Origin of the sequence: Ancylobacter sp. FA202 (genome assembly GCF_000380205.1) — a bacterium.
In the GTDB taxonomy this organism is placed as follows: domain Bacteria; phylum Pseudomonadota; class Alphaproteobacteria; order Rhizobiales; family Xanthobacteraceae; genus Ancylobacter.
The window spans coordinates 1,906,003-2,131,044 of the sequence record NZ_KB904818.1 but is presented as its reverse complement, the minus strand read 5'-3'; the positions used below and the strand labels follow the sequence as shown (position 1 = coordinate 2,131,044).

The window sequence follows — 225,042 nt, the reverse complement described above, 5'->3', positions numbered from 1 at the left end:
GGCATGCGGTAGCCGGTGCCCGGGCCGCGATAGTCGTTGGGATCGTTGATGGCGCTCATCACCCGCCCGTCCCGCACCAAAGCGGAGGTCTGGAGATAGTCGCCGGAAATGCGCTGGCGCAGCATGAGGAGGAGATTCTCCGCCTCCTCGGTAAAGCCGCGCTTTCCCAACGCCCGCACCACGTCGATGGCGGTGAGGCCGCGCGCCTTGATGGCGGCGCTGATCGGCGTCACCTCGCCCGGGGTGTAGCTGACCGTCTCCTCCGAGCCGGAGGCGAACACCACCGACATCATCCGCGCGCGCGGCACGCTGCCGAGGCCCAGCTCCTCCATGACAGCCGCCAGCGCCTCCACCGCCCGCACGCGCAGGCCCAGCACCTGGTCCTCCTCCACCGGTGTCAGGCCGCCATCGGTCTGGAAATCGCGCTGGAGCAGCAGATAGTCCTCGATCTCCTCGCCATTGAAGAGCGAGGGGTTGAACGAATTGTCGTATTTCTTGATCGAGCCGAAGCCCGAGCAGATGAGGTCAGAGCCGGCGAGCAGATAGGGCGTGATCTTGGCGCCGACGCGGATCTCCGATTCGCTGGTGCGGCAATCATTGCCGGAGGCGCATTCGAGCCCGAGCCAGACGGCGATCAGATTTTCCGCCATCAGTTCGCGCACCCCGCCGGCCATGGAGGCGGTGAGCGGAGCGCCGTCAATGCCGCCATTCTGCGTGCCCTGCACGCCCATCGCCCGCTGCAGGCACAGGCAGCGCGCTTCGAGATAGAGCAGCGAGCGCTGCTCGTGGAAGCCCATCAGCAGCTCCGCCGCCGCGCCCGAGGTGCAGCGGGCCTTGATGCCGCGCGAGGCATAGGCGGCGGTGAGCAGCGCCTTCGACCACGGCGTGTCGTCGCCATCGATGAAGGCACGCTCGGTGCCATAGACCGACACCGTCTCGGCATAGGAGGAAAGCCCCGCAAGGCCGATCTGCAGCTCCTCCGCCTCCTCGATGGAGCACTGGAACAGCACGCCGCCGCGCCCGACGGCCGCCCCCACCGTGCAGGCCAGCGCATTGGCCCAGCTGTTGGAGGCCACGCGCATGGTGGTCTCGATCTCGTCAAAGCCGAGCGCCACGGCCACCGCGGCATCGGCCGCGAGTTGCAGCGGGTCGTCCTTGGCATTGGTCACATGCGCCTGATTGCCGGGGGTCTGGCGCTGGCGCATCTTTGAGTAGGCGAAGGCGATTTCCAGCGCCGACAGCCGGCCCACCACTTCCGCCAGCCGCGCCGGGGTGAGCCCCCGCGCCAGCGCTTCGAGTTCGGGGCGCGGCACATTGATGTCGACCAGCTTGCGGGCGATCTCGCCCGGGTCCATCGCCATCGCCACCTCCGCCATGGCGGGGTCGATGTGATGGGCGGCGATGAAAGCGTCGAGAATGTCGAAATCCGCCGCCGCCTTGCCGTCCATCACCGTGACCCGGCCGCCCTCGATGCTGAGCGAGGGCGCGGGGTCATAGGGGCTGTGGAACACCGAGAAACCGGCCTCGGGGTTTTCCGCCGCGAACAGGTCGTGCCGCAGCGGCCGCGCGTCCCATTCGGCGAAGCGGCGCCAGCGATTGGAGCTTTGGGGCGCACTTGTGGGGGGCACGTCGGTTTCGGGCGCGTCAGTCATGCTCAGGCCTCCCGCATGGTCCTCTGCGGGACCCATGTCAGGATAGTGAAGACGGAAGGCGGGATAAAGCGGGCGGCGGCCCTGTCGGAGCTCCGGCGCGCGAAAGCCGGGGGGAACCGTCCCTCCGCCGAGGGCGCGCGGCCCCTGCAGGGCCGGCCGCCCCTCGAAACGGGCACGGGCGCGCGCGACGATCCGGTCGTGTGACCGGAAAAGGCTCTAGTGGAGCCGCGCGCCGCGGCGGCAGAGCAGCGGCTCAACCTTCACCTGATTGACGATAGTGAAGTCGCCGGCGAGGCGGCCGACGGTGTCCTCGATGATGATCTGGGCGCCGCGCGAGGAGACGCGGCCGGTGAGGGTGATGATTCCCTTGTCCGGGCAGATGCCGACATCAACGTCGGCGCCCTCCAGGGCATGATCCACGGCGTCCCGAAGGCGGCGATAAAGCGCGGCGTCCTGCATGGCATCCTCCCACTTCGGCCTCTGGCGGAAGTGAATGGGAGGAGCCAAGCACGCCGGGCGGACCGGCGCCTTGATCTGCCGCAAACCCGGCCCGGTGCCCGACGCCCCGCCCGCCAGGATCAGCCGGCCGCGACGAGGCGCTGCTCCTGCACGCCCAGCCCCGACACCGAGAGCCGCATGGTCTGGCCGGCGGTGAGATAGACCGGCGGCTTCATGCCGAGGCCGACGCCCGGCGGCGTGCCTGTTGTGATGATGTCGCCCGGCTGCAGGCTCATGAACTGGCTGACATAGGAGACGAGGGTCGGCACGTCGAAGATCATGGTGCGGGTGGAACCGGACTGGCGGCGCACGCCGTCCACCTCCAGCCACATGTCGAGCGTCTGCGGGTCGGGGATTTCGTCGGTCGTCACCAGCCATGGGCCGATCGGGCCGAAGGTGTCGCAGCCCTTGCCCTTGTCCCAGGTGCCGCCGCGCTCCAGCTGGAAGCCGCGCTCGGACACGTCGTTGACGACGCAATAGCCGGCGACATGGGCATAGGCGTCCTCGACGGCGATATATTTAGCCGGCTTGCCGATGACGATGCCGAGCTCGACCTCCCAGTCGGTCTTGGTGGCGCCGCGCGGAATCTCGACATTGTCGTTCGGCCCGACGATGCAGCTGGTCGGCTTCATGAAGATCACCGGCTCCTCGGGGATCGGCAGGCCGGCCTCCAGCGCATGGTCGGTGTAATTGAGGCCGATGCAGACGAATTTGCCGACGTGACCGACGCAGGCGCCGAGGCGGGGCGTGCCCTCCACCGGCAGCAATTCCTCGGTGTCGACCGCGCGCAAACGGGCAAGGCTCTCCGGCAGCAGCACCTTGCCGGCAATGTCGGACACCAGCGAGGACAGATCGCGCAGCACGCCGGCCTCATCGATCAGGCCGGGGCGTTCATGCCCGATCTCTCCATAGCGAACGAGCTTCATCGGACGTGTCTCCCTGCCGCCAGAACCGAGCCGCCGGGCTCCTGCCGACGCGCGCCCCAGAGGTACCGGCAAAGACGGGCGGCGTCGAGGCCGCGCGGGGCGACGGGGCGGGGCTGCCGTGCCGCTTGTCGAATCGGGGGCGCTCTCCTATCGCTCAGGGCCCGGCGCCGCCGGCCATGCGGGGGAGAAACCATGGGCCATGTGCTGGTGGTCGGAAGCGTCAATGTCGACCGCATCTGGCAGCTCGCCGCGCCGCTGCGTGCCGGCGGGCGGCTGACCCGGGAAGAGGTGACGCTGCGCTGTGGCGGCGGCGGCTTCAACACCGGCGCGGCGCTGCTCGCCCTCGGCCATCGGGTGACGCTGGCGGCGACGCTCTCCACCGATGCCGCCGGCGCCGCCTGCCGCGCCCGGCTGGAGGCGATGGGCTTCGACCTGCGCTATGTGCGCACCACCGACGCGCCCACCATGCCGCTGGACATTCTCGTCGACCCGAAGGGCGAGCGCACCATTATCGCCCCGGCCACGACAGAGGCGCGCCTTCTCACCGCCCTCCCCGCGCTTGAGGCCGACATCGCCTATGTCAATGTCCGCCGCGCCGCACCCGGCGTGCTGGAGGCGCTGGCCGCGCGCACAAAAGTGGTGGCGCAGCTGCCGCTGGAGCACACGGAGCGGCGGCCGGCGCAGGTGCTGATCGCGTCCGCCTCCGACCACGCGCTGTTTGCCGGCGCGGATGCCTTCGCCCACGCGCGGGAGACCGGCGGCGAGGGGCTGGCGGCGCTGGTGCTGACGCAGGGCGCCGGGCCGGTCGCACTGTGCGAGGCGGCGGGACGGACCGCCGTCGCGGTGCCCCCGCTCGCCGGGCCCGCCGACACGACCGGGGCGGGCGATGCCTTCGCCGCCGGCTTTATCGATGGCTGGCTGGCCGACCTGCCGGCGCAAGCGGCGGTGCGGCGCGGCAACGAGATCGCCGGGCGGCTGCTGGCCGGCGACGCCGGATTCGAGCGTCCGGCGCCGCTGCCCCTGACGACCGTGCTGATCGCCGCCGACTGAGCCGCATCAAGGAACACGACGTTTCCCATGGTAAGCTTGGGTCTGGCGCCGCGACGGGTTCCGCCCGCGCCAGCCAAGGAGGACGCCATGTCGCCACGCGCGCCGTCGCCCGAGCCTTTCGCCCCCTGGCAGGCGGCGCAGCGCGCCGTGCAGGAAAACTGGCGCGAGGCGCAGGCCCGCACGCTCGACCTCTTCGGCTATGGCGTCGCCGAACAGCGCTATGACATCGCCGCCGAGGCGCCGCTGCTGCGGCTGCGGCGCTATCGGCAGGGTGCGGCGCCGGTAGCGGCGCCTGTGGGGCCGGCGGTGCTGATGATCCCCGCCCCGATCAAGCGCCCCTATGTCTGGGACCTGACGCCGGAGCTGAGCGTGGTGCGCTTCTGCCTCGATCGCGGCATGGACGTGTTTCTCGCCGCGTGGCGCCCGCCGGCGGAAGGCGGGGCGCCGCACGGGCTGGAGGACTATGCGCGCGCCATCATTGACGCCGCGCAGATCGTCGCCGCCCGGAGCGGACGGGTACCGACGGTGCTCGGCCATTCGCTCGGCGGCACGCTGGCGGCGCTGGCCGCCGCGCTGGAGCCGGCGCTTTTTCGCGCTCTGGTGCTGCTCGCCGCCCCGCTGAGCTTCGCGCCCGGCTCCAGCGCCTTCCGCGACAGCGTGGCGGCGCAGCGAGAGCACACGGCCGGGGACGGCATCCTGCCCGGCGGGCTGCTGGCGCAGTCCTGCGCCCTGCTCGCGCCCGGCACTTTCGTCTGGTCGCGCTGGATGGACGGGGCGCTGAGCCTCACAGACCCGGCGGCGCTGGACCTGCATCTGCGCATCACCCGCTGGGCGCTGGACGAGGTGCCGCTGGCCGGCCGGCTGGTGCACGAGATGGTGGAATGGCTCTACCGGGAAGACCGCTTCACCCAGGGCCGGCTGGAGCTGGGCGGGCGGCTTCTGGGGCCGCAGGCGCTGGGTGTGCCGGCGCTGGCGGCAGTGAGCGCCGCCGACGAGATCGGCCCGCGCGCCGCCGTGGCGCCGTTCTTCGCCCGCATGGCGGAAGGGAGCACGCAGATTATCGAGCATCCCACGGAGGTCGGCGTCGGGCTGCAGCACCTCGCCATTCTCGCCGGGCGGCAGGCGCATCGCGAGGTGTGGCCGCGCATCGCCGACTGGATCGACGCCCGCACCTAAAACCCGCGCGTGAGGACGCGCCGTCAGCGCGTGGGCAGCTTCAGCCCGCCCTCGACAAGTTGGGTCCAGATGTCCTCGGCCGTGTCGGCGAAGCGGATCAGCGCCACTTCCCGCGCGCTCACCATGCCCTCGTCGATCAGCATCTGGAAATTGACCACGGAGCGCCAATAGGCCGTGTCGAACAGCACGATTGCGACCGGCGGCGCCTTGCCTGTTATCTGCAGGTTGAGGATCTCGAACAACTCGTCGAGCGTGCCGAAGCCGCCGGGAAACACCACCAGCGCATTGGCGCGCATGGCGAGGTGCATCTTGCGCATGGCGAAATAGTGGAAGCGGAAGGTCAGCTGCGGCGTGGTGTAGGGGTTCGGCACCTGCTCATGCGGCAGCGAGATGTTGAAGCCGATGCTGGGCGCGGCCACCTCATAGGCGCCGCGATTGGCCGCCTCCATCACCCCCGGCCCGCCGCCGGTGGCGATGACATTGTCGCGGTAGCCGCCCTCCGACACATCGAGCGCGCCGCCGCGCTGCGAGGCAAGCCGCCCGAAGGCCCGCGCCTGTTCATAGATGAAAGGCTGGCGGCCGGGGCCATTCTCGCGCACCCGGGCCGAGCCGAACACCACGAGGGTGGAGCGGATGCGCCAGCGTCGCAGCTCTTCCTCGGGCTTGGCGTATTCCAGCTGGAAGCGCACGCCGCGCATGGAATCACTGAGGATGAAATCCTGGTCCAGCGCCGCGAGGCGGTAGCTGTGGTTGGGGGAGATGTCGTCGTCCACGCCGGTTTCCTTCACGCGCGCGTCGCCGCGCGGCTCTCTCGCCTGCGGCAGATACCGCCTCAGCCCTCGTCGGGAAAGTTGGCGTCGAGCTCGTCCAGCCAGACCTGCGCGCTCGCATCCGAGGGCGCCCGCCAGTCGCCGCGTGGCGAGAGCGAGCCGCCCGAGGTGATCTTCGGCCCGTTGGGCAGGGCCGAGCGCTTGAACTGGTTGGCGAAGAAGCGCTTCAGGAACAGCCTCAACCAGTGGCGGATCTCGGGCCTGGAATAGGCACGCCGGTCCTCGGCCGGAATATTGGCCGGCCAGGCGCCGCGCGAAGCGTCCCCCCAGGCGTGCAGAGCGAGATAGGCGATGCGCGAGGGGCGCAAGCCATAGCGGGTGAGGTAGTACAGGTTGAAGTCCTGTAGCGCATAGGGGCCGACCACCTGCTGGGTCGACTGGATGGTGGCGCCCGCTTCCGCCGGCACCAGCTCCGGCGAGATTTCGGTGGCCAGCACCGCCTCCAGCGCCCGCGCGGTCGCGTCCGAGACATCGCCCGAGGCGGCAACGAAGCGGATGAGGTGCTGGATCAGCGTCTTCGGCACCGAGGCGTTGACGTTGTAATGGGACATGTGGTCGCCGACGCCATAGGTGCACCAGCCGAGCCCCAGCTCCGAGAGATCGCCCGTGCCGACCACCAGCCCGCCTTGCTGGTTGGCGAGGCGGAACAGATAATCCGTGCGCAGCCCGGCCTGCACATTCTCGAAGGTCACGTCATAGACCGGCTCGCCCCCCGCGAAGGGGTGGCCGAGATCGGCCAGCATCTGCCGCGCCGCCGGGCGGATGTCGATCTCGCCGCCGGTGACGCCCAGCGTCTCGATCAGCGCCTGTGCATTGGCGCGGGTGGCCTCAGACGTGGCGAAGCCCGGCAGCGTGTAGGCGAGGATATCGCTGCGCGGGCGGCCGAGCCGGTCCATCGCCCGCACCGCCACCAGCAGCGCCTGCGTCGAATCGAGGCCGCCGGACACGCCGATCACCGCGCGCCGCACGCCTGACGAGGAAAGGCGCTGGGCGAGGCCCTGTACCTGGATGTTGTAGGCCTCATAGCAGTCTTCCGCGAGGCGCTCGGGATCGTCAGGCACATAGGGGAAGCGCGCGATGAGGCGTTCGAGCGGCGCCGGCGCGGGCGGGGTGCCGAGGGTGAAGCCAAGGGTGCGGAAATCGCCCGCGCCTTCTTCCCGCACGCATTCGCCGAAGGTGGTGGTGCGCATGCGCTCCTGCCGCAGGCGCTCCAGGTCGATATCGGCGGCAAGCAGGGTCGGCCCATCGGGAAAGCGCGCGCTCTCGCCGAGGCACTCGCCATTCTCGAAGATCGCCGCCTGCCCGTCCCAGGCGAGATCGGTGGTGGATTCGCCCGGCCCGGCGGCGGAATAGGCATAGGCGGCGAGGCAGCGGGCGGAATGGCTGGCGCAGAGCAGCCGGCGGTGGCGCGCCTTGCCGATGGTGATGTTGCTGGCGGAGAGATTGAGCAGCACTTCCGCCCCCGCCAGCGCGCCTCGCGTGGAGGGCGGCAGCGGCACCCAGAGGTCCTCGCAGATCTCGACATGGAAGGTGAAAGGCACCTCCCCGCCGGAACGGAACAGGAGATCGGTGCCGAAGGGCACGTTCTCGCCCGCCACCGCGATCGTGCCCGAGGCGCCGAGCCCGGGCGCGAAGTGGCGGCGCTCGTAGAATTCGCGGTAGTTTGGCGGGTAGCTCTTGGGCACCACGCCGAGAAGGACGCCGCGATGGATCACCACCGCGCTATTGTAGAGCGCGCCCGCCCGGCGCAGCGGCGCGCCGACCACCAGCACCGGAAAGAGATCGCGCGAGGCGGCGACGAGCTCGGCGATCGCCGTCTCCACCCGGTCCAGCAGCGCGTCCTGGAACAGAAGGTCGTCAATGGCATAGGAGGACAGGCCAAGCTCGGGAAACAGCAGCACGCCGATGCCGCGCGCCTCGGCGCTGCGCGCCAGCGCCAGATGCTCGGCCAGCGCGAAGGCGGGATCAGCCACCCGCCCGCGCGGCACGCCGGTGCCGATGCGCAGGAAGCCGTGGCGATAAAGACAGTGCGAATCGGCCATTACGCCCTCATAAATGCAATAATAAGGTGATATTGGACCGCGCATGCGCCGTGAACCAGCAAAAGCCGCACAGGCGCCGCGCCCTTCGCGCCGAGGACGGCCGCTGCCCGCCCCACGCCGGTGCGGCGCGGCGGCGTTTGCTGCGGGCCTGCTTGGAGCACCGCTTGGAGCACCGCTTGGAGCACCGCTTGGAGCACCGCTTGGAGCGCTGCTTGGGGCGCTGCTTGGGGCGCTGCTAGGGATCACGCAGGCGCAGGCCGCCGAGCCACCGGGTGCGGCTTCCGCCCGCTACGTCAAGGCGTGCACGGCGGAGGGGCCGGGCTTCGCCTATATCCCCGGCTCGGACACCTGCCTGCGGCTGGGTGCCTATCTCTGGGCCGAGACCTATGCCAACAGCTACACCGACTACCCCGCCGCCAATGCGAGAAACTACTGGGTCTCCACCTTGGGGCTGCTGACAGACGCCCGCACGCGGACGGAATATGGCACGCTGCGCTCCTATACCGATCTGCGGATCATCTGGCGCACCGCCGACCCCTGGGGCGAAGGGGTTCGCGACGGGGCGGATTTCGACCCGCATGACATCCATATCGAATTCGCCGGTTTCACCTTCGGCTATCTCCAGTCCTTCTTCGACTTCTACGCCAATGCCGATGTGATGGGCACCGACCCGGCGACCATCGGCGACCAGACCCAGCTGCCCGTGCTCGGCTATAGCTGGCACCTGCCGGACGGTTTCCTCGCCCAGATCTCGCTGGAGGGATCAGCCAAGCGCGACAATGGCATCCTGCCTGTGGTGGCGAGCGGTGCCGTTTTCGTCGCCGACGACGAGGCGGATGCGGACGGGGCGGGCCGCTGGCCGGAAATCGTCGCCACCTTCGGCCAGAGCGGTGACTGGGGTAATTTCCAGCTCTCGGGCGCGCTGCACCAGATCGCGCAATCGCCGGTGAGCGAGCGGCTCGGCGCCACGACGGGGGAGTGGGGCTATGCGCTGCAGGCCGGGGTGATGTTCAACCTGCCCTCCCTCGCGCCGGGCGACACGCTTTACCTTCAGGCCGCCTATGCCGACGGGGCGACCTCCTATCTCGGGCTGATCGATCCCAGCGGCCGCTTTTCCGCTCCCGATGCCTTCCAGCGTCTCGACGGCTCGCTGTCGAAGGTGGCGGGCTGGAGCGCGGTCGGCCAGTTTCTGCACAACTGGAGCCCTACCTGGAACTCGGCCTTTTTCGGCGGCTATGGACGGTTCGACGTCGCCGACCCGTTGGCGCAGCTCACCTATGGCGCCAGCGGCATCGGCAACTGGAACTTCGGCGCCAATCTCAACTGGACGCCGGTCGGGCCGTTCACCGTCACGCTGCAATATCAGTACAATCTCTACGAGGCTGACGGCTTCCGCCCCGGCACGCAGGGGCCGGCGCTGGCGTCGCAGGCGGCGAACGACTTCCTGCTGATGTTCGCCGCCACCTTCTGAGCGCGCGGCAGGGTCAGGCGGTGCCCATCTCGTCCAGCGCCATCGGCGATTCCGGCAGCACCTGGCCGCCATCGATCACCATGCCCTGGCCGGTGATGTAGCCGGCTTCCTCGCTGGCGAAGAACAGCGCGGCATTGGCGATGTCGAACACGCTGCCGAGCTTCTTCATCGGCACGCAGGCGGCGGTGGAGGCGATATAGGCCTCGCCCATGCCTTCCATGCCCTCGGTGAGGATGTTGCCCGGCATGACGGCGTTGACCGTGATGTTCCACGGCGCCAGCTCGATCGCCGCCGTCCGCATGAAACCCATCTGCCCGGCCTTGGACGCGCCGTAATGGGTCCAGCCGGGAAAGCCGGTGATCGGCCCGGTGATGGAGGAGGTGATGATGATGCGGCCCTTCTTCGCCGCCTTCATCGCCGGCAGAACGGCGGAGACGGTGAGGAAGGTGCCCTTGAGATTGGTGCCGATGACATGGTCGAAATCATCGCCCGTCATCACCCCCAGCTTGGCGGCGGGAAAGATGCCGGCATTGGCGCAGAGCACGTCGATAGTGCCGTAGCGGTCCAGCGCCGCCTGCGCCATCGCTTCCATGTCCTCGGCCTTGGTCACGTCGGCGGCGAAGGCGGAGGCGTTGGGGCCGATTTCGGCCGCCACCTTCTCGGCTTCAGTGAGCACGCGGCTCACCACCAGCACGTTGAGCCCAGCCTGGCCGAAGCGCAGCGCGAGGCCGCGCCCGATCCCCTTGCTGGCGCCAGTGACGATGACGGTCTTGCCTTGAAGCGACATGAACATGGTGCGGCTATTCCCGATGACTCTCTGGAGTTTGTTTTCCGGCACAGCATACCGCCGGCGGTCGGCATGCCGTGAAAACAGGCTGCCTTCCTTTTCATCAGGTTGAGCCGCAAATTTAGTGTTGTAAAGCCCAAATCCAGATGTTTAGGATCACACACAGTCCAACATACCTCCCACATCCGCCCAACGCCGGATGCCGAACGAATGCGCGGCCGCCCAAGGTTCCGCGCCAACAATCCAGAGGGACTTCGAGATGGCGCATATTTCGAGAAGGTCGGTCTTGCAGGGCATGGGAGCGGGCCTTGGCGCGCTCGCCGCCGCCGGTCCGCTGTTCAACGCCAACAAGGCGTTCGCGGCGCGCGAGAAGGAGCTGAACATCCTGTGCTGGGAGGGCTACAATTCCGCCCAGGTGCTGGACCCCTTCCGCTCCAAGACCGGGGCGACGGTGAAGGCGGAAAGCCTCACCAACGACCCCACCATGATCAACCGGCTGCGCGCCGGCGAGATCAACACCTGGGACCTGATCAACGTCAACAATCCCTGGGCGCGCAAGGTGATGCTGCCCGAGAAGCTGATCAAGCCGCTGCCCAAGGCCGAGTTCGAGCCCTTCTTCGCCAAGATGATGCCGGAGTTCAAATGGCCCTATAAATGGGCCATGAGCGAGGATGGCAGCGAGCTGATCGGCATGGCCCAGCGCTTCGGGCCCTACAGCTTCGTGGTCAACACCGACAAGATCTCCCGCAAGACCGCGGAAGACACGGGCTGGGACCTGTTCAACGACCCCGCGCTCGCCGGCAAATACGGCATTCTCGAATCCGATGACTGGAACGTCTTCAACATCTTCATCATCGCCGGCATCGACCCGTTCAAGGTGCATACGCCGGAGGAGTTCACCAAGTTCGAGGAGACCGCCAAGCGCGTCTTCAAGGGCGCCAAGCTGATCGGCGACATCGCCTCGATGAACCAGGCGCTGATCTCGGGCGAAATCGACCTGCACATGACCGGCGGCACCTATTCGGTCTCCCCGGCCCGCGCCGACGGCCACCCGAATCTGCGCGGCATCACCCCGCTCCGGGGCCCGCTGCCCGGTGGCAAGGGCGGCGTCGCCTGGATCGAGATCACCTCGACGGTGAACAACCCGAACCTGTCGCCGCTGGCGCTCGACTTCCTGAAATATGTGCAGGGACCCGAGGTCGCCCACACCGTCGCCTTCGCCGAGGGCACGTTCAACCCGGTGGCGCAGATGGGCAACAAGGCCTGCTTCGACCTGTTCACCAAGGACGAGCTGGACGCCATCCAGTGGGACAGCCTGCAGGAAGAGATGGACCGCTCGGCCGAGTACGACATCGTGCCGGACTACGACAAGGCGCTCGACCTGATGAACGCCGCCAAGCGCCTGCGGGGCTAAAGCGGAGAGGACCTGCGTCCTTTACCTCATCCTGCCCTCATGGCCGGGCTTGACCCGGCCACCCAGGGGCAACGCCGCGCGACGGCGGAAACATCTGGGTCCCCGGGTCAAGCCCGGGGATGAGGGGCGGATAGGAACGATCGACATCCTCGACCACCTGCGGCGATTACCCGCCGCCACCGACCCATGACGGAAGTCCTGATGCTCCAGACCTCGCCGGCCGCCCCGCAGAGCGCCGAACTGCCGAAGCCGATCCTCCAGCTTGTCGGCATCCGCAAGACCTTTGGCGCCTTCACCGCGGTCGACACCATCGATCTCGATGTGCGCGAGGGCGAATTCCTCACCATTGTCGGCCCCTCGGGCTCGGGCAAGACCACGCTGCTGCGCATGCTCGCCGGCATGGATACGCCGAGCGAGGGCAACATCACCCTGCATGGCCAGCTGATCAACGACGTGCCGCCCAACAAGCGGCCGACCTGCCTTGTCTTCCAGTCGCTGGCTTTGTTCCCGCACAAGAGTGTCGGCGAGAACATCGCCTTCCCGCTCAAGGTGAAGGGCGTCGATGCGGCCGCCCGCAAGGCGCGGGCGCTGGAACTGATGCGCGTCGTTCGCCTGCCGGAAAACTACTTCGACAAGAACGTGATGAAGTGCTCCGGCGGCGAGCGCCAGCGCGTCGCGCTCGCCCGGGCGCTGGCCTATGATCCCGAGGTACTGTTCTTCGACGAGCCGCTCTCGGCCATCGACTACAAGCTGAAGAAGACGCTGGAGAAGGAGCTGAAGGATCTGCACCGGGAAACCGGCAAGACCTTCATCTACATCACCCATTCGCTGGAAGAGGCGATGGTGATGAGCGACCGCATCGGCGTGATGCGCGCCGGCCGGATCGTGCAGATCGGCACGCCCGAAGAGATCTATGGCGCGCCGGTCGACCGCTTCGTCTGCGAGTTCGTCGGCGAGGTGAACACGCTGAAGGTGAAGCGCGGCCCGGACGGCGCCTGGCAGGGCGTCGATGTGCCGGGCAGCTTCACCCTGGCGCCGCCGCGCGATGGCAAGACGCTGGACGAGGCCTTCGTGGTGGTGCGGCCCGAATTCATGCGGATTCTCGGCCCCGGCGAGAGCGCCGACAACCAGCTGGAGGGCGTGGTCTATAACGAGTATTCGCTCGGCTCGCGCATCCAGTACCAGGTGCGGGTCGGGGCCAAGGTAATGCTGGTCGAGCTGTCGCGCGGGCGCCCTCTGCCCGCCAGCGCCGACCGCAAGGTGACGCTCGGCTGGGACGCCGCCGACGCCTTCACGCTGGAGAGCTGAGCATGGCCGACCTCGCCATCGCCCCCGCGCGGGACGCGGCGCCCGAAGGCGCCGCCCAGCTGCGCCACGCCCGCATGCTCTCGGTCGGCGCGCGCTGCGCGCTTCCCGTCGCGCTGCTGCTCGGCATCGGATTTTTGGCCCCGCTGGTGGCGATCTTCGGCTATGCCTTCGCCACGCCGCGCAGCTTCGATGTCTTCACCAGCTTCACGCTGGCGAACTTCGCCACCCTGTTCGACACCACCAACACGGTGTGGCTGTCCTTCTTCTGGTCCTGCGGGCTGGCGCTGCTCACCGTGGCGATCCTCGCCGTGGTCGCCTACCCCATCGCCTATGGGCTGAACCTTGTCTTTGGCCGCTGGTCGGCGCTGATCAGCGTGTTCTTCGTCTTCCCGCTCTTCGTCTCGGAGAATGTGCGGCTCTATGGCTGGGTGCTGTTCTTCATCAAGAACGGCGTGCTCGACGGCACGCTGAAATGGCTCGGCCTCAGCGGCGGGCCGGAGGTGCTGTACACGCCCGGCATCACCCTGTTCGGCATGGTCTATACCTACCTGCCCTTCATGCTGTTTCCGATGACGCTCGGCCTTGCCCTGGTGCCGCGCGACCTCGTGGACGCGGCGCGCGACCTCGGCGCCGGGCGGCTGTTCATCTGGCGCGAGATCGAATTGCCGCTCGCCATGCCGGGAATCCTCATCGGCATGCTGCTCACCTTCGTGCTCGCCATCGGCGCCACGGCGGAGGCGAAGATCCTTGGTGGCCAGTCGATCATCGTCATCTCGCACGATATCGAGATCGCCTTCACCTATTCGCAGAACTGGCCGCTCGGGTCGGCGCTGGCGGTGCTCGTCACCTTCTTCATCGGCGCGCTCACCTTGTTCGCCCTGTCGAAGCTGGACCTCGACCGCATGCTGGGGAGGCGCTGAGCCATGGGCCACAAGCGCACCAATGCCGCCATCTGGACCTGGACGCTGTTCGTCCTCGTCGCGATCTACCTGCCCATCGTCTGCGGGGCGCTGGCGAGCTTCAACAAGAGCCGGTATTTCGGCTTCCCGATCAAAACCTACTCGACCGAATGGTGGCAGAAGACGCTGGATTCGATCGAGATCGGCATGATCGTCAAGACCTCGATCTCGATCGCGCTCTTGGTGACGGTGTTCTCCGTCGTCATCGCCACCTTCGGCGCGCTCGCCTTCGCCCGCTATGAGTGGAAGGGGCGCAAGCTCTACCAGAAGCTCATCCTGCTGCCGATCTTCTTCCCCCAGCCGGTGCTGGGGCTGGCCATGCTGCTCGGCTTCAACGCGGTGGGCATCCAGACCAGCTGGATGACGGCGGTGTTCGCCCACATGATCTGGATCGTGCCCGTGGTGACGCTGGTCATCGCCATCCAGGTCTATGGCTTCGACCCGTCGCTGGAAGAGGCGGCCTATGATCTCGGCTGCTCGCGCACCCAGGTTTTCCGCGAGGTGACGCTGCCGCTGCTGTGGCCGGGCATCTGGTCCGGCATGCTGTTCGCGTTCCTGCTCTCCTGGAGCAATTTTCCGCTCTCGCTCTACACGACAGGCGCCGACTCGACGATTCCCGAATGGCTCTACGCCAAGATGGTGGCCGGCTATACGCCGATGGTGCCGGCGCTCGGCACCATGGCGACGCTGGGCGCGGCGTGCCTGCTGCTGGCCGGCGGGCTGATCGGCATCCTGCTGCGGCGGCGGGCGGCGGCATGAGCCGGGCCGCCCCCCTCGCACGGGCGGAGCGCCGCCTGCCCCGGCTCGACAAGGCGGCGCGGCAGGCGCGCATCCTCGCCGAAATGCGCGCCTCCGCCACGCTGCGCGTCGGCGATCTCGCGACCGAACTCGGCGTCTCGACCGAAACGATAAGGCGCGACCTGTTCGAGCTGGGGGAAAAGGGCCTCATCAACCGCACCTATGGCGGCGCGGTGCGCCCCTTCGCCTCCGAACCCTCCGTCACCGAGCGGCACGGGCTGATGGTGGCGCAGCGCGAGGCCATCGCCGCCGCCACCGTTCAGCTGATCAAGCCGAAGGAGGTGATCGCCGTCGGCGCCGGCGCCACCACCACCCATGTCGCCCGCCGCATGGCCGCCGCCTGCCGCGACCTCACCGTCATCACCCATTCCTTCTCGGTGGCCACCGTGGTCTCGGCCAATCCGACCATCGAAGTCATCATGTGCCCCGGCCGCTACAATGCCCGCGAGGGCATGATGGTGGGGGTGGAGACCGGCGAGTTCCTGCAGAACTACAATGTGAACCGCGCCATTCTCGGCATTTCAGGCATCACCACCGACGGCCTCGCCGATGCCGAGCCGGATGCCGCCTTTGTCTACCGGGCGATGATGAACCGGGCGGCGCAGACCATCATCGTCTCCGACCACCAGAAATTCGACGTGCCCTCGCTCGCCATCTGGGCCCGCATTCCCGACATCCAGCACCTGGTCACCGACCGGGCCCCCGAGGGCGCGGTGGCGCGCGCGCTCGGCCGGGCGCGGGTCGAGATCACCGTTGCCGAGACGTAGACCATGACCCAGCCGATCTATGACGACGCCTTCCTGACCCGCATCGAGCACGCGCTGCGCGCCGCCCTGCCGCGCTGGGGGCTGTCGGCCGAGAGCGAGCTGCGGCTGCTCACCATTTCCGAGAACGCCACCTTTCGCGCCCAAGACCCCGCCAGGGGCCAAGACCCCGCCAGCGCCCAAGACCCCGCCAGTGGCCGCGATGTTGTGTTCCGCGTCCACCGGCCGGGCTATCACAGCCGCGACGAGATCGACTCCGAACTCGCCTGGCTCACCGCGCTCGGCCGCGAGGGGGTGGTGGCGACGCTGACCCCGGTGCCGCAGCTCGATGGCAGCCTGATCGCCGAGCTCGACGAGGGCGGCACGCGGCGGCACGCGGTGGCGTTCGAGCTGGTGGCGGGGCGCGAGCCGGCGGAGGGCGACGACCTCGCCCGCTGGTACCGCGAGCTCGGCGCCATCAATGCGCGGCTGCACCTTCACGCCCGGGTCTGGCAGCGCCCGGAAGGCTTCACCCGCAAACGCTGGGACTATGACGCCATGCTGGGCAAGGTGAAGCTGTGGGGCGACTGGCGCGCCGCGCTCGGCCTCACCCGCGAGGGCCGCGCCGTGCTGGAGCGCACCGACGCGGTGCTGCGCGCCCGGCTGGAGGACTACGGCACCGGCGAGGACCGTTTCGGCCTCGTCCATGCCGATATGCGTCTCGCCAATCTGCTGGTCGAGGGCGACAGGCTCTCCGTGATCGATTTCGATGATTGCGGCTTCAGCTGGTATCTCTACGACTTCGCCTCCGCCATCAGCTTCAGCGAGCACGAGCCCTATATTCCGACGCTGCAGGCGGCGTGGATCGAGGGCTATCGCACCGTCGCGCCGCTCTCGGATGAGGACTGCGCGCTGCTGCCGGTGTTCATCATGCTGCGCCGGCTGCTGCTCACCGCCTGGATCGCCTCGCATGCCGAGACCCCCACCGCGCAGGCGATGGGCGAGGGCTACACCCACGGCACGGTCGAACTCGCCCGCGCCTTTCTCGCCACCTATGACGTGCCGGAACGCGAGGGGAGCCACAGGCTTGCCGCAGCCGGGAGGGCCGCCTCGTGAAGAGACAGGACATCTTGAAAAAGCAGGACATTCCGGAGCAGGAGGAACTGCAGATCCTCTCGCTCAACGCCTTTTCCGGCATGGGAGGCGCGATGGCGCCCGATGTCGCGGCACTGGTGGAACGGCGACGGCGCGCCTTCGGTGCGGCCTCGGTGCTGTTCTATGACGAGCCGCTGCGCATCGTGCGGGCGGAAGGCGCGACTATCCACGCTTCCGACGGGCGGGCCTATCTCGATTTCTACAACAATGTCCCCACCGTCGGCCATTGCCACCCCAAGGTGGTGGAGGCGGTGCGGGCGCAGCTCGGCGCGTTCAACACCCATTCGCGCTATCTGTTCGACGTCGCGCATGATTATGCCGAAAAGCTGCTCGCCACCTTCCCGGCCGAGCTCAGCAATCTGGTGCTGGCCTGCACGGGCAGCGAAAGCAACGACCTGGCGCTGCGGCTCGCCCGCAAGGTGAGCGGGGGCGAAGGCATTATCGTCACCCGCACCGCCTATCACGGCAACACCGCCACCGTGACCGAGGTTTCGCCCTCCTCCTACAAGACCGGCGCGCCGCCGCGCTACATCCGCATGGTGCCGCCGCCCGACCCGGCGCTGTTCGGCAACGATATCGCGCAGGGCTTCGCCGACGCGGTGAAGGCCGAGATCGCCGCGCTGAAGGCGGACGGCATCGGCTTCGCCGGGCTGCTGGTCGACACCATCTTCTCCTCCGATGGCGTCTATGCCGACCCGCCCGGCTTCCTGAAAGCCGCGGTGGAAGTGACGCGCGCCGCCGGCGGCCTGTTCATCGCCGACGAGGTGCAGCCGGGCTTCGGGCGCACCGGCGAGGGCATGTGGGGCTTTTCCCGCCATGGCGTGGTGCCTGATATCGTCACCATGGGCAAGCCGATGGGCAATGGCTACCCGATGGCCGGCCTCGTCACCCGGCCGGATATCCTCGACGCCTTCTGCGCCGATTTCGGCTATTTCAACACCTTCGCCGGCAGCCCGGCGGCCTGCGCGGCCGGTCTCGCCGTGCTGGAGGCGATCGAGGAAGACGGCCTCATCGCCAATGCCGCCCGCGTCGGCCGGCATCTCACCGCCCGGCTGAAGCGGCTGCAGGCGCGCGCGCCGATCACCGCCGTGCGCGGGGCCGGGCTTTATCTCGGCATCGAGTTCGGCACCGAGAAGGGCCCGGCGCCTGATATCGCCAAGGGGCTCATCAACGGGCTGCGCGACCACGGCATCCTCATCGGCGCCGCCGGCCGCTATGGCAATGTGCTGAAGATCCGTCCGCCGCTCTGCGTGACCACGGCGCATGCCGATCTGCTGGTCGACACGCTGGAGGAGTTGCTGACCTAGATCATTTCACTGTTTCAAGGAAAAAGTGAAATGATCTAATTCTTTGTTTTATCGCGTTTTCTTCTCGCGAACCGGCATCCACTTCGCTCGAAAACGCTCTAGGAAAACAGCGCCAGCAGGTTCTCCAGCCGGTCGATTTCCAGGTCGACCGCCTCGAAGCCGCCGCCGGTCGGGGTGTAGCCGACCACGAACAGCCCCGCCGCGCGGGCGGAGAGCGCGCCGGAGCGGCTGTCCTCCACCGCCACCACGCTGGCCGGCGGCAGGCCGAGCCGTTCGCAGGCGCGGCGATAGGGTTCGGGATCGGGCTTGCCGGCCGCCACATCGTCGAGGCTGAGCGAGAAGGCGATCGCGTCGGCAATGCCGAGCGCGGCGATGTTGGCGTCCACCACCGAGCGGCTCGAATTGGAGACGCAGGCCTGCGTGACGCCCAGCTTTTCCAGCGCTCGGATGGTGGCGACGGCGCCGGGCAAGGCGATCAGGCTGTCGCGGTTATCGACATAATGCGCGTTGATCCGCGCCGCCCATTCGGCTTCCGCGACGGCGGCGGGCAGGCGCGGCGAGACCTGTTTCCACACATCGCCCATATGGATGCCGCGAAAGGCCTGGTCCGGCAGGTCGGAAAGATCCGCGCCGAGCGCCCGGCAGGCGGCCACCAGCGCGCGATGATGCAGCGGCTCGCTGTCGATCAGCGTGCCGTCAATGTCCCAGGCGACCGCCTTCAGCGGCGCGCGGCTCATGTGGGCCGCCCTTCGAGGCGGCGGTAGAGATCGCGGTAGCGGGCATAGAAGGCGGCATAGGTTTCGGCCGAGGCGGGGTTCGGCACCAGCGTTTCGCCCTGCTCGACAAAGCGGGAAATGCCGCTCCAGGTCGCCGCGCCAATGCCGACCGCCGCCGTCCAGGCCGCGCCGAGCGAGGAGCCGGGGTGCCCCTTCAGCCGGTGCACCGGTTGCTGCAGCACATCGGCGACAATCTGCATCCACACACGCGAATTCGAGCCGCCATCGGAAACCAGCACGCGGCCGGCGGCGTGGCCCATATCGGCCAGCACTTCCACATGGTGGGCGCAGGCATAGGCATAGCCTTCCAGGAGCGCCCGCCAGACATGGCCGATATCGTGCGAGAGGGTGAGCCCGTCGATGACGCCGCGCGCGGCGGGGTCATGGATCGGCGTCTTCTCGCCGAGGAAATAGGGCAGAACCGTCAGCCCGTCGGCGCCGGCGGGGCGCTGTTCCGCGAGCGCGTCGAGATGCTGGTGCAGGCTGAGCCCGGCCTTCTTGGCCGCCGCCGCCTCGCCGCCGGCGAAATTGCGCACGAACCAGTTGAGCCCCGAGCCGCCGGTCGCCATGCAGCCATTGGGCATGTAGAGGCCGGGAATGAGGTGGTAGTCGAGATAGAGCCGCGGGTCGGGCTTTACCTGGTCGGTGGCCACCAGCACATCGATGGCGCCGCCGAATTTGAGCAATATGTCGCCGCGCTGGGTGACGCCGGCGCCGAGCGCCGAGGCGATCATGTCGGCCGCGCCGCCGATGACGGGCGTGCCGGCGGCAAGGCCGGTCTCAAGCGCGCCCTGCGCGGAGACCCGGCCCATCACCTCATGCGAGGCGGTCTTGCGCGGAATGGCATCGCGCGGAATGCGGGCCCAGCCGACGAGATCGTCGTCAATGGCGTGGCGGGAGACGTCGACAAAGCCGGCCTCCAGCGCCCAGTTCTGCTCCACCGCGCGTTCGCCAGTGAGGCGCCAGTTCACATAGTCATAGGAGCCGAACACGGTGGCGATGTCAGCAAAGACCTCCGGCTCGTGGCGGGCGATCCAGCGCAGCTTGGCGGTCACGAGCTGCTGGTTGATGCCGTTGCCGGCCTTGGCGATGAAGGCGGCCTCGTCGCGCTCCCCGCGCAGTTCCGCCACCTCCGCCCCGCAGCGCCCGTCGCTCTGCTGGATGGAGGGGCGCAGCAGGCGACCCTCGGAATCCAGCAGCACCACGGCGGGCAGCATGCCGGTGACGCCGATGGCGGCGATCTCGGCCGGGTCGATGCCGGCGGTGGCGACCAGTTCGCGGGTGAGGGAACACACATTGTCCCACCACTCGGCGGGGTCTTCCTCCGCCCAGCCGGCATGCCGGGAGGTCAGCGTCACCGGCCGCGAGGCGACGCCAAGAATCTCCCCCGGCAGCCGCAGCAGCAGGCCGATGGTGGAGGTCGTGCCGATATCGAGGCCGAGAACGCAGCTCTTCATGGGGAGCCTCTTGGGGTCGGTGGGCCAGTGCAAGCCGAGAAACACGTGATCCCGGACGGCGGCAAGGCCACCGCGCCGGGATCGTGTACGGAGTGTCAGGCGGGCCGCGCTCCCGACGCCGACCGGCGGCCGGTCCGGGAGGACGGCGCACGATCAGCGGATGGAGTTGACCACATCCATGAAGCGCGACACCCGCGCCTGCTCCACCGCGTTCCAGGTGTTGCCGTCGACCTTGAAATGAGTGCCGATGACCACGCCCGAGGCGACCGAGAAGATGTCGCGGATATTGTCGATGTTGACGCCGGTATTGGCGAAGATCGGCACATCCTTCACCGTCTCCGCCACCTTCTGCAGGTGCGACTGGTCGGCCGGCTGGCCGGTGATGGGGCCGGAGACGAGGATGGCATCGGCGATGGAGGAGAACACCGCGCTCTTGGCCCTCAGCTCGATCGGCCGCTGGTCGAGCGAATGGGCGAACTCGGCATTGATGTTGAACAGCATCTTCATGTCGTCGCGCTTGAGATCATGGCGCAGCCGCGCCGCCTCGGCGCAGTTCGGCTCCCACAGGCCCATGTCGGAGGCGAACAGGCCGGTGAAGATCTCGCGCACGAAGCTGGCGCCGGTGACGGCGCCGATGGCCACCGTGGCGACCGGATCCCAGAGATAGTTGACGCCGAACGGCACCTTCAGGCTCGGCTTCACCGCCTGCACGATGGCCGACATGGCGGCGATGGAGGCGGGCGAGCCCTTGAAGACGTAGGGGCGATCATTCTCATTGCCGAACATGATGGCGTCGACGCCGCCGGCCTGCAGCTTCTCGACATCGGCGAGCACGCCCTCGATCAGCTTGTCGAGGCCGCCATCGGCATCATAAAGCGGCGCGCCAGGCAGGGCGCCGATATGGGCCATGGAGATGACGACCTTCTTCTTGGCGCCGAAACACTCGAAAACCATTCCAACTACTCCTTGAGGGGACGGCGCGCGCGGCGCCTCACTGTCCGGCGACGGGCGGCGCGAGCCGCACCTCGACACGCGCCGCCGCCAGGGCGGCTGCGATGCGCGGGGGCGGCTCGGCGTCGGTGATAAGCAGGTTGATGTCGGCCAGCGTGCCGACCTGGACCAGCGACATGCGCTGGAACTTGGCGCTGTCGCACAGCAGGATCTTGAACCCCGAGCGGCGCAGATAGACGCGCTTCATGTCGGTGTCCTCGAAGGAATAGTCGAAGAAGCCTTCCGAGGTGATGCCCGACGTGCCGAGCACGGCGACATCGAACCACAGCTTCTCGAACTGGGCGGTGGCGGTGGGGCCCCACACCGACATTTCTTCCGGCCGCACCCGGCCGCCGGCGACATAGACCTCCGGCGCGCCGCCATCGAGGCGGGTGGAAACGCGCAGGCTGTTGGTGAAGACCTTGAGATGGCCGACTTCGCGCAGATGCCCGGCCATCAGATAGGTGGTGGTGCCGACATCGATGGCGCAGGTGCGGTAGCCGGCGACAATGCCGGCGGCGCAGGCGGCGATGGCGGACTTGGCGTCGCTACCACGCCGGAGCCGGGCGTCGAAACGCGGTTCCTCGCTGTCCATGGCGACGCTGGCCGGCGTCTCTGCCAGCACCGCCCCGCCATGCACGCGCAGCAGCCGGCCGTCGCGCTCCAGCTCCAGTAGGTCGCGGCGGATGGTCATGTCGGACACGCCGAGCTCGGCGGCGAGGACGCTGACGCCGACCGAGCCGGCGGCGGCGAGATGATCGAGAATGCGGGCATGGCGCACATGCGAGAGCAGGCGCTGGCGATCCTCGCCTGACGGCGGCTCGGCCACAGAATTCTCTCGGAAAGACACGTCTTCGGCCATCGCTCCACCCTGCCTGATCGCGGTTCCGTTGCAGAGGAACGGATTCGCGGCCGGTCGGCTAATTCTGTTTAACCGATCAATCGCACAAGATCAAACATAAGAATGCTCTTGATGTGAGTTCTTGTTCATATAAACTGACGAGCGAACATGAGGAGCTTCGCATGACCCCCCCCGCCACCGCCGTGCCCGTCCCCGCCTATTATGAGCTGAAGGGCCGGCTGGCCTTCGTCACCGGGGCGGCGGCCGGCATCGGGCGGGCGATCGCCGTGGCGCTGGCCCGGCAGGGCGTGCGGGTGGCGGTCGGCGACATCAATTTCGCGGCAGCGCAGGAAGCAGCGGCGGCGCTCGGCGGCGGCGCCATCGCGATCGAGATCGACGTGCGCAAGCGCGCCTCGGTGGAGACCGCCTTCGCCCAGATGCTGGAAGGGCTCGGCGGCTGCGACCTGCTCGTCGCCAATGCCGGCGTTTCCACCATGCGGGCGGCGCTGGAGCTGACCGACGAGGAGTGGGATTTCAACTTTGACGTCAACACGCGCGGCGTCTTCCTCACCAACCAGATCGCCGCCCGGCACTTCGTGGCGCAGGGCAAGGGCTGCATTGTCAACACCGCCTCGCTGGCCGCCAAGGTCGGCGCGCCGTTCCTGGCGCATTACTCCGCCTCGAAATTCGCCGTGCTCGGCTGGACGCAGGCGCTGGCCCGCGAGCTGGCGGCCACGGGCATCCGCGTCAACGCCGTCTGCCCCGGCTTCGTGGCGACCAGCATGCAGTCGCGCGAAGTGGAGTGGGAGGCGAGCCTGCGCGGCGTCACCCCGCAGCGGGTGATCGACGACTACATCGCCCAGACCCCGCTCGGCCGGCTGGAAGTGCCGGAAGACGTCGCCGATGTGGTGGTGTTCCTCGCCTCCGAACAGGCCCGCTTCATGACCGGCCAGGGCATCAACGTCACCGGCGGCGTCTACACGACCTGAGCAGGGTCGGAAGGTCGTGATCGACTCTGAACGAACAACGTTTGAATTAGCACTTGCGATGTTCGTTTTTGTCCGCTTACACTCCGCGCGCCAGCGGCGCACCGGGCGGGGTTTTTCTCTTCCCTCCGCCCCGCGTGGCGGGACCCTGCCCCTGCAGGCAAAGGATCGCTGATGTCGTCGATCGAACTCGATCATGTCTCCAAGCTCTACGCCAACGGCGCCTATGGCGTGCGCGACGTGGACCTTTCCATTGGAGAGGGCGAGTTCGTGATCTTCCTCGGCCCCTCGGGCTGCGGAAAATCGACGACGCTGCGGATGATCGCCGGGCTGGAGGGCATCTCCTCGGGCGATCTGCGCATTGGCGGGCGCAGCGTCAACAATGTTGCCCCGCGCGACCGCAACATCGCCGTGGTGTTCCAGTCCTACGCGCTCTACCCGCATATGAGCGTGCGCGACAATATGGGCTTCGGCCTGAAGATGCGCGGTGTCGCCCGCCCGCTCATCGAGGAGAAGATCCGCGAGGCGGCGGGCCTGCTCGGCCTCACCCCCTATCTCGACCGCAAGCCGGCGGCGCTCTCGGGCGGCCAGCGCCAGCGCGTGGCGCTGGGGCGCGCCATTGTGCGCGATCCCGTCGCCTTCCTGCTCGACGAGCCGCTGTCCAATCTCGACGCGCAGCTGCGGGCGGAAATGCGGCTCGAACTGGTCAAGCTGCACCGCCGGCTGGGCCGCACCATTGTCCATGTCACGCATGACCAGGTCGAGGCGATGACCATGGGCGACCGCATCTGCATCATGCGCGAGGGGCGGATGATCCAGGTCGGCAAGCCGCTGGAGGTCTATGCCGACCCGGTCGACACCTTCGTCGCCCGCTTTCTCGCCACCCCGCCGATGAACCTGCTGCCCGCCCGGGTCGAGGGGCGCGGCGATGACCTTGCCGTCATCGGCGACGGCTTCACGGTCGAGGTGCCGCAGATGCACCGCGCCGCCTATGCCGGGCTGGCCGGCCGCGAGGTGATCTTCGGCCTGCGCCCGGAAGACCTGCACGAGGCGCCGCAGCCGGGATTTTCGCCGATCGAGGTCTCCGTGGTGGCGATGGAATCGCTGGGAGTGGAGAACATCCTGGTCGGGCAGATCGGGACGGGTGCATCAGGCGGCAAGCCGCTGGAAATCTCCGCCCGCCTCTCGCGCCATTTCACCGCGCCGGTGGGTGCGCGCGTGCCGCTCCATCTCGACCCCCGCCCCATGCACCTGTTCGATCCGGAGACGACGCGGGCCTTCCCCCGCCCCAGCCTCCGCCTCGTGACCAACTGAGGGAGGGGGCAGCATGCGGCGCATCGGACTTCACCTTGGCCTTCTCTTCGCCTGCGCCGTCATTCTCGTGCCCCTGCTCTGGGTGGTCCGCACCAGCCTTCTGCCAGAGCACCTGTCCTATTCGCCGGAACTGATGCCGGCGGTGACGCTCGACAATTACGTCGCCCTGTTCACCTCCACCCGTTACGGCCAGTCCTATCTCAACAGCCTGATCGTCGCCTTCGGCTCGGTGGTGGTGGCGCTGCCCTTCGCGGCGATGACCGGCTATGCCTTCGCCCGGTTCAAGACCAGCGGGCGGGCCGGGCGCTTCGCCGTGCTGGCGACGCAGATGCTGCCGCCCGTCGCGATCGTGCTGCCGGCCTTCGCCCTCTTGCGCACGGTGGGCCTCACCAATTCGCTGACCGGCCTCATCATCGTCTATGCGGCGGTGAACCTGCCCTTTCTGATCTGGATCCTGATGGGGTTCTTCGAGGGCATCCCGGTCGATCTCGAATGGGCGGCGCAGACCGATGGCGCCACCGCCTGGGGCGCGTTCTGGCGCATCGTGCTGCCGGTCTCGCTGCCCGGCATCGCGGCGGCCGGCGTGCTCGGCTTCATCCTCACCTGGAACGAGTTCCTGTTCGCGCTGGTGCTGAGCGGTCCACAGACCGCGACCGTGCCGGTGGCGCTGGCCGCGCTCCAGACGTCCAACGGCGTGCAGATCGCCAAGGTCTCCGCCGGCGTCGTGCTCGCCGTGCTGCCGCTGGTGATCGCCTCGCGCTTCATCCAGCGCTTCATCGTCCAGGGGCTGACCTTCGGCAGCGTGAAGTGACGGTGTCTTCCGCCGCGTCCATTCGGGCGTGCGCCAACGAGGCGGGCAAAGCCCGTACCAGAGGAACAGGAGAACGAGATGCAGTTTAAGTGTAGCCTCAAGGCGGCGCTGCTCGGCGCCACCCTGCTCGCAGCGGCCGGCTCGGCCCAGGCGCAGAACGTCACCCTGCGCGCCCTGATGGAGGACGTGCCGGAGACGCAGATCATCGAGAAGCTGCTGCCGGAATTCGAGAAGGAAGCCGGCATCAAGGTCGAGTTCGAGAAGATCGGCTATGGCGACATGCACGACAAGCTGGTCGCCCAGCTGGTCTCGCCCGAAAGCTACTACAACCTGCTCGAAGTCGACTTCCTGTGGGCGGGCGAATTCCCCGCCGCCGGCTGGCTGGAAGACCTGAACCCCTATATCGCCAAGTCCGGCTTCGACCTGAAGCCCTTCATCCCGTCCATGCTGGACCTGCTCGGCCAGACCAAGGACGCGACGCCGATCCTGCCCATGTACAACTACTCCATGGGTCTGATCTACCGCACCGACCTGTTGAACGACCCCAAGATCAAGGCCGACTACAAGGCCAAGACCGGCAAGGATCTCGCTCTGCCGGCCACGCTGGCCGACTATGTCGCGCTCTCCGCCTTCTTCAAGGCGAACACCCCCGTCGTCGGCGCCGCCATGCAGGGCCAGCGCGGCGACCCGAACGCGATGGAATTCTCCAACTACCTGTTCGCCGTCGGCGGCGCCTATCTCGATGCCGACCGCAAGGTGGTGCTGAACAGCCCGCAGGGCCTGACCGCGCTGAAGCTCTATGCCGAGAACGTGCAGAAGGGCGCGCAGCAGGGCGCCCTCTCCGCCACGCTCGACGACACGATGCGGCTGATGTGCGCCGGCGACACGTTCAGCATGGTCACCTATTGGTGGATGCTGCCGCAGCTCGACAATGCCGAGAAGTGCCCGAAAGTGGCCGGCAAGCTCGCGCTCTCCGTCATGCCCGGTGGCCATGGCGAAAGCGGCGGCTGGGGCTGGGGCATCCCGAAGAACACCTCGGATGAATCCAAGGCCGCGGCCTGGAAGTTCATCGAATGGGTGCAGGGCAAGAAGATCTCCGTCGCCCGCGCCATGGAAGGCCACGCCCCGGTGCGCTCGGACGTGTTCGAGGACGCGGCCGTGCTGAAGAAGTACCCCTTCTACAAGACCGGCCTTGAGGTCGTCGCCTCCGGCAAGTCGTTCCCGATCTTCGCCTATTCCGCGCAGTATGAGGACGTGCTGGGCGCCCAGCTCTCGCTCGCCGCCGGCGGGCAGGCCAAGCCCGAGGACGCGCTGAAGGCGGCCGCCGACGGCCTGACCCAGCTGCTCAACAAGTAACCCCATCGGCCGGGACCCCGCGTGAGCCCCGCAGGACCCCGGCCATACGGCGCGCCAGCCTTCCCCCTCGTTGGCTGGCGCGCCGGTCTCTTTTCTCGGCACGCTTTGGACGGAATGGACGACGCGCATGCGCTTTGCGGCACTGGCGGATCGGGACTGGCGCACCGGCTGGGCCTTCGCGGCTCCGGGTCTTCTCACCCTCGCCATCGTCATGGGCCTGCCGCTGGTCTATGCGGCGCTGATCTCGGTCTCCTCGCTCACTCTGCTCAAGCCGATGCTGCAGCCCTTCACGGGCTTCAAGAACTTCGCCATCGTGATGAGCGACCCGCTGTTCTGGGACGCGCTGTGGCTGACCATCAAATATTCGGTCATCACCGTGGCCGGCGAATTCGTGCTCGGGCTCGGCGTCGCCCTGATGCTGAACCGCGCGGTGACGATGAAGCCGGTCTATTTCGCCATTCTCACCATTCCGATGGCGATGTCACCGGTGAGCGTGGCGCTGATCTGGCGCATGCTGCTGCAGCCCAATCTCGGCATCGCCAACCAGCTGCTGGAGAGCCTCGGCCTGCCGCGTGTCGACTGGCTCGGCGATGCCGATTTCGCGCTGTGGACCATGGCGGCGATCGACATCTGGCAGCAGACCTCCTTCGTCATCCTGATTCTGGCCGCCGGCCTCGCCTCGCTGCCGCGCGATCCCTATGAGGCGGCGGAGGTGGACGGGGCCTCGCCGCTGCAGCAGTTCTGGTACATCACTTTGCCAATGCTGCGCCCGGTGGCGGCGATCGCTGTCATCATCCAGCTGATCAACGAATTCCGCACCTATGACCTGCCCTATATCCTCACCAAGGGCGGGCCGGGCAATTCCACCGAGGTGCTGAGCTTCTTCGCCTATCGCCGCGCCTTTCTCGGCCTGCACCTGAATGAGGGCGCCGCCGCCGCCTTCGTGCTGCTGCTAATCGTGCTCGGGCTGACCATCCTGTTCTTCGCCACGCTGGAACGCCGGCGCTGACCCGGGGCGACAGGGCGCGACATCCGCGCCTGATGTAGGCGCCGCGGCGGCGGCCGGTCAGCGATCGATCATCCGCAGGCGCGATCCACGGCCGCTGCGCCAGGATCCAGGCCAGCGCGATCTGTGCCGGGGTGGCGGCCACGCCCGGCCGGGTTTTCCCCCGCCACACGAAAAAGGGCGCCCGCGACGGGGCGCCCTCTCCTTCGCTGCGCAGCGACGGGGGGTCAGATGCGCGCCGAATTGGCGTAGAAGGGCGTGGGCTCGGCCTCCGGCAGATAGCCCTCATAGAACTTCTTCACATAGGGGAACACGGCGTGGCCGAGCGCGTGACGGGCAAGCTCGTCCTCGTTGCGCGGCTTGCCCAGCGTGTCGGCGATCTCCGCCAGCACCGCCTCGCGGTCGACCTTGGTGAAGCGGCCATCCTCATAGACACGCTCGCCATTGATGAAAACGGCATCCACCGCGCCCATCTTCGCGCGCTGCACCAGCGCGTCGAGCATCGGAATGTCCGGGTCCTGATAGGGATAGGTCGCCTTGGTCCAGTTGATCAGCACCGCGTCGAAGAAGCGGCCCGCGTCCAGCCGGCCGATGCTGGCGCCGAAGGCGGTGGTCATGGCGCCGGCCTCGGTCGCCATCTTCACCACCTGCGGGCAGGTCGGCACATCTTCCTCGTCCATGCCCGGCTCGCGGTGGACACGCAAGGCGAGGCGCAGCTCGGAGAGCATGTCGCGGTCGTCATTGATGCCGGCCTCGTCGAGGCCCATGCCGACAGTGATGCCCTTGGCCTCCCAGCGGTTGAGCGGGGCAAGGCCCGAGCGCAGGCGGAAATTCGACGAGCAATTGTGGCAGATGCAGGTGCCGGTATCGGCGACAATGTCGATGTCTTCCTCGTTCAGCCACACGCCATGGCCGAGCGTCATGTGCGGGCCGAGCACGCCGAGATCGTGAAGGTGGCGCAGCGCCGTCTTGCCGGTGCGGCGGCGGGCATATTCCTTCTGGTAGATCGTCTCCAGCAGGTGCATGTGCATCGGCACGCCGGCCGCCTTGGACTTCGCGTCGAGCGCCTGCAGGCCCTCATCCGTGCACCAGTGCAGGTTCGCCGGCGCGAGCTGGATGCGGGTCAGATCCTGGCCGGCATTCTCGGCCGAGAGCTGGTCGAACAGCTTGAGGAAATCGTCGAAGGGCATGGCCTGCGCCTTCAGATATTTGCCCAGCGCCTCGCCGAGATCGGCCGGCAGGCGGGCGCAGAAGGCCTCGTCCGCCTCATAGACCAGCCGGTTCTGCTCGCGCACGGCGTAGCAATAGGAGGCGCGCATGCCGAGCGAGCGGTAGGCGCCCAGCACCTTGCTGGCGGCGCCGTGGACAGCCGCATAGCCGCCCGGCATCCAGCCATGGATGTGCTGCACCGTGGTGACGCCGGACGCGATCATCTCGAAGGCCGAGTAGAGCGTGTCGAGCGTGAGGTCGAGCCGGCGCGCCGGCATGCGGCTGGCGAACCACAATTCCAGCGCATGGTCGGGCGAGCCGAGCTGCAGCGGGGTCATGCCGACATGGTGGTGACTGTTGACGAAGCCGGGCAGCATGGCGTGGTCGGGGTATTTGCGCAGTTCCGCCGTCGGCGCCAGCTTCTGCATGTCTTCCAGCGTGCCAGTGGCGATGATGACGCCGTCGCGCGAGAGCACCGCCCCCTCGTCGATCACCTCGGGGGTGAAACGGTCCCGGATGCCGGTGACGACCCAGCGGGCCTGGACGATCAATTCAGACATGATGCTTCCTCAAACTGACGGCAGGCGCAGGCGCGCCTGTGTGGCGTTGGTCGCTCGCGCCTGGGCGAGGCGCGCGGGATCGATGGAGACGAGGAGCGGCCGGCGGTCGCCGCGCGAGGCACGGGCCAGCGGCGCGCCATCGGGGCCGAAGGCGAGAGTCTCGCCATCATGGCGCACGGCGCGGCCGGTGACGGTTTCCGTGCCATAGCGGGCCGCCGCCAGCGCATAGACGGCATTGGCCCGGGCGCTCGCCTGCAATTCGGCGGCGTAGAGCCCTTCCGGATCGTCCGGCGCCGGCCCGCCGACGAGCACCGCCACCACATCCGCCCCGGCGCGCGCGGCGGCACGCCAGCATTCGGGAAAGCGGCGGTCGTAACAGATGAGCGCGGCGACTTTCACCGAGCCGACCTCAAGGGTGCGGATCTCAGGCGCGCCAGGCGAAAAATGATCGGCCTCGCCATAGGCCTCGCCGGGGCCGGCCGGCGGCAGGTGGATTTTGTGCGCCAGCGTCTCCACCCGCCCGTCCGGCCGCGCCAGCAGCGCGGCGTTGAAGGGCAGCCCGCCCTCGCGCCGCAGCGCCAGACCGAACAGCACGGCAACCTCGAAACGCCTGGCCGCGGACGCCATGCGGGTGGCGGTCGGTCCATCAAGGTCTTCGGCAAAAAGGGTCCAGTCGCCGGGCGCCTCGGCCGCGACATAGGGAAGGGCGAAGAGTTCGGGCAGCACGACGAGACCGGCGCCGTCGCGGGCGGCGGCGGCAATGCCGGCCTCGGCCTCACGCCAGAGCGGCGCGGGATCGCGGCCCGCCGGGCCGATGGGCAGGGCGACAGCGAGGAACGGGGCAGCCATGGCGCCTACACCGCCTCCTGCTCGGCGAAGGCGCGGTCGACCTCGTCGGCGAGAAGCTCCGTGAACATGTCGCGATAGGCGTGGTAGCGCGGGTCGCGGGATTCACGCGGGCGCGGCAGGTCGATGGGCACGATGGTCTTCACCCGGCCGGGGCGCGAGGTGAACACCACCACCCGGTCGGCCAGCGAAATCGCCTCGTCGATGGAATGGGTGACGAGCAGGATCGAGGCGCCGCTGTCGCGCCAGATCTGCAGCAGGAAGTCCTGCATGCGGGCGCGGGTCTGCACGTCGAGCGCGGCGAAGGGCTCGTCCATCATCAGCACCTTTGGCCGCATGGCGAGCGCCCTTGCGCAGGCGGCGCGCTGGCGCATGCCGCCGGAAAGCTCGTCCGGCTTCTTGTCCAGCATGTCGCCGAGGCCGACGCGCTTGAGCGTTTCCACCGCGATCTCGCGGCGCTTCACCGGCTGCACATGCTGCACGGCAAGGCCGAAGGCGACATTGTCGGCGATGGTGAGCCAGGGAAACAGCGAAGCTTCCTGGAAAATCAGCCCGCGCTCGGCGGAAGGCTCGGTGACGGGCTCGCCATCGCAGGCGATGGTGCCGCCGGACACGTCCTCCAGACCCGCGATCATGTAGAGCAGCGTGGACTTGCCGCAGCCGGAAGGGCCGAGCAGGACAATGAACTCGCCCGGCGCGACGTCAAAGCTGAGATCTTCCAGCGCGTGCACCGGGGCGCGGCCTTCGGGGGTCCAGCGCTTGGAAACGGACTGGATCGAGACGGCGGGGCGGCTCATCGGGCGGCTCCCTGGTTGGGGGCGACCCACCACAGCATCTTGTGCTGCACCTGGCGGAGCGCGAAATCGGAGAGGAAGCCGAGCAGGCCGATGATCGCCATGGTGAAGAAGACCAGCTTGGCGTTGAAGGTCGAGCGCGCCATCGAGGTGATCTGGCCAAGCCCGGTGCCGACGCCGACCGTCTCGGCGATCAGCACCACCATCCAGGCGGCGAACAGGTTCAGCCGCAGTGTCATGAACAGGCTGGGCAGGATGGCGGGCAGGATCACCTTCCAGAAGGTCTGCCGCTGGCTGGCGCCCATGATGCGGGCGACATGGATGTAGTTCTTCGGCACGCTTTCGATCTGCGCCCCGGTGGAGAGCACGATGGCGAAGAACACGGTGATGAAGACGAGGAAGATCGCCGGCACATCGCCAATGCCGAAGACGAAGATGGCGACCGGCAGCCACGCCACCGGCGAGATCGGCGCCAGCAGGAGGATGGTCGGCAGCAGGAGGTTGCGCAGGAGCTTCACATAATGGATCGCCGCGCCCACCGCGACGCCGCAGGTGAAGCCGAGCGTGAGGCCGACCAGCACCCGCAGCGTGGTCGAGCCCATGGTGAACAGCAGCGGCCACACGCCCACCCCGCTCGCCACAGAGCCGATGCGGTTGGAGCGGTCGAAGAATTTCAGCGTGCCGGGAATGTCGGAGAGAAACAGGTGCGGCGGCGGCAGCAGCAGCGGGTTCAGCATGCCGAAGAACCACAGCGCCTCCCACAGGCCGGCGAACAGGCTGAGCGAGACCAGCCCCCAGCCAATAGCGCTGAGCCGCCGGCGCAGGGCGGGCGAGAGGAGCGGGGCTTTCGCTATGGGCGCCGCCGTGTTGGGCGCCGCGCGCCCGGCCTCGGCGTGGCCGAGGCCCGTCTGCCCGGCATCTGCGGTCATCGTCATGGCGTCCTTCCAGTGAAGCGGGGGCGGGGCCAGAACCGGCCGGTCGCACGCACGGGTGCCGGCAGGGGTCCCTGGTGGTCCGGCGCAGTCTCCCTCCCCCCGGCGGGGAGAGGGAGAACCCGTGCTCAGGCCGACTTCAGCTTGAGGCTGTCATAGACCGGCTTGTTGGCGGCGATGACCGCCTCCAGCAGGCTCCAGTCGAAGGCGCCCTGGTCGGGCAGCTTCTTGACGTAGCCGAGTTCCATCATCGACTGGCCGCGGTCGATGATGAACTGGGTCTGGTTGCGCTGGTCGACGACGATCGGCTGCTTCGAGGAGGCATCCTCGGCCGCTTCCATGCTGGTCTTGTAATATTTGCCGACCGTGTCCTTCAGCGCGGCCTGCTTGTCGGCCTCGGCCTGCGACTGGGCGACCATCAGCGCCTTGATGACAGCCTTCACCGCCGCCGGGTTGCTCTCCAGCAGCGGGGTGCGCACCGCGAGCACGCAATCCGAATAGCCCTTGCCATAGACGTCGGTGCCATCGGACAGCACGGTCGCGCCCTTGCGGCCAAGCACGCATTGCGAGGCATAGGGTTCGATGTGGCAGATGGCGTCGATGGCGCCGGCCATGAAGGCCTGGGCGAGTTCCGGCGAGGTGTCGAGATATTTGATCTGCACGTCGTTGAAGGAAAGACCGGCCTTCTTCAGGTAATCATAGGGCAGCACTTCCAGCGTGTCGGCCTGGAAGGTGCCGAAGGTCTTGCCCTTCAGGTCGGCGGCGGAGGTGATGCCCTCCTTGGCGACGATGATGCAGCCTTCGACGCCGCCACCGGCGACGATCTTCACCGGCGCGCCGGCATCGTAGAGCGTCATGAAGTTCGAGTAGGGGATCATCGACATGTCGACGAGACCCGCGCCGAACATGGTGGTGATCTCGGTATTGGACGGCGTCACCACGAAGTCGAGTTCGACGCCGTCCGCCTTGGTCAGTTCCCGCTCCTTGGCGAGGAAGATGCCCATGTTGCAGAAGCCGGAGCCGTGCGTCGCCTTGATGGTGGTGCCGGCGGCGCGGGCCACATTCGGCGCCAGCAGGCCGGCCAGCCCGGCCGGCAGCGCGATGCTCGCCGCCGCGCCCGCCACCGAGGTCTTCAGGAAGCCGCGGCGCGAGAAGTTACGATAGAAAGTGCCGTCACGATCACACATGATCCCCTCCGGATCTTGAGAACCGATACGACCCCGCCTTACAGCCCGTTCGTTGTCGAACTGTAGATCACGCCGCCACGGTTGCACACCGCAGCAACGGGACCCGCAGACGGGATCACGATGATGGGCACGCCAACCCGAAAGAGCATTTTCGCCCTGCGCTACACCACAGGTGCGGCGAAAACATCCGCACTATACGAGGCCAATACAGGCAGCCAAGCGCAAATAAGCGTCAGAATACCCATCATTCTGACCAAGAAATGGGCTGAATACGCTCACTCCCCTTCGCACCCGCCGCTCGCACTGACCGAAACCCGCACCGAACCGCCGCTCAGGCGGGCCGTTCGCACACGCCCCGCATCCCCTGAGCCCGGAGAAGGCTTCCTCCCATTCGACGGAGCCCGCCGAACCGGATCGTCCCTCCGGACGGCCCGCGACACCGGCCTGACGCTTCCTGCGAAGCGGCAGCCGGACCGCATCTGCCGAGGAGTAAAAGACGCGCGGACAGCCAGCGCAATGATTTTTTGTATGCTGAATACAATTTACTCCAAGCGCCTATTCCTACGTCAGAATGTGACTATAATTGCAGCGTTAGGGCCCCTTATCGCGGTGCGCGTGCGTGCTAGGATCGGCGCGGGACGGAACAGATGGACACACCACGCAAGCGAGGGCGCCCGCGCAAGCTGCGCCCGGTCGAGAACTCAGGCACGGAACGGCTCAGTCGCGCCGGCCTGCACGAACACGCCGGCCGTCAGCTACGGGAGATGATCGTCACCGGCGCGCTGGCGCCGGGCGCGCCGATCGTCGAGGCCGATCTGTGCGCGCGCCTCGGCATCTCGCGCACGCCGTTGCGCGAGGCGGTGAAGATGCTGGCGGCGCAGGGGCTGGTGGAGCTGCGTCCCAATCGCAGCGCCCGCATCGCCCCTTTCGACGCCCCCCACATCACCGAGCTGTTCGAGGCGCTGAGCAATGTAGAGCGGATCGCCGCCGAATATGCCGCCCAGCGCATGAGCGCGCGCGAACTGGCGCATCTGCGCGATCTGCAGGAGACGATGGAGGCGCATTACCGCGCCGGCGATCTCGCCGCCTATTTCGCGGTCAACCAGGCCATTCACAGCGCCATCCTCGCCGGCGCCCACAATGACACGCTGGTCGAAATGCATGGCTGGCTGTTCGCCCGCGCCGAGCGGGCCCGCTATTTCGCCCTTGGCGCTCATGCCCGCTGGGCCGAATCGATCGAGGAACATCGCGCCATTCTCGCAGCGCTGGAGGCGCGCCAGCCCGACACCGCCGGCCGGCTGCTCGCCGCCCATGTCATGCATACGGGCACCGGTGTGCTGGCGCGGCTCGCCGACACCGCCGGCGCCGCGGCCTGAAGGAACAGCCCTTGCGTATTCTCGTGCTCAATCCCAACACCACCGAGGCGGTGACGCAGATGCTGCTCGCCGCCGCCCGCCCCGCCGTGGCGCCGGGAACGGTGCTCACCGGCCTGACCGCGCCGCGTGGCGTGCCCTACATCGCCTCGCGCGCCGAGGCCCAGCTCGGCGGGGCGCTGACGCTGGAAATGCTGGCCGAGCACCATCGCGACTACGACGCCGCCATCATCGCCGCCTTCGGCGATCCCGGCCTGCTGCCGGCCCGCGAATTGTTCGACCTGCCGATCCTCGGCATGGCGGAAGCGGCGATGCTGACCGCCTGCACGCTGGGCCAGCGCTTCAGCATCGTCACCTTCACCACCACCATGGCCAATTGGTACCAGGACACGGTCGAGGCCTACCGCCTCTCCGGCCGCTGCGCCGGCATCCGTGCCCGCAGCCTGCCCTTCTCGGCGATCGAGAATGTGCAGGCGGAGATGGAACAGGCCATCGCCGCGCTCGCCCGCGAGGCGGTGGAGCAGGATGGGGCGGATGTGGTGATCCTCGGCGGGGCGCCGCTCGCCGGCATGGCCCCGCGCCTGCGGGCGCAGGTGCCGGTGCCGGTGGTCGATCCCATTGTTGCGGCGGTGAAGATGGCCGAGGCGCTCGTCACCCTCGCCCCGCGCAAGCCGGTGCTCGGCACGTTCAGCCGACCTCCGGCCAAGCCGACCTTCGGCCTGCCGCCCGCGCTCGCCGCCCGCATCGAGCACAGCGACGCGCCGGTGGGCTAAGGCGCGGGACAGCCGGAAGGCCGATGCCCCCTACATGTCCGCTGCCGAAAAGACGCCGAAGCGCCGCAGCAGCGTCTTCTCGATTTCGAGAAGGACCATGAGCGCCGCGCCGACGCCGATAATCATCACCCCGTCGAGCAGGGCGATGGGGCGGGTGTCGAAGATCGCCTGCATGACCGGCAGATAGGTGAAGGCGAGCTGGCCGGCCACGACAGCCGCCAGCGCCATCAGCACCGCCGGCGTGCCCAGCGCGCCGCGCCAGCTGAGCGAGCGCATGTGCAGGAAGCGCACATTGAAGAGATAGAAGATCTCCATCACGACAAGCGTGTTGACCACCATGGTGCGCGCCATCTCCAGTTCCTGCCCACGCCAGATCGACTGGAAGAAGACGGCGAAGGACACGAGGGTGAACAGCACCGAGACCAGCACCACCCGCCACAACATGAAGCGGGTGAGAAGCCCGGCACGGGCGGGACGGGGCGGGCGCTCCATGACACCCGGTTCAGTCGGCTCGAAGGCCAGCGCCAGGCCGAGCGTCGCGCTGGTCGCCAAATTGATCCAGAGGATCTGTGCCGCCGACATCGGCATGGCGATGCCGAACAGGATGGCGCCGATCACCGCCAGCACCTCGCCGCCATTGGTCGGCAGCGTCCAGGCGATCATCTTGCGGATATTGTCGTAGACGGTGCGCCCCTCCTTCACCGCCGCGACGATGGAGGCGAAATTGTCGTCGAGCAGCACCATGTCGGCCGCCTGCTTGGCCGCTTCCGTGCCCTTGTGGCCCATGGCGATGCCGACATCGGCCTGCTTGAGCGAGGGCGCGTCATTGACGCCGTCGCCGGTCATCGCCACCACCGCGCCGGTGGATTGCAGCGCCCGCACGATGCGCAGCTTGTTCTCCGGGCTGGTGCGGGCAAACACGCTGGTGCGCGCCGCCATCACCACCAGATCCTCGTCCGACACCGCATCGACCTGCGCGCCGGTCACCACCACCGGATTCTCGGCCAGCCCGAGCTGGCGGGCGATGGCGCCGGCGGTGACACCATGATCGCCGGTGATCATCTTCACCCCGATGCCGGCGCTGCGGCACTCGGCGATGGCGGCCACCGCCTCGGGGCGCGGCGGGTCGATGAAGCCGATAAGGCCGAGAAAATCGAAACCCTCGCCCAGCTCCGCGAAGGAGAGGCGCGGCGGCGCCTGCGCCAGCCGCTTGATCGCGAAGCCGAGCACCCGCTCGCCCGCCGCCGCCGCGCGGGCAATGGCCTGCTCCCACGCGCCGCCGCCGGGCAGGCCGGCGAGCTTCAGCACCTCTTCCGGCGCGCCCTTGACGAAGATCACCGCCCCGCCCTCCGGGTCGCGATTGAGGCTGGCCATGAAGCGGTAGGCGGCATCGAAGGGAATCTCGTCGAGCCGGGCAAAGGCGGCGCGCTCCCGCTCCGGGCGCAGCCCCGCCTTCAGCGCGAGGGCGACCAGCGCCCCCTCCATCGGGTCGCCTTCCGCCCGCCAGACGCCGTTCTCGGCGTGAAGATGCGCGTCGTTGCACAAAAGCCCGCAGCGCAGCAGATGCGCCGCCACCTCGGCCGGGGCCCGCGTCGCGCCCTCGTCCGGCGCCTGCCAGGCGAGCGCGCCGGCGGGGTCATAGCCGATGCCGGAGACGGCGATCTCGGCAAGGTCCCCTGTGGCCGGGACCACCAGCCGCCGGGCGGTCATCTCGTTGCGGGTCAGCGTGCCCGTTTTGTCGGAGCAGATCACCGAGGTTGCGCCCAGCGTTTCCACCGCCGGCAGCTGGCGGATGACGGCGTGCTGGCGGGCCATGCGCCGCACGCCGATGGCGAGCGTGATGGTGATGACCGCCGGCAGCCCCTCCGGCACCAGGCCCACCGCCAGCGCCACCACCGCGATCAGCGCCTCGCTCCAGCCGTAGCCACGCACCGCGACGGCGAACAGGAACAGCGCCGCCGACCCGCCAAGGGCGAGCCAGGTGAAGCGGCGGGCAAAGGCATCGACCTGCCGCAGCAGCGGCGTCGCCAGCGGCTCGACATCGGCGATCAGCCGGCCGATGCGGCCGATCTGGGTGTGCGGGCCGGTGGAGACGACGATGCCCGCGCCCTGCCCGGCGGCGATGGTGGTGCCGGAAAACGCCATCGAATGACGATCCCCCAGCGCCGCCTCCATTGCGGCCGGCGCCTCGTCCTTGGCGGCGGCGACGGATTCGCCGGTGAGGACGGCCTCGTCGATCAGCATGCCCCGCGCGCGGATCAGCCGCGTATCCGCCGGCACCCGGTCGCCCGCCTCCAGCAGCACGAGGTCGCCGGGCACGAGGTCGCGTGCGTGCACGCTCTGGCGCCGGCTGGCCCGCATCACCGTGGCATGCGGCGCGATCATGTTGCGGATGGCCCGCAGCGCCTGTTCGGCCTTGCCCTCCTGGATGAAGCCGACCAGGGCGTTGACCAGCACCACGGCGACGATCACCCCGGCATCGACATAATGAGCGAGCACGAACGCCGCCGCCGCGCCGGCGAGCAGGAAATAGATCAGCGCATTGTTGAACTGGGCGAGGAAGCGCAGCAGCGGCGAGCGGCCGGGCGGCTCGGGCAGCGCATTGGGGCCATGGGTGGCAAGGCGCGCCTGCGCCTCCTCCGGCGTCAGCCCGGCGCTGGTGACGCCAAGCCGGCCGGCCACCTCTTCATGGGGAATCGCGTGCCAGTGATCGGCGGCGGGATCGTGCGGCAGGCCGGAGGGAACGGCATCATTCATCGGTCGGGGGCGCTCGCTGACGTTGCGTTAGCCCGAACCTAGAAGCACACCCTCCCCCGGCCTAGCGGAGTTTCCCGTATGGCGTCGCGTCGCCGGCCCGGTTCAGCGCGGCGCGCGCTTGGCGAGGATGCGCTGGAGCGTGCGGCGGTGCATGGAGAGGCGCCGCGCGGTTTCCGAGACATTGCGGCCGCACAGCTCATAGACCCGCTGAATATGCTCCCAGCGCACCCGGTCCGCCGACATCGGGTTCTCGGGCAGCTGCGGCTTGAAATCGCCCTGCGCGTTCAGCGCGGCGCAGATGTCGTCGGCATCGGCCGGTTTGGCGAGATAGTCGACCGCGCCGATCTTCACCGCGTTCACGGCGGTGGCGATGTTGCCATAGCCGGTGAGGATGATGCCGCGCGCTTCCGGCCGGCGGCGCTTCAACGCGGAAATCACGTCCAGCCCGTTGCCATCGCCGAGGCGCATGTCCACCACCGCATAGGCCGGTGCGCTGCCCTCGACGCTGGCGAGGCCATCGGCCACGGTTTCCGCCGTCGTGACCATGAAGCCGCGCGTTTCCATCGCCCGGGCGAGCCGCTGCAGAAACGGCCGGTCGTCGTCGACAATGAGCAGCGTGCGATCCTGCGGTTCCATGGCGATATCGAGCATCTCAGTGCTTTCCAATGTGCCGGCTGCGGCATCCCCGGGCGGGGTCAGAGACCGCCACCCGCGATGCGTCGCCAAGTCGACTTTTGACGCAGCTTATACCCCGAGGGCAGCGAGATCAAAATGTCGCAACCCTTCTACGGCCGGGCGGGCGGCCGGTTCTCCGCCTCCGGTTCACGATCACCTGATATGTCGATCAGCGCGCGCGGCCAGCGCACCCCCACCGAGGCGCCATGCGCCGGCGGCGGGCGGTTGACGAAGGTGAGCCCGGCGCCGGTGCGCTCCAGCAGCGTCTTGGCGATGAACACGCCGAGGCCGAGGCCGTTCTGGTCCTCGCCATCGCTCTCCGTCCCGCGCTTCCAGCGGTTGCGGCCGCGGCTGGTGACATAGGGTGCGCCGATGCTGTCCAGGAGTTCGATCGGAAAGCCCGGCCCGTCATCGGTGACGGAGATCGTCACCTCGTCCTCGCTCCAGCTGGCGACGATGTTGACCCGCCCTTCGGCGAAATCCACCGCGTTCTCGACAATGTTGCCGAGGCCATAGAGCAGGCCGGGATTGCGGGCGATGATCGGCTCGCCGGGGGCGCCATTGGGCAGAGTGACGGCGATGGTGATGCCGAAATTGCGGTGCGGCGCCACCACGTCTTCCAGCAGATGCGAGATCGGCATGCGGTCGAACGGCGCCTCGCCGGCATCCAGCGTGGTCAGCCGGCGCAAAATGGCGCGGCAGCGCTCGGCCTGTTCGCTCACCAGCTTGATGTCGTCGCTCATCGGGCTGTCGGCCGGCAGCGACCGGGCCAGCTCCTTGGCCACCACGGTGATGGTGGCGAGCGGCGTGCCCAGCTCATGCGCCGCCGCCGCCGCCAGCCCGTCCAGCGCCGAGAGGTGCTGTTCGCGCGCCAGCACCAGCTCGGTCGCCGCCAGCGCCTCGGAGAGTTCGCGCGTTTCCTCCGCCACCCGCCAGGCATGCACCCCGATGAAGGCGATGGCGATGGCCAGCGCCAGCCAGATGCCGACGAGATAGAGCGTCGGTAGCTCCGGCACAGCGCCCAGCGCGCCACTGCTGGCCCAGGGCAGCGGCATCTGCCAGAAGCCGACCAGCGCCGCGCAGGCCGCCGCCAGCACGCCAAGCAGGATGGTGGTGCGCGGGGAGAGCGCCGTCGCCGAGATCAGCACCGGGGCGAGAAAGAGCAGCGCGAAGGGGTTGGAAAGCCCGCCGGTGAGGAAGAGCAGCGCGGCCAGCTGCAGGATGTCATAGGCCAGCAGCCAGGCCGCCTCCACATCCGACAGCCGCCGCGCGCCGGGATTGCGCAGCCGGAGCGCCAGATTGAGCCAGGCGGACAGCGCCACCACGGCGAGGCTGGCGCCGATCGGCAGCGAGAAGCCGAGCAGCCACTGCACCACCACGATGGCGACGGTCTGGCCGGAAATCGCCAGCCAGCGCAGGCGGATAAGCGTATCCAGCCGCAGGCCGAAAAAACGTTCGCCAATGGGATGATCGAGCGAGAGCGACATGAAGGCCCCTTGCGCGGCGCCCCACCGCGCCGTGGCGCCCTCTATAGCGCCGTTGCCCGCCCAAGCGCGAGAGCGGGCCTCACGTTGACGCGGCCGCGAAAGAGCCTATTTATGCTGCAACGCACAAGAGCGACGCGCGACAACGACGCGACAGCGCCGAACGGGCGGAATGAACTACGGAGGCTTGCATGGCGATCGGCGTTTTCGGCGATGTTCCCGATGCGGAAGACGTGGTGGTGGCACCCGAGGTGACGCTTGAAGCGGCCTCGGCGCTGGCGCGGCCGATGTACTGGATGTTCGAGCTCGGCCACGCCGCGCTCGACCCGCTGCGCATGATGGCCGATGCCGGCCGGCTGTTCTACCGCAACCCCGCCAACCCGCTCAGCCACACCGGCTTCGGCAAGACTATGTCGGCTTCGCTGGAAATGTTCGAGCGCACCACGCGGCGCTATGGCAAGCCGGACTGGGGCATTGACGAGGTGACGGTCGGGGGCGTTTCCGTGCCGGTCGAGATCGAGACGGTGTGGGAGCGGCCCTTCTGCAAGCTGCTGCATTTCAAGCGTCATTTCACCAACAAGCCGCGCCGGCCGCAGCCGCGCATGGTCATTGTCGCGCCGCTGTCGGGCCATTACGCCACGCTGCTGCGCGGCACGGTGCAGACCCTGCTGCCCAATCACGATCTCTACATCACCGACTGGGTGGACGCCCGCAACGTCCCGGCCACTGAGGGTCCGTTCAGCCTCGACGACTATATCGACTACGTCATCGAGATCTTCCACCATCTCGGCGGCGGGGTGCATGCGCTCGCCGTGTGCCAGCCGGCGGTGCCGGTGCTGGCGGCCGTGGCGCGGATGGAGGAGCTGGGCGACCCCGACGTGCCCGCCTCCATGGTGCTGATGGGCGGGCCGATCGACACCCGCGAGAGCCCGACAGCGGTGAACCATTTCGCCGAAGAGCGGGGTATCGAGTGGTTCCAGCGCAATGTCATCACCACGGTTCCCTGGCCCAATGCCGGGGTGATGCGCCAGGTCTATCCCGGCTTTCTCCAGCTGCACGGCTTCATGGCGATGAACATGGAGCGCCATCTGAAGGCCCATGCCGACATGTTCGGCCATCTGGTGAAGGGCGATGGCGATTCCGCCGCCAAGCATCGCGAGTTCTATGACGAATATCTCTCCGTCATGGACCTGCCGGCGGAATATTACCTGCAGACGCTGCAGACCGTGTTCATCGACCACGCGCTGCCGAAGGGCACGATGACCCATCGCGGCGCCAAGGTGGACCCGTCGAAGATCCGCAACGTCGCGCTGCTCACCGTCGAGGGCGAGAATGACGACATTTCCGGCATCGGCCAGACGCGGGCGGCGCAGACGCTCTGCTCCAGCCTGCCCGACGACATGAAGGCGCATTATCTGCAGCCGACCGTCGGCCATTACGGCGTGTTCAACGGCTCGCGCTTCCGCGCCGAAATCGCCCCGCGCATCTCCGACTTTGTGCTCAGCCATAACTGGCCGAAGAAGGGCCACAACCGGCCGGACAGCGACACCCCGACGGGCGGCACGGGCGATCATAAGCCAGCCTCCCAATAGGGCGGATCGCCGAACGCCTCGCGCAGACATTGCGCCAGCGCGCGCAGCTTGGCGGAAGGTTGGCGGCCCTCGGGATGGGCGACATAGATGAATTCCGCCTCCGGCTGGGCGCCGACATCCACCACCTGAAGCCGGCCGATGCGTATATCGGGGCCGGCGATGAACAGCGGCAACAGCGTGATGCCGAGGCCGGCGGCGGCCGCATCGCGCATGATCACGCCGTTATTGACGCGAAGCGCCGGCCGCGCCCGCACTTGGATCGCCTTCCCTTCCGTCACGAAGCGCCAGTCGGCGATGCCGCGATGGGTGTAGAAAATGCCCCGGTGGGCCTCGAGCTCCTCAAGACTTCCCGGCCGCCCGTTCTGTTCGAGATAATCGGGCGAGGCAACCAGCACCCGCCGGCTGCGGGCGAGGCGCCAGGCCATCAGCCGGCTGTCGCGCATCGGCCCGTGGCGCACAACGCCATCATAGCCTTCGGCCTGCGCATCTACCACGCGGTCGTCGAGCTCGATCGTCAGGTCGATCTCCGGATGCTGGCGCAGGAAGGGGTAAAGCGCCGGCCCGATATGTAGCGCCGTCAGCGTCACCGGCGCGGATAGGCGCAGCGGGCCGGAAAGCGTGCCGCGCCGCTCGGCCAGCGTCGCGGCGGCTACATCCAGGCCGCGAAGCGACTGCGAGGCCAGTTCGAGGAAGATCAGGCCGTCCTCCGTCAGCGTCAGTCGGCGCGTCGAGCGGTGCACCAGCTTGGCACCGAGCTGCCGTTCAAGCTGCGCCAGACGGTCGCTGACGACGGACTTCGCTAGGCGCAGCCGGCGGGCCGCCTCACTGATCGAGCCCGCCTCGGCAATGGCGACGAAAGCGGCGATGCCGTCGAGTTTCATCGTTCGGTTATTCCGGACATGGTTTCCGCTCACCGCAGGCTAATCCGAACGTGGCGTTATCGCCATACTTCTCCCCGACACGCCGCCGAGGGCGGCCGTATGATGAGGAGAATTGCGATGGGACGTCTTGAGGGCAAGGTCGCGCTGATCGCCGGCGCCAGTTCCGGCATCGGCCGGGCCGCTGCGGTGCTGTTCGCCCGTGAGGGCGCGAGGCTGGTGCTCGGGGCCCGCCGCCAAGGCGAGCTGGACGCGCTGGCGGCGGAGATTGCCGCCGAGGGCGGCGCAGCGGCTGTGCTCGCCGGCGATGTGCGCGAGGAGGAGTATGATCGGGCGCTCGCGGCATTGGCGGCGGAGCGGTTTGGCCGGCTCGACATCGCCGTGAACAATGCCGGCACGCTCGGCGAGAAGGGACCCAGCACCGAGATTTCGGCCAAGGGCTGGGAGGATACGCTGGCGGTGAACCTCACGGGCTCCTTCCTCGGCGCCAAGCACCAGATCGCGCAGATGCTGAAGACCGGCGCGGGCTCGGTGATCTTCACGTCGACCTTCGTCGGCTACACGGCAGCCTTTCCCGGCCTCGCCGCCTATGCCGCCTCGAAATCCGGACTGGTCGGCCTTACCCAGGCGCTCGCCGCCGAGTTCGGCCCGAAGGGCATCCGGGTGAACGCCATCCTGCCCGGCGCGGTGGAGACCGAGATGTACCGGGAAGCGAACGACACGCCGGAGGCACAGGCCTTCGTCACGGGGCTGCACGCCCTGAAACGCGTGGCCGCGCCGGAAGAACTGGCCCGCTCGGTGCTCTATCTCGCCTCCGACGACTCGTCCTTCGTGTCCGGCACCGCGCATCTCGTCGATGGCGGGCTGTCGATCAACCGGAGCTGAGCCGGCGTGGCAGATTCGCCTGCCCTCTAACCCCCAGCTAGAGAACACGTAACCGATCGGCTTGCGATGCAAGCTGATCGGCGCGCGCTCAATGTGCGCGGGCGAACATCTCGTTGAAGGAATAGCCGGAACCGCGCACGGTGCGGATCGGGTCGGGCTGGCGGGGGCGGTTGAGCGCCTTGCGCAGCCGGCCGACATGCACGTCGACCGTGCGCTCGTCGATATAGACGTCCTGCCCCCACACGCCGTCGAGCAGCTGCTCGCGCGAATAGACGCGGCCCGGCGACTGCATGAGGAATTCCAGCAGCCGGAACTCGGTGGGGCCGAGATGCAGCTCGCGGCCGGCGCGGTGCACGCGCTTGGTCTCGCGGTCGAGCTCGATGTCGCCGGCCCGCAGCAAGGTGGAGATGTGCTCGGGCTTGGCCCGGCGCAGCAGCGCCCGCACCCGGGCGACAAGCTCGGGCACCGAGAAGGGCTTCACCACATAGTCGTCCGCGCCGGTGGCGAGGCCGCGCACGCGCTCGGTCTCCTCGCCGCGGGCGGTGAGCATGAGGATGGGCATGCGCTCGGTTTCCGGCCGGGCCCGCAGGCGCCGGCACAGCTCGATGCCGGAAAGGCCCGGCAGCATCCAGTCGAGGATCAGAAGGTCCGGCACGCTTTCGCGCAGCCTTGTCTCCGCCTCGTCGCCCCGCCCGACATTATCGACCGAATAGCCTTCGGATTCGAGATTGTAGCGGAGCAGGAGGGTGAGGGGCTCCTCATCCTCCACGATCAGTATGTTGGTGGGCATGATCTTGATCCCGAGCGTTCGCGGGCCGTGGGGTGTCAGGCCGGGAACGCGACGCTGGTCAGGCTGCTGGTGTCCTGCTTGGGCCGCTCTTCGGTGAGGAGCTGGCCGGTCACAAGATAATGGATGGTTTCCGCGACATTGGTGGCATGGTCGCCGATACGCTCGATGTTCTTGGCGCAGAACAGCAGATGCGTGCACAGCGAGATGTTGCGCGGATCTTCCATCATATAGGTGAGCAGTTCGCGGAACAGCGAGGTGTAGAGCACGTCGACCTCGCCGTCGCGCTGCCAGACTTCCAGCGCCCGCACCTCGTCGCGGGTGGCATAGGCGTCCAGCACCACTTTCAACTGTTCGAGCACGATGTTGGACATGTGCTCGACGCCGCGCACCAGCTTCTGCGGGTGGAACTCGCCGGTGAGGGCGAGCACGCGCTTGGCGGTGTTCTTGGCGAGGTCGCCGATGCGCTCCAGATCATTGGCGATCCGCATGGCGGCGACGATCTCGCGCAGGTCGCCAGCCAGCGGCTGGCGGCGGGCGATGATGAGCACCGCCTTTTCCTCGATCTCCCGCTGCAGCAGATCGACCGGGCCGTCGAGCACGATCACCTTCTGGGCGAGCTCGCTGTCGCGCTTGACCAGCGCCTGGACGCTGTCGGCGACGAGACGCTCGGACTGGCCGCCCATCTCCACCACACTGCGGCCGAGTTCCTTTAGGTCGGTGTCGAACGACGAGACGATATGTTCGGTCATGGGGCAGGCCTCTCTCGTCGCGGGCTCAGCCGAAGCGGCCGGTGATATAGTCGCGGGTGCGGGCTTCACGCGGGTTGGTGAAGATCTCGTTCGAGGCGGCGACCTCGATCAGTTCGCCGAGATAGAAGAACGAGGTGATGTCGGCGCAGCGCGCCGCCTGCTGCATGTTGTGCGTCACGATGACGATGGTGAATTCCTGCTTCAGTTCGTCGATCAGGTCTTCGATCTTCGAGGTCGAGATCGGGTCGAGCGCCGAGGTGGGCTCGTCGAGCAGGATCACTTCCGGCCGCACCGCGATGGTGCGGGCGATGCACAGGCGCTGCTGCTGGCCGCCGGAGAGGCCGAGCGCCGAGGTGTGCAGCCGGTCCTTGGCTTCTTCCCAGATCGCCGCCTTGCGCAGGCACCACTCGACGCGCTCGTCCATCTGCGCCTTGGAAAGGCGCTCATGCAGGCGCACGCCGAAGGCGATGTTGTCATAGATCGACATCGGGAACGGGGTCGGCTTCTGGAACACCATGCCGATGCGCGAGCGCACGACGGTGGAATCCAGGTCCTTGCTCAGCAGGTCGGCGCCGTCGAACAGGATCTTCCCTTCCGCGCGCTGGCCCGGATAGAGCTGATACATGCGGTTGAAGATGCGCAGCAGCGTGGACTTGCCGCAGCCCGAGGGCCCGATCATCGCGGTGACGCGCTTTTCCGGGATCTCGAAATTGATGTTCTTCAGCGCGTGGTTGTCGCCGTAGAAGAAATTGAGCTTCTCGACCTTGAGCTTGGACTCGGCCGAGGGCGCGGTGGCGCGGTTGACGGCGGAGGCGATGTCGATCGACGTCTCGGGTGCGAAATTCATGGTCCGTCTCACTTCATCTTCGCCAGGACGAGGCGGGAAAGGATGTTCAGGGTGAGAACCCCGACGGTGATGATGAGGGCGCCCGCCCAGGCCAGGGCGACCCAGTCCTCGAAGGGGCTGGCAGCGTATTGATAGATGGCGATCGGCAGGCTCGCCATGGGGGCGTCGAGGCTGAGCGACCAGCCATTATTGCCGAGCGAGGTGAACAGCAGCGGCGCGGTCTCGCCGGCGGCGCGGGCGATGGCCAGCAGGATGCCGGTGACGATGCCGGCCCGGCCGGCGCGCCAGGTAATGAAGGTCACGACCTTCCACTGCGGCGCGCCGAGCGCGAAGGCGGCTTCGCGCAGGCCGATCGGCACCAGGTTCAGCATGTCCTCGGTGGTGCGAACCACCACGGGGATGATGATGATCGCCAGGGCGATGGAACCGGCCCAGCCGGAGAAGCCGCCGAAGGGCACGACCAGGAGCTGGTAGACGAACAGGCCGATGAGGATCGACGGGGCGGAGAGCAGCACGTCATTGACGAAGCGCACCGCATTGCCGACCTGCGTCCCGCGGCCGTTCTCGGCCAGGAAGGTGCCGCACATCAGGCCGATCGGGGTGCCGATGATCAGCGCGACGCCGATCTGGATCAGCGAGCCGACAATGGCGTTGAGCAGGCCACCGCCGGCGCCGGGCGGCGCGGTGATGTGGGTGAAGACATGCGGCCCGAGCGCGGGCAGGCCGCGCGCCACCAGGGTCCACAGGATCCAGGCGAGCAGGACCAGCGAGAGCGCGGCGAAACCGACGCTGATCGCCTTGACGGTGTAGTCGGTCGCGCGACGGCGGGCGAGGGATGCCATGTGTGTCTCCACTCAGCCCTTGAGCCGGGACCGGACGAGCAGGCGCGAGAGCGCGAGCACGATGAACGAAATCACGAACAGGATGAAGCCCAGTTCCAGCAGCGCCTGCAGCTTCAGCGAGCCGATCGAGGCCTCGGGAAACTCGTTGGCGATGGTGGAGGCGATGGTGGCGCCCGGGGCGAACAGCGAGGCCGACATGCGGGTGGCATTGCCGATGACGAAGGTCACGGCCATGGTCTCACCCAGCGCGCGGCCGAGGCCGAGCATGATGGCGCCGACCATGGCTGTGCGGCCATAGGGCACCGAGACGTTGCGGTAGACCTCATAGGTGGTGGCGCCGACGCCATAGGCCGATTCCTTGATCATCGGCGGCACCGATTCCAGCACCTCGACGAACATGGCGGTGATGAAGGGCAGGATCATGATCGCCATGATCAGGCCGGCGGTGAGCATGCCCGCGCCGAGCGGCGGGCCCTGGAACAACGCGCCGATGATCGGCAGCGGCCCGAGCCATTCGATCAGCGGCGGCTGCACATAGGCGGCCATCAGCGGCACGACGATGAAGAAGCCCCACATGCCGTAGATGATCGACGGGATCGCGGCGAGCAGCTGGATCGCGACGCCGATCGGCCGGCGCAGCGGGCCGGGGGCGATCTCGGTGAGGAAGAAGGCGATGCCGAAGGACAGCGGCAGGGCGATGATGACGGCGATCACGGCGCTGAAGACGGTGCCGAACACCATCACGCCGGCGCCGAACACTTCCGTTACCGGGTTCCACGTCGTCGACCAGATGAAGGACAGGCCGAATTCCTGAATCGCCGGCAGGCCGCCCTCGAACAGCATGGCGATGATGAGGCCGAGCAGCAGCAGAACGACAATGCCGCTGGTCCATAGAATGCCGACAAAGATCGGGTCGCTGACGCGGCCGGTCGGCTTGCGCGCGGCGATCAGGCCGGTGCCCGCCTGCCTTCCGCTGAGAGTGGCATCCATGTCGTGTAATCCTTGGAGCGCCTTGTCACCCGAAAGCCGCGATCGGCCTGAGGGGCGGCGTGCTGTGACGGAGCGTGGGCGTCGCGGGCGTTAGGGGCAGACTACAATTGGCTGAGCCGGACGAGAAGAGGCGGCCGGACGAGAAGAGGCGGCCGGACGGCCGCCTCCTCCCCCTGCAGGGCAGGATCAGTTGGTCCAGACGGCCTTGCCGTCGGCCTTGACTTCGCTGGCCCAGGCCTTGCGCACTTCGTCCGCAACCGCGTCGGGGAGCGGGATGTAGTGCAGCTTCTCGGCGATGGCGTCGCCTTCGGCGCTGTAGGCCCAGTTGAAGAACTTGATGGCCTCGGCCGACTGCGTGGCGTTGGTCGGGTTCTTCGGCAGCAGGATGTAGGTGGCCGAGGTGATCGGCCAGGCGCCTTCGCCAGCGGTGTCGACCATCGAGGCGGCGAAGTTCTTCGCGCCCTTCCAGTCGGCGGCGGCGGCCGCTTCCATGAAGCTCTTGGTCTCGGGCTTCACGACCTTGCCGGCCTTGTTCACGAGGTCGGTGGTGGCGAGCTTGTTGGCGGCGGCGTAGATGAACTCGACGTAGCCGATCGCGCCCTTGGTGTTCTTCACGGTGCCGGCAACGCCTTCATTGCCCTTGGCGCCCGCGCCGACCGGCCACTGGACGGAGGTCGCGGCGCCGACGCCGGACTTCCAATCGGCGCTGGCGGAAGCGAGGTAGGAGGTGAACACGAAGGAGGTGCCCGACGAGTCCGAACGGTAGACCGGGACGATGGCGATGTCGGGAAGCTTGGCGCTCTTGTTCAGGGCGGCGATCTTCGGGTCGTTCCACTTGGTGATCTTGCCCTGGTAGATCTCGGCAATGATCTCGCCATTGAGGGTCAGCGCGTGGTCTTCGCCGAGATTGACGATGGCCACGACCGAACCGATCACGGTCGGGAACTGGAGCAGGTTGGCGGATTCGAGCTTGTCGTCCTTCATCGGCGCGTCGGAGGCGCCGAAATCGACGGTGCGGTTGACGATCTGGTTCTGGCCACCGCCGGAACCGATCGACTGATAGTTCAGGCCCGTGCCGGTCTTTTCCTTATAGGCGGCAGCCCAGGCCTGGTAGACCGGCGCCGGGAAAGAGGCACCGGCGCCATTGATGTCAGCGGCGAAGGCGGCGCCCGAAAACACGGCGCCGAACGACAGCGCCGCGGCGCCAAGCAGATGGGTGAATTTCAAGGGTCTTCTCCTTAGGTCGGGAGATCGGCGGCATCGCGGAGATGGGCCCGGATGCGCGATTGGCCGAAGGGCGGTGGACGTTTCACACGGGAGTCTTACCGCCCGGGCACCAAGGTTCTATGACCCTTCGATGAAGTCTTGATGACAGCACAAGCCATTGATAACGCTTGAACTATCTCTTGGCCGCGGAAGCTGTCGACAGGCGGACCGAGAATGTCGAGCCCGCGCCCGGCACGCTTTCAATGCCCATCTTGCCGCGATGGCGGGCGACGATGTGCTTGACGATGGCCAGCCCGAGCCCGGTTCCGCCCTGTTCGCGCGAATGGGCGGTGTCGACCCGGTAGAAGCGCTCGGTCAGGCGCGGCACATGCTCGGGGGCGATTCCGGGGCCATAATCGCGCACCGTCACCAGCGCGTCCGTCCCCTCGCGCTGGATGGCGATCTCGACAAGGCCGCCGGTGGCGCCATATTTCAGCGCGTTCTCGACCAGGTTCTCGAAGACGCGGATCAGCTCGTCGCGGTCGCCGCGCACCTCGACGGGGTCCGCCGGGGGCGCGAAGGCGATCTCCACCCCGCGCTCGCGGCCGAGCGGGGCCAGCGCGTCGCGCACATGGCTGACCACGGCGACGAGATCCACCGCCGCCTCGGGCCGAAGATGGGCGTTGAGCTCGATGCGCGAGAGCGAGAGCAGGTCGTCGATCAACCGCGACATGCGCCGCGCCTGCTCGTTCATGATCTTGAGAAAGCGCTCGCGGGCGCTGGCGTCGTTGCGGGCCGGGCCCTGCAGCGTCTCGATGAAGCCCGAGAGCGAGGCCAGCGGCGTGCGCAGCTCGTGGCTGGCATTGGCGACGAAGTCGACGCGCATCTGTTCGACCCGGCGCTGCGGGGTGAGGTCGATGAAGCTCAGCAGCACCGCCTCGGTCGGCGCGCCCTCGCGCAGCAGGCCGGGGCGGATTGGCACGATGTCGGCGCGCAGCCAGCGGTCGATCGGCACGCGCTCGGCGAATTCGATCCGACGGGCGGCGCCGTCTGTGATCGAGGCCCGCAGCGCTTCCAGCACTTCGGGCACGCGCACGGCGAAGGAGACGGGATCGCCGACCCGCACGCTGGCGAGCAGGCCGACCGCGCCGGCATTGGCGGTGAGCACGGTGCCGCGCGCGTCGAGCAGCAGCGCCGCCTCGGGCAGCGCGCGCACCAGCGCCGGCAGCCGCTCCTCGGCGCGCGGCGAGGGCTTGGGCTCGCCACCGAAGCGGGCCAGGGCGGCCGCGACCGGGCGCCGGCGCGTCGGCAGCATCGCCCCCAGCGCCACCAGCCCGCCAATGGCCAGCGCCGCGCCCGGCGTCATCGTGCCGGCCCAGCTCGCGCCACCAAGGCCCAGCGCGGCCGCGGCGAGAATCCAGCGCGCGCCGATGAGGCGCTCACGCAGCGTATCCTCCGCCAGTTGCTGCGATTCTCCGAGGGCCATGCCCGCTCTTCCTGCCCAACAATCGTGGACGACGTTGCCACCGCCCTTCCGGGCGCGCCGTTCTTTCCTGATATGCTTCTGTCGCGCCTGCCGAAAGGCGAATCGCCTCGCGGCCGAACCTTTCGCAGGCCGGCACGTTGCCCCTTATTATACAGTTGAAAGGCTTCCATATGACGAAGAAGCCGGCCACGCCCCCGCCCGCCCCGAAGGGGAAAGCCGAGAAGGGGAAAGTCGCCAAAGGCAGCGCCAGTAAAAGCAGCGCCGCCGCGCCGGAGCCCGCGCGCCGGGAGGCGGAGCTTTCGGCCGTCGTGGCAGCCTTCTCGGTGGAGGCGGCGGAACTGCCGCCGCTTATCGCCGCGCACGCTTATGGCAGCGGCGGCTACCCCTATAGCGACCGGCCCAAGCGCAAGACCTATGAGAAGGAACTGCGCGCCCTGCAGATCGAACTGCTGAAGCTGCAGGAATGGGTGAAGGCCCAGCACGAGCGCATCGTGATCGTGTTCGAGGGGCGCGACGCCGCCGGCAAGGGCGGCACCATCCACCGCCTGACGCAGCACCTCAACCCGCGCTTCGTGCATGTCGTCGCGCTCGACAAGCCGACCGAGGTGGAAGCCGGGCAATGGTATTTCCAGCGCTACATCGCCCATTTGCCGCGCCGGGGCGAAATCGCGGTCTTCGACCGCTCCTGGTACAACCGCGCCGTCATCGAGCCGGTGATGGGCTTCTGCACCCCGGCGGAAAGCGCGCATTTCCTCACCCAGGTGCCGGTTTTCGAGCAGATGCTGCGCGATGACGGCATCAGGCTGTTCAAGATCTGGCTCGACATCGGCCGCGAAATGCAGCTGCTGCGCCTGCATGAGCGCCATCAGGACCCGCTGAAGCGCTGGAAGCTCTCCCCGGTCGATCTCGCCGCCCCGGCGCGCTGGGACGCCATCGCGCAGGCGCGCGACACCATGATCGAGGCGAGCCACTCCCCGGTCCCGTGGTCGGTGGTGCTGGCCAACGACAAAATGCGGGCGCGGATCGGAGCCATTCGTCAAATCCTCGCCCAAATCCCGTATGAGGGCAGGGATGATGGCGTCGTCGGCATTCCCGACCCGGCCATCGTGCTCGATGGACGCGCCTTTCTCGGCCGTCGCACCGCCCGATGAATCGCGAAGGGACCCGAATGCGCCGCCATGGGATCGTCAGCCTGATGCTGGGCATCGGCATGTCGTTCGACGTTACCGGCCTCGCCGCCGAACCCATGCCGGCGCCCGCCGCCGACTATCGCGCCAAGGCGCGCGCGGCGCAGGGCGTGGAGATGAGCGTGGCGCATCACCAGGGGCAGGTGCGCGTCGAGGTCGCCACCGGCAACCTGCCCGAGGGCATGGTGAGCCTGATCGATCTCAACCGGCGCGGCATGGTGGTGCTGATGGACGTGCCCGGCATGGACCGCATCGCCGTCGAGATGGAGATGCCGCCCGGCTTCGCCTTTTCCGACGCCGGCCGGCAGGGCACCCACACCGGCACCGGCGAGGCGCTGGGAGAGGCGTGCGAGCTGTGGCGCTTCGAGGTCAAGGCGCTGAACCAGCCGGTGGAGAGCTGCGTCACCGCCGACGGCATCGTGCTCAGGACCACCACCTCGATGGCCGGCAAGCCGGTGGTGCTGTTCGAGGTCACGGAACTCACGCGCGGCCCGCAGGACCCGGCGCAGTTCACCCTGCCCAAGGGCATGAAGGCGCGCAAACTGCCGTCGAGCATGCGCAGCCTGCTGCCCGACCTCGTGCGCTGACCGCCGCCAGCCCGCCCCTGCCCTCAGCCGGCGGCGCGGCGGCGTTCCGGCTTTGAGGTGTCGTCCGGCGCCGCGTCCGGCGCCCCGTCTGGCTCGATCACCGGCAGGGCGGCAAGCGGGTCGACCGAGATGCCCCGGGTGGCGGCGAGGCGGCGGCGGCTCATCATCAGCTCGCGGCTGCCCATCAGGATCAGCGCGATGGCGAAGGGCGTCACATAATAGAGCAGGCGCAGCAGCAGCAGCGCGCCCAGCAGCGGCTCGGTTTCGAACTGAGGCAGCGCCACCAGCATCGCCGCGTCGAACACGCCGAGGCCGCCCGGCGCATGGCTGGCGAAGCCGAGCAGCGTGGCGGAGATGAACACCACGCCGAGCGCGATCGGGTCGATATAGGGCTGCTGCGGCATCAGCACATACATGGCGGCGGCGCAGAAGGAGAGATCGATGATGCCGATCACGATCTGCATCAGGGTGAGCTTCCAGCCCGGCAGCGTGACGGTCCAGTGCCCCTTGCCGACGCCGATGCGGCGCGGCTTGAGCCCGACCCAGACGACATAGGCGGCAAGGCCGCCGAGCAGGGCGAGCCCGATCAGCCGGTTCACCCAGGGCGGCAGATGGTCGACCGCGCTGGCGGCCCAGGGCTCGATGGTGATGCCGAGGCCGAGAATGGCGATATTGCCGAGCCAGAAGGTGAGCCCGGTGATGAAGCAGAGCTTCGCCACATCCACCGCGCCCAGCCCGTGGGCGGAATAGATGCGGTAGCGCACCGTGCCGCCGGTGAAGGCGGAGAAGCCGATATTGTGGCCGATGGAATAGGAGGTGAAGGAGGCCAGCGCCGCAACCCGGTAGGGTACATGCGGCTTGCCGATGGTGCGCAGGGCGAACCAGTCATAGAAGGTGAGGGTGAAATAGGCCCCCGCCACGAACAGCGCCGCCACGCCGATCCGCCACAGGTCCGTGCCCGAGATCGCTTCCAGCACCTCGCGCGGCCGGATATGGCGCAGCATCTCGTAGAGAACGAAAACGGCGATGCCGATGATGACCAGGCTCGCGACCAGACCGAGCGTGTGCCAGCCGAGCCGCGCGCGCAGCCAGCCGGGAATCAGCTTCAGTCCCTTCATCGCGTGCCTGTCCTCGCTGTTATGCCAGTGTGCCGGGCAGCCCTAGCAGACCCGGCCGGCTTGCGAAACACGTTCAGCGGGCCGGCGGCGCATTAACGCACCCGCCCCGTTCCGCCGATTCTCGCGTCTGTCTGACGCCAGATGGCGGCGCGGGTGCGACGACGCAATGACAGTCACGCCGGCGTGAGCGCGTTCCACGCCTAGAGCCGGACCGGATAACCGATTTCGATGGTGCGCGGGCGCGGCAGGCCGAAGCGGTCGACCGAGCGCTCGGCATTGCGGGCGAGAAAGGCGAAGACATGGGCCAGTACATCGCGCACGCCGAGAATGTCGTCGGGCGGCATCACCCGCTCGTGGCCGATGACATAGACCGCGTCGTCGGGTTCGATACCCTGGGCGTAGAGGGCGGGGCCGAGCACGGCCGGGACGTCGATCTGCTGCATGTAGCCAAAGCGCACATCGACGCGCAGATGCGCGGCGTCCAGCGGCAGCACCCGCACCCGCTCGTCCACCGGCACGCGCGGGCGCGAGGCGATCCACACCGAGACGATGACGGCGCGGGTGAACTGCACATTGAGCAGTTCCGACAGGCGCCCCAGCGCCACCGGCGTGACGGCGCCACCGCGCGAGAGGAAGATGGCGGTGCGCGGGCTTACCGCGCAGCCTGGCGGGCGGCCCTTGGCGACGAACTCGTCCAGCGGCTGGGTGAAGCGGCGCTGCTGCAGCCCCACCCCTTCCATGCCGCGCCGCCACGACACCATGATCACCAGCACCAGCGCGGCGATCGTCACCGGCAGCCAGCCGCCATCGTGCAGCTTGGTGAGGTTGGCGGTGGCAAAGGACAGGTCGATCACCGCCAGCCCGCCGGCTAGGCCCACCAGCGCCGGCCAGGGCCAGTGCCAGCGCCGGCGCACATAGGCGACGAACAGGATGGTGGTCGAGACCATCGCCATCGCCACGGCGATGCCATAGGCGGAGGCCAGCCGGTCGGACGAGCCGAACGACACCACGATGGCGGCGCAGGCCGTCATCATGATCCAGTTGAGCCGGCCGACATAGATGTGCTGGTCGTTGTGTTCGCTGGTGTAGCGAATCCGCATCGGCGGCAAATAGCCGAGCTCGATCGCCTGCTTGGCCAGCGAGAACACGCCGGTGATGATCGCCTGCGAGGCGATCACCGTCGCCAGGGTCGCGAGGATCAGCAGCGGCACCTCGACCATGTCGGGCGCCAGATCGTAGAAGGGATTGCGCACGGACTCGCGGTGCAGCAGCACATGGGCGCCCTGGCCGTAATAGTTAAGCAGCAAGGCCGGCATGGCGACGAAGAGCCAGGCGCGGGTGATGACCGGCCGGCCGAAATGGCCGAGATCGGCATAGAGCGCCTCGCCACCTGTTATCGCCAGGAAGGTGGCGCCGAGAATGACGCCGGCGAGCAGCGGATTGTCGGCCAGGATCGCGATGCCATGGCGCGGGTCGAACGCCGCCAGTACCTGCGGCGCCTGGACGATGCCATGCAGGCCGAGCGCGCCCAGCGACAGGAACCAGACCAGCATCACCGGCCCATAGAAGGCGCCGATGCGCTCGGTGCCGGCGCGCTGCGAGATGAAGACGAGCAGGATCACCAGCACCGTGGCCGCCACGATCCAGTGGTCGAGCGCGGGGGCGATCACCTCCAGCCCTTCAATGGCCGACAGCACCGAGATCGCCGGGGTCAGCACGCCATCGCCGATCAGCATCGCGGCGCCGACCAGGCCGGCGACCAGCAGCCAAAGCCGCTTGCCATTGGCCGAGCGCTGCAAATCGAGCAGCGTGACCAGGGCGAGGATGCCGCCTTCGCCGTCATTGTCCGCCCGCAGCACCAGCGTGACGTATTTGAGCGTGATGGAAAGGATGATGGCCCAGGTGATCAGCGACAGCAGGCCGAACACGTCGGCATCGGAGATCGCCGGGCCGCCCACGGCGTTGAGCCCCTGCTTGAAGGCATAGAGCGGACTGGTGCCGATATCGCCGAACACCACTCCCAGCGCCGCCATCTCGGCGGCGAAGGGAATCGTCCGGCGTCCCGTGGGGCGACGCTCAGCCATGGAGCCCCCGCGCGTCCCCGGCGCCGCCACGGCACGGGCCGGGAAGGCAGTGGCCTGCAGGACCCGGCCGACCGGCGCTGTGCGCGCGGGCGGGACGGGAGATCAATGGAGAAGACGCGACAGGACGGTGCATGAGGGCCGGGTGTGCGCAGAGCAATGCCGTGGCATCGGGGGGCGTTGCAGCAATACCCCGCCGCGCCACCGGCGCCAAGCGCTCTCTCGGGGGCGCCGCGGGATCGCGGCGGCCGCGCCGACACCGCGCCAACGCCGCACCCACGCGAATGTGAAGACGCCCCGGACGATCGGCCGATTGGGGCGATCGGAATGAGGGAGGGGGATTGGGGGGGCGGTTTAATCCCCCTCCCTCTACCAGCGGGCCTGTGTTGTCCAAAGGCTTGCGGGCTCCTTGGGACCAGATCCGCTGGCGCGTTTGGATCATTAAACGGTTCATCGCTCGCGATCAATATCGACTGAACCGTTCGGTCAATTTGTTTACCCGCCCCTCAGCCGCCCTCTGCCACATTGCTTAAAGGCGCCCGGCGCTCCAAACTGTTGTTGCGAATAAGTCATAATTGCTCATCCCGATCAGATTGTTCATGGCCTCATTACCGGACTTCGCCCATCAACGGACCGAGCGCCGGCCGGCCGGCGGACGGCAGGCCGGGCCGGGGCGCGCCGAAACGGCCGCCGCCCCCGCCTCCACCAAGCACGACCAGATCCTGCGCGGCGCGCGGGAGGTGTTTCTCGCCTCCGGCTTCGACGGCGCTAGCATGGGCGAAATCGCCCGCGCCGCCGGCGTCTCGAAGGGCACGCTGTACGTCTATTTCGATTCCAAGGAAAACCTGTTCACCGCCCTGGTGACGGATGAATGCACCCGCACCGCCGAAGCCTGCTTCGACCTCGATTCCGACGGACCCACCGAGGAGACGCTGCGGGGCCTCGCCGGACGTTATATCCACGCCATGCTCGAGCCGGGCCATATCCGCACCGTGCGGATGGTGATCGGCGTCGGGGAGAAACTGCCCGAGATCGGCCGGGCCTTCCTCCAGGCCGGACAGGAGGCCGGGGTCAGCCGGCTGTCCGACTGGCTACGGGCCAAGATCGCGCAGGGCGAATTCGTCATCGAGGATGTCGAGATGGCCGCCTGGCAGTTCATGCTGGGCTGCCAGGGCAAGCTCATCATGCCGATGCTCTTCGGCGACAATACCCACCCGGACGCGGCGACGATCCGCAATGTGGTGGACCAGACGGTGCGCTCCTTCCTCAGCGCCTTCGCCGCCAAGAAGCCAGGCGAAGCGCCGCCGGCCTAGGCGGCGAAACAGGTCGAGGCGCAGCAGGTCGAGGCACCCTCGCCTTCGCCCGTGCCCGCCGGCGAAAGCCCGCGCCGCTGAGCCCGCACCGCAGACGGCGCGGCCGCGCGGCCTCCACAGGTCAGAGGGTGAACCACCGATCCGGCTTGTTCAGCCGGGCCGGTGGACCGCGCTCTATTGCGAGAAGCCGCCGGTGGAGGGGGCCGGGGCGCCGATCCACTGAGTCTGGCCGTTGTCCGGGGCGGGAGCCGCCGCAGCCGGCGCGGTCGCGGCGGGAGCCGTTGCCGCCGGCGCCGGGGTGGCGGGAGCGGTCTGCACGGTGGAGGTCGGCGCCGAGGGGCTGGTGCGCGGCGCGGCGCTGGCGGCCGGCGTGACGGTGGGCGAGATCTGGCGCGGCGTGGCGGTCGGCGCAGGCGTCACCACCGGGGTCGCGCGCGGCGCTGCCGTGGCGGCGGGAGCCGGCCGCGGCGCCTGCTGGGCCTGCGGCTGGGCGCGCGGCGTGGTCGGGCGCGCCCGCGTGGGCTTCTCTTCCTTGCCCTGCGGGTCGAAGCCGACATAGACGATGTAGCGCTCGGAGAGGCCGGGCGTCGGGCGCGGGAAGTTCACATCATCCGCCACCAGGCCGAAATCGACCTGCATCACGTTCGGCCCCACTTCAACCGGCACCGAATAGAACTTGGTCCACACCGATTTCGGCGCCGGGCCTTCCTCGACGACGGCGAGACGGATCGGCACGGTGAGCTTGCCCGGGCCGCCCTTGGGGCCGAGCAGCACCCGGCCCTGAATGCCGACGCGCATGTTCATGTCGGGGGCGGAGAAGCGGCATTCGCGCGAGAACTGGCCGAGCGTCGCCTGGTAGCGCACGCCGCCATCGGAGGGTTCCGTCACCTGCCAGGCCGCCGCGCCGGCCCGCACCTGGATCGGCGGGCAGGTGAACGCGGAAGGATCGGCATCGCCTGGTGTAACCGCCGCCGTGCCGGCGCCCACCGCGCCGCCCGCCGCCGCGCTGCCGCCGGTCGGGGCCACGGTGGTGGTCTGCATGGTGGAGCCGAAAATGCCCTGGTCGCCGGCATTGCCGGACCCCATCGGGCCCTCATTGCCGTCGCCGCCGCCAATGCCGTTGCCGGCGCAGCCCGCCAGCAGCAGAGCGAGCGCCGGGAGTGCGAGCCAGTGGCGGGCACGCCCCCTGTGCGTCCGCCCGCGCCTCGCCGCACCGGCCGGCTCGTTCACCTGTTCGGCGTTCCCCACGTTCCGGCTCCCAACGTCCCCGATACCCATACGCATACTCCCCGCCGTGGCGGCTGGATGGACCCCGGCGCCCTCCCCCGCAGCGCCGGATGGCCGATGTGCTTGATCCATACGTTCCCGGACGCTCTTATAGCAGGGGATCGCTGACAGGGAACATGCCCTGACGCCCTCCCGTCAAGCGTCCGCGCGGGCGCGGGGGGCGCAAACGCCCGGCCCGCTCCCGTCGTCACTCGGGTTGCCCGCCATCTGGCGCTGCCGCCCGCGCCGGCCGGCCGTCACTGGGTCAGCCCCTCGGGCTTGCCGACCAGGCTGAACAGCAGCGCGGGGTGCTCATTGAGCCGGGCCGCGACCCGCTTCACGTCGTCCAGCGTCACCTTCGCCACCAGCTGGTTGCGGATGTCGATATAGTCGATGCCGAGATTGTCGATCTGGATCTGCAGCAGCTGCGAGGCGACCTTGGCCGAGCTGTCGAAGCGCAGGGCGAAGGAGCCGATGAGGTAGCTCTTGGCGTCCTCCAGCTCCTCCTCGCTCGGGCCTACCGTGAGCAGGCGCTCATATTCCGAGCGGATCAGCGCGGCGCTCTCGCCGGCGCGCTCGTTCTTGGTCGCGGTGCCGCCGAGGATCAGCGCCGTGTGGTCGAGCGGGGCGAGATGGCTGTAGACCGAATAGGCCAGCCCGCGCTTTTCCCGCACTTCGCTGAACAGGCGCGAGGAAAAGGCCGAGCCGCCGAAAATGTGGTTGAGCACGAAGGCGGGGATGAAGTCCGGGTCGTCGCGCTTGAGGCCGATGCCGCCAAAGACGATGGAGGTCTGCGGCACGTCGAGCGTCTTTACCACATCGGTGCCGAGGCGCTGCGGTTCCACGTTCGGCACCGGGGTCAGCTGGGCCTTGGCCGGCAGGGCGCCGAACATGGCGTCGAGCGCCGGGCCGAGCTTTTCCGCCGTGATGTCGCCGACCACGGCGATCTTCAAATTGTCGCGCGCCAGGGTGCGGCCGACAAAGGCCTTGAGGTCGTCGCGGCTGATGGTGGGCACGCTCTCCAGCGTGCCGGCCACCGGGCGGCCATAGGGATGGCCGGGGAAGGCGGCGGCCGACCAGCCAAGGCTCGCCAGCGAGGAGGGGTCGTTCAGCCGCCGGCGCAGCTGGGCCAGCTGGCCCTGGCGGATGCGCTCCACCGCTTCGTCGTCGAAGCGCGGCGCGTTCACTGCCAGCGCCATCAGCGCGAAGGCGTCGTCGACATTCTCCGAAAGGGTGCGCAGCGAGCCGCCGAGGCTGTCGCGCGAGGCGTCGAAGCGCAGTTCGATCGCCTTCTCCGCCATCCGGTCCTGGAAGGCGCGGGAATCGAGATCGCCGGCGCCCTCGTCGAGCAGCGAGGAGGTGAGGCTGGCGACGCCGGGCTTTTCCGTCGGGTCCTGCGCCGCGCCGCCGACAAAAGCGATCTCCATCGCCACCAGCGGCAGGGTGGTGTCGTGCACCAGCCAGGCCTCGATGCCGCCCGGGCTGATCACCCGCTGGATGCGCGTGGTCTCGGACTGGGCGAGGGAGGCGGGGGCGAGAGCGATGGTCATGAGGGTGGCCGCGGCGAGGGACAGGAGGGAACGGGAAAGGCCGGCGCGCCGCGGGGTGGCGGCGCCGGTCACGAGCGGTCCTCCGCCGGGGCCGCACGCTCGGTGCCCGGCTCGGGCAAAGCGGCGGCGGGGGCGGGCTTGACCTGCAGCAGCTGGCTGGTCACGGCACGGGCCGGCACCAGCCAACGGCGGGCGGCGTCGCGCACCTGCTCGGCGGTCACGGCCTTGACCAGATCCGGCCAGATCTTCACGTCCTGCGCGGTGGAGCCGGTGGCGAGCGCGGCGCCGTAGATGCGCGCCAGCGTCGCCTGGTTGTCCTGGGCGTAGATCGCCTCGGCCACCAGCCGCGTCTTGGCGCGCTCCAGCTCGGCCGGGTCCGGCCCGTCCTTGGCGAGGGCGGCGATGGTCTCGTCCAGCGCGGTCTCCAGCGCTTCCATCGTCACTTCCGGGCGGGGGGTGACGGAGAGGCCGAAGCGGGTGTCGTCCAGCGCGGTGGACTGGTACCAGGCGCCGGCATTGGCCGCGACAGCCTTGTCGGCCACCAGCGTGCGATAGAGCCGGCCAGTGGAGCCGCCACCCAGCACCTGGGACAGCACGTCGAGCGCGGCGCTCTCCTGCTTGTCACCCTTATAGGACGGCACGAGATAGCTGCGCGACAGGCTCGGCTGGCCCACGCGCCCATCGGCCAGCACCAGCCGGCGCTCGGCGCGCGGCGGCGGCTCCTGCGGGCGGACCCGCTCGGCGGTCTCGGCGCGCCGTTCGACCTTGCCATAGGTGTCCTCGGCGAGCTTCCTCACCTCGTCCGGCTCGACATCCCCGGCCACCACCAGGATGGCGTTGTTGGGGGTGTAGAAGCGGCGGTAGAAGTCGAGCGCGTCCTGCCGGTTCAGCTGGCGGATCTCGTCTTCCCAGCCAATGATCGGGTGGCCATAGGGGTGGTTGACGAACATCGCCGCCTGCGCGGCCTCGGAGAGCTGCGAGGCGGGGTCGTTGTCGGTGCGCATGCGGCGCTCTTCCAGCACCACGTCGCGCTCGGGCAGCACCACCTCATCGGTCAGCACCAGCCCGGTCATGCGGTCGGCCTCGAAGCCCATCACGGTGGCGAGGTTCTGCTTGGCCACGCGCTGGAAATAGGCGGTGTAGTCCTGCGAGGTGAAGGCGTTCTCCTGCCCGCCAAGCTTGGCCACCACCTGAGAGAACTCGCCCGCCGGGTGGGTGGCGGTGCCCTTGAACATCAGATGTTCGAGGAAATGGGCGATGCCTGACTTGCCCGGCTGCTCATCGGCCGAACCGACACGGTACCACACCATATGGGTGACGACGGGGGCGCGATGGTCAGGCACCACCACCACCTGCAGGCCGTTACCCAGGGTGAATTCCGACACTTCGGTGGCATCGGCGCGCGAGGGGGCCGTGGCGAGGCCGGCGGCGGCGCCGGCCAGCAGCATCAGAGCGGGCATGATTCTTCCAGTCACAGCTTCATCCGTTTCGGCGACCGCCCGGAGGGCGCCGGGGGCGCACGGCCCGGGATAGGGCCGCGCAGGGCGGGGAACGCCACACAATGTAGCGACGAAGCGTGCGCGGCGCGACGCGCCGCCGGCGTGCTTCACCGCGAAGTGAGAGAAGCCCGCGGCGGCGGCAGAGCGCGTCTCCGTGGCGCGTCTCCGTGGCGCGTCTCCGTGGCGCGCATCAACGGCGCGCCTCCAAGGCGCTTTGCCGGCGGGCCTGGCGACGGCGCGCGGGCGCCGTGCGCTGCAGCCGATCAATTGTTCGGCTGGGCCCGGTCGAACCAGGCCGGCATCTTCCAGTCCTTGTCTTCCGGACGATCCGACACCACGCCATATTTGGCGCCGGGGGCGGGCGTCTGGTAGCCGGGCGGCGGCTGGACCAGCGATTCACGGTCCGGCTCGCCCTCGAACGGGACCGTCTCCTCAGCCTTCTTGTTGCCCCAGCCGAAGAAGTCGAGCTGGTTGAGCGAGAGGCGGTTGTCGTCATTGGTGCGCCGGTTGTTGAAGCCGGAACCCGTCACCTTGCTGGCCTTGTAGCCCTTGTCGAGCTCGGCCGGGGTGAGGGTGCGCGAATTGGTGTTGCCGTCGCGGGCGATCGATTCCCACGCTTCGGACCAGTTGGTCTTTTCCGCCTGCTCGCGGACGACCGCGTCATGGTCCTTCGGCCAGGCCGGGTTCTGCGCGATGGCGGAGGCGTCGCGCGGCGGCGGGAGGATGTCGCCGGTCGGCGGCACCACCAGCGGGGCGCGCTCGCGATAATCGATATTGGGCGGCGGCGGCGCCACCAGGCCGAGGCCGGTGAGCAGCTGGCCGGTGAGGTTCATCTCCGGCGGGTCGTCGGCGGCAAAAACCGGCGCGACGCCGAAGGCGCCAGCCATCGTGCAGACCATGGCGCCCCGCAGTAGCGCGGTGCGGGTTGCATGAACTCGTTTCGTCATCCGGTCGTCTCCTGCCGGTCGGGTGAGGCGGGCGAGATGCCGCCCCCGCGCGACCGCTCAAGCGTGCGGAAGATCCGATCTCACCTCAGGGCGGCGATTTTGCGGCGCCCCCGAAGAAGGAAGCATACAAAAGCACGCCCACCCCGGCAACAATGGCGACATCGGAGAGGTTGAACACGTACCAGTAGAAGCCGAAAGCGTGCAGCGAAATGAAATCGAACACCGCGCCATAGGCCGCGCGGTCGATGGCATTGCCCAGCGCGCCGCCGATCAGCAGCCCCAGCGCCGCCGCCTCCAGCCGGTTGTCGATGCGCGCCAGCCAGAGCCAGAACAGCAGGGCGGCCGCCACTTTCAGCCCGCCGAGAATCCACCAGCCCTCCGCCCCCAGCGAGAACAGGCCGTAGCTGATGCCGGTGTTCCACGCCCAGACGATGTCGAGGAAGGGCGCCACCTTCACGATGCCGTCAGGGCCGAAATCGACCCCGCCCAGCACGGCGAGCTTGGACGCCTGGTCGGCGACCAGCGCGGCCAGCGCGAAAGCGCCTCCGTAAAGAGTGAACGGGCCGGCGAGGCGGAGGTTCACGGGGCGCCGCTCATTCCGCCGCCCGCCGGGCATGGGCGAGTTCGCGCAGTGCCATGGCGTCGCGCGGGGTCACGTCCGGATAGTCCGCATCCGTCCCCACCAGCGGCGAGATCTTCCAGGAGCGGGCGCATTTATGGCCCACCGCCCGGTTCGGCACCACCGCCACTCCAGGCACCTCCGCGAGGCGGAAGGCGTCTTTCGGGCCCTCGTCGGGCATCAGATGCGCGTCGGAGGTGATGCACACTTCCGCCAGATCCACAGCGCTCACCGCCGCGAACAGGTTCGGGTCGGACACATGCACAACAGGCGCCGCTTCCAGGCTGGAGCCGATGCGCTTGGCCGCGCGCTCCACTTCCAGCGCGCCGAGCACCACGCGCCGCACCTGGCGGATCTTGCGCCACTCGTCGGCCAGCGTGTCGTCGCGCCACTTCGCCGGCGTGTCGGGGAAGGTTTCCAGATGCACCGAGCCGGTCTCGGACGGGAAGCGCGCCAGCCAGGTCTCTTCCGCCGTGAAGGGCAGGATCGGCGCCAGCCACACCACCAGCCGCGCGAACACCTCGTCCAGCACGGTGAGGCAGGCCCGCCGCGTCACCGAGGAGATCGGGTCGCAGTAGAGCGCGTCCTTGCGCACGTCGAAATAGAAGGCCGACAATTCGCTGGTCATGAAGGCGGTCATCGCCGCGTTCACCCGCTTGAAGTCGAAGCCGGCATAGGCCTCGCGCACCACGCCGTCGAGTTCGGCCAGCCGGTGAAGCACCATGCGCTCCAGCGCCGGCATGTCGGCATAGGCGACGCGCTCGGCCTCGCGGTAATGGTGCAGCGAGCCGAGCAGCCAGCGCAGCGTGTTGCGCAGCTTGCGGTAGGTCTCGACCGTGGTCTTCAGGATTTCCGGCCCGATGCGCAGATCGTCGGAATAGTCGGAGGCGCACACCCACAGCCGCAGAATGTCGGCGCCGGAATTCTTGATCACCTCCTGCGGGGCGACCACGTTGCCGACCGATTTCGACATTTTGCGGCCCTGCTCGTCGAGCACGAAGCCATGCGTCAGCACCACGTCATAGGGCGGGCGCCCGCGCGTGCCGCAGCTCTCCAGCAGCGAGGAGTGGAACCAGCCGCGATGCTGGTCCGAGCCTTCGAGATACATCACCCGGTCCGGCCCGCCGGCAAAGGCGCGGTCGGCTTTGAGGTCTTCGCGCACTTCCAGCGTGAAGGCGTGGGTGGAGCCACTGTCGAACCACACGTCGAGAATGTCGTCGACCTTGGTCCATTCATTGGAACTGTAGTCGGTGCCGAGGAAGCGCTGGGCGGCGCCTTCCTGGTACCAGGCATCGGCCCCCTCGGTGGCGAAGGCCTCGGCGATGCGGGCATTCACCCGCTCGTCGCGCAGGATCTCGACCGTGCCGTCGCCCTTGTCCTTGACGAAGACAGCGATCGGCACGCCCCAGGCGCGCTGGCGCGAGACCACCCAGTCCGGCCGGTTCTCGATCATGCCGGTGATGCGGTTCTGGCCCGAGGCCGGCACCCACTGCACCTTGGCGATGCCGTCGAGCGCGCGGGCCCGCAGCGTATCGCCGCCGGTCGACGAACCGTCCGCCGCCGCGATGTCCTTGTCCATCGCGATGAACCATTGCGGCGTGTTGCGGAAGATGATCGGCGCCTTGGAGCGCCAGCTATGCGGGTACTGGTGCTTCAGCCGCCCGCGCGCCAGCAGCTTATCGGCGCCCATCAGCGCCTTGATGACCGCGTCGTTGGCGTCGCCGTCCTTGCCCTTGTCGTCCATCACCCGGGCGCCGGCGAACAGCGGCACATGGTCATAGTAGCGCCCGTCCGGGCCGACCGTGTGCGGCACCTCGCCCAGATGGGCGGACATGAACAGGTTGAAGTCGTCGGCGCCGTGGCCGGGGGCGATGTGGACGAAGCCGGTGCCGGTGTCGTCGGTGACGAAGTCGCCGGGCACCACAGGCACGCGGAAGTCGAAATAGCCCTGCGCGCCCTCCACGCCGTTCAGCGGATGGGCGCAGACGAGATGCGTCGGGTCCACCTCGCGGTGGCGCTCGTAAGCCGTGACGCGGGCGGCCTTGAACACCTCTTCCGCCAGCTTGTCGGCCAGGATGAAGTGCTCGCCCACCTTGGCCCAATTGTCGTGCGGGGCTTCCGTCACCTCGTAGACCGCATAGGTCACGTTCGGCGAGAAGGCGATGGCGCGGTTGCCGGGAATGGTCCAGGGCGTGGTGGTCCAGATCACCACGCTGGCGCCCTCATAGGAGGGGAACAAATGGATGTCCGCCGCCTCGTCCGCCGGTTCCAGCCCCTTGGGCAGGCCGCCGGCGGTGGCCGCGCTCTTGCGGTAGCCGGTGACGGGGAACTTGACGAAGATCGTGGTCGACTGGTGGTCGTGGTATTCGACCTCGGCCTCGGCCAGGGCGGTGCGCTCGACCACCGACCACATCACCGGCTTGGAGCCGCGATAGAGCAGGCCGTTGCTGGCGAATTTCACGATCTCGCGGGCGATCTGCGCTTCCGCGTCATAGCTCATGGTCACATAGGGGTGCGCCCAGTCGCCCTCGACGCCGAGCCGCTTGAACTCGGCGCGCTGCACGTCGATCCAGCCCTGGGCGAAGGTCCGGCATTCCTGGCGGAACTCGACGACCGGCACCTCGTCCTTGTTCTTGCCCCGGGCGCGGTACTGTTCCTCGATCTTCCACTCGATCGGCAGGCCGTGGCAGTCCCAGCCCGGCACATAGTTGGAATCATGGCCGAGCGCGCCTTGGCTGCGCACCACCACGTCCTTCAGGATCTTGTTGAGCGCGTGGCCGATATGGATGTTGCCATTGGCATAGGGCGGGCCGTCATGCAGCACGAAGCGCGGGCGGCCTTCGCCGGCCTTGCGCTGCTGGCCATAGAGGTCGATCCGCTCCCAGCGCGCCAGCAGCTCCGGCTCGCGCTGCGGCAGGCCCGCGCGCATGGGAAACTCGGTCTGCGGCAGGAACAGGGTGGCGGAATAATCGTGCGCCGTCCCCTCGCCGGCCGGTTCTCCGGCGGGCTCGTTCCCAGTGCGACCATCGCTGTTGCGGCTCGTCATGACGCGCTCCTTAGCCTTCGCGCCCGGTTTAAGCGCAGCGCCGGGCGCGTGCAAGGGAGGGGGCGGTATGAGGCCATGCGTGCTTCGAGGCCGGCCTGACGGCCGGCACCTCAGCATGACGACGTCGCTGGCCGCTTGGAAAGGGCCACGTCATCCTGAGGTGCAAGCGGAGCGAGCCTCGAAGGATGGAAGCCACGAGCCCCCTACGCCAGCGCCGCCCGTGCCCGCGCGCTGTCGATGTCCATCTGCGCGATCAGCGCCTCGATGCCGTCGAATTTCAGTTCCGGCCGCAGCCAGGCATGGAAGGCGACGGGCAGCACCCGGCCATAGAGGTCGCCTTCATAATCGAACACGAAGGTCTCCAGCCGCGGCGCGCCATCATCAAAGGTCGGGCGGCGGCCGAAGCTGGCCACGCCCTTGTGCCGCACGCCGTCGATCTCCACCGTCACCGCATAGATGCCGTGCGCCAGCGCCACCGCCGGGTCGAGCCGCATATTGGCGGTGGGGTAGCCAAGTTCCCGCCCGCGCTTGTCGCCATGGATCACTTCCGCCGCGATCTCGAACGGCGCGCCCAGCATATGGGCGGCCTGTTCGACGCGGCCCTGCGCCAGCGCGGCGCGGATGACGCTGGACGAAATCTGCGCGCCCTCATCCAGCAGCGGCGGCACGATTTCCACGCCGAAGCCATGGCGCTTGCCAGCCTCGCGCAAAAACAGCGGCGAGCCGCCGCGCCCCTTGCCGAAATGGAAATCGTAGCCCGCTACCACCATGGAGACGCCGAGCCGCCCGACCAGGATGTCGGCGACGAAATCCTCCGCCTCGCGCCCGGCCATGGCGGCGTCGAAGGCCAGCACCACCGCGCCGTCGAGCCCGGTCTCGGACAGCCGCTTCAGCTTCATCGGCTCCGGGGTGAGGCGGAAGATCGGCTCGGTGGGGCGGAAAAAGGCGCGCGGGTGCGGCTCGAACGTCACCGCCAGCGCCGGCCGGCCCAGCGAGCGGGCCTGGTCGATCGCGGTGCCGATCACCGCCCGGTGGCCGCGATGCACGCCGTCGAAATTGCCGATGGCGACCACCGGGGCGGCAAGGCCCGCCGGCAGCGCGTCATCCTTGCGCAGGACGGGGAAGGGATGCGGGGCGGCGGCGGCGTGGGTCATGTCAGCGCTACGCAACGGGAAGGCCGCCCGGGGGCCGGCGAGGAACAGGCCTGTTAAGTGGCCCCGTCCCGCCCCGGCGTCAATCCGGGGGAGTCGCGACGGGGCGGCGGCGCACTACCAGGCGAGGCGCGTGGTCACGGCGGCCGGGCGGCCCGGCCCGTCGGCCAGCAGCCGGGCGAGCGCGCGCGGCTCCACCTCGCCCCCCTGTCCGAGGCCCAGCTCGCCGGCATGGATGCCGGCCGCCACGAACAGGCAGTCAATGCCATGGCCGAGCGCGCCGGCCAGATCGGTGCGCAGCGCGTCGCCGATGGCAATCGCGCGCGCCTTCGCCACCGGGGCGCCGCGCAGCTTTTCAGCGGTGGCGAAGGCGGTCTCGTAGATCGGCCGGTGCGGCTTGCCGCAGAACACCACCTCGCCGCCGAGTTCCGCATAGGCCTCGGCGATGGCGCCAGCGCACCAGATCAGGTCGCCGCCGCGCTCCACCACGATATCAGGGTTGGCGCAGATGAAGGGCAGCCCCCGCCCGTGCGCCGCCGCCAGCGTCTCGGCATAGTCGTCCGGCGTTTCCACCGTGTCGTCGAACAGGCCGGTGCAGACGATCAGCTCCGCCTCCTCGAACGAAGCGAGGGAGAGGTCGAGGCCCTTATAGATGCCAAGGTCACGCTGCGGGCCGAGATGCCACATCTTCACCCCCGGCCGCCCGGCCAGCAGCGCGCTCGTCACCATCCCCGAGGTGACGATGGCGTCATAGGCGCTGCGCGGAATGCCGAAGCCGTCGAGAATGCGGGCGACGCCTTCCGGCTCGCGCGGGGCGTTGGAGACCAGGATCACCGTGGTGCCGGCCTCGCGGGCGCGCACCAGCGCCTGCGCGGCCGCCTGCGAGCCGAGGACGCCATTATGCAGCACGCCCCACACATCGCACAGGACGAGGTCGTAGCGGGGCGCCAGCGTGGCGAAGGACGAGACGAGGGGCGGGGTGTTTTCGTGTTCCATGACGGCGCGCATGCCATGTGCGCGCGCGCCGCACAAGGCCCGCCCCGGCAAGGCAGGGCTGCGGGAACTTTTCGGCACCGGCCTTACGGGCGGAAGGAAGGGCCGTTGGTGATGACCATGCCGTGGCCGGCGACCTCGTTGGCGCGGGGATAGACGCCGCCGAGCACCTCGTCGAAATGCCGCTTCACCGCCGCATGGCAGCCGCAGCACAGGCCGCGCAGCCGGTCGGGATCGGTGATGCGGATGCGCCCGCGCAGCGGGTCGACCGCGCCGGCCTCCTTCATCTGCCCGAGCACCCGGCTGATATAGGGCCGGCCGACCGCCAGCATCGAGGCCAGCTGCTCCTGGGTGAGGGTCAGCGTCTCGTCGCCGGTGCGGTCATAGGCGGCGAGCAGCCATTTGGCGGTGCGCTGGTCGATGGAATGGGTGGCGTTGCAGGCGACCGACTGGAACACCTGCGCCAGCAGGCAGTCGGAATAGCGGGCGAACAGGTTGCGCAGCGGCGGCGAGGTTTCCTTGGCCCGTTCCAGCTCGACTCCGTCGAGCCGCAGCAGCGGGCCTTCCATTTGCACAACAGCGCGGGAGAAGGCCGGCAGCCGGCCCTGGCTGACAATGCCGCCCACCGCGCCCTCGCGGCCGATGCTGGTGATCTCCACCTGCCGCCCATCCTCCAGCAGCACCATGAAGGACAGCAGCGCCTGGCCGCAGGGGAAATAGACATGGCGCACATCGTCGCCCGGCTCGTACAGCACGGCGCCGGCCGGCCGGTCGATCCGCCGGAGATGGCCGCGCAGCAGAGCGAAATCGGCCGGGCGCAGGGCGCCCAGCAGATTATTGCCGCCCGACGAGGTGACGGCGACGCCATGGCCGCCGGCTTCTTCGCTGGTGTCGACGCGCATGAACTTCTCCCCTTTGCCGCGTCAACGCACGGACCGGGGAAATGTTCACAAGCGGACAGAACTCAGGTGACGAGTTGGGTACAAACAGGCACACTCGCGCACCAGCGGAAATCGCAGCGCTTTGGGGGAGTCCGGTTCGATGTATGCGACTTCCTTGGCGGGCGATCCGGCGCGGGGCGCTTCGCCCGCGGCGAGCGCCGCCGGGGCCGGAACCCGGCCTTTTGCGCAGGCGCCGTCGGCGCGGCCTTTCGCCCATGAATGACGGCGCAGCCCGTCAGCGGGACGCTGCAGGCAGCGTCGTCGAGGGCGAATCAGCCACGCAAGGGGGCGGGGAGGGTTCGTTCTTCTGGTCGCTGGTGCGCGCCGCCCAGCCGCTGCGCCGCCATCCCTGGCTGGCCGATGCGGTGGGCGTGGCGATGTTCGCCGTGGCGCTGGTGCTGCGCTTCGCGGTGGATGGCGAGCTGCCGCCCGGCTTTCCCTTCCTCACCTTCTTCCCGGCGGTGATCCTCACCACCTTCTTCTGCGGGCTGCGGCCGGGTGTCACCTGCGCGGTGCTGTCGACCTTCGCCGCCTGGTTCTTCTTCATCGGCCCGGCCAACGACATGCGGGTCGACGGGCAGACGCTGCTGGCGCTCGGCTTCTTCGTCGTCATCGCCGCCATCGACATCACGCTGATCCACTTCACCTTCAGTGCCGCCGACCGGCTGCGCACCGAGAAGGAGACGACTGCCCGGCTCTATGAGAACCAGCGCACCATGTTCCAGGAGCTGCAGCACCGCGTCGCCAACAACATGCAGTTCGTCGCCGCCCTGCTCACCCTGCAGAAGCGCAAGGTGGGGCAGGATGCGCGGCAGGCGATCACCGCGCTTGATGAGGCGCGCTCGCGGCTCGACACCATCGCCCGTATCCACCGCCAGCTCTACGCGCCCGAGCGGCTCGACCTGCCGACCGACCAGTATCTGCGCCAGCTGTGCTGCGATCTCGTCACCGCCTCGGGCACGGCCGGCATCCGCTCCACGGTGGAGTCGCCGAACCTGCCGCTCAGCGTCACCCAGCTCACCACCCTGTCCATGCTGGTGGCGGAGATCGTCACCAATTCGCTCAAGCACGCCTTCGTCGAGGCCGATTCCGGCGTCATCACCATCACCGTGCTGCCCGCCGGCCCGGGCCGCTACGAGATGACCATCGCCGATGACGGGCGCGGCCTGCCACCCGATGCCGACCTCTCGCGCAGCGACGGGCTCGGCTGGCGCATCATCCAGAGCCTCGCCGCCCAGCTCGGCGGCAAGGTGGAACTGGCCAGCCGGGTGGAACCCAGCCGCGGCACGGCGGTGCGGGTGCAGTTCGCGCTGGCGTGAGCCACCGGACCGGGACGGGAGGCGTTCACCTCAGCCGCGCTTTGGCGTAAGAGCGAGCCGGCGCGGCGTTGCGGCGGCAACCTCTCATCACCGGCGGGGACAGCATGACTGAGACTTTCGATCTTCTCCTCAAGGGCGGCACGGTGGTGAACCAGGACGGCACCGGCGCCCGCGATGTCGGCATTCGCGCCGGGCGCATCGCCGGCATCGGGTCGTTTGACGCCGCCCAGGCCGGCGAGACGATCGACTGCACCGGCCTGCACCTGCTGCCCGGCGTCATCGACACCCAGGTGCATTTCCGCGAGCCCGGCCTCGACCACAAGGAAGACCTCGAATCCGGCTCCCGCGCCGCTGTCATGGGCGGCGTCACCGGCGTGTTCGAAATGCCGAACACCAACCCGCTCACCACCTCGGCGGAAGCGCTGGAGGATAAGCTCGCCCGCGCCCATCACCGCATGCATTGCGACTTCGCCTTTTTCGTCGGCGGCACGCATGACAATGTGAAGGACCTGCCGGAGCTGGAAATGCTGCCCGGCGTGCCCGGCATCAAGGTGTTCATCGGCTCCTCCACCGGCTCGCTGCTGGTGGCCGACGATCCGGGCGTGCGCGCCATCCTCAAGGTCATCCGCCGCCGCGCCGCCTTCCATTGCGAGGACGAGCCGCGCCTTGAAGAGCGCAAGGGCCTGCGCGTTCCGGGCGACGCCTCCTCGCACCCGGTGTGGCGCGACGAGGTCGCGGCGCTGACCGCCACCACCCGGCTGGTCAACCTCGCCCGCTCTGAGGGCAAGCGCGTGCATGTGCTGCATGTCACCTCCCAGGAAGAGATCGAGTATCTGCGCGGCCAGAAGGATGTCGCGACCGTCGAGGTGACGCCGCATCACCTCACCATGGACGCTTCCTGGTACGCCTCGCACGGCACGCTGGTGCAGATGAACCCGCCGGTGCGCGAGGCGCGGCACAAGGCGGCGCTGTGGCGCGGGCTGGCGGAGGGCGTGGTCGACGTGCTCGGCTCCGACCATGCCCCGCACACGCTTGAGGAAAAGGCCAAGCCCTACCCGGCCAGCCCCTCGGGGATGACCGGGGTGCAGACCTTCGTCCCGACCATGCTCGACCATGTGAATGCCGGCCGGCTGACGCTGGAGCGCTTCGTCGACCTCTCCAGCGCCGGCCCGGCCCGCATCTTCAACATCGCCACCAAGGGCCGCATCGCGGTGGGCTATGACGCCGACTTCACTATCGTGGACATGAAGCGGCGCCAGACCATCCGCAATGAATGGATCGCCTCCAAGGCCGGCTGGACGCCCTATGACGGGGTGGAGGTGACCGGCTGGCCGGTCGGCACACTCATTCGCGGCAACAAGGTGATGTGGGAAGGCGAACTCGTCGCTCCCGCGCAGGGCGAGGCCATCCGCTTCCTGGAGACGCTGGCCAAGGGGTGAGGCGCATCCATCGTCCCGGACGGCCGACGTTTCCGGCTCCGCGCGGCTGATCATCCTTCGAGGCTCGCTGCGCTCGCACCTCAGGATGACGGCGTGATCAGCGGAGAGGAAAAACCTCGTCATGCTGAGGCGCCGGCGCACCGCGCCGGCCTCGAAGCACGCAGTGTTTTATCATCCCCACCCACACAGGCCGCCCCATGCCCCGCCGCACCCTGCAGCCGCCGCAACTGTTCGACAGCCGCCCTTGGGGCTTCTCGCAGGTGAGCGTCTCGCCGCCGGGAACCCTCGTCCATGTCGCCGGGCAGGTGGCGTGGGATGCCGACGGAAAGGTCAGCGCGGTGGGGCGCGAGGCGCAGCTGCGGCAGGTGCTGCGGCAGGTCATCCTCGCGGTGGAGGCCGCCGGCGGCACGGCGGACGACCTCCAGATGCTGCGGCTCTATATGCCCGGCTTCCGTTCCGGCCCGGAGGCCGACCTTGTCGGGCGGGTGCTGGCGGAGGTGTTCGGCACGGAAAACCCGCCGAGCTCCACCTGGATCGGCGTCGACGCCCTCGCCCAGCCGGAATATCTCGTCGAGGTCGACGCGGTGGCGGTCATCCCCCTGCGGTGAGGGGAGCGGTGACGTTCATCCTTCACGGTGCGCTGGCCGACCAATCCCTCATGGCCGGGCTTGACCCGGCCACCCAGGCTTCCGCCTCTCTGGGTCCCCGGGTCACGCCCTGAAATGAGGGGAATATACCAGTACTGGCAAACTCGATCTGGGGCGATGAAGCCGGACAGGCCATCGGTCTATTAGGGGGCGGAAGCCGATATCGGAGCCGCTAGGGGGACGTGCGCACCGCATCAAAATAGTCGTTTTGACCTTCATCGACATAGTGACCATGGAGCCTCATCCCGGCCTGCTCCAGTGCGCTTTGATATTCCTCCTCTCCAAGGGAAAGTGACGGCTGTCCCGTCAGCATGTCATCCCATACGCAAGGTTGGCGCGGCGCGCTGAACAGGAACCGCCCGCCTGGCTCCAAAGCCCCCGCTACCCGATCAATGACCTTGCGTTGGTCGTTGGCGGGCAGCAGAAACAGGAGGCCAACTGCGACGGCTCCATCGAACCTTCGCCGAAAAAAGTCGCTCGTCTGCGCCGCCTCGCAGGCTATCTCGGCGGACGGGAACTGGCGGCGGAACTCCGCCACAAGCGCTGGAGAGGCGTCGATCCCGAAGACTTCAAAGCCTTCTTCCGCGAGCACTGTGGAAATAGGTTTGCCCGAACCGCAGCCGACGTCCACCACGGTTCCGCCTGATGGCAATTGCCTTGCCCATCGACGCACAATCTCGGCGCCTATGCCTGATCGCACCTCGATGAACCTATGCGCGATCGCGTCCCAGCCGCGAGATGGGTCAATGGCCATCTTTTAGAATTAACAGAGTGGTGCGCATCCGCGAGGCCCGAATGGGCGACTTAAGGGCTTCAGATCATCACCGTGAGCCATTGTCGGTCCCGGTGAACACCCGCCCGGGGATGACGGCGATGCAGGGGGCTCATCCCAAGGCACCGGGCCGCGCCCGCCCCCCACTTACCCCCTCAATACGTCACTTCCGCCAGATACAGCCCGGCCGAGGGCGCCATCGGGCCGCAGCGTGTGCGGTCGGCGGCCTCCAGCGCGGCGGTCACGTCGTCCGGCGTCCATGCCGCCTCGCCCACCTTCACCAGCGTGCCGACCATGCTCCGCACCTGATGGTGCAGGAAGGAGCGGGCCTGCGCGTGCACCCTTATCTCCATGCCCGGCCCTTCCAGCGGCACCGTCTCCACATCAAGCCGGTCGAGCGTCTTCACCGGCGAGGCGGCCTGGCAGCCAATGGCGCGGAAGGTGGTGAAATCGTGCCGGCCGATAAGCCGGGCCGCGCCTTCCGCCATCGCCTGCGTGTCGAGCGGGCGCAGCACCCGCCAGGCCCGGTTGCGCTCCAGCACCAGGTCCGGCCGGCGGGCGATGATGCGGTAGACATAGCGCCGCCCGGTGGCGGAGAAGCGGGCGTGAAAATCCTCGGCGGCCGGCTCGGCCTCCAGCACCGCGACCGGGTGCGGGCGCAGATGCGCGTTCATCGCGTCGCGCACCGTGTCCGGGCGCCAGTCGCGGGTGAGTTCGATATGGGCGACCTGCCCGGTGGCGTGCACGCCGGCGTCGGTGCGGCCGGCGCCGTGCACCACCACCTCCTCGCCGGAAAAGCGGCGCACCGCCTCGGCGAGCACGCCCTGCACGGTCCGCCCCGCCGCCTGGACCTGCCAGCCGACAAAGGGGGTGCCGTCATATTCGATGGTGAGCTTGTAGCGGGGCATGGTGTTTTCCTGTGCGCTCTGTAGCGCCGGAAGGCCGGCGCGTCACCTGCGCAGCCCAATGCCCGCCTCTCACGCCCCTTGCCCCGGCGCGGCGGCGGGGGCATCGTGCGGCGCGAAACGGAGCCCGCAATGCCCGCCACTGATGCCCATCACGAGACTGTCGACACCGGCGACCATGTCGTCCTGATCGACGGCTCGGCCTATATCTTCCGCGCCTACCACGCTTTGCCCCCGCTCACCCGTTCCTCCGACAAGCTGCCCGTCGGCGCGGTGGCGGGGTTCTGCAACATGCTGTGGAAGCTGGTGCGGGCCGGGCAGAATGGCGGCGGCTTCGCGCCGAAGCCGACCCATCTCGCCGTGGTGTTCGACAAGTCCGAGCAGACCTTCCGTAAGGACATCTACCCGCTCTACAAGGCGCAGCGCCCGGAGCTGCCGGAGGATCTGCGCCCGCAATTCCCGCTGATCCGCGAGGCCACCCGCGCCTTCGACCTCGCCTGTGTCGAGCAGTCCGGCTTCGAGGCCGACGACCTCATCGCCACCTATGCCGAGCAGGCCAAGGCCAAGGGCGCTCTTGTCACCGTCATCTCCTCCGACAAGGATCTGATGCAGCTCGTCGATGGGCTCGTGCGGATGTACGACCCGATGAAGGACAAGGCGATCGGCGTCGAGGAAGTGTTCGAGAAGTTCGGCGTCGCCCCCGACAAGGTGGTGGACGTGCAGTCGCTGGCCGGCGATTCGGTGGACAATGTGCCCGGCGTGCCGGGCATCGGCATCAAGACCGCCGCCCAGCTCTTGGGGGAATATGGCGACCTCGACACGCTGCTGGCCCGCGCCGGCGAGATCAAGCAGACCAAGCGGCGCGAGAACCTGATCGAATTCGCCGACCAGGCCCGCCTATCGCGCCAGCTGGTCACGCTCAAGCGCGACGTGGCGCTCGACGTGCCGCTCGACGACATCGCCGTGATCGAGCCGGAAGGGCGCAAGCTGATCGCCTTTCTCAAGGCGATGGAGTTCACCACCCTCACCCGCCGCGTCGGCGAGGCCTATGAGATCGACATCGCCGCCATCGATCCCGATCCCGGGCTGAAGGCGGGGGGCGGCGAGAGCGGGCTGCTGGCCGCCGGGCTCGACCCGGACACGCGCGAGACCGCGGTGCCGCTGGACGCGGCGCCGAGCCCGGCGGAAGGCCTCACCCCGCAGGCGCTCGCCGCCGCGCGGCAGGCGGAGGCCACCGCCACCCCGGTCGACCGTTCCCGCTACGAGACGGTGACGACGCTCGCCCGCCTGCAGGAATGGGTGGCCCGCGCCACGCAGATCGGCTTTGTCGCGGTCGACACCGAGACCACCGGGCTCGACCCGATGCAGGCGGAGCTGGTCGGCTTCTCGCTCGCCACCGCGCCTAACGAGGCCTGCTATGTCCCGCTCACCCATAAGGGCGGCGATGAGGGCCTGTTCAGCGAGGGGCTGCTGCCCGGCCAGATTCCTCCCCGCGAGGCGCTTGCTGTCCTGAAGCCGCTGATGGAGGACCCGTCTGTCCTCAAGATCGGCCAGAACCTGAAATATGATTGGCTGGTGCTCAAGCGCGCCGGCATCGAGGTCGCCCCTTACGACGACACGATGCTGCTGTCCTATGTGCTGGATGCCGGCGCCTCGCCGCACGGCATGGACCCGCTGTCGATGCGCTGGCTCGGCCACACCCCGATCAAGTTCGAGGAGGTGTGCGGCAAGGGCAAGGGGCAGATCACCTTCGACCGCGCCCCGCTCGACAAGGCGAGCGAATACGCCGCCGAGGATGCCGATGTCACCCTGCGGCTGTGGCGGGTGCTGAAGCCCCGCCTCGCCAGCGAGGGCAAGGCGACCGTCTACGAGACGCTGGAGCGCCCGCTGGTCGCCGTGCTCGCCCGCATGGAAGCGCGCGGCATCATGATCGACCGCCAGATGCTCTCGCGCCTGTCCGGCGAGTTCGCTCAAGGGATGGGCCGGCTGGAGGCCGATATTTCCGAGATGGCGGGGGAGAGCTTCAACCCCGGCTCGCCCAAGCAGCTCGGCGACATATTGTTCGGCAAGATGGCCATTCCCGGCGGGCGCAAGACGCCGACGGGGGCGTGGTCGACGGGCGCCGACGTGCTGGAGGAACTGGCCGAGCAGGGCCACGAGCTGCCGCGCCGCATTCTCGACTGGCGCCAGCTCTCCAAGCTGAAGATCACCTATGCCGACGCCCTGCCCTCCTATGTCCACCCCGAGACGGGGCGGGTGCATTCCTCCTTTGCCCTCGCCGCGACGACGACGGGCCGGCTTTCCTCCTCCGAGCCGAACCTGCAGAACATCCCGGTGCGCTCGGAAGAGGGGCGCAAGATCCGCAAGGCCTTCATCGCCGCCCCCGGCCACAAGCTCATTTCGGCCGATTATTCGCAGATCGAACTGCGGCTTCTGGCCGAGATCGCCGACACGCCCTCGCTGCGCCAGGCGTTCCAGGACGGGCTCGACATCCATGCCATGACCGCCTCGGAAATGTTCGGCGTGCCGATCGAGGGCATGCCGGGCGAAGTGCGCCGCCGGGCGAAGGCGATCAATTTCGGCATCATCTACGGCATTTCGGCGTTCGGCCTCGCCAACCAGCTCTCGATCCCGCGCGAGGAGGCGGGCGCCTATATCAAGCGCTATTTCGAGCGCTTCCCCGGCATCCGCGCCTATATGGACGAGACCCGCCTGTTCGCCCGCGAGCACGGCTATGTCGAAACGCTGTTCGGCCGGCGCTGCCATTACCCCGATATCAATGCCAAGAACCCCTCGATCCGCGCCTTCAACGAGCGTGCGGCGATCAATGCACGGCTGCAGGGCTCTGCCGCCGACATCATCCGCCGCGCCATGGTGCGGATGGACGGCGCGCTGGAGACGGCGCGCCTTTCCGCCCGCATGCTGCTGCAGGTGCATGACGAACTGATCTTCGAGGTGCCGGACGACGAGGTCGCCGCCACCATCCCGGTGGTGCGCGAGGTGATGGAACTCGCCCCCTTCCCGGCGGTGGCGCTGAAAGTGCCGCTGAAGGTCGACGCCCGCGCGGCGTTGAACTGGGACGAGGCGCACTGAGGGGCGGGGCGGGCCGACCGGCGGTGGGAGCGGTCCTAGGGCGATCCTGAAAGAAACGCGCCGGCCGTGAACCCGGAGAGAGCCGCCTCGGGCAGGCGGACCTCGGCCGCGAGAACATCCTGTCCGCCACCAAGGCTGCGCATCGTCTTCCAGTCGGCCTTGCCGAAGCGGGAGTCCGATGCGGCGAAGCCCAGATTTTCCGTCTGGTAATCCTGGACGAAGGCTTTTCCCTCTTGCGAGAGGACAACCCGGTTGGCGCGGGGGTCGAAAACCAGAACCCTGGTGGTGTCGACATCCGGGCTTTTGCGGGAAGCGACGCCACGCGCGGTCGCCGCCACTGACAGCGCCGCGAAGATTTCGGCGTCCTGAGCCTTGCCGGTGCCCCGCAGCTGCGTCGCGATCTCGCTGCCAAGGATCGCTATCTTGCCGTAGTCCGCAGCGGTGAGGGCCTCTTTGACCTTGTCGGAATAGGCCGTCGCATAGCCTTCGGCGTTCTCGACGCCGCCGAGTGCCTGAACCCACGCCGCTTTGTCCGAGAAGCGTTCGATCAGGTTGGCCGCGCTCGTCACGTAGAAATCGGCGAAGACGATTTCCGGGTATTTGCACTTCACTTCTCTTATCGGAACCTGTTCGATAAAAGACGTGGTCGAGATGGCCCTGTATTCAATCGAGTCGTTGCACACGTCTTCGAGGACTTCGTAGATTCCCACACCTCGGGCCGCAGCGTTCGCCTTGGCCCAGGCGTCACCGTTCTTCCGTCGCTCGATGACGACGTTCACCGCGACGTTGTCGTTGGTCCGGGTGATGATGCGGACCTTGACCCGATCGGCGAAGGCGACGCCGGCGGAAAGCCAGCAGCCGAGGCCCAGTATCCAACCGCACGAGACGCCGAGGCGACGCCAATGACCCATCATCCCCTCCTTCTATCGGCACGGGCTGTTCAGCGCGGAGCGGCCGCCGCCTCGCCCCTCTGCAGGCTGACAAATGCGATCACAATCCAAGCGACAAAGCACAACCCAACGAAGATCAAAGAATAAATGATCATGGAAAGATAGTTTTCGAGCACCCAACCCTCCAGGGTGGGCCCTCGGCCAAAGACGACGCCGACCGCGCTGCCGCCATTGGCGGCGATGTCGACGCCCGCGAGGTCATAGCCGACGCGGACATCCGCGTTGATGCCAACGAGCCCCATGCGATAGGCGACCTGGGCGCGCGGCGGCACGACGGCATCGACCGTGTAGATGTCGTCTGTCACCAGTTGGGGAGTGGAACGCAGCCAGATCGCCCCGCTTCGCACGAACTCGACGGCCTGCCCGCTGCCCCGCCGGCTGCGGAAGCACGGGCCGGTCTCGCCCGGCGGCAGCAGGCATTGAAATCCGAAGCGGCCGACACTGATCGGTTGGCTCATGGATCGGTTGATGAAGCGGACAATGGCCTGCCGATCGTCCGCTCCACCGGAATAGGAAATGGTGTACTCGATGAAGCGGGTGTTCTTGAGCTCGACAACCGCAGAATTCAGCAGCCAACCGAGCGCCCCGGCGATTATCGCGAGGACATAAGGCGCATTGCTGTCCCTGAAGATACTGCCCATGGCTGCCTCCTCCGGCACGGCACAGCAGAAGCAACGCAAGAGGACGGATCTTGGCGGGGCGTTCTCGCGTCATCTATGCCGGTACAATATGCCCCCCATATTTTGCGTGGGAACGCCTCCCGTCAAGATTGTATTTTCACGACGCACAAGCCGATACGTGTCCCTCAGAACTCCACGTCGAGTTCCTCCATCTCGTCCGGCTCCTCCCGCGCCGCCGTGGTCCATTCCTTCATCGCGGGCAAAGCGAGCATGGTCTTGCAATAGGCCCGGCTCCTGGCGTCCAGCGGCACGTCATAGGTGGTGAAGCGGGCGCAGACCGGGGCGTACATCGCGTCCGCCAGGGTCGGGGCCGGCCCGAACAGATAGGGCCCGCCATAGGTCTTCAGGCACTCGGTCCAGATGGCGAGGATGCGGACGATGTCGCCCTGCGCGCCGCTCCACACCTTGAAGCCGGGATGGTGCGCCTTGAGGTTCATCGGCAGCGCCGAGCGCAGATTGGCGAATCCCGAATGCATCTCGCCGCTGATGGAGCGGCAATGCGCCCGCGCTGCGCGATCCCTAGGCAGAAGCCCGGCCTCTGGCTTCAATTCGTGCAGGTACTCGGCAATGGCCAGCGTGTCCCAGATCCGCAGCCCCTCATGGTCGAGGCGCGGCACCAGGAAAGAGGAGGATTGCAGCAGCAGCTCGGCGCGGATTGCGGGGTCGTCGGCGGAGACGCGCGCCTCCGCCACATCGAGCCCCGCCAGCCGGCACAGCAGAAAGCCCCGCAGCGACCAGGACGAATAATTCTTGCTGCTGATGGTCAGCACCGCCGCCGGCGGGGCGGCGGTGGATGCGGCAGTGGATTCGGCGGCGGCCGCTTTCGCCACGGGCTTGGCGCCCGCCTTCACGCCCGCCGCCGTGCTCGGGGCCTTCTTCGTCCCGCGCGCGTCGGGCGTGGCGGCAGGCTTCGAGGCACCCTTGGCGGCGGGCTTGGCGGTCGAGGTCGGGGCGGGCATGGCAGGCTTCCTGTTCCGGCGGCGCGTCCATTGTGCGGCCCGCAAGCGGCAATCACACTTCGTGCCATTCCTGACGGGGGTATGACGCGCCCAGTGCCGCCCGGCATCCCCGCGCAAGCCACACGCGGCAGAGTGCTCGCCGGGTGCGTTGGCCGGGTGCGTGCCCGCTACTCCGCAACCGTCTTGGCAGCGGCCTTGCATCCGCTCTAGGATGGGTCCGGCAGGCCCCATTACAGGCGAACCGTGCGCCCCGCACCGATCGCCGCACATGGACCCTCTGCCGGAGCGCGCATGACCTCTCGCCGCCCACACTGTTGTCGCCCGAGCTGCTGCCGCGCAGGCTTTTGCCGGAAGATTCCCCGCCGATGATCTATGCCGCCTATCAGGCCCAGTCCGACCTCCTCGATCCGATCCGCCTGGCCGCGCGCCTGTCGCGGCAGATGATCGGCACGATGGGCGGCTTCGGAGACACGCCGCTGCTGCGCAATGTCACCGCCGTCTGCGAGATGATCGAGCGCGCCGGGCTCAGCCATGCGCGCCCGACCTTCGACATCGGCACCGTCACCTCAGGCAATCGCGAGGTGGAGGTGCGCGAGGAGGTGGCGCTGACCCTGCCCTTCGGCTCGCTGCTGCATTTCGCCAAGGATGTCGACCAGAAGCAGCCGCGCCTGCTGGTGGTGGCCCCGCTGTCCGGCCATTTCGCCACGCTGCTGCTCGACACGGTGAAGACGCTGCTGCCGGAAAACGACGTCTACATCACCGACTGGCACAATGCCCGCGACGTGCCGCTCTCCGCCGGCGGCTTCGGCTTCGACGATTATGTCGGCCATGTCGTGCGCTTCCTGGAGGAGATCGGGCCGGGCGGGCATGTGCTCGCCGTGTGCCAGCCCTGCGTGCAGGTGCTCGCCGCCTGCGCCGTCATGGCGCAGGAGAACAACCCCGCCCAGCCGCTGTCGATGACGTTGATGGCCGGGCCGGTCGATACCCGCATCAACCCGACCAAGGTCAACGAGCTCGCCACCTCCAAGCCGATGGAATGGTTCGAGCAGAACCTCATCGCCACCGTCCCGCCCGGCTACAAGGGCGCGGGGCGGCGGGTCTATCCCGGATTCCTGCAGGTCAGCGCCTTCATGGCGATGAATCTGGAGCGCCATGTGAAGGCGCATGTCGGGCTGTTCGAGAACCTCGCCATGGGCGAGCACGACAAGGCCGACACCACCAAGACCTTCTATGACGAGTATTTCGCCGTGCTCGACCTCGCGGCCGAGTTCTATCTGGAAACCATCGACAAGGTGTTCCAGCAGCATGAGCTGCCGCGCGGCGTGCTCACCTATCGCGGCGGCAGCCTGGATTTCCGCGCCATCCGCCGCACCGCGCTGCTCACCGTGGAGGGCGAGCGCGACGATATCTGCGCGGTCGGCCAGACGGTGGCGGCGCAGGACATCTGCACCGGCCTGCGTCCGCATCTGCGCCGCCACCACATGCAGGCCGGGGTGGGCCATTACGGCGTGTTCTCCGGCCGGCGCTGGAAGGGCCAGGTCTACCCGCTGGTGCGCAACCACATCCTCGCCGCGGATGCGTGAGGGGGGGGCGATGCCGTCATCCCGGACGGCAACAGGCCGATCCGGGATCGCGCGCCGTGCCACCAGACCACGACCCGATCCCGGCCCTCGCCGAAGCTCGGCCGGGATGACGCCCGCACCGCGAACCTCTCCCTGTCCGCCGTCATGCTGAGGTGCCGGCCGCAAGGCCGGCATTGAGGCACGCAGCCCACGTCGCGCGCCTCCCCCCGCCGCCCCGTCACGCGCCCGTCACCATTGACGCGGCAGGCTGCGGCGTCCCATGGTGCGCGCGCATCTGTGCCTTTTGGAACCAAAGGAGTGTCCCCGCGAATGTCAGTCTGGCCGGTCTACGGAAAAATCGACGGTCCCCTCGTGCTCATCGGCTTCGGCTCGATCGGGCGCGGCATCCTGCCTCTCCTGGAGCGGCACTTCGATTTCGACAAGGAAAGCCTGACCGTCATCGACCCGGTGGACGACCACCGCGCCCTGCTGGACGAGCGCGGCATCCGCTTCCTGCAGCTCGCCATCACCCACGAAAACTACCGCGAGGTGCTGACCCCCCTGCTCACCACGGGCGGGCGCGGCTTTGTCATCAACCTCTCGGTCGACACCGGCTCGGTCGACCTGATGCTGTTCGCCCGCGAGCTCGGCGCGCTCTACATCGACACGGTGGTCGAGCCCTGGCTCGGCTTCTATTTCGACAAGGACGCCACCCCCGCCAGCCGCTCCAATTATGCGCTGCGCGAATCCATGCTCAAGGCCAAGCGGGCTAATCCCGGCGGGCCCACCGCCGTCTCCTGCTGCGGCGCCAATCCGGGCATGGTGTCCTGGTTCGTCAAGCAGGCGCTGGTCAACCTCGCCACCGATACCGGCCTCGCCTTCACCGAGCCGACCAGCCGTGAGGGCTGGGCGGAGCTGATGAGCCGCGTCGGCGTCAAGGGCATCCACATCGCCGAGCGCGACACCCAGCGCGCCCGCGACCCGCGCCCCTTCGGCATGTTCGTCAACACCTGGTCGGTCGAGGGCTTCGTCTCCGAAGGCCTGCAGCCGGCCGAGCTTGGCTGGGGCACGCACGAAACCTGGATGCCGGAAAACGGCCACACCCATAATTTCGGCTCCGGCGCGGCGATTTACCTGATGCAGGCCGGTGCGGCGACCAAGGTGCGCACCTGGTGCCCGACGCTGGGCCCGCAGCACGGCTTCCTCGTCACCCATAACGAATCGATCTCGATCGCCGACTATTTCACCGTGCGCAACGGCGCGCAGGTCGCCTACCGCCCGACCTGCCACTATGCCTACCATCCCTGCAATGACGCGCTGCTGTCCTGGCACGAGATGTTCGGCAATGAGGGCCGGTTCGACGGCAACTGGTCGATCCTGACCGAGCACGAGATCGTCGACGGGCGCGACGAGCTCGGCGTGCTGCTCTATGGCCACGCCAAGAACGCCTATTGGTACGGCTCGCAGCTCACCATCGAGGAAGCCCGCGACCTCGCCCCCTACCAGACCGCGACCGGGCTGCAGGTGACGTCAGCCGTGCTCGCCGGCATGGTGTGGGCGCTGGAGAACCCGGAAGCCGGCATCGTCGAGACCGACGAGATGGACTATCGCCGCTGCCTGGAAATCCAGAAGCCCTATCTCGGCACGGTGCAGGGCTATTACACCGACTGGACCCCGCTGGACGGCCGCCCCGGCCTGTTCCCCGAGGATATCGACCCCACCGACCCCTGGCTGTTCCGCAACATTCTGGTGCGGTGAGGGATCACGGCCGGGGGGTCACCCCTCCCGGCCGATGGTGAGGCAGCGCCGGCGGGCGGCTTCCAGCCCTTCGGCCACAACATCGGCAAGGCCGGCCGCGCGCAGCGCCTCCAGCCCGGCCGCCGTGGTGCCGGCATAGTCCACCATCTCGGCAACGAAATCCGCCGCCGGCTGTTCGCTTCCCGCCAGCAGCGCGCCGGCGGCGTGGAACAATTGTCCCACCGCCCGCCGCGCCACCTGCGGATCGACGCCCTGCCCCTGCGCATAGTCCTGCACGCTGGCGGCGAAGGCGGCGACGAAGCCCGGCACCGGGCCGGTGATGGCGGTGAACACGTCGATCTGGCTTTCATCAGGCACCTCGTCGGTGATCCCGCAGGCGGAGAACAGCGCCCGCACCACGCGCCGATCGGCCGGGGTGACGCCCGCCCCGGCGAACCAGGGCGAATAGGCCATGCCGATGGCGGCGGCGGGCGAGGACATCGCCCGCACCACCCGCGCCCCGCCGCTGATCGCGCCCAGATCCTCCACGCTCACCCCGGCCATGACAGAGACCACCAGCCGCCCCGCGCCTTCAAAGCGCAGCGGACGCCCGGCGGCGGGCGGCAAGGCGAGCAGCAGCGTGTCGCATTCTTGCCCCAGCACCTGCACCTCGCGGGTCCAGTTCAGCGCGGGATAGTGGGCAAGCGCGGCGACCGGCCCGGAGCGGTTGGCGATCCACATCCGCGCCGGGTCCACCGCCTCGGCCCGCAGCAGCGCCGTGGCGATGGCCACGCCCAGCTGTCCGCAGCCGACCAGACCAAAGCTGCCGTGCATTTTGTCCATGGTGCCCCCTCCCGCCGTGAACCTCGGCGCGCCGGGCAGCGTACAACGCTCTGCCGGAAAACGCGCGGGCCGCCACGCACGCCTGCGACATGCGCCCGGTTGGAATGCGCCCGGTTGGAATGCGCCGCCCATCCACCTATAAGCACGGCAGAAGCTGCCGGCAGCGATCCGTCGAGGGAGTACCGATGACCAAGCCTGTTCCGGTGGACGCGGCACACGTGGCTCTCGCCCCCGCTCTCACCCCCGCCCTCCGCCGCGGCCCCGATGGCGGGCTGCCCGCCGGCCATCCGCCGGTCAAATTCGGCAAGATCGGCGTGCTCATCGTCAATCTCGGCACGCCGGACGGCACCGACTACTGGTCGATGCGCCGCTATCTCAAGGAGTTCCTCTCCGACCGCCGGGTGATCGAGGTCAACCGCGTGCTGTGGTGGTTCATCCTCAACGTCATCATCCTGTCGATCCGCCCGCAGGCCAAGGGCAAGGACTACGCGACGATCTGGAATAACGAGCGCAATGAAGGCCCGCTGCGCACCATCACCCGGTCGCAATCGGAAAAGCTCGGGGCTGCGCTGGCCCCGCGCGACGACCGCCTCGTGTTCGACTGGGCGATGCGCTACGGCCAGCCTTCCATCGCCTCGCGCATCGAGGCGCTGCAGGCGGAGGGTTGCGAGCGCCTGCTGCTCATCCCGCTCTACCCGCAATACGCCGCCGCCACCTCGGCCACGGTGTGCGATGCCGCCTTCGACGCGCTGAAGAAGATGCGCTGGCAGCCGGTGCTGCGCGTCGCCCCGCACTGGCCGGACGAGCCGGCCTATATCGAGGCGCTGGCCAATTCTATCACCTCGGAACTGGCGAAGCTCGACTGGGAGCCGGAGCTGGTGCTCGCCTCCTTCCACGGCATTCCGAAGGAATATTTCGACAAGGGCGACCCCTATCACTGCTACTGCTACAAGACGATCCGGCTGGTGCGCGAGCGGCTCGGCTGGCCCGAGGGCAGACTGCGCCTCACCTTCCAGTCGCGCTTCGGCAGCGCCGAGTGGCTGACGCCCTACACCGACAAGACGGTGGAAGCGCTGGCGAAATCCGGCGTGAAGCGCCTCGCCGTGCTCACCCCCGGCTTTGTCGCCGACTGCCTGGAGACGCTGGAGGAAATCGCCGGCGAAAACGCCGAGATCTTCCACCATAATGGCGGCGAGAAGTTCCACTTCATCCCCTGCCTCAACGATAGCCCCGACGGCATCAAGGTGCTGGAAGCGGTGGTGAAGCGCGAGCTGAAGGGCTGGGCGGAGCTTTAGGGGCACCCAAGACCACCCTCATCCCCGGGCTTGACCCGGGGACCCAGCCCTCTTCGGCGTCGCGCAGGCCCGGGTGGCCGGGTCGCGCCCGGTCCTGAGGGGATGTGTGGGAGTGGAGCGCCCCGCGTATCAACCGCGAAACCGAACGTGTCTTGCCGGCCCGACGGCCATCACGGATGCAGAGGTCCCGCCCCTCCCGACAAGAGCCGCGCATGTCCGACGCCCCCGCCCCCCGCACCGAACTGCAGAAGATGCTGGCCGGCGAGCTCTACCGCGCCGGCGATCCGGAGATCCAGGCGGCGCAGCGGGCGAACTTCGCCTGGCTGGCGCGGTTCAACGCCTCGCTCACCCTCTCGCGCGAGGAGCGGCGCGAACTGGTGCGCGAAGGGGTCGGTTCGGCCGGGGAGCGCACTGGCATCCGCCCGCCCTTCCATTGCGACTACGGCTTCAACATCCATCTCGGCACGGGCGTCTTTCTCAATTTCGACTGCGTGATCCTTGATGTAATGCCGGTGCATATCGGCGACGGCACCGAGATCGGCCCCGGCACCCACATCTACACCGCGGACCACCCGCGCGACCCGGAGGTGCGCCGCTCCGGCCTGCAATATGGCCGTCCGGTGCGGATCGGCCGCAATGTCTGGATCGGCGGCAAGGCCCTTATCCTGCCGGGCGTCACCATCGGCGACGATGCGGTGATCGGCGCCGGCGCGGTGGTGACACGCGACGTGCCGGCCGGCGCCACGGCGGTGGGCAACCCGGCGCGGGTGCGGTGAGAGGCGGCCCGGCCTATTCCGCGCGGCGGCTGGTGCCGGCGAAGCGCTCGGTGAAGGCCAGCACCGCATAAGCGGCGAGGAACAGCACGCTCGCCGCCATCAGCCAGCGCACCTGCGTCTCGCTCACATCGGTTTCCAGCCGCATCAGCGCCTTGAGCAGGGTGATGGCGGCGATCGCCATCAGCGAGGCGAACAGCTTGAGCTTCAGCTCGAAGAAGCTGATCCGCATCATCCAGGCCGGCGATTCCGGCGCCTGCCGGCGGTCGATCTGCTCGACGAAATTCTCGTAGCCGGACTGGATGACGATCACCATCAGCCCGCCGACCAGCACGAGGTCGATCAGGTTGAGCAGTTCCATGATGACAGCCGTCTCGGTGAGGCTGAAGATCTGCAGCGCGAAGGCCCACAGCCGCGCGGCGAAGGCGACCACCAGCAGCACGAGGGCGAAGGCCAGCCCGAGAAACAGCGGCACCATCGCCCAGCGGCTGAGCAGCACAATGCGGACGATGAAGCGCCCCGGCCAGCCCGACATCTCCGCCGCCATCATCCGCCCTTTCCGCCCCTGCCCGCCGGCCACCCCGCACCGGGCGGCCGATGCTAGCGGAGGAGCGGCGCGGGTTCAAAGGGGCGGCGCGGGGCACAGGCGCAGACACAAGGGGAGACCAGAATGGGACGAGATGCACTGGCGCACCACCCCTCGGGGCTTATCCCTCTGAAACGGCAGTGCAGCCGCCCTCACGCATCCTCGGCAAACACCACGTCGGTCGTGTCACTGTAGAAGGCGAACTCGAACCCGCACTCAAGACCAAGGGCGCCGATATCCATCAACTGCCTGGGCCAAAGAATAGGCCCTCCCGTATTGTACCGGGACCACCAGATGCAGTTGAAACGAATCTCCCATCCCCTTTGTCTCAATGTGGTGGCATCAAAGCGCACCTCGGCCAGACGGGTCAGCATCCAGTCGAGATGACGGCGTAGATCGCGCGACGTGACATGGCTCTCTGTGTCGAGAAACCATGCATTGAGGGGCGAGACACGGTGACGCCCACGACTCAACAGCACGATTTCGCCCTGCCGCGTCAGACGCGTCGGTGTGAGGCCGGTCGCGCGCGTGACCTCATCGGGGTCTGACCCGCCGGTGTAGATGTTGAGATGAACCGCGGTGCGATCGCAGGTGGCGTAGTCGTCGTTGTATTCTTCCTTCATGGATGCGTTCTTGGTGTTTGTTGGCGGGCCATCTGAACCGGCGCACCCCCCTCCCCCTCCCGCCAGTCCGGCGGCAAGTGGAAGGTGGCGATCAGGCCGGCCTCGCCGGCGCGGGTGAGGGTGAGGGCGCGGCTGCCGGGCACCCGGGCCAGCCAGCCGAGCGTGAGCAGCCGCTCCAGCAGGCCGGCGCCGAGCCGGCCGGAGAGGTGCGGGCGGCGCTCGCTCCAGTCGAGGCAGGTACGGCAGAGCGGGCGGGCGCGGCCGCCTTTGCCGGCTCTCTCGCCCGCCCCATCAAGGTCGAGGCCGAAATCGGCCAGAAACGCCCGCCCCTGCGGCGTCGGCTCCACCGCTTCGCCGTCACTGGAGAGCCGCAGATGCCCCTGCGCCTCCAATGCTCCGAGCAGCGCCACCGCCAGCCGGCCGGCGAGGTGGTCGTAGCAGCTGCGGGCAAGGCGCAGCGCGCCGTCGCGCGGCCCGGGTGGGCGATGGCGCGGCGGGCCCAGGGTCGCCGCCAGCATCAGCGCGTGCAGCACCTCGGCGATCTCCCGCGAGGCCAGCCGGTAATAGCGGTGCCGCCCCTGCGCCCGCGCCGCCACCACCCCGGCCGCGGCCAGCTTGGCGAGGTGCCCGCTGGTGGTGGGCGCGCTCACCCCGGCATGGCGGGCGAGCTCCCCCGCCGTCAGCGCCGGCCCGCCCATCAGCGCCAGCAGCATGTTGGCGCGCGCCGGATCGCCCAGCAGCGCCGCGATTTCGGCGATACGGGCTCCGGAGGCGAAGGAGGTTGTGGCGGCGAGCTGGTTCATGGCGCGACTTTAGCCCTGCCCACCGCGCCCGTCAGCCGATGACGCTTCGGCCACGGCCGAAACATCGGCGCCGTGCGGTGGGCTAGACAAGGCGCCCCTACCACTGCCGGACGCCCCATGGAAAAGCCCCGCCTCGCGGTCGAACTCGCCCTTCTGCTGCTGCTCTCGACCCTGTGGGGCGCCTCCTACAGCTTCATCAAGATCGGCGTGGAAACCCTTCCGCCGCTCAGCTTCATCGCCGCCCGCACGGCGCTGGCCGGCGCTGTGCTTTATGCCGTGCTGCGCGGGCGCGGCCTGCGCCTGCCGGCGGACCGGGCGACGTGGCGCGCCTTCCTCATCCAGGCCTGCCTCAACAGCGCGGTGCCCTTCACCCTCATCGCCTGGGCGGAGACGCGGCTCGGCGCCGGGCTCGCCGTCATCCTCAATGCCACCACGCCAATCTTTGCCTTCCTGATGGCGGCGCTCAGCGGGCGGCATCCCTCCGGCGGGGCCCTGCGGGGGGTGGGCGTCGCGTGTGGGCTGGTGGGGACGGGCCTCGTGGTGGGGACGGAAGCGCTCGGTGCGGACGCCTTCGCGACGCCGGCGGCGGTGCTGGCGCCGCTCGCCATTCTCCTCGCCACCGCCTGCTATGCCGGGGCGGCGCTGTTCGGGGCGCGCTTTGCCGGGCTCGATCCGATGCTGCCGGCCTGCGGCTCGCTGCTGTGCGGCACGGTTCTGCTGGCGCCGCTGGCGCTGGTGGTCGACCGCCCCTGGCAGCTTTCCCCCTCGCCCGCTTCGCTGGCGGCGTTGATGGCGCTGGCGCTGGCCTGCACCGCCTTGGCCTTCGTGCTGTATTTCCGGCTGCTGCGCACGCTCGGCCCGGTCGGCGCCACCGCGCAGGCTTATCTCCGCGTGCCGATCGGCGTCGGCATCAGCGTCGTCTTCCTCGGCGAGGCGCTGGCGCCCACCGCCTGGCTCGGGCTCATCGCGGTGGTGATCGGCGTCGCGGCGATGACGCTGCCGGGGCGCTCACGCTAAGCCCTCCGCCGAACAAAACGGCCGGCGTGTCGCCACGCCGGCCGTCTTCAGCTTTGTCGATCCGCGCTCAGGCGGGCCGGGTCAGGCGGATCAATCCGCCTTCTCCAGAGAGGCCGATCAATCGGCCTTCTCGGCCTGCTTCTTCAGCGCGGCGCCGAGGATGTCGCCGAGCGAGGCACCGGAATCCTGCGAGCCGAACTGGGCCACGGCTTCCTTTTCCTCGGCGATTTCCAGCGCCTTGATCGAGACCTGCACCTTGCGCGCCTTGCGGTCGAACAGGGTGACGCGGGCGTCGAACTTCTCGCCGACGGCGAAGCGGTCCGGACGCTGGTCGCCGCGGTCGCGGGCCAGTTCCGAGCGCTTGACGAAGGCGGTCATGTCAGAGCCGATGATCTTCACATCGACGCCGCCATCCTTCACGTCGATCACTTCGCAGGTGACGATCGCGCCCTTGCGCAGTTCGCCAGCATCCTGGAAGGGGTCGCCGCCAAGCTGCTTCACGCCGAGCGAGATGCGCTCCTTCTCGACATCCACGTCGAGAACGACCGCCTTGATCATGTCGCCCTTCTTGAACTCCTCGATCACCTGCTCGCCGGGACGGTTCCAGTCGAGATCCGACAGGTGGACCATGCCGTCGACGTCGCCGTCGAGGCCCAGGAACAGGCCGAACTCGGTCTTGTTCTTGACCTCGCCCTCGACCACCGCGCCGGCCGGATACTTCTCGGCGAAGGCGTCCCAGGGGTTCTGCAGCGTCTGCTTGAGGCCGAGCGAGATGCGGCGCTTGACCGGATCCACCTCGAGGATCGCCACTTCCACTTCCTGCGAAGTGGCGACGATCTTGCCGGGGTGGACGTTCTTCTTGGTCCAGCTCATCTCGGAGACGTGGATCAGGCCTTCGATGCCCGGCTCCAGTTCCACGAACGCGCCGTAGTCGGTGATGTTGGTGACGCGACCCTTGAAGCGGGCCTCGACCGGGTACTTGGCCTCGATGCCCTCCCACGGATCGCCGAGCAGCTGCTTCATGCCGAGCGAGATGCGGTGGGTCTCGTGGTTGATCTTGATGATCTTCACCTTGACCGTCTGGCCGATGGAGAGCACCTCGGTCGGGTGGTTCACGCGGCGCCAGGCGATGTCGGTGACATGCAGCAGGCCGTCAATGCCGCCGAGATCAACGAACGCACCGTAATCGGTGATGTTCTTGACCACGCCGTCGATGACCTGACCCTCTTCGAGGTTCTGCACCAGCTCGTGACGCTGCTCGGCGCGGGTCTCTTCGAGAACCGTGCGGCGCGAGACGACGATGTTGCCGCGGCGGCGATCCATCTTGAGGATCTGGAAGGGCTGCGGGTTGTGCATCAGCGGGCCGACATCGCGGATCGGGCGAATGTCCACCTGGGAGCGCGGCAGGAACGCCACGGCGCCGTCGAGGTCGACGGTGAAGCCGCCCTTGACCTGGTTGAAGATCACGCCGGTGACCTTCTCGGTGGCGTTGAACGCCTTCTCGAGGCGGACCCAGCTCTCTTCGCGGCGGGCCTTGTCGCGCGACAGCACGGCTTCGCCCAGCGCGTTCTCGACGCGCTCGAGATAGACCTCGACCTCGTCGCCGACCTTGATTTCCTGGTCGCGGCCGGGGCCGGCAAATTCCTTCAGTGCCACGCGGCCTTCGGTCTTCAGGCCGATATCGATGATCGCGAGATCCTTCTCGATCGCGACGACGATACCCTTGACGACTGAACCTTCGGCGAGCTCCGATTCACCGAAGCTCTCTTCGAGCATGGCAGCGAAATCGTCACGAGCGGCGGCAAGCGTTTGAGTAGCGGACATAGATGCTCCTTGCCAGGATCTGCGCCGGATTGGGTTGAATGAGCCTCTTCCTCCACGGGCGCCGGGACTGGCAGGCCCGGCGCTGTCCACCCGCAAAGGCGAACCCGGCGCGCTGGCCGTGAGGGACAAGGCTTTGAAAACGCCACGCCACGCTGCCCGGGCGCGGCCCCCTAGAGGGAGCCGTCACGCATGGGCACGCGGTACTGTCCGGGGCACGCCGCGAGGCAGGATCGGAGGACTGGCCTCCAAGCACGGAGAGCGCGCATCCCGCGCCCCCGGCCCTCCCGATTGACCGCCTCGATTAAGTGGTGGCCCGGACAAGCGCGTGCAATAGCGCAAGGGGAGGGGAAGGGCAAGGGTGGGGGGCTACGCTATTCTCTTCGGCGATCTATTCGGCTTCCTTTGACAGCCGATCAGCAATGCTCGCAATATGAGCCAGAACGTCTTCCTCGATTTTATTCGCGATATTGGCGATTTTCGGTGCTAGGTCTGCACTCCAACTGAATTTGTACCAGCGGCGCGTCAGCTCGGCTCCGGCGTCGGCAAATGCATCCCATCTTGTTCGAGGGTGACGCGTGGACAGTTCAAACAAGTAGCAATTTTCAAGACTCGGCGCGCATGTAATAGCCAATATTATTTGCTGAAGTGACATGTAACGGGGAATAAACTTGATTTTCTGCTGAACTCTGCCAACTGGAAGATTGATTTCTAGCGTTATTTTTTCCTCTTTATCGCGATGAGGCGCCATTCCCGCGGCCAGTCTTGTGATTTCGCTAAATGATAATGCAAGCTCTGTACTAGAAATATCCGCCGTTACAAATTCATCTAAACGCTTTTCGCTTCTAAGGACTCTGGCTACGAACGTTTTGGCAGAGTCCTCCAAATAGTCATCGTGTTCTACAAATTCTATATCATAGTAATCTTCCAAGTTACTACTGGATAATTGATCCTTTATCTCATCAAATATATATGATATTACATTTTCTACCCTCTCTTTATTAGCTAAACGCGATTCGTATTTCGCTAGAATGGATGATGTGTTTTGACCGCCTTCTAGCTCGCTTTCGGCTTCATTTCTTAAATCGTCAGATGTAATCGATTTCGATATCCACTTCGAATCAAAAATATCTTTGAATTTAATCAAGCAACTTGCTTCTTCAACAAAAGTTTCGCGCGCAGATGCCTGAAGAACGAAATGCGGGGCTCTTTCATCATTAGATAAATATTGATCTTTCAGCGCAGAAATAATATCCAAATAATATATCGGTCCAGATGTCGAGCGTGTGGCCGCAATGCAAAATCTCTCCGTGAACTCTCTCAATGGTTCGCCCATGAGAGAAGTTTCTGATTCTTGACACGATGCTATTTGAATTATATTCTTTATAGTTCCTTTGTTGTTATTTATAAATTCTCTGTATCCTTTTATAAAAGGTGTACCAGAATTACATGCGTCTATTATCATTACAGTTGTAGTTGGAGAAATGTCTCGAATTACTGTAGTTAGTTCAGAATGAGACAATCCAGTTTCATTAGGGTGAATTTCATTAAAATCGTAGCAGCAAAAATAAAATTCTTGCCCGTTACTAAATCCATGTCCAGAAAAGTAAAAAAGAACTTCATTAATTTCTGATTGATTTGAAAGCAGATTCCTTAATGTCATCTTCAAGTCGGTGGAATTGACATCTTTCAGGCGATGGACCTTCGAATAACGGCCTGTCGCTACAATCAATTCGCCAATGGCGTCGACGTCCGCATTGCATGAGGGCAACGGATTTAGAAGTTTATATTCCGAATTACCAACGAGTATCGCCACCGATGACATGATTATCGAAATCCTCCGCTATTATCTTAGAATAGACAGATAAAAGAACGTTATCAATTCTGAATTGACATCAACGACCTCTCGCCGGTGCCGGGCGCCGGCGCCAAGGCGCGAGCCCCGGGAACTCCGTCATCCCGGCCGCAGCCGAAGGCGGAGAGCCGGGATCGTCCACCAGAATAGGGAGGCGATCCCGGACAGGACCTGCGGTCCTTCCGGTATGACGTCGGCGGAAACGTTTTCAAGCAGGCTCTCGGCAGGATGCGACCGTCGCGCTCCGGCCCCTCGCCCCGACAATCGCCCCTCACCGTCTCCCCGCCCGCACCACCGCCGCCACGCCCAGCAGGATGAGGCCGGTGCACACGCCGCTGGCGATGACGGCGGCGGGGGTCATGCGGGCGCCGCCGGCAAGGCTCAGCGGGCCGAGGCGCACCTCATAGGCGGCCTTCATCTCCTCAGGATGCGTCGGGGGCGCGGCCAACCAGTCGAGCGCGGGGGTGGCGTTGCCACCCGCCACGCGAGCGGCGGCGCCCGGCGCGGGGGCGGTGTCCGGCATGGTGGCGCGGGATAAGGCGGGAACGGGCGGCATCGGCGTCTCCTGCAGCGGAGGCGCGATTATGAACCGGATCGGCGGGCCGTCGAGGCTTTCCGCGTCGAGGCTTTGCTCGTTGAGGCGTTACCCGTCGAGGCTTTAACCGTCCCGCCGCGCCAGCCACACATCCATCACCCAGCCGCGCGCCGCCTTCACCTGCGCCCGCGCCTCCGCAATCGCCCCGGCGACCTCGGCGCACGCGCCGGCGTGCAGCACCTGCCCCGCCGTGCCGAGATTGGCCCCCCACCAGAGCTGGCCCTGAAAGCCGCGCGCCGCCAGCGCGGCGAGCCCGGTTCCATCGTCCAGCAGCACGGCGAAGGCGGGGGCATCAGGCGTTTCGGCGGCGAGATGGCGGCCGGTGGTGAGCAGCACCTCCTCGCCAATGGCGTTCAGCGGCATCGCATGCGCTGCGCACAGCGCCTGCAGCGCGGTGACCCCCGGAAACACCTCGACGGTGAAATCGGTCTGCGCCCTCGCCCCCGCGAGCACCCGCAACGTCGAATCATAGAGCATCGGGTCGCCCCAGACGAGGATCGCGCCGATCCCGTCCTCGGCCAGCTCGCCGGCGATCAGCCCGGCCAGCAGGTTCGCCCGAGCGCCGTGCCAGTCCGCCACCGCGCCCTCGTAATCCTTCCGCGCGCCCGCGAGAGCGGCGGGGCGGCGGGGCGGGCTGGGCGCGCGCACCACCCGGTGGCCCGGCTTGCCGAAGCGGACGATCAGCGCCTGCCGGGCCACCACCAGCTCCCCGGCGCCCTCGGATTTGTCGAGCAGGAAGAACACGTCCGCCCGGCCAAGCGCTGACATGGCGTGGCCGGTGAGCCCTTCCGCCTCGCCCATGCCGATGCCGATGACCAGCACATGGCGCATGGCCTAGTCCGCCTTTGCAGCGAGACCGCGATCGGCAAACACTTCCTTGGCGATCATCAGCGCGTCCAGCGCGGCGGGGAAGCCGGCATAGAGCGCCATCTGCATGATCACCTCCACCACCTCCTCGCGCGTGGCCCCGACATTCAACGCCGAGCCGATATGCACCCGCAATTCGCGCGCGGCATGGCCGAGGCAGACCAGCCCGGCGACGGTAGCGAGCATGCGGGCGCGCAGATCGAGCCCGGGGCGGGAATAGATGTCGCCATAGCCGAACTCGAAAATGTAGCGGGCGAAATCGGGGGCCACATCGCCCAGCGCCGCCATCACCTCCTGGCCGGAGCGGCCGGTGATCTCGGCGAGCCGCGCCTGGCCGCGAAGGAGGCGGTCCGTGTCTTCCGCTACGGCGGCATTGGACGAGTTGGTCGCATCGGCCTGATCGTCCATCTCATTACCCTCACTACGCCAGCTCATGAGGCCCTCCGGCGCGCGACCAGAGCCAGCGCCGCCTGCCAGCTTTCGTCGATGTTCAGCGTGGTGGTGTCGAGGATCTCGGCATCGCCAGCGCGAATCAGCGGGGCGCTGGCACGGCCACTATCCCTTTCATCGCGCTTGAGAATATCGGCGAGCACCTCTTCAGGGGTGACGCCCTCGCCGCGCGCGGCCAGTTCCGCATGGCGCCGGGCGGCGCGCGCTTGCGGGCTGGCGGTGACGAAGATCTTCACCTCCGCCTCGGGGGCGATGACGGTGCCGATATCGCGCCCGTCCAGCACCGCGCCGCCCGGCTGGCGGGCGAAATCCTGCTGCACGGTCAACAGCTTGGCGCGCACCTGCGGCAGGGCGGCGACCCGCGAGGCGGCCTCCCCCACGGCGCCCGACTTCAGCGCCTCGGGGTCGAGAGCGGCAAGGTTCAGCGCGCCGGCGAGCGCGGCGAGCGCGGCGAGCGCCGCCTCGTCCTCGAAATTGACGTGATCCGCCAGGGCCTTGGCGCCCACCGCGCGGTACAGCAGCCCGGTGTCTAGATGCGGCAGGCCGAAATGCGCGGCCAGGCGCCGCGCGATCGTGCCCTTGCCCGAGGCGGCCGGCCCGTCAATGGCGATGATCATGCCGCGACAGCCTCGGTATCGATGAGAGCACCCAGCCCCCGCATCTGCGGCAGGAAGGTGGGGAAGGAGGTGGCGATGAAGGAAATATCGTCCACTTTCAAGGGCTTGTCGGTGGCGAGGCCCATCACCAGGAAGCTCATGGCGATGCGGTGGTCCATATGGGTGGCCACCGTGCCGCCCCCGGCCGCCGCGCCGGCGCCGGTGACGATGAGGTCGTCACCCTCGATGCGGTAGGCGACGCCCGCCTGCGCCAGCCCGTCGGCGACGGCGGCGAGACGGTCGGATTCCTTCACCCGCAATTCGGAAAGCCCGTTCATCCGCGTTTCGCCAGAGGCGAAAGCGGCCGCCACCGCCAGCACTGGGTATTCGTCGATCATCGAGGGCGCCCGCTCGGCCGGCACGGAAACGCCTGTCAGCGCGGAGGCCCGCACGCGAATGTCGGCGACGCTCTCGCCGCCCTCGACGCGCTCGTTCTCGAAGGTGATGTCGGCACCCATCTCCTTGAGCGTGATCAGCAATCCGGTGCGCAGCGGATTGGTCATCACCCCCTCGATCACGAGGTCCGAGCCGGGCACGATCAACGCCGCCACCAGCGGGAAGGCGGCGGAAGAGGGGTCGGCGGGCACATGGATCGGGGCCGGCTTCAGCTCCGGGCGACCCTTCAGCGTCACCTTGCGGCCATGTTCGCCATAGGGCTCCACCGTCACTTCGGCGCCGAAATGGGTGAGCATGCGCTCGGTATGGTCGCGGCTCGCCTCTTTCTCGATCACCGTGGTCTCGCCCGGCGCGCCGAGGCCGGCGAGCAGGACGGCGGACTTGATCTGCGCCGAGGCGACCGGGCTTTCATAGGTGATCGGCACCAGTTCCTGCGGCCCCTTGAGAGTGAGGGGCAGGCGCCCGCCCTCGGCGGCGTCCACCACCACGACGCCCATCTGCTCCAGCGGGTCGAGAATGCGGCGCATCGGCCGGCGGCGCAGGCTGGCGTCGCCGTCGAACGTGGCGGTGATCGGGTTGCCGGCCACCATGCCCATCATCAACCGCGAGCCGGTGCCGGCATTGCCGAAGTCGAGCACGCCCTCGGGCGCGCGCAGCCCGCCGACGCCAAGGCCGTGCACCCGCCATTCGCCCTCGCCCACCCGCTCGACATCCGCCCCCAGCGCGGCGCAGGCCTTGGCGGTGTTGAGCACGTCCTCGCCCTCCAGCAGGCCGGAAATGCGGGTCTCGCCAATGGTGAGCGCGCCGAAGATGAGCGAGCGGTGCGAGACCGACTTGTCGCCGGGGACGCGCACCCGGCCCTTGAGCGCCGGGGAGCGGCGGGCGAGGGCGGGAACGGGGAGGGCGGCGTGACCGGTGCTGCTCATCACTCAAGCCTTGTCTGTGACGTTAGATGTCGTGTGGCGTCAGATGTAATGCGACGTTAGATGTGGTGCGACGTTAGATGTGGTGCGAAGTTCGGCCCCCGGCGGGGAGCGGTAACGCGCAACGCCGGCAGAAGCCTTCCCCGGCGGCGCAGTGGGCGCCCCTCCTAGCATGCGGGCGCTGCTGCCGCCACGGCCCTCGCAGATGCGGCTTGACTCCGCCCCGCGAGCGGTTCAATGGGAGCACCCTTTCCATCACCACCCCGAGGTCCGAAACCGTGGTGAAACCTGAATTAGGCACCAAGCGCGTCTGCCCCGTCACGGGGCGGAAGTTCTACGACCTGAACAAGGATCCGGTGATCTCGCCCTATACCGGCCAGATCGTCCCGATCACCCTGCCGGTGACGCGCGGCCGCGCAGAAGCGCCGCGTGCCCCCGTGGCGGCGGTGGTCGACCCCGATCTGGAAGAGGTCGCCGAGGTCGAGCTGGTCTCGCTCGAGGACGCCGACGAGGAAGCCGCCGGCACCACCAAGGCGGCGGTTGTCGACGACGACCTGGAAATCGATGACGACGAGGTCGCCACCGACGATGACGACACCTTCCTCGAAGAAGACGAGGACGGCGACGATGACGTGACCGATCTGATCGGCGACGGCATCGAGGACGACGAGGAAAGCTGAACGAGGAAAGCCCTGGGGACGGATCACTCGATTTAAAATCGAGGCTTGCAGTCCGATCCGCCATGTGCTTTACGACCACTCCGCCCCGGGTTGTTCCCGGGTCGGCAAGTCCGGATGAGAACCCAAGGTGCAGCGCTCCGGCGCTTCACGCATCCGGCACCCTCGGTGGGGCCATAGCTCAGTTGGGAGAGCGCTTGAATGGCATTCAAGAGGTCGGCGGTTCGATTCCGCCTGGCTCCACCAAATCTCTCCCGGTAAGCGGCATTTCACCCTTAGCGACCAGGGCCCTGTTGGCGGCCCGTAGCGGCGCGACGCTTGTTCACGGGCGGCGCCTGTGCGGCGCTGGCGCCACGCCACAGCGGGGTTGCCTTTCGCGCCTGCCTTCCACTGTCTGTTGAGCCTGTAAGAGAAGGCCCTGCCCGGGCAGCCGGGCAGGGCCTTTCTCAGTTTGTACGCAAGCCCGGCTCAGCGCCGCTCGGCCCCGCGCAGCGCATCGACGCTCCACGGGCCGGGGCCGGCGAAGACAAGATAGAAGAACACGAAGCAGTACAGCGCCGCGAGTTCGCCGCCATTGACCAGCGGGTAGAAATCCTTGGGCGCATGCACCAGGAAATACGCCACCGCCGTCATGCCGGAGAGGATGAAGGCGGTCGCGCGCGAAAACAGCCCGATCAGCAGCAGCGCGCCGCCGACCAGCTCGATGATGCCGGCCATGCCAGACATGGAGGTGAGGCTCACGCCGCTCATCGGCGTCGCCGGAAAGCCCAGCACCTTGGTGGTTCCGTGCTGCATCAGCAGCAGCGCCGCCATGATTCGCAGCAGGCTGAGAATATGCGGGGCCAGTCGCGTCAACGTGCCAATCATCGGGTCGTCCTCTCGGGGCTCATGAATTGCCGGCCCGCCAGCCTGCCCCAACCGCCCCGCCGCTTCAATGCGGGCGCGAGCGCGTCAACGATGCGTGGCACAAAGTTCATGACGCAACTGCGAATGATGGATTGAAGGGAAGACCTCAAAACGCTAGACCAAGAGTGGGAAAAGGCTCGGGGCCTCTCGTGGCGATCGGCTCAACCCGTTGGCGTTGCGTACATTTCAGCCATGGCTGAATTTCCATCACGGCGTCGGGGCCCGCATCGGCTCCACCCAACAGGGCATCTGAAATGACGAAATGGGTCTACACCTTCGGCGACGGCACTGCGGAAGGTGCGGCGGAGATGCGCAACCTGCTCGGCGGCAAGGGCGCGAATCTCGCGGAAATGTCGAATCTCGGTCTGCCGGTGCCTCCCGGCTTCACCATCTCGACCGAGGTGTGCACCTATTATTACGCCAACGGCAATGTCTATCCGGACAGCCTGAAGGGCGATGTCGACGCCGCGCTCGCCCATGTCGGCGCGCTCGCCGGCCGCACCTTCGGCGACCCCGCCAACCCGCTGCTGGTCTCCGTGCGCTCGGGCGCCCGCGCCTCCATGCCCGGCATGATGGACACGGTGCTCAATCTCGGCCTGAACGACGTGACGGTGGACGCCGTGGCCGCCTCCTCCGGTGACGCCCGCTTCGCCTATGACAGCTACCGCCGCTTCATCCAGATGTATTCCAACGTGGTGCTGGACTTCCCCCACCACCATTTCGAGGAAGTGCTGGATGGCTTCAAGGCCGACCAGGGCTACAGCCTCGACACCGATCTGCATGCCGATGACTGGAAGGAAATCGTCGCCCGCTACAAGGCGCTGGTGCTGCACGAACTCGGCACCCCCTTCCCGCAGGACCCGCACGACCAGCTCTGGGGCGCCATCGGCGCCGTGTTCGGCTCGTGGATGAACCAGCGCGCCATCGTCTATCGCCGGCTGAACCAGATTCCGGAGAGCTGGGGCACGGCGGTGAACGTTCAGGCGATGGTGTTCGGCAATATGGGCGAGACCTCCGCCACCGGCGTCGCCTTCACCCGCAACCCCTCCACCGGCGAGAACGCGCTCTATGGCGAGTTCCTCATCAACGCCCAGGGCGAGGATGTGGTGGCCGGCATCCGCACACCGCAGAACATCACCGAGGTCGCGCGCATCGGGGCGGGTTCCGACAAGCCCTCGATGGAGAAGGCGCTGCCGGAGGTCTATGCCGAGTTCGTCCGCATCGCCGGTGTGCTCGAAGGGCATTACCGCGACATGCAGGACCTCGAATTCACCGTCGAGCGCGGCAAGCTGTGGATGCTGCAGACCCGTTCCGGCAAGCGCACCGCCAAGGCCTCGCTGCGCATCGCGGTGGAACTCGCCCATGCCGGCGTCCTCACCCGCGAGGAAGCGATCGGCCGCGTCGACCCCGCCGCGCTCGACCAGCTGCTGCACCCGATGCTCGACCCCAAGGCCGACAAGAAGGTGATCGGTTCGGGCCTGCCGGCTTCCCCGGGCGCGGCGTCGGGCGAGATCGTGTTCTCCGCCGACGAGGCGGAACTGCTGAAGACGCAGGGGCGCAAGGTCATCCTGGTCCGCATCGAGACCTCGCCGGAAGACATTCACGGCATGCACGCCGCGCAGGGCATCCTCACCACCCGCGGCGGCATGACCTCGCACGCCGCCGTGGTGGCGCGCGGCATGGGCAAGCCCTGCGTCTGCGGCGCCGGCACCATTCGCGTCGACTATGCCGCCGGCACCCTCACCTCGGGCGGGGTGACGCTGAAGAAGGGCGACATCCTCACCATTGACGGCGCCACCGGCCAGGTGATCGCCGGCGCGGTGGCGACGCTGCAGCCGGAACTCTCCGGCGAGTTCGCCACGCTGATGGGCTGGGCCGATGGCGTGCGCCGCCTGAAGGTGCGCGCCAATGCCGAGACCCCGCTGGACGCGCGCACCGCGAAGAATTTCGGCGCCGAGGGCATCGGCCTCTCGCGCACCGAGCACATGTTCTTCGAGGGCGACCGCATCCGTTCCGTGCGCGAAATGATTCTGGCGGATGACGAGAAGGGCCGCCGCACCGCGCTGGCCAAGCTGCTTTCCGCCCAGCGCTCGGACTTCCAGCAGCTGTTCGAGATCATGGACGGGCTGCCCGTCACCATCCGCCTGCTTGACCCGCCGCTGCACGAATTCCTGCCGCACACCGAGGCCGACATCGCCGAGGTGGCGCAGGGCCTCGGGGTGAGCGCCGCCAAGCTCGCCGCCCGCAAGCGTGAGTTCGACGAGTTCAACCCGATGCTCGGCTTCCGTGGCTGTCGCCTCGCCATCGCCTTCCCGGAAATCGCCGAGATGCAGGCGCGCGCCATCTTCGAGGCGGCGGTGGCGGCGGAGAAGACCACCGGCAAGAAAGTGGTGCCTGAGATCATGGTGCCGCTGATCACGGGCAAGCGCGAATTCGACCTCGTCAAGCACGACATCGACACGGTGGCCAAGCAGGTCGAGGCCGAGACCGGGGTGACGCTGGAATACCAGGTCGGCACCATGATCGAGCTGCCGCGCGCCGCGCTGATGGCCGGCGAGATCGCGCAGACGGCCGAGTTCTTCTCCTACGGCACCAACGACCTCACCCAGACCACCTATGGCATCTCGCGCGACGATGCCGGCACGTTTCTGGGCACCTATCTCGCCAAGGGCATCTTCGCGGTGGACCCTTTCGTGTCGATCGACACCGAGGGCGTGGGCGAACTGGTGAAGATCGCCACCGAGCGCGGCCGCGCGGTGCGGCCCAAGCTCAAGCTCGGCATCTGCGGCGAGCATGGCGGCGATCCCGCCTCGGTCGCCTTCTGCGAGGAAGTCGGGCTCGACTATGTCTCCTGCTCGCCCTTCCGCGTCCCCATCGCCCGCCTCGCCGCCGCCCAGGCCGCGCTGAAGATCAAGGCCGCCAGCCAGGCGTGAGCGGGCTTGCATGAGCATGGGAGCGGCCGGCAAAGGTCGGCCGCTCCCGAAATGCGCAAGGTCAATATCCCGTCTTGACTTAGAGCGCGCTCGAACCCCTAGCCTCCGCTGCGTCGTGGCAAAAAGGGCGATCATGAAGATCGGGGAACTGGCGAAGCGCGCGGGATTATCGGCCCATACCATCCGCTATTACGAGCGGATCGGGTTGCTGCCCTATGCTGACCGGGACCGTTCGAGCCAGCGCGATTACGACGCATCGATCCTGGTCTGGATCGCCTTTCTCGGCCGCCTGAAGACGGCCGGGATGCCGATCCGGGACATGCTGCGCTATGCGGCCTTGCGGGAACGCGGCGTCGAAACCGAAGCCGAGCGGCGCGCGCTGCTGGAACAGCACCGCGAACGCGTGGCTCTTCATCTGGCCGAACTGCAGGATTGCCTTCTTGTCCTCGACACCAAAATCGCCGGCTATGCCGGCCCGGAGCAGAGGATGAAGGAATATGACGCACCACCGCCCGAGCGACGGCGCAAGCCGGCCGGAAAGCCGGCTGGAGCGCGGCCGGCGCGCGCTGGCTGACATCGACGGTGAGGCCGGCGAAAAGGTCGTCGCCTCGCTTGCCGACATCGCCCCTGATTTCGCGACCTATCTGATCGAGTTCCCATTTGGCGACATCTACGCCCGTCCGGGCCTCGATCTGCGCGCGCGGGAGATCGCAACCATCGCCGCGCTCACCGCGATGGGGAACGCCGCCCCGCAGCTGAAGGTGCATATTGCGGCTGGGCTGAATGTCGGCCTGTCCCGCGACGAGATCACTGAGGTCATCATGCAGATGGCCGTCTATGCCGGCTTCCCCGCCGCGCTCAACGGTCTGTTCGCCGCCAGGGACGTGTTCGCGTCAGGACGCCCCGCCGAATCGAAGGGTTAGCCGGCAAGCGCCTGCAATGTCCGGGGGTGATGTCTCAGGACGGCAGCGCGCTAAGAACACCGTCATGCCCGGGCCTGACCCGGGCATCCACGTCTTCCCGAGCCGCGATGAAAAGTGGTGGATCCCCGGGTCAAGCCCGGGGATGACGTTGTGGGGCCGGGAGGACCGCATGTCGCGACGCGCCCGTCTCGTCTAGACTGGTACCCGGGGGAGGCCGTCATGCTGCCGTTCAACGCCGCGCTGCTTGTCATCGACCTGCAAAACGCCATCGACCATCCGAAATGGGCGGTCCACGGCCCGCGCAACAATCCAGGCGGCGAGCAGGTCGTTGCCCGCCTGCTCGCCGCCTGGCGCGAAGCCGGGCGGCCGATCCTTCACATCCGTCACGACTCCCAAGATCCGGCCTCGTCCTATTACGTCCACGGCCCGGGAAGCCCGTTCAAGCCCGAGGCGGCACCGCTCGGAAGCGAAACCGTTGTCGCCAAGAGCGTCCACAGCGCCTTCATCGGCACGGATCTGGAAGCACGGCTGCGCGCCGCCGGAATCGCCACAGTGGTGGTCTGCGGCGTCATCACCAATAATTCCGTCGAGACCACGGTTCGCATGGCCGCCAATCTCGGCTTCGATGTCGTGCTGGTGGAAGATGGCTGCTTCACCTTCGCCCGGCCGGACCACGCTGGCCGCCTGCGCAGCGCCGAGGAGGTGCATGCGATGTCGCTTGCCAACATGGACGGCGAGTACTGCACCGTGGTGCGGGCGGTCGACATCCTGTAGCGTCTCACCCCGCCTTTGCCGCCGCCTTCAGGCGGTAGAGCGCTTCCAGCGCCTCGCGCGGGGTCATTTCGTCGGGGTCGATGCCGGCGAGCGTCGCCTTCACCGCCGCCGCCACCGGGTCGGCCTTTGCCACCGGGGCGGCGGGGGCCGGGGCGCGGTTCAGCGCGGCGAAGAGCGGGAGGTCGTCGAGGATGCGCTGGGTCGGGGCGGCGCGGTCGGCGGACTCCAGCTCGGTGAGCACCGCGCGGGCGCGCTCCACCACCGCGTGCGGCAGGCCGGCGAGCTTGGCGACCTGGATGCCATAGGAACGGTCGGCGGCACCCGGCACCACCTCGTGCAGGAAGATCACCTCGCCCTCCCACTCTTTCACCTTCACCGTCGCGTTGACGAGGCGGGAGAGGCGCTGGGACAGCGCGGTAAGCTCATGAAAATGAGTGGCGAACAGGCCCCGGCAGCGATTGGTCTCGTGCAGGTGCTCAAGGCTCGCCCAGGCGATGGACAGGCCGTCAAAGGTGGCGGTGCCGCGCCCGATCTCGTCGAGAATGACCAGCGAGCGCTCCGTCGCCTGGTTGAGGATGGCGGCGGTCTCCACCATCTCGACCATGAAGGTGGAGCGCCCGCGCGCCAGATCATCCGCCGCGCCGACGCGCGAGAACAGCCGGTCAACGATGCCGATGCGGGCCAGCGTCGCCGGCACGAAGGCGCCGGCCTGGGCGAGGATGGCGATCAGCGCGTTCTGGCGCAGGAAGGTCGACTTGCCCGCCATGTTGGGGCCGGTGACCAGCCAGATCCGCCCGGCGCGGGCGCCCTCGGGCGGGGAGAGCTCGCACTCATTGGCGACGAACGGCCCGCCATCCCGCCGCAGCGCCTGCTCCACCACCGGGTGGCGCCCGCCCTCGATGCGGAAATCCAGCCCGTCATCCACCTCCGGGCGCACATGGCGCTCATCCACCGCCAGCTTGGCGAGGCCGGCGGTGACATCGATGACGGCGAGTGCCTCGGCGCAGGCGCGGATCGCCTCGGTCTGGCCCATGACAGCGCCGACCAGTTCGTCGAACAGCAGCTGCTCCAGCGCCAGTGCCCGCTCGCCGGCGCTGGATATCTTCGCCTCCAGCTCCGCCAGCTCGGTGGAGGTGAAGCGCATGGCACCCGCCATGGTCTGGCGATGCAGGAAGACGGCGTCGAAGGGCGGCTCGCGCAGCCGGTCGGCATTCTGCTGGCTCACCTCGACGAAATAGCCGAGCACCGCATTGTGCCGGATCTTGAGGGCGCGCACCCCCGTCTCCTCGACGTAGCGCCGCTCCAGCGCCGCCACCACGCGCCGGCTCTCGTCGCGCAAGGCGCGGGTGGCGTCGAGTTCGTCCTGGTAGCCGGCGCGGATGAAACCGCCATCGCGCCGGTTCAGCGGCAGCTCGTCGGCGAGCGCGGCGGTGAGCGTCGCCGCCAGCGCCGGATCGACGCCTGTGAGCGCGGCGGTGGCCCGCGTCAGTTCGGCGGGTGCAGGGGCATCGGCGATCAGCCCGGCGATGGCGGTGCCCTCAAGCAGCCCCCTTCCGATGGCGGCAAGATCGCGCGGGCCGGCACGCCCCAGCGCCACCCGCGAGAGGGCGCGGGCAAGGTCCGGTACGCCGGCCAGGCGCTCGCGCAATTGGGCGCGCAAGCTGGTCTCATTGGCCAGACACTCCACCGCATCGAACCGATCGGCCACCCGCTTCGGGTCAGTCAGCGGCTCGGCGAGACGGCGGGCGAGCAGGCGCGCGCCGGCGGACGTGACGGTGCGGTCCACCGCCGCCCAGAGGCTGCCGGTGCGCTCGCCCGTGGTGGTGCGCAGGATTTCAAGGTTCGCCCGGGTCGCCGGGTCGATGATCATCGCCCCGCTGGAGGCCTCGCGCTGCGGCCGTCCCAGCGGCGGGCGAGCGCCGAGCTGGGTGCGCTCGATATAGGCGACGATGGCCCCCGCAGCGGCCAGCTCGGCGCGGGAGAAAACACCAAAGGAATCAAGCGTTGCCACCTGGAAGAAGCCGGCGATGCGGCGCCCGGCCGTAGTGCCGTCGAAGCTCTCCTTCGGCAGCGGCGTGACCGCCGGCAGGGTGCGCCAGAGCGGGCGCAGCTCGGCATCCTCGTAGACTGCGTCGGCGACCAGCAATTCGGCCGGCTCGATGCGGGCGAGATCGGCGGAAAGCCTCGTGCTGTCGGTCTCGGCGACGCGGAAGGAGCCGGTGGAAATGTCGGCGAAGGCGAGAGCGTAGACATAGCCGTCGCCCTCTTCGCCCGCGCCGCCCTTCACCCGGGCGAGGCTCGCCAGCACATTCTCGCGCCGGGCGTCGAGCAGCGCGTCCTCGGTGATCGTGCCGGGGGTGACGAGCCGGATGACGTCGCGCTTGACCACGCTTTTCGGCCCGCGCTTCTTCGCCTCGGCCGGCGGCTCCATCTGCTCGCACACGGCAACGCGGTAGCCGGCGGCGATCAGCTTGTGCAGATACTCCTCCGCCCGGTCCACCGGCACCCCGCACATGGCGATGTCCTCGCCCTGGTGCTTGCCGCGCTTGGTGAGCACGATGCCGAGCGCGCGCGCAGCGATCTCTGCGTCTTCGAGAAAAAGCTCGTAGAAATCGCCCATCCGGTAGAACAGCAGGCTGCCGGGATTGGCGGTCTTGATCTCGATATACTGCGCCATCATCGGGGTGACGCGCTCGGTGTCGGCCGCCTTGGGCGCGGTGCTGCTCACGGTCTCATCCATGGCGAGGACGCTGGCAGAGGCGGGGCCCGCCTTTCAAGCGCCATGGCCGGTTATCCCCTCTAAAGCGCGATGCCGCGCAGGGCCTCGGGGTCCATAAGCCCCATCAGCCTTCCAGCGGCGGCGCGGGCGAAGCGCAGGGTGAGCGCCTTGCGGGTGGCGCCCGGGATCGGGTGGCGCGGCGCCTCGCGTACCAGCCCCGCGCCGAACATGTCGGCGACCAGTATGCCGGTGTCCTCGGGCAGGATGTCGAGCGGGAAATCCGGTCCGACGGCGAAGAACAGCCGGTCGCAATAAAGCCGGTACTCGCTCCATTTGCGGTCGGTGCGGAAGTCGATGACCGAGGACTTGATCTCGACCACCCACACCTCCCCGCGCGTGTCGAGCGCGGCGATATCCGCGCGGCGGCCGGAGGCGAGGCTGAACTCGGGCACGCCGACGAGCCCGCGCGCCGCCAGATAGCGCAGCGCCCCGCGCTGAATGCCGCGCGCGGTCTCCGACTGACGCCCATCGGGGGGCAGGACGAGGTCGGGAAAGCTGGTATCGCTCATTCCCGTACTCTATCCGTTCTCCTCCTCGCGAGGAAAGACCCCGGCAGCGGTCTCGATGGCGGGGGCGTCCTCGCCACGCGAAAAGGGCGGCAGTTCCGGGCCGGCCAGCGCGGTTGCCGGTGCCGGCGGCGGCATGCCGGCGTGCAGCCGGCGGACCACGGCGAAAGCCGAGATCAGCGCCGCCACGCCGAAGGCGACCGAGCCCAGCGCCTGCCCGGCGAGCACCCCCTCTACGCCATACCAGTGGCTGCCGAGCCAGACAAAGGGAATGGTGCCGAGCGTCGCCCGTCCCCAGTTGAAAAGGGTGGAGAGCAGAGGCGCGCCGAGATTGTTGAAGGCGGCATTGGCGACGAACAGCGCGCCGAAGAACACATAGGCACCGGCCGCGTAGAGGCAGAAGAACTCGACCAGCGCCACGCCCTCCGCCGACAGACCGAACAGACCGGCGAGCGGCTGGCGCGCCAGCGCAAGGAGCAGCCAGACGCCGAGCACATAGGCGATGGTGAGCTTCAGGCTGTCGCGCACCGTCTGGCGCACCCGGTCATAGCGCTGGGCCCCCACATTCTGGCCGATCACCGGGCCGATGGCGCCGGTGAGGGCGAAGAGCGGGCCGAAGGCGACCGGTATCAGCCGACCGATCACCGCCCAGGCCGCCACCGCCGCATCGCCATGCGGGGCAAGGGCATAGGTGACATAGGCATTGCCGACCGGGGTGGCGATGTTGGTGAGGATCGCCGGCACCGCGATGGCCGAGAGCGGGCCGACATCGGTCATAAAATCGGCCAGCTTCGGCCGCGCCGCGAGCCGATGCACCCGGATCACCGCGTTGAGTCCGTAGGCAGTCATCACCACGCGGGCGATCACCGTGGCGATGGCTGCACCCTCGACGCCGAGGCCGAGCCAGAGAATCAGCAGCGGGTCGAGCACCGCGGTGGCGAGGCCGCCGGACAGCGTGACCCACATCGAGCGCCGCGCATCGCCAATGCCGCGCAGCGTGCCCGAGGCGGCCATGCCGAGACCAAGCAGGGGCGTGGAGGGCAGCACGATCAGCAGGAAATTCCGCGCCAGCTCCAGCGTCCGCCCAGTGGCGCCGAGCAGCGCCAGCAACGGGCCGAGAAAGGGCAGCATCATGAGCGTCATCAGGCCGGTGGCGAGCGCCATGTAGATCAGCGAGGAAGTGGAGAGCCGCCGCCCGTCGACCAGCCTTCCGCTACCGATCGCCCGCGACACCAGCGCCGAGCCGGCGATCATGACACCGATGCCGACCGAGGTGGTGAAGAACATCACCGTGCCGGCATAGCCGATGGCCGCCGCCAGTTCCTCCTCGCCCAGCAGCGAAATGTAGAACAGGTTCAGAAGGTCGACGACGAACACCGCCATCAGGCCGACCGAGCCGGCCGCCGTCATGGTGGCGACATGGCGGAGCGTCGAGCCTTCGACGAAGCGGGCCTTAAGGGGCTTGCGGGTGGCGGGCGTTTGCATCGGGTGCATATGGCATGCGCGGGGGCCGGCGGACAGGTTGGCCGGTGCAAGCCATTTCTTGCACGCCCGCCCTCCATGCCCGCCCTCCCGCCGACACAAGGCGATGATTGAGAAGCGTCATCGAAATCGGCTAGAAGGGCACTCCCCATCCGGCCGCCCGCGCGGCCACGCGCCTGTCTCATTCCCGCTCCCGTGCGAACGGACCTGCCATGACCTCCGAGACCATTGACGACCACACCAAGGCCCGCGTGCTGGTGCAGGCGCTGCCGCATATGCAGCGCTATGACGACGCCATCATCGTGGTGAAATATGGCGGCCACGCCATGGGCGACGAGCAGGTGGCGCGGGACTTCGCGCAGGACATCGTGCTGCTCGAACAATCGGGCGTGAACCCGGTCGTGGTGCATGGCGGCGGGCCGCAGATCGGCGCCATGCTGGCCAAGCTCGGCATCAAGTCGGAATTCGCCGCCGGGCTGCGCATCACCGACAAGGCCACCGTCGAGATCGTCGAGATGGTGCTGGCCGGTTCGATCAACAAATCCCTTGTCGGCTTCATCAACGAGGCTGGCGGCAAGGCGCTGGGCCTGTCCGGCAAAGACGGCAACATGGTCGTCGCCTCCAAGGTGACGCGCTCGGTGCGTGATCCCGATTCGAACATCGAGCAGGTGATCGACCTCGGCTTCGTCGGCGAGCCCGAGACGGTGGATACCACCGTGCTCGACCAGATCCTCGGCCGCGAATTGATCCCCGTGCTCGCCCCGGTCGCCACCGGCAAGGGCGGCGGCACCTTCAACGTCAATGCCGACACCTTTGCTGGCGCCATCGCCGGTGCGCTGGGCGCCAAGCGGCTGCTGCTGCTGACCGACGTGCCCGGCGTGCTCGACCGCGACAAGCAGCTCATCAAGGAATTAACCATCGCCCAGGCTCGGGCGCTGATCGCCGACGGCACGATTTCCGGCGGCATGATCCCGAAGGTGGAAACCTGCATCTACGCGCTGGAGCAGGGCGTGGAAGGAGTGGTGATCCTCGACGGCAAGGTGGCTCATGCGGTGCTGCTGGAGCTGCTGACCGACCACGGCGCCGGCACGCTCATCACGCGGTGATGCCAAAGGACGGCTGGCGCCGCTGACCACGTGACCCCAAGCGCCACGTCATCCCCGGGCTCGTCCCGGGGATCCACGTCTTCGGGAGCGCACGGGAACGACGTCGTGGATGCCCGGGCCAAGCCCGGGCATGACGACCGAGAGCGTTTCAGCTAGAAGAGCGGCATGTCCTCTTCCTCCCCTTCCCGTTCTGCCGAGTCCGCCCGCACCGCGAAACTCGACTTCTCCCATGTCGAGACCTGGGTGTTCGATCTCGACAACACGCTCTACCCGCCCGGGCTCGACCTGTGGCGACAGATCGACATGAAGATGCGCGCCTATATCGCGAACTTCCTCGGCCTGACGCTGGACGAGGCCTTTGCGCTGCAGAAGGGCTATTACCGCAAATACGGCACCTCGCTGCGCGGGCTGATGATCGAGCACGCGATGGACCCGGACGACTTCCTCGCCCATGTTCACGCCATCGACCTTGCCAGCCTAGACGCCGCCCCCGCGCTGGGCGAAGCGCTCGGCGCGCTGCCGGGCCGCAAGCTGGTCTACACCAATGGTTCGCGCGGCCATGCCGACCAGGTTCTCGACAAGCTCGGCATCTCCGAGCATTTCGCCGATGTGCACGACATCGTCGCCGCCGAATTCCACCCCAAGCCGCAGGAAAGCGCCTATCGCGGCTTCCTTACCCGCTTCGACGTCGATCCGACCCGTGCGGCGATGTTCGAGGACCTCGCCCGCAACCTCGAAGTACCGGCCATGCTGGGCATGCGGACCGTGCTCGTGGTGCCGCCGGGCCTCGCGGTGAACCCCGCCGATCGCGAGGCGTGGGAGCATGAGGGCCGCGACGGCGCCCATATCGACGTGGTGACGGACGATCTGACGGCGTTCCTGAACGGCCTGCGGAGTTCCTGATGCGACTCGGCCGTTGACAGAAGCGCGCCGCGACCGGACAAGACCCGCGAACAGCGGAGAATGACATGTCGAGCCAGCTTCAGAGCATCATCGAGACCGCCTTCGACAACCGGGCCGAGGTCAATTTCGAGACCGGCGGCGAGATCCGCCACGCGGTAAACGAGGCGCTCGGCCTGCTCGATGCCGGCCAGGCGCGCGTCGCCGAGCCGGGCGCGGACGGCAACTGGACCGTCAACCAGTGGCTCAAGAAGGCTGTGTTGCTCTCCTTCCGCCTCAACGACATGACCGCCATCCCCGGCGCCCCCGGCGGCGCCCACTGGTGGGACAAGGTGCCCTCCAAGTTCGAGAGCTGGGGCGAGGCCGAGTTCCGGGCCGCCGGCTTCCGCGCCGTGCCGGGCGCCATCGTCCGCCGCTCGGCCTTCATCGCGCCGAATGTGGTGCTGATGCCTTCCTTCGTGAATCTCGGCGCCCGCGTCGATGCCGGCTCGATGGTCGACACCTGGGCGACGGTCGGCTCCTGCGCCCAGATCGGCAAGAACGTGCATCTGTCCGGCGGAGTCGGCATTGGCGGCGTGCTGGAGCCGCTGCAGGCCGGCCCGGTCATCATCGAGGATGACTGCTTCATCGGCGCGCGCTCGGAAGTGGTCGAGGGAGTCATCGTCCGCCGCGGCGCGGTGCTCTCCATGGGCGTGTTCATCTCCGCCACCACCAAGATCATCGACCGCGCCACCGGCGAGGTTTTCATCGGCGAGGTGCCGGCCTATTCGGTCGTCGTGCCCGGCGCCCTGCCCGGCAAGCCGCTGCCGAACGGCCAGCCCGGCCCCTCGCTCTACTGCGCGGTGATCGTCAAGCGCGTGGACGAGCAGACCCGTTCCAAGACCTCGATCAACGAGTTGCTGCGCGATTGAAGCGGAGGCCGCGGGCAGCTCTCGTCAGGCGGTCGTGTCCCTGGTCGTCATCCCCGGGCGTGACCCGGGGATCCATGTCTTCGGCGCCGCTGGAAAGCGTGGATGGCCGGGACAAGCCCGGCCATGACGGCTAAACAGATGGTTGCCGGCTCCGGAGACTCCGCCAGAGGACGTGTTATGACCGCCACCGCGCCTTCCTTCCATGCCCCGGCAGACCCCGTCGACATTCTGCGCACACTCATCCGCTGCCCCTCGGTGACACCGGCAGAAGGAGGCGCGTTGGCCTATCTCGACGCTGTGCTCTCCAATGCCGGCTTCGCCACCCACCGGGTGACGCTCACCGGCCCAGACACGCCGGATGTCGAAAATCTCTACGCCCGCTTCGGCACGCGCGGCCCCAATCTGTGCTTTGCCGGCCATACCGACGTGGTGCCGCCCGGTGATCCCACCCATTGGCGCTTTCCCCCCTTCGAGGGGGCGATCCAGGACGGGCTGATCTATGGCCGCGGCGCGGTCGACATGAAGGGCGGCGTCGCCGCCTTCATCGCCGCCGGGCTCGACTTCGCCGGCGCCCATGGCCACGACCCCGACCATGCGGACCTGCCCGGCTCGATCTCCTTCCTGCTCACCGGCGACGAAGAAGGCCCAGCCATCAACGGCACCGAGAAGCTGCTGCGCTGGCTGGCCGACCGCGACGAGCGGATAGACCATTGCGTGCTGGGCGAGCCCACCTCGCGGGCGGCGCTGGGCGACATGGTGAAGATCGGGCGGCGCGGCTCACTCTCCGGCACGCTCACCGTGCACGGCCGGCAGGGCCATGTCGGCTACCCCCATCTCGCCGAGAACCCGATCCCCGGCATGGTGAAGCTGCTCGCCGCGCTGAAGGCCGAACCGCTCGACGGCGGCAACGCGCATTTCCAGGCGTCGAATCTCGAAGTCGTCTCGGTCGACGTCGGCAACCCCGCCTTCAACGTCATTCCCGCCGAGGCGCGGGCGCGCTTCAACATCCGCTTCAACGATCTGTGGACGCCGGAAACGCTGGCCGCCGAGATCGAACGCCGCATGGTGGCGGCGGCTGGCAATGAGGTGCGCTTCACCCTCGGCTTTGAGGCCCGCTCCTCCGACAGCTTCCTCACCGCCCCAAGCGATTTCGTCGATCTCGTGGTCGAGGCGATCTCGGAGGCCACCGGCCGCCGGCCGGAACTCTCCACCACGGGCGGCACCTCGGATGCCCGCTTCATCAAGGATCACTGCCCGGTGGTCGAGTTCGGCCTGGTAGGTACCAGCATGCATGCGGTGGACGAATCGACGCCCATCGACGAAGTCGCGGCGCTCACCCGGACTTATGCCGGGGTGATCGCGCGTTATTTTGCGCTGTTCGGGCGCTGACGCGCGGCTACTTGCTCTTCAGCCCCGGCGCGAGGGCGTCGACCCGGCTCGTGCTGTTCACATCGGTGGAATAGAGGTCGGTCTGCACGCTGCCGCTGATCTTCACGCAGGTGGAGGACCCGGCCAGGCGGGTGAACCCAGCGCCAAAGTGGGCGCAGGCGGGGTCACTCGTCTCGGCGACCGTGGCAGGAGTGCGGCCGGGCACGGCAGTCTGTGCGGCCACCGGCAGGCTGCCGAGGAGCGTCGCCCCGGCGAGCAGCAGGGCGTGGGCGCCAGAGCGCCGGGCGCTGCGTCCGTCCTTCGCCGTCTTGCCCATGGCTTCCCTCGCTACGTGAATCCTTGCCGAGCTTCCGATCCGAATGCGGCTCCAATCGGGCGCGGTCAAGGCCAGCCACTCAGAGCGCCGGGCGGGAAACCGGATAGGATGGCACCGATTCGCCCACCGGACGCCCGCCATGCCGAACCTTATCCGACCCGTGCTCGCCACCAGCGCCGCCGTCTTCCGCGACGGACGGGTGCTGCTGGCCCGGCGCGGCCGCCCCCCTTCGCTGGGACTGTGGACCTTGCCGGGCGGACGGGTGGAGCCGGGCGAAACGCTGGCGCAGGCCGCCGCGCGCGAGGTGATGGAGGAGGTGGCCGTGGCCTGCGAGATCCTCGGCGTCGCCGGCGCGCTCGACATCATCCAGCGCGATCCGGACGGCGCGCTTTCCGCCCATTTCGTCGTGGTCAGCCATGCCGCGCGCTGGGTCCAGGGCGAGCCCCAGGAGGGGCCGGAGGCGGCGGAAGTCGGCTGGTTCCACCCCGCCGCCCTGCCGCAGAAAACTACGCCCGGCCTCGGGGAGATCGTCGCGGCCGCCCTCGTGCTGGCGCGCGCCACGGATGCGCCAGAGTCGCAATAGGCGGCTATGCCGGCTCTTGACGCCCGCGCGGCGCCGGCGCACCACAGGCGCATGCCACGCTCCCCGCTCGTCCCTCTGCTGTCTGCTGCCCTGCTGGCGGGGCTTGTTATCGCCTCGCCACAGCGAGCACTGGCGCAGGCGACGCAGGGCGGTGCGCCGCCTTACGAGGCCGAATTGCTGCATCTGGCCGAAATTCTCGGCGCGCTTCATTACCTGCGCCCCCTGTGCGGCGCGGCCGAAGCGACGCGCTGGCGCGACGAGATGCAGGCCATGCTTGATATCGAAGCGCCCTCGGGCGACCGTCGCGGCCAGCTCACCAGCGCCTTCAACACCGGCTATGAGAGCTACCGCCAAGTCTACCGCGTGTGCACGCCCTCGGCGGAACTGGCCAGCCAGCGCTATCTGGAGACCGGCGCCAAGCTCGCGCGTGACGTTGCAACCCGTTACGGTAGCAACTAAGCCGCGCAGCGCCGCCACGTGGCGGAACGATTATGTCACACCTGTCGCATTTATGCCGCGGCAAATTAACCGTCCTTCAATTCTTGGGCGGACGTGCCGCCGGGGCATGCTAAGGTTTCGGCGTTGCGTGCCCCGCGGGGCGGGAACCCGGCACGCGGAGGGTTTGGTTTGTCTCAGCTTCCTGGAACGCTCGATATCGACGACAAGGCCGACCAGGCTCACGAGGACGAGCGCCATGCCGCGCTCGCCTATCTCGATGAGGCGTGGAACGAGGCCGTCTATGACGGGCTCGACGAGGACTGCCTCGCCCAGGCGGCCCTGTTCACCGCCATCCGCTCCATGGTCGCCACCTATGGCGAGGAAGCCGCCGCCGGCTTTGCCGAGCGCCTGGCCGAGCGCATCCGCGCCGGCGAGTACACGATTCCCTATAATCGCCAGTAGCCGGCGCCCGCTTTAGCCGCGACGCCGGACAAAGATCTCCAGCCCGTCGACGTCGGATTCCACAAGGCTCCAGCCGCGTGCGGCGTAGTAAGGCGCCAGTCGCGCTTCCGCTGCCAGATACACGTGCTCATGGCCGCTGGCGAATGCCGCCTCGGTCGCCCGCGCCATCAATGCCGCGCCGATCCCCTGTCGCGTGCTCACTGGCTCCACCCAGAGCGCGGCGACCCAGGGCGTCAACGCGGGGCGCTGGTCGACGTCGCTGGCAATGAGCGCGGCGCAGCCAAGGAAGCGTTCGCTGTCATGCGCGACGAAAGTCGCCGGCACCGGGCTTCGCCCAAGGCTCTCGTCGAGCCGGGCGCGCAAGGCGTCCAAAGGCACGCCCTTTCCTTCCCACCAGGCCCGCCAGACGCGTTCGGCCACCACGGCGGCGAAAGCGGGGACCTCACGCAGGTCCGACACGGTGCAGGCGAGTGCCATGCGGCCCATTCTCCCAACGCAAAAAGCGCGGTGACTGTCGTCACCGCGCTTGGATATCTTTCAGGTCCTGGCAGTCCCGAAGGGGACCGCACAGCGTCGTGTCAGCGGGGACCGCCGGGAACGACCTTAGGCTTCGAGGGCAGCAGACCTTCGCGCTGGGCGCGCTTGCGGGCCAGCTTGCGCGCGCGACGGACGGCCTCGGCCTCCTCGCGGGCGCGCTTCTCGGACGGCTTCTCGTAATGGCCGCGCAGCTTCATCTCGCGAAAGATGCCTTCGCGCTGCATCTTCTTCTTCAGCGCCTTGAGGGCCTGATCGACGTTGTTGTCCCGAACGAGAACCTGCACGTGTCTTCCTCTTTCGTGCTTCGCGTATCGCGCATCGTTGAATTCTGGCGATTGGCGCGGGTCTCCCGAAACCTACGGGATGGCGGGCAGCCAATCAGGGTGAGGGCACATAGCAGGACTCTTTCGTGTTGTCCATCGTCGACGCGCCGGCGAACCGCACAAAGCCCCGCGAGCTTGCGTCTTTGCCCTTCCCGCACGCTCTCGCCGAGGCACCGCCTCATTTGCGCAAGAGCGGGCGCCGGTCACACGCCGGCGAGCGCGATCACCTCGGCCACCGCCGCTTTGCTGCGGAAGGCCAGCGCCGCCTGGTATTCCGGCGAGTTGTAGCAGGCCAGCGCGGCCGCCAGATCCTTGAAGGCGACCAGCACATTGCGCGAGCGGGCCTCGCCGTGCACGCCCTCGTGCCGCCCGCCGCGCACCACGAACCAGCCCTCATATTTCGCGATGGCGATGGCGTCGGCGGCGACATAGGACTTGTAGGTTTCCATGTCGTGCACGTCGATCCGCATCACCCAATAGCCGGTGCCAGACCCATCCGCCGGGCCTGCGATCGTCGCGGCCGCCGGCTGCTCGCCTTCGTAGCCCTCGATGATCAGGTGCTCGCCCTCAGAGGAGGCGACTCGATGGGTGTAGGCGGCTTGGTATTCCGGCGACTGGAAGCAGGCGAGCGCGGTCTCGTAATCCTTGAATTCGACCACGACATTGCGCGAACGGGCGGTGCCCTCCAGCGCCTCCGGCGTGCCGCCGCGCAGCAGGAACCGGCCGCCAAAGGCGGCAATCGCCGGCTCGGCGCCCTGAAGATAGGGCTTGTAGCCGTCCGTATCGTGCACATCGAGGCGGCTGATCCAGTAGCCCTTGGCCATTGTTCTCGGTCCTTCTGCGTGGGTTCAGGAAAGCGCGCGGGCGATCTCGGCCTGCACCGCCCGGGCGGCCGCGACGGGATCGGGCGAGGCGACGATCGGCCGGCCGACCACCAGATGGTCGGCCCCGGCACGGATGGCGGCAAAGGGCGTGGCGATGCGCTTCTGGTCGCCGACATCGCTGCCGTCCGGGCGCACGCCGGGGGTAACGATGGCGCCCCTTTGGCCCAGCGCCGCGCGCACAGAGGCGGCGTCAGTCGGGGCGCAGACAATGCCGTCAATGCCGATCTCACGCGCCTGCGCTACCCGGCGCGCCACCGTTTCCGCGACGCCGGCGCCATAGCCGGCCTCGGTAAGGTCGGCCTCGTCATAGGAGGTGAGCACGGTGACAGCGAGAATGCGCAGCGGGCTCGCCCCCTTGCCCTCCATGGCCGCGCGCATGGTCTGGGGATAGGCATGCACGGTGGCGAAGCTGGCGCCCAGTGCGGCGAGGCTGGCGACGCCGCGCGCCACCGTGTTGCCGATGTCGTGCAGCTTGAAGTCGATGAACACCTTGCGGCCATCGGCAACCAACTCGCGGGCAAGGCCGAGGCCGCCGGCAAAGCCGAGCTCGTAGCCGATCTTGTAGAAGCTCACGCTGTCGCCGAGCCGGGAGATGATGCTCTCCGCCGCCCCGAGCGAGGGCAGGTCGAGAGCGACGATCAGCCGGTCGCGCGGATCGGGAACAGGGGCGTGCATGAGGAAAGTCTCCGCGCTTGAGCCTTTTCCGCAAAAGCTGAACGCGCTTTGCGAGACGAAAAGGCTCCGGCCTCTCTAGGCGCGCAGACCCGCCCGCAGCGCCGCCTGCTCGATAAGCGCTGTCATCACCGCGCGCAACCTCTCGCGCGCTTTCTCGTCCTTGAAGTCGCCGCGTTCGTCGAAAGCGCCTGAGGCGCCCGCCAGCATCACCTGTTCGGCCAGCACCAGGGCGCCGAGCCCCAGCGCCAGCGTCTGTCGCAGCATCATCGAGGCACGATAGCCCCCTAGTCCGCCGGGCGAGGAGGACCCGATAGCGTAGACCGGGCCCTTGAAAGCGTCGCCCTCGCCGCCGCGCACGCGGCTGGCCCAGTCGATCGCGTTCTTCAGCAGCGGCGGCAGGCCGGCATTGTATTCCGGGGTGACGATGAACACACCGTCGGCGCGGGCCAGCTGGTCGCGCAACTGCTTGGCGGCGGCAGGCACGCCCTCGCTGGCTTCGAAGTCGCCGTCATAGATCGGCATCGGGTAGTCGGCCAGCGACAGCAGCACCGGCTCGCATTCCATCAGCGCCAATTCCTTCGCCGCCAGCGCGGCCAGGCTGGCGGAGAAAGAACCGGCACGGATGGAGCCGGCGAAGACGAGGATACGAGGCTGGCGCATAGGAGCTCCTGCGATGACGCGGCCAGTGCGGCCAGCCTCACGCCTCGGCCGCGCTCAGCTCCGGCGTCGGCGCGTGGTGAGTGTTGGAACGATACACCCAGACGCGGGCGGGCGGCAGATTGGCCCAGATGCGCTGGCTGACATGGGCGTCGAAGCGCTCCGGCGCCAGCGGCACCGGCGAGACGACGGCATAGGTGAACTGGATGAAAGGCGCGCGCGGCACTGACAGGCCAAAGGCCTGGTCGAGCAACCCGTGACGCTCGGGGGCCGGGCGGGTGAACAGCGGCAGGCTGGACACCACAGCCGCCGAGGGCCGGTCGAGATGGCTCTCCACCGTGCGCGCCATGTTGTAGGCGTCGCCCTGTATGACGGTCGCGGCGGGGAAGCGCAGGCGCAGCAGCTTGCAGAATTCCGGGTTGTACTCGATCAGCACCAGCCGCTCGGGCGCGACGCCGCGGGCGATCAGCGCCGTCGTCACCGGGCCGGTGCCAGGCCCAAGCTCGATCACCGGACCATCCTGCTCGGGGTCGACGAAGCTCGCCATGGTGCGCGCGAGGGCGCGGCCGGAAGGCGAAACGGCGCCGGTACGAAGCGGGTTCTGCAGCCAGGACTGGAGGAAGCGGACTTCGTCGGGGCGCTCTTTCGGCGAGGGGACGGCAGAACGATGGAGCATGCGACTTCGATTCCGGTAAGCCGTGGCGGGAAGGCGCGCAACGCAAGGCGGCGAGGCGAGGGCAGCGCGGCGACGAGGCAGGTGCCGCGCGCCAAGAGGCCGAGGCCAACACTAGAGGCCGGACAGCCTCCTGTTAAGGCCTCGCGATGACGCAGTGATTACGTTTCGCCGCTTATTCGGCATCGCCGGCAAAGAAATCCTTTACCCGGGCGAAGAAGCCGCTCGATTCCGGATGAGTGTCCTTTGAACATTCCGCATCGAACTCGCTCAGAAGTTCGCGCTGACGTCGCGTCAGGTTCTGCGGTGTTTCGACGACAACCTGCACATACATGTCGCCGCGCGTGCGGCTACGAAGTACCGGCATGCCCTTGCCGGACAGGCGGAAACGCTTGCCGGACTGCGTGCCCTCGGGAATCTTCACCTTCGTTGTCTCGCCATCGATGGTCGGCACCTCGCAGGTACCCCCGAGCGCGGCGGAAACCATGGAGATCGGCGCCCGGCAGAACAGGTCCGCCCCGTCGCGCTGGAAGAAATCATGCGGGGCGAGCGACAGGAAGATGTAGAGGTCGCCCGGAGGGCCGCCGCGCACCCCGGCCTCGCCCTCATTGCCGAGGCGAATGCGGGTGCCGTCCTCGACACCGGCCGGAATGCCCACTTCCAGGGTGCGCTCCTTGGTGGTGCGCCCGGCACCGTCGCAAGCCGGGCATGGGTCCTCGATCACCTGACCACGGCCCTGGCAGGTGGGACAGGTGCGCTCGAGGGTGAAGAAGCCCTGCGCCTGGCGAATGCGCCCGGACCCTGAACAGGTGCGACAGGTGGTCGGCTGGGTGCCCGGCTTGGCGCCGGTGCCCGAGCAGGTTTCGCACACGATCGAGGTCGGCAGGCGGATGGTGGCGTCCTTGCCGGAGAACGCCTCCTCCAGCGTGATTTCCATGTTGTAGCGCAGGTCCGCCCCGCGCTCGCGCCCGCCCCGTCCGCCACCACTGGCGGCACCGCGCCTTCCGCCGGACATGCCGAACAGGTCATCGAAAATGTCGGAGAAGGTGGAGGCGAAGTCGGAGCCGAAGCCCGGCCCGCCCGGACTGCCCATGCCACCATCAAAGGCGGCGTGACCGAAACGGTCATAGGCCGCGCGCTTCTGCGGGTCCTTGAGGACGTCGTAGGCCTCGCTGATTTCCTTGAAGCGAACCTCGGCGTCACCATTGCCGGGATTCTTGTCGGGATGCCACTTCATCGCCAGCTTGCGATAGGAGCTCTTCAGCTCGCCATCGCTGCAGGTGCGGGTGACTTCGAGGAGTTCATAATAGTCGCGTTTGGACATGGGTCGCTGTGCCGTCGCATCCTTGGCCGCCGCCGGCGCTTCCCGCGGCGGGCGGTCCCGGCCGCCATGCAGGAACCCTGCCGGAGGACGCCCCGGCGATGATCCTGCGTGCCGGGCTTATGCTACCCGTGGCGGCTGCGGCACCGGCCGCACGGCCACGGAAAGAAATCCGCCCCCGGAACGGAGCCCGGGGGCGGTGCTCAGATGTCGATCAGGCCGACTTCTTCTTGTCGTCGTCGACCTCGGTGAACTCGGCGTCCACCACATCGTCCTTCGGCGCCTCGTCGCTGCCGGCATCGCCCTGCTGGGAGGCGTACATCGCCTCACCCAGCTTGAGAGAAGCCTGCGCCAGCGTGTTGGTCTTGGCGACGATCGCTTCGCCATCATCGCCTTCCATCGCCGCCTTGAGATCGGCCAGCGCCGTCTCGATCGCGGCCTTCTCAGGCGCGCCGACCTTGTCGCCATAGTCGGCGAGCGACTTCTCGGTCGAGTGGATCAGCGCCTCGGCGTGGTTCTTGGCCTCGACGGTGGCGCGACGCTTCTTGTCTTCCTCGGCGTGCGCCTCGGCGTCCTTCACCATCTTGTCGATGTCCGCGTCCGATAGGCCGCCCGAGGCCTGGATGCGGATCTGCTGCTCCTTGCCGGTGCCCTTGTCTTTGGCCGAGACATTGACCAGGCCATTGGCGTCGATGTCGAAGGCGACCTCGACCTGCGGCACGCCGCGCGGCGCCGGCGGGATGCCGACGAGATCGAACTGGCCGAGGATCTTGTTATCCGCCGCCATTTCGCGCTCGCCCTGGAAGACGCGGATCGTCACAGCGGTCTGGCCGTCCTCGGCGGTGGAGAAGACCTGGCTCTTCTTGGTCGGAATGGTGGTGTTGCGGTCGATCAGGCGGGTGAACACGCCGCCCAGCGTCTCGATGCCGAGCGAGAGCGGGGTCACGTCGAGCAGCAGCACGTCCTTCACGTCGCCCGCGAGCACGCCGGCCTGGATCGCGGCGCCGATGGCGACCACTTCATCCGGGTTGACGCCCTTGTGGGGCTCCTTGCCGAAGAACTGCTTCACCACTTCCTGCACCTTGGGCATGCGGGTCATGCCGCCGACGAGAACGACCTCGTCGATCTGCCCGGCGGTGAGGCCGGCATCCTTGAGCGCCTTCTTGCAGGGCTCCATGGTGCGCTGGATCAGGTCGTCCACCAGCGCCTCGAACTTGGCGCGGGTGAGCTTCATGGTCAGGTGCTTCGGGCCCGAGGCATCCGCCGTGATGAAGGGCAGGTTGATCTCAGTCTGGGACGCGCTCGACAGCTCGATCTTGGCCTTTTCGGCGGCTTCCTTCAGCCGCTGCAGGGCGAGCTTGTCGTTGCGCAGGTCGATGCCCTGCTCCTTCTTGAACTCGTCGGCGAGATAGGTGACGAGCCGCATGTCGAAGTCTTCGCCACCCAGGAAGGTGTCGCCATTGGTCGACTTCACCTCGAACACGCCGTCGCCGATCTCCAGGATCGAGACGTCGAAGGTGCCGCCGCCGAGGTCATAGACCGCGATCGTGCCGGCCTGCTTCTTGTCGAGGCCATAGGCCAGGGCAGCCGCGGTCGGCTCGTTGATGATGCGCAGGACTTCGAGGCCGGCGATGCGGCCGGCGTCCTTGGTGGCTTGGCGCTGGGCGTCGTTGAAATAGGCCGGGACGGTGATGACCGCCTTGTCGACCTTGGCGCCGAGATAGGCCTCGGCCGTCTCCTTCATCTTCTGCAGCGTGAAGGCGGAGATCTGCGAGGGCGAATACTTCTTGCCGTCCGATTCCAGCCACGCATCGCCATTGTCGCCACGCACAATCTGGTAGGGGACGAGCTTCTTGTCCTTCTCGACCATCGGGTCTTCATAGCGGCGGCCGACGAGGCGCTTCACCGCAAAGAAGGTGCGCTCGGGGTTCGTGACCGCCTGGCGCTTGGCCGGCTGGCCGACGAGGCGCTCGCCATCCTCGGTGAAGGCGACAATGGAGGGCGTGGTACGCGCGCCTTCCGCATTCTCGATCACCTTTGGGGTCGAGCCTTCCATGACCGCGACGCAGCTATTGGTCGTGCCAAGATCGATGCCGATGACTTTAGACATATGTTTCTCCTTCCGGCAGGCCGGCCGGACCTTCTTGAAGCACCCGGAGAGGAACGGACTGGATGCCGTGCCCCCGGACCGGCCCCCAAACAATAGGGTACGACGCTATCCGCGCCGTTCGTGGCCGATATAGGGGGCGGCCGTTTCCGCCGCAAGAAGCAGCGGGCGGGGAAAAGATGCGCCGCACGAAAGCCTCGCCCGGCGCAGGGGCCGCCGGGGCCGGCCCGCCCCTCACAGGGCGGGCACAAATGCCGGCTGGAAGCGCCCGGCGAGAGCCCGCAGCACGGCCACCTGGTCCTTGAGCTCGCGCCAGTGGCGTGGGTTCAGCTCCAGCATGGCAACCGCGCCGGCGGGCGGGCGCACCATCTGCACAACCGCGTCCCAGTCGATGCCACCCCAGCCGATCGGCAGGTGCAGGTCGCCTTCGCCAAAGGCCACCGCCTCGGCCGGGTCGTAGAACCACAGGTCGCCCGGCCGGCGCTCATTGGGGCGGCCGAATGAATCGTGCAGGTGGAAATGAGCGACATGCGGCGCCAGCGCCGCCATCTCCGCGATGGGGTCAAGCCGGGCATCGGTGCAGCGGATATAGGCGTGGCTCACATCGAGCGTCGCCTTCACCGCCGGATGGTCGATCGCCGCCAGTTCGCCGGCGAGCTTGGCCGGGGTCGCGGTCTCGCGGGCGTGAACGAAGCGGAAAATGTTCTCCACGCACAGCGTCACCCCATTGGCCGCCGCATGGTCGCCGGCGCGGGCGAGGGCATCGCGCTGGCGGGAATAGGCGACTTCGAGATCATCCTCGGGGTCCCGCACGAAGCCGGTGTGGATGACGAGATGCTGGGCGCCGAGGGCGGCGGCGATGTCGATATTGGCGGCGAGCACCTTCTCGTGGCGCGCCAGGCGCTCGGGCAGGTCCATCAGATTGACCGCCAGCGCGCCGTGCACGCTGTAGCCGAGACGGCGGCCCTGGAGCGCCCGGACCAGATCTTTCAGCCGGTTGTCGAGGATGCGCCCGTCCACCACGAGGTGCCAGGCATAGACCGGCAGCTCCACCATATCGACGCCCAGCGCTTCCGCCTCGTCGAGCCCGGCGCCCACATCGTCAAACTCGGGACTCCCCTCGCGAAGGGAGAAGCCGCAGGCGCGAATGGCGGGAACCGGGATATGGAACTGCATCGTGTCGATCTTCCCCAGGAATTAGGCGTGGAACGAGAGCGACCGCCGCGCGGCGCACCGCCAGATTACGGCACATATATGGCACAGACGTAACGGATCGACCGAATCGTCTGAAATAACGGCAGGTTAGAGGTCGCCTACGCGCCGGATGGGAGGCACGGTGTCGGCGTCATCCAACCGGCAACCGCGCCTTGCGAATCGCGCACGATGGCGATGCGGCCGACCTCCGGCACATCGAAGGGCGCGCGCAGCACGGCCCCGCCGGCGGCAACCGCGCCCTTGATACGCTTGTCCACGTCGTCGACGGCGATATAGGCGAACCAGTGCTCGGGCACGCCCTCGAATTCCGGTCCGTCGAGTACGAAGATGCCGCCGACCTCGGCTTCGCCGCTGTGAATGAGGGCATAGTCGGGACCGTCCGCCATGGGCATCGCGGTAAAGGTCCAGCCGAGCGTGGCGGCATAAAAAGCCTTGGCGGCTTCCATGTCGCGGGTGTTCAGCTCGTTCCAGATGAAGACGCCGTGCGGTGTCGTTTTTGCCATGGTTCCCCACCTCAGCGTTAGCACTTCGGACACCATAACCCGAAATCCCCCGCCGGGTTCATCACCGTCGGTGGCCCCGCCCGCCATGTTGACGCCGCTATGGCTTGCGATGAGGCGCGAACCCTTCTAGACCGATTTCAGGCGCCGCCTGCCGACGGTCCGCGAAAACCCTCCCGGAAAATGCAGCTCTATCACCATCCCTTCTGCGCCCATTCGCGTCTGGTGCGTCTCGCTCTCGGCGAGATGGGCATCGAGCCGGAACTGATCGAAGAGCGGGTGTGGGAGCGCCGGCCCGATTTCCTGATGCTCGACCCGGCCGGTGCCACCCCCGTGCTGGTGGAGGATGACGGCTTCGTGGTGCCGGGGATCGACCCGATCACCGAATATCTCGACGAGACCCGCGGCAGCGCGCTGGGCACGCGGCGTCTGCTGCCGCTGCACATTGGCGAGCGGGTCGAGGTGCGCCGGCTCGCTTCCTGGTTCAACCACAAATTCTTCGCCGAAGTGTCCGAGCCGCTGGTGCGCGAGAAGGTGTACAAGCGCTACACCCCGCGTGAGCTCGGTGGCGGCCCGCCTGACATGGCCATCATCCGTGCCGCGCGGGCCAATATCCGCTATCATCTCCAGTATATCGGCTGGCTGCTGAAGGCGCGGAACTGGCTGGCCGGCGAGCGGATGACCTATGCCGATCTTGCCGCGGCGGCGCATATTTCCAGCGTCGACTATCTCGGCGACGTGCCGTGGGAAGAGGATGAGGGAGCGAAGATCTGGTACGCGCGCATCAAGTCGCGTCCCGCGTTCCGGCCCCTGCTCGCGCTGAGCATGGCGGGCATGCCGCCGGCGCCGTGCTACGCGGATCTGGATTTCTGACGCCGGAAGCGGCCAAGGCCTATCTGTTCGCGCTGGCCCGCGAGGAAGGCTTCGACGCGATGGGGATCGCCGGCGCCGATGCCATTCCTGAGGCTGGCCCGCGCCTGCACCAGTGGATTGCCGAAGGCGCGCATGGCGACATGGACTGGATGCCGGAGACCGCCGCACGCCGCGCCGCGCCCGGCAATCTGTGGCCGGAGGTCGCCTCTGTTCTCATGCTCGGGCTCAATTACGGACCGGACGAGGACCCACGCGCCATCCTCGCGGAACGCACGCGCGGGGCGATTTCGGTCTATGCCCGCGGCGACGATTATCATGAGCTCATCAAAGGCAAGCTCAAGCGCATCGCCTCCCGCTTCGTGCCCCGCGCGGGTGCAGCCGGCGCGGTCGAGGTCAAGGTGTTCGTCGATACCGCGCCGCTGATGGAAAAGCCGCTTGCGCAGGCCGCCGGGCTCGGCTGGCAGGGCAAGCACACCAATCTGGTCTCGCGCGACAAGGGCTCCTGGCTGTTCCTCGGCGCCATCGCCACCAATCTCGCGCTGCCGGCGGATGCGCCGGACGCCGACCATTGCGGCAGCTGCCGCGCCTGCCTCGACGCCTGCCCGACCAACGCCTTTCCCGCGCCGTACCAGATCGACGCGCGTCGCTGCATCTCCTATCTCACCATCGAGCTGAAGGGCGCCATTCCGCGCGAACTGCGGCCGCTGGTCGGCAACCGCATCTATGGCTGCGACGATTGCCTCGCCGCCTGCCCGTGGAACAAGTTCGCCGCGCTCGGCCGTGAGGTCCGCCTTTCCGCCCGCGAGGAGAACCGCGCTCCCGCGCTGGCCGACCTCGCGCGGCTTGACGATGCCGCCTTCCGGGCGCGCTTCTCGAAGAGCCCCGTCAAGCGCATCGGCCGCGCCCGATTCCTGCGCAACGTGCTGGTGGCGATCGGCAATTCCTGCGACGCCGGCCTCGCAGCGGAAGCCGAGCGGCATCTGGACGACGCCCACCCGCTGGTGCGGGGCGCGGCAGTGTGGGCACTCGCGCGGCTTTTGTCGCCCGCCGATTTCGCCGCCCTTTCCGCTGCCCATGCGGGCGAAACGGACGGGGAGGTGCGCGAGGAATGGCGGCAGGCGATGGCCATCGCGATTGGAGAGCAATCATGACCGGAACCTTGCTCTGCCTGGGGCACGGCTATTGCGCCCAGCGCTTCGTTGCCTTGCACGGCGATGCCTTTGCCCGGCACATCGGCACCAGCCGCAGTGAAGAGCCCTTCCCCGGCATGGAAATGCTGCGCGTCGATGGCCCACCGTCGCCGGCATTGCTTGAGGCGGCGGGAGCCGCCGATGCCGTGCTTGTCTCGGCCGCGCCGGGAGAGGCGGGCGATCCCTTTCTCGGCCCGCTCGGGGAGGCGCTGGCGGAAGGCAAGGGGCCGCTGGTTTATCTCTCCACCATCGGCGTCTATGGCGATTCCGCCGGGGCGTGGATCGACGAGAACGCGCCCGCCGCCGCCACCGCCCCGCGCGCCCGGCGCCGCATAGAGGCGGAGGCCGGCTGGCAGGATCTCGGCCGACGCACCGGGCGTCCGGTGGCGGTGCTGCGCCTCGGTGGCATCTATGGCCCCGGCCGCAACGCGCTGATCGACGTGGCGGACGGCACCGCCCGCTGCATCGAGCGCGAGGGCCAGGTGTTCAACCGCATCCATGTCGACGACATCGCCGGCGCCATCCATGCCGCCATCACGCAGCATTTCGACGGGGTGGTGAATGTGGTGGACGACGAGCCCTCGCCCTCCTGTGCGCCCGTGCGCTTTGCCGCGACACTGCTCGGCCTGCCGCCGCCGGTGCCGGAGAAATTCGAGGAGGCCGCGCCGCGCATGTCGGCGATGGCGCTCTCCTTCTGGGCCGACAACCGGCGGGTGAGTAATAGGCGGCTGCACGCCCTACTCGGCGGCGCGCTCCGCTACCCGACATTTCGCGAGGGCCTGTCGGCGCTGGCGCCGACGATTCGCGAGAGCCCTTAGGCGCAAACGCCGACGTTTCGTGAAGGCCTGTCGGCTCAGGCATCGTCCTCGGCATGGCCGCGGCGGATGCGGCGGACCACCGACCAGATCAGCAGCACCACCAGCGGCACGGCGATGGCGGTGGCGACGCCGACATCGTAATGCAGCCCGGCCGCCTCGGCGCGGGCGTGCAGCCCTTCCAGCGCGTAGTGCAGCAGGCTGATGACGTAATAGGAGATGGCGGCGACCGAGAGCCCTTCGACGGTCTGCTGCAGGCGCAGCTGCATCCGCGCCCGCTTGTTCATGCTTTGCAGCAGGTTGCGGTTCTGCTGCTCCAGCTCGACATCGACCCGGGTGCGCAGCAGATTGGCGGCGCTGGTGAGCTTGACCGACAGATTGGCCTGGCGCTGCTCGATCGCCTGGCAGGTCCGCATCGCCGGCTGCAGCCGGCGCAACAGGAATTGCTGCCAGGTGGGATAGCCCGAAATGGGCCGCTCGCCGATGGTGCGCAGGCGCGAGGAGACGATCTCCTCATAGGCGCGGGTGGCGCCGAAGCGGAACAGCGAGGCGGCAGCGTCCGCCTCCAGCTGGGCGGCAAGGCCGGTCAGCGCGTGAAGCAGCTTGTTGTTGGCGGCGAGCCCCTCGCTCTGGCGCATCTGCTCGGTCAGCGCCGACAGCTCGTTCTCGCTGTGCGCCACGGTGGGGGCAAGGCGCTGCGCCTCCGGCAGGCCGAGAAGGGCAAGGGTGCGGTAGGTCTCGATTTCCAGCACACGCTGCACCAGCGCGCCGGCAGCATCGTCGGTCATGCCGCGATCGCGCACCAGGATCCGCACGAAGCCGGAGGGGTCGGGCTGGAAATCGGTGGCGATCTCGGCGAATCCGTCCTCGACATCCGAGCGCGCGAGGCTGGTGCGGTCGAACAGCCGGTCGAGCGGGAGCGCATCGGCGGTGTCCGTCACCAGATGCAGGTCCACCGCCACCAATAGCGGCCCAGGCTGGGGCAACTGCGTGAGCACGTCGGCGAGGCTGGCGCCGGAGGGTTGGAAGGGCAGGCCGCCCTCCACCACATCCTCGGCCGGCACTTCCCAAGTGTAGGTGGTGAATTCGGCGTGGCGTTCCCAGCGCAGCACGAAGCGGCCAAAGGCCACGCGGTGCTGCTTGGCATCTCGGCCCGGCGCGGGCTGGCCGCGCGCCAGGCAGAGGCTGGCGAAAGCGGCCCGGTCGGCGATCGCCTGGGCCCGGTCGACCAGAAAGGCGACGTGCAGAATGCGTGCGGGGGTCGAGACCGCCACGAAGGGGCGCGCATGCAGTTCCGCAAGCACCGGGGCGCGCAGCGGATGATCGTAAAAGGCCTTGCCGGCGGCCGGGGCCGTCGCGTTCGCTGTCACCGGGCCTACTCCCTCACCTGCCCCCGTTGCCTACCCTCGCACCGGGGGAACTCCGCGCCGCCAAGTGGGTTGCATGCTCGCGTGAAGCTGGCAAGGGGGCGCCTTTGCGCACGCGCGCGGCCAAAAGTCCGGCCGCGCGCGTGACGATTCCCCTGCTGCCACTGTTGCCCATCGGCATCATGGCTTCGGCAAAGCTGGGACACTTTAGAATCTGTTTGCAAGGGTCGGGAGCCCAGAGCATGAAGTCAGACGGTCTTTTCGGGATTTGTGACATGAGATTTTCGCGGGTCTTGGCCGTGTGCCTCGCCGTTGCCGCCATGATGTTCGTCGGTTTTGCCCCGGCCCAGGCCCAGGCCCAGTCCAAGCCGAATCCGAACCAGCCCCGCGTCTATCTGCTGCGCGGCCTCGCCAACATCTTCTCGCTCGGCATGGACGACCTCGCCGCCAAGCTGCGCGCGCGCGGCATCGAGGCGAGCGTGCATTCCTATGTCGATCTGGAAACGCTCACCCGGTATGCGGTGGAGCAGGCCAGCATGGGCAAGCGCCGCCCCTCGCCGGTCATCATCATCGGCCATTCGCTCGGCGCCGACGCCGCCGTCACCATGGGCAACCGCGTCACCGCCGCGGGCGTACCGGTGCCGCTGGTCGTGACATTCGATCCCGTAACCGCGATGACCGCCTCGTCGAAGATCGGCAAAGTGGTGAATTATTACCAGGCCGGCGGCTCGGGCAAGGCGGTTTCCGGCCCGCGCGTGGAGAATATCGACCTGACGGGTTCGGGCGCGCTCAGCCATTTCAACATCGACAAGGCGGCCGAGCTGCACAACAAGGTCATCGGCATGATCCAGCGCCCGGCGCGCCAGACGCGCCCGCGCGCCGTGGCCGCCACGCCGACGCCCAAGCCGGTCTCTGCGCCTGCCGACGCGGCCGCCGTGCCGGCGGCAACACCCGCCGCGACCCCGGCGGACGCGGCGCCTGCCGCAACCCCCGCCAGCGTTCCTGCCTCCCCCGCGCCGGCTGCAGCGACCCAGAGCCGCGCCGTAGCGCCGATCTCCGGCACCGAAACCGCCTCAGCCCCGAGCGCGGTGCCGACCGCTCCGGCAGGAACTGGTACCTCGAACTGACTGCTACCTCGAACTGACCGGCACGTCGCACTGACCGAGTGAACGTCTCACGAGAACGGCGCGGGCCCGCGAGGGCGTCCGCGCCGTTGCTTTATGAGGGCTTGCGGTCAGGCCGGCACCACCGAGAACACGGTGAAGGTGTGCATGTCGCCGTCCTCGTCGCGCAGCGAAACATATTCGCCCGGCACGAAGGCATGGTCGCCGAAACGGTAGCCGGTCTCGTCATCGTCGCTGGCGTCCTCCTCATAGTCGAACACCCAGCTCGACCCGCCGACACCGCCGGCGCGATGCACCAGCCGGCCGTGCTCGGGGGCCTCATTGGCCCAGAAGCGGGTGACAGTGCAGGCGGGGCGCAGATCCTTCCACGCCTCGCCGTCAATGTGGCCTTCAGCGTTGAGCGGGGCGACGAACTCGTAGCCATGGCGGGCGCTGCCTTCAGGAAATTCCTTCGAGCGGGCGAGGTGCAGGCGGATTCGGCTGAGCGCCCCGGTGGCGGCGCCGGCTGTGACCTCGTTCATGCGCGTCTCCCTGTGCTTGGCCGTGCGGTGATGCGCGGCCTTTGGTCTCGGCTGAGCGCCCCGGTGGCGGCGCCGGCTGTGACCTCGTTCATGCGCGTCTCCCTGTGCTTGGCCGGGCGGTGATGCGCGGCCTTTGGTCTTGGCCTTAAGTGCTAGAGGTGCGCGCGGCCTTGATCGCGCGCAAGGGTCCCGTCGACGGGACCCTTGCGCGCCGCAGGGAGGGCGACAGGGGTAAGCGATGGGAGAACACGCAACATTCATCGTTGGTCTAGTTTTTTTACCATAGGAAGGCGCCGCGCTTTTCCCTAGAATGGATCGAAATCAGACACGACCGGCGCCGGTCGCAAAAAACGTCGATTGGGAGGAGTGCCATGTCCGGTCTCGTCATGCCGGCGCCGAAGGCCGATGTTCTGGCCCGCCGCGCCCAGATAATCGCCGATCTGCGCGCCATCGTTCCCGGCGAGGGGGTGATCGACACCGAGGCCGAGATGCGCCCCTTCGAGAGCGACGGGGTGACGGCCTATCGCCAGCTCCCCCTCGTCGTCGTGCTGCCCTCCACCACTGAGCAGGTGTCGAAGGTGCTGGCTTACGCCAATGCCAACGGCATCCCCGTTGTGCCGCGCGGGGCGGGCACCTCTTTGTCCGGCGGGGCGCTGCCGCTGGAAGACGGCATCCTGCTCGGCATGGGCAAGTTCAACCGCATTCTCGACATCGACTTCGCCAACCGCACCGTCATCGCCCAGCCGGGCGTGACCAATCTCGGCATCACCACGGCGGTGGCGCATGAGGGCTTCTATTACGCCCCCGACCCCTCCTCGCAGATCGCCTGCACCATTGGCGGCAATGTCGGCGAGAATTCCGGCGGCGTGCACTGCCTGAAATACGGGCTGACGACGAACAATGTGCTGGGCGTCGAGATGGTGCTGATCACCGGCGAGATCATCCGGCTCGGCGGCAAGCACCTCGATTCCGGCGGGCTCGACCTGCTCGGCCTCATCGTTGGCTCGGAAGGCCTGCTCGGCGTGGTGACGGAAGTCACCGTCCGGATCCTGAAGAAGCCGGAGACGGCGCGTGCCGTGCTGCTCGGCTTTCCCTCCTCGGAGGCGGCGGGGGCGTGCGTGGCCGCCATCATCGCCGCCGGCATCATTCCCGGCGGCATGGAGATGATGGACAGGATGATGGTCCACGCCGCCGAGGCCTTCCTCGGCGCCGGCTATCCCCTCGATGTCGAGGCGCTGCTGATCGTCGAACTGGACGGGCCGGAAGCGGAGGTGAACCACCTCATCGACCGCGTCGCCGAGATCGGCGACGGGCTCGGCTGCATGACGCTGCGCGCCTCCACCAGCGAGGAGGAGCGTGTCGCCTTCTGGGCCGGGCGCAAGGCGGCCTTCCCGGCGGTGGGGCGGATTTCGCCGGATTATCTCTGCATGGACGGCACCATTCCGCGCAAGGCGCTGCCGCTGGTTCTGAAGCGCATGGAGGAGATGTCGGAGAAGTACGGTCTGCGGTGCGGCAATGTCTTCCACGCCGGCGACGGCAATCTGCACCCGCTGATCTGCTACGACGCCAACACGCCGGGCGAGCTGGAAAAGGCCGAGGCCTTCGGCGCCGACATCCTCCTGCTCTGCGTCGAGGTGGGCGGCGTGCTCACCGGTGAGCACGGGGTGGGCGTCGAGAAGCGCGACCTCATGCCCTCCATGTTCAACGAGATCGACCTCGCCCATCAGGAGCGGCTGAAATGCGCCTTCGATCCCGAGGCGCTGCTTAATCCCGGCAAGGTGTTCCCGGTGCTGCACCGCTGCGCCGAACTCGGGCGCATGCATGTCTCGGGCGGCAAGCTGCCCTTCCCCGAACTGCCGCGATTCTGATGCGCGCGCGCGCGCATAACGTGTCGTCATCCCGGACGGAGCGCGTCCGCGCGCGGGGAGGCGGAACCCGATGACCACGCTCCTCGTGAAGAACGCCACCGTGCTCGTCACCATGGACGGCGCCCGCCGCGAGATTGCCGGCGGCGGCCTGTTCGCGCGCGACGGGATGATCGAGCAGGTGGGCCCGAGCCAGACCCTGCCGGAAAGCGCTGACGCGGTGCTCGACCTCTCTGGCCATGTGGTGCTGCCCGGTCTGGTGAACGCCCATCACCATCTCGACCAGACGCTGACCCGCGCTTTGCCCGCCGCGCAGAACGTCAACCTGTTCCGCTGGCTCGGGGCGCATTACCGGCTCTGGGCGGCGCGCACGCCGGAGGCTTCGCGCACGGCGACGCTGGTCGGGCTGGCCGAACTCGCTTTGTCCGGCTGCACCACCTGCTTCGACCACGCCTATGTCTTTCGTAACGGCTGCGCGGTCGACGACCAGATCGCGGCGTCGCGCGAGATCGGGATGCGCTTCATGGTCTCGCGCGGCTCCATGTCGCTCGGCCAGTCCAAAGGCGGGCTGCCTCCGGACGACTGCGTCGAGGCCGAGGACGCGATTCTGGCCGACAGCGCGCGCGTCATCGCCCGCTATCACGACGCTGCACCCGGCTCGCTGCTTCGGATCGCGCTCGCCCCCTGCTCGCCCTTCTCGGTGACGCCGGAACTGATGCGCGACAGCGCGGCGCTGGCGCGGGACAAGGGCGTGCGGCTGCACACCCATCTGGCGGAAACCATCGACGAGGAGCGCTTCACCTTGGCGCGCTTCGGCAAGCGCCCCGTCGCCTATATGGAAGAGCTGGGCTGGCTGGGCGAGGATGTGTGGTTCGCCCATGCGGTGCATGTGAATGCGCACGAAATCGCCTGCTTCGCCGGCGCCGGGGTCGGCGTGTGCCATTGCCCCTCCTCGAACATGCGCCTCGCCTCCGGCATCGCGCCTGTCATGGCCTATCGGAAAACCGGGGTGAAGGTCGGGCTCGGGGTGGACGGCTCGGCCTCCAATGATGGCAACAACCTGCTCGCCGAGGCGCGGCAGGCCATGCTGCTGGCGCGACTGCAGATCAGCCTGCGCCCGCCCGAGGGGCCGGATACCACGCTCTCCACCGCCGATCCCTCGCGCGATGCTGAATGGATGACCGCCCGACAGGCGCTGGAGCTGGCCACGCTCGGCGGCGCTTCGGTGCTGGGACGCTCCGATATCGGCGCGCTGGCCCCGCGCATGTGCGCCGATTTCTTCGCCCTGCGGCTGGATGAGGCCGCCTTTGCCGGCGGGCTTGCCGACCCGGTGGCCGCCGCCCTGTTCTGCACCCCCGGCCGTGCTGCCTTCACCTATGTCCATGGCCGGCCGGTCGTGGCCCATGGCGAGGTGGTGACGATCGACCTGCCGGCGGTGGTGGCGGAACACAACACGCATGCCGCGCGGCTCGCCGCGCTTTCGGGAGGTGCCTGAGATGAGCGAGAGGCTGTGTCCGCGCGACGAGGCCGACGTGGTGGAGGCCGTGCGCTGGGCCGTGTCGAACGAGCGCACGCTTGATGTTGCCGGCTCCGGTTCCAAGGCAAGTCTCGGCCGACACATCCAGACCGACGCCACGTTGGAGCTGAAGGGCCTCTCCGGCGTCACGCTCTATGAGCCGGAAGAGCTGGTCCTGAGCGCGAAGGCCGGCACGCCGGTGGCGGAGATCGAGGCTCTGGTGGCGGCCTCCAAGCAGATGCTGGCCTTCGAGCCGATGGATTTCGGCCCGCTGCTCGGCGTGGCGCCGGGCGGGGGCACGCTTGGCGGGCTGATCGCCTGCAACCTCGCCGGCCCGCGCCGGCCGAGCGCCGGGGCGGCGCGCGACCATGCGCTGGGCGTGCGCGCGGTCTCCGGCCGGGCGGAGGCGTTCAAGGCCGGCGGGCGAGTGGTGAAGAACGTCACCGGCTATGACCTGCCGCGCGGGCTGTCCGGCTCCTATGGCACGCTCGCCGCCTTCACCGAACTCACCATCAAGGTGCTGCCGCGCCCGGAGACGGTGGAGACGCTGCTGGTGCTCGGCCTCGACGACGCGGCCGCGGCCGGGGTGATGAGCGCGGCGGTCGGCTCCTATTACGACGTGTCCGGCGCGGCGCATCTGCCCGCCGAGGTCGCCGGCCAGATCCCGGTCGTCGCCGAGGCGGGGATGGGGGTAACGGCGCTGCGACTTGAAGGGGTCAAGCCGTCGATCGTCCACCGGCGCGGCAAGCTGGAAGCGATGCTGCGAACCCATGGCACGCTGTCCTTCCTCGATGAGGCGGCCTCGCTCGCCTTCTGGCGGGCGGTGCGGGACGTGGAGCCCTTTGCGTTCCCGGAGGGTGGCGCTCTCGACACCGCCCCCGCCATCTGGCGCATCTCGGTGGCGCCGATGGCCGGGCCCGCAGTGGGCGCCGCGCTGCGCGAGATCGGCGCGCGCTGCCTTTATGACTGGGCCGGCGGACTGGTCTGGGTCGAGATGCCGGGCACAGAGCCCCACAGCGCGCGCGTCCGCGCGGCGGTGGCGGGCGCGGGGGGCGGCCATGCGACGCTGATCCGCGCCTCGGCGGCAGCGCGGGCGGGCGAGGAGGTGTTCCAGCCGCTCGACCCGATCACCGGCGCGCTGATCGCCCGGATGAAGAGCGGGTTCGACCCGGGCCGGGTGCTGAGCCCCGGCCGTATATATGCGGGAGTGTGAGCGATGCAGACCAACTTCTCCCTCGCCCAGCTTGCCGACCCACAGACCGCCCGCTCCGAGCAGGTGCTGCGTGCGTGCGTCCATTGCGGCTTTTGCACCGCCACGTGCCCGACCTATGTGCTGCTGGGCGACGAGCTGGATTCGCCGCGCGGAAGAATCTACCTGATCAAGGACATGCTGGAGAATGATCGACCGGCTACGGTCGAAGTCGCCAAGCATGTCGACCGCTGCCTCTCCTGCCTCTCCTGCATGACCACCTGCCCCTCCGGCGTGCACTACATGCACCTTGTCGACCATGCCCGCGATCATGTGGAGAAGACCTATCACCGCCCGCTGATGGACCGGCTGACCCGGGCACTGCTGGCGCGGGTGCTGCCGAGCCGCACGCTCTTCCGCCTCGCCATTGGCGGCGCGATGGTGGCGCGGCCTTTCGCCGGCCTGTTCGCGGCGGTGCCGGGATTGAGGCCGATCGCGGCCATGCTGCGCCTCGCCCCGGCTCGCCCGGCCACCCGCTCCGCCGCTGAGGGCGTGCGCCTCTTCCCGGCGCAAGGCGCCCGCCGCGCCCGTGTCGCCCTGCTCGATGGCTGCGCCCAGCCGGTGCTGCGGCCGGAGATCGACGAGGCGGCGATCCGGCTGATGACCCGCATGGGGGTGGAGATCGTGCGCCCAGTGGGCGGCGGCTGCTGCGGCTCGCTCACCCACCACATGGGCAAGGAGGAGCTGGCGCTGGCCAATGCCCGCGCCAATGTCGATGCCTGGATGCGCGAGATCGAGGGCGAGGGGCTGGACGCCATCCTCGTCACCACCTCGGGCTGCGGCACCACCATCAAGGACTACGGCCACATGCTGCGCACCGAGCCCGCCTATGCCGAGCGCGCGGCCAAAGTCTCCGCGCTGGCCAGGGATGTGAGCGAATTCCTTTCCGAGCATACGCTGCCCGCCCCGGTGATCGCGCCGGGCATCCGGGTCGCCTATCACTCGGCCTGCTCGCTGCAGCATGGTCAGCGCGTCCGCACCCCGCCCAAGACGCTGCTGGCCAGCGTCGGCTTCACCGTGCTGGAGCCGGCCGAGGGGCATCTGTGCTGCGGCTCGGCCGGCACCTACAACATCCTGCAGCCGGAGATCGCCGAGCGCCTGCGCGCGCGCAAGGTCGCCAATATCGAGCGAACTGACCCCGAGGTGGTGGCGGCCGGAAATATCGGCTGCATGACGCAGATCGGCGGCGGCACCGGCCTGCCGGTGGTGCACACGGTGGAGCTGCTGGACTGGGCGACCGGCGGGCCGATGCCGGCCGAGCTGGCGGGGATCCGCGCGGCAGCGTGAGCACCTGACAGAAGGGGCGGCGGGCGGCTATGATCGTGGCCCCATTGCTGCTTCGTCAGGGTCTTCCATGCCGCTCCCCCGCCTTCTCGTCCTTTCCCTCGGCGGCACCATCACCATGACGGCGAGCGCCGGCGGCGGCATCCTACCGACGCTGGGCGCGGCCGAGCTGGTGGCCGCCGTGCCTGGCCTGGCCGAGCTGGCGCAGATCGAGGCGCGCTCGCCGTTGAAGGTCGGCAGCGCCTCGCTGACGCTGGAGAACATCGCCGCCGTGGCCGCCGACATCAGCGCCGGCTTCGCGCAGGGTTTCGACGGCGCCATCGTCATCCAGGGGACGGACACCATCGAGGAGACCGCCTTCGCGCTCGACCTGCTGGTGCGTGATGAGCGCCCGGTGGTGGTGGTTGGCGCCATGCGCGGGCCACAGCAGCCCGGCGCCGACGGGCCAGCCAACCTCCACGCCGCCGCCCTCGTCGCCACCAGCAAGGAGGTACGCGGGCTCGGCGCGCTTGTCGTAATGAACGACGAGATCCATGCCGCGCGCTTCGTGCGCAAGGCGCACACCGCGCTCACGTCGGCCTTCGTCTCCGACATGGCCGGTCCGCTCGGGCTGGTGGCGGAGGGGCGGGTGCGGATTCTTGCGCGTGTCACCCGGCCAGCGCTTCCCGCGCTCGAAGTTGGCCCCGGGACACTACCCCCGGTGGCGCTGCTCAAGATCGCCATGGGCGACGATGGACGGCTGCTGCGGGCGGTGCCCGGCCTCGGCTTTGCCGGCCTCGTCATTGAGGGCGCGGGGGCGGGCCATGTCCCGGGGATGATGGCGGAGAGCCTCGGCGAGGTCGCCGCGCACATGCCGGTGGTGCTGGCCAGCCGGACGCTGGCCGGCCCGGTATTCGAGCGCACTTATGGCTATGCCGGCTCGGAGATCGACCTTCTGGCGCGCGGCGCGCTCTGCGCCGGGCTGCTGACCGGGGTGAAGGCGCGTCTGCTGCTCATCCTGGCGCTGGCCTGCGGCTGGGACCGGGCGGCGCTCGCCCGCGCCTTTGCCGCTTATGGCTGAGCCTAGCGCGCGGCTCTGCCGCCGCTGACGGCACCCCTCCGGCCGATGCCCCCGGCGAGTCCTTTGGCAAGTTCCGCACAAGCCAGATGACCTCCTCTAACGGCATGTTAAATGCTCTGTGGAGGTGTTCCGTGGGTAAGATGCGACTGGGCATCGCCATGAAGCTCGGCATCGCGTCCGTGCTGCTGATTCTTCTGTCGTGTGGCGTGCTGGTCAGCCGGCATTACGCCATGTCGAGTATCGAGGAGGCCAATGCAGCCTCCGACCGGCAAGCCGCGATTCTCGGCGAGGCCGAAAGGGTCGGTCAGCTGATCACCCGAATCCAACTCAACGCCACCGAGCTCAGGCTGTCCTTCGCCAACCCGGACAATGAGGCACTACTCAGCGGGGTGAAGAAGGACGTAGGAGCAGCGCAGGGCGGGCTCGACCGGCTTATGGAGCTTGAAACCCATGACGATGATCGTGCGGTATTCCTTCAGCTGAAGCAGCTGCTGGTCCAGATCGGCGCGGTCACAGCCAAGGTGCATGCCTCCGAAGTGGCGCAGCAGCAGCTGGTTGAGGCGCGCCCGGCTCTCGCCATGCGGGCGCGCACTCATTTCTCCACCCTCGCCGGGCAGATGCTCGAACTTGGCCAGACAGACATGGCCAGCAACGTGCAGCCGCTGGAGCAGCTGGTCGACAACATCAACCTCGCCGCGTCCACCTATATGCTGGAGGGCGATGCCAAGCAGCTGAAGCGCCTCGCCTCCATGCAGAACCGGGTCGCCACCATCCTTGCCGATGTCGGCCAGCAACTGGCCGACAACCCGCAGGTGGCGCAGACGGTGGAGACGGCGCTGAAGGATTTCGAGGCCTATAAGCGGTTGATCGACGACAATCTCGCTGAACTCGCACGCCGCACCGCGCTGGTGAATGACAGCAGCGCGCCGCTGATGCGTGAGGCCACCGGCCTGCTGAACGCCGTGGTAGGCGAGACGCGAAGCCAGGCCGAGGAAGCCAAGGCGCTGGCCACCGAGGCGCTGGACGACGGCATGACCCGCATCCTGGTCTTCTCCGCCATTGCCATTCTGGCGGCGGTACTGGCCGGTGCCTACTCGTTCTTCGGCATTGCCCGTCCGGTGCGCGAAGTGAGCGAAGCGATGGAGCAGGTCTCGGCCGGCGATCTGGAGACCGTCATTCCCCATGCTGGGCGCACCGACGAAATCGGCGAGCAGGCCCGGGCGCTAACCGTCTTCCGCGACGGGCTGCGCGAGGCCGAGCGGCTGCGCGAGGAGGCCCATCGCGCCTCGCTGCGCGCCGCCGAGAACCGGCACGCGGAAATGCGCCAGCTCGCCGACCAGTTCGAGACGGCGGTGGGGGCAGTGGTCGATATGGTCGCCAATGCCGCCAGCGACCTGCAGGCCGCCTCCGAAGCGCTCAACGCCACGGCGGAGGAAGCCACGACACAGGCCGAGGCGGTCGCTGCCGCGGCGCAGCTCGCCACCACCAATGTGCGGACGGTGGCGGAAGCGATGGAAGAGCTTTCCGCCGCCGCGCAGGAAATCGGCGACCGGCTGCAGCATTCCACCGTAATGACCGAGCGGGCGGTGGGCGAGGTTGCCGCGACCACCGGCCAGATGAACGAGCTGAAGGCCTCAGCCGAGCAGATCGGCACGATCACCGGCCTCATCGGCTCGATTGCCGGCCAGACCAACCTGCTCGCCCTCAACGCCACCATCGAATCCGCCCGCGCCGGCGACGCCGGAAGGGGCTTCGCCGTGGTGGCGCAGGAGGTGAAGGCGTTGGCCGGCCAAACGGCGGAGGCCTCCGCCGGCATCTCCGAGCGTATTTCCGGTATTCAGCAATCCACCGGCGGCGTTCAGGGTGCCATCGCCGGCTTCAGCCACACCATCACCGAGCTGCGTAACGCGGCGGCCGCTATTTCCGCCGCCATGACCGAGCAGCACGCCACCACCTCCGAGGTCGCGCGCTCGATCCAGCAAGCGGCGAGCGGGACACAGGACGTCACCAGCAACATCTCCGCCGTCCAGCGCACGGCACAGGCCTCCGCCGCCGCCGCGCACCGGGTGCTGACCTCGGCCCGCGACCTGTCGCAGCAGGCCGTGACGCTGCGCCGCGAGGTGCACAGCTTCGTCGACATGGTGCGGGCGGGCTGAACGGCGCCCCCTGCCCCATCGACAAACGAAAAGGGCGGCCGCGAGGCCGCCCTTTCTGTATCTGGCGCCATCGTTCCGCACACCGCCCCGGGGCGGTGCGACCGGGGCGGCGCGCCGCCCCGTTGCGCGTCACTCGGCGGCGCCGGCCTCGGCTTCGTCAGCCGGCTTGCCCTTGGCTTCGAGGTCCTCGCCGGTCTCCTGGTCAACGACCTTCATCGACAGGCGGGTCTTGCCGCGCTCGTCGAAGCCGAGCAGCTTCACCTTCACCTTGTCGCCTTCCTTGACGACGTCGGAGGGCTTGGCCACGCGCTCCTTGGCGAGCTGCGAGACATGCACAAGGCCGTCCTTGGCGCCGAAGAAGTTCACGAAGGCGCCGAAATCGACGACCTTGACCACCGTGCCCTCATAGATCTGGCCGATCTCGGGCTCGGAGGCGATGGACTTGATCCAGTTCAGCGCCGCCTTGATCGATTCGCCGGAGGCGGAGGCGACCTTCACCGTGCCGTCGTCCTCGATGTTGATCTTGGCGCCGGTCTTCTCGACGATCTCGCGGATCACCTTGCCGCCCGAACCGATCACTTCACGGATCTTGTCGACCGGGATCTGGATCACCTCGATGCGCGGAGCGTGCTCGCCGAGCTCGGAACGGGCGCCGGTGAGCGCCTTGTTCATCTCGCCGAGAATGTGGATGCGGCCGTCCTTCGCCTGGGTGAGGGCGACCTTCATGATCTCCTCGGTGATGCCGGCGATCTTGATGTCCATCTGCAGGGCGGTGACGCCCTTGTCGGTGCCGGCCACCTTGAAGTCCATGTCGCCGAGGTGATCCTCGTCGCCGAGGATGTCGGAGAGCACAGCGAACTTCTCACCCTCGAGGATGAGGCCCATGGCGATGCCGGCCACCGGGCGGCGCATCGGCACGCCGGCGTCCATCAGGGCGAGCGAGGTGCCGCAGACGGTCGCCATGGAGGAGGAGCCGTTCGACTCCAGGATCTCCGAGACGGCGCGCAGCGTGTAGGGGAACTCGTGCGCGGGCGGCAGCAGCGGGCGGATGGCGCGCCAGGCGAGCTTGCCATGGCCGATTTCGCGGCGGCCGGGCGAGCCCATGCGGCCCGTCTCACCCACCGAGAAGGGGGGGAAGTTGTAGTGCAGCAGGAAGCGCTCCTTGTAGGTGCCTTCCAGGCTGTCGATGAACTGCTCATCCTCGCCGGTGCCGAGCGTGGCGACCACGAGGGCCTGCGTCTCGCCGCGGGTGAACAGGGCGGAGCCGTGGGCGCGCGGCAGAACGCTCGCCTCGGCGACGATCTGGCGGACGGTCTTGGTGTCGCGGCCGTCGATGCGGATCCCCTCGTCGAGGATGTTCCAGCGCACGATCTTGGCCTCAAGCTCCTTCAGCACCTCGGCCAGAACCTGGGCGTCCGGCACCGGCTTGCCCTCGGCGGCGAGCGCGGCGTAATGCGCCTTCGCCTTGGACTTGGCATTGCCGACCGCCTCGTAACGGTCCTGCTTGCGAACGATCTTGTAGGCGGCGCGCAGATCGCCATCGATCAGGGCGCGGACCTCGGCTTCAAGCGCCGAATGGTCCGGCGCGGTATAGTCGCGCGGCTCCTTGGCGGCCTTCTCGGCGAGGCGGATGATGGCGTCGATCACCGGCTGGAAGTGGCGGTGGCCGAACATGACCGCGCCGAGCATGACTTCCTCGGAGAGCTCCTTGGCCTCGGACTCGACCATCAGCACGGCGTCGGCGGTGCCGGCGACCACGAGGTCGAGCGCCGATTCCTTGACCTCGTCGGTGGTCGGGTTCAGCACATATTCATTATCGATGAAGCCGACGCGCGCGCCGCCGATCGGGCCCATGAAGGGCACGCCCGACAGGGTGAGCGCGGCGGAGGCGGCGACCAGCGCGACGATGTCGGGGTCGTTCTCAAGATCGTGCGAGAGCACGGTGACGACGACCTGGGTCTCGTTCTTGTAGCCGTCGGCGAAGAGCGGGCGGATCGGACGGTCGATCAGGCGGGAGACGAGGGTCTCCTTCTCGCTCGGACGGCCTTCGCGCTTGAAATAGCCGCCCGGGATGCGGCCGGCGGCGTAGGTCTTTTCCTGGTAGTTCACGGTCAGGGGGAAGAAGTCCTGGCCGGGCTTCGCCGACTTGGCGGAAACGGCAGTGGCGAGCACGGTGGTGTCGCCATAGGTCGCGAGCACGGCGCCATCGGCCTGGCGCGCCATGCGGCCGGTCTCGAGGGTGAGCGTGCGCCCGCCCCAGTCGAGTTCCTCGCGGTGAATATCGAACATGTCTGTCTCTGGCTTTCCGAAACGGGGCCATGGGCAAGACGGCGAGAGACTCCGGCGATCGGGCGGCCTTCAGCAAGGCGGCGCCATGGGACCATGCTTATGGAACCACGGGATCGGGCCACGAGTCTCCGGCGATCCTGCCATGGCGCGCCGCTTCACTATCGGTCGCGGCGAGCCCCATGCCCGCCGCATCTTGCGTCTTCAGCGCGACGGGTCATCCGCCCGCGCCGTCTTTCAGCGCGCGAGGCCCGCACCAAGGGTGGCGCGAGCCTCGCATGTCAGATCAGCGGCGGATGCCCAGGCGCTGGATCAGCGACTTGTAGCGGGCTTCCTCGGTCTTCTTGAGATAGTCGAGAAGACCGCGACGGGCCGAAACCATCTTGAGCAGGCCGCGGCGGGAATGGTTATCCTTGGCGTGGCCCTTGAAGTGGCCGGTCAGGTTGGCGATGCGCTCGGTGAGGATCGCAACCTGCACTTCCGCCGAGCCGGTGTCGTTCGGCTTGGTGGCGTATTCCTTGATGAGCGCCTGCTTGCGCTCGGCAGTGATCGACATCGGAAACTCCTTTTCCATAAGGGAGGGGGTGAAGAAGCGCTTGCGCGCCGCTTCGGGCCATTGTCGCGGGCCGAGCCGGGATGTCGTCCAGCACGGTCGATGCAACAATGGGTTCGCGCGGACGAGGGGTCCGCGACGCGCGCGCACCATACACGAAAACACCGCAGGTGCTAGTGGCAGTAAGGCGCTCTGAGGACCGGAATGAGCCAGGTCTACGCCGCGCGCGTCACCGAGATTGAGAGGGGCGCAGGCGCCCTCCCCACACTCACTTGCCGGAATGGAAGATCCGCTTGGGATGGATCTCGCCGGCTTCGGCTTCACCCAGCGCGATGAGGCGCCCGCCCGCGGTGATGGCGACCGGGCCCTCCAGCACCGGCGCGTCGCGCCCGCGCAGGATGATCGGCTGGCCATGGGCGAGGCGGGCGGCGTCGGAGGACGAGACCCGCAGCGCCGGCAGGCTCTCCAGCCCGATCTCCACCGGGCGCAGGGCATAGCTGGGCGGCGCGTCGTCCATCGCCTCGGAGACTTCGCGCAGCTTGGCCAGCGGGATCAGCTCTTCCTCGGGAAAGGTGCCGACGCGGGTGCGGCGCAGGGCGCTGATATGGCCGCGCGCGCCCAGCGCCCGGCCGAAATCGCGGGCCAGCGAGCGCACATAGGTGCCCTTGCCGCATTCGGCCTCGAACACCGCATGGTCCGCATCCGGCTGGTCGACCAGTTCCAGCGAATGGATGACCACGGTGCGGGCGGCGAGGTTGACCTCGACGCCGTCGCGGGCGAGGTCATAGGCGCGTTCGCCATTGATCTTGAGCGCGGAATAGTCCGGCGGCACCTGTTCAATCTCGCCGCGATAGGCGGGCAGCAAGTCGAGGATCGCCTCGCGCGTCGGGCGCAGATCGGAGGTCTCGGTGGGCTGGCCCTCGCTGTCGTCCGTGTCGGTCTCGATGCCCCAGCGCACGGTGAAGCGGTAGACTTTGCGCCCGTCCATGACGAAGGGAACGGTCTTGGTCGCCTCGCCCAGCGCAATCGGCAAGCAGCCGGAGGCGAGCGGGTCGAGCGTGCCGGCATGGCCGGCCTTCTTGGCCTGGAACAGCCATTTCACCGCGCCGACCGCCTGGGTCGAGGTCATGCCGACCGGCTTATCGAGCAGCACCCAGCCATCGACATCGCGCTTGGGCCGGCGCTTGCGCGGGGCCTCGCGGAACTCGTCGGCGGCAGGAGCCACGGGAGCAATCTCGGCAGTGACGTCGGACGCTTCGTCAGGAAGGCGGGTGGGGTTGAGCGGGGCGTTCATACCGCGTCCTCTTGGTCGTTCGTGTCGTTCGTGTCGCCTTCGGGTCCGCCGAGGTCGCGCTGCACCTGCGGCAGGCGCAGCAGCGCGTCGATGCGCGAGCCTTCCTCGAAGGAGGTGTCGATGCGGAAACGCAGCTCGGGAATGGACTTCAGCGCAAGGCGGCGGCCGATCTCGCCGCGCAGCGGCTTGGCATTGGTCGCCAGCGCGGCGATCGCCGCCTTGGCGTCCTTGCCGCCGAGCGGCATGACATAGCAGGTGGCGATCTTCAGGTCCGGGCTCATGCGAACCTCGGGCACGGTGATCACCACCCGCGTCAGCGCCGGATCGGGCAGATCGCCGCGCGACAGGATATCGGAAAGGGCGTGGCGCACCAGCTCGCCCACGCGCAGCTGGCGCTGGCTCGGGCCACCGCCCGAGCTCGCTTTGTTCTTCATGCGTTCAAACCTTCAAGGCCCTGCCCGCACCTGGGGGCATCGGGGCCGGCCGCGACCGAAGCGAGCGGGTTTGGACCGCGCGCTCCCGTGGAAAGGCCGCCCCCGCGTGCGGGAACGGCCAAAGCGTTGCGTGCACTTTGCGCTCAGAGCGTGCGCTGCACGACCTCGACGCGGTAGCATTCGATGACGTCGCCGGCGCGCATGTCCTGGTAATTCTCGAAGGACATGCCGCATTCCTGGCCGGAATGCACCGTGTTGACCGCATCCTTGAAGCGGTTGAGCGTCGACAGCTTGCCCTCGTGGATAACCACGTTGTCGCGGATGAGGCGCACATGCTGGCCGCGTTCGACGACACCGTCGGTGACGAGGCAGCCGGCGACCTTGCCCACCTTGGAGACCGCGAAGATCTCCTTGATGAGAGCATTGCCGAGCATGGTCTCGCGGTTGATCGGGGCGAGCAGGCCGCCCATCGCCGCCTTCACGTCATCCACCAGGTCGTAGATGATGTTGTAGTAGCGGATTTCGATACCGGCACGCTCGGCCGCGTCACGGGCTTCCTTGTTGGCACGCACGTTGAACGCGATGATCGCCGCGCCGGCCGTCTCGGCCAGCGTCACGTCGCTCTCGTTCACGCCGCCCGCGCCGGAGTGGATGATGCGGGCCTGCACCTCGTCGGTGCCGAGCTTCTCCAGCGAGGAGGTGATCGCCTCGATGGAACCCGACACGTCGCCCTTGATGATGAGCGGGAATTCCTTCCGCCCGGCCGTCTTGGCCTGGCTCATCATCTGCTCCAGCGAGCCACGGACGGTGGCGGAACGGGCCGCCGCCTTCTCGCGCTTCTGGCGCTGGCGGTAATCGGTGATCTCGCGGGCCCGGGCTTCGTTCTCGACCACGGCGAGACGGTCGCCCGCCTCCGGCGTGCCGCTGAAGCCGAGCACTTCGACCGGGAAGGACGGACCCGCCGAGGTGACGTTGGCGCCCTTGTCGTCGATCAGGGCACGCACACGGCCCATCTCGGCGCCGGCGACGACGATGTCGCCGACACGCAGCGTGCCGCGCTGGACGAGGACAGTGGCGACAGGGCCCCGGCCGCGGTCGAGCTTGGCCTCGATGACGGTGCCCTCCGCGTCGCGGTTGGGGTTCGCCTTGAGGTCGAGCACTTCCGACTGCAGGGTGATGAGTTCCAGCAGCTTGTCGAGATTGGTCTGCGCCTTGGCCGAGACCTCGACTTCCAGCGTGTCGCCGCCGAGGCTTTCGACCTGAACCTCGTACTGCAGCAATTCGCTGCGCACGCGCTCGGGTTTGGCATCGGGCTTGTCGATCTTGTTGATCGCCACGATGAGCGGCACCTTGGCGGCGCGCGCGTGGTTGATGGCCTCGATGGTCTGAGGCATCACCCCGTCATCGGCCGCCACCACCAGCACCACGATGTCCGTCACCTTGGCGCCACGGGCGCGCATCGCCGTGAAGGCGGCGTGGCCAGGCGTGTCGATGAAGGTGATCTTGCCGCCGAGCGGCGAGGTCACCTGATAGGCACCGATATGCTGGGTGATGCCGCCGGCCTCGCCGGAGACGACATTGGCCTTGCGGATGGCGTCCAGCAGCGAGGTCTTGCCGTGGTCAACATGGCCCATGATGGTCACGACCGGGGGACGCGTCTCCAGGTGCTCATCGGTATCCGTGGTGTCGAACAAGCCTTCTTCCACGTCGGATTCGGCGACGCGGCGCACGCTGTGGCCGAGTTCCTCGGCGATCAGCTGGGCGGTGTCGGCGTCGATCACGTCGGTGATCTTCACCATCTGGCCCTGCTTCATCAGCATGCGGATGACGTCGACCGCGCGCTCGGCCATGCGGTTGGCCAGCTCCTGAATGGAGATGGTCTCCGGGATGATCACCTCGCGGGCGATCTTTTCCTTCGCCTCGACATGGCGATGGCCGCTCATGCGCTGGGTGCGGCGGCGGAACGAGGCCACGGAACGCTGGCGCTCGTCGTCGGACGACTGGGCGGTGACGACGGTCAGGCGGCCGCGGCTCTTCTCCGGGCCAGCGGGACGGGTCGGCTTGGCCGGGGCGGCAGGGCGCGCGGGGGCGCCACCGGGACCGCGACGGACCGGACGACGGTCGTCCTCCTCGGCATCCATCGGGCCGCGCGGCGTGGCGACACGCGGCGCGCCGGGGGCGGCGGGCGCCGAGGACGGGCTTGCAGGCGTTGCGGTGCGGGACGCCGTGCCGGCCGGCGCCGAGGCGGCGGCGGGCTGGTCCTCGCCGAAGCGCTTGCGCGCCTCCTGCTCGGATTTGCGCTTGGCTTCCTCGTCGAAAGCGCGGCGCGCGTCTTCCTCGCGCTTGCGGGCCTCGGCGGCCTCGCGCTCGATCTTCTCGCGCGCCTCGCGCTCGGCGCGGCGGACGGCCTCGATCTCGGCGCGCTTGCGGTCCTCGACCTCACGGATGCGAGCATCCTGGAGGGCGGCGGTGCGGGCGCGGGCCTCTTCTTCCGTCAAGGTGCGCAGCACCACGCCACCGGGGCGGCTGCCTTGCGGCGCCGGACGGGGGCTCGAAAGATTGGCGCCCGGGGAGGGCTGGGTGCGCAGCGGCGGCCGGCTGGAGGGCTGGCTCGCCGGGGCGCTCGCCGCCGGGGCGGCAGGCGCGGCCGGTGCCGGGCGCGCGGGCGCGCTCGGCGCGGCAGCAACCGTCGGTGCCGGACGCGCGGGGGCGCTCGGCGCGGCAGCGACTGCCGGTGCCGGACGCGGTGGCGCGCTCGGCGCCGGGCGGGCGGCCTGTGCGGCGGGCGGGGCGGATGCCGGCGGCGAAGCCGGTGCGGCCGGCGCCGGCGCCTCGGGCTTGTCGCCCGGGCCGAGCACGCGGCGCTTCACCTTCTCCACCACGACGGACTTGGACCGCCCATGGCTGAAGCTCTGGCGGACGACGCCCTGCTCGACAGGTCGCTTGAGCGTGAGGGTGGTCTTGCCACCCTGTCCGACGCCCATCGTCTTCTCGCCGGGGTTCTTCGTATCGGTCATTCGGTATCCGTTCCTGTACCTTTCCGCCTCATGCGGAAAGGCCCCACTATCGTCGGCCAGCCTGCTTAATCCGCGCGCCAGCCTTCGAGCCTTTTCATTCGCGCGAGGAACCCCGCGCTCGTCGGATGCGCGAGCAGCGCAGCATGTACCACATTTGCCCGCCCTAGCGCCAAGTCCAATTGTTCGCCCGGCAGGCCATCGATGCGGGCGATTTCCCGTCCGGCAGCCTCACCGATCCGCCGGGCCAGTGCGTCGAGCTTTCCCGCCCCGTCCGGGGCGGCTTCGCTCGCATGCATCAGCACCGCGACCTTCCCGCTCTGCAACGCCTCGATCACCTTGGCGTTGCCCGTCACCACCTGCCCCGCCTTCTTGGCGAGGGCAAGGGCAGCGAGGGCATCCTTCTCCAGGAGTTGCCCAACCATGTCGGACAGTCCCGGCTCGGTTCGTCCCTTACCCTTGAAGGCGCGCGAAAACGCCTTCCGCTTCAGGGCCTCGGCCAGCACGGCGCTCCGTGCGGTCACCCAGGCGCCACGCCCGGGTAGCCGGGCGTGGATATCAGGCACCACCGTGCCGTCAGGTGCCACGACGAAGCGCAGCAATTCCTCCACCGGCCGCACCGCCCGGCTGGCGATGCACAAGCGGGTCGGCGCGCGGCCCACATCCGATAGGCCGGCATCGGTCAGCCCGACATCGGCCTGGTCGGCGCCGGCGGCATCGGTGCCGTCTACCGGCTCAGCCCCGTGGGGTGCCGTCTCGTCCGTCACCGCTTCCATTCCCTTCGGTCCCGAGGCCGCGCCGGAGCGGGCGATCAGGGGGTAGGCGATCAGGCCTGGCTTTCGCCGGCCTCGGTCGCCTCGGCCTCTTCCTCAGCCGGGCCGGCGAGTTCCTCGGCGGTGATCCAGCCGGCCTTGACGCGGGCCTGCATGACTAGGGCCTCGGCCGCCTCGCGGGAAAGCTCGAAGCCCTCCAGCGCGCCGGCGACACGCACGACCTCGCCATCCTTGCGCTCGGTCCAGCCGACGAGATCGTCGGTGGCGCAGCCGGCAAGATCCTCGACCGTCTTGATGTCGTTCTCGCCGAACGCCACCAGCATCGGCGAGGTGACTCCAGGCACTTCGCGCAGCGCGTCCTCGACGCCGAGCGCCTTGCGGCGCTCGTCAAAGGTCGCTTCCACCTGCGCCAGATGCGCCAGAGCGCGATTCTGCAGTTCCTGCGCCGTGTCCTCGTCGAAGCCCTCGATGCTCGCCAGCTCGTTCAGCGGCACATAGGCGATTTCCTCGACCGAGGCGAAGCCTTCGGAGGCGAGGAGCTGGCCCATCATCTCGTCGAGGTCGAGCGCCTCGGCGAACATCGTGGTGCGCTCGGCGAAGTCCTTCTGCCGGCGCTCGCTCTCTTCCGCCTCGGTCATGATGTCGATGTCCCAGCCGGTGAGCTGAGAGGCAAGGCGCACATTCTGGCCGCGGCGGCCGATCGCAAGCGAGAGTTGGGCATCCGGGACCACAACTTCAATACGCTCGCGGTCCTCGTCGAGCACCACCTTGACCACTTCGGCCGGGGCGAGGGCATTGACGATGAAGGTCGCGACGTCGTCGGACCACGGAATGATGTCGATCTTCTCGCCCTGCAGCTCGTTCACCACCGCCTGCACGCGCGAGCCGCGCATGCCGACGCAGGCGCCCACCGGATCGACCGAGGAATCGCGCGAGGTGACAGCGATCTTGGCGCGCGAGCCGGGGTCACGGGCCACCGACTTGATCTCGACGATACCGTCATAGATCTCCGGCACTTCCTGAGCGAACAGCTTGGCCATGAAATGGGGATGGGTGCGGGAGAGGAAGATCTGCGGCCCGCGCTGCTCGCGGCGCACGTCATAGACATAGGCGCGGATGCGGTCGCCGGTCTTGAACACTTCGCGCGGCAGCAGCTCGTCGCGGCGCAGCGAGGCTTCGCCGCGGCCGAGGTCGACGACCACATTGCCGTATTCCACCCGCTTGACCGCGCCATTGACGATCTCGCCGATGCGGTCCTTGAATTCCTCATACTGCCGGTCGCGCTCGGCCTCGCGCACCTTTTGCACGATGACCTGTTTTGCGCTTTGCGCGGCAATTCGGCCGAAATCGAAGGGCGGCAGGGTGTCGGCGATGGAATCACCAATCTGCGCCGCCGGGTTCAGCCGGCGCGCGCCGACAAGGTCGATCTCCACGGCGGGATTGTCGACCTGCTCGACCACCAGCAGATGGCGGGCGAGGCGCAGTTCGCCGGTGCGCGGGTTGATCTCGGCGTGGATGTCGGTCTCGGCGCCGTAGCGCGAGCGCGCCGCCTTGGCGATCGCATCCTCCATCGCGGCGATCACGATGCCCCGGTCAATCGTCTTTTCCCGCGCGACCGCGTCGGCGATCTGCAGGAGTTCAAGCCGGTTGGCGCTGACGACAGCCATCAGTGCGTCTCCTTCGCATGGGATTTGCGTTTGGCGTTGGATTTCTTGCCGGGCTTGGCGGCGCCCTTGGGCTTAAGCATCGGCTTGGACTTCTGCTTGACCGGCATCTTCTTCGGCGGAATGACGCGCGGGGCGACGCCTTCGCCACCCACGAACATGTCGTCATCCGGATTCTCGTCGGCGTCGTCGCCATCGAGCGGCACGTCGCCGATATCGGCAAAGTCGATGTCGTCCTCGTCGATGCCGGCGCCCTCGCGCAGCGCCTTGTCCCGGCGCAGCGCCTCGCGGATCAGCGCGTCGGTCATCACAAGGCGGGCGTCGCCAATGTCGGAAATGGGTAGGGCGACGGTGTCGGCCGCTCCCGCGGGCGCGTCGGGCAGGCGCAGCAGCGCCTCGTCACCCTTCGCACCGACCAGGATGCCGCGGAAGCGCTTTCGCCCATCCACGGGCACCGCCATGTCAACCTTGATGTCATGGCCGGCCCAGCGGTGGAAATCGGAAAGTCGCACAAGCGGCCGGTCGATGCCGGGCGAGGACATTTCCAGATTATAGGCACCGGTGATCGGGTCCTCGACATCGAGCACCGGCGAGATCGCGCGGCTCGCCGCCTCGCACTCGTCGATGCCGAAGGAACCGTCGGGGCGCTCGGCCATGATCTGCAGGGTCGGCGGGCTGCCGCCGGAGATCTTGGCCCGCACCAGGCGGAAGCCAAGGCCCTGCAGCACCGGGCCGACAATGCCGGCCACACGGGCGGCGGGGCCGGTCTCGATGACGAGACGTGGCTCGTCGAGACGACCCTCGGGCAGGGCGTTCGAATCAGTGGCGTTGGCTTCGTTGGCGTGGGCTTCGGTTTCGCTCATCGTCCTCGTCGGATCGGCTTACGATCCGCAATGCAAAAAGAGCGGGCCCCGGCGACGGAACCCACTCTCAACCGATCAGATGATCGTTTGTGAGATCGTTGAATGCCCTGCTTATACAGCCAAACCGCCCCGGGGTGCAAGGGAGCGGTAGAGGGAGCGTTTATGCGGGTCAGCCCGGTCATCTCGTGCCCGCCGGAGGCACGGGCGGGCGGCGGCGGTTGCGGCCAGCGAAGGCACGTCGCATAAGCGGTTCATGTCTGTTCACCCTCCGCCAAATGCCGTGCTGCGCGAGCGTGCGCCCGCCAAGGTCAACCTCACTTTGCGGGTGCTCGGCCGGCGCACCGACGGCTATCACGATTTGTCGAGCCTTGTTGCCTTTGCCGGCGTGGGCGACCGGCTGGCTCTCCTGCCGGGGGCGGAATTGGCGCTGATGCTGGAGGGACCGGGCGCGCCGTCGCTTGCCGGCGAGGGCGACAATCTGGTGCTGCGGGCGGCACGGGCGCTGGCGGCGCTTGTCCCGGGGCTCGTAACGGGGCGCTTCACCCTCGCCAAGCGGCTGCCCGTAGCGGCGGGCCTTGGCGGCGGCTCGGCGGACGCGGCGGCGGCGCTGCGGCTGCTGGCCCGGGCGAACGGGCTTGCGAGCAATGATCCAAGGCTGTTCGATGCGGCGCTCGCCACCGGTTCGGACGTGCCGGCCTGCCTCTATGGGCGCTCCTGCGTGATGGGCGGGCGCGGCGAGGCCATCACGCCGCTCGCTTTGCCGCGCTTCGGCGCCGTACTGGTCAATCCGCGCATCGCCATGGCCACCGCCGATGTCTTCCGTGCGCTGGCGCTGGCGCTGGAGCCCGGCACGCACCGCGCGGAAGCAGGGCCCGAACCCGCCGGAGCGACGCGCTCCGGGCTGCTCGCCTGGCTGCGCAGCGAGCCCAATGATCTGGAGCCGCCGGCGCGGGCGCTGGCGCCGGTGCTCGGCGCCGTGGAGGCGGCGCTCCATGGGACGGCGGGGGCGCGGCTGGTGCGGATGTCCGGTTCCGGGGCAACGATGTTTGCGCTCTATGACAACTGCCGCGCGGCAGCCGCTGCGGCGCGGATCGTGGCGGCCGCCCATCCGGAATGGTGGGTGAAGTCGACCGTAATCGGATAGGCGGAAGGCGTGATGCACACCGCGCTGCTCTTCGCCGCCGCCGCTTTGCTTGAGATCGCCGGCTGCTTCGCCTTCTGGGCGGTGATCCGCAACGGGGCGAATGCGCTCTGGCTGGTGCCGGGAGCGGCGAGCCTCCTCGCCTTCGCTGCGGCCCTGACACAGGTGGAGGCGGCGGCGGCCGGGCGCGCCTTCGCCGCCTATGGCGGGGTCTATGTCGCGGCCTCGCTGGCCTGGCTATGGGCGGTTGAGGGGTTTCGCCCCGACCGCTGGGACCTGATGGGCGGGGCGGTGTGCCTCATGGGCGCCGCGCTCATCGTCTTCGCCCCGCGCGGGTGAAGCCTCACCGCACCCGCGCGATGCAGAAATCGACCACGTCGAGCAGCGCATCCCGTGCCGGGCTGGCGGGGAAGACATCGAGCGCCTGCTTGGCCGCCGCGCCATAGGCGCGGGCGCGCTCCACCGTCTCGGCGATGGCGCCATGGCGCAGCAGCAGCGCGAGCGCCTGTTCGAGATCGCCCTCGCCGATCTCGCCCTGTTCGAGGCAGCGGCGCCAGAAGTCCCGTTCCGCCTCGTCGCCGCGCCGCACCGCCAGCACGATGGGCAGGGTGATCTTGCCCTCGCGGAAATCGTCGCCGACATTCTTGCCGAGATCGGCCTGCGAGCCGCCATAGTCCAGCGCATCGTCGACCAGCTGGAAGGCGATGCCGAGATTCATGCCATAGGCGCGGCAGGCGGCCTGCTCGGCCTCGCTCCGTCCGGCCAGCACCGGGCCGACCTCGCAGGCGGCGGCGAACAGCTCGGCGGTCTTGCCGCGGATGACGGCGAGATAGGCGTCCTCGTCCGTGCCGATGTTCTTGGCGGCGGCGAGCTGGGCGACCTCACCTTCAGCGATGACCACGGCGGCGGTGGAGAGGATGTCGAGCGCCCGCATGTTGCCGACCTCGATCATCATGCGGAAGGCTTGGCCGAGCAGGAAGTCGCCGACCAGCACGCTGGCCTCGTTGCCCCACAGCATGCGGGCGGCCAGCTTGCCGCGACGCATCTCGCTGTCGTCGACCACGTCGTCATGCAGCAGCGTCGCCGTGTGCATGAACTCGACCGAGGCGGCAAGCTTGACCGTGCCCTCGCCCTCATAGCCCGCCAGCGCGCCGGTCGCGAGGGTGAGCATGGGGCGCAGGCGCTTGCCGCCTGATGAGATGAGGTGCTGCGCAACCTCCGGAATCATCGCCACGTCGGAACCGGTGCGCGACAGGATCAGCGCGTTCACGCGCCCCATATCGGCCTGCACGAGCGTGACGATGCCCGCCAGCGAGGCTTCGGACCCCGTCACGGCGGGAGTGAAGGAGTAGGCGACGGACACAGGTGGGCTCCCTCAGCAATGGCGACGGCGAGCGGCGATACGCGCGTGACCCGGAGGGTCGTCATAGCTTACCGCGCCCGAAGGCGAAAGTTTTCGTCGGCCCCCGCCGACCGGCGGAACGGCGCGCGCGGGCCCGGCTGGCGGGAGTTCGATTTGGCCCGGGGGAGAAATCAAACCAGCTGTTGCGAAGATAACATGGAATTGACTAGTATCTCGATACTAGAGTGTCTTGGGATCACGGGCTTGGCGTTGTTTTTAAAGGTCCGCAAGGAGCTGGGACGCTGGCGCGCCAAGCTGTCCAGCGTGCCTTGGATGTTTCTCGGCGCCGTGCAGCGCCGGGACTACGATTCAGGGCGCCCGCACAGCGTAAAGATTACGCTGGGAAAACAGCCGATTGCCGACGATGTCGCCATTCTGGTGATCTTTCCGCGCGCCGGCATCCCCGCCTCCACCTTCTCCACCCTGGCCCATTTCGCCCGTCACGGCATTGCCTGCGTCGTCGTGTCCAATGCGCCACTGCGCGAGGAGGATCGCGAAAGACTGGGCGAGGCCACGCATCTGGTGATCGAGCGCCCCAATCTCGGCTATGATTTCGGCGGCTTTCGCGAGGGTATCCTCACGCTGTTCGAGCGGGGCGTGCGGCCGCGCATGCTCTTCCTGATGAATGACAGCCTGTGGTTCCCGCTGCGCACGGATTGCGATGCGCTGGCGCGCTGCCGACAGGCGCCGGAAGACGTGTTCGGCTTTCTGCTCAATGGCGTGCCTCGCTTCGGCGTGAGCCGGGACTATGTGCAGTCCTACTTCCTGCGCTTCTCGCCGCGCCTGCTTGCGAGCGAGGAATTCCTCGCCTTCTGGCGCGACATGCCGCTCATCGACAACAAGCACCTGGTGGTGCGGCGGCTGGAGCGCGGCCTGTCGCGCCATTTCGTCCGCCGGGGCTATACGCTCGGCGCACTCGTCCACTGGCGCACTGTGATCGACCGGCTAATGACGCTGGACGACCCGGACAAGCTCTCCCGCATCTTCGCCTATCAGTGCCGGCTGAACCCGAAGGACGCGGCCAGGCTCCAGCCGCTGATCGACAAGGGATGGTCGCCGCTGCGCATCCGCGACGCGCTGGCCGGCCCGATCCGCCGCAAGCGGCTCTTCGCTTCCTTTCCGTTGATGCACCCCGAATTCGTGCTGGAGCTCGGCCTGCCGGCACTGAAGCGCAAGCTGCCGATCCAGTACCGGGAACTCGTCCGCCTCGGCCTCGACACGGATTTCGAGCCCGCCGTGCGGGCCGAGATGCGGCTCTGAGACGGCCCGCCCGCCTGCATCAAACGCGGCCGGCTTGCCTTGCGGGCGGCTTGCTGCCTCATATAGCGCGATGCGTGAACTCATCCGGACCAATGACGTCGTCCTCCTTTCCGCGATAACGGCCCTGCTCGACAGCGCGGGGATCGGCCATCTCGTGCTCGACCAGCATATGAGCGTGATGGAAGGCTCGATCGGCCTGCTGCCACGTCGCCTGCTGGTGGAGGGCGAGCGGGAAGAGGAGGCGCGGGCACTGCTGGACGAGGCCGGCTTCGGCGCCGCGCTCGGCGACGCATGAGCGATGCGAGGCGCGAGCCGATGGGCGAGGTGCCAACGGACGATGCATCGTCCCCTGCCGCACTGACCGACGACGCCTTTCTCGGCGGGCGCCTGCGGCTGCTGCAACCCACGCGCGGCCACCGCGCCGGCCATGACGCGCTGCTGCTGGCGGCCAGCGCGCCGGAAGCCGGACGCGCGGTTGATCTTGGCACCGGGGTCGGCGCGGCCGGCCTCGCCTATGCCGTAAGGGTTCCCGTCGCCGCGCTGACACTGGTGGAGATCGACCCGGCGCTGGCCGACCTCGCCGCACGCAACGCCGCACGCCAAGCGCCGGGCCTCGCCGAGCGGGTGCGGGTGGTCTGCGCCGATGTCGCCCGGCTCGGGCGCCCGTCCGGCCCGGATATGCCAGCCGCCGGCGCGGCCGATCTGGTGCTGATGAACCCTCCCTTCAACGACCCAGCCCGCCACCGCGCGTCGCCGCACGCCGGAAGAGCGCTCGCCCACGCCATCGCCGATGCCGATGTCGAGATCTGGCTGCGGGCAGCGGAGCGGTTGCTGGCGCCGGGTGGGCGGCTGGCGCTGATCCACCGGCCGGAGGCCATCGAAGCGCTGCTGGTCGGGCTGAAGGGCCGATTCGGCGCCGTGACGATCCGCCCGGTCCACCCTTCCCCCGAAGCGCCGGCCAACCGGCTGCTGATCGGCGCCATCAAGGGCCGCCGCACACCGCCGGCACTGGTGCCGGCGCTGGTGCTGGCGGGAAGCGACGGCCGGCCGAGTGCCGCCGCCGAGTATGTGCTGCGCGAGGGCGGGGCGATCGGGCCGGAATGACGCGAGGCTCAATGCGTCGCCCCGGCGCGACGACGCATTGAGCAAAGGCCGAAGGCACCCTATCTCTACGGCATGGCCACTTCATCCTTCGTCCAAGACCTCCGCCGCCGTCTCGATCCCTTCCTGCCCGCCAGGCTGCGCGGCGGCACGCCTGTCGTGCCGGTGGTGCGGCTGAACGGGGCGATCGGCATGGCCAGCCCGTTCCGCCCCGGCATCACCTTCGCCAACACGTCGAAAGCGCTGGAGCGCGCCTTCGCGGTGAAGGGCGCCAAGGCGGTGGCGCTGGTGATCAATTCGCCGGGCGGCGCGCCGACGCAGTCGCACCTCGTCTACAAGCGCATCCGCGCCCTCGCGGTCGAGAAGAAGCTTCCGGTGATCGCCTTTGTCGAGGATGTCGCAGCCTCGGGCGGCTATATGCTGGCCTGCGCGGCCGACGAGATCGTCGCCGATGATTTCTCCATTCTCGGCTCCATCGGCGTGGTGAGCGCCGGCTTCGGCTTCCCCGCCGCGCTGGAAAAGCTCGGCATCGAGCGCCGCGTCTACACCGCCGGCACCCGCAAGGTGATGCTCGACCCGTTCCAGCCGGAGAAGGCCGAGGATATCGAGCGGCTGAAGGCGCTGCAGCAGGAGATCCATGCCGCCTTCGTGGCGCTGGTGAAGGCGCGGCGCGGCGACGTTCTCTCCGGCGATGACGACACGCTGTTCTCCGGCGAGTTCTGGGCGGCGCCGCAGGCGCAGGAGCTCGGCCTTGTCGACGCCATCGGCGACCTGCGCGGCTTCCTGCGCGCCCGCTATGGCGAGAATGTCCGCACCCCGCTGATCGAGGTGAAGCCCGGCCTGTTCGGCCGTCGCTCGCCCGGCGTGGCGATGAGCGCGGTAACGGGCGGCGGCGCGGCGGCCAATATCGGCGCCGGGGCGGCGCAGGCTCTCATTTCCGCCGCAGAGGAACGCGCATTATGGAGCCGCTTCGGGCTCTGACGCGCCGCTGCCGCCCCCTCTCGGAAACACCCTCATGCCGCCCGTCTTCATTCTCGCCCTGGGTGCCCTCGGCACCGCCGCCCTGGTCAAGGTGCTGGTGCGCGAATCCCGCCGCGTGAACACCGAGCTCGACGCCCAGCGCCGGGCCGAGAAGGCGGGGGCGCTCGACCCTCGCGCCACGCTGCGCCGCGACCCCGCCACCGGCGAATACCGGCCGGGTGATTCCTAGGGCTCGGCCCGCGCCTCCGGCCCCAGGCTGGAGCGGCTCCAATCTTGCCGCCGCACCCCATCATTACCGCGAATTCACTTTATCCGCCGTGACTTAGGCCTTACGCCTTGAGGCTGGCGAGGACGGAATGGCGTGATGTTGCAGAAGGCGGAAAACAGCTGGACGGGTGAGAAGACGACGCGCCGGCGGCGGCGAAGCCGCTGGCCGTGGCTGCTCGCCGCGCTGCTGATGGCCGGAGGCGGGTATTATTACTTTGCCGGCGCCCAGGCGCCCGAGGAGGCGGCCGTCTTCCAGACGGCGGTTGTCGCGCGCGGCGACATCGAGACCAGCGTCAACGCCATCGCCAAGATGCAGCCCAAGACCTATGTCGATGTCGGCACGCAGGTGTCCGGCCAGCTGCGCACCATCCACCCCGATGTCGGGAGCGTGGTGAAAAAGGGCGACCTGCTGGCCGAGATCGACCCCACCGTCTACCAGACCCGCGTCGCCGGCGACCGCGCCAGCCTCGACAATCTGCGCGCCCAGCTGGCGCAGGCCGAAGCCCAGCTCACCCTCGACAAGCTGCGCAATGAGCGCGCCCAGCAATTGCTCAAGAACCAGTCCGGCAGCAAGGACGCCGCCGACGCCGCCATGGCGACCGAGCAGATCAGCGAGGCCAAGATAGACGCGCTGAAGGCGCAGATCGCGCAGATGCAGGCGACGCTGGACGGCGACCTCGCCAATCTCGGCTACACCAAGATTTACGCGCCGATGGACGGCACCGTCGTCTCCATCACCGCCCGCGAGGGCGGCACGCTGAACGCCAACCAGTCCGCCCCCATCGTGCTGCGCATCGCCGACCTGCAGACGATGACGGTGACGGCGCAGGTGGCGGAGGGAGACATTCCCCGCATCACCGTGGGCACGCCGGCCTCCTTCTCCACGCTCGGCCTGCCGGACCGGCGCTGGCGCGGCACGGTGCGGCAGATCGAGCCGACGCCGACCATCGTCAACGACGTGGTGCTCTACAATGTGCTGATCGACGTGCCCAATGAAGACCTCATGCTGATGACCGACATGACGGCGCAGGTGTTCTTCCGCCTCGGCGAGGCGCGGGACGTGCCGCTGGTGCCGACCCCGGCGATCCGCACCGCCCGCGACGGCAGCCAGAGCGTGCGCGTACTCACCCCGCAGGGGCCGCAGGAGCGCCCGGTGAAGACCGGCCTGTCCAACCGCAGCCAGACCCAGATTCTGGAGGGGCTGGAGCCAGGCGAGACTGTCATTACAGGCACCAACGCCCCGGCCGGCCCACGCCCGGGCGGCGGGCGCCCCTCCATGCCGCCGCGCCTGGGCTGACGCCATGAGTGAGGCCACGACCCGCATCGAAGAACGCGCCGCCGCGCCCCGCCCGCCGGGCGAGGGCGTGCGGCCGATCGTCGAGCTGGTCGATGTCAGCCGCATCTATCCCAATGGCGAGAGCGTGGTGCGCGCGCTCGACCGTGTGTCGCTCTCCATCCAGCCCGGCGAATTCATCGCCATCATGGGCCAGTCCGGCTCGGGCAAGTCGACGCTGATGAACATCATCGGCTGCCTCGACCGGGTGTCGACCGGCGCCTACCGCGTCGACGGGGTGGATGTGGAGGAACTGGGCCCGGACGAACTCGCGGAACTGCGCTGCTCCACCTTCGGTTTCGTGTTCCAGCGCTACAATCTTCTGCCCAGCCTTACGGCGGCGGAGAATGTCGCCATTCCCGCCATCTATGCCGGCATGGGGCGCGAGGCGCGGGAGGAGCGGGCGCATGAGCTACTCGCCCGGCTCGGGCTCGGCGAGCGCAGCGAGCACCGGCCGAACCAGCTTTCCGGCGGCCAGCAGCAGCGCGTCTCCATCGCCCGCGCGCTGATGAACGCGGCGCCCGTCATCCTGGCCGACGAGCCGACCGGCGCGCTCGATTCACGCTCCGGCGAGGAGGTGCTGGCGCTGCTCGGCGAATTGAACGCCGAGGGCCACACCGTCATCCTCATCACCCACGATCCCGATGTCGCCGCCCATGCCCGGCGCGTGGTGCGCTTCCAGGACGGGCGGATCGTTTCCGACGAGCGGCGCCAGGAAGAGCCCGCCCGCGCCCCCCTGCCCGGCACCGGCCCGGCCCGGCGCGGCGGGCTGGCGCGCTTCGTGCCGGATCTGGCAGAAGCGGTGCGCATGGCCTTCGCCTCGATGACGGCGAACCTATTCCGCACCGCGCTGACTCTGCTCGGCATCGTCATCGGCGTCGCCTCCGTCATCACCATGCTGGCGGTGGGCGATGGCGGCAAGCAGAGCGTGCTGGACCGCATTTCCCAGATCGGCACCAATCTGCTCATCGTCCGCCCCGGCGCACCGGGCATCCGGACCGCCGGCGACAATGCAACGCTGCTGGCGGAAGATGCCGAGGCGCTGAAGGCCATTCCGGGCATCGAGGCCATCGCCCCGGACCGCTCCGGCCGCTACACGATGCGCTACGGCTCGCTCGACTATTTCACCACCGTGACCGGCACCACGCCCGACTATCTCGCCGCCCGCGACTGGGCGCTGGCCCGTGGGGTGATGTTCACCCCGGCCGATGTGCGCGCCTATGCGCCGGTGACGGTGCTGGGGCAGACCGTGGCGCAGAACCTGTTCGGCGCCGATGACCCGATCGGGCGCTATGTCATGGTCAAGAACGTGCCCTATGAGGTGATCGGCGTGCTCGCCCCGCGCGGCGCCAACGCCTTCGGCCAGGACCAGGACGACGTGGCGCTGGTGCCGCTCTCCACCGGCTTCGTGCGGGTGTTCGGCCGGCAGTTCCTCAACTCGGTCACGATCAAAGTGACGGAGGCCGGCGACATTCCGGCGGTGGAGGCGGCGATCACCCGCACCCTCGCCGAGCGCCACCAGGCAGAGGATTTCCAAGTGCGCAACACCGCGCAGTTCCTGGAAACGGCGATGGAGACGCAGAACACGCTCACCCTCGTGCTCGGCTGCGTCGCTGCCATCTCGTTGCTGGTGGCCGGCATCGGGGTGATGAACATCATGCTGGTGAGCGTGACCGAGCGCACCCGCGAAATCGGCATCCGCATGGCGACAGGCGCGCGCATGAGCAACATCATGCTGCAGTTCAACACCGAGGCGCTGGTGGTGTGCTCGGTGGGCGGAGCGGTGGGTGTCGGCCTCGGCCTCGCCGCCGCGCTGGGGCTGGAGGGCATGGGCGTGACCATCGTGCTCTCGCTGATGCCGCCGCTGCTGGCCTTCGCCTGCGCCTTCCTCACCGGCCTCGTCTTCGGCTACCTGCCCGCCCGCAAGGCGGCGGGGCTCGATCCGGTGGTGGCGCTGGCCTATGAGTAATGAAGGGCGCCGCCTGAAGGCTCGCCTGCGTGCTTCGCGGGCAGCACCTCAGCATGACGAACGTGTTTCGTCTTCGCTGGTGCGACGTCATCCTGAGGTGCTCGGGCAAAGCCCGAGCCTCGAAGGATGTGGGCGACGTCGGTCCGGGCCACCTTTCGCCCTCCCCCCTTGCCCCTCGCCGTCCGAACGTTTAGGCGAAACGCTCAGCGAGGCGCCCGCCGGGGCGCGCAGATCGAGGTTGCCGCATGAATGTTCTTCTGCTCGGCTCAGGGGGCCGCGAGCATGCGCTCGCCTGGAAGCTGGCGCAGAGCCCGCTGATGGACGCCTTCTTCGCGCTGCCCGGCAATCCCGGCATCGCCCAGTTCGCCACCTGTTTCGACAGCGTGCCGCTGGAAGACCATGACGCCATCGTCACGCTGTGTCTCGCCGAGAAGATCGACCTGGTGGTCGTCGGCCCGGAGGCGCCGCTGGTGGACGGCATCGCCGACCGGCTGATCAGCGAGGGCATCGCCGTGTTCGGCCCGCGCCGGGTGGCGGCGCAGCTGGAGGGCTCCAAGCTCTTCACCAAGGAATTGTGCAAGGCGCACGACATCCCCACGGCCGCCTTCGGCCGCTTCACCGATGTGGAAGGCGCTCGCGCCTTCGTCCAGCACCACGGCGCGCCGATCGTGCTCAAGGCTGACGGGCTGATGGCCGGCAAGGGCGTGATCGTGGCGATGACGCTGGAGGAGGCGCTGGCCGGTGTCGACGAGGTGTTCGCCATGGGCGGCGCCGGCACGGAAATACTGATCGAGGAATTCCTCGACGGCGAGGAAGTCTCGTTCTTCTGCCTGGTCGATGGCGAGACCGTGCTGCCCTTCGGCTCGGCGCAGGACCACAAGCGCGCCTTCGACAATGACGAGGGGCCGAACACGGGCGGCATGGGCGCCTATTCGCCCGCCCCGGTGTTCACCGCCGAGATGGAACGGCGCACCCTGCACGAGATCGTCAAGCCCACCGCCCGCGCGCTGGCCGATGCGGCGAGCCCGTTTCGCGGCGTGCTGTTCGCCGGGCTGATGATCACCCGCGAAGGGCCCAAGCTGATCGAATATAATGTCCGCTTCGGCGATCCCGAATGCCAGGTGCTGATGATGCGGATGGAGGGCGATTTGCTGCCGCTGCTCGCCGCCGTCGCCACCGGACGGCTGGAGGACCAGCCGGTCGCGCTGAAGCCCGACGCGGCAATTTCCGTCGTCATGGCGACCAAGGGCTATCCCGGCCCCTATGGCAAGGGCTCGCGCATTGGCGGGCTGGAGGCTGCGGAGACCGTTCCCGGCGTGAAGGTGTTTCATGCCGGCACCCGCCGGGAGGGCGAGGCCATCCTCGCCCATGGCGGGCGGGTGCTGACCGTCACCGCGCTCGGCGGCAATGTCGCCGAGGCGCGCGAACGGGCCTATGACGCCATCGCCCGTATCGACTGGCCGGAAGGCTTCTGCCGCCGCGACATCGCCTGGCGAGCGCTGGGCGACTGAGCCGGGCGGCGGAAAGCCCGCTATTCCGCCGAATGCGGGCCGCCCGCTCTGGCGTCGCCGTGCCGGCGTGCCCATGTTCAAACAAATGCCGCGGGCCCGTGGCAGAACACGTGCATGGGCGAAACCATGGATGATTCCACCTCTGGCCGGCGGCGGCGTTCGCCGGCGAGCGATGCCTCGGTCGGCGAGCTTGCGCCGGCAGCCTCCTCCTCGGCGCCGGAGGAAACGGCTGCGCGCGGCGCAATCTCCTCGCCCGGTGGCACCGTGCCGGGCGCCCCGGCGCACCGCGTGCCGACGCTCGGCGTCGCGCTGGGCTCGGGCGGGGCGCGCGGCCTCTCGCATATTCTCGTACTGGAAGCACTGGACGATCTCGGCCTGCGCCCCACCGCCATGGCCGGGGCCTCCATCGGCGCGCTGTTCGCCAGCGTCTATGCCGCTGGCATGCCCGCGCGCGACATCCGCCATCTCGTCACCCACACGCTCAAGAATCGCGGCGAGGTGATGAAGCGCCTGCTCGCCGCGCGGGTGGGGCGCATTTCCGATCTCTTCGGCGCCGGGCTCGGCAACCCGGTGCTGATCGATGCCGAGCGCTTTATCGGCGGTTTCATGCCGGAGGCGGTGCCGGAGACCTTCGAGGAACTGTCGATTCCGCTGCAGGTGGTCGCAACTGATTACTGGGAGCGCTGCGAGCGCACCTTCGCCGGCGGGCCGATCCGCCCGGCGGTGGCGGCCTCGCTGGCCATTCCCGGCCTCATCCGGCCGGTGCAGCTGGACGGCCATACGCTGGTCGATGGCGGCGCGGTAAATCCGCTGCCCTTCGACCTGCTGCGCGCCCGGGCCGATGTGGTCATCGCCGTCGACATCACCGGCGGCCATGGCACGGAGATGCGCGGCGTGCCGGCGCCTTTCGAGGCGATGTTCGCCACGCTGCAGATCATGGCCTCCTCGATTGTCGGCGAGAAGCTGAAATCCGGGGCGCCGGATATCCTGATCCGCCCGAATGTGAATGATTTCCGCGTGCTCGACTTCTTCCGCGCCGCCGCCATCCTCAAGGCGGCCGAGCCGGTCAAGGACGAGGTGAAGCGCCGGCTGGAGGCGGTTCTGGGATAGACCTTTGGTTTGTCGCGTTTTCCTGACGCGACCCGACATCCACTTCGCTTGAAAACACTCTACTCCCGCCGCCCGGCGAAGAAGCCGCGCAGCAGGCTCGCCGCCTCGCTCTCGCCCAGGCCGCCATAGACATCCGGCCGGTGGTGGCAGGTCGGCTGGGCGAAGAAGCGCACGCCGCTTTCCACCGCCCCACCCTTGGGATCGGCCGCGCCGTAATAGACCCGGCGCAGCCGCGCGAACGAAATCGCCGCCGCGCACATGGTACAAGGCTCCAGAGTGACGTAGAGATCGCAGTCGGTGAGCCGATCATTGCCGAGACGGGCGGCCGCCGCGCGGATGACCAGCATCTCCGCATGGGCGGAGGGGTCGGAAAGCTCGCGGGTGCGGTTGCCGTCGGCGGCGAGCACCGTGCCGTCTTTCACCAGCACCGCGCCCACCGGCACCTCGCCGCGGGTGGCGGCGCGCGCCGCCTCAAGGAGGGCAAGCCGCATGAAATCGCGGCGTGCCCAGCCAGTGCCGGCGGCGTCAGAACGCTCGTTCGTCAAGGCCCTACTCGTCTAAAGCTCGCCAAAAGCTCGCATCCCCCCGCAGGACATGCTAGCACCCGCCGCCCGGAGACCGGATCAATCCCCATGCCCAAAAACACGCCGCCCCGCAAGGAAATCAACCGCGTTCCCCGCGCCGCCCGTCCGGCCGCGCCAGAGGAGGCGGGACCGCGCGAGGCGGAACGCATCGCCAAGGTGGTGGCCCGCGCCGGCCTCGGCTCGCGCCGCGAGATCGAGGAGTGGATCCTGGCCGGGCGCGTGGCGGTGAATGGCGAGGTGCTGGAAAGCCCGGCCCGCACGGTGACCGCCGAGGACGAGATCACCGTCGACGGCGTCAAGCTGCCGGAGAAGGAGCGCACAAGGCTGTTCCTCTACCACAAGCCCAAAGGCGTGGTGACGACCAATTTCGACCCGGAAGGCCGCCCCACCCTGTTCGAGATCCTGCCCGCCGGCCTGCCGCGCCTCGTCTCCGTTGGCCGGCTCGATCTCAACACCGAGGGGTTGATCCTGCTCACCAATGATGGCGGGCTCTCGCGGGTGCTGGAGCTGCCGGAAACCGGCTGGCTTCGCCGCTACCGCGTGCGCGCCAAGGGCGACATCACCCAGGACAAGCTCGACGCGCTGATCGCCGGCATCACCGTCGAGGGCGTGCATTACGGGCCGATCGAGGCGGTGCTCGACCGGGTGCAGGGCGCCAATGTGTGGCTGACCCTGGCGCTGCGCGAGGGCAAGAACCGCGAAGTACGTAACGTTCTGGGCTCGCTCGGGCTCGACGTGAACCGGCTGATCCGCCTCTCCTATGGCCCGTTCCAGCTCGGCGAGCTGCCGCAGGGCGAGGCCGAGGAAGTGCGCACGCGCGTGCTGGCCGACCAGCTCGGCGAAGCCTTGTCCAAGGCCGCCGGCGCTGATTTCGACGGCCCGATGTTCAACCATGCCGAGGACGAAGCGCCAGCCCGCCCCGCCAAGGGGGCGGCGAAACCGCGCTACGCCAAGCCGGAAGGGGCCGAGGACCGCCACCGCCGCCTACCCATCAACACCGAGCCGGGCGAGGGCAAGAGCGTGAAGGCCAGCATCGTGGCCGACCGCAAGGGCCGCAAGGTGCTGGTGCAGCGCGTGCGCTCCACCGAGCCGGCGCCCGAGCCCGCGCCGGCCCGCGCCCGTCGCGACGAGGAACGTGCCAGCGTGCGGACCGGCAAGCGCCCCGGCGCCGCCACCGGCGAACGCGGCGGCGAGCGGACCTTTCGCAAGCGCCCGGATCAGGCTGTCGAAGCCGGCGAGGCCCGCCCCACCCGCGAGGATCGCCCTTTCAGCGAACGCCCCGCCCGTACCGGTGCCTCCAGCCGCGACCGCAAGGTCGGCGGGCCGCGCCCCTCCCGCCCGCGATTCGAGCGGGAAGGCGACGCCAGCGAGCGCACCTTCCGCAGCCGGGACGAAAGCAGTGAGGCTCCGCGCGCGGAGCGTCCGGCTCGCGGCGATCGCCCCGAGCGTCCCGAACGCGCCGAGCGTCCGTTCCGCGAACGCGCGCCTCGTCCGCAAGGTGAGCGGAGCGAGCGTCCCTTCCGCAGCGTGGGCTCCGAGCGGCCCGAGCGCAGCGAACGACCGGAGCGCCCCGAAGGCGGGCGTTCCTTCCGTGGTGCCGGCAGCGCCCGGCCCTATAGCGGCCGGGTGAAGTCCGAGCAGTCGCGCAGCTTCCGGCCACGTCCGGAAGGCGACGAGCGCCCGGCCCGCCGCGAACGTCCCGAGGGCGCACGCCCGGATGCGGCCCGCCCGTTCCGCGAGCGCACGCCGCGCCCCGAGGGCGAACGGCCCGCACGTTCCTTCCGGCCCCGGCCGGAGGGTGATGAGCGTCCCGCGCGTCGCGAGCGTCCCGAGGGCGCGCGTCCGGATTCGGCGCGGCCGTTCCGTTCACGCGACGATCGTGCGCCCCGCGACGACCGTGCCCCGCGCGGAGAGCGGCCGTCCGGAGGCCGTTCCTTCGGCGACAAGCCCTCGGGCGGCGGCGGCAAAAGCTATGGCGCCAAGAACTTCGCCGACAAGCCGGGCGGGCGCCCGTCCGGCGGCAGGCCGTTCGGCAAACCCTCGAGCGACCGTCCTGAGGGTGGCCGACCGGCCGGCGGAAAACCGTTTGGCAAGCCGGCGGGTCGTCCGGGTGGCGGCAAGCCCTTCGGCAGCAAGCCTGCCGGCGGCCGGCCCTCTGGCGGCAAGCCTTCTGGCGGCAAGCCTTCTGGCGGGAAGCCTTCTGGCGGGAAGCCTTCTGGCGGCAAACCTTCTGGCCGCCCGCCCCGTTCGCCGCGTAGCTGACGGACCCGGCCATGCGAATCGTCGGCGGGCGCTTCAAGGGGCGGACGTTGCGCGCGCCCTCCTCCATGGCCACGCGCCCGACCTCCGACCGGTTGCGCGAGGCGCTGTTCAACGTGCTCGCCCATGCCTATGGCGATGCGGCGAACGGCGCCCGCGTGCTCGACCTGTTCGCCGGCACCGGCGCGCTGGGGCTGGAAGCGCTGTCACGCGGCGCGAAGCTGGCGGTGTTCGTCGATGAGGCGCCGGAACCGCGCGGGCTGATCCGCGCCAATGTCGAGACGCTCGGCGTCGCCGGCATCACCCGCATTTTCCGCCGCGATGCCACCAAGCTCGGCGAGGCCTTCGCCAGCGATGCCTTCGACCTCGTTTTCTGCGATCCCCCCTATGGCCGCGGCCTCGCCGAGAAGGCAGTGGCCGGGGCGCTGGCGGGCCGGTGGCTCGCGCCCGGCGCGCTTGTCGTGGTGGAGGAATCGGTCGAGGCCGCTTTCACCGCCCCGGAGGGCTTCGAGGAGCTTGAGCGCCGCCGCTACGACAGCAGCGAGATCGTCTTCCTGCGCGCGCCGGGCGGCTGAAGCCGGCCGCGACCGGCCGGCGCGCCGGCGCCCTGCTCACCCCACTTCCGCCACCGCCGCCAGGATGCGCTCAATGTCTTCGGGCCGGGACAGGCGGTGGTCGCCATCCTTGATCAGGCTCAGCACCACATCGTCCTCGGCCAAGCAGGTGACGAGGCGCAGCGCGTGCTGCCAGGGCACATCAGGGTCGGCCACGCCCTGCAGGATCCGCACCGGGCACCCTACGGCGAAGGGCGAGCCGAGCACGAGGTTTGACCGCCCGTCCTCGATCAGCCCGCGGGTAATGACCTGCCCGGGGCCATATTGCGACGGGCGCACCCAGCGACCCTCCCGCAGCAGCGTGGCGCGGACATCGTCCGGCATCGCCTTCCACATCAGCTCCTCGGTGAAATCGGGCGCGGGGGCGATCAGCACCAGCGCGGCGAGCCGGCCGGCCTCGCCCCGCGCCGCCAGCGCCCGCGCCAGCAGCAGCGCGATCCAGCCGCCCATCGAGGAGCCGACGACGATCTGCGGGCCCGTCGTCTCGGCGTCGAGCACGGCGAGGGCATCCTGCGCCCAGCGCGAGATCGTGCCGTCCTCGAAGGCACCAGCCGATTCGCCATGGCCGGAATAGTCGAAGCGCACGATGCGCCGCCCGGTGCGCGCGCCCCATTCGGCCAGCGCCTGCGCCTTGCTGCCCCGCATATCGGAGAGAAAGCCGCCGCACCACAGGACGCCCGGCTTTTCGGCGGTCGAAACTCCCGGGGTCACGCGCACCGCGATGGCCCTGGCGTCGTCGCCGACGGTGAGAAAGTGGGGTGCGTCGTCGGTGTCGGCGGGGTGGTTCATCAAGGGTCCTTCCTCAACCATCGGCGGGTGCGGTGGGCGTGCCGCGCGGTGCCAGCCTCTTGCGATTCGCCCCGGCAGCGCCATCTTGGCTTACAGCTAGGGATCGCGCGCGAACAGCAGGACGGAGCTCCAGGGCGGGTAAGTGCTGCTGGCATGCGTAATTACATGCGATCGCGGCCGTCACGCCGTTGACTTCTGTCGGGTTTGTCACGATCTTCTGCGACCGTTTTACGCGCGCGGAAATCAGCCGGCCGGCGACCTTCGAGGCGCGGTGAAAACGCCACTATCTGAAATGGCAGAGGAGAAGACGCCATTCGTCGCCCCATGAGACCCGTCGCGCCGGAAAAGGACGGTCCGCGCGTCAACGAAGACATCCGCATCCGCGAAGTTCAGCTCATCGATCAGGAGGGGCAGAACCTCGGTGTCGTGCTCACGCGCGACGCGATCGCGATGGCGCAGGAGGCCGGTCTCGATCTCGTCGAGATCGCCCCGAATTCGGCGCCGCCGGTCTGCAAGATTCTCGACTATGGCCGGTTCAAATACCAGAACCAGAAGAAGGCCAACGAGGCGCGCAAGAAGCAGCACGTCGTCGAGATCAAGGAAATCAAGCTGCGCCCCGGCATCGACACCCATGACTATGAGGTGAAGATGAAGTCCATCCACCGCTTCTTCGAGGAAGGCGACAAGGTGAAGATCACCCTGCGCTTCCGCGGTCGCGAGATGGCGCATCAGGAGCTGGGCTACAAGCTGCTGAACAAGGTCAAGGAAGAGCTGGCGACCATTGCCAAGGTCGAGGCCGAGCCCTCGCTCGAAGGCCGCCAGATGATCATGGTGCTGGCACCGCGCTGACGCGCGCTGGTCGTCCGAGCAAGACGGGGCTGGCAGAGATGCCGGCCCCGAGCTTATGGACAAGCCTTGAAAACTTCTCCGAGCGCCTGCCCGCCTTTGCCTGTCTTGAAGACCTTGTCGAAGGTTACGCCCCTGAACGAAAGGCGGAATGCAAATTCTTTTGCTTTCTTGATCGCCTCCGCCATGGGTCGGGATTCCTCAACCTGAATAATCTTATCGCTCAGAGCGACGCCCGTTGCTTCGATGATCTCGCCTTCGTCGGCACGAAAACGTACGTCGAATTCCATGCCTTCCTCAAAGCGACCCGCGCCGAGGGAAAGCTCGCCGACGACGACGGAAACCTCCGGCGGGAAGCATCGCACGGCAACCGCATCTCCCTGCTGCATCGACAGGGCAATGACTTTTGACTCTCCATTGAACCTGTCTTTGTCGATGGACACTTCCCACGTACCAAAGCGCTTCTTGATCTCGTCGGCCCCTACGGCGGTCGCGGACACGAAAATCCCCACGATAGCTAACGCGACACGCATCATTTCCCCCTTTGGTGCGCAACATTACCATGTAACTGGCAGTTGAGTACCGCATTCCCGGGGGGTTGGTCTATGGAGCCTTCGGCCGCCTAGTCCGGCAGCGCGCCGTTCTCGCCCAGCACGGCGCCGGCGAGATAGAGCGAGCCTGCGATCAGTACCCGGGGCGCCGCGCCGACCGGAAAGGCCGAAAGCCCCTCCAGCGCGGCGGCAACACTTGGGGCGGTCGAGGCGTCGAGGCCGTGCGCCCGCGCCGCTTCCGCCAGCGCCTCCGGCGCCGCGCCCTTGTGCTCGCCGGGCACCGGCACCGCCACCAGCTCGCGGGCCAAGCCGGCGAAGGGCGCCAGGAAGGCGTCCGCGTCCTTGTTCCCCAGCATGCCGACGATCAGCACCAGTGGCCGCGACACCCGGTCTTCCAGATCGGCCAGCGCGGCGGCGAGCGCCTGACCGCCGGCGGCGTTGTGGCCGCCATCGAGCCAGATGTCGACGCCTTCCGGTGCCCGCTGGGTGAGCGGGCCGGGGCCAAGCCGCTGCAGCCGCGCCGGCCACTGCGCCGACCGCATACCCTCCTCGAAGGCGTGCGCCGGCAGGCCGAGATCGGCCACCCGCAGCGCCTCCACCGCCAGCCCGGCATTGACGATCTGGTGCGGCCCGACAAGGCGCGGGCGCGGCAGGTCCATCAGCCCGGCCTCGTCGGCGACGACCAGCCGGCCGCCCTCCTCATGCGCCTGATAGTGCTCGCCCATCACCGAGAGCGGCACGCCTAGCCGAGCCGCCTGCCGCTCGATCGCCGCCAGCGCCTCGCGCGGCTGGTAGCCAAGCACGGCCGGCACGCCGCGCTTGAGAATGCCGGCCTTCTCGCCGGCGATCTCGGCCACGGTCTCGCCGAGAAAATCGACATGGTCGATCGAGACGGGGGTGATGACGCTCACCAGCGGCTTGTCGATCACATTGGTGGCGTCGAGCCGGCCGCCGAGGCCGACCTCCAGCAGCAATATGTCGGCGGGCACCTCCGCAAACAGCAGCATCGCCGCCGCCGTGGTGATCTCGAAAAACGTGATCGGCTCGCCGCCATTGGCCTCTTCCGCCCGCGCCAGCGCCTGCGTGAGCCTTGCATCGTCGACCAGCGTGCCGGCGAGGCGTATGCGCTCGTTGAAGCGCACCAGATGCGGCGAGGTGTAGACATGCACCCGCTTGCCGGCGGCTTCCAGTATCGCCCGCATGAAGGCGACGGTGGAGCCCTTGCCATTTGTGCCGGCGACATGGATGACCGGCGGCAGCCGATGCTCGGGATGGCCGAGCCGGTCGAGCAGCCGCCACATGCGGTCGAGCGACAGGTCGATCAGCTTCGGGTGCAGCGCCAGCAGGCGGTCGAAAATGGCGTCCACCGGCCGCAGCGACCCCTCGATGGGGCCGGGGCCGGCGGCGGGAAGCGCGGTCATGGCTGCCTCAGGCGCTCGTGGGCGCCGCACTTTTGGGTGCGGCGGCCGGCAGGGCCGGGGCCTCGCCCGCCGTTTCCTCGAAAGGCTTTGCCGGCGGCGCCTTGGGCTGGTCGGCAAGCGGGGCGGGCGCCGGGGCGCGCATCAGGAGCCGGCAGAGCCGGGCCAGCGTGGCGCGCATCTCGTGGCGGTGGACCACAAGGTCGATCATGCCGTGGTCGCGCAGATATTCGGCGCGCTGGAAGCCCTCGGGCAGCTTCTCGCGGATCGTCTGCTCGATCACGCGCGGGCCGGCGAAGCCGATCAACGCACCCGGCTCGGCGATCTGGATGTCGCCCAGCATGGCGTAGGAGGCGGTGACACCGCCGGTGGTCGGGTTGGTCAGCACCACGATATAGGGGCGCTTGGCCTCGCGCAGTTCCTGGATGGCGCAGGTGGTGCGCGGCATCTGCATCAGCGAGAGGATGCCCTCCTGCATGCGCGCGCCGCCTGACGAGGCGAACATGATGAAGGGCGTGCCGCGCGAGGCGGCGGTCTCAAGGCCGGTGACGATGGCCTCGCCCGCCGCCATGCCGAGTGAGCCGCCCATGAAGCCGAAATCCTGCACCGCCACGGTGACGGGCAGGCCTTCCAGCTTGCCATAGCCGACCTTCACCGCGTCCTGCGCGCCGGTCTTGGTGCGGGCGTCCTTCAGCCGGTCGACATAGCGCTTCTCGTCGCGGAACTTCAGCGGGTCGATGGCGACCGCCGGCAGCGCGATGTCATACCATTTGCCGCCGTCGAATACCGAGCGCAGGCGGGCGGCGGGGTCCATCCGCATGTGAAAGCCGGAACCGGGGACGACGTGAAGATTCGCCTCCAGATCCTTGTGGAACACCATCTGCCCGGTCTCCGGGCACTTCACCCAGAGATTTTCCGGCACTTCCCGGCGGTTCAGGAAGGAGCTCAGCTTGGGGACGACGTTCGAGATCCAGTTCAACGGTCGGGCTCCGGACGGTGGCGCGGCGGCCCGCGACAGGGTTTTCCTGCCGCCGGCCGCCCCTCATCTAATGCCGCAGAAGGGCGATGAAAAGGCGCAAGCGCGATTCCACCGCTTGCTCGCTTGCGCGCCGGCCTATTCCGCCGCCTGGCGACGCACCCCGCGCACCGCGTCGGCAAGCCGGCCGACGAGATCGGTGACGGCCGGGAGGGTGGCGGGCGTCGCCCGGTTCTCGCTGTCGAGCGTGGCCCGCAGCGCGTCGATCAGCGCCGAGCCGACCACCACGCCATCGGCATTGGCGGCGATGGCGGCGGCGCTCTCGGGCGTCTTCACGCCGAAGCCGACGGCGACGGGCAGCGCGGTGTGGCGCTTGATCCGCGTCACCGCCGTGCCGACGGCGGTTGGATCGGCCTGAGCCATGCCTGTTATGCCGGTGATGGAGACGTAGTAGACGAAGCCCGCCGTGTGCTTGAGCACGGCCGGCAGGCGCTTGTCGTCGGTGGTCGGGGTCGCGAGGCGGATGAAGTCGAGCCCGGCCGCCAGCGCCGGCAGGCACAGTTCCTCGTCCTCTTCCGGCGGCAGATCGACCACCACAAGGCCATCGACGCCGGCCGCCTTGGCGTCGTTCAGGAAGCGCTCGACGCCATAGACATAGACCGGGTTGTAATAGCCCATCAGCACCACGGGGGTGGTGTTGTCGCCTTCGCGGAAGGTCTTCACCATCGCCAGCGTCTTGGCCAGCGTCTGCCCGGCGGCCAGCGCGCGCAGCCCGGCCGCCTGGATCGCCGGGCCGTCGGCCATCGGGTCAGTGAAGGGCACGCCGAACTCGATGATGTCGGCGCCCGCCGCCGGCAGGGCCTTCAGCAAAGCCAGCGAGGTGTCGAAATCGGGGTCGCCGGCGGTGACGAAGGTGACGAGCGCGGCGCGTCCCTCAGTGGCGCAGGCCTTGAAGCGCGTCTCGATGCGGGTGCTCATAGGCTCGTTCCCAGAATGTCCGCCACCTGCGGGATGTCCTTGTCGCCACGGCCGGAGAGGTTGACCACCATCAGATGGTCTTCCGGCAGGGTCGGGGCGAGATCGGCGACCTTGGCCAGCGCATGCGCCGGCTCCAGCGCCGGAATGATGCCCTCAAGCTTCGCCACCAGCTGGAAGGCGGCCAGCGCCTCGTCATCGGTGGCGGAGATGTAGGTGGCGCGGCCGGTGTCGTGCAGCCAGGAGTGCTCCGGGCCGATGCCGGGATAGTCGAGGCCGGCGGAGATCGAATGCGCCTCGGCGATCTGGCCGTCGCCGTCCATCAGAAGATAGGTGCGGTTGCCGTGCAGCACGCCGGGGCGCCCGCCGGTGAGCGAGGCGGCGTGCTGGCCGGAGGGAATGCCGTGGCCGGCGGCCTCGACGCCGAAGATCCGCACACTCGGATCGTCGAGGAAGGGATGGAACAGGCCCATGGCGTTGGAGCCGCCGCCGATGCAGGCGATCAGGCTGTCCGGCAGGCGCCCTTCCATCTCAAGCATCTGCTCGCGGGTTTCGGTGCCGATGATGCTCTGGAAGTCGCGCACCATGGCGGGGTAGGGGTGCGGGCCGGCCACCGTGCCGATGCAGTAGAACGTGTCGCTGACATTGGTCACCCAGTCGCGCAGAGCCTCGTTCATCGCGTCCTTCAGCGTCTTCGAGCCGGACTGGACCGGGACGACGCTGGCGCCGAGCATCTTCATGCGAAAAACGTTCGGCGCCTGCCGGGCGACATCGACGGCGCCCATATAGACGACGCATTCGAGGCCGTAGCGCGCGCAGAGCGTGGCGGTGGCAACGCCGTGCTGGCCCGCGCCGGTCTCGGCGATGATCCGCTTCTTGCCCATGCGGCGGGCGAGCAGGATCTGGCCGAGGACGTTGTTCACTTTGTGCGAGCCGGTGTGGTTCAGCTCTTCGCGCTTGAAATAGATCTTGGCACCCATGCCCGGAGCCGCACCCGCGCGAAGATGCTCGGTCAGCCGCTCGGCGTAATAGAGCGGGCTGGGGCGGCCGACATAGTGCTTCAGCCCGGCATCCATCTCCGCCTTATAGGCGGGATCGGCCTTGGCCTCATTATAGGCCGTCTCCAGATCGAGGATCAGCGGCATCAGCGTTTCGGCAACGAAACGACCGCCGAAGAGGCCGAAATGCCCGTTGTCGTCGGGGCCGGTGCGGAAGGAGTTGGGAGCGTTCACGACGGGCTCGTCTCTCTGGCAGGTGAAGGCGGCGTCGGCTTGGCGCCAGCGGGTGTGTCGCCGGTGGGCCGGCGGGCCCCGCCTTCCGCCTCGGCCGCCCGCGCGGCGCGCAGGAAGGCTTCGATGCGGGACGGGTCTTTGATGCCGGGTCCACGTTCGACACCGGAGGATACGTCCAGACCGGGCGGCTGGATGAGCCGCACCGCGCTGGCGACGTTTTCGGGATCGAGCCCGCCTGACAGCATGAAGGGCCGGGCGAGGTCAAGGCCAGCGAGGAGGTTCCAGTCGAAGGTCACGCCATTGCCGCCGGGCAGCACGGCGCCCCGGGGCGGCTTGGCGTCGAGCAGCAGCCGGTCGGCGACGCCCCCATAGGCGACGAGCGCGGCGAGGTCCTCGGCTGAGGCAATGCCGAGCGCCTTCATGACAGGCAGGCCGAAGCGCGCCTTGATCGCGGCGACGCGCGCCGGGCTCTCATGGCCATGCAACTGCAGCATGTCGGGGCGCAGCGCGTCGACAATAGCGGCGAGGGCGGCGTCGTCGGCATCGACGGTGAGCGCGACAATCTGCGCGCGCCCGCGCGCCTGCGCGCCAAGGACGGCGGCGGTGGCAAAGTCCACATGGCGCGGCGAGGGGGCGAAGAACACCATGCCCACCATGTCCGCACCCGCACCGAGCGCCGCCTCCAGCGTCTCGGCGGTGCTGAGCCCGCAGATTTTGATCTCAAGCGACAAGGACGCCTCCTGGAAGAGAGCCACCTAGCACGGAACCGCCCGTTGACGCGAGGGTATCGCCGACGGCGGGCAGCAGGGGCGCGACATGCCGGCTCAATTCCTCGCCCGGCGCGTGAAATGGCGGCGGCGAGGGTTGAAAATACCCCTTCCGTCACGACATCCCGCATGCTACTCACAATTGACTGTGAAATTATTCAATTCACGAATAAATAATGGATAAAGCGACCTTGTCCCGGCCGCGCGTCCTTCCGACACTGGAGACTGCCCCATGCGCCTCTCGCGCCGCCTGATCCTGACCACGGCCCTCGCCGCAGCGCTCGCGCCCCTCGCCCTCGCCGGCTTCGCGCCGCAGGCCCGCGCGGACGAACCGAACCAGATCCTCAATGCCTCCTACGATGTAGCCCGCGAACTGTTCGAGGCAGAGAACAAGCAGTTTGAGTCGGCCTACAAGGCGAAGACCGGCAAGGAGATCAAGGTCAACCAGAGCCATGCCGGCACCTCCAAGCAGGCGCGCTCCATCGTCGAAGGCCTTGAGGCCGACGTCGTGACCTTCAACCAGATCACCGACATCACCTTCCTCGCCGACAAGGGCTATGTAGCCAAGGACTGGCAGACCCGCCTGCCCAACGGCTCCTCGCCCTGGTACTCCTTCCCCGCCTTCCTCGTGCGCGAGGGCAACCCGAAGAACGTGAAGAACTGGGACGATCTCGTCCGCGACGACGTGAAGCTGGTGTTCCCCAACCCGAAGACTTCGGGCAATGCCCGCTACACCTATCTCGCCGCCTATGCCTTCGCGCTGGAGAAGTTCAACGGCGACGTCGCCAAGGCTGACGCCTTCGCCAAGAAGCTGCTGTCCAACGTCGTTGTCTTCGACACCGGCGGGCGCGGCGCCACCACCTCCTTCGTCGAGCGCGAGCAGGGCGACGTGCTCATCACCTTCGAGGCCGAGGTGATCGGCGTGAAGGACGCCTATAAGGACAAGCACTTCCAGGTCGTGGTGCCGGAAGTGAGCCTGCTCGCCGAGTTCCCGGTCGCGGTGGTGGACAAGGTGGTCGACAAGCGCGGCTCTCGCCAGGTCGCCACGGACTACCTCACCTATCTCTATTCGCCCGAGGGCCAGAAGATCGCCGCCGAGCTGAACAACCGCGTCGTCGATCCGAAGGTGGCCGAGGAGTTCAAGGCCAAGTTCGCGCCCGTCCGCCTGGTCAAGGTCGAGGATGTGTTCGGCGGCTGGGCCAACGCCCAGAAGACCCACTTCGCCTCCGGCGGCAAGCTCGACGAACTGTTCGTCGCGCAGTAGGCGGCGGCGCACCCCATCCGTCATCCCGGCCAAGCGAAGCGCAGAGCCGGGATCGCGCGACGGACATGCGTTGACGCGATCCCGGATATTGCCTGACGGCAATTCCGGGATGACGTGCCAGCGGGGCAGAACGCCTGACCGCACTGGACATCGGCGTTGAATTACGGCATGGCCGGGCACGTCCCGGCCAATCCCCGTTTTCCCGAGGCCTCTGCCCGAACAGGCAACCGACCGAAGGAGCCGCCCGTTGAACCGCGTCATACCGGGCCTTCCGCTCTCGCTCGGCATCACCGTGCTCTATCTCAGCCTGATCGTGCTGCTGCCGCTCGGCGCGCTGGTCTGGCAGGCGCTGGATGTCGGCTGGGAGCGTTACCTCGCCATCATGAGCGGGGCGCGCACCATGGCGGCCTTCCGCATCACCCTGTCGACCGCGGCGTTGGCCACACTGTTCAACTGCATTTACGGGCTGGCGCTGGCCTGGGTACTGGTGCGCTACGAGTTTCCCGGCAAGCGCTATCTCGACGCGCTGGTCGACGTGCCCTTCGCCTTGCCGACGGCTGTCGCGGGCCTCGCCCTCTCGGCCCTGTTCGCCAAGAATGGCTGGTTCGGCGGGCCGCTGGCGCAGATCGGCATCGAAGTCGCCTACACCCCGCTCGGCATCGCCATGGCCATGGCCTTCACCTCGATTCCCTTCGTGGTGCGCACCGTGCAGCCAGTGCTGGAGGATCTTGCCGCCGATGTCGAGGAAGCCGCCGCGACGCTCGGCGCCTCGGACCTGCGCATCTTCGCCCGCATCATCTTCCCGGCCATCCTGCCGGCCTTCCTCACCGGCGCCTCGCTCGGCTTCGCCCGCTCGCTGGGCGAATTCGGCGCCATCATCTTCATCGCCGGCAACCTGCCGCTGAAGACGGAGGTGGTGTCGCTGCTCACCTTCATCCGCATTGAGGAATATGACTACCCGGCCGCCGCCGCCATTGCCGCGACGCTGCTCGGCTTCGCCTTCGTCATGCTGTTCCTGGTCAATATGATCCAGCTCTGGCAGCAGCGCCGCATCGGCACGGGGGACTGACACCATGGCCCGTGAACCGCTTCCTCCCACCAACACCCATCCGCCCCGCCGCATCCGCGTCGGCGACGGGCCGCTGGCGCGCGTCCTGCTGATCGGCACCGTGCTGCTCGTCACCGCGCTGGTGCTGGTGGCGCCGCTGCTGGCGATCTTCGCCGAGGCGTTCCGGCACGGCATGGGCGCCTATGCCGCCTCCTTCAGCGCGCCGGACACGCAATACGCCATCGGCCTCACTTTGTTCACCGCGCTGATCGTGGTGCCGATCAATGTCGGCTTCGGCATCGCCGCCGCCTGGTGCATCGCAAAGTTCCGATTCACCGGCCGCAACCTGCTGGTGGCGATGGTGGAACTGCCCTTCTCGATCTCGCCTATCATCGCCGGCGTTGCCTATCTCTTCGTCTATGGCGCGCAGGGGCTGCTGGGGCCATGGCTGGCCGAGCACGACATCAAGATCATGTTCGCCGTGCCGGCCATCATCCTCGCCAGCCTGTTCGTGACCGCGCCCTTCGTCGCCCGCGAGTTGATCCCGCTGATGATCGCGCAGGGCACGGAGGAGGAAGAGGCGGCGGTGACGCTGGGGGCGGGGGGCTGGCGCATCCTGCGCCTCGTCACCCTGCCCAATGTCCGCTTCGCCCTGCTCTATGGCGCGGCCTTGTGCAATGCGCGGGTGATGGGCGAGTTCGGCGCGGTGTCGGTGGTGGCGGGCAATATTCGCGGCCAGACCAACACGCTGCCGCTGCAGATCGAGCTGCTCTACCAGGACAACAATGCGGTGGCCGCCTTCGCGGTGGCGACGCTGCTGACCCTTGTGGCGCTGGTGACGCTGGTGGCCAAAGCGATCATCGAGCGGCTCGACGCGGCGCGGGTGAAGGCGCAGGGCAAGCCGGGCCATTAATTTCCGCCGTCATGGCCGGGCTTGTCCCGGCCATCCACGTCTATGCCGCCGATTACGTCGTGGATGCCCGGCTCAGGGCCGGGCATGACGTTCGTTAGGGCGCGACGTTCAGCGCCTTCCACACCAGCTCGGCGGCGGCGAGGTCCTCGATCGCGGTGCCGACCGACTTGAACAGGGTGATCTCGTCCGCGCTGCCGCGCCCCTTCGCGGTACCGGCGGTCAGCTCGAACAGGTCGCCCTGGATGGCGTCCGCCGCCAGCACGCCGCTGGCCAGCGGGATGACGATGTCGCCCGCCTCCTTGCCGGCGCCGGCGCGGGTGTCGACATAGACGCGCGCGCGACGGATCGCCTCGTCATCGGCCTCGCGCATGATCGGCGTGAAACCGCCGACGAGGTCCACATGCTGGCCCGCTTCGAGGTAGCGCCCCTCCACCAGCGGCTGCGGCGAGAGCGTGGCGGAGGTGACGATGTCGGCCCCCGCGATGGCGGCACCGCGATCGGCCTCGGCCCGCGCGTCGAAGCCCTCGCTGCGCAGGATTTCCGCCAGGGCCTCGGCCTTGGCGAGCGTCCGGTTCCACACCGCGATGGAGCGGATCGGCCGCACGCTGGCATGGGCGCGGGCGAGATAGGGCGCCAGCGCCCCGGCGCCGATCAGCGCCAGCCGGCTGGCATCCTCGCGGGCGAGATAGCGGGCGGCGAGCGCGGAGGCGGCGGCGGTGCGCCACACGGTGAGGGCACGGGCGTCCATCACCGCCAGCGGCTGGCCGGTGGCGCCGGAATTGAGGATGTAGAGCCCGGTGATGCTCTCGATGCCGCGGGCGGCGTTGCCGGGAAACACCGTCACCAGCTTGGTGCCGTAGACGTCGTCCTCGGTGCCCGCGCTGGTCCAGGCCGGCATCAGCAGCGCCGTCGCGTCGCCGTCCGGGCGCGGCATGGTGTGATGATGGCGCACCGGCACGGTGATGGAGCGCCGGAAGGCCGCCTCGATGGCGTCGATCAGCGCGGGAAAGGACAACAGCCCGGCGATCTCGCCGGACGAGACGAAACGAAGATCGCTCATGATGTGTCTCGTCAGGCCGCGTCGCGGCGATGGGTGATCACCGGCCGTGCCGCCGGCTCGCGGTTGGCGGCGCGCAGCGCCTCCACCTCGGCATGAGCGGAACGGGCCTCGCGCGCGGAACTGCGGGCGGCCCGGCGGTGACGGCCCTGGCTCAGCCAGGCCGCGACCCCGCCCAGCACGACGCCGATTATCATCGCCGCGAAGACAATGAGGAACAGCGGCGCTTCAAGCGACCAGCCCCCCGGCCCCGTCAGCGGGTCGATGACCAGCGACACCGGATGGCGGTTGGCCACGGCGAGCATGACGAGCCCCACCGAGACCGGCAGGACGATGAGGATCAGCAGAAGACGACGCAGCACGAATTCTCCCTCGGCAGCCTATTCCAGCCGACCCTATTCCAGGTCGACGCCATCATTCAGGCGTTCGCGCATTTCCTTGCCCGTCTTGAAATAGGGCACGGCCTTGCCGTCGACATCCACATGCGCGCCGGTGCGCGGGTTGCGGCCGGTACGCGCGGGGCGGGCCTTCACCGAGAAGGCGCCGAAGCCGCGCAGCTCGACACGATCGCCGCGTGCCAGCGCCGCGACGATTTCGTCGAGAATCGCATTCACGATGTTCTCGACATCGCGCTGATAGAGATGCGGATTTGATTCAGCGATCCGCTGCACCAGTTCGGACTTGATCATCGACGCCCCGGCCCCTTTTTTGTTCGGCTCGTCGGTACTCCAAAAAATTGATATTTTGGAAGCTCTTGGCCCCGTCTAGCCTCCCCGAGGGTGCCAGAGGGCCAGAAGACCGTCAAGGCGGGCCTGCGCTGCGGCCCCACCGGCCGCATCTGCCACGATCCGGGCGATATCTTCAAGCCCGATCAACGACATCAGCCTAATTGAAATGCCGTGCAGCCAGCCAAATTCGTCGCCACTGCGGCGCGTATGCCAGTCACGGACGGGAAGATCCTTATCGATGCCCCGTTCGCGCTCCAGCCAGTCGCGGCCGGTGCGCTCGTCGCCGATCTCGTCGATGAGGCGCAGCGGCAGGGCCTGGTGGCCGGTGAACACCCGCCCGTCGGCGGCGAGGGCCAGCTTGTCGCCCTCCAGCAGCCGGCGTTCGGCCACCAGCCCCTTGAACCAGGCATAGCTGTCCTCGACCAGCGAGCGCACCGCCGCGCGGGCGTCCTCGGTGGGCGGATCGAACATGTTGGGCGCCGCCTTGAGGGGGCTCGACTTGATCTCCTCATAGGAGATGCCGACATTCTTCATCAGTTCGGCGAAGTTGGGGAACTGGAACAGCACGCCGATCGAGCCGACCAGCGCGTTGCGCGGCGCGACGATGTGGTCGGCACCCATGGCGGCGATATAGGCGCCCGACGCCGCCATGCCATTGACCACCGCGACGATGGGCTTCTTCTCCGCCAGCCGGCGCAGCGCGTCATAGAGCGCGGCCGAGCCGACCACCGTGCCGCCGGGGCTGTCGATGGAGAGAATCACCGCCTTGGCGCCTGATTTGCCGATGGCCTCCAGCATCTCGATCCGCTCGCGCTCATTGCGGATGATGCCGCCAATGGTGACGCGGGCGACATGCGCGGAGGCGCGCGGCAGCACCGCGCCATCGCTCCACCAGGCGAAGGCGCCGAGCCCGCCGAGCAGTACCACCAGCAGCGCGAGCACCCGCCAGAAGGCGAGCTTGCGCCGCAGCCGGCGGCGGGCGAGCACCTCGTCGACATCCAGTGCGCTTGCGGCCATCGCGTCCTCCTGCTTCAGCGCCAAGGGGTAGCGGCGGAGCGGAAGCGGCGCAAGGGCGGGGCGCCGTGCCGCGTCAGGCCTACCCGCCGTGCTTTTCCAGAAAGGCCTCGATCGGCAGCGCGCGGAAATCCTCCAGCGCCGCCCTCAGGCGGGCATGGTCCCAGTCCCACCAGGCCAGCGCTTGCAACCGCTCGGCGACGGCGGGCGGGAAGCGCTCGCGCACCGGCCTGGCCGGCACGCCGGCAACGATGGTGTAGGGCGCGACGTCCTTGGTCACCACCGCGCCGGCCGCGATCACCGCGCCATCGCCGATGCTTCGGCCGGGCAGCACGATGGCGCCATGGCCGATCCACACATCATGGCCGATGCACACCGGCTGGGCGCGGCGCCAGGCGAAGAAATCCGGCTCGTCCTGCGCATCGTCGAAATAGGCCGAGGCGCGGTAGGTGAAATGCGACTGGCTCGCCCGCTGCATCGGGTGGTTGCCCGGGTTGATCCGGGTCATGGCGGCGATGGAGGTGAAGCGGCCGATGCGGGTGTAGGCGATGTCCGAATCGTTGACCACGTAGGAATAGTCGCCCAGCTCCACTTCCAGCAGCTGGGTGCGCGGGCCGACTTCGGTGTAGCGCCCCAGCGTCGAGCGCGTGACCTCGGCGGTGGGGTCGACGGTTGGCACCGGGCCGAGCTTGAGCGCCATGGCCGTGTCTCCACCTCAGCTGCCGAAGGGAAAGCGGGCGATCAGCCGGAAGGGTCCGGCCTCCTGCCGATAGAGGGCGATCTCGCGCACGATCAGCGGCCCGTCGGCGCCACTGGCGGCGAAATGCTCGGCAAGCTCCGCCTCGGCGAGCGCGCGCTCGTCATCGTCCAGCGTGCCGGTCAGCGTCATGTGGAAGCGGAAATCGTCCAGCACATAGGGATAGCCCCAGCGGGCGAGATATTCCTGCTGGCGTGGCGTGAGGGGCGCCCGCAGGCGCTTCTCGCGTTCGGCCTCGCTCATCGGGGCACGGAAATCGTCGAGCGCCGCCACCGTGCCGGCCGCCAGCCGGTCCAGCGCGGCGCTGGGCGCGGCGAGGCGCAGAGCGAGAAAGCGGCCGATGCTGGCCAGCTTCACCCCGGGGGAGGCGAAGCCGGCGCGGTTCTCGGCGAAGCCGGCGCAGGCGGCCCGCAGCTCGTCCTCGCTGCGGCCGGGCGCGAGGCGGAACGGCGCCTTCAGCGTGCCGTGGAAGCCGTAGCGGCGCGGCTCGGCGGTGATCTCGCGCCAGCGCGCGGCATCGAAACGGCGCAGCGGCAGCGGGGGCGCGTCCGTGCCGGTTTCCGCGTCATAGCCGAGCACGGCGGAGCCAAGGCGCCAGAGTGCGCTCTGCGCTGGCGGGGCGAAATAGAGCGCATAGCGCGGCGTTGTCGGCCGGGTGGCGGCGAGTTCGTTGGGAAGCGCGGCGTTCGGCACGGCGGACACGAGCGGGCCCCTCAAAAGACGCGCCGGCCGGCGACGAAGACCTCGTCGATCCGGGGCGTGTCGTCGGCGAGGCGGAAGCGCACCAGATCGGCCCGCAGGCCCGCCTCCAGCCGGCCGCGATCCTCCAGCCGGGCGAGCCGGGCGGGAGCTGAGGTGACGAGGGCCAGCGCGTCAGGAAGGGTGAGGCCGGCGGTGCGGGTCAGCGCCAGCGACGCCTGCAGCAGGCTCGCCGGCACATAGTCCGAGGCGAGAGCGTCGAGCAGCCCCTCGCGGGCGAGATCGCGCATCGACACCCCGCCGGCATGCGAGCCGCCACGCACCACATTGGGCGCGCCGCCAATGGTGGCGAGGCCGCTGTCGCGGGCGGCGCGGGCGGCCTCCATCGTGGTCGGGAATTCGGAAATGGTGCAGCCGGCCGCCACCGCCTCGTCGACATGGGCGGGGGTGGTGTCGTCATGGCTCGACAGCACGAGGCCGGACGAGGCGAACAGCGCCACCATCCGGCTGTAATTGTCGGCGACGGCGCCGCGCGCGCGCTCGATGCGATCGGCCACCTCGGCGTCGATATCGCCGCCGCTCTTGCCGATGCCGGTGAGATAGACCTTGAGATGCTCGACATTGCGCCACTGGCGGGTGCCGGGCGTGTGGTCCATCAGCGAGGCGAGCGCCAGCGTCGGGCGCCCGAGCGCGACATCCACAAGGTCGGGCAGGGTGCGGTCGGTCAGCTCACAGCGCAGATGGACGCGGTGATCGACGCGGAACAGGTCGCGCTCGACGCCCGAATCGACCGCGTCCAGCATGACCTCATACAGCGCCCGCCGGTCCGCCTTGGCCTGGTCGAAACCGCCGGCGCAGATCGCGTCATAGACGGTGGTGACGCCCGAGGCGGCCATCTGCGCGTCATGCGCCAGCGCGGCAGCGCGGGCATCCGGCCAGATCACCCGGGGGCGCGGCACGAAATGGCCTTCCAGCGCGTCGGTGTGCAGGTCAATCAGCCCGGGGGCGAGATAGGCCCCCTCGCAGTCAATGGCGGCGGGAAGCTGCGAGCGGCCTTCGTCGATCGCGCGGATTCGCCCGTCCGAATGGACCAGCGTGCCATCGACGACGCGGTCTTCCAGAACAAGGCGGGCATTGGTGAGAATCACGTCCATGGCGGCGCGTCTCGCATGTTGTTGTGACCGTTCGATGAAGTCGCGTAGGAGCGGATACGTCCGTTCATACCCCACTGGCTCCGCCGTCCGAACGCGGATCATGCGCGCCCTCCAGCCCCGTCTTGCCAGGATGCAGGATGACCGCTCCGGCATGGCCCATCATGTCGGAGAATGATTCGGGGATGATCTCGACATCGTGACCGGCAGAGGCAAGCTGTTCGGCGAGACCGCCATCGAAGGCGCCTTCCAGGTGCAGATTGATAGGGTCGGCGCTCCCCTCGCGCCCGAGCCGCCAGCGCGGAGCACCGATCGCCTCGCCGAGCGGGACGCCGAACAGGGCGTAGCGGCTGATGATCGCCGCATCGGTCTGCGGCTGGCCGTCGCCCCCCGTCGCCCCGAAGGCGACGACGCGACCGTCCGGCAGACGCGCAAGGCCGGGAGCCGGCGTGCAGGGTGGACGGCGGCCGGGCGCGAGGACGTTCTTCGCGCGGTTGTCGAGCGAGAAACCGGTGCCGCGATTGTGCATCAGCAACCCGGTTGCCGGCAGCACGAGGCCGGCCCCGAATACCCCGTGATTCGATTGAATATAGGAGACCACGACGCCGCTGCGATCCGCCGCGCCGACCCACGCCGCCGCACCGGGCATCGCACGATGCGACCAGGGCGCGGCGCGCTTCGAGTCAATCGCCGCCGCCTCGCGGGCGAGCGCCTCAGCCGTGAAGGCATCGGCGGGGTCGTGAAGGAGCAGGTCGCGCTCGGTCATCAGCCCGTCGCGCACCCCGAAGGCCCTCTTGGTGGCCTCGACCAGACCATGGACATGGGCGACGCCGTCCGGCCGCGAGACGCCCGCCCGGGCGAAGAGGGCGAGGATGAGCAATGTCGCCAGGCCCTGCGTCGGCGGGGGCGAAGACCACAATTCCATCTCCGGCAGCTTGACCGTCAGCGGCAGTCGCGTCACGGCGCGGTAAGCCCGCAGGTCGGCGCGGGTCAGGGGGCTGCCGGCGCGCTCCAGATCGGCAGCGATCTCGCGGCCGACATCACCCCGGTAGAAATCCTCCAGCCCGGCGCCGGCGAGCTGCCCCAGCGTGTCGGCCAGCCGCTCGCAGGGCCGCACCGTGCCGACCGCCGGCACCGTGCCGTCGGGGGTCAGAAAAGCCGCCCGGAAGCCGGGGATCGCGTCGAGCTCGGCGCCGGTCGCAAGGCTTGCCCTATACAGCGAGGGAGAAAGAGTATTGCCCGCCCGCGCGTGCTCAATCGCCGCTTCCAGCAGGCGGCGCATCGGCATCTTACCACCGAAAGCGTGCGCGGCCTCCTGCGCCAGCATCCAGCCGCCCACCTGCCCCGGCACGGTGAGCGCGGCAAGCGGGCCGCGCGGCGGGATCTCGTCATGGCCGCGCTCGCGGTAGAACGGGATCGTCGCCTGCGCCCCGGCGGCGCCTGCCGCCTCGATATATCCGACACGCCCGGATGGGTCGCGGATCAGCCAGAACCCATCGCCGCCAAGCTGGGCCATATGGGGGTGGACCACCGCGAGGGTCGCGGCGGCGGCGAGCGCCGCCTCAACCGCGTTGCCGCCCTCCTCCAGCACGGCGCGACCGGCCTCGGTCGCCAGCCAATGGGGGCTCGCGACCATGCCGGCGCCGGCGCGCGCGCTCTCATGAACCAGATCGTGAGCCATTTCGCACTCCACATGCGCCAGCGCGGTAGGTCGGCCGCTTGACCCGCGCCGCCGGGCATAGCAGGTTGCGCCGCGCCGAAGTAGACGGATTGGGACGAGATGAGCACGGGCCGACGCATTCGCTGGGACAATGTCAGCACGGTGGGCAGCGCCGCCATCCTGCTGGGCGCCGAGCTTATCGGGGCCGGCCTTGCCGCCGGCTGGGCCCTTGCCGCCCTGTTCGAGGCCAGCTGGGTGTGGGAGCTCATCTTCGAGGGCGCCTTCGGCTTGCTCGCCCTCTACGGCATCTACCGCTTCGTGATGAAGGCCAAGTCGATCGAGCCCTTCGTCGAAGGCTGAGCGCAAGCGCCAGGCAAGCCTCGCACGCCCCTGCGATACCGCTTGATAGGTATGCATGCCGATATTTCGGGCGCATGCGATAAAAACCGCAAAACCCGCTTGCATATGACAGCGTAGATCCCTAAATCCCGCCTTGCCCAATATTCGCACGTGCCTGTGGTCGCGTGCCGATCGGCGGAAGTCCGGACAAGAGGCCGGAAAGTCGCCAGTAAGATCGGTAGCCGGAGGCGAAACCGGCGCACCTCGCTCTCAGCGGGGAACGTGACTTGAAGCAACGACGTACGGGCTTTTTTGGTCTCTGTCGGCCCTCCAAAGGTCGGGAAACTGAAGAGGCACTACTTCTTGCCGGGCGTGCGGTCGGGTTTCCCGTACCAAGCGAAGGCATTTGACGACGCTGGCGCTCTCCACATGCGCGCAGCGGCGCTCTGATGCCACGGCTCCATTCCAAACGACCGAGCGGCATACGCCGCGCGGTCGGCGGACGGGTGCGCATTCCTGCCATCAACGCGGCCCATTGGCGCCGCGGGCGGGTGTTCGCATCCACATGTCCGCTTCATCTGGATCGAAGCTTCGGGTTGTGGAGACTGACATGACCGACCGTATTCGCGAATTCCTGCGTACCCGCCGTGAAGATGGCCCCTGTGTCGTCGTCGATCTCGACGTGGTCCGCACCAATTATGCCGCCTTCGCCCGGGCGCTGCCGGACACCCGCGTCTTCTACGCGGTGAAGGCGAACCCGGACGCAGCCATTCTCTCGGCCCTGGCCGAGATGGGCTCCTGCTTCGACTGCGCCTCCGTGGCCGAGATCCAGATGGTTCTCGCCGCCGGCGCCACGGCCGACCGCATCTCCTTCGGCAACACCATCAAGAAGGAGCGCGACATTGCGCGCGCCTTCCAGCTGGGCGTGCGCCTGTTCGCGGTCGATTCCACCGAGGAAGTCGAGAAGGTCGCCCGCGTCGCCGCCGGCTCCAAGGTGTTCTGCCGCATCCTGTGCGACGGCGCTGGCGCCGAATGGCCGCTGTCGCGCAAGTTCGGCTGCGAGCCCGACATGGCCGTCGACGTTCTGGAGCATGCCCACCGGCTCGGGCTGGAGGCGCATGGCGTCTCCTTCCATGTCGGTTCGCAGCAGAAGAATGTCGAGGCGTGGGATTCGGCTCTGGCGTCGGCTAGCGCGATCTTCCGCGCCTGCGCCGAGCGCGGCCTCTCGCTCTCGCTGGTCAATCTGGGCGGTGGTTTCCCGGCTAAGTACCTGCAGGACGTTCCGGCGGCCGAAGCCTATGGCGAGGCGATCTTCCGTGCCTTGTCCCGCCACTTCGGCAACGCCATCCCGCAGACCATCATCGAGCCGGGCCGCGGCATGGTCGGCGCGGCCGGCCTCATCGAGGCCGAGGTGGTGCTGATCTCGAAGAAGTCGGACACCGATTCGGTGCGCTGGGTCTATCTCGACATCGGCAAGTTCGGCGGTCTCGCCGAGACGATGGACGAGGCGATCCGCTACCCCATCGTGACGGCGCGCGACGGCGACGCGGTGGAGCCCTGCGTGCTCGCCGGCCCGACCTGCGATTCGGCCGATGTGCTCTACGAGAAGACCCCGGTCATGCTGCCAGTGTCGCTCGCCATCGGCGACAAGGTGCTGATCGAGGCGACCGGCGCCTACACCACCACCTATTCGGCGGTGGCGTTCAACGGCTTCGACCCGCTGCGATCCTATGTGATCTGAGCGGGCCGCGCCCCGCTCTCGTCATCCCGGACGCTGCGGCGATCCGGGATCGCTGGCCGACGACCGATTTCACAATTCCCTGTCCCTCTTTGCCCGGCGATCCCGGGTGTTGGAGGCCGCCAATGACCACGCTTTCGCTCGCCACTGCCGCCCCCGCCATTTCTCTCGAGACGCAGGCCGACATCGCCCAGCGCGAGGCCCTGCTCGATCTTGCCTTCGGCCGCGCCGCCCGCCTCGCCAAGACCAGCGAGCGGCTGCGCGAAGGCCGGAAGCCGGCTAATGGCCTCGCCTTTGCCTCGCACGGCCCGGACGGGCGCGTGGTGGCGACGCTGCGCCTGTGGCATGTGACCGCCGGCCCCGCCCGCCCGGCGCTGCTGCTCGGCCCGCTGGCGGTGCATCCGTGGTTCCGCGACCGTGGCCTCGGCGCGGCGCTGATGAACACCGCCATCTGCGAGGCGACCCGGCTTGGCCATGGCGCCATCCTGCTGGTCGGCGATGCACCCTATTACGCCCGCTTCGGCTTCGATGTCGGGCTGACGGAAGGCCTGTGGCTGCCCGGTGCCTTCGACCGCAGCCGCTTCCTCGGGCTGGAGCTGACCGCCGGAGCGCTCGCGGGCGCGCGCGGCCTGGTCAGCCCCACCGGCGCGCCGGTGGAACTGCCGAGCCTGGGCGAACTGGTGGCGCAGGGCGGCACGGGCGAACTGCGCCGCTCGGCGTGAGCGGGGGGCAGCACCTACCACCCGAACATCGTCATGGCCGGGCTTGACCCGGCCATCCACGCCTTCTCGCGCAAAAGTCGTGGATCCCCGGGTCAGGCCCGGGGATGACAACCCTCTGGCGGCAAGCCCTGACGCGCTGTTCGGCGAGCGGGACAGGGGATGTTGCTCTTGAGCGGAGCCCGCCTCAGCCGACGCTGAGTTCGACCGGGATATTGCCGCGCGTGGCCTTGGAGTAGGGGCACATCTGGTGCGCGGCCTCCAGCACCTCCTCGGTCTGCTCGGGCGTCAGCGCCGGCGCCTTCAGCGAGAGCTTGGCGGCGAGGCTGAAGCCGTCATCGCCCTTCACCAGCGACACCGCGACAGTGACAGCGGCGCCGGTCACATCGAGCTTCTTCTGGTGGCCGACCGCCTCGACGGCCGAACCGAAGCAGGCGGCGTAGCCGGCGGCGAACAGGTGCTCGGGCGTCGTCTTGCCGGAATCGAGCACGCCGTTCTTCGGCATGCCGAGATCGACTGAGACCGAGCCGTCGCTGGTCTGGGAATGACCGCCCCGGCCGCCAATGGCGGTGGCAGTGCCGGTGAAGAGAACGGTGCCGGACATGGAAATCTCCCTTACGAAATGGTGGGGGCTGAAACCGCGCAGCCCGCCCTGAAGATGGGGCGCCCGTCTCGCCGGGCAACCGTGCCGGCGAAATTGACTGGCGCGCCCGCACGGCGGTGAATGTGCACCCCGGGGCGACCTGTTCCCGTTTCGTTTCTTTACGCTTGCCCCATCGCCCGGCGCGTCGTACCTCTCGGGCAACCCGCCCGCACCGCCGGGCACCCCAGTTCGGAGCGCGCCTCCATGCCGATCGCGATCCTGAAGGAGCGTGCCGTCGCCCGCATTGCCGGGGCCGACGCCACCCATTTTCTCGACAATCTGCTCACCGCCCGCACCCCCGCGCCGGGCGCGGCCCGCTATGCCGCGCTGCTCGCCCCGCAGGGCAAGATCGTCGCCGACATGATGGTGTTGGCGACCGAGGGCGGCTTCCGCCTCGACATTCCCCGCGCCGTGGCGCCCGACCTGCTCAAGCGGCTGCAGCTCTACCGGCTGCGGGCCAAGGTGGAGATCGGCCTGCTCGACGACCTCGTCGTCGCGGTCGCTTGGGATGGGGTGAGCCCGCTGATCGACACGCTGGCCTATGACGACCCGCGCCTGCCGGCGCTCGGCCGGCGCTTCCTGCTGCCGGCCGCCGAGGCGGCGCAGATCGCGATGGTGCCGGAGGCCGAATGGCACGCCCACCGCATCAGCCTTGGCGTGCCCGAGGGCGGGCAGGATTTTCTCTATGGCGACGCCTTCCCGCACGAGGCCGACATGGACCAACTCGGCGGCATCGATTTCGACAAGGGCTGCTATGTCGGGCAGGAGATCGTCAGCCGCATGCAGCATCGCGGCACGGCGCGCACCCGCATCATCCCGCTCGCTCTGTGCGGCCCGCCGCCGGCCGAGGGCACGCCGATCACCGCCGGCGGCAAGAGCATCGGCCGCATCGGCTCGGGCGTGAACGGGCGGGCGCTGGCGCTGGTGCGGCTCGACCGGCTGGAGGAGGCCCGCGCCGCCGGCCATGTGGTGGAGGCCGAAGGCGCCGCGCTGGTGCCCGAGCGCCCGGCCTGGGTGCGCTTCGCCATTCCGGGCACGGAGGACGCTTCATGAGGGAGAATCGGCCGTGAAGGTTCACACCCATGAAGACGGGCTGACCCGCTGCGCCTGGTGCGGCACCGATCCGCTCTATGTCGCCTATCACGACACCGAATGGGGCGTGCCGGAATATGACGACCGCGCGCTGTTCGAGAAGCTGATCCTCGACGGCTTCCAGGCCGGGCTCGCCTGGATCACCATTCTGCGCAAGCGCGAGGGGTTTCGCGCGGCGTTCGACGGTTTCCAGCCGGAGATCATCGCCCGCTACACCCCCGACAAGGTGGAGGCGCTGATGCAGGACGCGGGCATTGTGCGCAACCGTTCCAAGATCGAATCGACCATCCGCTCGGCGCAGGCCTGGCTCGACATCCAGGAGCGCGGGCCGGGCTTTTCCAAGCTGCTCTGGGACATTAACGGCCCGGTGCTCGACAATTGCCGCGCGCCCGGCGATCCCGCGCTCGTCACCTCGCCGGTGGCGCTCGCCATGTCGAAGGAACTGAAGAAGCGCGGCTTCAATTTCGTCGGCCCGACCATCGTCTATGCCTTCATGCAGGCGGTGGGCATGGTGGACGACCACGCTGTCACCTGCCACCGCCACGGCGCGCGGGCCTGAAGCCCGGCACGATGCGGGACTGCGCCAAAACCGAACCTGACACGGCCGAGCCCACCATGATCGACCCCGCAACACCGGCCTCCACCGCCAAGCCGCTGCGCGCCTGGCAGCGCATGCTGTCGGGGCGGCGGCTCGACCTGATCAATCCCTCACCGCTCGACATCGAGATCGAGGACATCGCCCATGGCCTGGCCCGCGTCGCCCGCTGGAATGGCCAGACGCGCGGCGAGCACATCTTCTCGGTGGCCCAGCATTCGGTGCTGGTCGAACTCATCGCCCGCCGGCAGGCGGCGCTGCGCGGGGCCGATATCGACCGGCGCTGGCGGCTCGCCATGCTGCTGCACGACGCGCCGGAATATGTGGTCGGCGACATGATCAGCCCGTTCAAGGCGGTGATCGGCGGCGACTATAAGGCGGTGGAAGCCCGGCTGCTGGCGGCGGTGAGCCTGCGCTTCGGCCTGCCGCCGCACTGGCCGGCCACTCTGGTGGCACGGGTCAAGGCAGCCGACCGCGCCAGCGCCTTTCTGGAGGCGACCCGGCTCGCCGGCTTCGAGAGCGCGGAAGCGCGCCGCTTCTTCGGCACGCCCTGCCCGCTCGACAGCGCGGACGAGCGCGACTACCTCACTCCCTGGAGCGCGGATGAGGCGAAGGCACGCTTCCTCGCCCGCTTTCAGGAACTGGTCGCGGAGGCCCCATGATTCACGTCTGCCCGCTCTCCCGTCTCGAAGAGACCGTCACCCGCACCGGCGCCGAGCATGTGCTGAGCGTGATCAACATCGCGACGCCGGTGACGCTGCCGCCCACGGTGCTGCGCGAGAACCATCTCTTCGTCGGCTTCAACGACATTCTCGCCCCCCAGGACGGGCTGGTGCACCCCTCCATCGAGCATGTCGAGGCGATCCTCGGCTTTGCCAGGCGTTGGCCGCGTCGGGCGCCGCTGGTGGTGCACTGCTATCTCGGCGTCAGCCGCTCCACCGCCTCGGCCTATATCGCGGCCTGCGCGCTGGAGCCGGAGCGCGACGAGGCCGAGATCGCCCAGGCGCTGCGCGCCGCCTCCCCCATCGCCACGCCGAACGCGCTGCTGGTTTCGATCGCGGATACGGCGCTCGGTCGTCAGGGCCGCATGAGCGCCGCCATCGCCGCCATCGGCCGTGGCCGCGAGGCGATGGAGAACGAGCCGTTCGAGATCAGGCTGGGGTGAGGGCCCGCAGCCGGCCTTACTCCGGCCAGCATCCTAGGCCCTGGCCGCCCTCTCGCGCTCATCCCCGGGCTTGACCCGGGGATCCACGACTTCGGCGTGAGCGGACGGCAAAGACGTGAATGCCCGGGCCGAGCCCGGGCATGACCCTGTATTGACGGAAAGGTGCCGCGAGCGTAGGCCGCGCGCCGCCCCGCTCAGACTGCCGGCACGCCGGTGGCGGGCAGCACGACGACGCGGGTGCCGGTGGGCACGCGGCGGTACAGGTCGATGATATCCTGATTGATGAAGCGGACGCACCCCGACGACACCTGCGTGCCGATGGTCCAGGGCTCTGTGGTGCCGTGCAGGCGGTAATAGGTGTCGCGCCCGTCCTTGTAGAGATAGAGCGCGCGCGGCCCCAGCGGGTTGGTCGGCCCGCCCGGCAGGCCGCCGGCATAGGGGCCGTAGCGCTCGGGTTCGCGGGCGATCATCGCCGGGGTCGGCGTCCATCCCGGCCATGACGCCTTGCGGGCGACCACGCCTTCGCCGCGAAAATTGAAGCCTTCCTCGCGCCCGACGCCGACGCCGTAGCGCAGCGCCCGTCCATTGGCCATGACGAGATAGGCGAAGCGCTCATTGGGGTCGACCACGATGGTGCCCGGCTGGTAGCGCGTCGGATAGGCCACTTCCTGACGCAGGAAGCGCGGGTCGACCTGCGTGAGGTCGACCGCCGGCACCGGGAACGGCTCGTCGGTGATCGCCGCATACATACGCAGATAATGCGGGTCCATCGCCGGTGGCAGGACGCGGCTCGTCATCGGCTCGCGCGTGGTGGCGCAGCCGGCGAGGGCGAGCGGCGAGGCAAGGAGAAAAAGGCGTCGGTCGAGAAGCATGGGGGCGCACGCGGGAGGAAAGAGGTGGGGAGCGGTGAAATGCGGCAATGATCCTCACCTACAGGCGAAGCATGGCAAACTTCGTGAAGCCGGCGATCACGGGCGTGTCACTGGCCGCTATTGCGCCGAGGTGTGGCCCGGCGGCCGCACCCGGCAGTAACGCGCCACCTTGGGGAGCTAGATCGCGCCCGCTTCCATCAGTTTTGCTGATGGTCATCCTGAAATTTATTCGTTTTCCATCCGGGGCGGCCCGGCGCTAGCCTGAACGCCCAGGGCGGCCCGCCGCGCCGCGCCGATTCGAGGCCCCCGATGTCCGCCCACACCGACGCTCCCCGGCCGAGCCTTGCCGCCCGCGCACCGCTGCTGATCGTGCTCTGCGGCTGCCTCATCGCCATGCTCAGCTTCGGCCCGCGCGCCTCCTCCGGCATCTTCATGCTGCCGATGACGGGCGACTATGGCTGGGGCCGCGACACATTCGGCCTCGCCATCGCCATCCAGAACCTGATCTGGGGCATCGGTACCCCCTTTGCCGGCGCGGTCGCTGATCGCTTCGGGGTGACGCGGGTGCTGTGGATCGGGGCGGCGCTCTATGCCGCCGGCCTGGTCTTGATGGCGTATTCGGCGACGCCGGGAATGCTGCATCTGTCAGCCGGCGTTCTGGTGGGCTTCGGCCTGTCGGGCTGCTCGTTCAACATCGTGATTGCCGCCTTCGGCAAGATGCTGCCGGAGAAGTGGCGCCCGCTCTCCTTCGGCGCCGGGACGGCGGCCGGCTCCTTCGGCCAGTTCCTGTTTCCGCCGCTGGCGGCGGGGCTCAACACCACCATTGGCTGGCACCAGACGCTGCTCGTGTTCGGCCTCGCCATGCTGCTGATCATGCCGCTGGCGCTGGCGCTGGCCGGCGCGCCTCCTGCCGCGAAGGCGGGGGAGCGCCAGCAGTCCATCGGCGCCGCGCTGGGCGAGGCCTTCCGCCATCCCAGCTATGTGCTGCTGGTGCTCGGCTTCTTCACCTGCGGCTTCCAGCTGGCGTTTGTGACCACCCATCTGCCGGCCTATCTGATGGATCGCGGCCTCTCCATCGCCGTGGGCGGCTGGACGCTGGCGGCGATCGGCCTGGCCAACATGGTCGGGTCGCTCGGCTCGGGCTGGCTGTCGAGCCGCATGCCGCGCCGCTATCTGCTGGCGGCGATCTATTTCGCCCGCGGCCTTGCCATCATCGCCTTCATCCTGCTGCCGGCGAACCCGGTAACGGCGATCGGCTTCGGCATCGTGCTCGGGCTGCTATGGCTCTCCACCGTGCCGCCGACCTCGGGGCTGGTGATGCTGATGTTTGGCACCCGCTATCTCGCCATGCTCTACGGCTTCGCCTTTTTCAGCCACCAGGTCGGCGGCTTCCTCGGCGTCTGGCTGGGCGGGCTGCTCTATGAGAGCCTCGGCTCCTATGATTTCGTCTGGTGGCTATCGGTGGCGCTCAGCTTCGCCTCTGCCGTCATCAACCTGCCGATTGTCGAAAAGCCAGTGGCGCGGGCGGCTCTGCCGGCTTCAGGCTGAAGAGCGGCGCGCGTTTGCCAGCTGTTAACCCTCACCCTTCACCATAGGGATCGTGGTACCGAAGGCGTTGCGGCGGGGCCACACCGGCAAGTCGCGTGCCCCGGCAGCAGGGACTGATTCGCCGCGCGGCCTTGACAAGGCAGGCCCTTCGCAGCGCATCGTGAAAACTCCCGAGCGATGGAAACCGTCATGCGCCTGTGTTCTGCCCTGCCGGCTGCTGCCCTTCTCGCCGCCACCCTGGTGGCGCCGATGGCTTCCGCCTCGGCCGAGACGCTGACGGCGCAGGAGGCCCAGCGCTTCGTGGTCGGGCAGACGTTTTCCTATACCTGCTATGAGGGCACGGCCGGCTCGGGCCGCATCCTGCCGGACGGCTCGGTCGCCGGCACCATCCAGATGCGCGGCAAGGGCAATGCACGCTATGTGACGCTGCCCGCCGGCACCATCATGGTGCGGGGCGAATCCGTGTGCGCCAAGCTGAAGGGCGTGGCGTTCCAGCCCTGCTTCGAGCTGGAGAAGACCGACAAGGTGAGCTTCCGTGGCAACCTCGCCGGGGCGGACCGGCTGTGGTGCGAGTTCAAGCGCGGTGGCAGCGGCCGCACCCGGTTGGCCGAGCGCGCGGTGGCGCCCAAGCCGGTAGATCGCGCCGAGACCGTGCCGGTCGAGACGGCGGAAATCGATCCGGTAAAGTAGTCGACCCGCGCGGGTTGAGACGCCGGATCTGCCGTCCTAACGGGGTCCGGGCGAGAGTTGAAGGCGGGAACCGCCTCGGAATAACCGTTACAGATGAGGCTCGACGAGCTGCGACGCTGCCAGCGGCAGGCAGGCGGACGAGGCGTTGCTGTCAATCGCCCCAACATTGCGGAAATGCAAGGGCGCTCGGGTATTCGCGGCTATCGCGTTGCGGCCTGCGTTGGATTACCTCCGAGCAACGACAGGCGCCGCCTGCCCGCTCCTCTAACGCTCCCGCGAGATCCGCCATGATTGATTCCCGTTCCGCCCCTTACGGCGCCTTTGTGCTGCGCGTCGCGCTCGGCCTGATGTGGGTGTCCCACGCCCTGCTGAAATACGCCGTGTTCACCATTCCCGGCTTTGCCGGCTTCCTCGGCAGCCTCGGGCTGCCGGAAGCGCTGGCCTGGCCGATCTTCCTGGCCGAGCTGATCGGCGGCCTGCTGATCATCGCCGGCGTCTATGCCCGCCATGTTGCGCTGCTGCTGATCCCGGTCATGGCCGGCGCCATGAGCGTTCACATTCCCAATGGCTGGCTGTTTTCCGCTGCTGGCGGCGGCTGGGAATATCCCGGCTTCCTGATCGTCGCATCCTTCGCGCTCTGGCTGATCGGCGATGGCGCCTTCGCGCTGCGCGCGCGTCCTCTGTTCTTCATCGGCGCCGCGGCGCGCTGAGCCTGAAGACCGGTCAACAAAAAGGGCGGGTCCCGCTGGACCCGCCCCTCTTTTATTTCAGTCGCGCGCGCGAGGGGCGGCCTCAGCCGCCATTCCCCGGCTTCTCGGCATCCTGCGTCTTGTCCGCCGCGGCCTTCTGCGGCTCGACGGCCGGCGTCGCCTCGGTCTTCTGGATCGGCGCCGCGCCAGCCTTAACGCGCTCGGCCTCATCCAGGCCCACCGCGATCTTGCGCTCGATATCGGCCAGCTCGTCCGGCTCGGGCTTCAGGTCGCGGGCGTGGTTCCACTTGAAGCGGGCTTCCAGCTTGCGGTCGACCTTCCAATAGGCGTCGCCGAGATGGTCGTTGATCACCGCCTCGTTCGGCTTGAGCTCGACCGCACGCTCGAGTTCGCGCACGGCCTCGTTGTAATGACCGGTGCGGAAATAGGCCCAGCCGAGGCTGTCGATGAAGAAGCCGTCATCGGGGCGCAGCGCCACCGCCTTGCGGATCATCTCAGTGCCGGCCTCCAGGTTCACCCCCTGGTCGATCCAGCTATAGCCGAGATAGTTCAGCACATGCGGCTGGTTGGGGCTGAGTTCCAGTGCCTTCTTGAGATCGGCCTCGGACTTGTCCCACTGCTTGGTGCGCTCGTAGCAGGTGCCGCGGAAGTAATAGAGCACCCAGTCCTTGGCCTGCGGCGTGCCGAGCTGGTCGATGGCGGCGGTGTAAACCTCCGCAGCCTCGGCGAACTTCTCGTTCGCGCGCAGCACGTCGCCCAGTGCCATGATCGAGCGCTGGTCCTTCACATCCCCGGCAACCACCTGCTTGAGCACGGCGAGCGCCTCGTCATGCTTGTCGATGGCGTCGAGATTGAGCGCGCGCTGCACCTCGGCATTCATCTTGAAGGGCGAAGAGTCGGGCACGGCGGCGAAGAGGGCGATGGCGTCCTCGTGCCGCTTCATCGTCTCGAACAGGTCGGCAAGGGTGATGGCCATCAGCGGCTGTGAGGGATCGAGCCAGCGGCCGAGCTGCAGATAAACGAGGGCAAGGTCCTCGCCACCCTGCCGGCCGAGCGCCGCGCCGAGGCCGTACAGCACCTCCGCCGCGCCGGCGACCGGGGTGGTCACCAGCGGAGGAAGCGTCTTGCCCGCATTCAGCTGTTCCAGCGAGCGGGCGACCAGGGGGTCGCCGGGCACCAGCTTGTCGAACGCTTCATAGGTCGAGATCGCCAGCGCCTTGTCGGCATTGCGCGAGGCCCAGCGGGCATAGGCATCGACGACGCGCAGCGTGCGCGGATCGAGCTTGAGCGCCGCCTCCAGCCGCTGGCCGGCTTCTTTCTTGACGCCGGCCGCATCGAGCAAGAGCCCGGCGTGGAAATCCTTGAAGCCGGCATACCATTCCGGGCCCTGCAGCGCGTCGATCGCCTTGACGCCAGCGCGCGCATCGCCCGAGCCGAACTGGCTCCAGGCGCTGAGCAGGGTGGCGTTCAGCTCGGCGATGGCCCCCTGGCCGGAGCGGCGCAGATTGCTGCGGGCGGTGACATATTGCTTGGCCTTGATCGCCCGCACGCCGAGCACCAGCCGTGCCAGCGTGTGCTCGGGATCAATCCGCACCAGCCGCTGGGCCAGCCCGACCGCCTCGTCGATGGAGCCTTCCGCCAGCAGGGTAAGGAAGGCGCGCTCCAACAATTCGCGCTGGCGCGGGAAAAGCCGGGCCAGCTCGCGGTAATAGGCGGCGGCGGCGGCCGTGTCGCGTTCGGTGATTGCGAGGCGCGCGGCGAGATAATTGCCCGCTGGCGAGGAGCGGGCGATGAAGTCTGCCGGCGGGGCGTCGGCACGCGCGGGCAGCGCGACACCCAACGCCGTGAGCGTAGCGAGAATGGCCGCTCCCGGCCGCAGCGACAAACGTCGAAACGTCAAGTTGGAACCTCCTGCGGCAAGCGGAACGCCCCGCGCCACGCGGGTGGCGCCGGGCTCCGGCCTTTGTGGCAGATTGGTCCTTTTTAGCAGCCCCTGCAATAACGGGAGGCTAATGCGGACCGGGCCGATGAGGGCCCGGCATCACATTTTCAGACCCGTCGGCCAAGAATAAGGCCGATCACCGCCGCACCGGCCGCAATGCCGAGAACGGTCTTCACGCTGGCGGGAGGCATCCCGGCCGGCGTCGCCGGGTCGACGCCCGGCGCCATGCCGGAAGCCGCCGGGGGCACGGCAGCAAAGGCACCATAGCCGCCAAGGCTAACCGACCGAGGTCGCCGCCCCCGCAGCAGAGCGACGAGAAGGAAGATCAGGCCCATCACAAACAGGAATCCGCCGATCGCCAGCGCGGCGGTCAGCGCGTCATAGCGGTCAGCCAAGGCGATGAAGGAGGCGATCATGAAGAACACCGCCGCGCACGCGATCAGCAAACCACCAATCGCGCAGAGCAAGGCCGTGCGTGCGGCCCTGCGCGCCATGAGGCGAATCTCTCCGCCGAATATCGCCAGCAAAAGGCGAAGCATCACTTGCCCCGCGACAGCAGGCCAAGCAGGAAGCCGACCCCCAGCGCCGCGAGCACCGAGCCATAGGGGTTACGTTCGATGGTGGCGCCGAGATCGCCGGTCAGCGCCTGGGCGCGCACCTTGGCATCGTGCAGGGCGGCATAGCCTTCGTCGGCAAGACCGGAAGCGGCAGCCTCGGCGCGCGCGGCGCCCGAGCGAAACCGGCCAGCGATGGCGTCAGCGGCCGAAGCGCCTTCCGACTTGGCGATGGTGGCGAGCGTCTCGGTGAGCTTCGCGACATCGCTCCGCAGGGTCGAGAGGTCGGCGGACAGCTTGGCGAAATCGTCCTGCGGCTGGGCCATGTGTATCTCCGGATAAGGAACATTGGGTCGACGTGCCACGTAAACGCGGCCGCGCCCGTCATGGTTCCCAGTCTAGACGGTAATCAGCGGCGCCGGAACTCGTAGTATCCCGGCCGGCGGCCCTCCCGCAGGGCTTTGGCCTCATAGCGCGTGCCCGGCCAGCCGGCCCAGGCAAGGCGCCAGTCGTCAGCGCGTTCCGCCGTCCAGTCGAAGCGTGGATCGGCCAGAAGCTGGCGCAGCGTCCACGCCGCATAATGCTCGATATCGGTGGCGAAGCGGAAATGCCCGCCGGGCAACAGCAGCCGGGCGATGCGGTCGATATTGTCGGCCTGCACGAAGCGCCGCTTCCAGTGCCGGCGCTTGGGCCAGGGGTCGGGATAGAGCAGGTCGATGCGCGCAAGGCTGGCGGCGGGCAGGCGGTCAAGCAGGGGAATGACGTCGTCGCCATAGAGCCGGACATTGGCCAGCCCCTTTTCGCTCACGCTGGTCGTCGCCTTGGCGATGCCGTTGAGGAACGCCTCGGCGCCGATATAGCCGATGTCAGGGTGGCGCTGCGCCTCGGCCACCAGATGCTCGCCGCCGCCGAAGCCGATTTCCAGCCGCACCTCGCGCACGGGATGAAGGAAGAGGTCGGCGAGCGGCGCCGCGCCGACCTCGTCCAGCCCGATGGCAAGGCGCGGCAGGTCCTGCACCATGTGGGCGGCCTGCGCGGTGCGCAGCTTCTTGCCCTTGCGCCGGCCATAGAAAGCGGCCTCACGGGGGGAGGGGGCGCCCTCCGGCGGCCTGTCGCCGGTCGTGCGGGGGCGGGTGTCGTCGGCGGCGGTCATGCGGGATGCTCGAAACAGGGGCGGGGCGGACATGGCCTGTCCGCCCCGCATAAGCGCAGTGTCTTCCGCGCGCAATCGCGCGCGGGGCGTCAATGTCAACCGACGGCGGACTTCAGCGCCTCGACGAGATCGGTCCGCTCCCACGAGAAGCCGCCATCGGCTTCCGGCGCGCGGCCGAAATGGCCATAGGCGGAGGTGCGGGCGTAGATCGGCTTGTTGAGGCCGAGATGCTCGCGAATGCCGCGCGGGCGCAGGTTCATCACCTCGCGCAGCGCGGTCTCCAGCTTGGCTTCCTCAACCTTGCCGGTGCCGTAGAGGTCGACATAGACCGCCAGCGGGTCGGACACGCCGATGGCATAGGCCAGCTGGATGGTGCAGCGGTCGGCGAGATCGGCGGCCACCACGTTCTTGGCGAGGTAGCGCGCGGCATAGGCGGCCGAGCGGTCGACCTTGGTCGGGTCCTTGCCGGAGAAGGCGCCGCCGCCATGCGGGGCCGCGCCGCCGTAGGTGTCGACGATGATCTTGCGGCCCGTGAGGCCGCAATCGCCATCCGGCCCGCCAATGACGAACTTGCCGGTCGGGTTGACGTGCCAGACCGTCGCCGGGGTGATCCAGCCATCGGGCAGCGCCTGGCGGATATAGGGCTCCACGATGCTCTGCACATCATGCGAGGAGAGGTCGGCGTCGAGGTGCTGGGTCGACAGCACGATCTGCGTCACCTCGACCGGCTTGCCGCCCTCATAGCGCACCGTCACCTGGCTCTTGGCGTCGGGGCCGAGCACGGTGCTCTCGCCGGAATGACGGGCATCGGCCAGCAGCTTGAGGATCTTGTGGGCGTAATAGATCGGCGCCGGCATCAGCTCGGGCGTCTCGCGGCAGGCATAGCCGAACATGATGCCCTGGTCGCCGGCACCCTCGTCCTTGTTGCCGGCGGAATCGACACCCTGGGCGATGTCGACCGACTGCGCGTGCAGATGCACGTCGATCGCGGCCTTCTCCCAGTGGAAGCCGTCCTGCTCGTAGCCGATATCCTTGATCGCGAGCCGGGCGATATGGCTCAGGAAATCCTTGGTCAGCTGCGCCGGGCCGCGCGTCTCGCCGGCGATCACCACCCGGTTGGTGGTGGCCAGCGTCTCGGCGGCGACGCGCAGATGGCTCGGATCCCAACCGAATTCCGGACCGTGCTTGAAGAAGGCATCGACGATCTCGTCGGAGATGCGGTCGCACACCTTGTCGGGGTGGCCCTCGGAGACGGATTCGCTAGTGAAGAGATAGGCTTGGCGGGACACGAGTCGGCTCCTCGATTCTCGGCAGGCGCATATGCCCGCGCCCGGCCGCGCATCTTTTGCAAGCGCGGTCGGGGCGGTCAAGGTTTTAAAGGCGGAATCGTTCGGAAAAAAGAACGCCCCTGCACCACAGGATCACGCCGCCGGGCTCGGCTCGGCAAGAGCCTCGACCAGGTCGACGATACGGCGGCGGACCTTGCCGTCAGCGATCTTGAGGAACGCGCGGGTGAGGGCGAGCCCTTCCGATGAGGCCAGGAAATCCGAGACATAGGCCGGCGAGGCGTCCTCGGCGAAGCCGGCGACATCGCCCGTCATGGTGGGGGCGCCCTCGAAGAAGAAGGCCACCGGCACGGAGAGCACCTGCGAGATATTCTGCAGGCGGCTGGCGCCGATCCGGTTGGTGCCCTTCTCGTATTTCTGGATCTGCTGGAAGGTGATGCCGAGGCTCTCGCCGAGTTTTTCCTGGCTCATGCCGACCATCATGCGACGCATGCGGACCCGGCTGCCGACATACTTGTCGACGGGATTGGGAGATTTCTTCGTCATCGGCTTCCCCGACTGCAAACAAAAAAATACCTCCCCCCCGGTTCAGAGGGAGAGAAGCAGTGCCCGAGCCCGTGGACAGTCTAGGCGCAGCGCGTTCCGGCGTCGATCAATCTAGACGTGCATAGCTCGCAAACGCAGCACGAGCGCCCCGCAGAGGCAGCCAAGAAGCAACATCCACGGTATCACCCTGCCAAACGCGGCATAAGGGGTAGCGGACAAAGCTTGTGGGAGGCTGTCGTCCAATACGCCTCGCACACCCAAGGGTAGAACCGCGCTGATTCGTCCCAGCGGGTCGATAATGGCGGAGATGCCATTGTTGGTTACCCGGACCAGGGGCAAGCCTTGCTCGACCGCCCGCAGGCGGGACTGCTCGAAATGCTGGTAAGGGCCCGGGGTGAGGCCGAACCAGGCATCGTTGGACAGGTTCAGCAGGAAGCCCGGCCGCGCCCCTGCCTCGCCGGCCCCCGCGCCGGACACGGACATCACCTCGTCCGGAAAGATCGCCTCATAGCAGATCAGCGGAACCGCATCGGGCAGGCCGGGAATGGGCAACAGGCTGCGCGAGGGCGCGGCGGCAAACCCTCCGCGCAGCCGGGTGAGCGCCTCCAGCCCCATGGCCTCCAGCGTTTCCTGAAACGGCAGGTATTCGCCAAAAGGAACGAGGTGCACCTTGTCGGCATTGCCGCGGATCATGCCTTCCGAATCGATCACCCGCACGGCGTTGAACACGTCCGGACGCTCGCGGCCTGGCACCGGCTGGTAGCGCGCGGCGCCTGTTATGAGGGTGGTGCCGCGCGGCAGCATCGCCACGATCCGCGCCAGCGCTTCCGGTTCGCGTTCGAGGAAAAAGGGGAAGGCCGATTCCGGCCAGAACAGATGGGTAATGCCGGCGAGCCCGCCCTGGCTCTCGCTGGTGGCGAGATAGAGGTCCATCACGGTGCGGCGGGCGTCGTAGCGGAATTTCTGGTCCTGCGGCAGGTCGGGCTGCATCAGCCGCAGCCGCACGCCCGGCACTGTGCCGACCTCCGTGGTGGCAAGGCGCCACTGGCCGCCCGCCCACAGCGCCGCGAGCAGCCCGACGCCAAGGGCGAGCGGCATATGGCGGGCGCGGCGCGAGCCGAGCGGGCTGAACAGCGCCGCCGGGCTGGCGAGGCACACCAAGGTGAGGAGGCACAGGCCGATCAGCCCGACGACCGAGGCGACCTGGGCGAAGCGCAGATCGGTGGCCAGCGCATAGCCGAAATCGTTCCAGGGGAAGCCGGTCAGCAGCGTGCCGCGCGCCGTCTCCGCCAAAGTGAGGGCGACCGCGAAGGCGAGGATCCGTCCCGGTCCGCGGGTCCACAGCAGCCGGGCGAGCACACAGCCGAGCCCGGTATAGAGGGCGAGGCAGGCGGGCAAGCCGATCACCGCGAACGGCATCAGCCACATGAAGACCTCGGCCTGCACGAGAAACGCCTGGCCGATCCACCACAGGCCGGCGACGAAATAGCCCATGCCGAACAGCCAGCCGGCGGCAAAGCTCGCCCGCAGCGCCCGGCGCAGCGGCAGATCCAGCGTGGCGTCGATCAGAAAAACCAGCACGGGCAGCGTCAGCGCCAGCACCGGCCATAGCCCGAAGGGCGGCATGGCCAACGCCGAGAGCCCGCCGGCCGCAAGGGCGGCGAGCGCGCGCCAGCGGGCGGGGGCCGCCTGCAGCCGCTCTGGCGTCAGCATCGACGACGCGCTCGCCGGGCGCCGGGCCGAACGCCCGGCCTCGCCTCAGGCGGCATCGGTATCGCGGCGCGGGTCGGTCCGCGAAGACTCGCCGGCCTGCTGGGCGGGCGGCGGCAGGGCCCGCGCCGTCGCGGCAGCGCTCTCGCCGCCGGCCAGCCGGGTGTCGGCGCCCGCCTCGCCACGGCTTGGCGAGATGCGCAGCCGCTTGACCCGGCGCGGATCGGCATCGAGCACCTCGATCTCGAAATTGCCCGGCGCCGGCACGATCTCGCCACGCACCGGCACGCGGCCGGCCAGGGTCACGAGCAGGCCGCCCAGCGTGTCGACCTCCTCGGCCTCCTCGCCGAGGGCAAAGGCCGGGTCGATCATCTCGGCGACATCTTCGAGGCTGGCGCGGGCGTCGGCGATGAAGCTGCCATCGGCCTGGCGGGCGATGGTGGGCGTCTCGTCCTCGTCGTGCTCGTCCTCGATGTCGCCGACGATCTCCTCGACAAGGTCCTCCATCGAGACGATGCCGTCCGTCCCGCCATATTCGTCGATGACGAGGGCGAGATGGATGCGGCTCGCCTGCATGCTGGCGAGCAGTTCGATGGACGGCATAGAGGGCGGCACGAACAGCAGGCGGCGGATCAGCTTGGCGCCGCTGAGCGAATTGGAGAGGTCGATGGCCTTGAGGTTGAAGGCCGGCCGGGCGGCCTTGCCGCCCACATCGGGCATGTCAGCAGCGGCAGACTCGCGCGCGCCATTGCGCGGCGTCGCGGCGCGCGGGGGGGCTGCGCGCGGGCTCATGGCGCGCTGAGTCAGATAGGTCACGAGATCTCGGATATGGACCATGCCGACAGGGTCGTCGAGCGTGTCGTCATAAACGACGAGGCGCGAATGGCCGGCCTCGGCGAAGACGGCGAGCAGTTCGCCCAGCGAAATGTCCTTCTGCACGGCGACGATGTCCGCGCGGGGAACCATGAGGTCGCCGATGCGCAGTTCGCGCAGATCCAGGATGCTCTTCAGCATCGTCCGCTCGGTGGCGGTCAGGTCGGCGCCGGGCTCGGCGCCGGTCGAGGCGAGGATGGCGGAAAGATCCGTGCGCAGCGAGCCGGAGGAACGCCTGCCGCCGATAAGGTGGCGGAGCCGGTCGAAAAAGCCGGCGCGGGACTCGCTGGAGCCTCCGCCGGCTTTGCTTCGCTGCCCGGCGCTCGCCGGGGCGCTACTGGAAGCGCCGTTACCGGAGGCGCCGCTACTTGGGCCCTCGCTGCCCCGGGGGGCGGAGGGCGAGCTTGAAACAGGATCGGACATCGCTCTTTGGTTCAGTTTGCTCGGTCAGTGGTGAGAACGGGTTCGGTGTCGGCATAGGGGTCGGCAATCGCGAGGTCGGCGAGCACGCGGCGCTCCATCGCCTCCATCTCCTCGGCCTCTTCCGCCACCTCGTGGTCGTAGCCGAGCAGATGCAGCGTACCATGGACGGCCAGATGCGCGAGATGGTCGGCGAGCGGCTTGCCCTCGGCTTCCGCCTCCCGCACCAGCGTCTCATAGGCGATGGCGATGTCGCCCAGATGGGGATCGCCGCCGGCGCGCGCCACCTCGGGGGTGGGAAAGGACAGCACGTTGGTCGCGTAGTCCTTGCCGCGCCATTCGCGGTTGAGCGCCTGGAGCGTGGCGTCGTCGGTCAGCTTCACCGCGATCTCGGCGCCGTCAATGTCGATCTCATACTCGGTGAGCGCGCCGGCGCAGGCCGCGTTCACCGCCCGCACCACCAGCGCCTCGGCATCGGCGAGGCCCGACCACGGGGCGGCCTCCACCAGCACGTCGACCTCGATCTGGGGCGCCTCGCTCATCGGCGCGGCATCCCGGCAGGCGCTGCCGCCCGCGCCGCCGCGTCCTTGGTCTCATAGGCGGCGACGATGCGGCCGACGAGTTCGTGTCGCACCACGTCAGCGGCGCTGAAATGGCAGACGTCGACGCCCTCGACCTCGCCCAGCAGCCCCACCGCCTCGGCAAGGCCCGAGGTCTGGCCCGGCGGCAGGTCGATCTGGCTGGGATCGCCGGTGATGATCATGTGCGAGTTCTCGCCCAGGCGGGTGAGGAACATCTTCATCTGCATCGAGGTGGTGTTCTGCGCCTCGTCGAGGATGACGCAGGCATTGGCCAGCGTGCGCCCGCGCATGAAGGCCAGCGGGGCGATCTCGATCTCGCCGGAAATCATCGCCCGCTCGACAAAGGCGCGGTCCATCAAATCGTGCAGCGCGTCGTAGATCGGCCGCAAATAGGGATCGACCTTCTCCTTCATGTCGCCGGGCAGGAAGCCGAGCCGTTCGCCCGCCTCCACCGCAGGGCGGGAGAGGATGATCCGGTCAACCACGCGGCGCTCCAGCAGGTGCACCGCATAGGCGACCGCCAGCCAGGTCTTGCCGGTGCCGGCCGGGCCGACGCCGAACACCAGTGTCTGGCGCTTCAGCGCGCGGATATAGGCGTCCTGCGCGGCGGTGCGGGCGCGCACCGGGCGGCGGCGGAGCTGGATCTCGTCGAAGCTCTGCTTCTTAGTCGCGGGGTCGAACTCGAACAGCTGACCCTGCGCCGCGGCCTCGCGCATCACGCCCTCGACATCGCCGGGCTGCAGCTCGCCGCCCTTCTTCAGCCGGGCATAGAGCGTTTCCAGCACATGGCGCGCCTGCTCGCAGGCCTCGCGCGGGCCCTCCAGCGTGACATGGTTGCCACGCTGCTCGGCGACGATTTCCAGCCGCCGCTCGATCAAGGCGAGGTTCTGCCCGTAATGGCCGAAGAGCTGGCTGGCGATCCGGTTGTCGTCGAAGGCGAGGACGATCTGCCCGGGCGCCTCGTCGCCGGGCGGCTCCATCCAGCGCGGGGCCGCCGGGGCGGGGCGCGGCGCCCCGCGCGGGGAGGAGGCCAAGGCACGTTCCGTCTCGCTACCAGATCCGCTACCAGGTCGACGCACGCTCACGCCTCCAGCTTCTCGCTCTGCCCGATGAAACGCGATTCGCGCGCCGGCCGTTCAACGAAGAATTCGCCGCCGCGTATGTCGCCCGAAAGATTCCTGGTGCTTACCCCGTGCACCTCCACCCGCGCCAGCGTGCCGATGGCCTCCACCGGGCCGTCGACGACGATCGACTGGAGATAGGGCGAGCGGCCGATGAGCTGGCCGGGGAAACGGCCCGGCTTCTCGATCAATATGTCGAGGACCCGGCCCTGACAGGCGGTGTCGAAGGCCAGCCTCTGGGAGTCGAGAAGCGCCTGCAGCGCATGGATGCGCGCGGACTTCTCCTCTTCAGGAACCTGCCCGTCCATGCCGGCCGCCGGCGTGCCGGGGCGGGAGGAATATTTGAACGAGAAGGCGGAAGCGAAGCCCACACGTTGCACGAGATCCATCGTGTCGGCGAAGTCGGCGTCGGTCTCGCCGGGGAAGCCGACGATGAAATCCGAGGAAAAGGCGATGTCGGGCCGCACAGCCCGCACCTTGTCGACGATCTCGAAGAACAGCTCGCGGTCATGCTTGCGGTTCATCGCCGCGAGAATGCGGTTGGAGCCGGACTGCACCGGCAGGTGAAGATAGGGCATGAGCGCCGGCAGGTCGCGATGGAGGCCGATCAGCTCGTCATCCATGTCGCGCGGGTGGCTGGTGGTGTAGCGCACACGGGCGATGCCGGGCACGTCGGCGATGCGGCGGATCAGCTCGGGAAGGTTGGCGGAGCGGCCGGCAGCGTCGAGCCCGTGATAGGCATTGACGTTCTGGCCGATCAGCGTGACCTCGCGCACCCCGGCCTCGGCGAGGCGGATCACCTCGTCGAGAATTTTCGGCAGCGGGCGCGAGACTTCCGCCCCGCGCGTATAGGGCACGACGCAGAAGGTGCAGAACTTGTCGCAGCCTTCCTGCACGGTGACGAAAGCCGCCGGGCCGCGCTTGTTGATCGCCGCCCGCGTGGGCGGGGGCAGGAAATCGAACTTGTCCTCGACCGGGAACTCGGTCTCGACGATGCCGGCGCGCCGGTTGCCGCCGCGCCTTTGGGCATCGGCGACCAGCTCGGGCAGCTTGTGATAGCTCTGCGGCCCGACCACCAGGTCGACGCCGCGGGCGCGCTTGAGAATTTCGGCGCCTTCCGCCTGCGCCACGCAGCCGGCAACCGCCACCATCTGCTGGCGGCCCGCCTCTTCCTGCGCCTTTTTCAGCCGGCCAAGCTCGGAATAGACCTTCTCGGCCGCCTTTTCGCGGATGTGGCAGGTGTTGAGAATGACGAGATCGGCGTCGTCGGGGCTGTCGGTTTCGACATAGCCCTCCTTGGCCAGCGTGTCCGTCATGCGCTGGGCATCATAGACGTTCATCTGGCAGCCGAAGGAGCGGACGTAAAGCTTGCGCGTTTCACTCATTGCGTGTCGATCGACCCGTGCCGCGCGGCGTCCGGGGACGCGGCGGCCCTCTGCGTGGGCAACCCGAGGTCACGACAGGCGCGCCCTCGCAAGGCGCCCTCATCCATTGCCGCCCGGTCCCAGCTCGGTATCGCGCAGGTCGAGATCGTCCAGCTCTCCAGAAGTGACGCCTAGAGGTTCTGTGTAGCGGGATTCCCGCGAAAAGGAAATGCGCCCCGCCCCGCTCTGCGGGCGCAAAGCCTTAAAAACCGCACCTTATCCCTCAGCCCGGTCGCCCGGTAAGGGCCTGCGTCAGCAGGGTACGGACAGCGCGCTCGGCCTCCTGCGCCGCCGCCTTGCGCCCGCCCGCCGCCAGCGTTGCGCCGAAGCGCAGCTCCACCTCGACGCCGCCGCGCCGCAGCACCTCCATCAGATGCGGGGCGAGGTCCATGTCGCCATACCAGGCGAGGCGCGGGCGCCCGGCGCGGCCGAGCGGCAGGCCGGCGAGCCCGACATAGGCGATGGCGAGCGGCTGGATCGTCGCTGCCGGCCCCTCGGCCTCGCCCAGGCTCTGGCGGGCGGCGCCGACCAGCGCCGAGCGGAAGGGCAGCACCCGGTTGCCGTCGCTGGAGGTGCCTTCGGCGAACAGCACCACCGGGTCGCCATCATTCATCCTTGCCGCCATCTCCCCCGCCACCCGCCCGGTGGCGGCGCGCGACGTGCGGTCGACGAAAATGGTGCGCTGGAGCTTCGCCAGCAGCCCGATGCCCGGCCAGCGGGCCACCTCGCTCTTGGCGACGAAGCACAGCGGCAGGCGCCCGCCGAGCACGGGAATGTCCAGCCAGGAGGCGTGATTGGCGAGAATGAGCAGCGGCCGCGCCGCCGCCGGCGCGCCCACCACCCGCACCCGCACCCCAACCAGCGCCAGCACGATGCGATGATAGAGCACGGGCAGGGTGCGCCGGGTCGGCAGGCGAAGGGCGAGTGAGAGCCATTGCAGCGGAATGCCGATGAGCGTGACGAGCACGACCGGCACGATCACCAGCCAGGCCCGCACGCCTCACTCCTTCCGGGACGAAAGGGAAGGCGTGGGTATCTCCGTGCCCGGCGGCGTGTCGAGCGGCACGCCATAGAGCTCCAGCCGGTGGCCGATCAGCCGGTAGCCGAGCTTGCGGGCGATCTCTTCCTGCAGATGCTCGATCTCCTCGGAGCGGAACTCCACCACATGGCCGCTGCGCAGGTCGATGAGATGATCGTGGTGCTCGTCCGGCACCGGCTCATAGCGCGAGCGGCCATCACGGAAATCGTGGCGGGCGATGATGCCGGCATCCTCGAACAGCTTCACCGTGCGGTAGACGGTGGAGATGGAGATGCGGTCGTCCACCGCGATGGCGCGCCGGTGCAGCTCCTCCACATCGGGATGGTCCTGCGCATCGGCGATGATGCGGGCGATCACCCGGCGCTGGTCGGTCATCCGCAGGCCCAGCGTGACGCAGGCTTCCTCGATCGCGGTCGGCTTGTCGTTCATTCCTCGGCCTGCTTCCTTCAGCCCGCATCGGTCGGTCTGTCCGCGCCCGTCCGCCTTATGGCGCAGCCAAGCCGGCAAGGGCAATGGTTTCTCTCAGGCGATGTCGCGCCGCATGGTGAGCGCGGCCACCGGCGCGCCGGCACTATCGCGATAATAGCCCGGGCGCCGGCCGATTTCGCGGAAGCCGGTGCGGGCATAGAGCCGCAAGGCGGCGGCGTTGCCATCCTCAACCTCCAGGAACACGGTGCGGTAGCCCTGCGCCGCCAGCGTACCGAAGGCGGCCTGCACCAGCTTGAGGCCGATGCCGGCGCCGCGCCGCCGGCGGTCGACGGCAACCGAGAGAATCTCTATTTCCGGCGCCACCCCGCTCAGCAAGATGAATCCCACCGGCGCGCCGCCGGGGCCATCGGTGGCCACGAGGCCACGGCTCAGCCGGTTGGTGATCAGGCGCTCGAACTCGGCAGCGTCCCAGCCATGGCGGAAGGACTGGGCGTGAAGGCGCGCCAGCGCCTCGGCATCGCCGGCCTGGAGGGCGCGCAACGACACCTCGCGCGGGCGCCCGCGCGTCATCCAGCCGAGCCATGCCGGCAGCCCGGTCATCGACGGGCGATCCGCCCGCCGGTCTGCGGCTTGGCGTCGGCGTCGCGCAGATAGAGCGGCTTGGGTTCGGAGCGGGCGGGGTCGGCGACGCTGGCGATGCGCGCCAGCCAGACCGGGTCCGGCGTCGCGGTGGCCCGCACCTCGACCGGCGGCTGCGCGCCCATCGGCCAGGTGTCGGCGAGCAGGCCGGCGCCGGAGCCCACCAGCCGCACCGGCCCGTTGGCGACCGAGCGGGCGGCGTCCTTCACGCTCATCACGCGGGGGCTCACCAGCACCCGGCCGGCCGGGCCGATCATCTGCAGATAGACATTGCCGTGGCGGGCGTCGATGGCGGCGGCCACCGGCACCGCATCGTCGCGCGCCAGCAGCGGCGCCGCCAGCACGGTCAGCGTCGGCAGGCCGAGAACCGGCTTGCCGGTGGCAAGGCCGAAGCCGCGCGCGGCGGAGATGCCGACCCGCAGCCCGGTGAAGCTGCCGGGACCGACCGTGACGGCAAAAAGGTCGATGGCTGAGAACTCCGCCCCGCCGGCGGCCATCACCCGCTCCACCATCGGGATCAGCGATTCGGCATGGCCGCGCGCCATGACGACATGCTCCACCGCCCGGGTCTGGTCGGTATCCATGTCGTGCAGGGCCGCCGAACAGGCCTCCAGCGCGGTGTCGATGGCAAGAATCAGCATGGGCGACAATCAGCAGGGCCAGAATCAGCAGGGGCGATCATGCGCCCACCATGCTCATGGTCGCCTCAGATTGGAAAGCGGCCGGCCGTCGGACCGGGTCGCGTCAGACCGGACGCACCTCGACGACGTCGGGCACGAAATGGCGCAGCAGGTTCTCGATACCGTTCTTCAGCGTGGCGGTAGAGGACGGGCAGCCGGCGCAGGAGCCCTTCATCGCCAGGAACACCACGCCGTCCTTGTAGCCGCGGAAGGTGATGTCGCCGCCATCATTGGCCACCGCCGGGCGCACGCGGGTGTCGATCAGCTCACGAATCGTGTCGACCAGCCCGGCATCCTTGGCCTCGAAAAAGGCGTCGTCGGCGGTGTGCTCATGGTCCTCGGGCAGGATCGGCTGGCCGGAGACGAAATGCTCCATGATGGCGCCGAGAATGGCGGGCTTGAGATGCGCCCAGTCACCCTGCGCCTTGGTCACGGTGACGAAATCCGAGCCGAAGAACACGCCGGTGACGCCGGGCACCTCGAACAGCCGCACCGCCAGCGGCGAGCGGGCGGCCTCATCGGCGTCGCGCGCCTCGAAGGTGCCGTCCCCGAGCACGGAACGGCCGGGCAGAAACTTCAGCGTGGCGGGATTGGGGGTGGCTTCGGTCTGGATGAACATGTCGGTCTCCTTGCCAACCGGGGTTCAAGGCCGCGGCGACGGGGGAATTTCCACTTTAGATAAGCTCTGACCGGCGCGAGGGGAAGAGGCGGGAGACTCACCGCAACGCGACGCCGCCGCTCGGCCGCCCACCCGTTCACGCCAGCGCGTCGATCTCGCTGTCGGAGAGCGAACCCGGCACGAGCGTGATCGGAACCGGCAGGCTCGCCCACATCCCCTTGGCCAGCGAGGCGATGAGCGGGCCGGGGCCTTCCTTGCCGGTTCCGGCGGCGAGCACGAGGATGGCGATGTCCTCGTCCTCCTCGATGATCTTTTGGATCTGCTCGGCGATGCCGCCCTCGCGCACGATCCGCTCGGGATCGATGCCGGAGATGCCCTGCGCCCGGGCGGAGAGCAGGTCGAGCCGAGCCTCCGCCTTGTCGGTCGCCTCCGCCCGCATCAGGTCGGCGACGCCGAGCCACTGGCTCGGCGCGTCCTCCAGCTGCAGCACGCTGAGCAGCACCACCCCGCCGCCAGTGCGCGCCGCCCGCCGCGCCGCGTAATAGAGCGCGCGGTCGCATTCCGGCGTGTCGTCCGCCAGCACGAGAAACTTGCGGCGGTGGCCGGGCTCATGGCTTTGGCGCCGGCGCGGCATCGGCTCTCCCCCGACGGTCTATCCTGCGGACAAAGCTAGCGCACGAAGCCGACAATGTCCCGGACATTGGCCATGGTGGCGTCCGCCAGCACCCGGGCACGCGCCGCGCCGTCGCGCAGGATGGCGTCGATATGGTCCGGCTCGGCCACCAGCCGCTGCATCTCTGCCCCGATCGGCCCGAGCTTGGCCACTGCGAGGTCGACCAGCGCCGCCTTGAAAGTGGAGAACTGGCCGCCGCCGAACTGGGTCAGCACCTCCTCCTTCGCCACCGCGCCGAGCGCGGCATAGATGCCGACAAGGTTCTCCGCCTCCGGCCGGCCCTTCAGCCCCTCGGCCTCGGAGGGCAGCGGCTCGGGGTCGGTCTTGGCCTTGCGGATCTTCGAGGCGATGAGGTCGGCATCGTCGGTGAGGTTGATGCGCGAGAGATCGGACGGGTCCGACTTCGACATCTTCTTGGCCCCGTCGCGCAGGCTCATTACCCGCGCCGCCGGCCCGCCGATCAGCGGCTCGGGCAGCGGGAAGAACGCCTCGCCCAGCCCGTTGGCGGCGATGGAGGGCCCGAAATCATTGTTGAACTTCTGCGCGATGTCGCGGGTCAGCTCCAGATGCTGCTTCTGGTCCTCGCCGACAGGCACATGGGTGGCGCGGTAGAGCAGGATGTCGGCGGCCATCAGGCTGGGATAGGCATAGAGGCCGACCGAGGCGTTCTCGCGGTCCTTGCCGGCCTTCTCCTTGAACTGGGTCATGCGGTTGAGCCAGCCGAGGCGCGCCACGCAGTTGAACACCCAGGCGAGTTCGGCATGGCCGGAAACCTGGCTCTGGTTGAACACGATGTGCTTGGTCGGGTCGATGCCCGAGGCGATGAAGGCGGCCGTGACCTCGCGGATCTGCCGCTTCAGGTCGGCCGGGTCCTGCCACACCGTGATGGCGTGCATGTCGACGACGCAATAGAGGCAGTCATGGCTGTCCTGCAGCGCCACGAAGCGCTGGATGGCGCCGAGATAATTGCCGAGATGCAGGTTTCCGGTCGGCTGGACGCCGGAAAACACGAGCGGCTTGAATTCCATGTCGGGACGTCCTGTGGTCTGCGCCCTGCCGTGCCGCGCCGTGCCGCGAGACTTGGCCCCGGCGCGGGGGCGCTATGGCACGCATGACCTTCAGGGGCAAGTTTCTTCCGGCGGCGGCGCACGCGCTATTTGCGCAAGCCCGCGCGCAGCGTGGCAAGGTCGGCGCCGCCCAGCACCAGCGCGAGCCCGGCATAGGCCGCGCCCCCCAGCATGACGAGGCCGGCCAGCGCGGCGGCGGCGACAAGTCCGCCCTGCGCCAGCACACCCTCAAGCCCCTGTCGCGCCGCCATCACCGCCGCCGCCATGGCGAGCGCGGCGACGACCAGCCGCGCCAGCCGGCGGCGCGAGGGCTTCGGCAACACGATAAGCCGCCGGCGGCCGAGGCCTGTTGCCAGCCCGGCGAGCGCCACCAGGCTGGAGGCCAGCACCCCCAGCGCCGGCCCCGCCATGCCGAGCGGACCGACGGCGGCAAAGCCGACCAGCGCCCCCACCGGCAGCACCACGAGGCTGCACAGGGTGACGAGACGAGACAGGCCCCGCGCGAAGGCGATGGCGATCAGCACCTTCTCCAGCGCCTGCGCCGGCAGGGTGAGCGCCAGCAAAGCGAGCGCGCTCGCGGTGAGTTCGCTGGCGGCCGCATCGAAGGCGCCGCGCTCGAACAGCACCACCACGATCGGGTGGGCCAGCACGGCAAGGCCGAGCGCCGCCGGCAGCGAGAGCGCCAGCGCCGCCGTGATGCCGCCCGCGCCAAGCCCGGTGTCGCCGATTCCGGCCTCGCCCTCCTCCCGCTCTCCCGCCAGCGCCGGCAGCAGCACCGCCCCGGCGCTGGCGCCGACCAGCCCGAGCGGCAGCTCGACGAGGCGCGTCGCATAAAACAGCGCCGCCACCCCGCCGCCAATGCCCGAGGCCGCTGCCGCGGCGATGAGAAAGCGCAGCTGCGGCAGGGCGGCGGCCAGCAGCGGCGTCGCCGAGCCGGCGAGCAGCGGCAGCGCCGCCTTTAGATCGGCGGGCGCAAGGGAAAGCCTGATAGAACCACGCGGCACGGCGGCTAGGTTCAGCACGAACTGGGTCAGCGCCCCCGCTACCGCTCCCGCCGCCAGCCAGGCGAGGGCGGCGGACACGCTGATCGTGTGCGCTCCAGCCAGCCACAGCAGCACGAGCAGCGCGATGACCGCGAGATTGGCGGCGGCCGGGGCCATGGCGGGCCGGGCGAAGCGTCCGGCCGCATTGGCGAAGGCAGCCAGCACCCCGGCGAGCAGGGCAAGCGGCAGGCACACCACCGCCAGCCGCCCGGCCAGCACCGCGCCTTCCGCCCGCGGACCATCCCCGGCAAAGCCCGGCGCCAGCACCGCCACCACGGCCGGCATGAAGAGGAAGAAAAGGCCCGCGAGCACGAGCCCGGCCAGTGCGAACAGCACCAGCGTCGCGCCCGCCAGACGCCGGCGCGCGGCCTCGTCCTCCGCCCGCGCGAGGCCCGGCAGCAGCGCGGCGTTGAGCGCACCCTCGCCCAGCAGCCGGCGGGCGATCTGCGGCACGGCGAGGCCGGCGACGGAGGCATCCGCCACCACGCCGGTACCAAACAGCGCCGCCACCCCGGCGTCACGGGCAAAGCCGAGCACACGCGAGACGAGGGTAAGGAGAGCGACGGTGGAAGCGTGGCGGAGCAGGGCCATCGGCTAGCCATAGCGCGGCGCGTGCAGGAAGGAAAAGCCGGATCGGCGTAGGGGTGCAGCTGCGCGCCCGCGCGCCACCTGCAGGCTGGGCCCGACTGGGCCACCGCCGGCTTCAGGTCTGGGTGGACTGGGTGGCCCGCTCCCCGGACCATGCCCCGGGATGAGCCGGCGGTAAGCGCCGCTCGCCTCCGGCACGCGCGCCGTCCTCCTGAGGTGCCGCCGCAGGCGGCCTCGAAGGATGGTTCTCGCATGCACACGATGCCTCGGCCCCGACGCGCCCTTCGCCGCCCCTCAGTCGCCTCCTTCGAGGCCCGCCCGATGGCCGGGCAGCTCAGGATGACCTTGCCTGGAGACGGACGGGAGGCTCGGCCCGGCACCTCAGGATGACGCGGCTTGAAATCGAGCGACAAAGCCGGGCCGCGCTCCCTCGCACGCGGCGCCGTCATTGCGGTGGGGGCGCGCGTCTGCTACCGCGTCACCCGCCTTCGTCCCCGGCGAAACCCTGCGGAGAAAAGCCGTCCATGACCGTCCCCCCGCTCGATGTGATCGGCTTCGGCAACGCCATTGTCGACGTGATCGCCCGCTCCGAAGAGGCCTTTCTCGACCGCCACGGCATGCGCAAGGGCGGCATGACGCTGATCGACGAGGAACGCGCCGAGACGGTCTATGGCGCCATGGGGCCGGGGGTCGAAATATCAGGCGGCTCGGCCGCCAACACCATGGTCGGCATCGCCGCTCTGGGCGGCAAGGCCGGATTCATCGGCAAGGTGCGCGACGACGAGCTGGGCGGCATCTTCGCCCATGACATCCGCGCCGCCGGCGTCGCCTATGCCACACCGGCCGCGACCGCCGGCGCCGCGACCGCCCGCTGCCTCATCCTGGTGACGCCCGATGGCGAGCGCACCATGAATACCTATCTCGGCGCGGCGCAGGACCTTTCCCCCGCCGATGTCGACGAGGCGATGGTGGCGAGCGCCAAAGTCACCTATCTCGAAGGCTATCTCTGGGACCCACCGCCGGCCAAGGAAGCCTTCCTCAAGGCCGCCGGCATCGCCCACAAGGCCGGGCGCACGGTGTCGCTGACTCTCTCGGACGCCTTCTGCGTCGGGCGCTACCGGGCGGAGTTCCTGAAGCTCATCCGCGAGGGCACGGTCGATCTCGTCTTCGCCAATGAGGCGGAGCTGATGTCGCTCTACGAGACCGATTTCGACGCCGCGCTCGCCCAGCTGCGGCAGGACGCCCGGCATGGCGTCGTCACCCGCAGCGAGAAGGGCGCGCTGGCTGTGTCGGGAGACGGACTCGTGACGGTGCCGGCCTTCCCGGTGCCGAAGCTGATGGACACGACCGGGGCGGGCGACCTGTTCGCCGCCGGCTATCTCCACGGCTTCGCCAAGGGCTTAGGTGCCGAGGAATGCCTGCGGCTCGGTGCGCTCTGCGCGGCCGAGATCATCAGCCATATCGGCGCCCGTCCGGAGCGGTCGTTGAAGGACTATGCCGCGGAGAACGGCCTCGCCGTCTGAGCGCGGGCGCTACCGGCAAAAAAGAACAGGCCGGTGAGGGGCCGGCCTGCTGGAGTTGGGAAGTGCCCCCTGCCCGAAGGCAGGGGGTCGATTGACGCGGGGGAGGTGGCGAGGTCAGAACTCGTCGCCGCCGCCGCCAAACCAGTCATCGCCGCCGCCGAAGAAGCCGCCATCATCGGCGCCGGCATCCGTCGGCTCGTCGGCCGCCGCCGGCTCGTCAGCCGGGGCATCCGCGGGGGCTTCCGCCGCTTTGGCCTCACCGCCGCCGAACATGCTGCCAATGGCGCTGCCGAGCAGCACACCGCCAGCGACGCCCATGGCGGTCTGCGCCGCGCCAGCAAGGAAGCCGCCGCCACCGCCGAAGCCCGGGCGCCCGAAGCCGCCCGGCTGCTGGGCGCCGGGTGCACCCATCGGCTGCCCGCCCTGCATGGACCCGGACTGCCAGGCCGGCGACGCGCCGGCCGGGATGGCGCCGCCGGCGCCGCCGGCACCGATGGCCCCGGCGCGCGGCATCGAGGGCACGGAGCCGCGACGCGCCGGCTGGCTGGAGCCGAACAGCCCGCCGAAGAGGCCGCCGCCCTGGGGCTGCTCGGCCGATTCCCGGGCCTGCTGCGCCTGCTGCTCCAGCGCCTCGATGCGGGCCTGCGCCTGCTGCAGGGCGTAGTCCTGCATGACGATGGTCTGCGCCATCAGGTAGGGCGCGGCCGGCTGCTGGGCGACGCGCTGGGCGATGAAGCCTTCCGCGTCCGCGTCGCGCGGGCCGGACTGGCGCTCGGCCTCGGCAAGCTTGGCGAAGAGGCCGTCAATGGCCTGTCGGTCCTGGTCGTTCATGGCTGGGTTCCCTTGGCGATTGCTCGCCTCACTCCCGCTCGCCGGTGAGATTCAGCAGAAGCTGGAAGATGTTGACGAAGTTCAGATAGAGCGAGAAGGCGCCGAACACGGCGAGCTTCTGCTGCGATTCGGCGTCGAAATTGTCGGCGTACTGTTCCTTGATCGACTGGGTGTCCCAGGCGGTCAGGCCGACGAAGACGAGGATACCGACCACGGAGACGATGAACTGCAGCATCGTCGAGCCGAGGAAGATGTTGACCACGCTGGCGATCACCACGCCGATCAGGCCCATGATCAGGAACGAGCCGAACTGCGAGAGGTCGCGCTTGGTGGTGTAGCCATAGAGGCTGGTGGCGCCGAACATGGTCGCGGCGATGAAGAAGGTGCGCGCGATCGAGGTGCCGGTGAACACCAGGAAGATGGACGCCATCGACAGGCCCATTACCGCGCAGAAGGCCCAGAACATGGTCTGCGCGCTGCTGGCCGACATGGACTGCATGCGGAACGAGAAGATCAGCACGAAGGCGAGCGGCGCCAGCATCACCACCCATTTCAGCGGGGTGGAGAAGATCGGCACATAGAGCGCCGGCGTCGTGCCGACGATGAAGGCCACCGCGCCGGTCAGCACCAGGCCGAGGGCCATGTAGTTGTAGACCCGCAGCATGTGGCGGCGCAGGCCCTCGTCATAGACGGCTTGGTCGACACTGGCGGTGCGGGACCACTGGAAGCCGGAATTCGGCGTGTTCATGTCAGTCTCCTGATGAGAAGCATCTGGGGTCAGTAGAGCGACCGGGCAAGGCGCGCGGCCGCCCGGTCGAGATCATGGGAATCGGCGGCCGGGCTCCGCTGCGCGACCAGCGCATAGGCGACCTCACCGATCTGCCAATAGGCGGCGGTGAGGTCGTCCTGCGGCACGGTGGTGGCCGGCACCACGTCGAAGCCGCCCGGCCGCACCGCGAACAGCGAGGCGGTGCCGATCTCCCCCGCCTCGACGGTCATTTCCACGCTCGGGCCGAAGGTGGAGGGAAACACCTGCACGTCTTCCACCTTCCAGCCCTCCGGCAAAACAGGCATGACGATGGCGGTGGCGGAGAGAATCTCGGCCGGGTCGTACTGGCGTGTGCCCGGCTGCGAGGGCATGCCGGCGCGCACCAGGGCGGTGCGATGCGAGCGCACCGCGTCCTCCAGATACGCCGGGTTCAGCCCGGAGGCGACGACGCGGCTCACGCCGAAATGGCCGAACTGGGCATTGGCCATCCAGCCGGCGCCGACCAGCAGCGCCACCATCGCGGCTATGCGCAGCCGGCGGGTCCAGCGCGCGCGGGTGAGCGCGCCCTGAAGCCGCCGTGCCGCTTCCACCGTGGCGAGCCGGGCCGCCGCCGTGGAGGCCGCGCGCGGCGTCTCGGCGAGCGCCAGGCGCAATTCGTCGCGGATGCGCAGATCCCCCATCACCCGCGAGGCCGCCGCCGGATTGGCGCTGAGATAGGCCTCGACATCGATGCGGCGGGCGACGCTCAGCTGGTCGTCGACATAGGCCTGCAGGTCGTCGCTGGAGACGGGATCAACGGGACGGTTCATCCGTACCTCCTACGATGCGCAAATGGTTGGGTGTCTCCGCCGCCGGGCCGTCCTCCATGGCCCGCAGCGTGGCGCGGGCGCGCGACAGGCGGGACATCAGCGTGCCCGGCGGAATGCCCAGCGTGGCGGCGGCCTCGGCATAGCCGAGCCCCTCAATGGCGACGAGGTGCAAGGCCGCGCGCTGCTCCTCCGGCAGGGCCATGAAGGCGTCGCGTACCTGGGCGAGGCGCAGATGATGCTCCTGCGCCGGGGCGGCGCTGGTCTCGGCGAGGTCGACGCTGTCGGCCTCGCGGCGGGCCTCGGCGATACGCGAGCGGCGGCGGTCGATGAACACATTGTGCAGCACCGACAGCAGCCAGCCCCGCAACACAGAGCCTTGCTGCCCCGCGCCCTTCTGCGCCGAATCCCGCGCGCCCTTGCCGGGCGCCGCGCGGTCGGTGTCGAAGCTGCCGCGCCGCTCATAGGCGCGCACCAGCGCGTCATGCACCAGGTCCTCGGCCTCGATGTCGTCGCGCGTCAGCGAGCGCGCATAGCGCCGCATCACGCCGAGCTGGGCCGGCACGTCGAAGGAGGTCTCGTCGCGCTTCATGTCCCGTATACGGAGCCGTGGCCGTCCTTCATCCCGGGCGTCGACGATTTTTTCGTCGCCGCCCTCTGCCATAGCGCAGCCTCGTGCCCTCCGCCGGTCACAAGGGCGCGCTTGCCCTGCGGGTTGGGCGCAGGCCAAATAGGCGCATCGGTAGAGGCGGCGGTCGTGGCGCCCGGCGCCGTCAGCAGGGGGTAGTGAGGGTGCAACAGGCGACAGGCGACGGCATCCTGCCCATATTGGCGGCGCAGGCGGACGAGCTGGCGGGATGGCGCCGCACCCTGCACGCCATGCCCGAGACGGCCTTCGAGGAGCACCGCACCTCGGCCTTCGTCGCCGAGAAGCTGGAGAGCTTCGGCCTGCCAGTGTATCGCGGGCTGGCCGGCACAGGGCTGGTGGCGACGCTGAAGGGCCGCCTCGGCGACGGCCCTGCGATCGGCCTGCGCGCCGACATGGACGCACTCGACATTCATGAGGCGACCAACCTGTCCTGGCGTTCCGACACGCCGGGCAAGATGCACGCCTGCGGCCATGACGGGCACATGACCATGCTGCTGGCCGCCGCGCGCCATCTCAGCGAGAATCCCGATTTCAACGGCACGGTGCATTTCATCTTCCAGCCCGCCGAGGAGAATGAGGGCGGGGGCAAGGTAATGGTCGAGCAGGGCCTGTTCGACCTGTTCCCCATGCAGGGCGTCTATGGCCTGCATAACTGGCCGAACGCCCCCTTCGGCAGCTTTCTCGGCCGGCCCGGCGCCATGTTCGCCGCCTTCGACATCTTCGAGGTGAAGGTGATCGGGCGCGGCGCCCATGCCGCCATGCCGCAGCGTGGCATCGACCCGGTACTGACCGCGTCCCACATCGTCGCCCAGTTGCAGTCCATTGTCGCTCGTTCGGTGAACCCGCAGGAGGCGGCCGTCGTCACCGTCACCCAGATCCATGGCGGCGACACCTGGAACGTCATTCCCGACGAGGTGGTGCTGCGCGGCACGGTGCGCACCTTCACCCCAGAGGTGCGCGACCTCGCCGAGGCGCGATTCCGCGCCATCGTCGAGGGCGTCTGCGCCGCGCAGGGCGCCCGGGCCGACATCCGCTATGAGCGCCGGTATCCCTCGCTGGTGAACCACGCGGCGGAATTCGGCCACGCGCTGGCGGCGGCCCGCGCCACGGTGGGCGAGGCGGTGGATGCGGATTTCGAGCGCATCATGGCGGCGGAGGATTTCGCCTACATGCTGGAGGCGGTGCCCGGGGCCTATCTCTGCCTGGCCAGCGGCCCGGGGCCGAACCTGCACAATGCGGCTTACGACTTCAACGACGCCCTGCTGCCGGTGGGGGCGAGCTACTGGGTGAACCTCGTGCAATCGCTGCTAGGGCCGGAGGCACCCTAGCCGCCGATCAGCCCTACCGCGCCGTCATAGGTGAGCTTCAGCGAGATGAGGAACAGCGCGCCCATCACCAGCTTGTAGAACAGCGCCTCGGGCAGGCGCCTGGTGAGCCAGACGCCGGCAAAGGTCGCCGCCACCGCCACCGGGATCAGCGCCGCCGTGACCGTGAGATTGGCCGGGTTGAGCTGGCCGAGCGCGGCATAGGGGATGAGCTTGATGGCGTTGATGGCGGCGAAGGCGAGAGTGGTGGTGCCGGCATAGACCATCTTCGGCAGGCGCTGCGGCACCACATACATCTGGTAGGGCGGTGCCCCGCCATGGCTGACGAAGCTGGTGAAGCCGGACACCGCGCCCCAGAATAGCCCGCGCGGCAGGTCGGCGGGCCGCGCCTCTCGCCCCGCCCCACCGAGCCAGCGGATGAGGCAGAAGGCGAGGCCGATGACGCCCACGATCAGCATCACCATCGCATCGGTGACGAGCGAGGCAGTGGCCCAGCCGATGCCGATGCCGAGCGTGGCGGCGGGGATGAGAATGGCGAGGTTGCGCCCGGAGAAGTCGCGCCGATAGGCCCAGACCCCGAACATGTCGCTGACGACATAGACCGGCAGCAGCAGGCCGGCGGCCACCACCGGCGACATGAACAGTGCCATGGTCGGCACGGCGAGCGAACCGATCATTGGCACGCCGCCCTTACTCATGCCGACAAAGAAGGCGGCAAGGCCTGCGGCGAGGGCGAAGCCGAGATCGGGCACGAACATGACGGCAGGAACCGGCGGAAGAGACGAAGGAGGAGGGCGCCGCCCTCCTCCGCAGTTCAGAAGCGATCGGGCGGTCTCAGGCCGCCTTGGCGCCGTCGATCCGCTTGGCGACAAGCGCGCGCAGCGAGTTGAGGTCGCGGACGAACTGGCGGATGCCCTCGGAGAGCTTTTCCGTTGCCATCTGGTCCTCGTTGAACGTGAAGCGGAAGCCGCGCTCGTCGAGATGCAGCCGCTCGGGCGCGCCCTCGGTGTTGGCGGGGTCGAGCTTGCGCTCCAGCGTGCCCTCGTCGGCGGCGAGCTGGTCGAGCAGTGAGGGGCCGATGGTCAGACGGTCGCAGCCGGCCAGCGCCTCGATCTCGCCGGTGTTGCGGAATGAGGCGCCCATGACCACGGTCGGTATGCCGTGCTTCTTGTAATAGGCGTAGATCTGCCGGACCGACACCACGCCGGGGTCGGTCTCGGGGGTGAACGGGCCTTCGCCCGCCTTCACGTGCCAGTCGAGAATGCGGCCGACGAAGGGCGAGATGAGGAAGGCACCGGCATCCGCCGCCGCCGCCGCCTGGGCGAGCGAGAACAGCAGGGTCAGGTTGCAGTCGATGCCTTCCTTCTGCAGAACCTCCGCCGCGCGGATGCCCTCCCAGGTGGAGGCGATCTTGATGAGGATGCGGTCACGGCCGACGCCGCGCTCCTCATAGGCCTTGATGAAGGAGCGCGCCTTGGCCAGCGTCGCCTGCGTGTCGAAGGAGAGGTCGGCGTCCACCTCGGTGGAGACCCGGCCGGGGACGATCTTCGACAGTTCGGCGCCGAAGTTCAGCGCCAGCCGGTCGCAGGTCGCCGAGACGACGGCGTCCGAGGTGCCGCCCTGCTTGGTGCCCCAGGCAAGGGCCTCGTCGACGAGGGAGGAATAGGCGGACATTTCCGCCGCCTTGAGCAGAAGCGTGGGATTGGTCGTGCAGTCCTGCGGCTTCAGGCGGCGCACCGTCTCGATGTCGCCGGTGTCGGACACGACGACGGTCATGGTACGCAGTTGGTCGAGCTTGGAGGGCATGGCGCTATCTCTCTTCTCGCGGGAAAGGACCCCCGTGGTCCTGTCCGCAGGCACGGAGCAACGGATCGGCTTCGTTGGACCACATTTGGGGCGCTGTCTTCAAGGTGCGCAATCGATGACGCGCATGTGACGTCTCCCCGAAGCGGCCTTGTCGCGGCGCCGCGAGAGGCGTAAATCTTTCAACCCGGCGTGCGGCTTGGGCCAGCGGGACCTTCCATGGATGATATTCATTACCTCGAATACAAAATCCTGCTCCGCCCGGAGCGCTTCTTCGATCCGCACCAGTTCGAGGTCTACTGGCACAAGCTGGGCCTGATCGCGCCGGAGTTCAAGGTCGGGGTGACCACGAACAAGGACGGGTTCAAGCGCCAGGTGCGCGAGGTGCTGTTCTACGACACGCCCGATTACGACCTCTACCGCAACGCCTTCATTCTGCGCAAACGCACCTTCTACACCGATGGCTGGCCCGAGCCGGAGCATGAGCTGACCCTCAAGTTCCGCCATCCCGAGCTTGCCGTCGCGGCGGCGGTGGATGTCGTGCCCCATCTCAGCGGCCATGCCGACATCAAGTTCAAGGAAGAGCTGCTGCCGCTGAAGGACAGCCTCGGCGGCATGCGCTCGCTCTACTCGCATAATTGCGTGCTGCTCAGCCCGGGCCTTGTGCTGAATGAGGGACTGGAGCGCATCACCTCCGTGTTCCCGGAACTGGCCGAGCACTGCCCTGCCGACAAGGCGGCGACCATCTCGCTGGTCAACAACCTGCCGGTGGAAGAGGTGCAGGTGAATGTCGGCTCGTTCGATTTCGGCCATGGGCTCACCGCCAAGGCGACCATCTCGGTCTGGCGCGACCGCGCCACCGAAAGCGCGATCATCGGCGAATTCGCCTTCCAGGCGAAGTTCGACCGCTACGACGCCCTGCACGCCAAGGCCCGCGAGCGCTCGGAGGCGTTTTTCAAGGCGGCGCAGACCCGGGCGCCCGAATGGGTGAAGCTCGGCGCCACCAAGACGGCGCTGGTCTATAATTTCGGCAAGCAGCTCGTGGCCAGCCACGAGGGCTGACGCCGCCCCCTCGCATCTGGGAACCGCCCCCGCCATGAGCCCTCCCCCCCCGCCTGTTCCGGGCGCGGCGCCTGCCGCCGAGGCGCCGTCCGCCTATGCGGTGCCGCAGGACGTGCGGCTGTGGGACATCTTCGTCACCTTCCTGTTCATCGGCGCCGTCAGCTTTGGCGGTGGCGTGGTGGCGTATTTGCGGGCCAGTCTGGTGCTGAAGAGGGGCTGGCTCGACGAGGAGCATTTCCTCTCGGCGCTGGAGATCGCCCAGGCGCTGCCCGGCCTCAACGCCACCAATATGAGCATCATCGTCGGCGACCGGCTGCGCGGCGTGGCCGGGTCCATCGTCGCCTTCACCGGCATGACGCTGCCGGGCGGCAGCATGGTGCTGGCGCTGGGCGTCGCCTATGCCGCCAACGCCCATAACCCCTATGTCAACGCCGCGCTGGTCGGGGTCGGGGCGGCGGCGGTGGGCATGCTCTCGGCGGTCACGCTGCAGATCGGCCACAAGCAGCTCGGCCAGATGCTGAACGTCGCCATCATCGCCGCGACCGTGCTGATGGTGAGCTTCCTGCACATTTCGCTGGTCTGGGTGCTGCTCACTGTCGGCCCGGTGGCGGTATTCCTGTTCCGGCCGCGCAAGGGCGATTCCGGCGAGGGCGAAGGGGAAGCCTCATGAACGAGAACCTGTCGGTCCTCGGCGTCTTCTCGCTGCTGTCGATCCTCGCGGTGGGCGGCGGCGCCGCCGTGCTGCCGGAAACCAAGGCGCTGGTGGTGGGCACCCATCACTGGCTGACCGACGACCAGTTCCGCGACATTTACGGCCTTGGCCAGGTGGTGCCCGGGCCGAACATGCTGATGGTCATCGTCATCGGCTACCACGTCACCGGCTTTCTCGGGGCGCTGATGGCCTTTGTCGGCTTCTTCCTGCCGGCCGGGGCGATCTCCTGGGCCGCCTCGCGGGTGTGGGACCATTTCGAGGGCTCGCCCTGGCGCCGCTCGCTGCAGCAGGGACTGGCGCCGCTGGTGGTGGGGCTGATGGCGTCGGGCACCATTTCCATCGCCCGCACGGCGATCGATGGCCGGCTCACCATCATCATCGCCTTCGCCGTGTTCGCCGGGGTCTATTGCGTGAAGAAAATCAACCCAGCGCTGCTGGTGCTGGGCGGCGGGCTGGTGGGCCTCGCTCTGCTCAGCGGCACCGGCGCCGGCATGCCGCCGAACTGATGTCGCCGCCCTGACGCCCCTGCCCTGAGTTGCGCCTTCTATCCCCGGCGCTCGGGCAGATAGGGGCTGATCGCATGGGCGAGGCCCGGCGCCGTCAGGCTCTGCAGCCACACCTTGCCGGGGCCTGAGAGCCGCACCAGGAACAGCCCGTCGCCGCCGAACAGCGCGTTGCGTATGCCGCGCATTGTCGTCAGCTCGAAGGACACGCTCTCCTCGAACAGGCCGACATGGCCGGGATGGACGAGCAGCTGCTGGCCGGCCTGCAGCTCATAGGTGACGAGCTCGCCGCTCAGCTCGATAAAGGCGCTGGCCCGGCCGGCGAGCTTCTGCAGAATGAAGCCCTCGCCGCCGAACACCGCCCCGCCCAGCGTCTGCTGGAAAGCGGTCGTCACCTCAATGCCGGGGCTGCCGCAGACGAAGCCGTGCCGATGGACGAGATAGCCGCGCCCGGGCTCGATCTCGATTTCCACGAAGCTGCCGGGCAGCTTGGCGGCGAAGGCGACATTGCCGGGGCCGCGCTCGGCATGAAACTCGGTCATGAACAGACCGCCGCCCGAGACCGCCCGGCTCATCAAACCGAGCAATCCGCCCGCCCCGCCCCCCGCGGTGGAGGTGGTGAGCGCGATGTCGCCGGACATCCAGGACAGCTGGTCCGGTACGCCGACGATCCGGTCGCCGGCGTCGAGCTGAAGTTCGAGAACGGGGAGCGTGGTGCCGATGATCTTCGAGCGCATGGAAGGTCTCCGGGATGAGTGCCGCGCGGCGCAGGGCGCGCGCGTCGACCTTAAGCGGCGCGCGGCGCGCTGTCGCCCGCCACCGCATTACCCGACGAAAATTTCCGCTGCCGCATGGGGTTACGGCTGGTGCGACGCAAGGCCCGTGTTATCTTGCCTCGTTATCGCCATCTTTCCCCTGGGAGTGCTTCATGCGTTATCCCTTCCTCACGTCCGCTCTGGCGCAGCTGCGCCGCGCTGTCTTCGCCGTCGCTCTCGTCTTCGCGGCCTTTACCGCCGGCGGTCTCGGCTCGGCCGAAGCCGGCGTCGCCACGCCGGGCCTTGCCACGCCCGCCGCCGCCGCCGTGGACATCCTCGCCCCCGCGACCTCGCTCACCGAGACGGTGCGCTGGGTCTGCGGCCCGTTCCGCTGCTTCTGGCGGCCGAACTGGAACAATTGGTACGTGCCCCCTTATGCCCGCGGCTGGGGCCCGCCGCTGCGTCCGAACTGCTTCTGGCGTCGCGGCTGGGGTGGCGGCTGGGTGCATGTCTGCCCCTGAGGCGTCCGCGCGCGGATGAAATGGCCGCGCCAAACGCGAAAATGCCAATTGAGAAGAAGAAGGGCGCCTCTTGCGCCCTTTTTTATTGACCCTTCCCGCCGTGCCACCCCCCTGCCGGGCGGCGGGACATGAGAGCTTCCATGACCGATGCCGGTTCCCGCCCGCTTCTCTTCGCCACCTTCGCCACTCTCGTCGCCGGCTTCGTCGATGCCGTCGGCTACGCCCATCTCGGTGGGCTCTTCCTCTCCTTCATGAGCGGCAACAGCACCCGGCTCGGCATCCAGCTGGCCCAGGGGCACTGGCCGCTGGCGCTGCTGACCGCCTCGGTCATTGCCAGCTTTGTCGCCGGCGCCTTCTTCGGCACGCTGATCACCGACGCGGTGGGGGAGTGGAAGCTGGTCGCCGTTCTGGGCAGCGAGGTGGTGCTGTTCGCGCTGGCGGCGGGGGTGGCCGGCCTTGATGCCGGCCAGCTGACGCTGCTGCCGGTGGCGCTCGCCATGGGCATGCAGAACAGCGTGCATCAGGTCATCGCCGGGGCGGATATCGGCAAGAGCTTCGTCACCGGGGCGCTGTTCGGCCTCGGCCAGGCGCTGGCGCGCTGGGCTAAGGGGCGCGTCGGGCCGGTGGAGGCGCTCGCCTATGCCGGCTCATGGGCATCCTTCGTCGCCGGGGCCGGCATCGGCGCCCTGCTGCTGGCGGCAAGCGGGCTGGTGCCGGCGCTCGCGGCCGCGTGCCTGCTGCTGGCGGGCCTCACCGTCACCGCCTTCGCCTTCCAGGGCCATCTGGCGCATCCCTTCGGGCGGCAAGGTGGCGACTGACGGGGGCGACCGACAGGCGGCGACCTAGGGGCCTCGGGTTTAGTCGCGCGCGCTCAGCTCGCGCTCGCCGCGATGCACGGTGAGTTCGCCCGGGCGGCCGGCGCCGCGTCGGCGATACACGCTCGGCCGGCGGTGCTTGAGCGCGCCACGGCGCGCCCGGCGCCCGCGCACCTCGCCAAGGGTGAGCCGGCCGATCATCGCATAGGCCGGCCGGTGGCACCCATCCGCCTGCGTCACCAGCATCGGCCGGCCGAGCGCCGCGCTCCAGCCCCGCCATTCCGCCACCACATCGTCGATATGGGGCGCGCTGTAGAGCGTGACCGACAGCGCCGGATCCTCATGCACCAGCACGATGGCGACGCCGTCATCGTCACCCTCCGGGTCGAGCAGCGCCACCGCGAGCCCGAGATAAGAGGTGAGCGGGCGCGCCGCCTTCATCGCCACCCCGGCCACGCGCCGGCGCAGGACCACCTCGTCGAGGCCGATCTCGATCTGGCGCCGGCTGTCATCAGCGCCGGCATCGGCGGCGTCGAACCGCAGCGGCCAGCCTTCCGGCCCGCTCGGCCGCGCCAGCGCCACATAGGGCCCGCCCGCCGCCGCCGACATTATCGGCCCCATCTGTGCTTCCATCTTCCGTTGACGCATCACGCAACTCCCCGCCGATCTTCTGGCTCTGTGGCCTCGGTCGTGGGGACACCCTAGTCGCGGGCGGTTGCCGGCCCGCTTAAGGGAGATGGTTGACGGTTTCTTCTCGGCGGGGAATGGCACCTATGCTTGATGAAAGCTTGTCGGAATGGCTCGCAATGCCGATATCGCGTTTGCATTCCTCACCTCTCCCGCGTACTCCCCGCCAATGGAACCCATGCCAACCTTTGCCGCCGGCCTGCCCCGCCCCGATCCTCTCGCCGACCCCGCGGTCGCGGCGCAGCATCTGGCCGAAGCGGTGGTCGCGGCCGGCGCGGTGGCGGTGGAGATGTTCCGCGCCGGCGTGAAGAGCTGGTCCAAGCACAATGATTCCCCCGTCACCGAGGCCGACGTCGCCGTCGACGCAATGCTGCGCGAGCGGCTCAGCCTCCTCGGGCCGGACTATGGCTGGCTGTCGGAAGAGACGGTGGACGAGCCCTCCCGCCTGGCGCGGCGCCGGGTGTGGATCGTCGACCCCATCGACGGCACCCGCGCCTATATGGCCGGACGCGCCGACTGGTGCGTCGAGGCGGCGCTGGTGGAGGATGGCCGCCCCATTGCCGGCGCCCTCTTCGCGCCCGTCACGCAGGAGCTTTTCATCGCCGTGCTGGGCGGCGGGGCGACGCGCAACGGCCAGCCGATCCGGGTCTCCGCCACCCCTGCGCTGGACGGGGCCGTGATCGACGGCCCGGCCCCCTGGCTCGCCCATCTCGACCGGGCCGGCAGCTGGCGCCGGGTCGATCGCATCCGTTCGCTGGCGCTGCGCCTCGCCCGGGTCGCCACCGGCGAGCTTGACGCGGCGCTGGCCTCGCCCAACGGTAATGATTGGGACCTTGCCGCCGCGGACCTTTTGGTGCACGAAGCAGGCGGACGGCTGACCACGCTCGACGGCCGTCCGCTCGCCTATAACGCGCCGGTGCCGCGGCATGGGGCGCTGGTTTCCGCCGGCAGCCTGCTGCATCCGGCCCTTGTGGCTCTGGCGCGCTGACGACCCCCGAGCAGAGGACGTGACAGGAATGCCCGAGACCACCAGTCCCCAGCTTCTGCACCTCGTCTTCGGCGGCGAGCTGGAGAAGATCGACGGCGTCACCTTCAAGGATCTCGACGCGCTCGACGTCGTCGGCGTGTTTCCGAACTACGCCACCGCCCACGCCGCCTGGAAGGCGAAGGCGCAGCAGACGGTCGACCAGGCGCAGACGCGCTATTTCATCGTGCACCTCCATCGCCTGCTGGACCCGGAAGCCAGCGCGAAGACCAGCTGACCGCCGGCTTCCCGCATGTGGCGTCGACTGCGCACCTCACCGACGGTCCGCACCGTTCTCGGGCGCGGCATGGCGTCCTATCTCCGGCTGGTCTGGCGCACCCAGCGCGTGGTGATGGAGCCGGCCAATCTCTATGAGCTGGCTGACGCCCAGCTGCCGATGATCCTCACCTTCTGGCACGGCCAGCATTTCCTCACCCCCTTCCTGGTGCGGCCCTATCACCGCGCCAAGGTGATGATCTCGCGCAGCGCCGATGCCGATGTGAACGCTATCGCCGCCGAAGCGCTCGGCATCGGGGCAGTGCGCGGCTCGGGCGCGCAGGGGCGCGATTTCCGCACCAAGGGCGGGTTCAACGCCACGCTGGAGATGATCCGCCATCTGGCTGAGGGCACCAATGTGGCGATGACGGCGGACGTGCCGAAGATCTCGCGCATCGCCGGCCTCGGCGTCGTCACCATCGCCAAGCATTCGGGCCGGCCGATCTACCCGGTCGCCATCGCCACCTCGCGGCGCATCCTCGCCCGTTCCTGGGACAAGTCGGCCATTCACCTGCCCTTCGGCCGCGCCGCCGTGGTCGCCGGCGACGGGGTGATCGTGGCGGCCGATGCCGGGCCGGCAGAGCTGGAAGCGGCACGGCGCGAGGTGCAGCGCCAGCTGGAGGTCGCCACCGCCCGCGCCGAGGAACTGGTCGGCCGGCCGGAGGAGGCAAAGGCGCTCGCCCGCAAGCGTGCCGCCGAGGCCGCGGCCACCGCGACGAAGGCTGGGAATACCGCGCCCGCCACCTCCCGCAACGGCTAGCGCGCCATGGCTCGCGCCCGCTCCCCCCTTCTCGTGCGCCTCTACCGGATGGCGACCTGGCTGGCGACGCCCTTTGTCGGCCTTTTGCTGGCGCGT

Annotated in this window: 214 protein-coding genes, 1 tRNA gene and 2 pseudogenes (2 of these 217 cut by a window edge); 92 read left to right on the top strand and 125 right to left on the bottom strand. The window is 68.5% G+C overall.

From position 1 onward, the window contains the following. From A3M1_RS0109705 to A3M1_RS0109690, 3 genes are all read right to left on the bottom strand, one after another. On the bottom strand, positions 1-1,652 hold the 5' portion of the coding sequence (locus A3M1_RS0109705; protein ID WP_018388768.1) for a propanediol/glycerol family dehydratase large subunit. 673 nt of this gene lie to the left of the window's left edge; the window shows 1,652 of its 2,325 coding nt (coding positions 1-1,652); its start codon is at positions 1,650-1,652; its stop codon lies beyond the left edge, outside the window. Positions 1,653-1,868: 216 nt separating this feature from the next. Next, the gene (locus A3M1_RS0109695) at positions 1,869-2,111 is read right to left on the bottom strand and encodes a BON domain-containing protein (RefSeq protein WP_018388766.1); all 243 of its coding nucleotides are present in this window, start codon (positions 2,109-2,111) and stop codon (positions 1,869-1,871) included. A 119-nt stretch (positions 2,112-2,230) separates the two neighbouring features. Beyond that, positions 2,231-3,076, bottom strand: a complete 846-nt coding sequence (locus tag A3M1_RS0109690; protein WP_018388765.1) for a fumarylacetoacetate hydrolase family protein — start codon at positions 3,074-3,076, stop codon at positions 2,231-2,233. A gap of 192 nt (positions 3,077-3,268) precedes the next feature. On the opposite strand from A3M1_RS0109690, the gene A3M1_RS0109685 reads away from it, so the two are divergent. Further along, positions 3,269-4,126: a PfkB family carbohydrate kinase gene (locus A3M1_RS0109685; RefSeq protein WP_018388764.1), complete on the top strand. Its 858-nt coding sequence runs from the start codon at positions 3,269-3,271 to the stop codon at positions 4,124-4,126. A gap of 87 nt (positions 4,127-4,213) precedes the next feature. Next, positions 4,214-5,302, top strand: coding sequence for an alpha/beta fold hydrolase (locus tag A3M1_RS0109680; protein ID WP_018388763.1), 1,089 nt, complete (start codon positions 4,214-4,216; stop codon positions 5,300-5,302). 23 nt (positions 5,303-5,325) lie between these two features. Here the strand turns inward: A3M1_RS0109680 and A3M1_RS0109675 are convergent, their stop codons facing one another. Continuing rightward, positions 5,326-6,075 (bottom strand): TIGR00730 family Rossman fold protein, encoded by a 750-nt coding sequence (locus A3M1_RS0109675; protein ID WP_018964137.1) that lies wholly within the window; start codon positions 6,073-6,075, stop codon positions 5,326-5,328. A gap of 59 nt (positions 6,076-6,134) precedes the next feature. Then, on the bottom strand, positions 6,135-8,174 hold the full coding sequence (locus A3M1_RS0109670; RefSeq protein ID WP_018388761.1) for an NAD(+) synthase: 2,040 nt from the start codon (positions 8,172-8,174) through the stop codon (positions 6,135-6,137). A 43-nt stretch (positions 8,175-8,217) separates the two neighbouring features. On the opposite strand from A3M1_RS0109670, the gene A3M1_RS0109665 reads away from it, so the two are divergent. Then, entirely contained in the window at positions 8,218-9,645 is a 1,428-nt protein-coding gene (locus A3M1_RS0109665; protein ID WP_245261624.1) for a porin, read from the top strand. Positions 9,646-9,658: 13 nt separating this feature from the next. Here A3M1_RS0109665 and fabG read toward each other — a convergent pair whose 3' ends face one another. Beyond that, positions 9,659-10,438 carry a 3-oxoacyl-ACP reductase FabG gene (gene fabG / locus A3M1_RS0109660; protein ID WP_018388759.1) on the bottom strand — a complete coding sequence of 260 codons (780 nt, stop codon included), beginning with the start codon at positions 10,436-10,438 and terminating at the stop codon, positions 9,659-9,661. Positions 10,439-10,691: 253 nt separating this feature from the next. On the opposite strand from fabG, the gene A3M1_RS0109655 reads away from it, so the two are divergent. From A3M1_RS0109655 to A3M1_RS0109625, 7 genes are all read left to right on the top strand, one after another. Then, on the top strand, positions 10,692-11,846 hold the full coding sequence (locus A3M1_RS0109655) for a PotD/PotF family extracellular solute-binding protein (RefSeq protein WP_026221241.1): 1,155 nt from the start codon (positions 10,692-10,694) through the stop codon (positions 11,844-11,846). Positions 11,847-12,047: 201 nt separating this feature from the next. Further along, positions 12,048-13,154 carry an ABC transporter ATP-binding protein gene (locus A3M1_RS0109650; RefSeq protein WP_018388757.1) on the top strand — a complete coding sequence of 369 codons (1,107 nt, stop codon included), beginning with the start codon at positions 12,048-12,050 and terminating at the stop codon, positions 13,152-13,154. 2 nt (positions 13,155-13,156) lie between these two features. Next, positions 13,157-14,074 (top strand): ABC transporter permease, encoded by a 918-nt coding sequence (locus A3M1_RS0109645; RefSeq protein ID WP_018388756.1) that lies wholly within the window; start codon positions 13,157-13,159, stop codon positions 14,072-14,074. A gap of 3 nt (positions 14,075-14,077) precedes the next feature. Beyond that, positions 14,078-14,872 (top strand): ABC transporter permease, encoded by a 795-nt coding sequence (locus A3M1_RS0109640; RefSeq protein WP_018388755.1) that lies wholly within the window; start codon positions 14,078-14,080, stop codon positions 14,870-14,872. Beyond that, entirely contained in the window at positions 14,869-15,678 is an 810-nt protein-coding gene (locus tag A3M1_RS0109635; protein WP_018388754.1) for a DeoR/GlpR family DNA-binding transcription regulator, read from the top strand. Before A3M1_RS0109640 ends, A3M1_RS0109635 begins: the two co-directional genes overlap by 4 nt. A 3-nt stretch (positions 15,679-15,681) precedes the next feature. Continuing rightward, complete coding sequence (locus A3M1_RS0109630; protein WP_018388753.1) at positions 15,682-16,770, top strand: phosphotransferase enzyme family protein; 1,089 nt, start codon at positions 15,682-15,684, stop codon at positions 16,768-16,770. Then, the gene (locus tag A3M1_RS0109625) at positions 16,767-18,116 is read left to right on the top strand and encodes an aspartate aminotransferase family protein (protein ID WP_018388752.1); all 1,350 of its coding nucleotides are present in this window, start codon (positions 16,767-16,769) and stop codon (positions 18,114-18,116) included. The genes A3M1_RS0109630 and A3M1_RS0109625 overlap by 4 nt, the downstream gene beginning before the upstream one ends. Before the next feature lie 98 nt (positions 18,117-18,214). Here the strand turns inward: A3M1_RS0109625 and A3M1_RS0109620 are convergent, their stop codons facing one another. The 4 genes from A3M1_RS0109620 to A3M1_RS0109605 all read right to left on the bottom strand — a co-directional run bounded on the left by A3M1_RS0109620 (position 18,215) and on the right by A3M1_RS0109605 (position 22,201). After that, the gene (locus tag A3M1_RS0109620) at positions 18,215-18,853 is read right to left on the bottom strand and encodes an HAD family phosphatase (protein ID WP_018388751.1); all 639 of its coding nucleotides are present in this window, start codon (positions 18,851-18,853) and stop codon (positions 18,215-18,217) included. After that, on the bottom strand, positions 18,850-20,349 hold the full coding sequence (locus tag A3M1_RS0109615) for an FGGY-family carbohydrate kinase (RefSeq protein ID WP_018388750.1): 1,500 nt from the start codon (positions 20,347-20,349) through the stop codon (positions 18,850-18,852). Before A3M1_RS0109615 ends, A3M1_RS0109620 begins: the two co-directional genes overlap by 4 nt. Positions 20,350-20,502: 153 nt before the next feature. Beyond that, on the bottom strand, positions 20,503-21,303 hold the full coding sequence (locus tag A3M1_RS0109610) for a BtpA/SgcQ family protein (protein ID WP_018388749.1): 801 nt from the start codon (positions 21,301-21,303) through the stop codon (positions 20,503-20,505). Positions 21,304-21,340: 37 nt separating this feature from the next. Beyond that, positions 21,341-22,201, bottom strand: a complete 861-nt coding sequence (locus A3M1_RS0109605) for a DeoR/GlpR family DNA-binding transcription regulator (protein ID WP_018388748.1) — start codon at positions 22,199-22,201, stop codon at positions 21,341-21,343. A gap of 161 nt (positions 22,202-22,362) precedes the next feature. On the opposite strand from A3M1_RS0109605, the gene A3M1_RS0109600 reads away from it, so the two are divergent. From A3M1_RS0109600 to A3M1_RS0109580, 5 genes are all read left to right on the top strand, one after another. Beyond that, positions 22,363-23,169, top strand: coding sequence for an SDR family NAD(P)-dependent oxidoreductase (locus A3M1_RS0109600; protein WP_018388747.1), 807 nt, complete (start codon positions 22,363-22,365; stop codon positions 23,167-23,169). A gap of 171 nt (positions 23,170-23,340) precedes the next feature. Then, positions 23,341-24,480: an ABC transporter ATP-binding protein gene (locus A3M1_RS0109595; protein WP_018388746.1), complete on the top strand. Its 1,140-nt coding sequence runs from the start codon at positions 23,341-23,343 to the stop codon at positions 24,478-24,480. A gap of 13 nt (positions 24,481-24,493) precedes the next feature. Next, a complete protein-coding gene (locus A3M1_RS0109590; protein WP_018388745.1) occupies positions 24,494-25,291 on the top strand; it encodes a carbohydrate ABC transporter permease in 798 nt (265 codons plus the stop codon). 78 nt (positions 25,292-25,369) lie between these two features. Then, positions 25,370-26,647, top strand: a complete 1,278-nt coding sequence (locus A3M1_RS0109585) for an extracellular solute-binding protein (protein WP_018388744.1) — start codon at positions 25,370-25,372, stop codon at positions 26,645-26,647. Positions 26,648-26,774: 127 nt separating this feature from the next. Further along, positions 26,775-27,656, top strand: coding sequence for a carbohydrate ABC transporter permease (locus A3M1_RS0109580; RefSeq protein WP_018388743.1), 882 nt, complete (start codon positions 26,775-26,777; stop codon positions 27,654-27,656). A gap of 224 nt (positions 27,657-27,880) precedes the next feature. On the opposite strand, the gene A3M1_RS0109575 is transcribed toward A3M1_RS0109580, so the two are convergent. The 5 genes from A3M1_RS0109575 to A3M1_RS0109555 all read right to left on the bottom strand — a co-directional run bounded on the left by A3M1_RS0109575 (position 27,881) and on the right by A3M1_RS0109555 (position 33,181). Next, positions 27,881-29,422: an amidohydrolase family protein gene (locus A3M1_RS0109575; RefSeq protein WP_018388742.1), complete on the bottom strand. Its 1,542-nt coding sequence runs from the start codon at positions 29,420-29,422 to the stop codon at positions 27,881-27,883. A 9-nt stretch (positions 29,423-29,431) separates the two neighbouring features. Then, the gene (locus A3M1_RS0109570) at positions 29,432-30,271 is read right to left on the bottom strand and encodes a carbon-nitrogen hydrolase family protein (protein WP_018388741.1); all 840 of its coding nucleotides are present in this window, start codon (positions 30,269-30,271) and stop codon (positions 29,432-29,434) included. A gap of 5 nt (positions 30,272-30,276) precedes the next feature. Further along, a complete protein-coding gene (locus A3M1_RS0109565) occupies positions 30,277-31,065 on the bottom strand; it encodes an ABC transporter ATP-binding protein (RefSeq protein WP_018388740.1) in 789 nt (262 codons plus the stop codon). Then, entirely contained in the window at positions 31,062-31,997 is a 936-nt protein-coding gene (locus A3M1_RS0109560) for an ABC transporter permease (protein WP_018388739.1), read from the bottom strand. The genes A3M1_RS0109565 and A3M1_RS0109560 overlap by 4 nt, the downstream gene beginning before the upstream one ends. 125 nt (positions 31,998-32,122) lie before the next feature. After that, complete coding sequence (locus tag A3M1_RS0109555; RefSeq protein WP_018388738.1) at positions 32,123-33,181, bottom strand: ABC transporter substrate-binding protein; 1,059 nt, start codon at positions 33,179-33,181, stop codon at positions 32,123-32,125. A 647-nt stretch (positions 33,182-33,828) separates the two neighbouring features. On the opposite strand from A3M1_RS0109555, the gene A3M1_RS0109550 reads away from it, so the two are divergent. Together A3M1_RS0109550 and A3M1_RS0109545 are read left to right on the top strand one after the other, a co-directional pair. Next, on the top strand, positions 33,829-34,557 hold the full coding sequence (locus A3M1_RS0109550; protein WP_081620354.1) for a GntR family transcriptional regulator: 729 nt from the start codon (positions 33,829-33,831) through the stop codon (positions 34,555-34,557). Between the two features lie 11 nt (positions 34,558-34,568). Then, positions 34,569-35,327 carry an aspartate/glutamate racemase family protein gene (locus A3M1_RS0109545; protein ID WP_018388736.1) on the top strand — a complete coding sequence of 253 codons (759 nt, stop codon included), beginning with the start codon at positions 34,569-34,571 and terminating at the stop codon, positions 35,325-35,327. Positions 35,328-35,357: 30 nt separating this feature from the next. On the opposite strand, the gene A3M1_RS0109540 is transcribed toward A3M1_RS0109545, so the two are convergent. From A3M1_RS0109540 to A3M1_RS0109530, 3 genes are all read right to left on the bottom strand, one after another. Next, positions 35,358-38,084 carry an HAD-IC family P-type ATPase gene (locus tag A3M1_RS0109540; RefSeq protein ID WP_018388735.1) on the bottom strand — a complete coding sequence of 909 codons (2,727 nt, stop codon included), beginning with the start codon at positions 38,082-38,084 and terminating at the stop codon, positions 35,358-35,360. A gap of 102 nt (positions 38,085-38,186) precedes the next feature. Further along, positions 38,187-38,735, bottom strand: a complete 549-nt coding sequence (locus tag A3M1_RS0109535; protein WP_018388734.1) for an ActR/PrrA/RegA family redox response regulator transcription factor — start codon at positions 38,733-38,735, stop codon at positions 38,187-38,189. A gap of 134 nt (positions 38,736-38,869) precedes the next feature. Beyond that, on the bottom strand, positions 38,870-40,246 hold the full coding sequence (locus A3M1_RS0109530; RefSeq protein ID WP_018388733.1) for an ActS/PrrB/RegB family redox-sensitive histidine kinase: 1,377 nt from the start codon (positions 40,244-40,246) through the stop codon (positions 38,870-38,872). A 188-nt stretch (positions 40,247-40,434) separates the two neighbouring features. On the opposite strand from A3M1_RS0109530, the gene A3M1_RS0109525 reads away from it, so the two are divergent. Then, on the top strand, positions 40,435-41,835 hold the full coding sequence (locus A3M1_RS0109525) for a polyhydroxyalkanoate depolymerase (RefSeq protein ID WP_018388732.1): 1,401 nt from the start codon (positions 40,435-40,437) through the stop codon (positions 41,833-41,835). On the opposite strand, the gene A3M1_RS0109520 is transcribed toward A3M1_RS0109525, so the two are convergent. Continuing rightward, positions 41,814-42,716, bottom strand: coding sequence for a LysR family transcriptional regulator (locus A3M1_RS0109520; RefSeq protein ID WP_018388731.1), 903 nt, complete (start codon positions 42,714-42,716; stop codon positions 41,814-41,816). The genes A3M1_RS0109525 and A3M1_RS0109520 overlap by 22 nt on opposite strands. 117 nt (positions 42,717-42,833) lie before the next feature. Between A3M1_RS0109520 and A3M1_RS0109515 the strand changes: the two genes are divergently transcribed. Further along, entirely contained in the window at positions 42,834-43,598 is a 765-nt protein-coding gene (locus A3M1_RS0109515) for an SDR family oxidoreductase (protein ID WP_018388730.1), read from the top strand. Between the two features lie 88 nt (positions 43,599-43,686). Here A3M1_RS0109515 and phoB read toward each other — a convergent pair whose 3' ends face one another. The 7 genes from phoB to A3M1_RS0109480 form a co-directional block, all read right to left on the bottom strand. Beyond that, on the bottom strand, positions 43,687-44,388 hold the full coding sequence (phoB, locus tag A3M1_RS0109510) for a phosphate regulon transcriptional regulator PhoB (protein WP_018388729.1): 702 nt from the start codon (positions 44,386-44,388) through the stop codon (positions 43,687-43,689). Positions 44,389-44,423: 35 nt separating this feature from the next. Then, positions 44,424-45,137: a phosphate signaling complex protein PhoU gene (gene phoU / locus A3M1_RS0109505; RefSeq protein WP_018388728.1), complete on the bottom strand. Its 714-nt coding sequence runs from the start codon at positions 45,135-45,137 to the stop codon at positions 44,424-44,426. A gap of 25 nt (positions 45,138-45,162) precedes the next feature. Continuing rightward, positions 45,163-45,984 carry a phosphate ABC transporter ATP-binding protein PstB gene (pstB, locus tag A3M1_RS0109500; protein ID WP_018388727.1) on the bottom strand — a complete coding sequence of 274 codons (822 nt, stop codon included), beginning with the start codon at positions 45,982-45,984 and terminating at the stop codon, positions 45,163-45,165. Positions 45,985-45,992: 8 nt separating this feature from the next. Beyond that, on the bottom strand, positions 45,993-46,826 hold the full coding sequence (gene pstA, locus A3M1_RS0109495; protein WP_018388726.1) for a phosphate ABC transporter permease PstA: 834 nt from the start codon (positions 46,824-46,826) through the stop codon (positions 45,993-45,995). Positions 46,827-46,838: 12 nt separating this feature from the next. Further along, positions 46,839-47,816 (bottom strand): phosphate ABC transporter permease subunit PstC, encoded by a 978-nt coding sequence (pstC, locus tag A3M1_RS0109490; RefSeq protein WP_018388725.1) that lies wholly within the window; start codon positions 47,814-47,816, stop codon positions 46,839-46,841. A 186-nt stretch (positions 47,817-48,002) separates the two neighbouring features. Beyond that, positions 48,003-49,043 carry a phosphate ABC transporter substrate-binding protein PstS gene (pstS, locus tag A3M1_RS0109485; protein ID WP_018388724.1) on the bottom strand — a complete coding sequence of 347 codons (1,041 nt, stop codon included), beginning with the start codon at positions 49,041-49,043 and terminating at the stop codon, positions 48,003-48,005. 172 nt (positions 49,044-49,215) lie between these two features. Continuing rightward, positions 49,216-50,508 (bottom strand): ATP-binding protein, encoded by a 1,293-nt coding sequence (locus A3M1_RS0109480; protein ID WP_018388723.1) that lies wholly within the window; start codon positions 50,506-50,508, stop codon positions 49,216-49,218. Positions 50,509-50,678: 170 nt separating this feature from the next. Here A3M1_RS0109480 and ppk2 point away from each other — a divergent pair, with 170 nt between their 5' ends. Then, on the top strand, positions 50,679-51,659 hold the full coding sequence (gene ppk2, locus A3M1_RS0109475) for a polyphosphate kinase 2 (RefSeq protein ID WP_018388722.1): 981 nt from the start codon (positions 50,679-50,681) through the stop codon (positions 51,657-51,659). 17 nt (positions 51,660-51,676) lie between these two features. Then, positions 51,677-52,282 (top strand): hypothetical protein, encoded by a 606-nt coding sequence (locus tag A3M1_RS0109470; protein ID WP_018388721.1) that lies wholly within the window; start codon positions 51,677-51,679, stop codon positions 52,280-52,282. A gap of 23 nt (positions 52,283-52,305) precedes the next feature. Here the strand turns inward: A3M1_RS0109470 and A3M1_RS0109465 are convergent, their stop codons facing one another. Then, the gene (locus A3M1_RS0109465; protein WP_018388720.1) at positions 52,306-53,400 is read right to left on the bottom strand and encodes a lysylphosphatidylglycerol synthase domain-containing protein; all 1,095 of its coding nucleotides are present in this window, start codon (positions 53,398-53,400) and stop codon (positions 52,306-52,308) included. A gap of 200 nt (positions 53,401-53,600) precedes the next feature. Next, complete coding sequence (locus tag A3M1_RS0109460) at positions 53,601-55,484, bottom strand: potassium transporter Kup (protein WP_026221237.1); 1,884 nt, start codon at positions 55,482-55,484, stop codon at positions 53,601-53,603. 596 nt (positions 55,485-56,080) lie between these two features. Between A3M1_RS0109460 and A3M1_RS0109455 the strand changes: the two genes are divergently transcribed. Next, positions 56,081-56,794 (top strand): TetR/AcrR family transcriptional regulator, encoded by a 714-nt coding sequence (locus tag A3M1_RS0109455; protein WP_018388718.1) that lies wholly within the window; start codon positions 56,081-56,083, stop codon positions 56,792-56,794. A 174-nt stretch (positions 56,795-56,968) separates the two neighbouring features. Here A3M1_RS0109455 and A3M1_RS0109450 read toward each other — a convergent pair whose 3' ends face one another. The 9 genes from A3M1_RS0109450 to A3M1_RS0109410 form a co-directional block, all read right to left on the bottom strand. Then, positions 56,969-58,042 carry a hypothetical protein gene (locus A3M1_RS0109450; protein ID WP_018964138.1) on the bottom strand — a complete coding sequence of 358 codons (1,074 nt, stop codon included), beginning with the start codon at positions 58,040-58,042 and terminating at the stop codon, positions 56,969-56,971. A 275-nt stretch (positions 58,043-58,317) separates the two neighbouring features. After that, positions 58,318-59,682, bottom strand: coding sequence for a pitrilysin family protein (locus A3M1_RS0109445; RefSeq protein ID WP_018388716.1), 1,365 nt, complete (start codon positions 59,680-59,682; stop codon positions 58,318-58,320). Next, entirely contained in the window at positions 59,679-61,070 is a 1,392-nt protein-coding gene (locus A3M1_RS0109440; RefSeq protein ID WP_018388715.1) for a pitrilysin family protein, read from the bottom strand. Before A3M1_RS0109440 ends, A3M1_RS0109445 begins: the two co-directional genes overlap by 4 nt. Positions 61,071-61,372: 302 nt before the next feature. Further along, positions 61,373-62,056, bottom strand: coding sequence for a hypothetical protein (locus tag A3M1_RS0109435; RefSeq protein WP_245261623.1), 684 nt, complete (start codon positions 62,054-62,056; stop codon positions 61,373-61,375). Positions 62,057-62,141: 85 nt separating this feature from the next. Further along, the gene (gene lspA / locus A3M1_RS0109430; RefSeq protein WP_018388713.1) at positions 62,142-62,672 is read right to left on the bottom strand and encodes a signal peptidase II; all 531 of its coding nucleotides are present in this window, start codon (positions 62,670-62,672) and stop codon (positions 62,142-62,144) included. Continuing rightward, the gene (gene ileS, locus A3M1_RS0109425) at positions 62,650-65,721 is read right to left on the bottom strand and encodes an isoleucine--tRNA ligase (RefSeq protein WP_018388712.1); all 3,072 of its coding nucleotides are present in this window, start codon (positions 65,719-65,721) and stop codon (positions 62,650-62,652) included. Before ileS ends, lspA begins: the two co-directional genes overlap by 23 nt. Positions 65,722-65,924: 203 nt before the next feature. Continuing rightward, positions 65,925-66,875 carry a bifunctional riboflavin kinase/FAD synthetase gene (locus tag A3M1_RS0109420; RefSeq protein ID WP_018388711.1) on the bottom strand — a complete coding sequence of 317 codons (951 nt, stop codon included), beginning with the start codon at positions 66,873-66,875 and terminating at the stop codon, positions 65,925-65,927. Positions 66,876-66,989: 114 nt separating this feature from the next. Further along, complete coding sequence (locus A3M1_RS0109415; protein WP_156029646.1) at positions 66,990-67,868, bottom strand: TIGR01459 family HAD-type hydrolase; 879 nt, start codon at positions 67,866-67,868, stop codon at positions 66,990-66,992. Positions 67,869-67,951: 83 nt separating this feature from the next. Then, complete coding sequence (locus A3M1_RS0109410) at positions 67,952-68,767, bottom strand: Crp/Fnr family transcriptional regulator (protein WP_018388709.1); 816 nt, start codon at positions 68,765-68,767, stop codon at positions 67,952-67,954. A 254-nt stretch (positions 68,768-69,021) separates the two neighbouring features. Between A3M1_RS0109410 and A3M1_RS0109405 the strand changes: the two genes are divergently transcribed. The 3 genes from A3M1_RS0109405 (at position 69,022) to A3M1_RS0109395 (ending at position 72,172) form a co-directional block, all read left to right on the top strand. Further along, positions 69,022-70,125 (top strand): sensor histidine kinase, encoded by a 1,104-nt coding sequence (locus A3M1_RS0109405; protein ID WP_018388708.1) that lies wholly within the window; start codon positions 69,022-69,024, stop codon positions 70,123-70,125. 104 nt (positions 70,126-70,229) lie between these two features. Continuing rightward, positions 70,230-71,564 (top strand): dihydroorotase, encoded by a 1,335-nt coding sequence (locus tag A3M1_RS0109400; RefSeq protein ID WP_018388707.1) that lies wholly within the window; start codon positions 70,230-70,232, stop codon positions 71,562-71,564. Between the two features lie 197 nt (positions 71,565-71,761). Continuing rightward, a complete protein-coding gene (locus tag A3M1_RS0109395) occupies positions 71,762-72,172 on the top strand; it encodes a RidA family protein (RefSeq protein ID WP_018388706.1) in 411 nt (136 codons plus the stop codon). A gap of 211 nt (positions 72,173-72,383) precedes the next feature. On the opposite strand, the gene A3M1_RS0109390 is transcribed toward A3M1_RS0109395, so the two are convergent. Both A3M1_RS0109390 and truA read right to left on the bottom strand, forming a co-directional pair. Next, positions 72,384-72,965 (bottom strand): bifunctional 2-polyprenyl-6-hydroxyphenol methylase/3-demethylubiquinol 3-O-methyltransferase UbiG, encoded by a 582-nt coding sequence (locus A3M1_RS0109390; protein ID WP_026221236.1) that lies wholly within the window; start codon positions 72,963-72,965, stop codon positions 72,384-72,386. A gap of 173 nt (positions 72,966-73,138) precedes the next feature. Beyond that, positions 73,139-73,891 carry a tRNA pseudouridine(38-40) synthase TruA gene (gene truA / locus A3M1_RS0109385; RefSeq protein WP_018388704.1) on the bottom strand — a complete coding sequence of 251 codons (753 nt, stop codon included), beginning with the start codon at positions 73,889-73,891 and terminating at the stop codon, positions 73,139-73,141. 129 nt (positions 73,892-74,020) lie between these two features. On the opposite strand from truA, the gene polA reads away from it, so the two are divergent. After that, on the top strand, positions 74,021-76,981 hold the full coding sequence (polA, locus tag A3M1_RS0109380) for a DNA polymerase I (protein ID WP_018388703.1): 2,961 nt from the start codon (positions 74,021-74,023) through the stop codon (positions 76,979-76,981). A gap of 35 nt (positions 76,982-77,016) precedes the next feature. On the opposite strand, the gene A3M1_RS0109375 is transcribed toward polA, so the two are convergent. From A3M1_RS0109375 to A3M1_RS25015, 3 genes are all read right to left on the bottom strand, one after another. Beyond that, on the bottom strand, positions 77,017-77,892 hold the full coding sequence (locus tag A3M1_RS0109375; RefSeq protein WP_018388702.1) for a hypothetical protein: 876 nt from the start codon (positions 77,890-77,892) through the stop codon (positions 77,017-77,019). 29 nt (positions 77,893-77,921) lie between these two features. After that, positions 77,922-78,572 carry a hypothetical protein gene (locus tag A3M1_RS0109370; RefSeq protein ID WP_018388701.1) on the bottom strand — a complete coding sequence of 217 codons (651 nt, stop codon included), beginning with the start codon at positions 78,570-78,572 and terminating at the stop codon, positions 77,922-77,924. 164 nt (positions 78,573-78,736) lie between these two features. Further along, the gene (locus A3M1_RS25015; RefSeq protein WP_371258781.1) at positions 78,737-79,441 is read right to left on the bottom strand and encodes a glutathione S-transferase; all 705 of its coding nucleotides are present in this window, start codon (positions 79,439-79,441) and stop codon (positions 78,737-78,739) included. 494 nt (positions 79,442-79,935) lie between these two features. Between A3M1_RS25015 and A3M1_RS0109360 the strand changes: the two genes are divergently transcribed. Continuing rightward, a complete protein-coding gene (locus A3M1_RS0109360) occupies positions 79,936-81,153 on the top strand; it encodes a polyhydroxyalkanoate depolymerase (protein WP_018388699.1) in 1,218 nt (405 codons plus the stop codon). A gap of 309 nt (positions 81,154-81,462) precedes the next feature. Continuing rightward, the gene (locus A3M1_RS0109355; protein ID WP_018388698.1) at positions 81,463-82,890 is read left to right on the top strand and encodes a homospermidine synthase; all 1,428 of its coding nucleotides are present in this window, start codon (positions 81,463-81,465) and stop codon (positions 82,888-82,890) included. Between the two features lie 18 nt (positions 82,891-82,908). Here A3M1_RS0109355 and A3M1_RS0109350 read toward each other — a convergent pair whose 3' ends face one another. After that, a complete protein-coding gene (locus A3M1_RS0109350; protein ID WP_018388697.1) occupies positions 82,909-83,712 on the bottom strand; it encodes a pyrroline-5-carboxylate reductase in 804 nt (267 codons plus the stop codon). A gap of 185 nt (positions 83,713-83,897) precedes the next feature. Here A3M1_RS0109350 and hemH point away from each other — a divergent pair, with 185 nt between their 5' ends. After that, positions 83,898-85,007 carry a ferrochelatase gene (gene hemH, locus A3M1_RS0109345; protein WP_018388696.1) on the top strand — a complete coding sequence of 370 codons (1,110 nt, stop codon included), beginning with the start codon at positions 83,898-83,900 and terminating at the stop codon, positions 85,005-85,007. Between the two features lie 212 nt (positions 85,008-85,219). Then, positions 85,220-85,783: a sugar O-acetyltransferase gene (locus A3M1_RS0109340; protein WP_018388695.1), complete on the top strand. Its 564-nt coding sequence runs from the start codon at positions 85,220-85,222 to the stop codon at positions 85,781-85,783. Between the two features lie 13 nt (positions 85,784-85,796). Here A3M1_RS0109340 and A3M1_RS0109335 read toward each other — a convergent pair whose 3' ends face one another. From A3M1_RS0109335 to A3M1_RS0109325, 3 genes are all read right to left on the bottom strand, one after another. Next, a complete protein-coding gene (locus A3M1_RS0109335) occupies positions 85,797-86,330 on the bottom strand; it encodes a YqhA family protein (RefSeq protein ID WP_018388694.1) in 534 nt (177 codons plus the stop codon). A 188-nt stretch (positions 86,331-86,518) separates the two neighbouring features. Next, on the bottom strand, positions 86,519-86,989 hold the full coding sequence (locus tag A3M1_RS0109330) for a DUF4279 domain-containing protein (RefSeq protein ID WP_018388693.1): 471 nt from the start codon (positions 86,987-86,989) through the stop codon (positions 86,519-86,521). Beyond that, entirely contained in the window at positions 86,986-87,792 is an 807-nt protein-coding gene (locus A3M1_RS0109325; protein WP_018388692.1) for a helix-turn-helix transcriptional regulator, read from the bottom strand. The genes A3M1_RS0109330 and A3M1_RS0109325 overlap by 4 nt, the downstream gene beginning before the upstream one ends. Before the next feature lie 117 nt (positions 87,793-87,909). Here A3M1_RS0109325 and A3M1_RS0109320 point away from each other — a divergent pair, with 117 nt between their 5' ends. Further along, positions 87,910-88,809, top strand: a complete 900-nt coding sequence (locus tag A3M1_RS0109320) for a DMT family transporter (RefSeq protein WP_018388691.1) — start codon at positions 87,910-87,912, stop codon at positions 88,807-88,809. A gap of 117 nt (positions 88,810-88,926) precedes the next feature. Here the strand turns inward: A3M1_RS0109320 and rpsA are convergent, their stop codons facing one another. The 7 genes from rpsA to aroA form a co-directional block, all read right to left on the bottom strand. Further along, positions 88,927-90,633, bottom strand: a complete 1,707-nt coding sequence (rpsA, locus tag A3M1_RS0109315) for a 30S ribosomal protein S1 (protein ID WP_026221234.1) — start codon at positions 90,631-90,633, stop codon at positions 88,927-88,929. A 388-nt stretch (positions 90,634-91,021) separates the two neighbouring features. Further along, the gene (locus A3M1_RS25840) at positions 91,022-92,455 is read right to left on the bottom strand and encodes a caspase family protein (RefSeq protein ID WP_081620355.1); all 1,434 of its coding nucleotides are present in this window, start codon (positions 92,453-92,455) and stop codon (positions 91,022-91,024) included. Positions 92,456-92,756: 301 nt separating this feature from the next. Beyond that, entirely contained in the window at positions 92,757-93,041 is a 285-nt protein-coding gene (locus A3M1_RS0109305; RefSeq protein WP_018388688.1) for a hypothetical protein, read from the bottom strand. A 102-nt stretch (positions 93,042-93,143) separates the two neighbouring features. Then, positions 93,144-93,911: a precorrin-6A synthase (deacetylating) gene (gene cobF, locus A3M1_RS0109300; RefSeq protein WP_018388687.1), complete on the bottom strand. Its 768-nt coding sequence runs from the start codon at positions 93,909-93,911 to the stop codon at positions 93,144-93,146. 3 nt (positions 93,912-93,914) lie between these two features. Next, positions 93,915-94,355, bottom strand: a complete 441-nt coding sequence (locus A3M1_RS0109295) for a carboxymuconolactone decarboxylase family protein (RefSeq protein ID WP_018388686.1) — start codon at positions 94,353-94,355, stop codon at positions 93,915-93,917. 23 nt (positions 94,356-94,378) lie between these two features. Further along, entirely contained in the window at positions 94,379-95,014 is a 636-nt protein-coding gene (gene cmk / locus A3M1_RS0109290) for a (d)CMP kinase (RefSeq protein WP_018388685.1), read from the bottom strand. Continuing rightward, positions 95,011-96,375 (bottom strand): 3-phosphoshikimate 1-carboxyvinyltransferase, encoded by a 1,365-nt coding sequence (gene aroA, locus A3M1_RS0109285; RefSeq protein ID WP_018388684.1) that lies wholly within the window; start codon positions 96,373-96,375, stop codon positions 95,011-95,013. The genes cmk and aroA overlap by 4 nt, the downstream gene beginning before the upstream one ends. Positions 96,376-96,650: 275 nt before the next feature. Between aroA and A3M1_RS0109280 the strand changes: the two genes are divergently transcribed. Both A3M1_RS0109280 and A3M1_RS0109275 read left to right on the top strand, forming a co-directional pair. Continuing rightward, positions 96,651-97,052, top strand: a complete 402-nt coding sequence (locus A3M1_RS0109280; protein ID WP_018388683.1) for a TIGR02300 family protein — start codon at positions 96,651-96,653, stop codon at positions 97,050-97,052. Positions 97,053-97,219: 167 nt separating this feature from the next. Further along, positions 97,220-97,295, top strand: a tRNA-Ala gene (locus tag A3M1_RS0109275). A 222-nt stretch (positions 97,296-97,517) separates the two neighbouring features. Here the strand turns inward: A3M1_RS0109275 and A3M1_RS0109270 are convergent. Continuing rightward, the gene (locus tag A3M1_RS0109270; RefSeq protein ID WP_018388682.1) at positions 97,518-97,916 is read right to left on the bottom strand and encodes a DoxX family protein; all 399 of its coding nucleotides are present in this window, start codon (positions 97,914-97,916) and stop codon (positions 97,518-97,520) included. A gap of 293 nt (positions 97,917-98,209) precedes the next feature. On the opposite strand from A3M1_RS0109270, the gene ppdK reads away from it, so the two are divergent. The 4 genes from ppdK (at position 98,210) to A3M1_RS0109250 (ending at position 102,585) form a co-directional block, all read left to right on the top strand. Beyond that, positions 98,210-100,888, top strand: a complete 2,679-nt coding sequence (gene ppdK, locus A3M1_RS0109265) for a pyruvate, phosphate dikinase (protein ID WP_018388681.1) — start codon at positions 98,210-98,212, stop codon at positions 100,886-100,888. A 133-nt stretch (positions 100,889-101,021) separates the two neighbouring features. Continuing rightward, a complete protein-coding gene (locus A3M1_RS0109260) occupies positions 101,022-101,462 on the top strand; it encodes a MerR family transcriptional regulator (protein WP_018388680.1) in 441 nt (146 codons plus the stop codon). Further along, positions 101,386-101,811, top strand: a complete 426-nt coding sequence (locus A3M1_RS0109255; protein ID WP_018388679.1) for a carboxymuconolactone decarboxylase family protein — start codon at positions 101,386-101,388, stop codon at positions 101,809-101,811. The genes A3M1_RS0109260 and A3M1_RS0109255 overlap by 77 nt, the downstream gene beginning before the upstream one ends. 219 nt (positions 101,812-102,030) lie before the next feature. Further along, positions 102,031-102,585 (top strand): cysteine hydrolase family protein, encoded by a 555-nt coding sequence (locus A3M1_RS0109250; protein ID WP_018388678.1) that lies wholly within the window; start codon positions 102,031-102,033, stop codon positions 102,583-102,585. A 4-nt stretch (positions 102,586-102,589) separates the two neighbouring features. Here the strand turns inward: A3M1_RS0109250 and mutS are convergent, their stop codons facing one another. Genes mutS through A3M1_RS0109235 form a run of 3 tightly spaced genes read right to left on the bottom strand, consistent with a single transcriptional unit; the run spans position 102,590 to position 107,364 of the window. Further along, positions 102,590-105,325, bottom strand: coding sequence for a DNA mismatch repair protein MutS (mutS, locus tag A3M1_RS0109245; RefSeq protein WP_018388677.1), 2,736 nt, complete (start codon positions 105,323-105,325; stop codon positions 102,590-102,592). 59 nt (positions 105,326-105,384) lie between these two features. Beyond that, positions 105,385-105,873 carry an MmcB family DNA repair protein gene (locus tag A3M1_RS0109240; RefSeq protein ID WP_018388676.1) on the bottom strand — a complete coding sequence of 163 codons (489 nt, stop codon included), beginning with the start codon at positions 105,871-105,873 and terminating at the stop codon, positions 105,385-105,387. Positions 105,874-105,882: 9 nt separating this feature from the next. Next, entirely contained in the window at positions 105,883-107,364 is a 1,482-nt protein-coding gene (locus A3M1_RS0109235; protein ID WP_018388675.1) for an MATE family efflux transporter, read from the bottom strand. 200 nt (positions 107,365-107,564) lie between these two features. On the opposite strand from A3M1_RS0109235, the gene argB reads away from it, so the two are divergent. From argB to dapE, 4 genes are all read left to right on the top strand, one after another. Then, complete coding sequence (gene argB / locus A3M1_RS0109230; RefSeq protein ID WP_018388674.1) at positions 107,565-108,458, top strand: acetylglutamate kinase; 894 nt, start codon at positions 107,565-107,567, stop codon at positions 108,456-108,458. 165 nt (positions 108,459-108,623) lie between these two features. After that, entirely contained in the window at positions 108,624-109,361 is a 738-nt protein-coding gene (locus A3M1_RS0109225) for a pyrimidine 5'-nucleotidase (RefSeq protein ID WP_018388673.1), read from the top strand. 65 nt (positions 109,362-109,426) lie between these two features. Beyond that, positions 109,427-110,269: a 2,3,4,5-tetrahydropyridine-2,6-dicarboxylate N-succinyltransferase gene (gene dapD / locus A3M1_RS0109220; RefSeq protein WP_018388672.1), complete on the top strand. Its 843-nt coding sequence runs from the start codon at positions 109,427-109,429 to the stop codon at positions 110,267-110,269. A gap of 177 nt (positions 110,270-110,446) precedes the next feature. Next, positions 110,447-111,658, top strand: a complete 1,212-nt coding sequence (gene dapE, locus A3M1_RS0109215; RefSeq protein ID WP_018388671.1) for a succinyl-diaminopimelate desuccinylase — start codon at positions 110,447-110,449, stop codon at positions 111,656-111,658. Between the two features lie 7 nt (positions 111,659-111,665). On the opposite strand, the gene A3M1_RS0109210 is transcribed toward dapE, so the two are convergent. Further along, positions 111,666-111,974 (bottom strand): hypothetical protein, encoded by a 309-nt coding sequence (locus A3M1_RS0109210; RefSeq protein WP_018388670.1) that lies wholly within the window; start codon positions 111,972-111,974, stop codon positions 111,666-111,668. A 139-nt stretch (positions 111,975-112,113) separates the two neighbouring features. Between A3M1_RS0109210 and A3M1_RS0109205 the strand changes: the two genes are divergently transcribed. From A3M1_RS0109205 to A3M1_RS0109195, 3 genes are all read left to right on the top strand, one after another. Beyond that, positions 112,114-112,557, top strand: coding sequence for an NUDIX hydrolase (locus A3M1_RS0109205; protein WP_018388669.1), 444 nt, complete (start codon positions 112,114-112,116; stop codon positions 112,555-112,557). Positions 112,558-112,608: 51 nt separating this feature from the next. Beyond that, positions 112,609-113,016 (top strand): TIGR02301 family protein, encoded by a 408-nt coding sequence (locus tag A3M1_RS0109200; RefSeq protein ID WP_018388668.1) that lies wholly within the window; start codon positions 112,609-112,611, stop codon positions 113,014-113,016. 168 nt (positions 113,017-113,184) lie between these two features. Continuing rightward, positions 113,185-113,457 (top strand): hypothetical protein, encoded by a 273-nt coding sequence (locus tag A3M1_RS0109195; protein WP_018388667.1) that lies wholly within the window; start codon positions 113,185-113,187, stop codon positions 113,455-113,457. A 12-nt stretch (positions 113,458-113,469) separates the two neighbouring features. Here the strand turns inward: A3M1_RS0109195 and A3M1_RS0109190 are convergent, their stop codons facing one another. The 11 genes and pseudogenes from A3M1_RS0109190 to A3M1_RS0109145 all read right to left on the bottom strand — a co-directional run bounded on the left by A3M1_RS0109190 (position 113,470) and on the right by A3M1_RS0109145 (position 122,352). Next, positions 113,470-113,934, bottom strand: coding sequence for a GNAT family N-acetyltransferase (locus tag A3M1_RS0109190; RefSeq protein WP_018388666.1), 465 nt, complete (start codon positions 113,932-113,934; stop codon positions 113,470-113,472). A 101-nt stretch (positions 113,935-114,035) separates the two neighbouring features. Continuing rightward, the gene (gene rpsU, locus A3M1_RS0109185) at positions 114,036-114,278 is read right to left on the bottom strand and encodes a 30S ribosomal protein S21 (RefSeq protein ID WP_018388665.1); all 243 of its coding nucleotides are present in this window, start codon (positions 114,276-114,278) and stop codon (positions 114,036-114,038) included. Positions 114,279-114,520: 242 nt separating this feature from the next. Beyond that, a pseudogene (locus A3M1_RS26885) lies at positions 114,521-114,790 on the bottom strand (DUF1330 domain-containing protein); the annotation flags it as partial. Positions 114,791-114,841: 51 nt separating this feature from the next. After that, a pseudogene (locus A3M1_RS26880) lies at positions 114,842-115,141 on the bottom strand (DUF1330 domain-containing protein); the annotation flags it as partial. 24 nt (positions 115,142-115,165) lie between these two features. After that, the gene (gene pyrF, locus A3M1_RS0109175; protein ID WP_018388663.1) at positions 115,166-115,876 is read right to left on the bottom strand and encodes an orotidine-5'-phosphate decarboxylase; all 711 of its coding nucleotides are present in this window, start codon (positions 115,874-115,876) and stop codon (positions 115,166-115,168) included. A gap of 75 nt (positions 115,877-115,951) precedes the next feature. Further along, positions 115,952-116,536 carry an NADPH-dependent FMN reductase gene (locus A3M1_RS0109170; RefSeq protein WP_018388662.1) on the bottom strand — a complete coding sequence of 195 codons (585 nt, stop codon included), beginning with the start codon at positions 116,534-116,536 and terminating at the stop codon, positions 115,952-115,954. Between the two features lie 37 nt (positions 116,537-116,573). Then, complete coding sequence (locus tag A3M1_RS0109165; RefSeq protein ID WP_018388661.1) at positions 116,574-117,209, bottom strand: class I SAM-dependent methyltransferase; 636 nt, start codon at positions 117,207-117,209, stop codon at positions 116,574-116,576. Between the two features lie 172 nt (positions 117,210-117,381). Further along, positions 117,382-118,530 (bottom strand): molecular chaperone DnaJ, encoded by a 1,149-nt coding sequence (gene dnaJ, locus A3M1_RS0109160; RefSeq protein WP_018388660.1) that lies wholly within the window; start codon positions 118,528-118,530, stop codon positions 117,382-117,384. Between the two features lie 211 nt (positions 118,531-118,741). Continuing rightward, positions 118,742-120,637, bottom strand: a complete 1,896-nt coding sequence (gene dnaK / locus A3M1_RS0109155; protein ID WP_018388659.1) for a molecular chaperone DnaK — start codon at positions 120,635-120,637, stop codon at positions 118,742-118,744. 231 nt (positions 120,638-120,868) lie between these two features. Next, positions 120,869-121,810, bottom strand: a complete 942-nt coding sequence (locus A3M1_RS0109150; protein WP_018388658.1) for a sugar phosphate isomerase/epimerase — start codon at positions 121,808-121,810, stop codon at positions 120,869-120,871. A gap of 137 nt (positions 121,811-121,947) precedes the next feature. Further along, entirely contained in the window at positions 121,948-122,352 is a 405-nt protein-coding gene (locus tag A3M1_RS0109145; protein WP_018388657.1) for a VOC family protein, read from the bottom strand. A 180-nt stretch (positions 122,353-122,532) separates the two neighbouring features. Between A3M1_RS0109145 and A3M1_RS0109140 the strand changes: the two genes are divergently transcribed. The 3 genes from A3M1_RS0109140 to A3M1_RS0109130 are packed head-to-tail and all read left to right on the top strand — an operon-like array spanning position 122,533 to position 125,230. Then, positions 122,533-123,222 (top strand): glutathione S-transferase family protein, encoded by a 690-nt coding sequence (locus A3M1_RS0109140; protein WP_018388656.1) that lies wholly within the window; start codon positions 122,533-122,535, stop codon positions 123,220-123,222. Next, positions 123,198-124,373 carry a tRNA epoxyqueuosine(34) reductase QueG gene (queG, locus tag A3M1_RS0109135; RefSeq protein WP_018388655.1) on the top strand — a complete coding sequence of 392 codons (1,176 nt, stop codon included), beginning with the start codon at positions 123,198-123,200 and terminating at the stop codon, positions 124,371-124,373. Before A3M1_RS0109140 ends, queG begins: the two co-directional genes overlap by 25 nt. Beyond that, complete coding sequence (locus A3M1_RS0109130) at positions 124,370-125,230, top strand: NAD-dependent epimerase/dehydratase family protein (RefSeq protein ID WP_018388654.1); 861 nt, start codon at positions 124,370-124,372, stop codon at positions 125,228-125,230. The genes queG and A3M1_RS0109130 overlap by 4 nt, the downstream gene beginning before the upstream one ends. 35 nt (positions 125,231-125,265) lie before the next feature. On the opposite strand, the gene A3M1_RS0109125 is transcribed toward A3M1_RS0109130, so the two are convergent. Continuing rightward, positions 125,266-126,597, bottom strand: a complete 1,332-nt coding sequence (locus tag A3M1_RS0109125) for a DUF3422 family protein (RefSeq protein WP_018388653.1) — start codon at positions 126,595-126,597, stop codon at positions 125,266-125,268. A 104-nt stretch (positions 126,598-126,701) separates the two neighbouring features. Here A3M1_RS0109125 and A3M1_RS0109120 point away from each other — a divergent pair, with 104 nt between their 5' ends. Beyond that, entirely contained in the window at positions 126,702-127,721 is a 1,020-nt protein-coding gene (locus A3M1_RS0109120) for a hypothetical protein (protein ID WP_245261621.1), read from the top strand. 107 nt (positions 127,722-127,828) lie between these two features. Here the strand turns inward: A3M1_RS0109120 and A3M1_RS0109115 are convergent, their stop codons facing one another. Beyond that, positions 127,829-128,239 carry a hypothetical protein gene (locus tag A3M1_RS0109115; RefSeq protein ID WP_018388651.1) on the bottom strand — a complete coding sequence of 137 codons (411 nt, stop codon included), beginning with the start codon at positions 128,237-128,239 and terminating at the stop codon, positions 127,829-127,831. A 371-nt stretch (positions 128,240-128,610) separates the two neighbouring features. Between A3M1_RS0109115 and A3M1_RS0109110 the strand changes: the two genes are divergently transcribed. The 6 genes from A3M1_RS0109110 (at position 128,611) to A3M1_RS0109085 (ending at position 137,369) form a co-directional block, all read left to right on the top strand. Continuing rightward, complete coding sequence (locus A3M1_RS0109110) at positions 128,611-130,107, top strand: FAD-linked oxidase C-terminal domain-containing protein (RefSeq protein ID WP_018388650.1); 1,497 nt, start codon at positions 128,611-128,613, stop codon at positions 130,105-130,107. A 70-nt stretch (positions 130,108-130,177) separates the two neighbouring features. Next, on the top strand, positions 130,178-131,599 hold the full coding sequence (locus tag A3M1_RS0109105) for an 8-oxoguanine deaminase (protein ID WP_018388649.1): 1,422 nt from the start codon (positions 130,178-130,180) through the stop codon (positions 131,597-131,599). 1 nt (position 131,600) lies between these two features. Further along, positions 131,601-132,833, top strand: a complete 1,233-nt coding sequence (locus A3M1_RS0109100; protein WP_026221232.1) for an FAD-binding protein — start codon at positions 131,601-131,603, stop codon at positions 132,831-132,833. Positions 132,834-132,836: 3 nt separating this feature from the next. Further along, positions 132,837-134,156 (top strand): glycolate oxidase subunit GlcF, encoded by a 1,320-nt coding sequence (gene glcF, locus A3M1_RS0109095; protein ID WP_018388647.1) that lies wholly within the window; start codon positions 132,837-132,839, stop codon positions 134,154-134,156. Between the two features lie 67 nt (positions 134,157-134,223). Continuing rightward, positions 134,224-135,213, top strand: a complete 990-nt coding sequence (locus A3M1_RS0109090) for an asparaginase (protein WP_018388646.1) — start codon at positions 134,224-134,226, stop codon at positions 135,211-135,213. Positions 135,214-135,353: 140 nt separating this feature from the next. Beyond that, positions 135,354-137,369 carry a methyl-accepting chemotaxis protein gene (locus tag A3M1_RS0109085; RefSeq protein WP_018388645.1) on the top strand — a complete coding sequence of 672 codons (2,016 nt, stop codon included), beginning with the start codon at positions 135,354-135,356 and terminating at the stop codon, positions 137,367-137,369. Between the two features lie 129 nt (positions 137,370-137,498). On the opposite strand, the gene pnp is transcribed toward A3M1_RS0109085, so the two are convergent. The 8 genes from pnp to rimP all read right to left on the bottom strand — a co-directional run bounded on the left by pnp (position 137,499) and on the right by rimP (position 148,250). After that, positions 137,499-139,658 carry a polyribonucleotide nucleotidyltransferase gene (pnp, locus tag A3M1_RS0109080; protein WP_018388644.1) on the bottom strand — a complete coding sequence of 720 codons (2,160 nt, stop codon included), beginning with the start codon at positions 139,656-139,658 and terminating at the stop codon, positions 137,499-137,501. Between the two features lie 283 nt (positions 139,659-139,941). Beyond that, entirely contained in the window at positions 139,942-140,211 is a 270-nt protein-coding gene (gene rpsO, locus A3M1_RS0109075) for a 30S ribosomal protein S15 (RefSeq protein ID WP_018388643.1), read from the bottom strand. A gap of 265 nt (positions 140,212-140,476) precedes the next feature. Continuing rightward, a complete protein-coding gene (gene truB, locus A3M1_RS0109070) occupies positions 140,477-141,502 on the bottom strand; it encodes a tRNA pseudouridine(55) synthase TruB (RefSeq protein ID WP_018388642.1) in 1,026 nt (341 codons plus the stop codon). Next, positions 141,499-141,936 (bottom strand): 30S ribosome-binding factor RbfA, encoded by a 438-nt coding sequence (gene rbfA / locus A3M1_RS0109065; RefSeq protein ID WP_018388641.1) that lies wholly within the window; start codon positions 141,934-141,936, stop codon positions 141,499-141,501. Before rbfA ends, truB begins: the two co-directional genes overlap by 4 nt. Positions 141,937-142,079: 143 nt before the next feature. Beyond that, entirely contained in the window at positions 142,080-144,953 is a 2,874-nt protein-coding gene (infB, locus tag A3M1_RS0109060) for a translation initiation factor IF-2 (protein ID WP_018388640.1), read from the bottom strand. A 65-nt stretch (positions 144,954-145,018) separates the two neighbouring features. After that, positions 145,019-145,726 (bottom strand): RNA-binding protein, encoded by a 708-nt coding sequence (locus A3M1_RS0109055; protein ID WP_018388639.1) that lies wholly within the window; start codon positions 145,724-145,726, stop codon positions 145,019-145,021. Positions 145,727-145,776: 50 nt separating this feature from the next. Further along, positions 145,777-147,390 carry a transcription termination factor NusA gene (gene nusA, locus A3M1_RS0109050; protein WP_018388638.1) on the bottom strand — a complete coding sequence of 538 codons (1,614 nt, stop codon included), beginning with the start codon at positions 147,388-147,390 and terminating at the stop codon, positions 145,777-145,779. Beyond that, a complete protein-coding gene (rimP, locus tag A3M1_RS0109045) occupies positions 147,390-148,250 on the bottom strand; it encodes a ribosome maturation factor RimP (RefSeq protein WP_018388637.1) in 861 nt (286 codons plus the stop codon). The genes nusA and rimP overlap by 1 nt, the downstream gene beginning before the upstream one ends. Before the next feature lie 253 nt (positions 148,251-148,503). On the opposite strand from rimP, the gene A3M1_RS0109040 reads away from it, so the two are divergent. Then, the gene (locus tag A3M1_RS0109040; RefSeq protein ID WP_198291126.1) at positions 148,504-149,394 is read left to right on the top strand and encodes a 4-(cytidine 5'-diphospho)-2-C-methyl-D-erythritol kinase; all 891 of its coding nucleotides are present in this window, start codon (positions 148,504-148,506) and stop codon (positions 149,392-149,394) included. 12 nt (positions 149,395-149,406) lie between these two features. Further along, positions 149,407-149,730 carry a YnfA family protein gene (locus A3M1_RS0109035; RefSeq protein ID WP_018388635.1) on the top strand — a complete coding sequence of 108 codons (324 nt, stop codon included), beginning with the start codon at positions 149,407-149,409 and terminating at the stop codon, positions 149,728-149,730. Between the two features lie 4 nt (positions 149,731-149,734). On the opposite strand, the gene A3M1_RS0109030 is transcribed toward A3M1_RS0109035, so the two are convergent. Next, positions 149,735-150,754, bottom strand: coding sequence for a polyprenyl synthetase family protein (locus A3M1_RS0109030; protein ID WP_018388634.1), 1,020 nt, complete (start codon positions 150,752-150,754; stop codon positions 149,735-149,737). 243 nt (positions 150,755-150,997) lie between these two features. On the opposite strand from A3M1_RS0109030, the gene A3M1_RS0109025 reads away from it, so the two are divergent. The 9 genes from A3M1_RS0109025 (at position 150,998) to A3M1_RS0108985 (ending at position 160,325) form a co-directional block, all read left to right on the top strand. Next, positions 150,998-152,053, top strand: coding sequence for a rhamnan synthesis F family protein (locus A3M1_RS0109025; RefSeq protein WP_018388633.1), 1,056 nt, complete (start codon positions 150,998-151,000; stop codon positions 152,051-152,053). A 70-nt stretch (positions 152,054-152,123) separates the two neighbouring features. Further along, a complete protein-coding gene (locus A3M1_RS0109020) occupies positions 152,124-152,348 on the top strand; it encodes a DUF2007 domain-containing protein (protein WP_018388632.1) in 225 nt (74 codons plus the stop codon). Between the two features lie 20 nt (positions 152,349-152,368). Next, positions 152,369-153,157, top strand: a complete 789-nt coding sequence (locus A3M1_RS0109015) for a tRNA1(Val) (adenine(37)-N6)-methyltransferase (RefSeq protein WP_018388631.1) — start codon at positions 152,369-152,371, stop codon at positions 153,155-153,157. 72 nt (positions 153,158-153,229) lie between these two features. Next, entirely contained in the window at positions 153,230-154,135 is a 906-nt protein-coding gene (locus A3M1_RS0109010; protein WP_018388630.1) for a S49 family peptidase, read from the top strand. A gap of 34 nt (positions 154,136-154,169) precedes the next feature. Then, entirely contained in the window at positions 154,170-154,364 is a 195-nt protein-coding gene (locus A3M1_RS0109005; protein WP_018388629.1) for a hypothetical protein, read from the top strand. Positions 154,365-154,499: 135 nt separating this feature from the next. Next, positions 154,500-155,699 carry an efflux RND transporter periplasmic adaptor subunit gene (locus tag A3M1_RS0109000; protein WP_018388628.1) on the top strand — a complete coding sequence of 400 codons (1,200 nt, stop codon included), beginning with the start codon at positions 154,500-154,502 and terminating at the stop codon, positions 155,697-155,699. A gap of 4 nt (positions 155,700-155,703) precedes the next feature. Beyond that, positions 155,704-157,704 carry a MacB family efflux pump subunit gene (locus A3M1_RS0108995; protein ID WP_018388627.1) on the top strand — a complete coding sequence of 667 codons (2,001 nt, stop codon included), beginning with the start codon at positions 155,704-155,706 and terminating at the stop codon, positions 157,702-157,704. Positions 157,705-157,949: 245 nt separating this feature from the next. Further along, positions 157,950-159,215 (top strand): phosphoribosylamine--glycine ligase, encoded by a 1,266-nt coding sequence (gene purD, locus A3M1_RS0108990; RefSeq protein WP_018388626.1) that lies wholly within the window; start codon positions 157,950-157,952, stop codon positions 159,213-159,215. 114 nt (positions 159,216-159,329) lie between these two features. Continuing rightward, positions 159,330-160,325: a patatin-like phospholipase family protein gene (locus A3M1_RS0108985; protein ID WP_018388625.1), complete on the top strand. Its 996-nt coding sequence runs from the start codon at positions 159,330-159,332 to the stop codon at positions 160,323-160,325. Positions 160,326-160,384: 59 nt separating this feature from the next. On the opposite strand, the gene A3M1_RS0108980 is transcribed toward A3M1_RS0108985, so the two are convergent. Further along, positions 160,385-160,816, bottom strand: a complete 432-nt coding sequence (locus A3M1_RS0108980) for a nucleoside deaminase (RefSeq protein ID WP_026221229.1) — start codon at positions 160,814-160,816, stop codon at positions 160,385-160,387. 141 nt (positions 160,817-160,957) lie between these two features. Here A3M1_RS0108980 and A3M1_RS0108975 point away from each other — a divergent pair, with 141 nt between their 5' ends. Then, a complete protein-coding gene (locus A3M1_RS0108975; protein WP_018388623.1) occupies positions 160,958-163,171 on the top strand; it encodes a pseudouridine synthase in 2,214 nt (737 codons plus the stop codon). 11 nt (positions 163,172-163,182) lie between these two features. Further along, positions 163,183-163,743, top strand: coding sequence for a 16S rRNA (guanine(966)-N(2))-methyltransferase RsmD (rsmD, locus tag A3M1_RS0108970; protein WP_018388622.1), 561 nt, complete (start codon positions 163,183-163,185; stop codon positions 163,741-163,743). A gap of 36 nt (positions 163,744-163,779) precedes the next feature. On the opposite strand, the gene A3M1_RS0108965 is transcribed toward rsmD, so the two are convergent. After that, complete coding sequence (locus A3M1_RS0108965; RefSeq protein WP_018388621.1) at positions 163,780-164,571, bottom strand: carboxylesterase; 792 nt, start codon at positions 164,569-164,571, stop codon at positions 163,780-163,782. Between the two features lie 324 nt (positions 164,572-164,895). Here A3M1_RS0108965 and infC point away from each other — a divergent pair, with 324 nt between their 5' ends. Next, positions 164,896-165,420, top strand: a complete 525-nt coding sequence (gene infC / locus A3M1_RS0108960) for a translation initiation factor IF-3 (protein WP_018388620.1) — start codon at positions 164,896-164,898, stop codon at positions 165,418-165,420. 53 nt (positions 165,421-165,473) lie between these two features. Here infC and A3M1_RS0108955 read toward each other — a convergent pair whose 3' ends face one another. From A3M1_RS0108955 to A3M1_RS0108930, 6 genes are all read right to left on the bottom strand, one after another. Next, a complete protein-coding gene (locus A3M1_RS0108955; protein WP_018388619.1) occupies positions 165,474-165,950 on the bottom strand; it encodes a hypothetical protein in 477 nt (158 codons plus the stop codon). Between the two features lie 89 nt (positions 165,951-166,039). Beyond that, complete coding sequence (locus A3M1_RS0108950; RefSeq protein ID WP_018388618.1) at positions 166,040-167,389, bottom strand: folylpolyglutamate synthase/dihydrofolate synthase family protein; 1,350 nt, start codon at positions 167,387-167,389, stop codon at positions 166,040-166,042. A gap of 7 nt (positions 167,390-167,396) precedes the next feature. Next, positions 167,397-168,365 (bottom strand): acetyl-CoA carboxylase, carboxyltransferase subunit beta, encoded by a 969-nt coding sequence (accD, locus tag A3M1_RS0108945; RefSeq protein ID WP_018388617.1) that lies wholly within the window; start codon positions 168,363-168,365, stop codon positions 167,397-167,399. Between the two features lie 135 nt (positions 168,366-168,500). Then, positions 168,501-169,340 carry a tryptophan synthase subunit alpha gene (trpA, locus tag A3M1_RS0108940; protein ID WP_018388616.1) on the bottom strand — a complete coding sequence of 280 codons (840 nt, stop codon included), beginning with the start codon at positions 169,338-169,340 and terminating at the stop codon, positions 168,501-168,503. Continuing rightward, complete coding sequence (gene trpB / locus A3M1_RS0108935; RefSeq protein ID WP_018388615.1) at positions 169,337-170,569, bottom strand: tryptophan synthase subunit beta; 1,233 nt, start codon at positions 170,567-170,569, stop codon at positions 169,337-169,339. Before trpB ends, trpA begins: the two co-directional genes overlap by 4 nt. Further along, on the bottom strand, positions 170,566-171,300 hold the full coding sequence (locus tag A3M1_RS0108930; protein ID WP_018388614.1) for a phosphoribosylanthranilate isomerase: 735 nt from the start codon (positions 171,298-171,300) through the stop codon (positions 170,566-170,568). Before A3M1_RS0108930 ends, trpB begins: the two co-directional genes overlap by 4 nt. 268 nt (positions 171,301-171,568) lie before the next feature. Here A3M1_RS0108930 and cysP point away from each other — a divergent pair, with 268 nt between their 5' ends. The 3 genes from cysP (at position 171,569) to cysW (ending at position 174,561) form a co-directional block, all read left to right on the top strand. After that, positions 171,569-172,600, top strand: a complete 1,032-nt coding sequence (cysP, locus tag A3M1_RS0108925; RefSeq protein ID WP_018388613.1) for a thiosulfate ABC transporter substrate-binding protein CysP — start codon at positions 171,569-171,571, stop codon at positions 172,598-172,600. Between the two features lie 247 nt (positions 172,601-172,847). After that, entirely contained in the window at positions 172,848-173,669 is an 822-nt protein-coding gene (gene cysT / locus A3M1_RS0108920; RefSeq protein ID WP_018388612.1) for a sulfate ABC transporter permease subunit CysT, read from the top strand. Between the two features lie 4 nt (positions 173,670-173,673). Next, complete coding sequence (gene cysW / locus A3M1_RS0108915) at positions 173,674-174,561, top strand: sulfate ABC transporter permease subunit CysW (RefSeq protein ID WP_018388611.1); 888 nt, start codon at positions 173,674-173,676, stop codon at positions 174,559-174,561. A gap of 94 nt (positions 174,562-174,655) precedes the next feature. Here the strand turns inward: cysW and A3M1_RS0108910 are convergent, their stop codons facing one another. The 8 genes from A3M1_RS0108910 to A3M1_RS0108875 all read right to left on the bottom strand — a co-directional run bounded on the left by A3M1_RS0108910 (position 174,656) and on the right by A3M1_RS0108875 (position 181,648). Then, positions 174,656-175,621, bottom strand: a complete 966-nt coding sequence (locus A3M1_RS0108910; protein ID WP_018388610.1) for an ornithine cyclodeaminase family protein — start codon at positions 175,619-175,621, stop codon at positions 174,656-174,658. Positions 175,622-175,632: 11 nt separating this feature from the next. Beyond that, positions 175,633-175,980 (bottom strand): lipopolysaccharide assembly protein LapA domain-containing protein, encoded by a 348-nt coding sequence (locus A3M1_RS0108905; protein ID WP_018388609.1) that lies wholly within the window; start codon positions 175,978-175,980, stop codon positions 175,633-175,635. Positions 175,981-176,013: 33 nt separating this feature from the next. Beyond that, entirely contained in the window at positions 176,014-176,307 is a 294-nt protein-coding gene (gene ihfB / locus A3M1_RS0108900; RefSeq protein WP_018388608.1) for an integration host factor subunit beta, read from the bottom strand. Between the two features lie 75 nt (positions 176,308-176,382). Further along, positions 176,383-177,363, bottom strand: a complete 981-nt coding sequence (sppA, locus tag A3M1_RS0108895; RefSeq protein ID WP_018388607.1) for a signal peptide peptidase SppA — start codon at positions 177,361-177,363, stop codon at positions 176,383-176,385. Positions 177,364-177,442: 79 nt separating this feature from the next. After that, a complete protein-coding gene (locus A3M1_RS0108890; RefSeq protein ID WP_018388606.1) occupies positions 177,443-178,060 on the bottom strand; it encodes a DapH/DapD/GlmU-related protein in 618 nt (205 codons plus the stop codon). A gap of 15 nt (positions 178,061-178,075) precedes the next feature. Then, positions 178,076-178,819 carry a DUF1045 domain-containing protein gene (locus A3M1_RS0108885; RefSeq protein ID WP_018388605.1) on the bottom strand — a complete coding sequence of 248 codons (744 nt, stop codon included), beginning with the start codon at positions 178,817-178,819 and terminating at the stop codon, positions 178,076-178,078. 11 nt (positions 178,820-178,830) lie between these two features. Beyond that, positions 178,831-179,970: an alpha-D-ribose 1-methylphosphonate 5-triphosphate diphosphatase gene (locus A3M1_RS0108880; protein WP_018388604.1), complete on the bottom strand. Its 1,140-nt coding sequence runs from the start codon at positions 179,968-179,970 to the stop codon at positions 178,831-178,833. A gap of 64 nt (positions 179,971-180,034) precedes the next feature. Continuing rightward, positions 180,035-181,648, bottom strand: coding sequence for a gamma-glutamyltransferase family protein (locus A3M1_RS0108875; RefSeq protein WP_018388603.1), 1,614 nt, complete (start codon positions 181,646-181,648; stop codon positions 180,035-180,037). A 99-nt stretch (positions 181,649-181,747) separates the two neighbouring features. On the opposite strand from A3M1_RS0108875, the gene A3M1_RS0108870 reads away from it, so the two are divergent. The 3 genes from A3M1_RS0108870 (at position 181,748) to A3M1_RS0108860 (ending at position 184,426) form a co-directional block, all read left to right on the top strand. Continuing rightward, positions 181,748-181,987, top strand: coding sequence for a hypothetical protein (locus A3M1_RS0108870; RefSeq protein ID WP_018388602.1), 240 nt, complete (start codon positions 181,748-181,750; stop codon positions 181,985-181,987). Positions 181,988-182,576: 589 nt separating this feature from the next. Further along, complete coding sequence (locus A3M1_RS0108865) at positions 182,577-183,707, top strand: type III PLP-dependent enzyme (protein ID WP_018388601.1); 1,131 nt, start codon at positions 182,577-182,579, stop codon at positions 183,705-183,707. A gap of 122 nt (positions 183,708-183,829) precedes the next feature. Further along, entirely contained in the window at positions 183,830-184,426 is a 597-nt protein-coding gene (locus A3M1_RS0108860; protein ID WP_018388600.1) for a GNAT family N-acetyltransferase, read from the top strand. 184 nt (positions 184,427-184,610) lie between these two features. Here the strand turns inward: A3M1_RS0108860 and A3M1_RS0108855 are convergent, their stop codons facing one another. Further along, positions 184,611-185,027 carry an Ohr family peroxiredoxin gene (locus tag A3M1_RS0108855; protein ID WP_018388599.1) on the bottom strand — a complete coding sequence of 139 codons (417 nt, stop codon included), beginning with the start codon at positions 185,025-185,027 and terminating at the stop codon, positions 184,611-184,613. A gap of 243 nt (positions 185,028-185,270) precedes the next feature. On the opposite strand from A3M1_RS0108855, the gene A3M1_RS0108850 reads away from it, so the two are divergent. Genes A3M1_RS0108850 through A3M1_RS0108835 form a run of 4 tightly spaced genes read left to right on the top strand, consistent with a single transcriptional unit; the run spans position 185,271 to position 187,918 of the window. Then, positions 185,271-186,119, top strand: a complete 849-nt coding sequence (locus tag A3M1_RS0108850; RefSeq protein WP_018388598.1) for a folate-binding protein YgfZ — start codon at positions 185,271-185,273, stop codon at positions 186,117-186,119. A gap of 13 nt (positions 186,120-186,132) precedes the next feature. Next, entirely contained in the window at positions 186,133-186,717 is a 585-nt protein-coding gene (locus A3M1_RS0108845) for a DNA-3-methyladenine glycosylase I (RefSeq protein ID WP_018388597.1), read from the top strand. A gap of 56 nt (positions 186,718-186,773) precedes the next feature. Beyond that, a complete protein-coding gene (locus A3M1_RS0108840) occupies positions 186,774-187,415 on the top strand; it encodes a YfbR-like 5'-deoxynucleotidase (protein WP_026221227.1) in 642 nt (213 codons plus the stop codon). After that, positions 187,412-187,918 carry a tyrosine phosphatase family protein gene (locus A3M1_RS0108835; protein ID WP_018388595.1) on the top strand — a complete coding sequence of 169 codons (507 nt, stop codon included), beginning with the start codon at positions 187,412-187,414 and terminating at the stop codon, positions 187,916-187,918. Before A3M1_RS0108840 ends, A3M1_RS0108835 begins: the two co-directional genes overlap by 4 nt. Before the next feature lie 194 nt (positions 187,919-188,112). Here A3M1_RS0108835 and A3M1_RS0108830 read toward each other — a convergent pair whose 3' ends face one another. Then, positions 188,113-188,790 (bottom strand): L,D-transpeptidase, encoded by a 678-nt coding sequence (locus tag A3M1_RS0108830; RefSeq protein ID WP_018388594.1) that lies wholly within the window; start codon positions 188,788-188,790, stop codon positions 188,113-188,115. Positions 188,791-189,099: 309 nt separating this feature from the next. Between A3M1_RS0108830 and A3M1_RS0108825 the strand changes: the two genes are divergently transcribed. From A3M1_RS0108825 to A3M1_RS0108815, 3 genes are all read left to right on the top strand, one after another. Next, positions 189,100-190,338, top strand: coding sequence for an MFS transporter (locus A3M1_RS0108825; protein WP_018388593.1), 1,239 nt, complete (start codon positions 189,100-189,102; stop codon positions 190,336-190,338). A gap of 189 nt (positions 190,339-190,527) precedes the next feature. Further along, positions 190,528-191,028 (top strand): hypothetical protein, encoded by a 501-nt coding sequence (locus A3M1_RS0108820; protein ID WP_245261620.1) that lies wholly within the window; start codon positions 190,528-190,530, stop codon positions 191,026-191,028. A 287-nt stretch (positions 191,029-191,315) separates the two neighbouring features. Next, positions 191,316-191,738, top strand: a complete 423-nt coding sequence (locus tag A3M1_RS0108815) for a DoxX family protein (RefSeq protein ID WP_018388591.1) — start codon at positions 191,316-191,318, stop codon at positions 191,736-191,738. Between the two features lie 82 nt (positions 191,739-191,820). Here the strand turns inward: A3M1_RS0108815 and A3M1_RS0108810 are convergent, their stop codons facing one another. The 19 genes from A3M1_RS0108810 to A3M1_RS0108720 all read right to left on the bottom strand — a co-directional run bounded on the left by A3M1_RS0108810 (position 191,821) and on the right by A3M1_RS0108720 (position 210,128). Continuing rightward, entirely contained in the window at positions 191,821-193,578 is a 1,758-nt protein-coding gene (locus A3M1_RS0108810) for a tetratricopeptide repeat protein (RefSeq protein WP_018388590.1), read from the bottom strand. Positions 193,579-193,787: 209 nt separating this feature from the next. Beyond that, positions 193,788-194,174: a hypothetical protein gene (locus tag A3M1_RS0108805; RefSeq protein ID WP_245261618.1), complete on the bottom strand. Its 387-nt coding sequence runs from the start codon at positions 194,172-194,174 to the stop codon at positions 193,788-193,790. Between the two features lie 44 nt (positions 194,175-194,218). Further along, positions 194,219-194,560, bottom strand: coding sequence for a hypothetical protein (locus tag A3M1_RS0108800; protein ID WP_018388588.1), 342 nt, complete (start codon positions 194,558-194,560; stop codon positions 194,219-194,221). Between the two features lie 83 nt (positions 194,561-194,643). Then, positions 194,644-195,387, bottom strand: a complete 744-nt coding sequence (gene trmB / locus A3M1_RS0108795; protein WP_018388587.1) for a tRNA (guanosine(46)-N7)-methyltransferase TrmB — start codon at positions 195,385-195,387, stop codon at positions 194,644-194,646. A gap of 95 nt (positions 195,388-195,482) precedes the next feature. After that, positions 195,483-196,676: a methionine adenosyltransferase gene (metK, locus tag A3M1_RS0108790; protein WP_018388586.1), complete on the bottom strand. Its 1,194-nt coding sequence runs from the start codon at positions 196,674-196,676 to the stop codon at positions 195,483-195,485. A 132-nt stretch (positions 196,677-196,808) separates the two neighbouring features. Further along, complete coding sequence (locus A3M1_RS0108785; protein ID WP_018388585.1) at positions 196,809-197,219, bottom strand: helix-turn-helix domain-containing protein; 411 nt, start codon at positions 197,217-197,219, stop codon at positions 196,809-196,811. 111 nt (positions 197,220-197,330) lie between these two features. Next, complete coding sequence (gene lnt / locus A3M1_RS0108780; RefSeq protein WP_018388584.1) at positions 197,331-198,932, bottom strand: apolipoprotein N-acyltransferase; 1,602 nt, start codon at positions 198,930-198,932, stop codon at positions 197,331-197,333. A gap of 45 nt (positions 198,933-198,977) precedes the next feature. Beyond that, the gene (locus A3M1_RS0108775; RefSeq protein ID WP_018388583.1) at positions 198,978-200,225 is read right to left on the bottom strand and encodes a hemolysin family protein; all 1,248 of its coding nucleotides are present in this window, start codon (positions 200,223-200,225) and stop codon (positions 198,978-198,980) included. 11 nt (positions 200,226-200,236) lie between these two features. Continuing rightward, a complete protein-coding gene (ybeY, locus tag A3M1_RS0108770) occupies positions 200,237-200,764 on the bottom strand; it encodes an rRNA maturation RNase YbeY (protein WP_018388582.1) in 528 nt (175 codons plus the stop codon). Continuing rightward, positions 200,761-201,837, bottom strand: coding sequence for a PhoH family protein (locus A3M1_RS0108765; RefSeq protein WP_018388581.1), 1,077 nt, complete (start codon positions 201,835-201,837; stop codon positions 200,761-200,763). Before A3M1_RS0108765 ends, ybeY begins: the two co-directional genes overlap by 4 nt. Before the next feature lie 47 nt (positions 201,838-201,884). Then, complete coding sequence (gene miaB / locus A3M1_RS0108760; RefSeq protein ID WP_018388580.1) at positions 201,885-203,309, bottom strand: tRNA (N6-isopentenyl adenosine(37)-C2)-methylthiotransferase MiaB; 1,425 nt, start codon at positions 203,307-203,309, stop codon at positions 201,885-201,887. Positions 203,310-203,571: 262 nt separating this feature from the next. Continuing rightward, positions 203,572-204,345, bottom strand: coding sequence for a 1-acyl-sn-glycerol-3-phosphate acyltransferase (locus tag A3M1_RS0108755; RefSeq protein WP_018388579.1), 774 nt, complete (start codon positions 204,343-204,345; stop codon positions 203,572-203,574). 3 nt (positions 204,346-204,348) lie between these two features. After that, the gene (locus tag A3M1_RS0108750; RefSeq protein ID WP_018388578.1) at positions 204,349-204,816 is read right to left on the bottom strand and encodes a Fur family transcriptional regulator; all 468 of its coding nucleotides are present in this window, start codon (positions 204,814-204,816) and stop codon (positions 204,349-204,351) included. Between the two features lie 93 nt (positions 204,817-204,909). Beyond that, positions 204,910-205,416, bottom strand: coding sequence for a GNAT family N-acetyltransferase (locus A3M1_RS0108745; RefSeq protein WP_018388577.1), 507 nt, complete (start codon positions 205,414-205,416; stop codon positions 204,910-204,912). Then, positions 205,413-206,096 (bottom strand): tRNA (adenosine(37)-N6)-threonylcarbamoyltransferase complex dimerization subunit type 1 TsaB, encoded by a 684-nt coding sequence (gene tsaB / locus A3M1_RS0108740; RefSeq protein WP_018388576.1) that lies wholly within the window; start codon positions 206,094-206,096, stop codon positions 205,413-205,415. Before tsaB ends, A3M1_RS0108745 begins: the two co-directional genes overlap by 4 nt. Before the next feature lie 103 nt (positions 206,097-206,199). Continuing rightward, the gene (locus A3M1_RS0108735; protein ID WP_018388575.1) at positions 206,200-206,754 is read right to left on the bottom strand and encodes a NifU family protein; all 555 of its coding nucleotides are present in this window, start codon (positions 206,752-206,754) and stop codon (positions 206,200-206,202) included. Positions 206,755-206,890: 136 nt separating this feature from the next. Next, on the bottom strand, positions 206,891-207,388 hold the full coding sequence (locus A3M1_RS0108730; protein ID WP_018388574.1) for a universal stress protein: 498 nt from the start codon (positions 207,386-207,388) through the stop codon (positions 206,891-206,893). Positions 207,389-207,423: 35 nt separating this feature from the next. Then, positions 207,424-208,455, bottom strand: coding sequence for a tryptophan--tRNA ligase (trpS, locus tag A3M1_RS0108725; protein ID WP_018388573.1), 1,032 nt, complete (start codon positions 208,453-208,455; stop codon positions 207,424-207,426). A gap of 125 nt (positions 208,456-208,580) precedes the next feature. Continuing rightward, complete coding sequence (locus tag A3M1_RS0108720; RefSeq protein ID WP_018388572.1) at positions 208,581-210,128, bottom strand: lipid II flippase MurJ; 1,548 nt, start codon at positions 210,126-210,128, stop codon at positions 208,581-208,583. A gap of 521 nt (positions 210,129-210,649) precedes the next feature. On the opposite strand from A3M1_RS0108720, the gene A3M1_RS0108715 reads away from it, so the two are divergent. Then, entirely contained in the window at positions 210,650-211,648 is a 999-nt protein-coding gene (locus A3M1_RS0108715) for an adenosine kinase (protein ID WP_018388571.1), read from the top strand. A gap of 114 nt (positions 211,649-211,762) precedes the next feature. Here A3M1_RS0108715 and A3M1_RS0108710 read toward each other — a convergent pair whose 3' ends face one another. Genes A3M1_RS0108710 through A3M1_RS0108695 form a run of 4 tightly spaced genes read right to left on the bottom strand, consistent with a single transcriptional unit; the run spans position 211,763 to position 214,646 of the window. Continuing rightward, on the bottom strand, positions 211,763-212,479 hold the full coding sequence (locus tag A3M1_RS0108710) for a DUF2076 domain-containing protein (protein WP_018388570.1): 717 nt from the start codon (positions 212,477-212,479) through the stop codon (positions 211,763-211,765). Positions 212,480-212,507: 28 nt separating this feature from the next. Beyond that, positions 212,508-213,227, bottom strand: a complete 720-nt coding sequence (locus tag A3M1_RS0108705; RefSeq protein ID WP_018388569.1) for a Bax inhibitor-1/YccA family protein — start codon at positions 213,225-213,227, stop codon at positions 212,508-212,510. 29 nt (positions 213,228-213,256) lie between these two features. Beyond that, positions 213,257-214,057 (bottom strand): anti-sigma factor, encoded by an 801-nt coding sequence (locus A3M1_RS0108700; RefSeq protein WP_018388568.1) that lies wholly within the window; start codon positions 214,055-214,057, stop codon positions 213,257-213,259. Beyond that, positions 214,041-214,646 (bottom strand): sigma-70 family RNA polymerase sigma factor, encoded by a 606-nt coding sequence (locus A3M1_RS0108695; protein ID WP_018388567.1) that lies wholly within the window; start codon positions 214,644-214,646, stop codon positions 214,041-214,043. Before A3M1_RS0108695 ends, A3M1_RS0108700 begins: the two co-directional genes overlap by 17 nt. A gap of 236 nt (positions 214,647-214,882) precedes the next feature. On the opposite strand from A3M1_RS0108695, the gene A3M1_RS0108690 reads away from it, so the two are divergent. Then, positions 214,883-216,031 (top strand): M20 aminoacylase family protein, encoded by a 1,149-nt coding sequence (locus A3M1_RS0108690; protein ID WP_018388566.1) that lies wholly within the window; start codon positions 214,883-214,885, stop codon positions 216,029-216,031. Here the strand turns inward: A3M1_RS0108690 and A3M1_RS0108685 are convergent. Next, positions 216,028-216,786, bottom strand: a complete 759-nt coding sequence (locus tag A3M1_RS0108685) for a sulfite exporter TauE/SafE family protein (protein ID WP_018388565.1) — start codon at positions 216,784-216,786, stop codon at positions 216,028-216,030. The genes A3M1_RS0108690 and A3M1_RS0108685 overlap by 4 nt on opposite strands. A 76-nt stretch (positions 216,787-216,862) precedes the next feature. Continuing rightward, complete coding sequence (tal, locus tag A3M1_RS0108680; RefSeq protein WP_018388564.1) at positions 216,863-217,834, bottom strand: transaldolase; 972 nt, start codon at positions 217,832-217,834, stop codon at positions 216,863-216,865. 216 nt (positions 217,835-218,050) lie between these two features. Between tal and A3M1_RS0108675 the strand changes: the two genes are divergently transcribed. From A3M1_RS0108675 to A3M1_RS0108665, 3 genes are read left to right on the top strand one after another with little or no spacing between them, the layout of a single operon-like run. Further along, the gene (locus A3M1_RS0108675) at positions 218,051-218,893 is read left to right on the top strand and encodes a hypothetical protein (RefSeq protein WP_018388563.1); all 843 of its coding nucleotides are present in this window, start codon (positions 218,051-218,053) and stop codon (positions 218,891-218,893) included. Between the two features lie 34 nt (positions 218,894-218,927). Further along, the gene (locus A3M1_RS0108670; protein ID WP_018388562.1) at positions 218,928-219,563 is read left to right on the top strand and encodes a chromate transporter; all 636 of its coding nucleotides are present in this window, start codon (positions 218,928-218,930) and stop codon (positions 219,561-219,563) included. Beyond that, positions 219,560-220,111, top strand: a complete 552-nt coding sequence (locus tag A3M1_RS0108665; protein ID WP_018388561.1) for a chromate transporter — start codon at positions 219,560-219,562, stop codon at positions 220,109-220,111. The genes A3M1_RS0108670 and A3M1_RS0108665 overlap by 4 nt, the downstream gene beginning before the upstream one ends. A 38-nt stretch (positions 220,112-220,149) precedes the next feature. Here the strand turns inward: A3M1_RS0108665 and A3M1_RS0108660 are convergent, their stop codons facing one another. Beyond that, entirely contained in the window at positions 220,150-220,845 is a 696-nt protein-coding gene (locus tag A3M1_RS0108660; RefSeq protein ID WP_018388560.1) for a TIGR00266 family protein, read from the bottom strand. Positions 220,846-221,036: 191 nt separating this feature from the next. On the opposite strand from A3M1_RS0108660, the gene A3M1_RS0108655 reads away from it, so the two are divergent. Then, positions 221,037-221,384 carry a hypothetical protein gene (locus tag A3M1_RS0108655; protein ID WP_018388559.1) on the top strand — a complete coding sequence of 116 codons (348 nt, stop codon included), beginning with the start codon at positions 221,037-221,039 and terminating at the stop codon, positions 221,382-221,384. A gap of 140 nt (positions 221,385-221,524) precedes the next feature. Beyond that, on the top strand, positions 221,525-222,202 hold the full coding sequence (locus A3M1_RS0108650; RefSeq protein ID WP_018388558.1) for a YoaK family protein: 678 nt from the start codon (positions 221,525-221,527) through the stop codon (positions 222,200-222,202). Positions 222,203-222,241: 39 nt separating this feature from the next. Here the strand turns inward: A3M1_RS0108650 and A3M1_RS0108645 are convergent, their stop codons facing one another. Further along, the gene (locus A3M1_RS0108645) at positions 222,242-222,847 is read right to left on the bottom strand and encodes a DUF6101 family protein (protein ID WP_245261617.1); all 606 of its coding nucleotides are present in this window, start codon (positions 222,845-222,847) and stop codon (positions 222,242-222,244) included. A 217-nt stretch (positions 222,848-223,064) separates the two neighbouring features. Between A3M1_RS0108645 and A3M1_RS0108640 the strand changes: the two genes are divergently transcribed. The 4 genes in view from A3M1_RS0108640 to A3M1_RS0108625 are tightly spaced (at most 28 nt apart) and all read left to right on the top strand, a layout consistent with a single transcriptional unit that may run on beyond the window. Continuing rightward, positions 223,065-223,874, top strand: coding sequence for a 3'(2'),5'-bisphosphate nucleotidase CysQ (locus A3M1_RS0108640; RefSeq protein WP_018388556.1), 810 nt, complete (start codon positions 223,065-223,067; stop codon positions 223,872-223,874). Between the two features lie 28 nt (positions 223,875-223,902). Next, positions 223,903-224,148 (top strand): DUF4170 domain-containing protein, encoded by a 246-nt coding sequence (locus A3M1_RS0108635; protein ID WP_018388555.1) that lies wholly within the window; start codon positions 223,903-223,905, stop codon positions 224,146-224,148. 15 nt (positions 224,149-224,163) lie between these two features. Beyond that, entirely contained in the window at positions 224,164-224,946 is a 783-nt protein-coding gene (locus A3M1_RS0108630) for a lysophospholipid acyltransferase family protein (protein WP_018388554.1), read from the top strand. A gap of 6 nt (positions 224,947-224,952) precedes the next feature. After that, positions 224,953-225,042: the 5' end (the start) of a 3-deoxy-D-manno-octulosonic acid transferase gene (locus A3M1_RS0108625; protein WP_018388553.1), read on the top strand. The gene runs 1,206 nt beyond the window's last position; only the first 90 of its 1,296 coding nucleotides appear in the window; it begins with the start codon at positions 224,953-224,955; the stop codon falls past the right edge of the window.

Coding starts and splice junctions, on each gene's coding strand:
- pyrF (WP_018388663.1), bottom strand. CDS start 115,876: ATGCACGCCCCTGTTCCCGATCCGCGCGACCGGCTGATCGTCGCTCTC.
- A3M1_RS0108980 (WP_026221229.1), bottom strand. CDS start 160,816: ATGCGGCTTGCCCTCCTTGAGGCGGCGCGCGCCGCCACCCGCGGCGAG.
- A3M1_RS0109550 (WP_081620354.1), top strand. CDS start 33,829: ATGGACACACCACGCAAGCGAGGGCGCCCGCGCAAGCTGCGCCCGGTC.
- A3M1_RS0109405 (WP_018388708.1), top strand. CDS start 69,022: ATGAATGACGGCGCAGCCCGTCAGCGGGACGCTGCAGGCAGCGTCGTC.
- A3M1_RS0109600 (WP_018388747.1), top strand. CDS start 22,363: ATGACCCCCCCCGCCACCGCCGTGCCCGTCCCCGCCTATTATGAGCTG.
- A3M1_RS0109515 (WP_018388730.1), top strand. CDS start 42,834: ATGGGACGTCTTGAGGGCAAGGTCGCGCTGATCGCCGGCGCCAGTTCC.
- A3M1_RS0109370 (WP_018388701.1), bottom strand. CDS start 78,572: ATGGGCAGTATCTTCAGGGACAGCAATGCGCCTTATGTCCTCGCGATA.
- A3M1_RS0109645 (WP_018388756.1), top strand. CDS start 13,157: ATGGCCGACCTCGCCATCGCCCCCGCGCGGGACGCGGCGCCCGAAGGC.
- nusA (WP_018388638.1), bottom strand. CDS start 147,390: ATGGCTGTCGTCAGCGCCAACCGGCTTGAACTCCTGCAGATCGCCGAC.
- dapE (WP_018388671.1), top strand. CDS start 110,447: ATGACCGCCACCGCGCCTTCCTTCCATGCCCCGGCAGACCCCGTCGAC.
- dnaJ (WP_018388660.1), bottom strand. CDS start 118,530: ATGTCCAAACGCGACTATTATGAACTCCTCGAAGTCACCCGCACCTGC.
- A3M1_RS0108675 (WP_018388563.1), top strand. CDS start 218,051: ATGGATGATATTCATTACCTCGAATACAAAATCCTGCTCCGCCCGGAG.
- A3M1_RS0109535 (WP_018388734.1), bottom strand. CDS start 38,735: ATGCTCGATATCGCCATGGAACCGCAGGATCGCACGCTGCTCATTGTC.
- A3M1_RS0108650 (WP_018388558.1), top strand. CDS start 221,525: ATGACCGATGCCGGTTCCCGCCCGCTTCTCTTCGCCACCTTCGCCACT.
- dnaK (WP_018388659.1), bottom strand. CDS start 120,637: ATGTCTAAAGTCATCGGCATCGATCTTGGCACGACCAATAGCTGCGTC.
- A3M1_RS0109695 (WP_018388766.1), bottom strand. CDS start 2,111: ATGCAGGACGCCGCGCTTTATCGCCGCCTTCGGGACGCCGTGGATCAT.
- A3M1_RS0109670 (WP_018388761.1), bottom strand. CDS start 8,174: ATGGCCGATTCGCACTGTCTTTATCGCCACGGCTTCCTGCGCATCGGC.
- fabG (WP_018388759.1), bottom strand. CDS start 10,438: ATGTTCATGTCGCTTCAAGGCAAGACCGTCATCGTCACTGGCGCCAGC.
- A3M1_RS0109350 (WP_018388697.1), bottom strand. CDS start 83,712: ATGGACAAAATGCACGGCAGCTTTGGTCTGGTCGGCTGCGGACAGCTG.
- A3M1_RS0109335 (WP_018388694.1), bottom strand. CDS start 86,330: ATGATGGCGGCGGAGATGTCGGGCTGGCCGGGGCGCTTCATCGTCCGC.
- A3M1_RS0109005 (WP_018388629.1), top strand. CDS start 154,170: ATGCCGCCCGTCTTCATTCTCGCCCTGGGTGCCCTCGGCACCGCCGCC.
- cysW (WP_018388611.1), top strand. CDS start 173,674: ATGGCCCGTGAACCGCTTCCTCCCACCAACACCCATCCGCCCCGCCGC.
- rsmD (WP_018388622.1), top strand. CDS start 163,183: ATGCGAATCGTCGGCGGGCGCTTCAAGGGGCGGACGTTGCGCGCGCCC.
- dapD (WP_018388672.1), top strand. CDS start 109,427: ATGTCGAGCCAGCTTCAGAGCATCATCGAGACCGCCTTCGACAACCGG.
- A3M1_RS0109200 (WP_018388668.1), top strand. CDS start 112,609: ATGCCACGCTCCCCGCTCGTCCCTCTGCTGTCTGCTGCCCTGCTGGCG.
- rpsO (WP_018388643.1), bottom strand. CDS start 140,211: ATGTCGATCACTGCCGAGCGCAAGCAGGCGCTCATCAAGGAATACGCC.
- A3M1_RS0109650 (WP_018388757.1), top strand. CDS start 12,048: ATGCTCCAGACCTCGCCGGCCGCCCCGCAGAGCGCCGAACTGCCGAAG.
- A3M1_RS0109325 (WP_018388692.1), bottom strand. CDS start 87,792: ATGAACCAGCTCGCCGCCACAACCTCCTTCGCCTCCGGAGCCCGTATC.
- A3M1_RS0109145 (WP_018388657.1), bottom strand. CDS start 122,352: ATGGCAAAAACGACACCGCACGGCGTCTTCATCTGGAACGAGCTGAAC.
- A3M1_RS0108825 (WP_018388593.1), top strand. CDS start 189,100: ATGTCCGCCCACACCGACGCTCCCCGGCCGAGCCTTGCCGCCCGCGCA.
- A3M1_RS0108715 (WP_018388571.1), top strand. CDS start 210,650: ATGACCGTCCCCCCGCTCGATGTGATCGGCTTCGGCAACGCCATTGTC.
- A3M1_RS0109585 (WP_018388744.1), top strand. CDS start 25,370: ATGCAGTTTAAGTGTAGCCTCAAGGCGGCGCTGCTCGGCGCCACCCTG.
- A3M1_RS0109100 (WP_026221232.1), top strand. CDS start 131,601: ATGAGCGAGAGGCTGTGTCCGCGCGACGAGGCCGACGTGGTGGAGGCC.
- A3M1_RS0109410 (WP_018388709.1), bottom strand. CDS start 68,767: ATGCGCGTCGACACCAGCGAAGAAGCCGGCGGCCATGGCGTCGCCGTC.
- A3M1_RS0109115 (WP_018388651.1), bottom strand. CDS start 128,239: ATGAACGAGGTCACAGCCGGCGCCGCCACCGGGGCGCTCAGCCGAATC.
- A3M1_RS0109465 (WP_018388720.1), bottom strand. CDS start 53,400: ATGAAGGGACTGAAGCTGATTCCCGGCTGGCTGCGCGCGCGGCTCGGC.
- trpS (WP_018388573.1), bottom strand. CDS start 208,455: ATGGAATTCAAGCCGCTCGTGTTTTCCGGCGTCCAGCCGACCGGAAAC.
- pnp (WP_018388644.1), bottom strand. CDS start 139,658: ATGTTCGATATTCACCGCGAGGAACTCGACTGGGGCGGGCGCACGCTC.
- tal (WP_018388564.1), bottom strand. CDS start 217,834: ATGCCCTCCAAGCTCGACCAACTGCGTACCATGACCGTCGTCGTGTCC.
- rimP (WP_018388637.1), bottom strand. CDS start 148,250: ATGAGCGAAACCGAAGCCCACGCCAACGAAGCCAACGCCACTGATTCG.
- A3M1_RS0109590 (WP_018388745.1), top strand. CDS start 24,494: ATGCGGCGCATCGGACTTCACCTTGGCCTTCTCTTCGCCTGCGCCGTC.
- rpsA (WP_026221234.1), bottom strand. CDS start 90,633: ATGTCCGCTACTCAAACGCTTGCCGCCGCTCGTGACGATTTCGCTGCC.
- polA (WP_018388703.1), top strand. CDS start 74,021: ATGCCCGCCACTGATGCCCATCACGAGACTGTCGACACCGGCGACCAT.
- pstB (WP_018388727.1), bottom strand. CDS start 45,984: ATGAATTTCGCACCCGAGACGTCGATCGACATCGCCTCCGCCGTCAAC.
- A3M1_RS0109035 (WP_018388635.1), top strand. CDS start 149,407: ATGCACACCGCGCTGCTCTTCGCCGCCGCCGCTTTGCTTGAGATCGCC.
- A3M1_RS0109655 (WP_026221241.1), top strand. CDS start 10,692: ATGGCGCATATTTCGAGAAGGTCGGTCTTGCAGGGCATGGGAGCGGGC.
- A3M1_RS0109375 (WP_018388702.1), bottom strand. CDS start 77,892: ATGGGTCATTGGCGTCGCCTCGGCGTCTCGTGCGGTTGGATACTGGGC.
- A3M1_RS0109460 (WP_026221237.1), bottom strand. CDS start 55,484: ATGGCTGAGCGTCGCCCCACGGGACGCCGGACGATTCCCTTCGCCGCC.
- ppk2 (WP_018388722.1), top strand. CDS start 50,679: ATGACGAAGAAGCCGGCCACGCCCCCGCCCGCCCCGAAGGGGAAAGCC.
- glcF (WP_018388647.1), top strand. CDS start 132,837: ATGCAGACCAACTTCTCCCTCGCCCAGCTTGCCGACCCACAGACCGCC.
- A3M1_RS0108805 (WP_245261618.1), bottom strand. CDS start 194,174: ATGGCGCGCAGGGCCGCACGCACGGCCTTGCTCTGCGCGATTGGTGGT.
- A3M1_RS0108820 (WP_245261620.1), top strand. CDS start 190,528: ATGCGCCTGTGTTCTGCCCTGCCGGCTGCTGCCCTTCTCGCCGCCACC.
- A3M1_RS0109525 (WP_018388732.1), top strand. CDS start 40,435: ATGGCGATCGGCGTTTTCGGCGATGTTCCCGATGCGGAAGACGTGGTG.
- A3M1_RS0108645 (WP_245261617.1), bottom strand. CDS start 222,847: ATGCGTCAACGGAAGATGGAAGCACAGATGGGGCCGATAATGTCGGCG.
- ileS (WP_018388712.1), bottom strand. CDS start 65,721: ATGACGAGCCGCAACAGCGATGGTCGCACTGGGAACGAGCCCGCCGGA.
- A3M1_RS0108995 (WP_018388627.1), top strand. CDS start 155,704: ATGAGTGAGGCCACGACCCGCATCGAAGAACGCGCCGCCGCGCCCCGC.
- A3M1_RS0109480 (WP_018388723.1), bottom strand. CDS start 50,508: ATGGCCCTCGGAGAATCGCAGCAACTGGCGGAGGATACGCTGCGTGAG.
- truA (WP_018388704.1), bottom strand. CDS start 73,891: ATGCCCCGCTACAAGCTCACCATCGAATATGACGGCACCCCCTTTGTC.
- A3M1_RS0109355 (WP_018388698.1), top strand. CDS start 81,463: ATGTCAGTCTGGCCGGTCTACGGAAAAATCGACGGTCCCCTCGTGCTC.
- A3M1_RS0109630 (WP_018388753.1), top strand. CDS start 15,682: ATGACCCAGCCGATCTATGACGACGCCTTCCTGACCCGCATCGAGCAC.
- A3M1_RS0108800 (WP_018388588.1), bottom strand. CDS start 194,560: ATGGCCCAGCCGCAGGACGATTTCGCCAAGCTGTCCGCCGACCTCTCG.
- A3M1_RS0109085 (WP_018388645.1), top strand. CDS start 135,354: ATGCGACTGGGCATCGCCATGAAGCTCGGCATCGCGTCCGTGCTGCTG.
- A3M1_RS0109255 (WP_018388679.1), top strand. CDS start 101,386: ATGACGCACCACCGCCCGAGCGACGGCGCAAGCCGGCCGGAAAGCCGG.
- A3M1_RS0108655 (WP_018388559.1), top strand. CDS start 221,037: ATGCGTTATCCCTTCCTCACGTCCGCTCTGGCGCAGCTGCGCCGCGCT.
- argB (WP_018388674.1), top strand. CDS start 107,565: ATGACCTCCGAGACCATTGACGACCACACCAAGGCCCGCGTGCTGGTG.
- A3M1_RS0108840 (WP_026221227.1), top strand. CDS start 186,774: ATGATCGACCCCGCAACACCGGCCTCCACCGCCAAGCCGCTGCGCGCC.
- A3M1_RS0108815 (WP_018388591.1), top strand. CDS start 191,316: ATGATTGATTCCCGTTCCGCCCCTTACGGCGCCTTTGTGCTGCGCGTC.
- A3M1_RS0109435 (WP_245261623.1), bottom strand. CDS start 62,056: ATGACGAAACGAGTTCATGCAACCCGCACCGCGCTACTGCGGGGCGCC.
- A3M1_RS0108630 (WP_018388554.1), top strand. CDS start 224,164: ATGTGGCGTCGACTGCGCACCTCACCGACGGTCCGCACCGTTCTCGGG.
- A3M1_RS0109520 (WP_018388731.1), bottom strand. CDS start 42,716: ATGAAACTCGACGGCATCGCCGCTTTCGTCGCCATTGCCGAGGCGGGC.
- A3M1_RS0108640 (WP_018388556.1), top strand. CDS start 223,065: ATGCCAACCTTTGCCGCCGGCCTGCCCCGCCCCGATCCTCTCGCCGAC.
- A3M1_RS0109640 (WP_018388755.1), top strand. CDS start 14,078: ATGGGCCACAAGCGCACCAATGCCGCCATCTGGACCTGGACGCTGTTC.
- A3M1_RS0108775 (WP_018388583.1), bottom strand. CDS start 200,225: ATGTCCGATCCTGTTTCAAGCTCGCCCTCCGCCCCCCGGGGCAGCGAG.
- phoU (WP_018388728.1), bottom strand. CDS start 45,137: ATGACCGAACATATCGTCTCGTCGTTCGACACCGACCTAAAGGAACTC.
- A3M1_RS0109415 (WP_156029646.1), bottom strand. CDS start 67,868: ATGGAACACGAAAACACCCCGCCCCTCGTCTCGTCCTTCGCCACGCTG.
- A3M1_RS0108750 (WP_018388578.1), bottom strand. CDS start 204,816: ATGAACGACAAGCCGACCGCGATCGAGGAAGCCTGCGTCACGCTGGGC.
- A3M1_RS0108665 (WP_018388561.1), top strand. CDS start 219,560: ATGAACGAGAACCTGTCGGTCCTCGGCGTCTTCTCGCTGCTGTCGATC.
- A3M1_RS0108720 (WP_018388572.1), bottom strand. CDS start 210,128: ATGGCCCTGCTCCGCCACGCTTCCACCGTCGCTCTCCTTACCCTCGTC.
- cysP (WP_018388613.1), top strand. CDS start 171,569: ATGCGCCTCTCGCGCCGCCTGATCCTGACCACGGCCCTCGCCGCAGCG.
- A3M1_RS0109010 (WP_018388630.1), top strand. CDS start 153,230: ATGGCCACTTCATCCTTCGTCCAAGACCTCCGCCGCCGTCTCGATCCC.
- A3M1_RS0109105 (WP_018388649.1), top strand. CDS start 130,178: ATGACCACGCTCCTCGTGAAGAACGCCACCGTGCTCGTCACCATGGAC.
- cmk (WP_018388685.1), bottom strand. CDS start 95,014: ATGATCATCGCCATTGACGGGCCGGCCGCCTCGGGCAAGGGCACGATC.
- A3M1_RS0108950 (WP_018388618.1), bottom strand. CDS start 167,389: ATGACCGCGCTTCCCGCCGCCGGCCCCGGCCCCATCGAGGGGTCGCTG.
- lspA (WP_018388713.1), bottom strand. CDS start 62,672: ATGCCCGGCGGGCGGCGGAATGAGCGGCGCCCCGTGAACCTCCGCCTC.
- A3M1_RS0109235 (WP_018388675.1), bottom strand. CDS start 107,364: ATGCACCCGATGCAAACGCCCGCCACCCGCAAGCCCCTTAAGGCCCGC.
- A3M1_RS0109250 (WP_018388678.1), top strand. CDS start 102,031: ATGCTGCCGTTCAACGCCGCGCTGCTTGTCATCGACCTGCAAAACGCC.
- A3M1_RS0108865 (WP_018388601.1), top strand. CDS start 182,577: ATGACCGACCGTATTCGCGAATTCCTGCGTACCCGCCGTGAAGATGGC.
- A3M1_RS0109530 (WP_018388733.1), bottom strand. CDS start 40,246: ATGTCGCTCTCGCTCGATCATCCCATTGGCGAACGTTTTTTCGGCCTG.
- aroA (WP_018388684.1), bottom strand. CDS start 96,375: ATGAGCAGCACCGGTCACGCCGCCCTCCCCGTTCCCGCCCTCGCCCGC.
- ppdK (WP_018388681.1), top strand. CDS start 98,210: ATGACGAAATGGGTCTACACCTTCGGCGACGGCACTGCGGAAGGTGCG.
- A3M1_RS0109440 (WP_018388715.1), bottom strand. CDS start 61,070: ATGCCCGCTCTGATGCTGCTGGCCGGCGCCGCCGCCGGCCTCGCCACG.
- A3M1_RS0108745 (WP_018388577.1), bottom strand. CDS start 205,416: ATGACCGGGCTGCCGGCATGGCTCGGCTGGATGACGCGCGGGCGCCCG.
- A3M1_RS0109260 (WP_018388680.1), top strand. CDS start 101,022: ATGAAGATCGGGGAACTGGCGAAGCGCGCGGGATTATCGGCCCATACC.
- lnt (WP_018388584.1), bottom strand. CDS start 198,932: ATGCTGACGCCAGAGCGGCTGCAGGCGGCCCCCGCCCGCTGGCGCGCG.
- cobF (WP_018388687.1), bottom strand. CDS start 93,911: ATGCGCCATGTGCTGGTCATCGGCATCGGCATGGGCGAGGCGGAAGGG.
- ihfB (WP_018388608.1), bottom strand. CDS start 176,307: ATGATCAAGTCCGAACTGGTGCAGCGGATCGCTGAATCAAATCCGCAT.
- A3M1_RS0108975 (WP_018388623.1), top strand. CDS start 160,958: ATGCCCAAAAACACGCCGCCCCGCAAGGAAATCAACCGCGTTCCCCGC.
- A3M1_RS0109685 (WP_018388764.1), top strand. CDS start 3,269: ATGGGCCATGTGCTGGTGGTCGGAAGCGTCAATGTCGACCGCATCTGG.
- A3M1_RS0108685 (WP_018388565.1), bottom strand. CDS start 216,786: ATGTTCGTGCCCGATCTCGGCTTCGCCCTCGCCGCAGGCCTTGCCGCC.
- A3M1_RS0108910 (WP_018388610.1), bottom strand. CDS start 175,621: ATGAGCGATCTTCGTTTCGTCTCGTCCGGCGAGATCGCCGGGCTGTTG.
- A3M1_RS0109130 (WP_018388654.1), top strand. CDS start 124,370: ATGACCGGAACCTTGCTCTGCCTGGGGCACGGCTATTGCGCCCAGCGC.
- A3M1_RS0109570 (WP_018388741.1), bottom strand. CDS start 30,271: ATGGCTGCCCCGTTCCTCGCTGTCGCCCTGCCCATCGGCCCGGCGGGC.
- A3M1_RS0109690 (WP_018388765.1), bottom strand. CDS start 3,076: ATGAAGCTCGTTCGCTATGGAGAGATCGGGCATGAACGCCCCGGCCTG.
- trpA (WP_018388616.1), bottom strand. CDS start 169,340: ATGAGCACCCGCATCGAGACGCGCTTCAAGGCCTGCGCCACTGAGGGA.
- A3M1_RS0109000 (WP_018388628.1), top strand. CDS start 154,500: ATGTTGCAGAAGGCGGAAAACAGCTGGACGGGTGAGAAGACGACGCGC.
- A3M1_RS0109470 (WP_018388721.1), top strand. CDS start 51,677: ATGCGCCGCCATGGGATCGTCAGCCTGATGCTGGGCATCGGCATGTCG.
- A3M1_RS0109055 (WP_018388639.1), bottom strand. CDS start 145,726: ATGGAAGCGGTGACGGACGAGACGGCACCCCACGGGGCTGAGCCGGTA.
- A3M1_RS25840 (WP_081620355.1), bottom strand. CDS start 92,455: ATGTCATCGGTGGCGATACTCGTTGGTAATTCGGAATATAAACTTCTA.
- A3M1_RS0108635 (WP_018388555.1), top strand. CDS start 223,903: ATGCCCGAGACCACCAGTCCCCAGCTTCTGCACCTCGTCTTCGGCGGC.
- A3M1_RS0108735 (WP_018388575.1), bottom strand. CDS start 206,754: ATGTTCATCCAGACCGAAGCCACCCCCAATCCCGCCACGCTGAAGTTT.
- A3M1_RS0108890 (WP_018388606.1), bottom strand. CDS start 178,060: ATGGCGCTCAAGCTCGGCCCGGTGCCAACCGTCGACCCCACCGCCGAG.
- infC (WP_018388620.1), top strand. CDS start 164,896: ATGAGACCCGTCGCGCCGGAAAAGGACGGTCCGCGCGTCAACGAAGAC.
- A3M1_RS0109240 (WP_018388676.1), bottom strand. CDS start 105,873: ATGAGCGATACCAGCTTTCCCGACCTCGTCCTGCCCCCCGATGGGCGT.
- A3M1_RS0108730 (WP_018388574.1), bottom strand. CDS start 207,388: ATGCCGCGCCGGCGCCAAAGCCATGAGCCCGGCCACCGCCGCAAGTTT.
- trmB (WP_018388587.1), bottom strand. CDS start 195,387: ATGACCGCCGCCGACGACACCCGCCCCCGCACGACCGGCGACAGGCCG.
- miaB (WP_018388580.1), bottom strand. CDS start 203,309: ATGAGTGAAACGCGCAAGCTTTACGTCCGCTCCTTCGGCTGCCAGATG.
- rbfA (WP_018388641.1), bottom strand. CDS start 141,936: ATGAAGAACAAAGCGAGCTCGGGCGGTGGCCCGAGCCAGCGCCAGCTG.
- phoB (WP_018388729.1), bottom strand. CDS start 44,388: ATGCCCACCAACATACTGATCGTGGAGGATGAGGAGCCCCTCACCCTC.
- sppA (WP_018388607.1), bottom strand. CDS start 177,363: ATGGCCGCAAGCGCACTGGATGTCGACGAGGTGCTCGCCCGCCGCCGG.
- ybeY (WP_018388582.1), bottom strand. CDS start 200,764: ATGAGCGAGGCGCCCCAGATCGAGGTCGACGTGCTGGTGGAGGCCGCC.
- A3M1_RS0108880 (WP_018388604.1), bottom strand. CDS start 179,970: ATGGACGTGATTCTCACCAATGCCCGCCTTGTTCTGGAAGACCGCGTC.
- A3M1_RS0109295 (WP_018388686.1), bottom strand. CDS start 94,355: ATGGACGATCAGGCCGATGCGACCAACTCGTCCAATGCCGCCGTAGCG.
- A3M1_RS0108670 (WP_018388562.1), top strand. CDS start 218,928: ATGAGCCCTCCCCCCCCGCCTGTTCCGGGCGCGGCGCCTGCCGCCGAG.
- A3M1_RS0109680 (WP_018388763.1), top strand. CDS start 4,214: ATGTCGCCACGCGCGCCGTCGCCCGAGCCTTTCGCCCCCTGGCAGGCG.
- A3M1_RS0109015 (WP_018388631.1), top strand. CDS start 152,369: ATGGGCGAGGTGCCAACGGACGATGCATCGTCCCCTGCCGCACTGACC.
- A3M1_RS0108700 (WP_018388568.1), bottom strand. CDS start 214,057: ATGAACCGTCCCGTTGATCCCGTCTCCAGCGACGACCTGCAGGCCTAT.
- A3M1_RS0109620 (WP_018388751.1), bottom strand. CDS start 18,853: ATGAGCCGCGCGCCGCTGAAGGCGGTCGCCTGGGACATTGACGGCACG.
- A3M1_RS0109400 (WP_018388707.1), top strand. CDS start 70,230: ATGACTGAGACTTTCGATCTTCTCCTCAAGGGCGGCACGGTGGTGAAC.
- mutS (WP_018388677.1), bottom strand. CDS start 105,325: ATGGATGAGACCGTGAGCAGCACCGCGCCCAAGGCGGCCGACACCGAG.
- A3M1_RS0108830 (WP_018388594.1), bottom strand. CDS start 188,790: ATGCTTCTCGACCGACGCCTTTTTCTCCTTGCCTCGCCGCTCGCCCTC.
- A3M1_RS0109225 (WP_018388673.1), top strand. CDS start 108,624: ATGTCCTCTTCCTCCCCTTCCCGTTCTGCCGAGTCCGCCCGCACCGCG.
- A3M1_RS0109635 (WP_018388754.1), top strand. CDS start 14,869: ATGAGCCGGGCCGCCCCCCTCGCACGGGCGGAGCGCCGCCTGCCCCGG.
- A3M1_RS0109540 (WP_018388735.1), bottom strand. CDS start 38,084: ATGAATGATGCCGTTCCCTCCGGCCTGCCGCACGATCCCGCCGCCGAT.
- A3M1_RS0108860 (WP_018388600.1), top strand. CDS start 183,830: ATGACCACGCTTTCGCTCGCCACTGCCGCCCCCGCCATTTCTCTCGAG.
- A3M1_RS0109575 (WP_018388742.1), bottom strand. CDS start 29,422: ATGTCTGAATTGATCGTCCAGGCCCGCTGGGTCGTCACCGGCATCCGG.
- A3M1_RS0109110 (WP_018388650.1), top strand. CDS start 128,611: ATGTCCGGTCTCGTCATGCCGGCGCCGAAGGCCGATGTTCTGGCCCGC.
- A3M1_RS0109565 (WP_018388740.1), bottom strand. CDS start 31,065: ATGAGCCGCCCCGCCGTCTCGATCCAGTCCGTTTCCAAGCGCTGGACC.
- A3M1_RS0109340 (WP_018388695.1), top strand. CDS start 85,220: ATGTCCGACGCCCCCGCCCCCCGCACCGAACTGCAGAAGATGCTGGCC.
- A3M1_RS0109455 (WP_018388718.1), top strand. CDS start 56,081: ATGGCCTCATTACCGGACTTCGCCCATCAACGGACCGAGCGCCGGCCG.
- A3M1_RS0109395 (WP_018388706.1), top strand. CDS start 71,762: ATGCCCCGCCGCACCCTGCAGCCGCCGCAACTGTTCGACAGCCGCCCT.
- hemH (WP_018388696.1), top strand. CDS start 83,898: ATGACCAAGCCTGTTCCGGTGGACGCGGCACACGTGGCTCTCGCCCCC.
- A3M1_RS0108875 (WP_018388603.1), bottom strand. CDS start 181,648: ATGGCTCACGATCTGGTTCATGAGAGCGCGCGCGCCGGCGCCGGCATG.
- A3M1_RS0108985 (WP_018388625.1), top strand. CDS start 159,330: ATGGGCGAAACCATGGATGATTCCACCTCTGGCCGGCGGCGGCGTTCG.
- A3M1_RS0109090 (WP_018388646.1), top strand. CDS start 134,224: ATGCCGCTCCCCCGCCTTCTCGTCCTTTCCCTCGGCGGCACCATCACC.
- A3M1_RS0109205 (WP_018388669.1), top strand. CDS start 112,114: ATGCCGAACCTTATCCGACCCGTGCTCGCCACCAGCGCCGCCGTCTTC.
- A3M1_RS0109390 (WP_026221236.1), bottom strand. CDS start 72,965: ATGGCCATTGACCCATCTCGCGGCTGGGACGCGATCGCGCATAGGTTC.
- A3M1_RS0109360 (WP_018388699.1), top strand. CDS start 79,936: ATGATCTATGCCGCCTATCAGGCCCAGTCCGACCTCCTCGATCCGATC.
- A3M1_RS0109170 (WP_018388662.1), bottom strand. CDS start 116,536: ATGCGCCAGCCTCGTATCCTCGTCTTCGCCGGCTCCATCCGTGCCGGT.
- pstA (WP_018388726.1), bottom strand. CDS start 46,826: ATGGCATCCCTCGCCCGCCGTCGCGCGACCGACTACACCGTCAAGGCG.
- A3M1_RS0109040 (WP_198291126.1), top strand. CDS start 148,504: ATGTCTGTTCACCCTCCGCCAAATGCCGTGCTGCGCGAGCGTGCGCCC.
- A3M1_RS0109420 (WP_018388711.1), bottom strand. CDS start 66,875: ATGACCCACGCCGCCGCCGCCCCGCATCCCTTCCCCGTCCTGCGCAAG.
- A3M1_RS0109555 (WP_018388738.1), bottom strand. CDS start 33,181: ATGTGTGATCGTGACGGCACTTTCTATCGTAACTTCTCGCGCCGCGGC.
- A3M1_RS0109165 (WP_018388661.1), bottom strand. CDS start 117,209: ATGCTCCATCGTTCTGCCGTCCCCTCGCCGAAAGAGCGCCCCGACGAA.
- A3M1_RS0109610 (WP_018388749.1), bottom strand. CDS start 21,303: ATGGTTTTCGAGTGTTTCGGCGCCAAGAAGAAGGTCGTCATCTCCATG.
- A3M1_RS0108660 (WP_018388560.1), bottom strand. CDS start 220,845: ATGCGCTCGAAGATCATCGGCACCACGCTCCCCGTTCTCGAACTTCAG.
- A3M1_RS0109605 (WP_018388748.1), bottom strand. CDS start 22,201: ATGGCCGAAGACGTGTCTTTCCGAGAGAATTCTGTGGCCGAGCCGCCG.
- A3M1_RS0109615 (WP_018388750.1), bottom strand. CDS start 20,349: ATGAAGAGCTGCGTTCTCGGCCTCGATATCGGCACGACCTCCACCATC.
- A3M1_RS0109320 (WP_018388691.1), top strand. CDS start 87,910: ATGGAAAAGCCCCGCCTCGCGGTCGAACTCGCCCTTCTGCTGCTGCTC.
- A3M1_RS0109020 (WP_018388632.1), top strand. CDS start 152,124: ATGCGTGAACTCATCCGGACCAATGACGTCGTCCTCCTTTCCGCGATA.
- A3M1_RS0109190 (WP_018388666.1), bottom strand. CDS start 113,934: ATGGCACTCGCCTGCACCGTGTCGGACCTGCGTGAGGTCCCCGCTTTC.
- A3M1_RS0109330 (WP_018388693.1), bottom strand. CDS start 86,989: ATGAAGGAAGAATACAACGACGACTACGCCACCTGCGATCGCACCGCG.
- A3M1_RS0109665 (WP_245261624.1), top strand. CDS start 8,218: ATGCGCCGTGAACCAGCAAAAGCCGCACAGGCGCCGCGCCCTTCGCGC.
- A3M1_RS0108955 (WP_018388619.1), bottom strand. CDS start 165,950: ATGCGTGTCGCGTTAGCTATCGTGGGGATTTTCGTGTCCGCGACCGCC.
- A3M1_RS0109210 (WP_018388670.1), bottom strand. CDS start 111,974: ATGGGCAAGACGGCGAAGGACGGACGCAGCGCCCGGCGCTCTGGCGCC.
- A3M1_RS0108850 (WP_018388598.1), top strand. CDS start 185,271: ATGCCGATCGCGATCCTGAAGGAGCGTGCCGTCGCCCGCATTGCCGGG.
- A3M1_RS0109140 (WP_018388656.1), top strand. CDS start 122,533: ATGCAGCTCTATCACCATCCCTTCTGCGCCCATTCGCGTCTGGTGCGT.
- truB (WP_018388642.1), bottom strand. CDS start 141,502: ATGAACGCCCCGCTCAACCCCACCCGCCTTCCTGACGAAGCGTCCGAC.
- pstC (WP_018388725.1), bottom strand. CDS start 47,816: ATGGATGCCACTCTCAGCGGAAGGCAGGCGGGCACCGGCCTGATCGCC.
- infB (WP_018388640.1), bottom strand. CDS start 144,953: ATGACCGATACGAAGAACCCCGGCGAGAAGACGATGGGCGTCGGACAG.
- A3M1_RS0109580 (WP_018388743.1), top strand. CDS start 26,775: ATGCGCTTTGCGGCACTGGCGGATCGGGACTGGCGCACCGGCTGGGCC.
- tsaB (WP_018388576.1), bottom strand. CDS start 206,096: ATGCTGATTCTTGCCATCGACACCGCGCTGGAGGCCTGTTCGGCGGCC.
- A3M1_RS0109305 (WP_018388688.1), bottom strand. CDS start 93,041: ATGCCGCCCGTTCCCGCCTTATCCCGCGCCACCATGCCGGACACCGCC.
- purD (WP_018388626.1), top strand. CDS start 157,950: ATGAATGTTCTTCTGCTCGGCTCAGGGGGCCGCGAGCATGCGCTCGCC.
- A3M1_RS0109150 (WP_018388658.1), bottom strand. CDS start 121,810: ATGCAGTTCCATATCCCGGTTCCCGCCATTCGCGCCTGCGGCTTCTCC.
- A3M1_RS0108695 (WP_018388567.1), bottom strand. CDS start 214,646: ATGAAGCGCGACGAGACCTCCTTCGACGTGCCGGCCCAGCTCGGCGTG.
- A3M1_RS0108710 (WP_018388570.1), bottom strand. CDS start 212,479: ATGAACGACCAGGACCGACAGGCCATTGACGGCCTCTTCGCCAAGCTT.
- A3M1_RS0108855 (WP_018388599.1), bottom strand. CDS start 185,027: ATGTCCGGCACCGTTCTCTTCACCGGCACTGCCACCGCCATTGGCGGC.
- A3M1_RS0109595 (WP_018388746.1), top strand. CDS start 23,341: ATGTCGTCGATCGAACTCGATCATGTCTCCAAGCTCTACGCCAACGGC.
- A3M1_RS0108870 (WP_018388602.1), top strand. CDS start 181,748: ATGAGCACGGGCCGACGCATTCGCTGGGACAATGTCAGCACGGTGGGC.
- A3M1_RS0108965 (WP_018388621.1), bottom strand. CDS start 164,571: ATGAACCACCCCGCCGACACCGACGACGCACCCCACTTTCTCACCGTC.
- A3M1_RS0108835 (WP_018388595.1), top strand. CDS start 187,412: ATGATTCACGTCTGCCCGCTCTCCCGTCTCGAAGAGACCGTCACCCGC.
- A3M1_RS0109560 (WP_018388739.1), bottom strand. CDS start 31,997: ATGACGATGACCGCAGATGCCGGGCAGACGGGCCTCGGCCACGCCGAG.
- A3M1_RS0108785 (WP_018388585.1), bottom strand. CDS start 197,219: ATGACGAAGAAATCTCCCAATCCCGTCGACAAGTATGTCGGCAGCCGG.
- A3M1_RS0109270 (WP_018388682.1), bottom strand. CDS start 97,916: ATGATTGGCACGTTGACGCGACTGGCCCCGCATATTCTCAGCCTGCTG.
- A3M1_RS0108705 (WP_018388569.1), bottom strand. CDS start 213,227: ATGAACACGCCGAATTCCGGCTTCCAGTGGTCCCGCACCGCCAGTGTC.